Annotated in this window: 221 protein-coding genes, 1 tRNA gene and 1 riboswitch (2 of these 223 cut by a window edge); of the genes, 91 read left to right on the top strand and 131 right to left on the bottom strand. The window is 65.8% G+C overall.

Features of this window, described 5'->3' with window-relative positions; all coding sequences use genetic code 11:
* Window positions 1-203: the 5' end (the start) of a 3-methyl-2-oxobutanoate hydroxymethyltransferase gene (gene panB / locus ACSSV8_RS01655; RefSeq protein WP_354538765.1), read on the bottom strand. It extends 622 nt beyond the left edge of the window; the window shows 203 of its 825 coding nt (coding positions 1-203); its start codon is at window positions 201-203; the stop codon falls past the left edge of the window.
* A gap of 191 nt (window positions 204-394) precedes the next feature.
* Between panB and ACSSV8_RS01650 the strand changes: the two genes are divergently transcribed.
* Window positions 395-2902 (top strand): GcvT family protein, encoded by a 2508-nt coding sequence (locus ACSSV8_RS01650; RefSeq protein WP_454281285.1) that lies wholly within the window; start codon window positions 395-397, stop codon window positions 2900-2902.
* A gap of 30 nt (window positions 2903-2932) precedes the next feature.
* Here ACSSV8_RS01650 and ACSSV8_RS01645 read toward each other — a convergent pair whose 3' ends face one another.
* From ACSSV8_RS01645 to ACSSV8_RS01630, 4 genes are all read right to left on the bottom strand, one after another.
* Entirely contained in the window at window positions 2933-3670 is a 738-nt protein-coding gene (locus ACSSV8_RS01645) for a glycoside hydrolase family 25 protein (protein ID WP_454281284.1), read from the bottom strand.
* 82 nt (window positions 3671-3752) lie between these two features.
* A complete protein-coding gene (locus tag ACSSV8_RS01640; protein ID WP_354538768.1) occupies window positions 3753-4094 on the bottom strand; it encodes a carboxymuconolactone decarboxylase family protein in 342 nt (113 codons plus the stop codon).
* Between the two features lie 73 nt (window positions 4095-4167).
* Window positions 4168-4827: a DUF938 domain-containing protein gene (locus ACSSV8_RS01635; RefSeq protein WP_454281283.1), complete on the bottom strand. Its 660-nt coding sequence runs from the start codon at window positions 4825-4827 to the stop codon at window positions 4168-4170.
* A complete protein-coding gene (locus tag ACSSV8_RS01630) occupies window positions 4827-5762 on the bottom strand; it encodes an aldo/keto reductase (RefSeq protein ID WP_454281282.1) in 936 nt (311 codons plus the stop codon). The genes ACSSV8_RS01635 and ACSSV8_RS01630 overlap by 1 nt, the downstream gene beginning before the upstream one ends.
* Window positions 5763-5867: 105 nt before the next feature.
* On the opposite strand from ACSSV8_RS01630, the gene ACSSV8_RS01625 reads away from it, so the two are divergent.
* Window positions 5868-6530 carry a phosphatidylserine decarboxylase gene (locus ACSSV8_RS01625; protein WP_454281281.1) on the top strand — a complete coding sequence of 221 codons (663 nt, stop codon included), beginning with the start codon at window positions 5868-5870 and terminating at the stop codon, window positions 6528-6530.
* Window positions 6527-7273: a CDP-alcohol phosphatidyltransferase family protein gene (locus ACSSV8_RS01620; protein WP_454281280.1), complete on the top strand. Its 747-nt coding sequence runs from the start codon at window positions 6527-6529 to the stop codon at window positions 7271-7273. The genes ACSSV8_RS01625 and ACSSV8_RS01620 overlap by 4 nt, the downstream gene beginning before the upstream one ends.
* A 3-nt stretch (window positions 7274-7276) precedes the next feature.
* Here ACSSV8_RS01620 and ACSSV8_RS01615 read toward each other — a convergent pair whose 3' ends face one another.
* Window positions 7277-8269 (bottom strand): hypothetical protein, encoded by a 993-nt coding sequence (locus ACSSV8_RS01615; protein ID WP_454281279.1) that lies wholly within the window; start codon window positions 8267-8269, stop codon window positions 7277-7279.
* A gap of 15 nt (window positions 8270-8284) precedes the next feature.
* Entirely contained in the window at window positions 8285-8755 is a 471-nt protein-coding gene (gene greA / locus ACSSV8_RS01610) for a transcription elongation factor GreA (protein WP_354538775.1), read from the bottom strand.
* Between the two features lie 263 nt (window positions 8756-9018).
* Between greA and ACSSV8_RS01605 the strand changes: the two genes are divergently transcribed.
* From ACSSV8_RS01605 to ACSSV8_RS01595, 3 genes are all read left to right on the top strand, one after another.
* Window positions 9019-10668, top strand: a complete 1650-nt coding sequence (locus ACSSV8_RS01605) for an electron transfer flavoprotein-ubiquinone oxidoreductase (protein ID WP_354538776.1) — start codon at window positions 9019-9021, stop codon at window positions 10666-10668.
* A 108-nt stretch (window positions 10669-10776) separates the two neighbouring features.
* Complete coding sequence (locus tag ACSSV8_RS01600; protein ID WP_454281278.1) at window positions 10777-12492, top strand: tetratricopeptide repeat protein; 1716 nt, start codon at window positions 10777-10779, stop codon at window positions 12490-12492.
* Window positions 12470-13300: a 4-(cytidine 5'-diphospho)-2-C-methyl-D-erythritol kinase gene (locus ACSSV8_RS01595; RefSeq protein ID WP_454281277.1), complete on the top strand. Its 831-nt coding sequence runs from the start codon at window positions 12470-12472 to the stop codon at window positions 13298-13300. The genes ACSSV8_RS01600 and ACSSV8_RS01595 overlap by 23 nt, the downstream gene beginning before the upstream one ends.
* On the opposite strand, the gene ACSSV8_RS01590 is transcribed toward ACSSV8_RS01595, so the two are convergent.
* Window positions 13293-14294 (bottom strand): polyprenyl synthetase family protein, encoded by a 1002-nt coding sequence (locus tag ACSSV8_RS01590; protein WP_454281276.1) that lies wholly within the window; start codon window positions 14292-14294, stop codon window positions 13293-13295. The two genes, ACSSV8_RS01595 and ACSSV8_RS01590, sit on opposite strands and share 8 nt — an antisense overlap.
* Before the next feature lie 55 nt (window positions 14295-14349).
* Between ACSSV8_RS01590 and ACSSV8_RS01585 the strand changes: the two genes are divergently transcribed.
* The 3 genes from ACSSV8_RS01585 to ACSSV8_RS01575 all read left to right on the top strand — a co-directional run bounded on the left by ACSSV8_RS01585 (window position 14350) and on the right by ACSSV8_RS01575 (window position 15623).
* Window positions 14350-14565 carry a putative signal transducing protein gene (locus tag ACSSV8_RS01585; protein WP_454281307.1) on the top strand — a complete coding sequence of 72 codons (216 nt, stop codon included), beginning with the start codon at window positions 14350-14352 and terminating at the stop codon, window positions 14563-14565.
* Entirely contained in the window at window positions 14561-15328 is a 768-nt protein-coding gene (locus tag ACSSV8_RS01580; protein WP_454281306.1) for a tRNA1(Val) (adenine(37)-N6)-methyltransferase, read from the top strand. Before ACSSV8_RS01585 ends, ACSSV8_RS01580 begins: the two co-directional genes overlap by 5 nt.
* A gap of 124 nt (window positions 15329-15452) precedes the next feature.
* Window positions 15453-15623, top strand: a complete 171-nt coding sequence (locus tag ACSSV8_RS01575; protein WP_354538782.1) for a YdcH family protein — start codon at window positions 15453-15455, stop codon at window positions 15621-15623.
* Window positions 15624-15680: 57 nt separating this feature from the next.
* Here ACSSV8_RS01575 and phbB read toward each other — a convergent pair whose 3' ends face one another.
* The 3 genes from phbB to ACSSV8_RS01560 all read right to left on the bottom strand — a co-directional run bounded on the left by phbB (window position 15681) and on the right by ACSSV8_RS01560 (window position 18692).
* Complete coding sequence (gene phbB / locus ACSSV8_RS01570) at window positions 15681-16403, bottom strand: acetoacetyl-CoA reductase (protein WP_354538783.1); 723 nt, start codon at window positions 16401-16403, stop codon at window positions 15681-15683.
* A gap of 160 nt (window positions 16404-16563) precedes the next feature.
* On the bottom strand, window positions 16564-17739 hold the full coding sequence (locus ACSSV8_RS01565; protein ID WP_354538784.1) for an acetyl-CoA C-acetyltransferase: 1176 nt from the start codon (window positions 17737-17739) through the stop codon (window positions 16564-16566).
* Between the two features lie 116 nt (window positions 17740-17855).
* On the bottom strand, window positions 17856-18692 hold the full coding sequence (locus tag ACSSV8_RS01560; protein ID WP_454281275.1) for an EAL domain-containing protein: 837 nt from the start codon (window positions 18690-18692) through the stop codon (window positions 17856-17858).
* A gap of 96 nt (window positions 18693-18788) precedes the next feature.
* Between ACSSV8_RS01560 and ACSSV8_RS01555 the strand changes: the two genes are divergently transcribed.
* Window positions 18789-19373: a DNA-3-methyladenine glycosylase I gene (locus ACSSV8_RS01555; protein WP_454281274.1), complete on the top strand. Its 585-nt coding sequence runs from the start codon at window positions 18789-18791 to the stop codon at window positions 19371-19373.
* Between the two features lie 44 nt (window positions 19374-19417).
* Here ACSSV8_RS01555 and ACSSV8_RS01550 read toward each other — a convergent pair whose 3' ends face one another.
* Window positions 19418-20740: a hypothetical protein gene (locus ACSSV8_RS01550; RefSeq protein WP_454281273.1), complete on the bottom strand. Its 1323-nt coding sequence runs from the start codon at window positions 20738-20740 to the stop codon at window positions 19418-19420.
* A gap of 277 nt (window positions 20741-21017) precedes the next feature.
* Here ACSSV8_RS01550 and rlmN point away from each other — a divergent pair, with 277 nt between their 5' ends.
* The 4 genes from rlmN to ACSSV8_RS01530 all read left to right on the top strand — a co-directional run bounded on the left by rlmN (window position 21018) and on the right by ACSSV8_RS01530 (window position 24138).
* Complete coding sequence (rlmN, locus tag ACSSV8_RS01545) at window positions 21018-22196, top strand: 23S rRNA (adenine(2503)-C(2))-methyltransferase RlmN (RefSeq protein ID WP_454281272.1); 1179 nt, start codon at window positions 21018-21020, stop codon at window positions 22194-22196.
* A gap of 2 nt (window positions 22197-22198) precedes the next feature.
* The gene (locus ACSSV8_RS01540) at window positions 22199-23152 is read left to right on the top strand and encodes an amidoligase family protein (RefSeq protein ID WP_454281271.1); all 954 of its coding nucleotides are present in this window, start codon (window positions 22199-22201) and stop codon (window positions 23150-23152) included.
* A complete protein-coding gene (locus tag ACSSV8_RS01535; protein ID WP_454281270.1) occupies window positions 23149-23865 on the top strand; it encodes a gamma-glutamyl-gamma-aminobutyrate hydrolase family protein in 717 nt (238 codons plus the stop codon). Before ACSSV8_RS01540 ends, ACSSV8_RS01535 begins: the two co-directional genes overlap by 4 nt.
* 93 nt (window positions 23866-23958) lie before the next feature.
* A complete protein-coding gene (locus ACSSV8_RS01530; RefSeq protein WP_354538792.1) occupies window positions 23959-24138 on the top strand; it encodes a hypothetical protein in 180 nt (59 codons plus the stop codon).
* Between the two features lie 112 nt (window positions 24139-24250).
* On the opposite strand, the gene rpsU is transcribed toward ACSSV8_RS01530, so the two are convergent.
* Entirely contained in the window at window positions 24251-24457 is a 207-nt protein-coding gene (rpsU, locus tag ACSSV8_RS01525) for a 30S ribosomal protein S21 (protein WP_354538793.1), read from the bottom strand.
* A 105-nt stretch (window positions 24458-24562) separates the two neighbouring features.
* On the opposite strand from rpsU, the gene ACSSV8_RS01520 reads away from it, so the two are divergent.
* Window positions 24563-25252, top strand: a complete 690-nt coding sequence (locus tag ACSSV8_RS01520; protein ID WP_354538794.1) for a COQ9 family protein — start codon at window positions 24563-24565, stop codon at window positions 25250-25252.
* A gap of 13 nt (window positions 25253-25265) precedes the next feature.
* Window positions 25266-26249: an NAD(P)H-quinone oxidoreductase gene (locus ACSSV8_RS01515; RefSeq protein WP_454281269.1), complete on the top strand. Its 984-nt coding sequence runs from the start codon at window positions 25266-25268 to the stop codon at window positions 26247-26249.
* A gap of 104 nt (window positions 26250-26353) precedes the next feature.
* On the opposite strand, the gene ACSSV8_RS01510 is transcribed toward ACSSV8_RS01515, so the two are convergent.
* Window positions 26354-29629 (bottom strand): valine--tRNA ligase, encoded by a 3276-nt coding sequence (locus ACSSV8_RS01510; protein ID WP_454281268.1) that lies wholly within the window; start codon window positions 29627-29629, stop codon window positions 26354-26356.
* 89 nt (window positions 29630-29718) lie between these two features.
* Window positions 29719-30153: an Lrp/AsnC family transcriptional regulator gene (locus tag ACSSV8_RS01505; RefSeq protein ID WP_354538974.1), complete on the bottom strand. Its 435-nt coding sequence runs from the start codon at window positions 30151-30153 to the stop codon at window positions 29719-29721.
* Between the two features lie 108 nt (window positions 30154-30261).
* Between ACSSV8_RS01505 and ACSSV8_RS01500 the strand changes: the two genes are divergently transcribed.
* A complete protein-coding gene (locus tag ACSSV8_RS01500) occupies window positions 30262-31392 on the top strand; it encodes a type III PLP-dependent enzyme (protein ID WP_354538797.1) in 1131 nt (376 codons plus the stop codon).
* Window positions 31393-31419: 27 nt separating this feature from the next.
* On the opposite strand, the gene ACSSV8_RS01495 is transcribed toward ACSSV8_RS01500, so the two are convergent.
* The 3 genes from ACSSV8_RS01495 to ACSSV8_RS01485 are packed head-to-tail and all read right to left on the bottom strand — an operon-like array spanning window position 31420 to window position 35400.
* Entirely contained in the window at window positions 31420-32205 is a 786-nt protein-coding gene (locus tag ACSSV8_RS01495; protein ID WP_454281267.1) for a carnitinyl-CoA dehydratase, read from the bottom strand.
* Window positions 32202-34238: an acetate--CoA ligase family protein gene (locus ACSSV8_RS01490; protein ID WP_454281266.1), complete on the bottom strand. Its 2037-nt coding sequence runs from the start codon at window positions 34236-34238 to the stop codon at window positions 32202-32204. The genes ACSSV8_RS01495 and ACSSV8_RS01490 overlap by 4 nt, the downstream gene beginning before the upstream one ends.
* 1 nt (window position 34239) lies before the next feature.
* Window positions 34240-35400, bottom strand: coding sequence for an acyl-CoA dehydrogenase family protein (locus tag ACSSV8_RS01485; RefSeq protein ID WP_354538800.1), 1161 nt, complete (start codon window positions 35398-35400; stop codon window positions 34240-34242).
* A gap of 515 nt (window positions 35401-35915) precedes the next feature.
* Between ACSSV8_RS01485 and ACSSV8_RS01480 the strand changes: the two genes are divergently transcribed.
* Window positions 35916-37943 carry an NADPH-dependent 2,4-dienoyl-CoA reductase gene (locus ACSSV8_RS01480; protein WP_354538801.1) on the top strand — a complete coding sequence of 676 codons (2028 nt, stop codon included), beginning with the start codon at window positions 35916-35918 and terminating at the stop codon, window positions 37941-37943.
* Between the two features lie 3 nt (window positions 37944-37946).
* On the opposite strand, the gene ACSSV8_RS01475 is transcribed toward ACSSV8_RS01480, so the two are convergent.
* Window positions 37947-38390 carry a DUF4399 domain-containing protein gene (locus tag ACSSV8_RS01475; RefSeq protein ID WP_354538802.1) on the bottom strand — a complete coding sequence of 148 codons (444 nt, stop codon included), beginning with the start codon at window positions 38388-38390 and terminating at the stop codon, window positions 37947-37949.
* 198 nt (window positions 38391-38588) lie between these two features.
* Here ACSSV8_RS01475 and ACSSV8_RS01470 point away from each other — a divergent pair, with 198 nt between their 5' ends.
* Together ACSSV8_RS01470 and ACSSV8_RS01465 are read left to right on the top strand one after the other, a co-directional pair.
* A complete protein-coding gene (locus tag ACSSV8_RS01470; RefSeq protein WP_354538803.1) occupies window positions 38589-39494 on the top strand; it encodes a LysR family transcriptional regulator in 906 nt (301 codons plus the stop codon).
* A gap of 182 nt (window positions 39495-39676) precedes the next feature.
* Window positions 39677-40216, top strand: a complete 540-nt coding sequence (locus ACSSV8_RS01465) for an NADPH-dependent FMN reductase (RefSeq protein ID WP_354538804.1) — start codon at window positions 39677-39679, stop codon at window positions 40214-40216.
* A gap of 20 nt (window positions 40217-40236) precedes the next feature.
* Here the strand turns inward: ACSSV8_RS01465 and ACSSV8_RS01460 are convergent, their stop codons facing one another.
* Both ACSSV8_RS01460 and ACSSV8_RS01455 read right to left on the bottom strand, forming a co-directional pair.
* On the bottom strand, window positions 40237-41199 hold the full coding sequence (locus tag ACSSV8_RS01460) for an acetyl-CoA carboxylase carboxyltransferase subunit alpha (protein ID WP_354538805.1): 963 nt from the start codon (window positions 41197-41199) through the stop codon (window positions 40237-40239).
* A 62-nt stretch (window positions 41200-41261) separates the two neighbouring features.
* A complete protein-coding gene (locus ACSSV8_RS01455; RefSeq protein ID WP_454281265.1) occupies window positions 41262-41858 on the bottom strand; it encodes a LysE family translocator in 597 nt (198 codons plus the stop codon).
* Window positions 41859-41939: 81 nt separating this feature from the next.
* On the opposite strand from ACSSV8_RS01455, the gene ACSSV8_RS01450 reads away from it, so the two are divergent.
* On the top strand, window positions 41940-42383 hold the full coding sequence (locus ACSSV8_RS01450) for an Lrp/AsnC family transcriptional regulator (RefSeq protein ID WP_454281264.1): 444 nt from the start codon (window positions 41940-41942) through the stop codon (window positions 42381-42383).
* 12 nt (window positions 42384-42395) lie between these two features.
* Here ACSSV8_RS01450 and ACSSV8_RS01445 read toward each other — a convergent pair whose 3' ends face one another.
* The 8 genes from ACSSV8_RS01445 to ACSSV8_RS01410 all read right to left on the bottom strand — a co-directional run bounded on the left by ACSSV8_RS01445 (window position 42396) and on the right by ACSSV8_RS01410 (window position 50007).
* Window positions 42396-42596 (bottom strand): hypothetical protein, encoded by a 201-nt coding sequence (locus ACSSV8_RS01445; RefSeq protein WP_454281305.1) that lies wholly within the window; start codon window positions 42594-42596, stop codon window positions 42396-42398.
* A gap of 94 nt (window positions 42597-42690) precedes the next feature.
* Window positions 42691-43350 (bottom strand): LysM domain-containing protein, encoded by a 660-nt coding sequence (locus ACSSV8_RS01440; RefSeq protein ID WP_354538809.1) that lies wholly within the window; start codon window positions 43348-43350, stop codon window positions 42691-42693.
* A 206-nt stretch (window positions 43351-43556) separates the two neighbouring features.
* Window positions 43557-45569 carry a M3 family metallopeptidase gene (locus ACSSV8_RS01435; protein ID WP_354538810.1) on the bottom strand — a complete coding sequence of 671 codons (2013 nt, stop codon included), beginning with the start codon at window positions 45567-45569 and terminating at the stop codon, window positions 43557-43559.
* Window positions 45547-46614, bottom strand: coding sequence for a HesA/MoeB/ThiF family protein (locus tag ACSSV8_RS01430; protein ID WP_454281263.1), 1068 nt, complete (start codon window positions 46612-46614; stop codon window positions 45547-45549). The genes ACSSV8_RS01435 and ACSSV8_RS01430 overlap by 23 nt, the downstream gene beginning before the upstream one ends.
* Window positions 46614-47069, bottom strand: coding sequence for a dUTP diphosphatase (gene dut, locus ACSSV8_RS01425; RefSeq protein WP_454281262.1), 456 nt, complete (start codon window positions 47067-47069; stop codon window positions 46614-46616). The genes ACSSV8_RS01430 and dut overlap by 1 nt, the downstream gene beginning before the upstream one ends.
* 36 nt (window positions 47070-47105) lie before the next feature.
* On the bottom strand, window positions 47106-48299 hold the full coding sequence (coaBC, locus tag ACSSV8_RS01420) for a bifunctional phosphopantothenoylcysteine decarboxylase/phosphopantothenate--cysteine ligase CoaBC (protein WP_354538813.1): 1194 nt from the start codon (window positions 48297-48299) through the stop codon (window positions 47106-47108).
* A gap of 68 nt (window positions 48300-48367) precedes the next feature.
* Entirely contained in the window at window positions 48368-49132 is a 765-nt protein-coding gene (locus ACSSV8_RS01415) for a ChaN family lipoprotein (RefSeq protein WP_454281261.1), read from the bottom strand.
* Window positions 49129-50007 (bottom strand): RNA polymerase factor sigma-32, encoded by an 879-nt coding sequence (locus ACSSV8_RS01410; RefSeq protein WP_454281260.1) that lies wholly within the window; start codon window positions 50005-50007, stop codon window positions 49129-49131. Before ACSSV8_RS01410 ends, ACSSV8_RS01415 begins: the two co-directional genes overlap by 4 nt.
* A 97-nt stretch (window positions 50008-50104) precedes the next feature.
* On the opposite strand from ACSSV8_RS01410, the gene cobU reads away from it, so the two are divergent.
* The gene (cobU, locus tag ACSSV8_RS01405; RefSeq protein ID WP_354538815.1) at window positions 50105-50626 is read left to right on the top strand and encodes a bifunctional adenosylcobinamide kinase/adenosylcobinamide-phosphate guanylyltransferase; all 522 of its coding nucleotides are present in this window, start codon (window positions 50105-50107) and stop codon (window positions 50624-50626) included.
* Entirely contained in the window at window positions 50623-51195 is a 573-nt protein-coding gene (locus ACSSV8_RS01400) for a histidine phosphatase family protein (protein ID WP_354538816.1), read from the top strand. The genes cobU and ACSSV8_RS01400 overlap by 4 nt, the downstream gene beginning before the upstream one ends.
* Window positions 51196-51204: 9 nt before the next feature.
* Here ACSSV8_RS01400 and ACSSV8_RS01395 read toward each other — a convergent pair whose 3' ends face one another.
* From ACSSV8_RS01395 to ACSSV8_RS01380, 4 genes are read right to left on the bottom strand one after another with little or no spacing between them, the layout of a single operon-like run.
* The gene (locus ACSSV8_RS01395) at window positions 51205-53256 is read right to left on the bottom strand and encodes a hypothetical protein (protein WP_354538817.1); all 2052 of its coding nucleotides are present in this window, start codon (window positions 53254-53256) and stop codon (window positions 51205-51207) included.
* Window positions 53253-56003 carry a DUF4159 domain-containing protein gene (locus ACSSV8_RS01390; RefSeq protein WP_454281259.1) on the bottom strand — a complete coding sequence of 917 codons (2751 nt, stop codon included), beginning with the start codon at window positions 56001-56003 and terminating at the stop codon, window positions 53253-53255. Before ACSSV8_RS01390 ends, ACSSV8_RS01395 begins: the two co-directional genes overlap by 4 nt.
* Complete coding sequence (locus tag ACSSV8_RS01385; RefSeq protein ID WP_354538819.1) at window positions 56000-56881, bottom strand: DUF58 domain-containing protein; 882 nt, start codon at window positions 56879-56881, stop codon at window positions 56000-56002. The genes ACSSV8_RS01390 and ACSSV8_RS01385 overlap by 4 nt, the downstream gene beginning before the upstream one ends.
* 1 nt (window position 56882) lies before the next feature.
* Window positions 56883-57890: an AAA family ATPase gene (locus ACSSV8_RS01380; protein WP_454281258.1), complete on the bottom strand. Its 1008-nt coding sequence runs from the start codon at window positions 57888-57890 to the stop codon at window positions 56883-56885.
* 69 nt (window positions 57891-57959) lie between these two features.
* On the opposite strand from ACSSV8_RS01380, the gene ACSSV8_RS01375 reads away from it, so the two are divergent.
* Entirely contained in the window at window positions 57960-58538 is a 579-nt protein-coding gene (locus ACSSV8_RS01375) for a DUF1285 domain-containing protein (protein WP_354538821.1), read from the top strand.
* Window positions 58539-58649: 111 nt separating this feature from the next.
* On the opposite strand, the gene ACSSV8_RS01370 is transcribed toward ACSSV8_RS01375, so the two are convergent.
* Window positions 58650-60122 carry an NAD-dependent succinate-semialdehyde dehydrogenase gene (locus tag ACSSV8_RS01370; protein ID WP_454281257.1) on the bottom strand — a complete coding sequence of 491 codons (1473 nt, stop codon included), beginning with the start codon at window positions 60120-60122 and terminating at the stop codon, window positions 58650-58652.
* Window positions 60123-60208: 86 nt separating this feature from the next.
* Between ACSSV8_RS01370 and ACSSV8_RS01365 the strand changes: the two genes are divergently transcribed.
* Together ACSSV8_RS01365 and ACSSV8_RS01360 are read left to right on the top strand one after the other, a co-directional pair.
* Window positions 60209-60994 carry an alpha/beta hydrolase gene (locus tag ACSSV8_RS01365; RefSeq protein WP_454281256.1) on the top strand — a complete coding sequence of 262 codons (786 nt, stop codon included), beginning with the start codon at window positions 60209-60211 and terminating at the stop codon, window positions 60992-60994.
* An 88-nt stretch (window positions 60995-61082) separates the two neighbouring features.
* Window positions 61083-62369, top strand: coding sequence for a DUF2793 domain-containing protein (locus ACSSV8_RS01360; RefSeq protein ID WP_454281255.1), 1287 nt, complete (start codon window positions 61083-61085; stop codon window positions 62367-62369).
* A 16-nt stretch (window positions 62370-62385) separates the two neighbouring features.
* Here the strand turns inward: ACSSV8_RS01360 and ACSSV8_RS01355 are convergent, their stop codons facing one another.
* Entirely contained in the window at window positions 62386-63162 is a 777-nt protein-coding gene (locus tag ACSSV8_RS01355) for an enoyl-CoA hydratase (RefSeq protein WP_354538825.1), read from the bottom strand.
* Window positions 63163-63225: 63 nt separating this feature from the next.
* The gene (gene mutM, locus ACSSV8_RS01350; protein WP_354538826.1) at window positions 63226-64077 is read right to left on the bottom strand and encodes a bifunctional DNA-formamidopyrimidine glycosylase/DNA-(apurinic or apyrimidinic site) lyase; all 852 of its coding nucleotides are present in this window, start codon (window positions 64075-64077) and stop codon (window positions 63226-63228) included.
* Window positions 64078-64173: 96 nt separating this feature from the next.
* On the opposite strand from mutM, the gene ubiE reads away from it, so the two are divergent.
* Window positions 64174-64917 carry a bifunctional demethylmenaquinone methyltransferase/2-methoxy-6-polyprenyl-1,4-benzoquinol methylase UbiE gene (gene ubiE / locus ACSSV8_RS01345; RefSeq protein ID WP_454281254.1) on the top strand — a complete coding sequence of 248 codons (744 nt, stop codon included), beginning with the start codon at window positions 64174-64176 and terminating at the stop codon, window positions 64915-64917.
* Complete coding sequence (ubiB, locus tag ACSSV8_RS01340) at window positions 64914-66446, top strand: 2-polyprenylphenol 6-hydroxylase (protein WP_454281253.1); 1533 nt, start codon at window positions 64914-64916, stop codon at window positions 66444-66446. Before ubiE ends, ubiB begins: the two co-directional genes overlap by 4 nt.
* Window positions 66447-66556: 110 nt before the next feature.
* On the opposite strand, the gene ACSSV8_RS01335 is transcribed toward ubiB, so the two are convergent.
* Window positions 66557-67225, bottom strand: a complete 669-nt coding sequence (locus ACSSV8_RS01335; protein ID WP_354538829.1) for a flagellar hook capping FlgD N-terminal domain-containing protein — start codon at window positions 67223-67225, stop codon at window positions 66557-66559.
* A gap of 42 nt (window positions 67226-67267) precedes the next feature.
* On the bottom strand, window positions 67268-68722 hold the full coding sequence (locus ACSSV8_RS01330) for a flagellar hook-length control protein FliK (RefSeq protein ID WP_454281252.1): 1455 nt from the start codon (window positions 68720-68722) through the stop codon (window positions 67268-67270).
* Window positions 68723-68874: 152 nt separating this feature from the next.
* Here ACSSV8_RS01330 and ACSSV8_RS01325 point away from each other — a divergent pair, with 152 nt between their 5' ends.
* The 7 genes from ACSSV8_RS01325 to ACSSV8_RS01295 all read left to right on the top strand — a co-directional run bounded on the left by ACSSV8_RS01325 (window position 68875) and on the right by ACSSV8_RS01295 (window position 74032).
* Window positions 68875-69114, top strand: a complete 240-nt coding sequence (locus tag ACSSV8_RS01325; protein ID WP_354538831.1) for a rod-binding protein — start codon at window positions 68875-68877, stop codon at window positions 69112-69114.
* A complete protein-coding gene (locus ACSSV8_RS01320) occupies window positions 69104-69463 on the top strand; it encodes a flagellar protein FlgN (RefSeq protein WP_354538832.1) in 360 nt (119 codons plus the stop codon). Before ACSSV8_RS01325 ends, ACSSV8_RS01320 begins: the two co-directional genes overlap by 11 nt.
* Before the next feature lie 210 nt (window positions 69464-69673).
* Window positions 69674-70525: a flagellin N-terminal helical domain-containing protein gene (locus ACSSV8_RS01315; protein ID WP_354538833.1), complete on the top strand. Its 852-nt coding sequence runs from the start codon at window positions 69674-69676 to the stop codon at window positions 70523-70525.
* Between the two features lie 77 nt (window positions 70526-70602).
* Window positions 70603-70980 carry a flagellar biosynthesis regulator FlaF gene (gene flaF / locus ACSSV8_RS01310; protein WP_354538834.1) on the top strand — a complete coding sequence of 126 codons (378 nt, stop codon included), beginning with the start codon at window positions 70603-70605 and terminating at the stop codon, window positions 70978-70980.
* Window positions 70977-71384, top strand: a complete 408-nt coding sequence (gene flbT, locus ACSSV8_RS01305; protein ID WP_354538835.1) for a flagellar biosynthesis repressor FlbT — start codon at window positions 70977-70979, stop codon at window positions 71382-71384. Before flaF ends, flbT begins: the two co-directional genes overlap by 4 nt.
* Window positions 71381-72175 carry a DUF1217 domain-containing protein gene (locus tag ACSSV8_RS01300; RefSeq protein ID WP_454281251.1) on the top strand — a complete coding sequence of 265 codons (795 nt, stop codon included), beginning with the start codon at window positions 71381-71383 and terminating at the stop codon, window positions 72173-72175. The genes flbT and ACSSV8_RS01300 overlap by 4 nt, the downstream gene beginning before the upstream one ends.
* 192 nt (window positions 72176-72367) lie before the next feature.
* A complete protein-coding gene (locus ACSSV8_RS01295; RefSeq protein ID WP_454281304.1) occupies window positions 72368-74032 on the top strand; it encodes an ABC transporter permease in 1665 nt (554 codons plus the stop codon).
* A gap of 109 nt (window positions 74033-74141) precedes the next feature.
* Here the strand turns inward: ACSSV8_RS01295 and ACSSV8_RS01290 are convergent, their stop codons facing one another.
* On the bottom strand, window positions 74142-74747 hold the full coding sequence (locus ACSSV8_RS01290) for a flavin reductase family protein (RefSeq protein ID WP_354538837.1): 606 nt from the start codon (window positions 74745-74747) through the stop codon (window positions 74142-74144).
* A 91-nt stretch (window positions 74748-74838) separates the two neighbouring features.
* Between ACSSV8_RS01290 and ACSSV8_RS01285 the strand changes: the two genes are divergently transcribed.
* Together ACSSV8_RS01285 and ACSSV8_RS01280 are read left to right on the top strand one after the other, a co-directional pair.
* Window positions 74839-75321: a GNAT family N-acetyltransferase gene (locus ACSSV8_RS01285; protein WP_454281250.1), complete on the top strand. Its 483-nt coding sequence runs from the start codon at window positions 74839-74841 to the stop codon at window positions 75319-75321.
* 51 nt (window positions 75322-75372) lie between these two features.
* Entirely contained in the window at window positions 75373-76146 is a 774-nt protein-coding gene (locus tag ACSSV8_RS01280; protein WP_454281249.1) for an EcsC family protein, read from the top strand.
* 62 nt (window positions 76147-76208) lie between these two features.
* Here ACSSV8_RS01280 and ACSSV8_RS01275 read toward each other — a convergent pair whose 3' ends face one another.
* Window positions 76209-77378, bottom strand: a complete 1170-nt coding sequence (locus ACSSV8_RS01275) for a MalY/PatB family protein (RefSeq protein ID WP_454281248.1) — start codon at window positions 77376-77378, stop codon at window positions 76209-76211.
* Between the two features lie 96 nt (window positions 77379-77474).
* Between ACSSV8_RS01275 and def (ACSSV8_RS01270) the strand changes: the two genes are divergently transcribed.
* Together def (ACSSV8_RS01270) and def (ACSSV8_RS01265) are read left to right on the top strand one after the other, a co-directional pair.
* Window positions 77475-77993, top strand: coding sequence for a peptide deformylase (gene def, locus ACSSV8_RS01270; protein ID WP_454281247.1), 519 nt, complete (start codon window positions 77475-77477; stop codon window positions 77991-77993).
* Window positions 77990-78478, top strand: a complete 489-nt coding sequence (gene def, locus ACSSV8_RS01265; RefSeq protein WP_454281246.1) for a peptide deformylase — start codon at window positions 77990-77992, stop codon at window positions 78476-78478. Before def (ACSSV8_RS01270) ends, def (ACSSV8_RS01265) begins: the two co-directional genes overlap by 4 nt.
* Before the next feature lie 50 nt (window positions 78479-78528).
* Here def (ACSSV8_RS01265) and ACSSV8_RS01260 read toward each other — a convergent pair whose 3' ends face one another.
* Window positions 78529-79017, bottom strand: a complete 489-nt coding sequence (locus ACSSV8_RS01260) for a peroxiredoxin (RefSeq protein ID WP_354538843.1) — start codon at window positions 79015-79017, stop codon at window positions 78529-78531.
* 90 nt (window positions 79018-79107) lie between these two features.
* Here ACSSV8_RS01260 and ACSSV8_RS01255 point away from each other — a divergent pair, with 90 nt between their 5' ends.
* Together ACSSV8_RS01255 and rsmD are read left to right on the top strand one after the other, a co-directional pair.
* Window positions 79108-80310, top strand: a complete 1203-nt coding sequence (locus ACSSV8_RS01255; RefSeq protein WP_454281245.1) for an NAD(P)/FAD-dependent oxidoreductase — start codon at window positions 79108-79110, stop codon at window positions 80308-80310.
* Complete coding sequence (gene rsmD / locus ACSSV8_RS01250; protein ID WP_354538845.1) at window positions 80307-80864, top strand: 16S rRNA (guanine(966)-N(2))-methyltransferase RsmD; 558 nt, start codon at window positions 80307-80309, stop codon at window positions 80862-80864. Before ACSSV8_RS01255 ends, rsmD begins: the two co-directional genes overlap by 4 nt.
* Before the next feature lie 38 nt (window positions 80865-80902).
* Here rsmD and ACSSV8_RS01245 read toward each other — a convergent pair whose 3' ends face one another.
* The 4 genes from ACSSV8_RS01245 to leuS form a co-directional block, all read right to left on the bottom strand.
* Complete coding sequence (locus tag ACSSV8_RS01245) at window positions 80903-82069, bottom strand: hypothetical protein (protein WP_454281244.1); 1167 nt, start codon at window positions 82067-82069, stop codon at window positions 80903-80905.
* Between the two features lie 160 nt (window positions 82070-82229).
* Entirely contained in the window at window positions 82230-83255 is a 1026-nt protein-coding gene (holA, locus tag ACSSV8_RS01240; RefSeq protein ID WP_354538847.1) for a DNA polymerase III subunit delta, read from the bottom strand.
* The gene (lptE, locus tag ACSSV8_RS01235) at window positions 83252-83743 is read right to left on the bottom strand and encodes an LPS assembly lipoprotein LptE (RefSeq protein ID WP_354538848.1); all 492 of its coding nucleotides are present in this window, start codon (window positions 83741-83743) and stop codon (window positions 83252-83254) included. The genes holA and lptE overlap by 4 nt, the downstream gene beginning before the upstream one ends.
* On the bottom strand, window positions 83730-86276 hold the full coding sequence (leuS, locus tag ACSSV8_RS01230; protein WP_454281243.1) for a leucine--tRNA ligase: 2547 nt from the start codon (window positions 86274-86276) through the stop codon (window positions 83730-83732). Before leuS ends, lptE begins: the two co-directional genes overlap by 14 nt.
* A 149-nt stretch (window positions 86277-86425) precedes the next feature.
* Here leuS and ACSSV8_RS01225 point away from each other — a divergent pair, with 149 nt between their 5' ends.
* Window positions 86426-87664 (top strand): glycosyltransferase, encoded by a 1239-nt coding sequence (locus tag ACSSV8_RS01225; protein ID WP_454281242.1) that lies wholly within the window; start codon window positions 86426-86428, stop codon window positions 87662-87664.
* Window positions 87665-87670: 6 nt separating this feature from the next.
* On the opposite strand, the gene ACSSV8_RS01220 is transcribed toward ACSSV8_RS01225, so the two are convergent.
* Window positions 87671-88150 carry a DUF3576 domain-containing protein gene (locus ACSSV8_RS01220; protein ID WP_454281241.1) on the bottom strand — a complete coding sequence of 160 codons (480 nt, stop codon included), beginning with the start codon at window positions 88148-88150 and terminating at the stop codon, window positions 87671-87673.
* A gap of 133 nt (window positions 88151-88283) precedes the next feature.
* On the opposite strand from ACSSV8_RS01220, the gene ACSSV8_RS01215 reads away from it, so the two are divergent.
* Complete coding sequence (locus tag ACSSV8_RS01215) at window positions 88284-88937, top strand: YggS family pyridoxal phosphate-dependent enzyme (protein WP_454281240.1); 654 nt, start codon at window positions 88284-88286, stop codon at window positions 88935-88937.
* On the opposite strand, the gene ACSSV8_RS01210 is transcribed toward ACSSV8_RS01215, so the two are convergent.
* Window positions 88928-89434, bottom strand: coding sequence for a L,D-transpeptidase family protein (locus ACSSV8_RS01210; RefSeq protein WP_354538853.1), 507 nt, complete (start codon window positions 89432-89434; stop codon window positions 88928-88930). The genes ACSSV8_RS01215 and ACSSV8_RS01210 overlap by 10 nt on opposite strands.
* Window positions 89435-89731: 297 nt before the next feature.
* Here ACSSV8_RS01210 and ACSSV8_RS01205 point away from each other — a divergent pair, with 297 nt between their 5' ends.
* The gene (locus ACSSV8_RS01205) at window positions 89732-89956 is read left to right on the top strand and encodes a DUF1127 domain-containing protein (RefSeq protein WP_354538854.1); all 225 of its coding nucleotides are present in this window, start codon (window positions 89732-89734) and stop codon (window positions 89954-89956) included.
* 222 nt (window positions 89957-90178) lie between these two features.
* Here ACSSV8_RS01205 and ACSSV8_RS01200 read toward each other — a convergent pair whose 3' ends face one another.
* Window positions 90179-90445, bottom strand: a complete 267-nt coding sequence (locus tag ACSSV8_RS01200; RefSeq protein ID WP_354538855.1) for a hypothetical protein — start codon at window positions 90443-90445, stop codon at window positions 90179-90181.
* Between the two features lie 75 nt (window positions 90446-90520).
* Window positions 90521-90722, bottom strand: a riboswitch (cobalamin riboswitch).
* 119 nt (window positions 90723-90841) lie between these two features.
* On the opposite strand from ACSSV8_RS01200, the gene ACSSV8_RS01195 reads away from it, so the two are divergent.
* Both ACSSV8_RS01195 and ACSSV8_RS01190 read left to right on the top strand, forming a co-directional pair.
* Complete coding sequence (locus ACSSV8_RS01195; protein WP_454281239.1) at window positions 90842-92101, top strand: glycerate kinase type-2 family protein; 1260 nt, start codon at window positions 90842-90844, stop codon at window positions 92099-92101.
* An 83-nt stretch (window positions 92102-92184) separates the two neighbouring features.
* Window positions 92185-92565 (top strand): hypothetical protein, encoded by a 381-nt coding sequence (locus ACSSV8_RS01190; RefSeq protein ID WP_454281238.1) that lies wholly within the window; start codon window positions 92185-92187, stop codon window positions 92563-92565.
* An 81-nt stretch (window positions 92566-92646) separates the two neighbouring features.
* On the opposite strand, the gene ACSSV8_RS01185 is transcribed toward ACSSV8_RS01190, so the two are convergent.
* From ACSSV8_RS01185 to ACSSV8_RS01160, 6 genes are all read right to left on the bottom strand, one after another.
* The gene (locus tag ACSSV8_RS01185) at window positions 92647-93804 is read right to left on the bottom strand and encodes a glycine cleavage T C-terminal barrel domain-containing protein (RefSeq protein ID WP_454281237.1); all 1158 of its coding nucleotides are present in this window, start codon (window positions 93802-93804) and stop codon (window positions 92647-92649) included.
* A 160-nt stretch (window positions 93805-93964) separates the two neighbouring features.
* The gene (locus ACSSV8_RS01180) at window positions 93965-94456 is read right to left on the bottom strand and encodes an Lrp/AsnC family transcriptional regulator (protein ID WP_354538859.1); all 492 of its coding nucleotides are present in this window, start codon (window positions 94454-94456) and stop codon (window positions 93965-93967) included.
* Window positions 94457-94512: 56 nt separating this feature from the next.
* Complete coding sequence (locus ACSSV8_RS01175; RefSeq protein ID WP_454281236.1) at window positions 94513-95886, bottom strand: L-serine ammonia-lyase; 1374 nt, start codon at window positions 95884-95886, stop codon at window positions 94513-94515.
* A gap of 98 nt (window positions 95887-95984) precedes the next feature.
* Window positions 95985-96662, bottom strand: a complete 678-nt coding sequence (locus ACSSV8_RS01170) for a glutathione S-transferase family protein (RefSeq protein WP_454281235.1) — start codon at window positions 96660-96662, stop codon at window positions 95985-95987.
* Window positions 96663-96677: 15 nt separating this feature from the next.
* Window positions 96678-96992, bottom strand: a complete 315-nt coding sequence (locus ACSSV8_RS01165; protein ID WP_454281234.1) for a DUF1244 domain-containing protein — start codon at window positions 96990-96992, stop codon at window positions 96678-96680.
* Window positions 96993-97048: 56 nt separating this feature from the next.
* Window positions 97049-97780: an N-formylglutamate amidohydrolase gene (locus ACSSV8_RS01160; protein WP_354538863.1), complete on the bottom strand. Its 732-nt coding sequence runs from the start codon at window positions 97778-97780 to the stop codon at window positions 97049-97051.
* 124 nt (window positions 97781-97904) lie between these two features.
* Here ACSSV8_RS01160 and pyk point away from each other — a divergent pair, with 124 nt between their 5' ends.
* From pyk to rplQ, 9 genes are all read left to right on the top strand, one after another.
* Complete coding sequence (gene pyk, locus ACSSV8_RS01155; protein WP_454281233.1) at window positions 97905-99350, top strand: pyruvate kinase; 1446 nt, start codon at window positions 97905-97907, stop codon at window positions 99348-99350.
* 35 nt (window positions 99351-99385) lie between these two features.
* Window positions 99386-99610: a hypothetical protein gene (locus tag ACSSV8_RS01150; RefSeq protein WP_354538865.1), complete on the top strand. Its 225-nt coding sequence runs from the start codon at window positions 99386-99388 to the stop codon at window positions 99608-99610.
* 141 nt (window positions 99611-99751) lie between these two features.
* Entirely contained in the window at window positions 99752-100225 is a 474-nt protein-coding gene (rplO, locus tag ACSSV8_RS01145) for a 50S ribosomal protein L15 (protein WP_454281232.1), read from the top strand.
* 110 nt (window positions 100226-100335) lie between these two features.
* Window positions 100336-101700 carry a preprotein translocase subunit SecY gene (gene secY / locus ACSSV8_RS01140; RefSeq protein WP_454281231.1) on the top strand — a complete coding sequence of 455 codons (1365 nt, stop codon included), beginning with the start codon at window positions 100336-100338 and terminating at the stop codon, window positions 101698-101700.
* Entirely contained in the window at window positions 101697-102275 is a 579-nt protein-coding gene (locus tag ACSSV8_RS01135) for an adenylate kinase (RefSeq protein ID WP_454281230.1), read from the top strand. Before secY ends, ACSSV8_RS01135 begins: the two co-directional genes overlap by 4 nt.
* 194 nt (window positions 102276-102469) lie before the next feature.
* A complete protein-coding gene (gene rpsM / locus ACSSV8_RS01130; RefSeq protein WP_354538869.1) occupies window positions 102470-102838 on the top strand; it encodes a 30S ribosomal protein S13 in 369 nt (122 codons plus the stop codon).
* A gap of 15 nt (window positions 102839-102853) precedes the next feature.
* Window positions 102854-103243, top strand: coding sequence for a 30S ribosomal protein S11 (rpsK, locus tag ACSSV8_RS01125; protein ID WP_354538870.1), 390 nt, complete (start codon window positions 102854-102856; stop codon window positions 103241-103243).
* Between the two features lie 113 nt (window positions 103244-103356).
* Entirely contained in the window at window positions 103357-104373 is a 1017-nt protein-coding gene (locus ACSSV8_RS01120) for a DNA-directed RNA polymerase subunit alpha (protein ID WP_354538871.1), read from the top strand.
* Window positions 104374-104518: 145 nt separating this feature from the next.
* A complete protein-coding gene (rplQ, locus tag ACSSV8_RS01115) occupies window positions 104519-104938 on the top strand; it encodes a 50S ribosomal protein L17 (protein ID WP_454281229.1) in 420 nt (139 codons plus the stop codon).
* A gap of 98 nt (window positions 104939-105036) precedes the next feature.
* Here the strand turns inward: rplQ and ACSSV8_RS01110 are convergent, their stop codons facing one another.
* Entirely contained in the window at window positions 105037-105732 is a 696-nt protein-coding gene (locus ACSSV8_RS01110; protein WP_454281228.1) for a TetR/AcrR family transcriptional regulator, read from the bottom strand.
* 162 nt (window positions 105733-105894) lie between these two features.
* Between ACSSV8_RS01110 and ACSSV8_RS01105 the strand changes: the two genes are divergently transcribed.
* The 11 genes from ACSSV8_RS01105 to ACSSV8_RS01055 all read left to right on the top strand — a co-directional run bounded on the left by ACSSV8_RS01105 (window position 105895) and on the right by ACSSV8_RS01055 (window position 116235).
* Entirely contained in the window at window positions 105895-106899 is a 1005-nt protein-coding gene (locus ACSSV8_RS01105; protein WP_354538874.1) for a Bug family tripartite tricarboxylate transporter substrate binding protein, read from the top strand.
* A gap of 127 nt (window positions 106900-107026) precedes the next feature.
* The gene (locus tag ACSSV8_RS01100) at window positions 107027-107602 is read left to right on the top strand and encodes a tripartite tricarboxylate transporter TctB family protein (RefSeq protein WP_454281227.1); all 576 of its coding nucleotides are present in this window, start codon (window positions 107027-107029) and stop codon (window positions 107600-107602) included.
* Window positions 107602-109110: a tripartite tricarboxylate transporter permease gene (locus ACSSV8_RS01095; RefSeq protein ID WP_454281226.1), complete on the top strand. Its 1509-nt coding sequence runs from the start codon at window positions 107602-107604 to the stop codon at window positions 109108-109110. The genes ACSSV8_RS01100 and ACSSV8_RS01095 overlap by 1 nt, the downstream gene beginning before the upstream one ends.
* A complete protein-coding gene (locus tag ACSSV8_RS01090) occupies window positions 109107-109952 on the top strand; it encodes a shikimate dehydrogenase family protein (protein ID WP_454281225.1) in 846 nt (281 codons plus the stop codon). The genes ACSSV8_RS01095 and ACSSV8_RS01090 overlap by 4 nt, the downstream gene beginning before the upstream one ends.
* Window positions 109949-111835, top strand: coding sequence for a bifunctional sugar phosphate isomerase/epimerase/4-hydroxyphenylpyruvate dioxygenase family protein (locus ACSSV8_RS01085; RefSeq protein WP_454281224.1), 1887 nt, complete (start codon window positions 109949-109951; stop codon window positions 111833-111835). Before ACSSV8_RS01090 ends, ACSSV8_RS01085 begins: the two co-directional genes overlap by 4 nt.
* Window positions 111832-112215, top strand: coding sequence for a 4-carboxymuconolactone decarboxylase (gene pcaC / locus ACSSV8_RS01080; protein WP_354538879.1), 384 nt, complete (start codon window positions 111832-111834; stop codon window positions 112213-112215). The genes ACSSV8_RS01085 and pcaC overlap by 4 nt, the downstream gene beginning before the upstream one ends.
* Complete coding sequence (gene pcaH / locus ACSSV8_RS01075) at window positions 112212-112934, top strand: protocatechuate 3,4-dioxygenase subunit beta (protein ID WP_354538880.1); 723 nt, start codon at window positions 112212-112214, stop codon at window positions 112932-112934. Before pcaC ends, pcaH begins: the two co-directional genes overlap by 4 nt.
* A gap of 2 nt (window positions 112935-112936) precedes the next feature.
* A complete protein-coding gene (gene pcaG / locus ACSSV8_RS01070; protein WP_454281223.1) occupies window positions 112937-113548 on the top strand; it encodes a protocatechuate 3,4-dioxygenase subunit alpha in 612 nt (203 codons plus the stop codon).
* A gap of 10 nt (window positions 113549-113558) precedes the next feature.
* Window positions 113559-114395 (top strand): 3-keto-5-aminohexanoate cleavage protein, encoded by an 837-nt coding sequence (locus ACSSV8_RS01065; protein WP_454281222.1) that lies wholly within the window; start codon window positions 113559-113561, stop codon window positions 114393-114395.
* Window positions 114395-115174: a 3-oxoadipate enol-lactonase gene (gene pcaD, locus ACSSV8_RS01060; RefSeq protein WP_454281221.1), complete on the top strand. Its 780-nt coding sequence runs from the start codon at window positions 114395-114397 to the stop codon at window positions 115172-115174. The genes ACSSV8_RS01065 and pcaD overlap by 1 nt, the downstream gene beginning before the upstream one ends.
* Window positions 115171-116235: a 3-carboxy-cis,cis-muconate cycloisomerase gene (locus ACSSV8_RS01055; protein ID WP_454281220.1), complete on the top strand. Its 1065-nt coding sequence runs from the start codon at window positions 115171-115173 to the stop codon at window positions 116233-116235. Before pcaD ends, ACSSV8_RS01055 begins: the two co-directional genes overlap by 4 nt.
* Window positions 116236-116267: 32 nt before the next feature.
* Here the strand turns inward: ACSSV8_RS01055 and ACSSV8_RS01050 are convergent, their stop codons facing one another.
* From ACSSV8_RS01050 to glf, 4 genes are all read right to left on the bottom strand, one after another.
* On the bottom strand, window positions 116268-117716 hold the full coding sequence (locus ACSSV8_RS01050; RefSeq protein ID WP_454281219.1) for a mannose-1-phosphate guanylyltransferase/mannose-6-phosphate isomerase: 1449 nt from the start codon (window positions 117714-117716) through the stop codon (window positions 116268-116270).
* Between the two features lie 23 nt (window positions 117717-117739).
* Entirely contained in the window at window positions 117740-118708 is a 969-nt protein-coding gene (gene fcl / locus ACSSV8_RS01045; RefSeq protein ID WP_454281218.1) for a GDP-L-fucose synthase, read from the bottom strand.
* 5 nt (window positions 118709-118713) lie between these two features.
* Window positions 118714-119835 (bottom strand): GDP-mannose 4,6-dehydratase, encoded by a 1122-nt coding sequence (gene gmd, locus ACSSV8_RS01040; protein ID WP_354538886.1) that lies wholly within the window; start codon window positions 119833-119835, stop codon window positions 118714-118716.
* Between the two features lie 137 nt (window positions 119836-119972).
* On the bottom strand, window positions 119973-121109 hold the full coding sequence (glf, locus tag ACSSV8_RS01035; RefSeq protein ID WP_354538887.1) for a UDP-galactopyranose mutase: 1137 nt from the start codon (window positions 121107-121109) through the stop codon (window positions 119973-119975).
* A 259-nt stretch (window positions 121110-121368) separates the two neighbouring features.
* Between glf and ACSSV8_RS01030 the strand changes: the two genes are divergently transcribed.
* Window positions 121369-123966 (top strand): hypothetical protein, encoded by a 2598-nt coding sequence (locus ACSSV8_RS01030; RefSeq protein ID WP_454281217.1) that lies wholly within the window; start codon window positions 121369-121371, stop codon window positions 123964-123966.
* A gap of 9 nt (window positions 123967-123975) precedes the next feature.
* Here ACSSV8_RS01030 and ACSSV8_RS01025 read toward each other — a convergent pair whose 3' ends face one another.
* Window positions 123976-124635, bottom strand: coding sequence for a hypothetical protein (locus ACSSV8_RS01025; protein ID WP_354538889.1), 660 nt, complete (start codon window positions 124633-124635; stop codon window positions 123976-123978).
* A 130-nt stretch (window positions 124636-124765) separates the two neighbouring features.
* Here ACSSV8_RS01025 and ACSSV8_RS01020 point away from each other — a divergent pair, with 130 nt between their 5' ends.
* Window positions 124766-130390 carry a glycosyltransferase gene (locus ACSSV8_RS01020; RefSeq protein ID WP_454281216.1) on the top strand — a complete coding sequence of 1875 codons (5625 nt, stop codon included), beginning with the start codon at window positions 124766-124768 and terminating at the stop codon, window positions 130388-130390.
* 3 nt (window positions 130391-130393) lie between these two features.
* Here ACSSV8_RS01020 and ACSSV8_RS01015 read toward each other — a convergent pair whose 3' ends face one another.
* On the bottom strand, window positions 130394-131851 hold the full coding sequence (locus ACSSV8_RS01015) for a glycosyltransferase (protein WP_454281215.1): 1458 nt from the start codon (window positions 131849-131851) through the stop codon (window positions 130394-130396).
* 3 nt (window positions 131852-131854) lie between these two features.
* Entirely contained in the window at window positions 131855-132616 is a 762-nt protein-coding gene (locus ACSSV8_RS01010) for a sulfotransferase (RefSeq protein WP_354538892.1), read from the bottom strand.
* A gap of 195 nt (window positions 132617-132811) precedes the next feature.
* Here ACSSV8_RS01010 and ACSSV8_RS01005 point away from each other — a divergent pair, with 195 nt between their 5' ends.
* Window positions 132812-134275, top strand: coding sequence for a discoidin domain-containing protein (locus ACSSV8_RS01005; RefSeq protein WP_454281214.1), 1464 nt, complete (start codon window positions 132812-132814; stop codon window positions 134273-134275).
* Between the two features lie 89 nt (window positions 134276-134364).
* Here ACSSV8_RS01005 and ACSSV8_RS01000 read toward each other — a convergent pair whose 3' ends face one another.
* The 5 genes from ACSSV8_RS01000 to ACSSV8_RS00980 form a co-directional block, all read right to left on the bottom strand.
* The gene (locus ACSSV8_RS01000) at window positions 134365-134523 is read right to left on the bottom strand and encodes a sulfotransferase (RefSeq protein WP_454281213.1); all 159 of its coding nucleotides are present in this window, start codon (window positions 134521-134523) and stop codon (window positions 134365-134367) included.
* Between the two features lie 64 nt (window positions 134524-134587).
* Window positions 134588-135343, bottom strand: a complete 756-nt coding sequence (locus tag ACSSV8_RS00995) for a methyltransferase domain-containing protein (RefSeq protein ID WP_354538895.1) — start codon at window positions 135341-135343, stop codon at window positions 134588-134590.
* A 128-nt stretch (window positions 135344-135471) separates the two neighbouring features.
* Entirely contained in the window at window positions 135472-135633 is a 162-nt protein-coding gene (locus ACSSV8_RS00990) for a hypothetical protein (RefSeq protein WP_354538896.1), read from the bottom strand.
* Between the two features lie 81 nt (window positions 135634-135714).
* On the bottom strand, window positions 135715-136374 hold the full coding sequence (locus tag ACSSV8_RS00985) for an ABC transporter ATP-binding protein (RefSeq protein ID WP_454281212.1): 660 nt from the start codon (window positions 136372-136374) through the stop codon (window positions 135715-135717).
* 11 nt (window positions 136375-136385) lie between these two features.
* Window positions 136386-137558 carry a sugar transporter gene (locus ACSSV8_RS00980; RefSeq protein WP_454281211.1) on the bottom strand — a complete coding sequence of 391 codons (1173 nt, stop codon included), beginning with the start codon at window positions 137556-137558 and terminating at the stop codon, window positions 136386-136388.
* A gap of 76 nt (window positions 137559-137634) precedes the next feature.
* Here ACSSV8_RS00980 and ACSSV8_RS00975 point away from each other — a divergent pair, with 76 nt between their 5' ends.
* On the top strand, window positions 137635-138450 hold the full coding sequence (locus ACSSV8_RS00975; protein WP_454281210.1) for an ABC transporter permease: 816 nt from the start codon (window positions 137635-137637) through the stop codon (window positions 138448-138450).
* Here ACSSV8_RS00975 and ACSSV8_RS00970 read toward each other — a convergent pair.
* Entirely contained in the window at window positions 138410-139420 is a 1011-nt protein-coding gene (locus ACSSV8_RS00970) for a glycosyltransferase (RefSeq protein WP_454281209.1), read from the bottom strand. The genes ACSSV8_RS00975 and ACSSV8_RS00970 overlap by 41 nt on opposite strands.
* A gap of 105 nt (window positions 139421-139525) precedes the next feature.
* Between ACSSV8_RS00970 and ACSSV8_RS00965 the strand changes: the two genes are divergently transcribed.
* A complete protein-coding gene (locus ACSSV8_RS00965; RefSeq protein ID WP_454281303.1) occupies window positions 139526-140458 on the top strand; it encodes an AEC family transporter in 933 nt (310 codons plus the stop codon).
* Window positions 140459-140467: 9 nt separating this feature from the next.
* On the opposite strand, the gene uvrC is transcribed toward ACSSV8_RS00965, so the two are convergent.
* The 12 genes from uvrC to ACSSV8_RS00905 form a co-directional block, all read right to left on the bottom strand.
* Window positions 140468-142333, bottom strand: coding sequence for an excinuclease ABC subunit UvrC (gene uvrC, locus ACSSV8_RS00960; protein ID WP_454281208.1), 1866 nt, complete (start codon window positions 142331-142333; stop codon window positions 140468-140470).
* A gap of 296 nt (window positions 142334-142629) precedes the next feature.
* Window positions 142630-143409 carry an SDR family oxidoreductase gene (locus tag ACSSV8_RS00955; protein ID WP_454281207.1) on the bottom strand — a complete coding sequence of 260 codons (780 nt, stop codon included), beginning with the start codon at window positions 143407-143409 and terminating at the stop codon, window positions 142630-142632.
* Window positions 143410-143422: 13 nt separating this feature from the next.
* On the bottom strand, window positions 143423-144382 hold the full coding sequence (locus ACSSV8_RS00950) for a calcium/sodium antiporter (protein WP_454281206.1): 960 nt from the start codon (window positions 144380-144382) through the stop codon (window positions 143423-143425).
* On the bottom strand, window positions 144379-144549 hold the full coding sequence (locus tag ACSSV8_RS00945; protein ID WP_354538905.1) for a hypothetical protein: 171 nt from the start codon (window positions 144547-144549) through the stop codon (window positions 144379-144381). The genes ACSSV8_RS00950 and ACSSV8_RS00945 overlap by 4 nt, the downstream gene beginning before the upstream one ends.
* A gap of 1 nt (window position 144550) precedes the next feature.
* On the bottom strand, window positions 144551-145348 hold the full coding sequence (locus tag ACSSV8_RS00940; RefSeq protein WP_454281205.1) for a S49 family peptidase: 798 nt from the start codon (window positions 145346-145348) through the stop codon (window positions 144551-144553).
* A 97-nt stretch (window positions 145349-145445) separates the two neighbouring features.
* On the bottom strand, window positions 145446-146258 hold the full coding sequence (phnE, locus tag ACSSV8_RS00935; RefSeq protein WP_454281204.1) for a phosphonate ABC transporter, permease protein PhnE: 813 nt from the start codon (window positions 146256-146258) through the stop codon (window positions 145446-145448).
* A complete protein-coding gene (gene phnE, locus ACSSV8_RS00930; RefSeq protein ID WP_454281203.1) occupies window positions 146255-147055 on the bottom strand; it encodes a phosphonate ABC transporter, permease protein PhnE in 801 nt (266 codons plus the stop codon). Before phnE (ACSSV8_RS00930) ends, phnE (ACSSV8_RS00935) begins: the two co-directional genes overlap by 4 nt.
* Window positions 147055-147873, bottom strand: a complete 819-nt coding sequence (phnC, locus tag ACSSV8_RS00925) for a phosphonate ABC transporter ATP-binding protein (protein WP_454281202.1) — start codon at window positions 147871-147873, stop codon at window positions 147055-147057. Before phnC ends, phnE (ACSSV8_RS00930) begins: the two co-directional genes overlap by 1 nt.
* A gap of 60 nt (window positions 147874-147933) precedes the next feature.
* Window positions 147934-148884 (bottom strand): phosphate/phosphite/phosphonate ABC transporter substrate-binding protein, encoded by a 951-nt coding sequence (gene phnD / locus ACSSV8_RS00920; RefSeq protein WP_354538910.1) that lies wholly within the window; start codon window positions 148882-148884, stop codon window positions 147934-147936.
* Between the two features lie 102 nt (window positions 148885-148986).
* Entirely contained in the window at window positions 148987-149919 is a 933-nt protein-coding gene (locus tag ACSSV8_RS00915) for an ABC transporter permease (RefSeq protein ID WP_354538911.1), read from the bottom strand.
* Entirely contained in the window at window positions 149912-150919 is a 1008-nt protein-coding gene (locus ACSSV8_RS00910; protein ID WP_354538912.1) for an ABC transporter permease, read from the bottom strand. Before ACSSV8_RS00910 ends, ACSSV8_RS00915 begins: the two co-directional genes overlap by 8 nt.
* Window positions 150920-150987: 68 nt before the next feature.
* Window positions 150988-152688, bottom strand: coding sequence for a peptide ABC transporter substrate-binding protein (locus ACSSV8_RS00905; RefSeq protein ID WP_454281201.1), 1701 nt, complete (start codon window positions 152686-152688; stop codon window positions 150988-150990).
* A gap of 242 nt (window positions 152689-152930) precedes the next feature.
* Here ACSSV8_RS00905 and ACSSV8_RS00900 point away from each other — a divergent pair, with 242 nt between their 5' ends.
* From ACSSV8_RS00900 to cobT, 3 genes are read left to right on the top strand one after another with little or no spacing between them, the layout of a single operon-like run.
* Window positions 152931-154751, top strand: coding sequence for an ABC transporter ATP-binding protein (locus ACSSV8_RS00900; RefSeq protein WP_454281200.1), 1821 nt, complete (start codon window positions 152931-152933; stop codon window positions 154749-154751).
* 2 nt (window positions 154752-154753) lie between these two features.
* Window positions 154754-155917, top strand: coding sequence for an acetylornithine deacetylase (gene argE, locus ACSSV8_RS00895; RefSeq protein ID WP_454281199.1), 1164 nt, complete (start codon window positions 154754-154756; stop codon window positions 155915-155917).
* Window positions 155918-155968: 51 nt separating this feature from the next.
* Complete coding sequence (cobT, locus tag ACSSV8_RS00890; RefSeq protein WP_454281198.1) at window positions 155969-157843, top strand: cobaltochelatase subunit CobT; 1875 nt, start codon at window positions 155969-155971, stop codon at window positions 157841-157843.
* A gap of 3 nt (window positions 157844-157846) precedes the next feature.
* Here the strand turns inward: cobT and ACSSV8_RS00885 are convergent, their stop codons facing one another.
* The 11 genes from ACSSV8_RS00885 to ACSSV8_RS00835 form a co-directional block, all read right to left on the bottom strand.
* Complete coding sequence (locus tag ACSSV8_RS00885; protein WP_454281197.1) at window positions 157847-158809, bottom strand: 2-hydroxyacid dehydrogenase; 963 nt, start codon at window positions 158807-158809, stop codon at window positions 157847-157849.
* Window positions 158810-158813: 4 nt separating this feature from the next.
* Window positions 158814-158972, bottom strand: a complete 159-nt coding sequence (locus ACSSV8_RS00880) for a hypothetical protein (protein WP_454281196.1) — start codon at window positions 158970-158972, stop codon at window positions 158814-158816.
* A 15-nt stretch (window positions 158973-158987) separates the two neighbouring features.
* Window positions 158988-160322 carry an amidase gene (locus ACSSV8_RS00875; protein ID WP_454281195.1) on the bottom strand — a complete coding sequence of 445 codons (1335 nt, stop codon included), beginning with the start codon at window positions 160320-160322 and terminating at the stop codon, window positions 158988-158990.
* Window positions 160312-161730 carry a TRAP transporter large permease gene (locus ACSSV8_RS00870; RefSeq protein ID WP_454281194.1) on the bottom strand — a complete coding sequence of 473 codons (1419 nt, stop codon included), beginning with the start codon at window positions 161728-161730 and terminating at the stop codon, window positions 160312-160314. Before ACSSV8_RS00870 ends, ACSSV8_RS00875 begins: the two co-directional genes overlap by 11 nt.
* A complete protein-coding gene (locus ACSSV8_RS00865) occupies window positions 161727-162311 on the bottom strand; it encodes a TRAP transporter small permease subunit (protein ID WP_354538921.1) in 585 nt (194 codons plus the stop codon). Before ACSSV8_RS00865 ends, ACSSV8_RS00870 begins: the two co-directional genes overlap by 4 nt.
* Window positions 162312-162391: 80 nt before the next feature.
* Window positions 162392-163522: a TRAP transporter substrate-binding protein gene (locus ACSSV8_RS00860; RefSeq protein ID WP_454281193.1), complete on the bottom strand. Its 1131-nt coding sequence runs from the start codon at window positions 163520-163522 to the stop codon at window positions 162392-162394.
* Window positions 163523-163697: 175 nt separating this feature from the next.
* Window positions 163698-164021, bottom strand: a complete 324-nt coding sequence (locus ACSSV8_RS00855) for a VanZ family protein (protein WP_354538923.1) — start codon at window positions 164019-164021, stop codon at window positions 163698-163700.
* Window positions 164022-164064: 43 nt separating this feature from the next.
* Window positions 164065-164322, bottom strand: coding sequence for a TFIIB-type zinc ribbon-containing protein (locus tag ACSSV8_RS00850; RefSeq protein WP_354538924.1), 258 nt, complete (start codon window positions 164320-164322; stop codon window positions 164065-164067).
* Window positions 164323-164394: 72 nt separating this feature from the next.
* Window positions 164395-164802, bottom strand: coding sequence for a universal stress protein (locus ACSSV8_RS00845; protein WP_354538925.1), 408 nt, complete (start codon window positions 164800-164802; stop codon window positions 164395-164397).
* Between the two features lie 67 nt (window positions 164803-164869).
* Window positions 164870-165157 (bottom strand): DUF5665 domain-containing protein, encoded by a 288-nt coding sequence (locus ACSSV8_RS00840; protein WP_454281192.1) that lies wholly within the window; start codon window positions 165155-165157, stop codon window positions 164870-164872.
* Complete coding sequence (locus ACSSV8_RS00835; protein WP_454281191.1) at window positions 165157-165474, bottom strand: antibiotic biosynthesis monooxygenase family protein; 318 nt, start codon at window positions 165472-165474, stop codon at window positions 165157-165159. Before ACSSV8_RS00835 ends, ACSSV8_RS00840 begins: the two co-directional genes overlap by 1 nt.
* Window positions 165475-165584: 110 nt before the next feature.
* Here ACSSV8_RS00835 and ACSSV8_RS00830 point away from each other — a divergent pair, with 110 nt between their 5' ends.
* Window positions 165585-166238, top strand: a complete 654-nt coding sequence (locus tag ACSSV8_RS00830; RefSeq protein WP_354538928.1) for a hypothetical protein — start codon at window positions 165585-165587, stop codon at window positions 166236-166238.
* A gap of 4 nt (window positions 166239-166242) precedes the next feature.
* On the opposite strand, the gene ACSSV8_RS00825 is transcribed toward ACSSV8_RS00830, so the two are convergent.
* From ACSSV8_RS00825 to ACSSV8_RS00815, 3 genes are all read right to left on the bottom strand, one after another.
* Window positions 166243-168537, bottom strand: a complete 2295-nt coding sequence (locus ACSSV8_RS00825; RefSeq protein ID WP_454281190.1) for a glycosyl hydrolase family 28-related protein — start codon at window positions 168535-168537, stop codon at window positions 166243-166245.
* A 99-nt stretch (window positions 168538-168636) separates the two neighbouring features.
* Window positions 168637-169038 carry a DUF4864 domain-containing protein gene (locus tag ACSSV8_RS00820; protein WP_354538930.1) on the bottom strand — a complete coding sequence of 134 codons (402 nt, stop codon included), beginning with the start codon at window positions 169036-169038 and terminating at the stop codon, window positions 168637-168639.
* Window positions 169039-169074: 36 nt separating this feature from the next.
* Window positions 169075-169470 (bottom strand): c-type cytochrome, encoded by a 396-nt coding sequence (locus ACSSV8_RS00815; RefSeq protein WP_454281189.1) that lies wholly within the window; start codon window positions 169468-169470, stop codon window positions 169075-169077.
* Between the two features lie 609 nt (window positions 169471-170079).
* Here ACSSV8_RS00815 and ACSSV8_RS00810 point away from each other — a divergent pair.
* Entirely contained in the window at window positions 170080-170409 is a 330-nt protein-coding gene (locus tag ACSSV8_RS00810) for a hypothetical protein (protein WP_354538932.1), read from the top strand.
* Window positions 170410-170466: 57 nt separating this feature from the next.
* Window positions 170467-171924 carry a multicopper oxidase family protein gene (locus ACSSV8_RS00805; RefSeq protein ID WP_354538933.1) on the top strand — a complete coding sequence of 486 codons (1458 nt, stop codon included), beginning with the start codon at window positions 170467-170469 and terminating at the stop codon, window positions 171922-171924.
* Window positions 171925-171960: 36 nt separating this feature from the next.
* On the opposite strand, the gene ACSSV8_RS00800 is transcribed toward ACSSV8_RS00805, so the two are convergent.
* The 3 genes from ACSSV8_RS00800 to ACSSV8_RS00790 all read right to left on the bottom strand — a co-directional run bounded on the left by ACSSV8_RS00800 (window position 171961) and on the right by ACSSV8_RS00790 (window position 175253).
* Window positions 171961-172638 carry an ABC transporter ATP-binding protein gene (locus ACSSV8_RS00800; protein WP_354538934.1) on the bottom strand — a complete coding sequence of 226 codons (678 nt, stop codon included), beginning with the start codon at window positions 172636-172638 and terminating at the stop codon, window positions 171961-171963.
* The gene (locus ACSSV8_RS00795; protein WP_454281188.1) at window positions 172631-173920 is read right to left on the bottom strand and encodes a lipoprotein-releasing ABC transporter permease subunit; all 1290 of its coding nucleotides are present in this window, start codon (window positions 173918-173920) and stop codon (window positions 172631-172633) included. The genes ACSSV8_RS00800 and ACSSV8_RS00795 overlap by 8 nt, the downstream gene beginning before the upstream one ends.
* A 79-nt stretch (window positions 173921-173999) precedes the next feature.
* Window positions 174000-175253 carry a UbiH/UbiF/VisC/COQ6 family ubiquinone biosynthesis hydroxylase gene (locus ACSSV8_RS00790; RefSeq protein ID WP_454281187.1) on the bottom strand — a complete coding sequence of 418 codons (1254 nt, stop codon included), beginning with the start codon at window positions 175251-175253 and terminating at the stop codon, window positions 174000-174002.
* Between the two features lie 44 nt (window positions 175254-175297).
* On the opposite strand from ACSSV8_RS00790, the gene ACSSV8_RS00785 reads away from it, so the two are divergent.
* Complete coding sequence (locus tag ACSSV8_RS00785; RefSeq protein ID WP_354538937.1) at window positions 175298-176635, top strand: amidase; 1338 nt, start codon at window positions 175298-175300, stop codon at window positions 176633-176635.
* Window positions 176636-176711: 76 nt separating this feature from the next.
* On the opposite strand, the gene ACSSV8_RS00780 is transcribed toward ACSSV8_RS00785, so the two are convergent.
* From ACSSV8_RS00780 to hisF, 3 genes are read right to left on the bottom strand one after another with little or no spacing between them, the layout of a single operon-like run.
* Window positions 176712-177002 carry a Dabb family protein gene (locus ACSSV8_RS00780; protein WP_354538938.1) on the bottom strand — a complete coding sequence of 97 codons (291 nt, stop codon included), beginning with the start codon at window positions 177000-177002 and terminating at the stop codon, window positions 176712-176714.
* A gap of 4 nt (window positions 177003-177006) precedes the next feature.
* Window positions 177007-177321, bottom strand: a complete 315-nt coding sequence (locus ACSSV8_RS00775; protein WP_354538939.1) for a phosphoribosyl-ATP diphosphatase — start codon at window positions 177319-177321, stop codon at window positions 177007-177009.
* Window positions 177318-178106 (bottom strand): imidazole glycerol phosphate synthase subunit HisF, encoded by a 789-nt coding sequence (gene hisF, locus ACSSV8_RS00770; protein ID WP_454281302.1) that lies wholly within the window; start codon window positions 178104-178106, stop codon window positions 177318-177320. The genes ACSSV8_RS00775 and hisF overlap by 4 nt, the downstream gene beginning before the upstream one ends.
* A 104-nt stretch (window positions 178107-178210) precedes the next feature.
* Between hisF and ACSSV8_RS00765 the strand changes: the two genes are divergently transcribed.
* Entirely contained in the window at window positions 178211-178660 is a 450-nt protein-coding gene (locus ACSSV8_RS00765) for a DUF302 domain-containing protein (protein WP_354538940.1), read from the top strand.
* A 44-nt stretch (window positions 178661-178704) separates the two neighbouring features.
* Here the strand turns inward: ACSSV8_RS00765 and ACSSV8_RS00760 are convergent, their stop codons facing one another.
* Complete coding sequence (locus tag ACSSV8_RS00760; RefSeq protein WP_354538941.1) at window positions 178705-178992, bottom strand: hypothetical protein; 288 nt, start codon at window positions 178990-178992, stop codon at window positions 178705-178707.
* A 4-nt stretch (window positions 178993-178996) separates the two neighbouring features.
* A complete protein-coding gene (gene hisA, locus ACSSV8_RS00755) occupies window positions 178997-179716 on the bottom strand; it encodes a 1-(5-phosphoribosyl)-5-[(5-phosphoribosylamino)methylideneamino]imidazole-4-carboxamide isomerase (RefSeq protein ID WP_454281186.1) in 720 nt (239 codons plus the stop codon).
* Between the two features lie 144 nt (window positions 179717-179860).
* On the opposite strand from hisA, the gene ACSSV8_RS00750 reads away from it, so the two are divergent.
* Together ACSSV8_RS00750 and ACSSV8_RS00745 are read left to right on the top strand one after the other, a co-directional pair.
* A complete protein-coding gene (locus ACSSV8_RS00750) occupies window positions 179861-180250 on the top strand; it encodes a DUF2147 domain-containing protein (protein WP_354538943.1) in 390 nt (129 codons plus the stop codon).
* Between the two features lie 47 nt (window positions 180251-180297).
* The gene (locus tag ACSSV8_RS00745) at window positions 180298-180723 is read left to right on the top strand and encodes a VOC family protein (RefSeq protein ID WP_354538944.1); all 426 of its coding nucleotides are present in this window, start codon (window positions 180298-180300) and stop codon (window positions 180721-180723) included.
* A 4-nt stretch (window positions 180724-180727) separates the two neighbouring features.
* Here the strand turns inward: ACSSV8_RS00745 and hisH are convergent, their stop codons facing one another.
* From hisH to ACSSV8_RS00730, 3 genes are all read right to left on the bottom strand, one after another.
* Window positions 180728-181366, bottom strand: coding sequence for an imidazole glycerol phosphate synthase subunit HisH (hisH, locus tag ACSSV8_RS00740; protein ID WP_354538945.1), 639 nt, complete (start codon window positions 181364-181366; stop codon window positions 180728-180730).
* 60 nt (window positions 181367-181426) lie between these two features.
* Window positions 181427-182014: an imidazoleglycerol-phosphate dehydratase HisB gene (hisB, locus tag ACSSV8_RS00735; RefSeq protein WP_354538946.1), complete on the bottom strand. Its 588-nt coding sequence runs from the start codon at window positions 182012-182014 to the stop codon at window positions 181427-181429.
* A gap of 108 nt (window positions 182015-182122) precedes the next feature.
* Window positions 182123-182197 (bottom strand) — tRNA-Gly (locus ACSSV8_RS00730).
* A 178-nt stretch (window positions 182198-182375) separates the two neighbouring features.
* Here ACSSV8_RS00730 and ACSSV8_RS00725 point away from each other — a divergent pair.
* Complete coding sequence (locus tag ACSSV8_RS00725; protein ID WP_354538947.1) at window positions 182376-182702, top strand: DUF1330 domain-containing protein; 327 nt, start codon at window positions 182376-182378, stop codon at window positions 182700-182702.
* Between the two features lie 65 nt (window positions 182703-182767).
* Entirely contained in the window at window positions 182768-184306 is a 1539-nt protein-coding gene (locus tag ACSSV8_RS00720) for a Na/Pi cotransporter family protein (RefSeq protein WP_454281185.1), read from the top strand.
* Between the two features lie 57 nt (window positions 184307-184363).
* Here ACSSV8_RS00720 and ACSSV8_RS00715 read toward each other — a convergent pair whose 3' ends face one another.
* The 7 genes from ACSSV8_RS00715 to ACSSV8_RS00685 all read right to left on the bottom strand — a co-directional run bounded on the left by ACSSV8_RS00715 (window position 184364) and on the right by ACSSV8_RS00685 (window position 193168).
* Window positions 184364-185935: a GMC family oxidoreductase gene (locus tag ACSSV8_RS00715; RefSeq protein WP_454281184.1), complete on the bottom strand. Its 1572-nt coding sequence runs from the start codon at window positions 185933-185935 to the stop codon at window positions 184364-184366.
* Between the two features lie 27 nt (window positions 185936-185962).
* The gene (locus ACSSV8_RS00710; RefSeq protein WP_454281183.1) at window positions 185963-186487 is read right to left on the bottom strand and encodes a Twin-arginine translocation pathway signal; all 525 of its coding nucleotides are present in this window, start codon (window positions 186485-186487) and stop codon (window positions 185963-185965) included.
* A 52-nt stretch (window positions 186488-186539) separates the two neighbouring features.
* Window positions 186540-186935 (bottom strand): VOC family protein, encoded by a 396-nt coding sequence (locus tag ACSSV8_RS00705; RefSeq protein ID WP_454281182.1) that lies wholly within the window; start codon window positions 186933-186935, stop codon window positions 186540-186542.
* A gap of 90 nt (window positions 186936-187025) precedes the next feature.
* Entirely contained in the window at window positions 187026-187319 is a 294-nt protein-coding gene (locus tag ACSSV8_RS00700; protein WP_354538952.1) for a ribbon-helix-helix domain-containing protein, read from the bottom strand.
* Window positions 187320-187447: 128 nt separating this feature from the next.
* Window positions 187448-188248: a phosphodiesterase gene (locus tag ACSSV8_RS00695; RefSeq protein WP_454281181.1), complete on the bottom strand. Its 801-nt coding sequence runs from the start codon at window positions 188246-188248 to the stop codon at window positions 187448-187450.
* 252 nt (window positions 188249-188500) lie between these two features.
* The gene (pyc, locus tag ACSSV8_RS00690; RefSeq protein ID WP_454281180.1) at window positions 188501-191941 is read right to left on the bottom strand and encodes a pyruvate carboxylase; all 3441 of its coding nucleotides are present in this window, start codon (window positions 191939-191941) and stop codon (window positions 188501-188503) included.
* A 93-nt stretch (window positions 191942-192034) separates the two neighbouring features.
* Window positions 192035-193168 (bottom strand): alpha-hydroxy acid oxidase, encoded by a 1134-nt coding sequence (locus tag ACSSV8_RS00685; protein ID WP_454281179.1) that lies wholly within the window; start codon window positions 193166-193168, stop codon window positions 192035-192037.
* A gap of 108 nt (window positions 193169-193276) precedes the next feature.
* Here ACSSV8_RS00685 and ACSSV8_RS00680 point away from each other — a divergent pair, with 108 nt between their 5' ends.
* The gene (locus ACSSV8_RS00680; protein ID WP_354538956.1) at window positions 193277-195610 is read left to right on the top strand and encodes an ATP-dependent helicase; all 2334 of its coding nucleotides are present in this window, start codon (window positions 193277-193279) and stop codon (window positions 195608-195610) included.
* Window positions 195611-195655: 45 nt separating this feature from the next.
* Here ACSSV8_RS00680 and ACSSV8_RS00675 read toward each other — a convergent pair whose 3' ends face one another.
* Complete coding sequence (locus tag ACSSV8_RS00675) at window positions 195656-196282, bottom strand: ribonuclease T2 (RefSeq protein WP_354538957.1); 627 nt, start codon at window positions 196280-196282, stop codon at window positions 195656-195658.
* Between the two features lie 130 nt (window positions 196283-196412).
* Between ACSSV8_RS00675 and ACSSV8_RS00670 the strand changes: the two genes are divergently transcribed.
* From ACSSV8_RS00670 to ACSSV8_RS00660, 3 genes are all read left to right on the top strand, one after another.
* The gene (locus ACSSV8_RS00670) at window positions 196413-197165 is read left to right on the top strand and encodes a DUF1013 domain-containing protein (RefSeq protein WP_354538958.1); all 753 of its coding nucleotides are present in this window, start codon (window positions 196413-196415) and stop codon (window positions 197163-197165) included.
* A 28-nt stretch (window positions 197166-197193) separates the two neighbouring features.
* Window positions 197194-198327 (top strand): NAD(P)/FAD-dependent oxidoreductase, encoded by a 1134-nt coding sequence (locus ACSSV8_RS00665; RefSeq protein WP_454281178.1) that lies wholly within the window; start codon window positions 197194-197196, stop codon window positions 198325-198327.
* Window positions 198328-198515: 188 nt separating this feature from the next.
* Window positions 198516-199694 carry a type III PLP-dependent enzyme gene (locus tag ACSSV8_RS00660; protein ID WP_454281177.1) on the top strand — a complete coding sequence of 393 codons (1179 nt, stop codon included), beginning with the start codon at window positions 198516-198518 and terminating at the stop codon, window positions 199692-199694.
* Between the two features lie 103 nt (window positions 199695-199797).
* Here the strand turns inward: ACSSV8_RS00660 and ACSSV8_RS00655 are convergent, their stop codons facing one another.
* On the bottom strand, window positions 199798-201195 hold the full coding sequence (locus ACSSV8_RS00655) for an aminotransferase family protein (RefSeq protein WP_454281176.1): 1398 nt from the start codon (window positions 201193-201195) through the stop codon (window positions 199798-199800).
* Between the two features lie 428 nt (window positions 201196-201623).
* Between ACSSV8_RS00655 and ACSSV8_RS00650 the strand changes: the two genes are divergently transcribed.
* From ACSSV8_RS00650 to ACSSV8_RS00640, 3 genes are all read left to right on the top strand, one after another.
* The gene (locus ACSSV8_RS00650) at window positions 201624-202616 is read left to right on the top strand and encodes a taurine ABC transporter substrate-binding protein (protein ID WP_354538962.1); all 993 of its coding nucleotides are present in this window, start codon (window positions 201624-201626) and stop codon (window positions 202614-202616) included.
* Window positions 202617-202705: 89 nt separating this feature from the next.
* Window positions 202706-203515, top strand: coding sequence for a taurine ABC transporter ATP-binding protein (locus ACSSV8_RS00645; protein ID WP_354538963.1), 810 nt, complete (start codon window positions 202706-202708; stop codon window positions 203513-203515).
* Window positions 203512-204777 carry an ABC transporter permease gene (locus ACSSV8_RS00640; protein ID WP_354538964.1) on the top strand — a complete coding sequence of 422 codons (1266 nt, stop codon included), beginning with the start codon at window positions 203512-203514 and terminating at the stop codon, window positions 204775-204777. The genes ACSSV8_RS00645 and ACSSV8_RS00640 overlap by 4 nt, the downstream gene beginning before the upstream one ends.
* Before the next feature lie 18 nt (window positions 204778-204795).
* Here ACSSV8_RS00640 and ACSSV8_RS00635 read toward each other — a convergent pair whose 3' ends face one another.
* The 14 genes from ACSSV8_RS00635 to ACSSV8_RS00570 all read right to left on the bottom strand — a co-directional run bounded on the left by ACSSV8_RS00635 (window position 204796) and on the right by ACSSV8_RS00570 (window position 217274).
* The gene (locus ACSSV8_RS00635; protein ID WP_354538965.1) at window positions 204796-206106 is read right to left on the bottom strand and encodes a P-loop NTPase family protein; all 1311 of its coding nucleotides are present in this window, start codon (window positions 206104-206106) and stop codon (window positions 204796-204798) included.
* Between the two features lie 91 nt (window positions 206107-206197).
* Window positions 206198-206698, bottom strand: a complete 501-nt coding sequence (locus ACSSV8_RS00630; protein WP_454281175.1) for a prepilin peptidase — start codon at window positions 206696-206698, stop codon at window positions 206198-206200.
* A 6-nt stretch (window positions 206699-206704) separates the two neighbouring features.
* Complete coding sequence (locus ACSSV8_RS00625) at window positions 206705-207559, bottom strand: tetratricopeptide repeat protein (RefSeq protein WP_454281174.1); 855 nt, start codon at window positions 207557-207559, stop codon at window positions 206705-206707.
* 29 nt (window positions 207560-207588) lie between these two features.
* Entirely contained in the window at window positions 207589-208149 is a 561-nt protein-coding gene (locus tag ACSSV8_RS00620) for a tetratricopeptide repeat protein (protein WP_354538968.1), read from the bottom strand.
* A 13-nt stretch (window positions 208150-208162) separates the two neighbouring features.
* Window positions 208163-209143, bottom strand: a complete 981-nt coding sequence (locus ACSSV8_RS00615) for a type II secretion system F family protein (RefSeq protein ID WP_454281173.1) — start codon at window positions 209141-209143, stop codon at window positions 208163-208165.
* Between the two features lie 9 nt (window positions 209144-209152).
* Complete coding sequence (locus ACSSV8_RS00610) at window positions 209153-210121, bottom strand: type II secretion system F family protein (RefSeq protein ID WP_354538970.1); 969 nt, start codon at window positions 210119-210121, stop codon at window positions 209153-209155.
* A gap of 4 nt (window positions 210122-210125) precedes the next feature.
* Complete coding sequence (locus ACSSV8_RS00605) at window positions 210126-211559, bottom strand: CpaF family protein (protein WP_454281172.1); 1434 nt, start codon at window positions 211557-211559, stop codon at window positions 210126-210128.
* 16 nt (window positions 211560-211575) lie between these two features.
* Window positions 211576-212820, bottom strand: a complete 1245-nt coding sequence (locus tag ACSSV8_RS00600) for an AAA family ATPase (protein ID WP_454281171.1) — start codon at window positions 212818-212820, stop codon at window positions 211576-211578.
* Between the two features lie 163 nt (window positions 212821-212983).
* Window positions 212984-213637 carry an OmpA family protein gene (locus ACSSV8_RS00595; protein WP_354539684.1) on the bottom strand — a complete coding sequence of 218 codons (654 nt, stop codon included), beginning with the start codon at window positions 213635-213637 and terminating at the stop codon, window positions 212984-212986.
* A gap of 13 nt (window positions 213638-213650) precedes the next feature.
* Window positions 213651-215072, bottom strand: coding sequence for a type II and III secretion system protein family protein (locus ACSSV8_RS00590; protein WP_454281170.1), 1422 nt, complete (start codon window positions 215070-215072; stop codon window positions 213651-213653).
* Between the two features lie 195 nt (window positions 215073-215267).
* Window positions 215268-216137, bottom strand: coding sequence for a Flp pilus assembly protein CpaB (cpaB, locus tag ACSSV8_RS00585; protein ID WP_454281169.1), 870 nt, complete (start codon window positions 216135-216137; stop codon window positions 215268-215270).
* A gap of 195 nt (window positions 216138-216332) precedes the next feature.
* Entirely contained in the window at window positions 216333-216524 is a 192-nt protein-coding gene (locus ACSSV8_RS00580) for a hypothetical protein (protein WP_454281168.1), read from the bottom strand.
* A 176-nt stretch (window positions 216525-216700) separates the two neighbouring features.
* Entirely contained in the window at window positions 216701-216904 is a 204-nt protein-coding gene (locus ACSSV8_RS00575; protein ID WP_454281167.1) for a Flp family type IVb pilin, read from the bottom strand.
* A 97-nt stretch (window positions 216905-217001) separates the two neighbouring features.
* Entirely contained in the window at window positions 217002-217274 is a 273-nt protein-coding gene (locus ACSSV8_RS00570) for a hypothetical protein (RefSeq protein WP_454281166.1), read from the bottom strand.
* Here ACSSV8_RS00570 and ACSSV8_RS00565 point away from each other — a divergent pair.
* Complete coding sequence (locus ACSSV8_RS00565) at window positions 217273-218088, top strand: lytic transglycosylase domain-containing protein (protein ID WP_454281165.1); 816 nt, start codon at window positions 217273-217275, stop codon at window positions 218086-218088. The two genes, ACSSV8_RS00570 and ACSSV8_RS00565, sit on opposite strands and share 2 nt — an antisense overlap.
* A gap of 46 nt (window positions 218089-218134) precedes the next feature.
* Here the strand turns inward: ACSSV8_RS00565 and ACSSV8_RS00560 are convergent, their stop codons facing one another.
* The 3 genes from ACSSV8_RS00560 to topA form a co-directional block, all read right to left on the bottom strand.
* Window positions 218135-218764 (bottom strand): 3-oxoacid CoA-transferase subunit B, encoded by a 630-nt coding sequence (locus ACSSV8_RS00560; protein WP_354539691.1) that lies wholly within the window; start codon window positions 218762-218764, stop codon window positions 218135-218137.
* Window positions 218764-219477 carry a CoA transferase subunit A gene (locus ACSSV8_RS00555; protein WP_454281164.1) on the bottom strand — a complete coding sequence of 238 codons (714 nt, stop codon included), beginning with the start codon at window positions 219475-219477 and terminating at the stop codon, window positions 218764-218766. The genes ACSSV8_RS00560 and ACSSV8_RS00555 overlap by 1 nt, the downstream gene beginning before the upstream one ends.
* 125 nt (window positions 219478-219602) lie before the next feature.
* Window positions 219603-220842, bottom strand: the 3' end of a protein-coding gene (gene topA / locus ACSSV8_RS00550; protein ID WP_354539693.1) for a type I DNA topoisomerase. The gene runs 1433 nt beyond the window's last position; 1240 of the gene's 2673 nt are visible here — the last part of the coding sequence; its start codon lies off the right edge, out of view; its stop codon occupies window positions 219603-219605.

The following is a 220842-nucleotide window of genomic DNA, read 5'->3' as shown; positions in this document are numbered from 1 at the left end:
ATCTCCATCGTCACGCCCAGCGTCGAGGGCAGGCCGTGGAGCACCATGCCGACGCTGTCACCGACAAGGACAAAGTCGCACGCGGCGTCCATCATCCGCGCCATCGGCGTGGTATAGGCGGTCAGGCTGACGATGGGCGCACCGCCCTTCATCGCCCGGATATCATCGGGGAGGGGGGCGGATTTGCGGGCGGTGGCGCTCATGGCGGAGCCTCTGGGGTATTCTGCGATGCGGCGCACGCTATCAAGCCGTGCGGGGAATATCCACACCCCATGTTTTGCCGCGCAAATCCCGCCGCTGCGTCGCTTTCGGACTGCGTTGGGTCGGATGGGCTTCGCGCCGTCTGGCAGGACTGGTAAACATCCGGGGAAATGCCTGAACGGAGTCGGCGCACATGAAAACATCGGTCAAAGCCCTCGTCGTCGGCGGCGGGGCCGTCGGAACCTCCATCGCCTATCATCTGGCCCGCGCGGGCTGGGACGATGTCATGCTCTTGGAGCGCGACGAGTTGACCTCCGGCTCCACATGGCACGCGGCGGGGCTTCTGCCGCTCTTCAACATGTCCTTTGCCACGACCCATATCCACAAGTATTCGGTCGAGTTCTACAAGACGCTGGAGGCCGAGACAGGGCTCAATGCCGGGTTCGCCGTTGTGGGCAACCTGCGGATGGCCCAGACGCAAGAGCGCATGGACGAATACATGCTCTACGCCTCGACCGCCGAGACATGCGGCGTGCCCTACGAGTGGCTGACGCCCGACGAGATCAAGGCGCGCTGGCCGCTGATCAACACCGAGGACCTGAAAGGCGCGCTTTACCACAACACCGACGGCTACATTAATCCCGCCGACGTGACGCAGGCGATGGCCAAGGGCGCGCGCCAGCGCGGCGTGATGATCGAGCGCAAGTGGCAGGCCGATGCGTTTCACTGGAATGGCACCCATTGGGACGTCACCTGCACGAAGATGGTGGAACGGGGGGGCAACCTCGTCGCCTCTGACGAGCAGATCACCATCACCGCCGAACATGTCGTGACCGCCAGCGGCAACCATGCCCAGACCACCGCGAAAAAGCTGGGCATCAAGATCCCCGCTATCCCGGTGGAACACCAGTTCATCGTGATGGATCAGGACCCGGCATTGGTCGCGTATCGCGCGGGTGGCGGTCGGGAACATCCCGTCATCCGCGACGCCGACGCGCAGAGCTATGTGCGCGAAGAGCGTGGCGGCTGGATCTTGGGCGTTTACGAGAAGAACGCCCCCGCCTGCTTTGAATATGGCGTGCCCGACAGTTTCCGCGCCGACCTCTTCCCGCTGGCGCTGGAGCGGATCGAAGAGCAGTATATGGCGATGATCCACCGTATTCCGTCCTGCGAGGAGTCGGGTCTCAAGGATGATTTCAACGGCCCGATCTGCTACACGCCCGATGGCAACCCGCTGGTCGGCCCCGCGCCGGGCTTGCGCAACATGTGGCTGGCCGAGGGCTTCAGCTTTGGCATCACGGCGGCGGGCGGCACGGGCTATTACCTCGCGCAACTGATGGTCAATGGCGAGGCCGAGATCGACATGGCGAGCCTTGATCCCAAGCGCTATTCGTCAAACTGGATGACGACCGAGTTTGCGGCGCGCAAGAACGAAGAGTGCTACGATCACGTCTATATCCTGCATCACCCGGATGAAGAACGCCCCGCCTGCCGCCCCTTGCGCACCTCGCCCGCCTACGGGCGCCAAAAGGCGCGCGGCGCGCAGTTCGGTTTTGTGAATGGCTGGGAACGCCCCAACTATTACGGGCCGCTCGATGCACCGGAAAACTTCGACCACGACGCCCGCAGCTTTCGGCGCGGCGGCTGGTGGCAATATGCGGTGGAAGAGGCACGCGCGATCCGCGAGGGCGTGGGCCTGATCGACGCCACCGCCTTTTCCAAGCATATGGTCAAAGGGCCGGGGGCGACCGCGTTCCTCGACTGGTTCACCTGCAACAAGCTGCCGAAAGTGGGCCGCATCAACCTGACCTATGCGCTCACCGATCACGGCACGACGCGGACGGAATACACCATCGTGCGCCTGAAAGAGCACGAATATTACCTCGTCTCCGCCGGGGCCTGGACGGAATACGATGCCGATTACCTGCGCAAATCGGCCGAGGACATGGCATCCGAGTTCGGCTATATCGAGATTCAGGATGTCACGACCCAATGGGGCGTTTTCGCCATCGCCGGGCCGAAATCGCGCGATGTTCTGCGCGAGGTGATCAAGGATGCCGACCCGGCAACCGCGCTGTCCAACAAGCGCTTCCCCTGGCTTTCCGCACAGCGGATCGAGTTGGGCATGTGCCCCGTGAATGCCATCCGCGTGGCCTATACCGGCGAATTGGGCTGGGAATTGCACCACCCCATCGAGATGCAGACCTATCTTTTCGACCTGCTGGAAACGGCGGGCGAGGCGCATGGCATGAAGCTGGTGGGCGCGCGCGCGCAGAACTGGCTGCGGCAGGAGAAAAGCTATCGCGCCTTTGGCAATGAATTGGGCCGCGACGCCACGCCGCTGGAGGCCGATCTGCCCCGCTTCGTGGACCTTGAGAAAGAGTTCCGCGGCAAGGCCGGGCTGGTGGCAACGGGTGTGCGCTCCAAATGCTGCACGCTGCTGATCGACGGGCCCGAAGATGCCGATCCCTGGGGCCGCGAGGTGCTTTACACCCCCGAGGGCGAGCGGGTGGGCCGCCTCACCTCTGGCGGCTATTCGGTGGCGTTCGGCAAATCCATCGGCATGGGCTATGTCCGGCCTGAACTGGCGGTCGAGGGCACAAGGCTCAAGGTCAAGATGCTCGACCGGCTCTGGGATGCGACCGTCACCTGCGACAGCCCCTATGATCCGAGGAACGAGACCATCCGCAAGGATGGATGAGCCAGGTAGGGGGTGCCGTCGGGTGCCCCCTTATTTTTCATGCTGGCGCAACCACCTGCGCCACGCGCCCTCCGACCCGCGAAAGACGTTGATATCGACGCCGCCTTCCACCCCCGGCACGATCCCGGTGCCGGTATATTGCCAGAACACCCAAGGCTGACCCGGATAGATCTGATCGGGGGTTTTTGCGACTGCGCGCAACCAGAATTCCGCCCGCACCTGCCCGATGCCGGTCTGTGCGTAGAATTCCGGCGTGGTGTAGATGATCGGGCGCTGGCCGTAATGCCGCTCGACGATATCAAGGAAAATTTCCGCCTGCCTGCGCACCTCCGCCCCCGGCGGGCGCACCGTGCAGGTGGGTGAGAACGGGTTCCATTCCAGATCGAGCACGGGTGGCAGCATCTTGCCCCTGCGCGGCACGTTGCGGATGAACCATTGCGCCTGCACCTCCGGTGCCGTGCAGAAATAATAGAAGTGGTAGGCCCCGCGCGGCACGCCATGACGCGCGGCCAATTGCCAGTTGCGGTCGAACTGCGGATCCTTGAGGTCCCCGCCCTCGGTCGCCTTGATGAAGGCAAAGGCCACGCCCGAGCCCGCCACGCGCCGCCAGTCGATCTCGTTCTGGAAGCGCGCCACGTCGATGCCATGGACCGGATAGCTGGCAGGGCCGCGCGGGCCGAAATCCACCGGGTCGTAATCGCCGAAGCGGCTCGCGGCCAGCGCGGGCAGAGCGGCAAGCAACAGGCAGACGGACAGGATACGCAGCATCGGTGGGGGTCTCCGGGCTTGGGGCCTCAGGCCCATCCTAAACACCTGTTGCGGACCGGTCAGCAGATTTCGCGCGCCGCGCTCAGCCCCTGGCCGACAATTCGTCGAAACAGGCCAGCGCGTGGGCGGCATACATCATTGCCGGGCCGCCCCCCATCTGGATCGACATTGCCAGAACGTCGCCCACTTCCTCGCGGGTGGCCCCGGCGCGCAGCAGCGCCTCGACATGCAGCCCGATGCAGGGCTCGCAGCGGATCACGATGGACATGCCGAGCGCGAGGAACTCCTTGGTCTTGACGTCGAGCGTGCCGCCTTCCTTGACCGCCTTGCCGAGGCCCCCGAAGGCACGGGCCGTTTCGGGGATAAGCGCGTTGAGCGCGCGCAATTCGGTTCTTTGGCCGTCAATCGTGTCTTGCCAGTTCATCTCCGCGCCCTTTTGCCTGCGTGATCCTGCCGTTGCAGAAACCACCGGCGGCGGCACGGGGCCTTGATCCAGATCAGGCGCAGCGGCGCGCGGCGAGAAGAAGGTTGTTGGCGGGCATGTCGCGCGGTGCTTGCGGCATCAGACCGGCCGCGCGCAACCAGTCCGTGACATCGGCCACGTCCTTGTAGCCGATTTCGGGGTCCTGAGCGACAAGGCTGGCGTGAAAGCGCGCGTCGCCTTCGGATGTGGCCGTGCCGTCCCTCAGGAACGGGCCGTAGAGCGCGAACCGCCCACCGGGGCCAAGCGCCTGAGCCGCTTCCGCGATCAGGGTCCGTGCCTCCCCGGTGCTGATGAGATGCAGCAGGTTGACCAGCACGATGAGCGCCTGACCGGAATGCACCGCCCCCCAGCCCGGCGCGGTGGCGTCAAGGGCGATGGCCGCGCGCAGATTGGGCAGCGCGGCCTCTGCCACATGAAGGTCGATGCTGGCGCGGCGCACGGGGTCGATCTCGGTTGGTTGCCAGACAAGGCGGGGCAGGGCGCGCGCGAAACCCACCACATGCTGGCCGGTGCCGCTTGCAATCTCCAGCGCGGGGCCGGTCGCGGGGGCGATGGCGGCAAGCGCCTCTGTGATCGCCTCGGCATTGCGCGCGGCGGAGGGCGCGAAGAGCTTGCCGCCCGTCTCCCCCTCGGCGATCGAGGCGCTGTCGGGCAGGTTGAGACGGCGCGGCATCAGACCTCCTCCGTTCGGTCGGTGGCGGGGGGCGGCGCGGGAATGAGCGCCGAGAGCCGGTTAAAGAGCGCCGGGTCCATATCGAAATCGAGCGCGGCCAGCGACGGGCCAAGCTGCGCGGGCGCGGAGCCCGAGATGATCGGCACCGCGCCGAGCGGATGCCGCGCCACCCATGCCACGGCGAGCGTGGCGGGATCGGTCCCCACCTCCCTGGCAATCGTCGCCAGATCGGCGGCGGCCCGGTGCAGGTGATCGCCTGCGTAGCGCGCCGCATACATCCGGTTTTCGGTGATCCGCCCGCCCTCGCCACGCAGGTATTTCCCGGTCAGAAGCCCGCCCGCAAGCGGCGAATAGCAGGCCGCGACCATCCCCTCGGCCTGCGCCATGGGCAGGATCTCGACCTCGGCCTGACGTTTCACGAGGTTGAACATCGGTTGCAGGATCGAAATGGCAAGGCCCATCCGTTCGGCGATGCAGGCGGCCTTCATCACCTGCCAGGCGGCGAAATTCGACAGGCCGACATGGTCGATCTGGCCGCGCTGGCGCAACTCCGCGAAGGTCTCCATCGTCTCTTCGAGCGGGGTGTCGGGGTCGAACCGGTGGAGATAGAGCACCTCTACCCGGTCCATGCCGAGGCGGCGGCGCGAGGCGTCGAACTGCGCCAGCATGGTGGCGCGGCTGGCCCCGGATGCGTGCCCGACCTTGGTGGCGATCACCAGACGGTCCCGCACAGGGGCGGCGAGGCGACCCAGGATCGTCTCGGACGCGCCGTCGGTATAGATATGCGCGGTGTCGAAATGGGTGATGCCTGCCGCAAGGCAGGCCTCGAACATGGCCTTTGAGGCGGCCTCGTCGGCCTTGCCGCCGAATTGCATGGTGCCAAAGGCAAGGCGGCTTGCCTTGGTGCCGTCGGGGGAGGTGATGTGCTCTTTCATGCGCCAGAGGGTGCCATGCGCGCGCTGCGTTGAAAAGGTGTCACCTTGCATTGAACGGGCAGGCGGCTTAGGCGATGAACCATCGACCGCAGAGGACCGACGCCCATGAAGATGCACGAGACATTCATCAAGCCGATGCACCCGGAAGGGCGCAAGTTTGTCGGCGTTTTCGCGGCGATCACGCTGGTCCTGTTCCTGATCTGGGAGCCGCTGGGCTGGCTGGGTGCGGGCCTGACAGTGTGGTGCTACTATTTCTTCCGCGACCCCGAGCGCGTGACGCCCGCGCGTCCGGGCCTGATCATCAGCCCCGCCGACGGGATCGTGTCGCTGATCGAACAGGTGGCGCCGCCTGCGGAACTGGGCCTGCCCGATGTGCCGCTCACGCGGGTGAGCGTGTTCATGTCGGTGTTCAACTGCCATGTGAACCGCGCGCCGGTTGAGGGCACGGTCACGAAGATCGCCTATCGCCCGGGCAAATTCCTCAATGCCTCGCTGGACAAGGCCAGCGAGGATAACGAGCGCAACGGCATCGTCATCGAGATGTCCGATGGCCGCCTGTTGCCGGTGGTGCAGATCGCGGGGCTGGTGGCGCGACGGATCGTCTGTTTCGTGCGCGAGGGCGAAAGCGTGGCGCGCGGGGGACGGTTCGGGCTGATCCGCTTCGGCTCTCGGCTCGATGTCTACCTGCCCGAAGGCGTCACGCCGCTGGTGCGGGTGGGACAGACGATGGTGGCAGGCGAGTCGGTGATCGCGGAGTTGACCGCATGACCGAGACGCCGCGCCCGCCCCGCAAGGAGGTCACGCTCGCGCAGCTTTTGCCCAACATGCTCACCGTGGCGGCGATCTGCGCCGGGATCACGGCGATCAGGTTGGGGGTGCAGGGCGATTATGTGCGCGCGGTGCAGCTTCTGCTGATCGCGGCGGTGCTTGACGGGCTCGATGGGCGGCTGGCGCGGCTGTTGCGCAGCACGTCGGCCATGGGGGCCGAGCTTGATTCGCTGGCGGATTTCCTCAATTTCGGCGTCGCCGCCCCGCTGGTCATCTATTACTGGGGTTTGCAGGACGCGCGGCACGCGGGCTGGATCGCGGTGTTGTTCTTCGCGGTCTGCTGCGTGATGCGGCTGGCGCGGTTCAACGTAAGCGCGCGCGAAGAGGGGGCCAAGGGCGGATCGGGCGCCTATTTCTCCGGCCTGCCGTCGCCTGCGGGGGCGCTTCTGGCGATGCTGCCGATGTTCGTGACTTTCGCCCTGCCGGGGATGTCGCATCCGCCCGCCGCGCTGGTCGGGATTTACATGGCGGGGGTCGGCCTTCTGATGATCTCGCCGGTGCCGGTCTGGTCGTTCAAGAAGACGCGAATCTCACGCGAGAACGTCAAGTTCTTCCTCTTGGGCTTTGCCTGTGTCGCCGCCGCGCTGGTGATCTTTACCTGGGGCGCGCTGATCGTTCTGTGCCTGGCCTATATCGCGACCGTGATCTGGGCGGCGCTGATGTGGTATCCGCGCGACAGTTGATCGTCAGTCGAACGTGCCCGCCACGCGCCCGAGCAGCATGAAGGCGCGCGCGGTGCGGGTGTCGGAGAGCTCCGAGAGTTCGGCATCCGAAGCCGTCTCGGCGAATTGAGAGATCATCCGGTCGAAAAGCCGCAGGAAATGATGCGCCGCGTCGCGGAAAATCGTGTCCTGCTTCATGCGCGCCGCCGTCAGCGCCAGCGACGAGCGATCCCGGATCCCGCCGAGCGCGGCGATGGTGCGCCCGCGCTCTCCGGCGGCGAAGCGTCGCCAGATTTCGGGGCGGGCCATGTCGGGACGAAGATCGTCCATGTAGATGCCGTCCTGCGACAGCAGCGTGAGCACGTCCTGCGCGGCGCGGATGAGTTGCGCGGTGGGGCGGTCCTTGAGCGCGCGGCGCAGCGCGGTGAACCCGGCCTTGTCCTCGGGGCTTTCGGGAAAATTCAGCGCGCGGATGAAATCGGGGCGCTCCAGCGGGGGCGTGACCTCCTCCATCGGGGTGCCGAGCGGCAGCGCCACCTGATCGCCGAGGGCGACAGGCGGAGGCGGCGCAGGGCGCACGGGGCGTGCCTCGGTTTGATGCACCCGCACCGAGGAAAACGTCGCCAGCGCGGTTTCTGTCTTGCGCTGCGCGGCGACGATCTCATCAAGTTTTTGCGCCACGGTCTTGTCCACGGTGGCACCAAGAGATTGATTTTGCGCGATATAGGCGTCGCGGATACCGTCTATGGCGGCGCGCAGGCGCGCGCTCTCCTCGCGCATGGTGCGGCTGGCGCGGGCGGCGGTGGCCCCCACCCAGAGCAAGGCCACCGGCATGAATATGGCGATGAGCACCGTCACGAAATGCAGCGCCGCGCCACCGTCCGGCCCCCTCGGGGCCAGCGCGAGAAACCACAGCGCGGATCCGGCCAGCCACATGATCGACAGCACCGCAGCGGCCACTTCGACAGAGGTCAAGGGCGCACGCGTCGCGGGCTTGGGGTCTGGTTGTCGGGCCATGGGCTGGGTCGCCTGTCAGATATAGGCGACCTTTATCACCTCGTAGGCGCGGTCGCCACCCGGCGTGCGCACTTCGACGCTGTCGCCCGCTTCCTTGCCGATGAGCGCGCGGGCAATGGGCGATTTCATGTTCAGAAGCCCGGCCTCGATGCTGGCCTCATGCTCGCCCACGATTTGCCAGGTGTGTTCCTCGCCCGTGTCCTCGTCCACAAGCGTCACCGTCGCGCCGAACTTGATCGCGCCCGACAGCTTTTTCGGGTCGATCACTTCGGCGAGGCTGAGAACCCCCTCGATTTCCTTGATCCGGCCCTCGATGAAGGACTGCTTTTCCTTGGCCGAGTGATATTCGGCATTCTCCGACAGATCGCCGTGCTCGCGGGCTTCGGCGATGGCGCGGATGATGGCCGGACGCTCGACCGACTTGAGCTGCTTGAGCTCTTTTTCCAGTGCGGCGTGGCCGCCTGCGGTCATCGGGATCTTTTCCATGCCACTTGTCCATTGTCAAAAGCGGGGCCGCGCAATGCCGGGCCCCGTCAGTGTCGTTTCCACGTTTGAACGAGATTGCACGAAGCACGCGCCCGATTGCAAGAGCCGATGCGCGCGCGGCCCGATTCCGCGCATTCGCGTGACAAATTGCCGGATTTGGCGCGGCATAACGTCGTGTTCCGATTGACTCTCTGCGCGGGCAATATAGTCCATTCAGCACGATTGTTGCGCGCCTGACGCGCCGCGCCAGAGGAGGATGACCGATGCAGGATGTGACGCGCGAAGCGATGGAATATGACGTGGTGATCGTGGGGGCGGGGCCTGCGGGCCTGTCGGCGGCGATCCGGCTCAAGCAGCTTGACGAGGGTCTGAGCGTCGTCGTGCTCGAAAAGGGCTCGGAGGTGGGCGCGCATATCCTGTCGGGTGCCGTGCTTGACCCGGTGGGCCTCGATGCGCTCATGCCCGACTGGAAGGAACGCGGCGCGCCGCTCAACACGCCTGTGACCGAGGACCGGTTTTACATGCTGGGCGAGGCGGGTGCCTTGCGCATCCCCAATTTCCCGATGCCGCCGCTCATGAACAACCACGGGAATTACATCGTGTCCATGGGCAATGTCTGCCGCTGGATGGCCGAACAGGCCGAGGCGATGGGTGTCGAGATCTTCCCCGGAATGGCGTGTTCCGAAATCGTGTATGGCGAGAAGGGCGAAGTCAAAGGCGTCGTCGCGGGCGAGTTTGGCCGCAACGAGGACGGCACACCCGGCCCGAGCTATGAGCCGGGGATGGAGCTGCACGGCAAATACGTGTTCCTGTCCGAGGGCGTGCGCGGCAGCCTCTCCAAGGAGGTGATTGCTCGCTATGACCTCTCCAAGGGCCACGAGCCGCAGAAATACGGCCTTGGCATGAAGGAAATCTGGGAGATAGACCCCGCCAAACACCGCGAGGGCAGTGTCACGCATACCATGGGCTGGCCCCTGGGCAGCAATGCGGGCGGCGGGTCCTTCATCTACCACCTTGAAAACAATCAGGTCTACGTGGGTTTCGTGGTGCATCTCAACTACGAGAACCCGCATCTTTACCCTTACATGGAGTTCCAGCGCTTCAAGCATCACCCGATGGTCGCGGAGTTGCTGAAAGGTGGCAAGCGCGTGGCCTACGGCGCGCGCGCCATCTCCGAGGGCGGGTATCAGTCGATGCCCAGGATGGTGGCCCCCGGCGTGGCGCTTCTGGGCTGTTCGGTGGGCATGGTCAACGTGCCGCGCATCAAGGGCAACCACAACGCGATGCTGTCGGGCAAGGCGGCGGCAGAGGCCGCGCATGAGGCGATCACGGCCGGACGCGCCAGTGACGAATTGACTGCCTACGAAAAAGAGGTGCGCGAGGGCGCGATCGGCCGCGACCTCAAGAAGGTCCGCAACGTCAAGCCGCTCTGGTCCAAATTCGGCCTGCTGACCTCGCTTGCAGTCGGCGGGTTCGACATGTGGACCAACACCGCGGGTTTCAGCCTTCTGGGCACGCTGGGGCATGGCAAGACCGATGCCGAGGCGACGGGCCTTGCCGAGAACCACAAGCCGATTGATTACCCCAAGCCCGATGGCAAGTTGAGCTTTGACCGGCTGACCAATGTCAGCTTTTCGATGACCAATCACGAGGAAAGCCAGCCTGCGCATCTGCGCCTCACCGATCCCAACGTGCCGATCCTCGTCAACCTGCGCAAATATGCCGAACCGGCGCAGCGCTATTGCCCGGCGGGCGTCTACGAGGTGGTGCATGAGGAGGGCAAGGAGCCGCGCTTTGTCATCAACTTCCAGAACTGCGTGCATTGCAAGACCTGCGACATCAAGGACCCCAGCCAGAATATCACCTGGGTCACGCCGCAGGGCGGTGACGGGCCGAATTATCCCAACATGTAACGGGCGCTTGATCGCCTGCGGCGCGGCCCTGTGGCTGCGCCGCATTGCCATGTGGCGGCGCGCATACTACCTTTGTCACAAAGCAAGGCAGAAAAGGCGACCCAATCCGTGACATTCCGCAGCTTGCAGGCGGCGCTTGCCGTCCTTCTCATGCAGTCCCTGCCGATACTGGCGCAAGAGCCGTCGGGGGGCTATCTCGCCGCGCAGAACGCCCGCGCGCAGGGCGATTTCGCCGCCGCCGCGCAATATTATGCGCAGGCCCTCACGCGCGACCCGAACAATCCCGCGATGCTCGAGAATGCGACCATAGCCTATATCGCGCTCGGTCGTCTCGATCAGGCCGTGGCCGTCGCGCGCAAGCTCGAGGGCGACGGGCTGCGCAGCCAGGTGGCGCAGATCGCGCTCATCGCCGATGAGGCGCGGCGCGAGGATTGGGACGCGGTGCTGAGCCGGATCGAGCAAGAGCGCGGTGCCGGTCCGCTTGCCGACGGGATGATCGCCGCCTGGGCCGATCTGGGGCGCGGCGACATGACGTCTGCCCTGTCGCGCATGGACCGCATGGCCGCCGAACAGGGACTGCGCAATTTCGCGCTTTATCACAAGGGGCTGGCACTGGCGACCGTGGGGGATTTCGAGGCCGCTGACCGGGTGTTTGAAGGCGATACCGACGGGCCGCTGCAACGCACCCGATCGGGCGTCATCGCCTGGGCACAGGTGCTCAGCCAGCTTGGCCAACAGCCGCGCGCGATCGAGATCATCGACGACACTTTCGGCACCGATCCTGACCCGGAGATCGCAACCCTGCGCGCGGCGCTCGCAGCGGGCGACGCGGTGCCCTTCGATCTGGTCACCGATGCGCGCGAAGGCGTGTCCGAGGTGTTCTTTTCGCTTGCCCGCGCGCTGATGCAGGAGGCGGGTGATGAGTTCGTGCTGATCCACGCCCGCGCCGCCGAGGCGATCAACCCCGGCAATGTCGAGGCCACGGTCACCGTGGCGCAGGTGCTCGACAGCCTCGACCAGCATAGCCTTGCCATTGATGCCTATGGCCGGGTGCCGCGCGAACACCCCGCATTCCTCACCGCCGAACTGGGCCGCGCCGATGCGCTGCGCCGCTCCGGCAAGCAGGAGGCCGCCGCCGAGGTTCTCAACCAGTTGTCGCAAACCCATCCCGACATGGCCAATGTCCATGTCGCGGCGGGCGATCTTGCGCGCGAACAGGAGGACTGGGCACGCGCCGTGGCCGCCTATGACCGGGCGCTTGCGCTGCTGGAGGCGCGCGACAACCCGCAATGGTTCGTCTATTACGTCCGCGCCATCGCCCATGAACGGCAGGACCAGTGGCCCGAGGCCGAGGCCGATTTCCGCCGCGCGCTGGAGTTGAACCCGGATCATCCGCAGGTGCTCAATTATCTCGGCTATTCCATGGTGGAAAAACACGTGAACCTCGACGAGGCGCTTGACATGATCGAGCGCGCCGTCGCGGCACAACCCGACAGCGGCTATATCGTGGACAGCCTCGGTTGGGTGCTTTACAAACTTGGCCGCTATGATGAGGCGATTGCGCATATGGAACGCGCCGCCGAGTTGATGCCGACCGATCCGGTCGTCAACGATCATCTCGGTGATGTCCTCTGGGCGGTGGAGCGCCGGACCGAGGCGCGGTTCCAGTGGAAACGAGCCCTCTCGCTGCATCAGACCAGCCCCTCGCCGGACCTGGAGCCGGAGCGCGTGCGCCGCAAGCTCGAGGCCGGGCTTGACCGGGTGCTGGACGAGGAAGGTGCCGACCCGCTGAAGCCCTTGAATGCCGCCGCGTCGGGTAACTGAGCTTGCCCCCGCCAAGGTCAACCTGACGCTCCATGTCACGGGGCGGCGGGCGGATGGGTATCACCTGCTCGATTCGCTGGTGGCGTTCGCCGATATGGGCGATCTGGTGACGGTGACGCCTGATCCGGCCCCGTCGCTTTGCGTGACCGGGCCGCGCGCGGTGGGGGTGCCGGAGGGTCCGGAAAACCTCGTGCTGCGCGCTGCGGCGCTGATCGGCGTTCCGGCCGCGATCACGCTGGAAAAACATCTCCCCGCCGCCGCCGGCATCGGTGGCGGATCGAGCGACGCGGCGGCCACGCTGCGCGCGCTCTCCCGCCTGAGCGGTCGGGCTGTGCCCGATGCGCTGGCGCTCGGGGCGGATGTCCCGGTCTGCCTCGGGGCGCGGGCCGCTCGTATGCGCGGCATTGGCGGGGAGGTGACGCCGGTCGCTGAATTGCCTGCGCTCGACGCGGTGCTGGTCAATCCCGGTGTGCCGGTGGCGACGCCTGCGGTTTTTGACCGCCTCGCGCGCCGCGACAATCCGGCCATGCCGGACCCTCTGCCGTCCTGGCCCGACGCGGCGGCCTGCATCCGCTGGTTGGCCACGCAACGCAACGATCTGGAGGCACCGGCAACGGCGCTCTGTCCCGAAACAGGCACGGTTCTCGAACGCTTGCAGGAGAGCGACGGTTGTCAGCTTGCGCGCATGTCCGGCTCGGGCGCGACCTGCTTCGGGCTTTATCCCGACAGGACGGCGGCCACGGCAGCGGCGGCACGGATCGCGGCAGCGCATCCCGGCTGGTGGGTGCAGGCCGCTCGGCTCAATTGATCCGCGCCACCACGTAACCGGCGAGTTGGTCGAGCATGTCGCGCACCGGATGCGCGGGCAGCACGGCGAGCGCTCCGCGCGCCTTGGCAATCCAGTCCAGCGCCTCGGTGCGGGTCGCGTCGAGCGCCCCGCGCGCGGTCAGGATCGCCAGCGCGCGGTCAAGATCGCCGTCGCGCTGATCGCCCTTCTCGATGGTGCGCCGCCAGAAGGCGCGCTCGTCCGCATCCGCGCCCGCCAGTGCGCGGATCACCGGCAGCGTCAGCTTGCGCTCGCGGAAATCGTCTCCGACATTCTTGCCGGTTGCCTTGGGGTCGCCCTGATAATCCAGCAGATCATCCACGATCTGAAAGGCAATCCCGAGCGCGTCGCCATAGGTAAAGAGCGCTGTCACCTGATCCTCGGGCGCGCCGGAAATCACACCGCCCACTTGGGTGGCTGCGGAAAACAGCGCCGCGGTCTTGCCACGCACGATCTGGAGATAGGTCGCCTCGGTCGTCGAGAGGTCACGCGCCGCGCTCAGTTGCAGCACCTCGCCCTCGGCGATGGTCGCGGCAGCATCGGCAAGGATATCGAGCACGCGCAGCGATTCGGTCTCGACCATCAACTGAAAGGCGCGCGCGAACAGGTAATCGCCCACCAACACGCTGGATTTGTTGTCCCAAAGAAGGTTCGCCGTGGGCCGTCCGCGCCTGCTTGCGCTCTCGTCCACCACATCGTCATGCAAAAGCGTGGCCGTGTGGATGAATTCCACGGTCGCCGCCAGCCGCACGTCATGTTCGCCGCGATAGCCGCAGAGATCGGCGGCGGCGAGGGTCAGCATCGGGCGCAGCCGCTTGCCGCCCGCCTCAACGAGATGCGCCGTCACCTCGGGAATGCGCGGCGCGTGGCGTGAGGCCATGCGCGCACGGATAAGGGTGTTGACGGCGTCGAGCTTGTCAGCCAGATGCGCGGCAAGCGCCTCATGTGGTTTCGTGGCGGCCTCGTCCAAGCCCATGCTTCCCCCATTGGACCGCTCGACAAATCGGGCGCTCTGCCTTTATCTCTGTGGCATGAAACAGCTTTACCGAACCACCGACATGGCCAGCATGGCCTTTGCCAAGGCGCTGCTTCAAGGCGAGGATATAGACTGCTTTGAAATGGACGTAAACATGAGCGTGCTCGAAGGCTCGATCGGTATTTTCCCGCGTCGTCTGATGGTGGTGGATGCCGATTACGAGGACGCGCGCGTGGTGCTGGAAGATAACGGTTTCTCACTTGAGGATTGAGCCGTTCGCGCCCGAGGATCTGAGCCTTGACGCGTTTCTCGGCGGGCGCGTGAGCATCGCGCAACCCGTGTCGGGCTATCGCGCCGGGGTCGATCCGGTGCTTCTGGCCGCGAGCGTGCCCGCAAGGGCAGGTGAGACCGTGCTCGATCTGGGCTGCGGCTCGGGCGTGGCGGCGCTCTGTGTCGGCGCACGGGTGTCGGGCGTGCGGCTCGTGGGGCTGGAGGTGCAGCCGGGTTATGCGCAGCTTGCGCGCGAGAATGCCGCGCGCAACGGGCTGGCGATGGAGGTGGTGACAGGCGATCTGGCACAGATGCCCGAGGGCTTGCGCGCGCGGCAATTCGACCATGTGATCCTCAACCCGCCGTTTTTCGACCGTGCCCGCAGCACGCCCGCGCACGACGCTGGCCGCGAGGGGGCCATGGGCGAGGCACTGCCGCTCGAGCGCTGGGTCGAGGCTGCGGCCCGCCGCGCGGCCCCCGGCGGCCATGTCTGCGCGATCCACCGGGCCGAGCGTCTGGCCGATCTGCTGGGTGCGATGGCCGCGCGGCTCGGCTCAATCGAGGTGCTGCCGCTGATTCCCCGGCGCGCGCGGGCGGCGCGGCTGGTGCTGGTGCGTGGCCGCAAGGGCGGGCGCGCGGCGCTCCGGCTTTGCGATGGCTGGCTCATGCACGGTGGCGCTCGGCACGAAAGGGACGCGGAAACCTACACCGCAGAAACCGCTTCGGTGCTGCGGGATGCGGCACCGCTGCCCTTCTGCCGTTGATTTGGCGAAAATCCGCGCGAGAAATTTTCGAAATTTATGCGACTGCGGCGTGACAGAATTGTAAAACTGTGCTGCAATTCCCATGTCGATTGGACAAGACACATTCCACCAAAGGAGGATGCCCATGAGCTTGAGTTCGCATATCGAGGAACTGAAGAGGAAACATCACGTGCTCTCGGAACAGGTGGAAGCGGCGCAACGCGCACCGGGGGCAAGCTCGCTTGAAGTCGCAGAACTCAAGAAACAGAAATTGAAGATCAAGGAAGAGATCGAGCGCCTGTCGGTCAACGCCTGACGGGTCATACATATCGGGCCGGGGAATGTTCCCCGGCCCTTTGCCGCGATTGTGCGATCAGGAAAAGAACTGCGCGCCGTTGGCGGAGATGGTCGATCCGTTGATGAAGCTCGCATCGTCGGAAACAAGGAAGGCGACGCAGCGGGCGATTTCCTCGGGCTCGCCAAGGCGGCCGGCGGGGATCATCGAGATGATCTTTTCGCGCACGGCCTCGGGCACGGCCATGACCATTTCGGTGGCGATATAGCCCGGACAGACCGCATTCGCGGTGATGCCCTTGGCCGCACCCTCCTGCGCCAGGCTGCGCACGATGCCAAGATCACCGGCCTTTGTGGCGGCGTAATTGACCTGGCCGAACTGGCCCTTTTGCCCGTTGACGGACGAGATAACGACGATCCGGCCGAAGCCACGGTCGCGCATCCCCGGCCAGGCCGGGTGAACGGTGTTGAACACGCCGGTGAGGTTGGTGTCGATGACCTCTTTCCACTGCTGCGGGCTCATCTTGTGGAAGGGCGCGTCACGGGTGATGCCGGCATTGGCCACCACGATGTCGATCGGGCCGAGATCGGCCTCGACCTGCGCAATACCGGCTTTCGATTCGTCGTAATCGGCGACGTTCCACTTATAGGTCTTGATGCCGGTTTCCTCGGTGAATTTGGCGGCGGCCTCGTCATTGCCTGCATAGGTGGCGGCGACGTTGTGGCCTGCGGCCTTGAGGGCCTTGGAAATGGCGGCTCCGATCCCGCGCGATCCTCCGGTGACGAGTGCAGTTCTGGCCATGGTCTCCTCCGATTTGGCTGTGGCGTGTAACTTGGTTATCGGCTTGGTGCGTCATGCGCAATATTGTTGCTCTATAAACTTTCCGGGAGTTGACCGGTGTTCGAAAAAAGGGCGCCCGATGAGGAGCGCCCTTTTGCCGGTCCGAAGCGCTGTCTGCCCGTTACGGGCGCTCGACGCAGAGCGCGACGCCCATGCCGCCGCCGATGCAGAGCGTGGCGATGCCCTTTTTCGCGTCGCGGCGCTTCATCTCGAACAGAAGCGTGTTGAGCACGCGGCAGCCCGAGGCGCCGATCGGGTGGCCGATGGCGATGGCCCCGCCGTTCACGTTGACGATGGCCGGATCCCAGCCCATCTCCTTGTTGACGGCGCAGGCCTGCGCGGCGAAGGCCTCGTTCGCCTCGACCAGATCGAGGTCCTCGACGCTCCAGCCCGCTTTTTGCAGTGCCTTGCGGCTGGCATGGATCGGCCCCACGCCCATGATCGAGGGATCAAGTCCGGCGGTGGCATACGAGGCGATTCGCGCCAGCGGTTCGATGCCGCGCCGCTCTGCCTCGTCGGCGGACATCAGAAGGGTCGCCGCCGCGCCATCGTTGAGACCGCTCGCGTTCGCTGCGGTGACCGAGCCGTCGGCGGTGAAGGCGGGGCGCAGCTTCTGCATCGCCTCCATGGTTGCCCCAAAGCGGATATACTCGTCCTTGTCCACGATGATGTCGCCCTTGCGGGTCTTGACGGTAAAGCCGATCACCTCCTCGTCAAAGCGACCGGCCTTTTGCGCCGCCTCCGCCTTGTTCTGGCTGGCCACGGCGAATTCGTCCTGCTGGTCGCGGGTGATCTGCCATTGATTGGCGACATTCTCGGCGGTCTGGCCCATGTGATAGCCGTTGAACGCGTCCCAGAGCCCGTCGCGGATCATGGTGTCGATATATTTCATGTCACCCATCTTGTGACCCGCGCGCAGATGTGCGGCATGGGGGCTGAGGGTCATGTTCTCCTGCCCGCCCGCGCAGACGATGGCGGCATCGCCAAGCTGGATGTGCTGTGCGCCGAGCGCCACGGCGCGCAGGCCCGACCCGCAAACCTGATTGATGCCCCAAGCGGCGGACTCGATCGGCAGACCGGCGTTGATATGGGCCTGACGGGCCGGATTCTGGCCCTGCCCCGCGGTGAGAACCTGGCCAAGGATGGTTTCGGAAACCTCGGCCTTGTCGATGCCCGCGCGCTCGACCACGGCCGCGAGCACGGCGGCGCCCAGATCATGCGCAGGGGTGTTGGCGAACGCGCCGCCAAAAGACCCGACAGCCGTGCGGGCCGCGGATGCGATTACTACGTTGGTCATTGAGGTCCTCCACCATGGGTTGGGATGCCGCCCCCCGCCTCCCGTCGCGGGGTTCGAGCAGCCTGTGCAATGGTCATATCTTAAGCGCTGCGCCGCGGCAACGCCAGAGGCGCGCGTCAGGCGGTCACGCGCGCCAACCCGGTATCGAGCCAGGGTGGGCGCACGGTCGGTGCGCCGAAATAATATCCTTGCAGACAGTCGATTCCGAGCGCGGTGAGATAGGCCGCATCCGCGGCGCGCTCGACGCTTTCGGCGACTGTGACCATGTCGAATTGCCGCCCGACGCTCAGCAATGCGGCGGTCAGCACCTGATTGTCGGCATTGTTTGCGATGCCCTGGATGAACTGCCCGTCGATCTTGAGGATGTCGAAGAAGAAATCCTTGAGAAAACGAAACGAGGTGTAGCCCGCGCCGAAATCGTCGAGGGCAAAGCCGATCCCCTGCATTTGCAGGTCTTTCATGAAGCCCACCACAAGCTCTGGCACCAGCATCGCCGAGCTTTCGGTGATCTCGAGGATCAGCCGCTCGGCAATGGTTGGATCCGCGCCGAGCCCCTTTTTCAGGGTGCGCAGCCAGCGGCCATAGCCGATGGAGCGCGCAGACATGTTGATCGAGAGCCGCAGATCGGGGAATTCCGCCAGCGTGGCCAATCCCTTTTCCAGCGCGAGGCAGTCGATGATACGGCCGAGTTCGCGGGTTTCGATCTGGCCGATGAATTCGCGTGCCGGGATCACCCGGCCGGTCGCATCGGTGACGCGAATCAACCCCTCGTAGAAGGCGGGCTTGTCCGTTTGCGTCGCGGTCACAACCGGCTGGAAGGCGAGCATCACCTGTTTGTGCCGCACCGCAATGTCAACCATCTCGATCACCGAGCGGTCGCGTGCCGAAACGGCGTAGTTGAGCGGATTGTCATGGCCCGCCGGAACATCCGCCCATTTGCCGTTGTGCGTCATGGCGCCCTCCGATCCCGTTTGATGCGCTTGCACGATGCGCGCTTTCCCTTAAGGATCGCTTAAAGCGCGCATTTGAACGATTGACGGGAGCAGGCGATGGAACGCTGCGGCTGGGCGGGGCCCGACCCGCTCTATCTGGCCTATCACGACGAGGAATGGGGCGTGCCCGAGCGCGATGCCCGCGCACTCTTTGAAAAGCTCGTGCTGGACGGGTTTCAGGCGGGGCTGAGCTGGCTGACCATCCTCAAGAAGCGGGAAAATTTTCGCGCTTCTTTTCAGGGGTTTGATCCGCATGTGATCGCGGGATGGGGCGAGGCGGAGGTGGTGCGGCTGCTGGGTGATCCCGGCATCGTGCGCCATCGCGGCAAGATCGAGGCGACGATCACCAACGCCCGCGCCTGGGCTGCCATCGAGGCAGAGCAGGGCTTTGCCGCCTACCTGTGGGATTTCGTCGATGGAAGACCGATCCAGAGCCGTTTCGGGACGCTGGCCGAGGTGCCGGCCGAGACGGAAATTTCCCGCAAACTTTCGAAGGATTTGAAGAAAAGGGGATTCAAATTCTGCGGCCCCACGATCACTTACGCCTTCATGCAGGCAGTGGGGATGGTCAACGATCACCTCGTTACCTGTCCCTGCCACGCGCCGGTGGCACGGCTGGGGGGCAGCACGTTCGTTGCCTGAGACCTTTTGAAAACGATCCGATCCCGCTGGTGCAGGCGTCTTGATCAGAACTGGAACGGCTGGCCAATCATCATCTGCACCCTGACACCCTCGTCGGAGATGGCGGTATCCGCCCTTACAAGAAAGCCCTTGACCCAGGCACGCAGTCCGGTTCCGACATTCCATTTCATGTCGGAATGCAACTCTGCAAGATCGTATTTGCCGGCAACGCGACCGACCTCGACGAACGGAACGATCTGAATCCACTCGACCCCAAGCCTGTTCTGCACGGCGGGCCAGTTGTCGAACGGATTCCAGTGCGGCGTCAGGCGAAGCTCGGCGGAATAGTAGATGGCCGAGCGGTCGTTGAATCGCTGCGTCGGATAGCCCTTCATCCGCCACAGCCCGCCAAGCGTTGCGCCGGTATAGGCCGGGGGGCGGTTGCTGATGATGTTTCCGTTGGCATTCCACGACGGCGTATCGGCGGTCCAGAAATCGACCGCGAGGATCCGGTTCCGGAACCAACCGGTTCTGCCGAAGTCGTGATAGGCATCCACCTCGGCCTGAATGACCGTCCAGGAATCCGAACTGTCGAACAGGCCGAAATCCCTGGAATATTGCAGTCTGACGCCGTTGCCTTTGGTGGGATTGTACGGAAAATCCCGATTGTCCCAGAAATAAATCAGATCAAGTCCGTTCGTGCGAATATCCTCGTTGAAGGTGTTGCTTTCGACGTCCAGAGATCGCCAGAAGGGCCGCACCTCCAGAAAACTGCGGCCGCTTTCGAACGGATTGAGAGACCGCCCACCAGTGGCGCCGGAATACAGCTCGCCGTCGATCATCTTGTAGTCGGGCATGATCTGGTCACGCCCGTGGCCGATCGGCAGCAGGTATCGAAACCTCACCCGTGCGAAATTGTCCGACACATCCCCGGACACGAAATTGTTCTCATCCGAATCGTTCGTGCCGGCGCGCTGGCCGATGAAAGCAGGGTTTCCGTCGATAAAGGTGTCGGCGTTGTCAAAAATGCCGATGGACAACATCGGGTCTATGAAAAGGCGGTCCAGTCCGGGAAAGCGCAAATTCTGCGCCATGGCGAAGCCGAGTATCGACCCTTCGGCACCGACCATCACCGTGCCGAATACGCGGGCTCCGGGTTGCGGATACCCGACCCGACCCTCGACCCAACCTCCGGTAAGGCCGAACGTCTCGTTGTAGAAGCCGAAGGGAAGGCTCAGCCGTGGCCCCGAATAGTCCTCGACCTCTTCAGCGTGACCTATGTGTGCAAAAATCACAGTGCAGGCGAGGATGCATAGCGCAATATGCCGGGCAACGCTCATGACTCTGAGGGCGCGCCCACCCCGAAGCGTCCCGATATGCGGTTTCACGCAATCCTCGCACACACTATTCCCGGCGCTCCTCTGGGCGAGCGTCTCACCCGCAATACGCCGAGGCTAGCACCGGCGGGTGCCAATGCCAAATGTTTAGCGTAGGCCCGGTGGCCGGTTATGTGCCGGGGCGGGCCGCCCGAGCGACTATCGTGCAGGGCGGGGATGCGCGGCGGGCGATGCGGCAGACATCCCCGCGCGGCGACACCCCATCCCCTGTTTCGCATTCGCGCCGCATGGACTATATGGAGCGGGAGATGACCCGCAGGACCATGCCATGACCCCCACCGCCCCGATCACCCAGGACGTGCTGACCCTCCCCCGCAAGCTGCCGGAGGGGAAGGTGAACCTTGTGGGCCTCACGCGGGAGGGGCTGCGGGCGGCGCTGATCGCGCATGGCACGCCCGAACGTCAGGCGAAGATGCGCGTGAACCAGATCTGGCAATGGATCTATCAATGGGGCGTGCGCGATTTTGCGGCCATGAGCAATCTCGCCAAGGGCTATCGCGCCGATCTGGCCGAGCGCTTCGTCATCGAGATCCCCGAGGTCGTGAACAAGCAGGTGAGCGCGGACGGCACGCGCAAATACCTGGTGCGGATCGCGGGCGGGCACGAGGTCGAGGTGGTCTATATCCCCGAGACGGATCGCGGCACGCTGTGCATTTCCTCGCAGGTGGGCTGCACGCTGACATGTTCGTTCTGCCATACCGGCACGCAAAAGCTGGTGCGCAACCTCACGGCCGGGGAAATCATCGGTCAGGTGATGCTGGCGCGCGACGACCTGGACGAATGGCCGCGCCCCGGCGAGGGGGCCGGAGAGCGGCCGCGCCTCATCTCCAACATCGTGCTGATGGGCATGGGCGAGCCGCTCTACAATTTCGAGAACGTGCGCGACGCGATGAAGATTGCCATGGATGGCGAGGGGATTTCGCTGTCGCGCCGCCGCATCACGCTCTCGACAAGCGGCGTGGTGCCCGAGATCGCGCGGGCGGCAGAAGAGATCGGCTGTCTTCTGGCGGTCAGCTTTCACGCCACCACCGACGAGGTGCGCGACAAGCTGGTGCCGATCAACAAGCGCTGGAACATCGAGACGCTTCTGGCCACGCTGCGCGACTATCCGCGCCTCAGCAATTCCGAGCGGATCACGTTCGAATATGTCATGCTCAAGGGCGTGAACGACAGTGACGAGGATGCCCGCCGCCTTGTGCGGCTCATTGCGGGGATCCCGGCCAAGATCAACCTCATCCCGTTCAACGAATGGCCCGGCAGTCCCTACACGCGTTCGGACCGGGCGCGGATCGAGCGGTTTGCCGACATCATCTACAAGGCCGGTTACGCCAGCCCGATCCGCACGCCGCGCGGCGAGGATATCATGGCCGCCTGTGGCCAGCTCAAATCCGCCACCGAGCGCGCGCGCAAGAGCCGCGCGCAGATCGAGGCCGAGACGGGGCTTTGAGCGTGCCTGGTCTCAACGTCCTGCCGCACCCCATGAACTCTGACGGCAAGCCGCGCCGCGTGGGCGTGGAGATCGAGCTTGGCGGCTTGCCCGAGGCCGAGGTGGCACGGCTTTGCGCCGAGGTTCTGGGCGGGAGGGCAGAGCAGAAGGACAGCCATATCTGGGCCGTGGACGGCTCGGATATTGGCGCGATCGAGGTTTATCTCGATATTTTCCTGCGCAACGCGACGAAAACGAGACTGCGCGATCTGGCGCTCGATCTGGGGCGCGAGGTCGTGCCGGTGGAGATCGTGACCGAACCCCTCGACATGGAGGGTCTGGCGCGGCTCGATGCCCTGCGCGAGGCGTTGCGCAACGCGGGCGCATTGGGGAGCGGCGCGGGGCTGCTCTTTGGTTTTGGCGTGCATTTCAACATCGAGGTGGCCAGCGGGCGGGATGCCGACACGGTGCGCCCGCTACTGGCCTATGCGCTGATCGAGGACTGGCTGCGCGCCGCCTGTCCCATCGACGAGGCGCGCCGCCTGCTGCCCTTTACCGACCCATACCTGACCGACTTCGTGCGCGCGCTGATCACGGCGGGGCCGGGGGCCACGCGCGACGCGATCACCGGGCTGTATCTGACCCATACGCCAAGCCGCAATCGCGGGCTCGACATGCTGCCTTTGTTCGCGCATTTCGACCCGGGGCGCATCGCGGCGGCGATCGAGGACAAGACCTCGGCGCGCCCCACCTTTCATTTCCGCCTGCCCGATTGCCGCATCGACGAGGCCAATTGGTCGCTGGCGGCGGAATGGCGCAGGTGGGTGATGGTCGAGCGGGTGGCGGGCGACAGCGCCCTCTTGCGCCGCCTCTCGGATGCCTGGGAGGACGATCACGGCCTTCTGACCCTGTCGCGGCAAAGCTGGGCCGCGCGCGCGGGCCGCATCCTGCAAACCGCGGGGATCGACCGGGAATGAACATCCGCCCGGTGATCGGCGTCACCGTCTCGGCACGGTCGGGCTGGCGCATCTATCCGCTCATTGCACTGAATGTCTGGCTGGCAGGCGGGCGCGCACGGCGCTGGCAGGCGGGGCGTGAGACCGACATGGGCGCGGTGGACGGAGTCATCATCGGCGGCGGCGACGACATCTCACCCGACCTTTATGGCGGGCGGATCGTCACCTCGGCGCGGCTCGACCCCGACCGCGACGCGTTGGAGCGTGCCGTGGTGCTCGATGCCTTCGCGCGAAACCGGCCGGTTCTGGGAATTTGCCGAGGGAGCCAGATGCTCAACGTGGCGCTGGGCGGCACGCTGCATCAGGACGCCTATGCCACCTATGCCGCCAGCGATCACCGGCGCACGATCCTGCCGCGCAAGCTTGTGCATGTGGAACCCGACACGCGGTTGGCGCGGCTCGCCGGGTCTGCACCGATGAAGGTCAACGCGCTGCACAGCCAGGCGGTGGACCGGCTGGGCGCGGGGCTGCGCGTGGCCGCGCGCGATCAGGGCGGGATGATCCAGGCGATCGAGCGGGTGGCAGAGCCCTTTGCCCTTGGCGTGCAGTGGCACCCCGAGCATCTCTTTTACGCGCGCCGCCAGATGGGGATTTTCCGCGCGTTGGTGGCCGCCGCCCGCGCCTGCCGGGCACAGGCTGCGCAACTGCCCGGCGTCGATGCCGCCGCGCCCTGACATTTCCGCGCGCCTGCCACAATCCGGCGCGATTGCCGCCACAGGTGTCAACTATCCGTGATCCATCGACTGACTGTAACAAGGATGGAAACGATGATTCTGGACACAACCGACGACATCCGCGCCCTCGTGATGAGCGAGCGCAAAAAGGCCATCTCTGATCGGGAGTGGCGCCACCGGGTGCGGGGCTATGGCTATGCGATCCGCAACGATGCCGAGGGGCTTTTCGTCACCTCGATCCTGCGCGGCGGAGCCTTGTGCCGGTTGAACTGAGGCCGAGCCGAGGCGGCCTGCGCCCCCTGGCCACAGCCCCGAAAACGACAAACCCCCGAAGCGGGTGCCCGGGGGTCGTCACTTGCGTGTCGGAAAATCTTGCGGCGAAGCCTCAGATCTGACCTTCGCGCTGCGCTTTCTTGCGCGCCAGTTTCCGGGCACGGCGAATCGCTTCGGCCTTCTCGCGCGCTTTTTTCTCGGACGGTTTCTCGAAATGTTGCTTGAGCTTCATTTCACGGAAAACGCCTTCGCGCTGCAATTTCTTCTTCAGGGCGCGGAGCGCCTGATCGACATTGTTGTCGCGAACACTAACCTGCATATGGTGTCACCACCTTCCTAAGTTAAAGTTGCAAGATCTGCAGGAAGTGGCCGTATAGCAAAGCGCCCCGAACTTGTCTAGGGTGCGAGAGCGGAGGAAATTCCCATGTCCGAGACCGATCTGAAATCACGCCTGCTCGAGGCCGCCAAGCCGCATGTGCCCTTTGACGGGTGGAGCGAGGCGACGCTGCGGCTGGCCGCGGAAGAATTGGGGATAACGCCCGCGCTGGTCGCGGCGGTGTGTCCGCGCGGCGCGGTCGATCTGGCGCTGGCCTATCACGAGGAAGGCGACGCGGCGATGGCGGCCGCACTCGACGCTGCCGATCTCTCGGCGATGCGGTTCCGCGACCGGGTGGTTTTCGCGGTGCGCGCGCGGCTCGAGGCGGTCGAGGATCGCGAACTGGTGCGGCGCGGCATGACGCTATTCGCGCTGCCGCAGCATGGGCGCGACGGTGCCCGCGCGCTCTGGTCCACCGCTGACCGGATCTGGACGGCGCTTGGCGATAGGTCCGAGGATATCAACTGGTATACGAAGCGCGCCACGCTCTCGGGGGTTTACGGCGCGACGGTGCTCTACTGGCTCGGCGACGAGAGCGAGGGGAAGACCGCGACCTGGGCGTTTCTCGATCGGCGGATCGAGGATGTGATGCGGATCGAGACGCTGAAAGCGCGCGCGAGAGAGAACCGGCTCGTGGCGGGGCTGATGGCCGGGCCGCTCTCGATCCTGGGGCGGGTGCGCGCGCCGCAGGGCGCGCAGCAGGCCGGAATGCCGGGCCGTTGGGGCCGCCAGAACTGAGGAAAGGCACGACATGAGCGAGACGATGCAGGCGGTCGAGATCACGCAACCCGGCGGGCCGGAGGTATTGACCCCCACCACCCGGCCCCGCCCCGTGGCGCGGGCGGGCGAGGTGGTGATCCGGCTGGCCTATGCCGGGGTGAACCGGCCCGACGCGCTGCAACGGGCAGGGCTTTACGCGCCGCCGCCGGGGGCCTCGGACCTGCCGGGGCTGGAGGGCGCGGGCGAGATCGTGGCGCTCGGCGCGGGCGTGAGCGGCTGGCAGGTGGGCGACCGGGTCTGCGCGCTCTTGCCGGGGGGCGGCTATGCTGAATATGTGGCGACGCCCGCCGCGCATTGCCTGCCCGTGCCTGCGGGGATGGGTCTGCGCGAGGCGGCCTGTCTGCCCGAGACGTTTTTTACCGTGTGGTCCAACGTGTTTCAGCGCGGCGCGCTGCGGGGCGGTGAGCGGTTCCTGGTGCATGGCGGATCATCGGGCATCGGCACCACGGCGATTCAGCTTGCCCATGCCTTTGGTGCGCGCGTGTTCACCACCGCCGGATCGGCGGAGAAATGCCGCGTTTGCATGGGCTTGGGGGCAGAGCGCGCGATCAACTACCGCGAGGCGGATTTCGTCGAGGTGCTGCGCGCCGAGGGCGGGGCCGATCTCATCCTCGACATGGTGGGCGGCGACTACCTGCCGCGCAATGTGCGCGCGCTGGCAGATGACGGGCGGCTGGTGCAGATTGCGTTTTTGCAAGGCCCCAAGGTGGAGCTGAATTTCGCGCAGGTGATGATGCGGCGCCTCACGATCACCGGCAGCACGCTGCGCCCGCAAAGCGATCTGGCCAAGGCGCGCATCGCCGACGGCTTGCGCGCACAGGTCTGGCCGCTGATCGAGGCGGGGCGTGTGGCCCCGGTGATGGATTCCGAATATCCGCTGGCCGAGGCGGCGGCGGCCCATGCGCGGATGGAAACAAGCGCGCATATCGGCAAGATCGTTCTCAAAGTGGCCTGAGCAGCGCCCGGCGGCGGGAGCAGGAAAGGTGAGTATTTATGGAACGATGAAACCGGGCGGGGCAGGTTCATCGTTCCTGAAATACTCCCGCCGGAGGCGTTCCGTCAGCCGATCTCGGCGAGCCGGTCAAGGGCGGCGCGCAGCCTGGCCTCTTCCTCTTCGCGCAAGGCAAGGTTCTCGCGGGTCTCCGCCACCACGTCCCCGGGCGCGCTTTCGACGAATTTCGGGTTCTTGAGCCGCCCGCGCAAGCCGCCGATTTCCTTGGCGAGTTTGCCCAGGGTCTTTTCCAGCCGTGCCTTCTCCTCGGTCACGTCGATGATGTCGGCCAGAGGCAGTCCGAAGGTCGCGCCCTCGACCGCGATGGTGGCGCAGCCCTTGGGCAGGGTGGCGGTATCGCTCAGGCTTTCGATGCGGGCGAGGCGCTCTATCATGGCGGCGTTGTTGTCCCAGGCCGCGCGGCCTGCGTCGCTCAGTTCGGTGACGAGGAGCGGCACGTAGAGGCCGGCGGGGACGTGCATCTGGGCGCGGACGGAGCGGACCTGGTCTATGAGCGCGATGACCCAGCCCATCTCGCGGTCGGCGTCTTTGTCAATGAGATCAAGGCCATAGTCTGGCCAGTCGGCGTGGATCAGCGGTTTCTCGCGTTGGCCGAGCACGCCCCAGAGCTCTTCGGTGACAAAGGGCATGATCGGGTGCAAGAGGATCAGGCACTGGTCGATGACCCAGGCCATGGTGGCCTGTGTTTCGGAGCGGGTCTCGGCATAGCCATCCATCAGGAGGGGTTTGGAAAATTCCACATACCAGTCGCAGACCGTGCCCCAGACAAAGGCATAAAGCGTGTTCGCCGCGTCGTTGAAGCGGAAATTCTCCAGTGCCTCATCGACGGCGGTGCGGGTCTTGGCGGTCTCGCCGATGATCCATTTGTTGACGGTGGCGGTCGGCGCGGGCACCGTCGCCGCGCTGCCCACGGCCCCGTTCATCTCGGCAAAGCGCGCGGCATTCCAGAGTTTGGTGGTGAAGTTGCGATAGCCCGCGATGCGCTCTTTCGAGAGTTTCAGATCGCGGCCCATGGCCGCCATCGATGTCAGCGTGAAGCGCACCGCGTCGGTGCCGAATTCGTCGATGAGGTCAAGCGGGTCGAGGACGTTGCCCAAGCTTTTGGACATCTTCTTGCCCTTCTCGTCGCGCACGAGAGCGTGGACATAGACATGGGAGAAGGGTTTTTGCCCCACGACGGCATATTGCATCATCATCATCCGCGCGACCCAGAAGAAGATGATGTCGAACCCGGTGACGAGGACGGAGGTGGGGAAGTATTTTTTCAGCTCCTCGGTGTCCTCGGGCCAGCCCAGCGTGCCGATGGGCCAGAGGCCGGAGGAGAACCAGGTGTCGAGCACGTCGGGGTCGCGCCAGACCGGGTAGACGAGATGGGTGGGGTCCTGCGTCGCGGTGTAATCGGCGAGCGATTGCGCCAGCCGGTGCAGGGCGGCGTCGCGGCTCTCGACCTCGACCACCTGCATCGCCGCGAGCGGCACGGGAAGGCTTGCCAGCCGGTCGCGGAAGGCATCCGCCACCGCATCGAACCCGGCGGCGCAGTCCATCAGCGGCGAGAGGTGCCCCTCGTTCAGCAGGCGCAGCATTTCCGCCAGATCGAGTGTGCCGTCGCCCTCGTCATCCTCGAAACCGGGGGCGGAAAGGTCAAAGCCGTACCAGACAGGAATCTGATGCCCCCACCAGAGCTGGCGGGAAATGCACCATGGCTCGATATTCTCCAGCCAGTGAAAGTAGACCTTGGCATCCTGCTCGGGCAGGATCGTGACCTCGCCCGAGCGCACGGCGTCGATGGCGGGTTGCACGATTTTTGCCGTGTCCACGAACCATTGATCGGTCAGCATCGGCTCGATCACGACCTTGGAGCGGTCGCCGAAGGGCTGCATGATGGGTTTGGAATCGACGAGGGGGATTAAGACCACGTCATCCTCATTCGTGCCGTCATTGGCAAGAGAGCCGTCGTCCCCAATCGAGCCCTCATCCTCGGGCTTGACCCGAGGATCTTCTGCCGCCTGAGATCCTCCGGTCGAGCCGGAGGATGACGGGGTGAGTGTGGCCCGAGATCCTCGGGTCAAGCCCGAGGATGACGGGGTGTGGGGGGATGACGGGGTGGGGGGGGATGACGGCACCATCATCGCCAGACCCTCATTGGTCACTTCCTCGATGACGCGCGCGCGCGCCTCCAGCCGGTCGAGGCCGCGCAGGTGGTCGGGGACGAGGTTGAGCGTGTCGATTTCCGCAGGCGTCCAGTCCGCGCCTTCGGCGATGGCTTGCGCGCGGGCGGCGGCCTCGGCGTAGGGTGCCCCGTCGCTGCGCATATGGGCGCGGGTGTCCATCAGGCGGTAGAGCGGGATGCCCCCACGCTGCGCCACGACGTAATCGTTGAAATCATGCGCGCCGGTGATCTTGACCGCGCCAGAGCCGAAGGTGGGATCGGGGTAGTCGTCGGTGATGATCGGGATGAGGCGGCGGTGTTCCTTGGGGCCGACCGGGATTTCGCAGAGCATCCCCACGATGGGCGCATAGCGCGCATCCGAGGGATGCACCGCCACCGCGCCGTCGCCCAGCATCGTCTCGGGCCGGGTGGTGGCGATGGAGATGTAATCGCGCGTCTCGCGCAGGGTCACGTTGCCGTCCGCGTCCTTCTCGACATATTCATAGGTCTGCCCGCCCGCCAGCGGATACTTGAAATGCCACATATGGCCCGGCACTTCGATATTCTCGACCTCCAGATCGGAAATCGCGGTCTCGAAATGCGGGTCCCAGTTCACAAGGCGTTTGCCGCGATAGATCAGCCCCTTGTTGTACATATCGACAAAGACCTTGATCACCGCGTCGTGGAAATTGCCCTCTTCGCCTGCGGGGGCACCCGGGGCACCCGACATGGTAAAGGCTTCGCGCGACCAGTCGCAGGAGGCGCCGAGGCGCTTCAACTGGCCGATGATCGTGCCGCGCGACTTGATTTTCTGTTGCCAGACGCGGGCGGTGAAGGCGTCGCGCCCCATCTCGCGGCGGGTGGGCTCGCCATTTGCGGCCATGTCCTTTTCGGTGACCATCTGCGTGGCGATGCCCGCGTGATCGGTGCCGGGTTGCCAGAGCGTGTCATGCCCGCGCATCCGGTGCCAGCGGATCAGGATATCCTGCAACGTGTTGTTGAAGGCGTGGCCCATGTGCAGGCTGCCCGTCACGTTGGGCGGCGGGATCATGATCGAGAAGCTTTCGGCACCGGGGCGCGCATTGGCCCCGGCGGCAAAGGCCCCGGATTTTTCCCATGCCGCATAAAGCCGCGCCTCGGCCTCGGCTGCGTTGAAGGTCTTGTCCATCGCCATGACGTCTTGTTCCTGTCAGATCACGGGGTTCCGGCCTGCTCTAGCGAATGTGGACGGGAAGGAAAAGGCGCGGGCGGCCGAAAATGGGGTCAGGGGCCTCGATCGAGCTTGGTTGCAAGGTGGATGAGGCTTTCGGAGCCGCGCACGCCCTTGGCCTCGCCGATCCGGTCGAGCGTTTCGTCGAGCGCCTCGGTGGTCTCGGCCTCGAGCGTCACGATGAGATCGAACCGCCCAGAGGTTGTGTGGACACGGCGCACCTGCGCCAGCGACTTGAGGCGGGCAAGCACGGTGGGGCCGGCGCGCGGCTCGATGCTCAGCAGCACCGTGGCGCGCAGGGCTGCGCGCGCCTGCGCCCCGAGCCTGAGCGCGTAGCCCGCGATCACGCCCGAGGCCTCCAACCGGTCGAGCCGCGCCTGAACGGTGGTGCGGGCAAGGCCAAGGCGGCGGGCGAGCGTGGCCACGGGCAGGCGGGCGTTTTCCTGCAACAGCGCGATCAGGGCGCGGTCGGATTCGTCAATCTGCATCATGATGCTGCCGATATGGCTGATTTATTCGCCGAATTATACGATGTGACGCGTTGATTCGACAATGATTTGCCGCAAACTGATGAAAACGCAGCAAAGAGGCCCCCGATGCAGCGCGCCGAGACCTGGTCCGACCCGATTGCCCATCTTGCCCGCACCGCGCCGGATGCGCCGGTGCTCTATTTCGCGCCCGACCGGCTTCAGGCCACGGCGCGCGCCTTTCAGGCAGGGTTTCCCGGCCTTGTGACCTATGCGGTCAAGGCCAATCCGGGCGAGGAGGTGCTGGCCAATCTGGTGGCGGCGGGGATCGCGGCCTTTGACGTGGCCAGCCCCGAGGAGATGCGCGCGGTCCGTGCGCTTTGCCCCCATGCCGTGCTGCATTACCACAACCCGGTCCGCTCGCCCGCCGAGGTGGCGTTTGCGGCCACCATGGGCGTGCGGGCCTATTCGGTCGATTGCCTGCGCGAACTGGACAAGTTGAGTGGCCGGGTGGCGCAGGATGCGGAAATGAGTGTGCGGCTGGCGCTGCCGGTGCGCGGCGCGGCCTATGATTTCGGGGCGAAATTCGGGCTGGGGCCAGACGAGGCGGCGGCGCTGTTACGCGAGGTTGCGGCGCGAGGCCATGTGCCCTCGCTCACCTTTCATCCCGGCACGCAATGCGCCGATCCGGCGGCGTGGGGGGCCTATATCGGTGTCGCGGCTCAGGTGGCGCGCGCCGCGGGCGTGCGGCTTCACCGGCTCAACGTCGGCGGCGGGTTTGCCTCGCATCGCACGGGGCAGGCGCCGGACCTCACGCCGATCTTCACCCATATCGGCACGCAGGTGACGCGGCATTTCGGGGCCGAGGCGCCCGCGCTTGTCTGTGAGCCGGGGCGCGCGATGGTGGCCGAGGCCTTTACCCTTGGCTTGCGGGTCAAGGCAATCCGCGCGTGCGGGGCGGTGTTCCTCAACGATGGTGTTTATGGCAGTCTGACCGAGATCCGCGATATCGGTGCCCCGGACCGGGTGCGCGTCATCGCCCCCGACGGCACCGAACGGCGCGGCGCACCGGTTGCGCGTGTGGTGTTCGGCCCGACCTGCGACAGCATCGACCGGCTGCCCGATCCGCTGCCGCTGCCCGGCGACATGGCGGAGGGCGATCATGTGCTGATCGCCGGGATGGGGGCCTATACCCGGTCCCTCTCGACCGCGTTCAACGGATACGGGCTGCGCGATGTGGTGACGGTCACGCGGCTTTGACGCCAAGCGGCCCTGACGCCCGTCAGACTATCGTCCTTTCCACACCGGGTCGCGTTTTTCGGCGAAGGCGCGCGCGCCCTCAAGCTGATCCTCGGAGCGGTAGAGGCGTTCGACGGTTGCGAACTGGCTCTTGGTGATGCGGTTGAGCGCGTCCTGAAATTTCATGTCCTCGGCCTCGCGCACGATTTCCCTGATCGCGGCGAAGACCAGCGGCGGGCCTGCCGCCAGCTCATCGGCCAGCGCGCGCGCCTCTGCCATCAGCTTGGCGGCGGGCAGGATGCGGTTGACCAGACCCCAGCGGGCGGCCTCTTCGGCGTCGAACCAGCGCCCGGTGAGCAGCATTTCCATGGCTATATGATAGGGGATGCGCTTTGGCAGTTTGATCGAGGCGGCATCGGCCACGGTGCCCGAGCGGACTTCCGGCAGGGCAAAGGTGGCGTGGTCGGCGGCGAGGATGATGTCGGCGCTGAGCGCCAGCTCCAGCCCGCCGCCGCAGGCGATGCCGTTGACGGCGGCGATCACCGGCTTGTTGAGCCCGCGCAACTCCTGCAAACCGCCAAACCCGCCCTTGCCATAGTCGCCGTCAACCGCGTCGCCCTCGGCGGCGGCCTTGAGGTCCCAGCCGGGGCAGAAGAATTTCTCGCCCGCGCCGGTGAGAATGGCGACGCGGAGCGCGTCATCGTCGCGGAACTCGGTAAAGACCTCACCCATCATTCGGCTTGTGGCAAGGTCGATCGCATTGGCCTTGGGCCGGTCGAGGATGACCTCGAGCACGGCACCGCGCCGGGTGATGGTCAGAGGGGATTGGGTCATTCCGGGTCTCCCATGCGGATGAGGGCATCGGCGGCGATGGCGAAATTCGCGCCGCAGAGGAGCGGGTTGATCTCCACCTCCTGCACGCGGGCGCGGTGCACCGTGACGAAGTCTTGCACGGCCAGCACCGCCGCCACAACCGCCTCGATATCCGCGCCCGCGCGCCCCCGATAGCCCGCGAGCAGTGGCGCGATGCGCAACCGGGCAAGCGCCGCGAGGATGTCGTCGCGCGTCACCGGCAGAAGCAGCGTGGTCGTGTCGGCCATGATCTCGGTCAGCACGCCGCCCGCGCCAAGCGTGAGCACGAAGCCATGCGCCGGATCGTTGAGCACGCCGACGAGAATTTCGGCCACCGCGCCCCGGATCATCTCTTCCACGAGAAACGCGTCGGCGGGCATGGCGCGGGCGGCACGTTCGAGCGCCTCCGCATCGCCAAGATCGAGCGCCACGGCGCCCGCCTCGGTCTTGTGGGCAAGCCCCGCGCCCTTGAGCACCACCGGAAAGCCCAGGTCCCGCGCCGCCGCCACCGCCGCCGCCGTGCCTTGGACGGCACGCGCGCGGGGCACGCGCAGGCCATGGGCGGCAAGCCGCGCCTTGGCCTCGGCCTCGGTCCAGACTGTGCCAGCCGTTGTAGCGCGATTGGGCAGCAGAAGCGGCGCGGCCTCTGTGCGTGTGACATGGGCTGCTGCCGCGATGGCGGCAAGCCCTTCGCTCATGCCGCAAAGCGGGATCAGGCCGCGCCCGAGAATTTCGCAGGCCACGGATTCGGGCATCCCCTCGGGCAGGCTTGACAAGATCGCCATGGGCCGCCCCGAAACGCGCCGCGCCTCGGCTGTCGCGGTGACCACAAGGTGCCAGTCGGGGGCGTCGAAGCGGTCCGGGCGCGGGAAATCGAGCACCACGACACCAAGCGCCGCCGTCCCCGTCATCATCGCACAAAAACACCGCGTCAGCGCGGCCTCGTCGCCCCAGATATAGGTGTGGTAATCGAGCGGATTGGCCAGCGCGACCCGAGGCCCGAGCGCCGCGCGCAGCGCGCCTGCCTGAGGCGCGTCAAGCGGCGGATAGCGCACGCCTGCGGCCTGCCCGAGATCGGCCATGAGCGACGCCTCGCCCCCCGAACAGGACAGGGAGGCGACCGTGGCCGAGGCAAGCCCGCCGGTGACGTGCAGGATCTTGAGTGTCTCGATGAGGGCGGCGGGGCTCTCGACCGTCGCAAAGCCCAGCCGCGCCATCAGCGCGCGCGCGCCCCCATCGCTGCCCGCGAGCGAGGCGGTATGCGACACGGTCCCCAACTGCGCCTCGGGCGATGCGCCGGTCTTGAGCACGACAACCGGCTTGCCGAGACGCGCCGCCGTCCGCGCCAGCGCCTCAAAGGCGCGCAGGTTGCTCACCCCCTCGATATGCAGGCCAAGCGCGGTCACGCGCGGATCCGAGAGCAGCGCCGCGCCGATATCGGCCATGCCGGTCTGCGCCTGATTGCCGACGGTGGCGACATAGGCCAGCGGCAGCCCGCGCCGCTGCATCGTCAGGTTGATCGCCACGTTCGAGCTTTGCCCGACAAGCGCGACGCCGGCCTCGCAGGGGACCATGCCATGCACATCCGGCCAGAGTGCCGCGCGGTCGAGCGCATTGACGAAGCCATAGCAATTCGGCCCCAGAATGGGCATGGTGCCCGCGGCCGCCACCAGCCGTTCCTCAAGCGCGGGACCGTCCGGCATCTCTGCTCTGGCCTCGCGAAAGCCCGAGGCGAAACAGACCGCGCCGCCCGCGCCGCGCGCCGAGAGTGCTGCGACCACCTCGATGCTGGCCGCGCGGTTCACGCCGACAAAGGCCGCGTCCGGCCCCTCTGGCAAGGCGTCAACCGAGCGGTGCGCGGACAGGCCGCCCACCGTTTCGCGCGTCGGATGCACCGGCCATATCGCCCCGGCAAAGCCGATCCGGCGGCATTCGCGGATGACGCTCTCGCACCATGCGCCGCCGCCGATCACCGCAATGCTGCGGGGCCGCAACAGCCGGTCGAGCGCGGCCATCTCAGGCCCCCAGCGGGCGCAAGAGGTCGCGGCTGATGATATGGCGCTGGATTTCGCTGGTGCCGTCCCAGATCCGTTCCACCCGCGCATCGCGCCAGAACCGCTCGATGGGAAAATCGTCCATCAGCCCCATGCCGCCATGGATCTGCAAGGTGGCATCGGTCACGCGTGCCAGCATCTCGGAGGCATAGAGCTTGGCGCTGGCGATTTCCCGGTTGGCGGGCTGCTCCTGATCCAGCCGCCACGCGGCGGCGAGCGTCAGCCAGTCCGCCGCGTCGATTTCGGTGATCATGTCGGCGATCTGGAAGCCCACCCCCTGAAACCGGCCGATGGGCTGGCCGAATTGCCGCCGCTCCGCCGCATAGCCAAGCGCGTGATCGAAGCAGCGCCGCGCGCGCCCGACACAGAACGCCGCCACCGTCAGCCGCGTGGCATAAAGCCAGGTGTTCATCACCTCGAACCCGCCATCCACCGCGCCCAGAACCTGCGTGTCGGGCAGGCGGCAATCGTCGAAGCTGAGGATGCAGTTGTGATAGCCGCGGTGCGAGACCGAGTGATAGCCCGCGCGCACCTCGAAGCCGGGCGTGCCGCGATCGACCAGAAAGCAGGTGATCCGCTTCTTGGGGCCCTTGGGCGTGTCATCGACGCCGGTGGCCACGAAGACGATGAAGAAATCCGCGTGATCCGCCCCGGAGATGAAGTGCTTGGAGCCGTTCAGCACCCAGTCGCCGCCGTCGCGCCGCGCATGGCATGTCATGCCGCGCACATCCGATCCCGCATCGGGTTCGGTCATGGCAAGCGCGTCCATCCGCTCGCCGCGCACGGCGGGCAGGAGATAGCGCTCGCGCTGCGCGCCCTCGCAGGCCATCAGGATATTCTGCGGGCGGCCGAAGAAATGCGTGAGCGCCATGGACCCGCGCCCAAGTTCGCGCTCCACCAGCGTGAAATCGAGATGCGACAGGCCCGCGCCGCCCACCTCTTCGGGGAAGTTGCAGGCGTAAAAGCCAAGGTCGATGACCTTGCGCTTGATCTGCTGTGCCAGATCGGGCGGCACCTTGCCTGTGCGCTCCACCTCCGCCTCGTGCGGGTATATCTCCTTCTCCACGAAAGCCCGCACCGTGGTCACGATCATGTCCTGCTCTGCGTTCAGTCCGAAATGCACGGGCCGCCCCCCTGTTCGATGCGCGCCCATTTGGAACGCGCCGCAGGCGCTTGGCAAGTCTTGGCATCAGGGCGCATGCGTGCCCGTGTCGCAAAATCGCCGGTTCGCTTCGCGAGGGTGACTGTGCGGCGCGGCGGCGCGGCGCTTGATGCTCTCAAGGATCGGCAACGGGGGCCATGGCCGAGGTCATCAAACGGGCTGCACACGCCGGCCGACCATGGCCGATCCTGGCATGACACCTCTGGCCGGAATGCCGAGGCGCGTCATTGACACGGCCGACAGTGACAAGACATGCCCGCCGCCTGACGTCCGGACGCTGCCGGGATTTCGAAATCTTGAAAAGATTTCGATCCGATTTCTTTTGGAGAAATCGAAGGGGCATCCATGCCATCAACAGAGCCCACTCACTGCATCGCAACAAAGCCCCGTCTCCGGGCCATCTCCCGTAACGCAGCGTTCATGGGTGACAAGCACGCCCACCTGCGGCATCAGGGGATAAGCCAAGGGAGAGAGCCATGACCGACTATCCGCATCTTCTTGCCCCCCTCGATCTGGGCCATGTCACGCTGAAGAACCGCGTTCTGATGGGTTCGATGCATACCGGACTGGAAGAGACGCGCGACTGGAACCGGGTGGCCGAATTCTACGCCGCCCGCGCGCGCGGCGGCGTGGGGCTGATGGTCACCGGCGGCATGGCCCCCAACCGCGAGGGGGGCGTGTTTCCCGGGGCGGCGGGGCTGTTCAGCCCCGAGGATATCGCCAATCACCGCGTGGTCACCGACCGGGTGCATGACGCGGGCGGCCTCATTGCCATGCAGATCCTTCATGCGGGCCGCTATGCCTATGGCAAGGAATGTGTTGCCCCGTCGCCCATCAAATCGCCGATCTCGCCGTTCACGCCGCGCGAGTTGGACGAGGACGGCATCGAGAAGCAGATAACGGACATCGTCACCGCCGCGACCCGCGCCCGCGAGGCAGGCTATGACGGGGTCGAGATCATGGGGTCGGAGGGCTATTTCCTCAACCAGTTCCTCGTGACCCATACCAACAAGCGCACCGACCGCTGGGGCGGCTCTTACGAGAACCGGATGCGTCTGCCGGTGGAGGTGGTGCGCCGCACCCGCGAGGCCGTCGGCCCCGACTTCATCCTGATCTACCGCCTCTCGATGATCGACCTCATCCCCGAGGGCAGCACCCATGCCGAGGTGGTGCAGCTTGCCCACGCGGTCGAGGGGGCGGGGGCCTCGATCCTCAACACCGGCATCGGCTGGCACGAGGCGCGCATTCCCACGATTGCCACAAGCGTGCCGCGCGCGGGTTTTGCCTGGGTCACGAAAAAGCTGATGGGCAAGGTGGGCATCCCCGTCATCACCTCGAACCGGATCAACACGCCCGAGGTGGCCGAAGAGGTGCTGGCCGGGGGCGCGGCCGACATGGTGTCGATGGCGCGGCCCTTCCTTGCCGATGCGGAATTCGTGAAGAAGGCGGCCGAGGGGCGCGCCAGAACCATCGCGCCCTGTATTGCCTGCAATCAGGCCTGTCTTGACCACACCTTCTCGGGTAAATTGACCTCGTGCCTCGTCAATCCGCGCGCGTGCCATGAGACAGAGCTTGTCATCACCCCCACGGATACGCCGAAGCGCATCGCCGTTGTCGGGGCCGGTCCTGCCGGTCTCTCGGCGGCGATCGCGGCGGCGGGGCGGGGGCATGACGTGACGCTGTTCGACAAGGCACAGCAGATCGGCGGTCAGCTCAACATGGCCAAAGAGGTGCCGGGCAAGGAAGAGTTTCACGGGCTGGTGGACTGGTTCGGCGTGATGCTGGCCGAAAGCGGTGTAACACTCCGGCTGGGGCGCGTCGTGGGGGCCGATGATCTTGCAGACTTTGAAGAGGTCATCGTCGCCACCGGCGTCAGCCCGCGCGATCCGGGGATTCCCGGACAGGACGGCCCCAACGTCGTGACCTATATCGATGTGCTGCGCGGAACGGCAAAAGTGGGCAAGCGCGTCGCGGTGGTGGGCGCGGGTGGCATCGGGTTTGATGTGGCCGAATACCTTGTCCACGAGGGTGAGAGCCCCACCGAGGATATCGCGCTCTGGCGCACCGAATGGGGCGTTGACGATCCCGAGGCGGCGCGCGGCGGAGTGGCACTCGCAGGGCCGAAGCCCACGCCGCCCGCGCGCCACGTCACGCTTCTGCAACGCAAGGCCGAGGCGCTTGGCAAGCGGCTTGGCAAGACAACGGGCTGGATCCACCGCGCTTCCCTTCGGATGAAGGGGGTCGAGATGGTGGGCGGCGTCAATTACGAGCGGATCGACGCGGGCGGACTGCATGTCAGCTTTGGCGAGGGGCGCGAAAACCCGAAACTCATCGAGGCCGACACGATCGTTCTTTGCGCCGGTCAGGTGAGCGAGCGCAGTCTGGCCGATGCGCTGGAGGCCAAAGGCATCCGCGCCCATGTCATCGGCGGCGCGGATGTCGCTACTGAGCTGGACGCGAAACGCGCCATTGATCAGGGCACGCGGCTCGCGGCCGCGCTCTGAGCGTTATTCCACGGTGATGGTGATCACCCCGGACATGATCGGGGGCACGTGCGGGACATGGTTGGCATCGCCGAGCACCAGTTGCAGCGTGTGCTGGCCGGCTGGCAGGTCTACGGTCGCCTGTGTCTGACCGCCGCCGAAATGCTTGTGGTTATCATCGGCGGGCAGACCATAGCTCAACTCCTCCGCGCCGCCCTCACCCTCACCAAAGGGCGGGCGGTTGATCAGCAGGTGATGGTGCCCGGTCGCCTCTTTCTCGGTCCCTGCGGGGGCCACGCCCATGCCGTTCAGGCCGAAGATGACGGTGACAGGGCTTGTGACCGTGGCCCCGTCTTCGAGATTGACGAAATAGACCTCGGCGCCCTCAGGCGCGGGGGTTTCCTGCGCCAGCGCGGGTGCGGCCATGGCCAACGCAGCGACAAGGCCAAATGCGAGAAAACGAGTCATCAGCTTACCCTCCAGGATTGATCCGGTATCGGTAAGATAGACCGCCCGATGCGGCGATCCACAGTCACCTTCGCGTGTGCGCCGCGTTTCCAGGCCATCAACGATCCCGAGATGACCGCGATATTGTCAGGCACCTGCCGCAGTTGCGCCCGATTTTTCCGTCAGAAACGGTCCTCAGTAGCAAGAAGAGGTTTCAGCATGGATCGCCTGACGGAAATGGAGGCCTTCGCCACGGTGGTGGATCAGGGCGGCTTTACCGACGCGGCCCGCAAGATGGGGATTTCCAAATCCGCCGTTTCCAAGCATGTCTCCTCGCTCGAGGCACGTCTCGGTGCGCGGCTTCTGAACCGCACCACGCGGCGCGTCAGCCCCACCGAGATCGGCCTTGCCTATTACGACCGGGCGCTGCGGGTGCTCAACGACGCGGGCGAGGCCGACGCGCTGGTGAGTTCGATGCAGTCGGACCCTTCGGGCCTCTTGCGCATTTCCGTGGCGACCGATTTCGGCGTGAACCATCTCAGCCCGATCCTTGGCAATTTCCTTGAGGAATTTCCCGATATCACCGTCAACATGGTGCTCAACAACCGCTATGTCGAACTGATTTCCGAGGGGTTCGACATGGCTGTGCGGATCGGCGATCTGGAGGACAGCACCCTGCGCGCGCGCAGGCTGTCGGAGACGACCAAGCGCATGATCGCCAGCCCCGCCTATTTCGCAAAACACGGACGGCCCGAGAGGATCGACGATCTCAACGAGCACAAGCTCTTGCACTACTCCAATCAGGGCGGCAGTGCGGTTTGGAAACTGACCGCGCCCTCGGGGGAAAAGCGGCAGGTGCGCACGGCGGGAGGCCTCAGCGTCAATGATGGCCAGTCGCTGCTCAATGCCGCGATTTCCGGCCTTGGCATCGCCTATCTGCCCTCTTTCCTCTATGCCAAGCCGATGGCCGCCGGTCTGGTCGAGGACGCCATGCCCGATCTGCCGCTTGAGACGCTCGGCATCTACGCGGTCTATCCGCCTGGGCGCTTTACCCAGCCCAAGGTGCGTGCCTTCATCGACTTTCTTGTCCATCAATTCGCCGACAAGGGGCCGACCGACTGGTAGGCCCCAACCAGTGTCCTCCTCGCCGGATTTCGGCGCACCTCCAAGGCCTGCCATTCCGGCGGGTCTTTTTTCATGGGACGCACAGGGCATGTGCAGGGCGCGCGCTTGTCAAACCCGCGGTGCTGCGCCAGTTATCCGACTGATCAGGCGCGAGAGCGCGTCGAAACCAAGGGGAAGATATTATGACCAAACCGGTGCTGTTGCTGATATCGGGCTCGCTGCGCAAGGGCTCTTACAACCGGATGCTTCTGGCAGAGGCCGCACGCGGCTTTGGCGACGCGGAGGTCATCGAGGCCGATCTGGCGTTGCCGCTCTACGATGGCGATCTCGAAGAGGCCGAGGGCGTGCCCGAGGCGGTGCAGACCCTTGCCGCGCAGATCAAGGCCGCGGACGCGGTGGTGATCGGCGCGCCCGAATACAACAAGGGCATCACCGGGGTTCTCAAGAATGCGCTCGACTGGGTGAGCCGCGTGCCGGGTGCCGCGTTCAAGGACAAGCCGACGGTGGTTGTCTCGGCCTCGGCGGGGCGCACGGGCGGCGAGACGGCGCAATTCATGACGCTGTCTTGTCTCACGCAATTGCAGGCGCGGCTGGTGCCGGGCACGGCGGTCTTGATCGCGGGCGCGATGAACGCGTTTGGCGATGACGGGCGGCTCAAGGACGAGATGTCTCAAAAGCTCCTGACCGAGCGGATGGCAGCGCTGCGCGCTGTGGTGGCGTAACGCGGGCGCGGCGGTCTCTGTCAGGCCGCCAGCCCCTTGGCCCCGAGCCCGAGGAATTTCTCGCGCCGGTCCCGGATGAGGGCGGCGCGATCCTTGGCCGACAACTCGCTCAGCATGGCCGATATGGCCTTGCCCACGGCGGCAATGGTGGCGGCGCGGTCGCGGTGCGCGCCGCCCAGAGGCTCGTCGATGACGCGGTCGGCGACGCCCAGCTTGATGAGATCCTGCGCCGTGAGGCGCAGCGCCTCGGCGGCCTCGCGCATCTTCTCGGCGTCTTTCCAGAGGATCGAGGCGCAGCCCTCGGGCGAGATCACCGAATAGACCGAATGTTCGAGCATCGCCACGCGATTGGCGCTGGCAAAGGCCACAGCCCCCCCCGATCCACCCTCGCCGATGATCACCGATACCAGCGGCACACCGATGGAAAGGCAGGTCTCGGTGGCGCGCGCGATGGCCTCTGATTGCCCGCGCTCCTCGGCGCCCTTGCCGGGATAGGCGCCGGGCGTGTCCACCAGCGTCACCACCGGCAGACCGAAGCGGTCGGCCATCTGCATCAGGCGCACCGCCTTGCGATAGCCTTCGGGACGGGCCATGCCGAAATTATGCGTCAGGCGCGATTTGGTATCGTGGCCCTTTTCATGGCCGATCACCATCACGGGCCGGTCGCGCAACCGCGCAAGCCCGCCCATCACCGCCTCATCCTCGCCAAAGGCGCGGTCGCCGGCCAGCGGCGTGTAGTCGGTAAAGAGCGCCTTGATGTAATCGCGGCAATGGGGGCGGTCCGGGTGGCGCGCCACCTGGCATTTGCGCCAGGGCGTCAGGGATTTGTAGAGATCGCGCAGGAGCGTGGCCGCCTTGGCATCGAGCGCGCGCGCCTCGTCCTCGACATCGGTCTCGCTGTTGGTGCGGGCAATCGCGCGCAATTCCTCGGCCTTGCCTTCGATCTCGGCAAGCGGTTTCTCGAAATCGAGGTAATGGGTCATGGCGCGGCCCTCCGGTCTGGACGCCCCGCTATATGGCCGCAGGCGACGGGATTTGCAATCGCTCAAACCGGCCAGAGCACGGGCACCAGCGTCGCCACCAGAAGCAGCGCCATCACCCGGTTGAAGGCACGCAGGCGTCCGGGGCTGCGCAGCACGCGGCGGATCTGCTGGCCCAGCATGGTCCAGGTGGTGGTGCTGATCGTGCCGCAGGCCACATAGACCCCGGCCACCAGCAGCACCGCCGCAAGATCCCGCCCCGTTGCATAGAGCGTCACCGCCGAGAGCGCCATGCTCCATGCCTTGGGATTGACCCATTGAAACGCCGTGGCCTGAAGGAAGGTCAGCGGGCGACCCTCGGTCCTGGCATCGCCCGGCGGGGCGGCATTGGCAATTTTCCACGCCAGCCAAAGCAGATAGGCGACCGACAGGAGCTTGAGCAGAACATAGGCGGGCGGCCAGAGGTCGAAAAGCTGCATCACGCCAAGCCCCACGCAGACGAGCATCATGGGAAAGCCGAGGCCCACCCCCAGCATATGCGGGATGGTGCGCACAAAGCCGAAATTCGTCCCCGAAGCCATCAGCATCAGGTTGTTCGGCCCCGGCGTGATGACCGTGACAAAGGCGAAGGCGACAAGCGCGGAGAGGATATCGAGTGTCATGGCGCAACACTATGCGGAACCGGGCGCATTTGAATTGCTTTTTATTGTTTAAATGCAGATATTTTGCAATATATAATGATCATGGATGCTATAAGCGACCGTATATTGCAGGAATTGAGCCGCAATGGCCGGATCAGCAACCTTGACCTGGCCGAGCGCGTGGGCCTCTCGCCCTCGGCCTGTCTGCGCCGGGTGCAGGATCTGGAACGACGCGGCGTGATCGCGGGCTATCGCGCGGTGCTTGATCGGGCGGCGCTTGGCGTGGGGTTTGTGGCCTATGTCACGGTCGGCCTGAACGCCCACACCAAGGCCGCGCAGGAGGCGTTCGAGCGCGCCATGACCCGCGCGCCCGAGGTGGTGGAATGTCACAACATCACCGGCGCGGTGGAGTATCTGTTGCGTGTCGAGGTGGCCGACCTGCCCGCCTACAAGCGGTTTCACACCGATGTTCTGGGCACGCTGCCGCAGGTCAACGCGATCACGTCTTACGTGGTGATGGGCTCGCCCAAGGATGCGCGCGCCTGATTGGGGTGCGTCTCAAACCAACCAGTCAACCTCGGCCACGGCGCGCGCCCAGGCCGTTTCCGCATCGGAGAAAACCAAGCTGCTGAAATGGCCCACGGGAAACCAACGACCGTCCTCTACATCGCGGCGATACTGCTCGAACCCCCATGTGCCGTCGGCGCGCTGGAAAAGGTCCACGCAAAACCGCGCATCCGCGCTGTTGACCGATTTCATGACCTTCACGGCCTGCCCTCCCTGAAACGAAAACGGGGGCCGTTGGTTCGGCCCCTCGTTTCCGTCTGCCCTCGTGCCTGTATGCTGCCACGCCTCAGGGGCGCGGCAGGGTAATGACGGTGCCCAGTGCCAGTGCGCCAGGACGCTCCAGCCCGGGGTTGATCGCGAGAATATCGGCCTGCCGGTCCAGCGTGCCGTAAAACCGGTAGGAAAGCGCCGCGATGCTGTCGCCCATGGCGACCGTGTAGGTCTCCGGGATGCGCGGGCGTGCGGGGGCCGACAACACACTGAGGATGGTTGCCGTATCGACGCGGCCATCGGCGGTCAGAAACGAGGTGGGCACCTCGACCCGGCCCTTGACTGCGGCGTCGTTCACCAGCGCGTCGATATATTGCTCGGACTGCCCCTGCGCGAGCGCGTCGAGCACCATCGCCTCAAACCCGATCTCTGCGGGCCGGGACGTGGGGGCGGGGCGGGCAACCTGTTCGGGCGCAACAGGAGGTGCCTTGGTCCTGGCCTCGGGCGGCGGGGCCGTCAGCAGGCGCGTGGCGTCCTGCAAGGGATCGGTTTGCGCGGCGCGGTCAAGGCGCATGTCAGGCGCGCTGACCGCAGACAGGTCCGTGACCTCGCCGCGCGTGACCACGTCCGGCGCGGCATCTGCTGTGGCCGCGCGTCTCGACGTTCCCGGCTGCACCAGCACGATGGCAATCGTCACCGCCAGAAACGCCGCCACGATCAGAACCATCCGCACCATCGCACACCTCCATCCACCCGCCCATATCCGGTGGCACCCCAGCGCTGCGCATATGCAGATGCGCGCGCCGTCAATCCCCCTTCATCTATGGGTTGCCACAGAAAATCGTGGCCGCTTTGTCAACGTTGGCAAGATATAGACCGTTTTGCGCGAATCGGTCAACAATCGCCTTCGTCAGAACCGCGAAAAACGCAATACTCTTGCGCTCAGGCCGCCAGGCCCCGCCCCTTGAGCAGGGCCGCCACACCCGGCATCCGTCCGCGAAACGCCTCGTAGAGCGTCGCGGCCTCCTCGGTGCCGCCACGTGACAGGATATGACGCTCAAGCGCCCGGGCCCGGTCAGGATCAAACGCCCCGCCCGCTTCCCCAAAGCTGGCAAAGGCGTCGGCATCCATCACTTCGGACCACATGTAGCTGTAATAGCCCGAGGAATAGCCGTCACCGGCGAACACATGGGCGAAATGCGGGGTGGCGTGGCGCATGGTGATCGCGGGCGGCATCCCGATCTCGCGCAGCACCTCCGCCTCGCGCGCCATCACGTCCGCCGGGGCGGCACCCTCGTGAAAGGCCAGATCGACCAAGGCGGAGGCCACGTATTCCACCGTCTGAAAGCCCATGTCGAAATTGGCGGCCCCCAGCACCTTGTCCAGAAGGTCGGGCGGCATCGGCGCGCCGGTCTCCACATGGCGGGCGTGGCGGCCAAGCACCTCGGGCACCTCAAGCCAATGCTCGTAGAGCTGGCTGGGCAGTTCCACGAAATCGCGCGCCACATTGGTGCCCGACAGCGCTTCGTAGGTCACATCCGACAGCATCTGATGCAGCGCATGGCCGAACTCGTGAAACAGCGTGCGCGCATCGTCATAGCTGAGCAGCGCCGGATCACCCTTGGCGAAATTGCACACGTTGATGACCACCGGGGCCTGCGCCTGCGGTCGCTTCGCCTGCCCGCGCATCGCAGAACACCACGCGCCCGAGCGTTTGGAGCCGCGCGCGAAATAATCGCCGATAAAGACGGCAACGTGCCGCCCCGCGCGCGTGACCTCCCAGGCGCGGCAATCGGGATGGTAGAGGGGCACGTCAAGGGGCGCGAAGTCCAGCCCGAACAGGCGATGCGCGCAATCAAATGCCGCGCCGATCATGGCATCGAGCGAGAGATAGGGCTTGACCGCCGCCTCGTCCAGATCATGCTCCGCTTGCCGCCGCTTTTCGGCGTAATAGCGCCAGTCCCACGGCTCCAATTCGCCGTTGATCCCGTCTTCGCGCATCATCGCGGTCAGCGTGACGGCATCGCGCTCGGCTTGCGCGCGCGCAGGCTCCCACACCGCCATCAGCAGATCGCGCACGGCCTGCGGTGTCCTGGCCATCTCGGTTTCCAGCTTGTAGTCGGCGAAACTGTCATAACCCAACAGCGCCGCGCGCTCGGCCCGCAGCGCCAGGATTTCCTCGGCTATCGCGCGGTTGTCGGTCTCGCTGCCCATGGCCCCGCGCGCGACCCAGGCTTGATACGCGCGGCGGCGCAGGTCGCGGCGCGCAGAGAATTGCAAAAACGGCACGATGATCGAGCGCGAGAGCGTGATGACCGGGCCATCCGCCCCTTTCTCCTGTCCCGCCGCGCGGGCCGCGCTGATCACGAACCCCGGCAACCCCTCCAGATCGCCCTCGCCCAGTTCCATCTGCCAGCCCGACTCATCGGCCAGCAGGTTCTGCGTGAAGGCCGTGCCCAGTTCCGCCAGCCGTGCCATGATCGCGCGCATCCGCGCCTCTTCGGCGCCGGTCAGTGCGGCCCCCGCGCGACGAAATCCGCGATGGGTGAGCATCAAGAGGCGCTGCTCTTCCGCCGTCAGGTCGAGCGTTTGCCGCGCCTGCCAGACCGCCTCGACCCGCGCAAAGAGCTGTTTGTTTCCGTATAATTCCGAGGAATAGGCGGCCAGTCTCGGCCCGAAATCGCGCTGCAACGCCTGCCGCCGCGGGTTGCTGTCCGCCCCCGCCACGGTGAAGAACACCGACAGCACCTTGTCGAGCGCGTCCCCCGAGGACTCCAGCGCCTCGATCGTGTTGGCGAAGGTGGGTGCATCGGGGCTCTCGGCAATCGCCTCGACCTCCCTCCGCGCCGCGTTCATCGCGGCGTCGAAAGCAGGTGCGAAATCCTCGTCCGAAATGGTGTCGAAGGGGGCAAGGGCAAAGGGCGTCTGCCACTCAGCCAGCAACGGGTTGGTCATCTGTCTCTCCTTTGTCGCCACAGATCGGGCAATCGGGGCGGCGGCTGAGCGAAATCTTGCGGCTCTCGCCATAAAGCGCGTCGTAGATCAGCATCTCCCCGCGCAAGCAGTGCCCCGCCCCGGTGATGAGCTTGATCGCCTCGGCCGCCATCATCGCACCGACCACGCCGGGCAGGGGGCCCAAAACCCCCGCCTCGGCGCAGGAGGGCGCAAGCCCCGGTGCCGGGGCCTCGGGAAAGATGCATTGATAACAGGGCGCGCCGCGCGCGGGATCAAACACGCTCACCTGCCCCTCCCATTGCGACAATGCGCCGGAAATCAAAGGCTTGCCTTGCGAAGCTGCGGTGGAATTGGCCAGATAGCGCGTGGCGAAATTATCGGTGCCATCCACGATCAGATCATACTCGGCAAACAGGTCGGTGGCGATCTCGGGAGAGAGCCTGCGCGCATAGGGGCGCACGATGACATTGGGATTCTGCGCCAGCATCGCTCGCAGGGCCGATTCCACCTTTGGACAACCGATATCCTCATCTCTGTGGATAACCTGCCGTTGCAGGTTGGAATTATCCACCGCGTCATCGTCGATCACGCCGATCGTTCCCACCCCCGCCGCCGCCAGATACAACAGCACCGGAGAGCCGAGGCCGCCCGCGCCGATCACCAGCACCCGCGCCTGTTTCAGCGCCTTCTGCCCCGGCCCGCCGATCTCGCGCAACACGATGTGGCGGGCATAGCGGTCAAGCTCGGTCTCGGTGAAGAGCGGCGTCTTGACCGGACCCGCGGGTGCCGCGGTCGCGCGCCTGCGCAAGGCGACCAACCCCGCGCGATAGCCCAGAACCAGCGCCGCCGCCCCCCCGAGAAGCAGCCAGAGCGCGAGGCTCTCGCCGGTGGCCATGCGGATCGGGTGGCCCTCGGGCAGGATCACATGGGCCAGCACCACCCCGCACCACAGCGCCACGATCATCCCCCAGCGAAGCCGACGCGGCGTGCCCATGACGGCCCCGATGCCCCAGAGCACGGCGGCCATGACCCCGACAAGCAGCATCAGCGCAATCCCGTTGAGCCAAAGCCGCCCGCGCCGCGCGCGGTTTCGTCCAGCGTGGTGACTGCAACAAACCGCGCCTGCACCACCGGGGCCACCACCATTTGCGCGATGCGCGCGCCATGCTCGATCTCGAACGGTTCGTGGCCTGCGTTCATCACGATCACGCCGAGGGGGCCGCGATAATCGCTGTCGATGGTGCCGGGGCTGTTGGGCAGGGTGATCCCGTGTTGGAGCGCCAGCCCCGAACGCGGGCGCAGCTGCACCTCGTAGCCTGCGGGAACGGCGATGCGAAGTCCCGTCGGCACCAGCGCCCGCGCCCCCGGCTCCAGCATCACCACGCCGCGATCCGGGAAATTCGCGCGCAGATCGGCCCCCGCCGCGCCCGGCGTCGCATAGGCGGGCAGGCCAAGTGCGCGGTCCGCGCCGTCCTCCCATGCCAGTTCGATGCTCAGCATCGCTTTCCTTTCATCGTTCTGCAAATACTCGAATTCTCAGGCCACGGCCCGCGCGATCCGTTCAGCGAGACGCGCCGCCACCTCGGCCTTGCCCATGCGCGGCCAGCTTTCCGCGCCGTCCCCGGTGATGAGTGTCACCGCATTTTCCGTCCCGCCCATGATGCCCGTGGCGTGGCTCACATCGTTTGCCACGATCCAGTCGCAGCCTTTCCGCGCGCGCTTGGCGGTGGCGTTCTCGATCACGTCATGCGTCTCGGCGGCAAAGCCCACCACCAGTGGCGGTCGCCCTGCGGCCATCCGGCTCACCGTCGCCAGAATGTCCGGGTTCTCGGCAAATTCCAGCACCGGCAGCCCGCCTGCGGTCTTTTTCATCTTGCGGTCGCTTGCGTTTGCCATCCGCCAATCGGCCACGGCGGCGGCGAAAATGGCGGCATCCACGGGCAGGGCGGCCAGTGCCGCGTCGTGCATCTCTTGCGCGGTCTCGACGCGGATCACCTCGACGCCGTCCGGGGGCGGCACCGAGGCGGGGCCGGTGACAAAAACCACCTCTGCGCCCAACGTCGCCAATGCCCGGGCAATCGCCGTGCCCTGCGCCCCGGAAGAGCGGTTGGCGATATAGCGCACGGGGTCTATGGGCTCATGCGTCGGCCCTGACGTGACCAGCACGCGCCGCCCCGCAAGTGGGCCATCCGTCAGCCGCGCCGCGATGGCGGCCAGGATCTCGGGCACCTCGGCCATGCGGCCGGGGCCATGCTCGCCGCAGGCCATGTCGCCCTCATTCGGGCCGACACATCCGATGCCGTCGGCATGGAGCGTGGCAAGATTGCGCTGCGTTGCCGGGTGCTGCCACATGCGCACGTTCATCGCGGGCGCAAGCAATACGGGCGTATCGGTGGCCAGAAGAAGCGTCGAGGCCAGATCATCGGCATGGCCATGCGCCATTTTCGCCATCAGATCGGCGGTTGCCGGGGCCACGACAATGAGATCGGCAGAGCGGCTCAGTTCGATATGGCCCATCTCGGCCTCGTCGGTCAGGTCGAACAGATCCGAGAAGACCTTGCGCCCCGCCAGCGCCGAGACCGACAGGGGCGTGACAAACTCCGCGCCTGCGCGGGTCAGCACGGGCGTGACGCTGTGGCCGCGTTCGCGCAACCGCCGGATCAGGTCGAGCGTCTTGAAGGCCGCGATGCCGCCGCCGATGATCAGAAGGATGCGTGACGCGCCGGGCATGGGCCTCTCCAACATATGCGCGGCGAGCCTAGGGCGTGCGCGGGGTCGGCGCAAGGGCCGCACCCGGCTCAGCGAAAGGCGGCGCAGGGGTCGGGGCGCGCGACCGCCGGGGCCGAGAGCACCTCGTCAAAGCCGCCCTGAAGCGGCGCACCGTCCTCGGTCTGGCCCAGCACGAACACCTCCAGATCCGGGGCCACGCGGGCAAGGTATGAGGGCACGCCCCAGTCACGGCGCGCGTGGCCATTGCCGGTGATGACGGCCACCGGGCCGCCGGTCCCGGCCATGGCCCGCACCACCGCGCGCGCGAGGGTTGCATCGCGCAGGCGCTGCACCGCGACCATGCCGGACAGCATCTCCACCGGCAGCGCATCACAATGGGCGGCCAGTTGCAGCGCCTCGCGGGTGGCCTGTTCCTCGGGGGACGGCGGTTCTGTCAGCCCATAGGCGGCCGCATCTTCGCCGAAGGCCGCGACGGGCCCGTCCCTGAGCACCGCGCGCGCGGCCTCGCGCGTCACGAGCGCGCCGTGAATGGCGGCCTCGGGGGCGGCGGCGAAGATCGGGTGATACATGGCGAAATCGGGCCAGCCACTTTCAGCCCAGCCGAGCGCCTCGGCCATGGCCTCGGGATCGGCAATGAGGTCGGGGGTCACGCGCGCCGCCTGATCGGGCGTCAGCATCTCGAAGACCAGTGCGCGCGGGTTCAGTGCCGCCACCCGCGCCGCCTGTTCGGCGTGGTGCGCCGGGTTGTCATGCACTTCGCCCAGTATGACGATATCCTGCGCAGTCGCGGGCAGCGCGATCAGGCAAAAGGCAAGGGCAAGGCGCAGGCTCATGCCAGCAGGCTTTGCACCTCGCCCGCGTGTTTTTCAAGATAGCGTCGCATCTTCTGGAAGGCCGCCGCCTCGATCTGGCGCACGCGTTCCTTGCTGAGGTTCAATTCCTCGCCCAGACTTTCGAGTGTGCGCGGCACCTCGATCAGCTTGCGCTCGCGCACGATGAAGCGTTCGCGCTCGGTCAGATGGGTCAGCGCCGCACCCAGCCAGTCGCTCAGCGCGCGGTGATCGTGGTCGCGCTCGACAATCTCGTCGCCACGCTCGCCCTCGTCCTCGATCGTGTCGATCCATTCGCGCCCGTCATCCTCGGTCGATTGGGTGGCGTTGAGCGAGAAATCTCCACCCGAAAGCCGCCCCTCCATCATCTCCACGTCCCGAAGCGGCACGCCGACCTCATGCGCGATCATCTCGCGCAGTTGGTAGCCGTCAAGCGTCTCGCCATTGGCCATGGCCTCGCGCTCGATCTTTGCCTGCACGCGCTTCATGTTGAAAAAGAGCGATTTCTGCGAGGAGGTGGAGCCGGTGCGCACCATCGACCAGTTGCGCATCACGTAATCCTGGATGCTGGCCTTGATCCACCAGACCGCATAGGTGGAGAACCGCACGCCGCGATCCGGGTCAAACTTGTCGGCTGCCTTCATCAGGCCCAGCCCCGCCTCCTGGATAAGGTCGTTCATCGGCGCGCCGTAGCGGCGGAATTTCGAGGCCATGGAAATGGCCAGCCGCATATAGGCCGTGATCAGCCGATGCAGCGCCGCCTCGTCGCGGTGGTCGCGCCAGGCATAGGCAAGCGCGAGTTCGGTTTCGGCGTCCAGCATCTCCGCCTTCATCGCGTTGCGGGACATCGAACTTGTCTGCGGTGCATCGAGCGGCATGATTTCCCCCTGTCTGCGGATGCGCTCTTTCTGAGCCTCGCACACTTTGCTACGCAGGGGCGATCACACCGGATCAAAATTCAGGAGTTTCCAAGTCATGTTACCGCGCCTCTCGCTGGTTCTGGGCGGGGCTGCCTCGGGGAAGTCGGTCTTTGCCGAGGGGCTTGTGCTGCGCTCGGGGCGCGCGCCGGTCTATCTGGCGACGGCCGAGGCATTTGACGACGAGATGCGCGCCAAGCTGGTGCGGCACCGCGCGCGGCGCGCGGCGGTGTGGCGGACCATCGAGGCCCCGCGCGATCCGGCCCCGGTGCTTGCCGCGATGACGGCAAGTGAAGCGGTGTTGATGGATTGCGCGACGATGTGGCTTTCCAATCATCTGCTGGCCGAAAGCGATCTGCCACGGGCCGAGGCAGCGTTTTTTGCCGCGCTCGACGCCTGTCGCGCACCGGTGGTGGTGGTCTCGAACGAGGTGGGGCTGTCGGTCGTGCCCGACAACGCCCTTGCCCGCCGGTTTCAGACTGCCCAGGGCGCGCTCAATCAATGCCTTGCGGCGAAAGCGGGGCTGGTTGTCAACGTGATCGCGGGGCTGCCCATGGTGCTCAAGGGCACGCTGCCATGAGCCGCTTTTTCTGGGTCCGTCACGGCCCGACCCATGCCCGCGCCATGGTCGGCTGGACCGACATCCCCGCCGATCTGAGCGATACGCCGCGGTTGGCGCGCCTCTCGGCGCATCTGCCGGAGGGGGCGCTTGTCGTCTCCTCGGACCTCAGTCGCGCACGCGCCACCGCAGAGGCCATCGCCGGGCCGCGTCCGCGCCTGCCCGACGAGCCGGATCTGCGCGAAATCCATTTCGGCGCGTGGGAGATGCAGGGCTTTGACAGCGTGGCCGACCCTGCCGCGCTGCGTGCCTTCTGGGAGCGGCCCGGTGCCTTGCGCGCGCCGGGGGGCGAGAGCTGGGATGACCTCTCGGTGCGTGTCGGACAGACGGTGACGCGCCTCCGGGCGGCGCATCCGGGGCGCGATATCGTGGCGGTGGCCCACATGGGCACGATCCTGACACAGGTGCAGGCGGCGCGGCGCGTGACCGCCTACAAGGCGCTAGGGCAGGTCATCGACAACCTGTCGGTGACGGAATTGCATTGGACGGATGACGGTTGGCGCGCCGTGGCGGTCAATCATCGTCCATGAGAGACCGCGTCAGCGCCGCCCCTCGCGCAGCCAGCCGCCGATGAGGAAACCCGCCGCCAGCAGGAGCACGAGCCATGGCGGCAGGAGCGCCATCTGCCGCACGCTCGCGGTCTCAAAGGCCCCGCGCGGGGTAAGGCCGATCCAGCCGCGTCCGGCGGCGGGGCGGCCCGCGCGCACGTCGCGGATGGCGGGAAGCCCGCCTTCGAGCGCCAGCGCGCCGCCATTGGTGGCCTCGATCACCGGGGCAAGGACCCGGTCGGTCGCCAGCGTGCGCTCGAACTCCACCGGGGCGGCGGGGCCAAGGCCGATCACCGCCTTCTGGTCGCCGTTCTCCAGCCGGTAAAGCCCGATCTCTGCCCCTTCATAAACGGTCTCGAAACGTCCCGGCTCCACCTCGTCAAGGGCGCGCGTCTCGACCGCGCCCGAGGGGGTGGTGATCGTCACCTCGGGCACATCCCCCGAGAGCGATCGGCGGATGATGCGCATCTGCTGGCCGCTGGCCTCGGCCCAGAGCGCCTCTTCCTCCAGTTCGGGCTCCTTCATCATCCAGTGGGCGAGACGGCGCAGCAATTCGAGCTGCGGCCCGCCCCCCTCATAGCCGCGTCCCCAGAGCCAGGCTTGATCGGAGGTGAGCAGCGCCACGCGCCCCTCGCCCACCCGGTCGAGCAGCAGAAGCGGGCGCTCGCCCGCGCCCGACATGACAACATCGCCGCTCTCGGCGGCCTCCACCTCGATCTGGCGCAGCCAGCGGCCCCATTCGCCGCCGAACGCCTCTTGCAGCCCCGCCGTGACCGGGTGCCGCCGCCCCAGATCGGTGACGCGCGGGCGAAAACCCTCCTCGACCACGCGCGCGGTGGGGCGGCCGGGGACCATTGCCTCGAAGGGGCCGCGATAGATGCTTTCCGCCCCGGCGAAGTCCGGACCGGCCGCGAGAAGCACCGCGCCGCCCCCTTCTACATATTGGCGCACATTCTCGAGATAGACCGTCGGCAGGATGCCCCGGCGGCGGTAGCGGTCGAAGATGATCAGATCGAACTCGTCCACCTTGTCGAGAAACAATTCCCGCGTGGGAAAGGCGATGAGCGATAATTCCCGCACCGGCACGCCGTCCTGCTTCTCGGGCGGGCGCAGGATGGTGAAATGCACCAGGTCCACGGAACTGTCGGATTTCAGCAGGTTGCGCCAGGTCCGCGTGCCCGCATGGGGCTGTCCCGACACAAGCAGCACGCGCAGCCGGTCGCGCACGCCGTTGATCTGCACCAGCGCGGTATTGTTGCGGTCTGTCAACTCGCCCTCCGCCACGGGGGTCGAGAACTGCAGCACATTGCGCCCGCCGCGCGGCAGGGTGAGCGGCAGCGTCATCTCCTGCCCGAGCGGCACCTCGAAGCGCATAGGTTCGGCCCCGTCAACGGCGATGTCGAGCGGCACCGAACTCACCCCCTCGGGCGCGGCCCCGTCATCGGTGATCGTGAGGGTCAGCTGCACCTCCTCGCCGAGGATGGCGAAGGCAGGAGCGTTGTCGATGCGCAAGCGGCGATCCCAGTCGCCCGCACGGCCGGTGTGCAGAAGGTGCAGCGGCGCGGGCATCTCGGGGGCGGCCTCGATATCGTGGACCTGCCCGTCCGAGAGCAGGATCGCGCCCGCGATGCGCCCGCGCGGCAGTTCGGCCATGGCCTCCGCCAGGGCGCCCATGACGCGCGAGCCGCCGTTTTCGGGCGCGTCGCCCACGGTGACGCGACGCACTTCGGTATTCTCGCGCGCAGCGAGGCGCGCGGCGAGCGCCTCGGCGGCGGCCTCCGTGTCCCCGGCGCGGGCGGCGAGGTGCTGGCTCGCGCTCTCATCCTCGACCAGCAGGACGATATCCGAAAGCGGCGTGCGCTCCTCCTGCCGGTAGGCGGGACCGGCCAGCGCGCCGATGATCACCACTGCCGCCAATGCCCGCAGCGCCCAGCCCGCCAGCCCGCGCCACATCGCCAGCCCCAGACCGGCCACCGCCACCGCGCCGAGCGCGCCAATCAGCCAGAGCGGCAGAAGCGGGTCAAAGACGATGGTGCCGGTCATTGCCCCAGCCTTTCCAGAAGTGCGGGCACATGGACCTGATCGGATTTGTAATTGCCGGTCAGCACATGCATCACCAGATTGACGCCGAAGCGATAGGCCAGTTCGCGCTGCCGCTCCCCCGCATAGCCGCGCCCGACCGGAAAGAGCGGATCGCCCTGCTCGTTCACGGCCCATGCGGCGGCCCAGTCATTGCCGCCGATCACCACCGGTGTCACCCCGTCATTGAGGTTGCGAAACGGCATCCCCTCGATGCGCTCGGCATCGGGGGGGGCGGCCTCGACCCAGACGGCGCGGCCCATGTGGCGGCCCGGGAAATCGGCCAGCAGATAAAAGGTGCGGGTGAGGACGTGATCCTCGGGCACCGGCTCCAGCGGCGGAATGTCGAGCGGCGCGGCCAGCCGTTGGAGCCGCGCACCACTGGGCGAGGCGGCACCGAAACCGGCAATATCGGCGTCGCGCGTGTCAAAGAGGATCATGCCGCCTGAGCGCAGATAGGCGTTGAGCCGCGCATAGGCCTCGGCCGATGGCAGCGGCTGATTCGCGGTCACGGGCCAGTAGAGCATTGGGAAAAAGGCCAGTTCGTCGCGCTCGAGATCAACGCCAAGCGGGTCTGCCGGTTCCACCGAGGTGCGGAAGCTGAGCACCCGCCCGAGGCCGCGGAGCCCGGCGCGGGCGGTGTCGTCCACCGCGCGATCCCCGGTCAGGACATGGGCGAGGACAACCTCGGCGGTGGCCTCCATGGCGCGGGCGTCATCCTGCGCGCGGGCGTGCTGCGGCAGCGCGAGGGCAAGCGCGATGAGCGCGGTGGCACCCGAGCGCCAGAGCCTGCCCGAGAGCGCCAGAGCGGCGAGGATGTCCACCGTCATGAGCACGAGCGCCGTTGCCAGAAGCCAGCCGCCAAGCGGCAGTTCCGGCGCGCGCTCCAGCCCCTCGACGGGGATGCGCGCGGGCCAGGTGGCGGGGGCGATCATGGTCTCGGGCGTGATCACGTTGCGCGCCACGCGCCGTTCCGGCCCGTCGTAAAGCCCCGGCAAGAGGTCGGGCCCAAGCGCCGCGTCCAGCAGCCGCTCGCCCGGCACGCCCGCGCGCGTGCCCGCCTCGGTCATGCGCCCGAACCCGTCGAGCACATGCACCGGCTGCCATGTGGTGCCTGCCAGCTCAGAGCCATCGGGCGGCGCACTCACCGACGAAATCGCCAGCCGCTCCAGCATCTGCACGAAAAGACCCGAGAGCGGCAGCGACGACCATTCGGCATTGGCGGTGACGTGGAAAAGCACGACCTGACCGCTCCCGATGCGCTTGCGCGTCACCAGCGGCGTGCCGTCGCTCAGTTGCGCGATCACGCGCTCGGCAAGGGTGGGATCGGGTTGCGCCATGACCTGCGCGTTCACGGCCACATCGGCGGGAATGGCAAGGCCCTGGAACGGGCTGCCCTCGGGGAAGGGGGCAAGCGATTTGGGCTCGCCCCAGCTCATCGCGCCGCCCACGGTGCGCCCGCCCGCGCGTAGCCGCACCGGCATCAGCGGATGCTCGGTGCTGCGCGATACGTCGCTCGCGGCAAGGCGCGGTCCGGCAAAGCGCAACAGCACGCCCCCGCCCTCGACCCAGTCGAGAAGCGCGGCCTCTTCGGCCTCCGAGAGCGTCGCCACATCGGCCAGCACTATGGCGTCGGGATTGGCGGGCAGGATGTCGAGGAGCGCGCCATCGAGCAGGTCGGCCGTCGGCACAAGCGCCTGACGCAGGTAATGGAGCGGCGACAGAAGCTCCAGCCCCTCGCGGTCCTCGCGCCCCGCGATCAGCGCCACCTCGCGGCGTTTGAGCCCGTCATCGGTCAGGCTCACGGCCCCGGCATGGCGCGCGCCCGCGATCTCGAACCGGGTGACGCGCGCGCGCAGCTCCGGCGGCAGCGACAGCCCGCCCGTGGCCTCGGGCGCGCCCTCGGCAAAGGTCAGGGGCAGCGAGGCGAGCACCCGCTCCGCGCCCGAAGGGTCGCGGCCATGGGCGGTGACGGATATCTCGCGCGGCGCGCCCGGTCGGGCGCGATGAGCGGTCATCTCGACCACGCCGTCACGCAGCACGGGCGGGGCAAGGACCATGAGAGGGCGCGCGCTCTCGTGCACGGTGACGGGGCCGCGCGCCTCGAGCGCGGCCAGCAGCGGCGCGCGCGCCTCGCGGGCGAGACCGTCGGAAAACCAGCGGGTTTCGAAACCACCCTCGGGAAGCATCGCCACCGCCCCGGTATAGGTGTCGGGCCGGGCGGTCCAAGGCTCGGGGGCTAGGCCCGGCAAGCGCGTGCGGATCACTTGCGCCGCCTGAAACGCCGGCGCTTCGGGCGCGCTCAGCCGCAGAAGGGCGGCCACGCGTCCGTCGCGCGCGGCCTCGGCCAGAAGCGCGTCGATCACCCCGCGCTGCGCCTGCCAGTCGCGGGCCGCCGCCCAGCTATCCTCGACCACGATCAGGAGCGGGCCGCGCGCCGCCGCCTCGCCCGCGTCGCGGGGATTGAGCACCGGTCCGGCCAGCCCGATGATGGCCGCCGCCACCGCCAGCATCCGCAAGAGGAGCAGCCACCAGGGTGTGCGGTCGCTGACACTGTCCTCGTCGCGCAGTCCCAGAAGCAGCGCCACACCCGGAAAGCGCCGCCGCACCGGGGCGGGGGGCACGGCGCGCAGGATGATCCACAGCACCGGCAGCGCCAGGAGCGCCCACAGCAGCCAGGGTGTTGCAAAGCCGATGGCACCAAGGGTCATGCGCGGCCTCCCTCGGACATGGCGCGGTAGAGCCAGAGAAGGGCCGATTGCGCACTGGTATCGGTGTGATGGCAGCCATGGGTCCAGCCGGTCGCAGCGGCGAGGCGGGCAAGGTCGTCCTTGCGCGCGGCGAGCCGTTCGAGATAGCGCGGGCGCAGGTCGGCGGCCTTGAGCGTCTCATGCCGCAATCCGCCGCCCATGCTCTCGAAGATGGTGCGCCCGCGATAGGGAAAGGCCTCTTCCGCAGGATCAAGCACCTGAAAAATGACTCCGCGCACCCCGCGATCCGCCGCCGCCGTGAGTGCTGCGCGCACCGGCTCCGGGTCGCCGAGAAAATCGGAGATGAGCAGCGCGCGGCCATGGGGCACCAGCCCGCTCATGTCGGGGCCGGCATATTCCGCATCGCTGTCCCGGGTCAGCGCCTCGGCCAGCCGCGCGATCTGCGCCGCCCCCCGCCGGGGCGGCAGCGCACCCCCGGTCAGGCCCACGCGCTCGCCGCCCCGATCCAGAAGCAGCGCGACGGCCAGCGCCAGAAGGCGGGCACGGTCGGCCTTTTCGGGCAGGGCGGCGTCCGAGGCAAAGCGCATCGAGGCGGCTGGATCGACCCAGAGCATCACGCTTTGCGCCACCTGCCATTCGCGCTGTCGCACGAATTGCGCGTCCGAGCGGGCCGAGCGCCGCCAGTCGATCATGGTGCGGCTGTCGCCCGCCTGCACCGGGCGGTATTGCCAGAAATCGTCGCCCGCGCCCGCGCGCCTGCGCCCGTGCTCGCCCATGAGCACGGTGCGCGCCAGCCGCTCGGCCCGCGCCAGCAGCGGCGGCAGGCGGGCGGCCTCGGCCTCGGCGCGGGGGCGCAGGGGTTGGGTGGCGGTTGCCATGTCAGGCGGCGGCCTGCATCTGCGTCGTCTCTTCGACCAGCCGCGCGATGAGCGCGGGCAGGCTCTCGCCCCGCGCGCGCGCCGCGAAGTTGAGCGCCATGCGGTGCCCGAGCACCGGCTGCGCCATGGCGGCCACGTCGCTGGCATCGGGCGCAAGACGGCCCTGCAACATCGCCCGCGCCCGCACCGTCAGCATCAGTGCCTGCGCCGCGCGCGGCCCCGGCCCCCAGGCCACGCTCTCGCGCACCAGGTCCGAGGCGCTGGCGTCCTCGGGGCGGCCGCTGCGCACCAGATCGAGGATCATTTCCATGATTTTCTCACCCACGGGCATCCGCCGCAGCATCCGCTGCGCAGCCATCAGTTCCTCGGGCGTCAGCACCTCATGCGCCTCGTCCTCATCGGCGCCGGTCGTGGCCAGAAGGATCGCGCGTTCGGTCTCGCGATCAGGGTATGGCACGTCGATCTGCACAAGGAAGCGGTCAAGCTGCGCCTCGGGCAGGGGATAGGTGCCCTCCTGCTCGATCGGGTTCTGGGTGGCAAGGACATGGAAGGGCGGCGCAAGCGGGCGCGTCGCGCCCGCGACGGTGACGCGGCGTTCCTGCATCGCCTGCAACAGCGCCGATTGCGTGCGCGGGCTGGCGCGGTTGATCTCGTCGGCCATCAGAAGCTGGCAGAAGATCGGCCCGTCTATGAACTTGAACGCGCGGCTGCCATCGGCGGCTGTCTCGAGCACCTCGGAGCCGAGAATGTCGGCGGGCATGAGATCGGGGGTGAATTGCACCCGGTTCGTGGCCAGCCCCATGACGGTGCCGAGCGTTTCCACCAGACGGGTCTTGCCGAGACCGGGCAGGCCGATCAAAAGGCCGTGCCCGCCGCACAAAAGCGCCGAGAGCGACAGGTCGACGACCTGCGCCTGCCCGATGAAACGCCGCGTGATCGAGGCCCGCGCGCGGGCCAGTTTCTCTTCCAGCGCCTCCAGACCGGCCAGAAGTTCGGTATCCTCGGTCATGGCAAAACTCCCGTCAGACCTATATCCTCATGGTGGAATGTATCGTGCGAAATGGAAATGGCAAAAGCAATGAGCGCAAGGACCGTCACAACCCCGTCAGCCGAAGGCATCGCCGCCACCGCCCGCGCCGCCGCCAAGGGGCGCGGGTTGCCGCCGGTGCATCTGTGGAATCCGCCCTTTTGTGGCGATCTGGACATGCGCATCGCGCGGGATGGCACGTGGTTCTATCTCGGCACGCCGATCGGGCGGCCCGAACTGGTGCGGCTTTTCTCCACGATCCTGCGCAAGGATGGCGAGAAATATTTCCTGGTCACGCCGGTGGAAAAGGTCGGAATCACCGTCGATGACGCGCCGTTCGTGGCCGTCGATTTCGAGGCGGAGGGGGAGGGGCGCGATCGGGCCTTGCTTTTCGAGACCAATGTGGGCGATCACGTCACCGCCGGGCCGGAACACCCGATCAGGGTCGAGCGCGACCCTGAGACGGGAGAGCCCGCGCCCTATGTGCTGGTGCGCGCAAACCTTGAGGCGCTGATCGACCGCAAGAGTTTTTACCGGCTGGTGGAGATCGGCGCGCGGCACGACGGCTGGTTCGGCCTCTGGTCGGGCGGCGCGTTTTTCCGGGTCATCCCGGAGGCGGACTTGCCCTGAGAGGTCAGGCCTGCGCGTCGTCATTCCCGCGCAGGCGGGGATCTTCTGGCGGCAGGATACCCTCGGGGCAAGCCCGAGGGTGACAGGGTGTTGCGTTGTCGCCGGAGCGGCTCACACACTCATGCAGATGTATTTCATCTCGAGAAACTCGTCGATGCCGTGATGGCTGCCCTCGCGGCCAAGGCCGGATTGCTTGACCCCGCCAAAGGGCGCCACCTCGGTGGAGATGATGCCGGTATTCACGCCGACGATCCCGTATTCGAGCGCCTCGGCGACCTTGTAGACGCGGCTCAGATCGCTTGCGTAGAAATAGGAGGCAAGGCCGAAGATCGTATCATTGGCCATGGCGATCACGTCATCGACGGTCTCGAAGCGGAAGAGCGGCGCGAGGGGGCCGAAGGTCTCGTCGGTGGCGACAAGCATCTCCTGCGTGACGCCGGTCAGGATCGTGGGCGGCAGGAAATGGCCCGGCCCCTGCACCGGCGTGCCGCCGCCCATCATCACCACGGCCCCCTTGGCGGTGGCGTCGGCGACATGTTCCTGCACCTTGGTGATGGCGTCGGCATTGATAAGGGGCCCGAGCGTCGTGCCCTCGTCCATCCCATCGCCCATGCGCAGCTTTTCCACCGCCACCTTCAGCTTGGCGGCAAAAGCGTCGTAAACGCCCGCCTGCACATAAATCCGGTTGGCGCACACACAGGTCTGGCCGTTGTTGCGGAACTTGCACAGGATCGCGCCCTCGACGGCGGCATCGAGATCAGCATCGTCGAACACGATGAAGGGCGCGTTGCCGCCCAACTCCATCGAGCATTTCATCACCTGGTCGGCGGCCTGCCGCAGAAGGATGCGCCCCACCTCGGTGGAGCCGGTGAAGGTCAGCTTGCGCACGCCGGGGTTTTCGCAGAATTCGCGGCCCACCTCGGAGGAGCGCGACGACGGCACGATGTTGAACACGCCCGCAGGGATCCCCGCGCGCTCGGCCAGAACGCCCATGGCGGTGGCCGAGAGCGGCGTCTCCGAAGCGGGCCGCCCGATGAAGGCACAGCCGGCGGCCAGCGCGGGCGCGGCCTTGCGCGTGATCATGGCGTTGGGAAAGTTCCACGGCGTGATCGAGGCGGCGACACCGATGGGCTGCTTGATCACGGTGATGCGCTTGTCGCGCTGGTGGCCGGGGATGGTTTCGCCATAGATGCGCTTGGCTTCTTCCGCGAAAAATTCGACGAACGAGGCACCATAGGCAATCTCGCCCTTGGCCTCGGCCAGCGGCTTGCCCTGTTCGGCGGTCAGGATCACGCCCAGATCGTGCTGGTTCTCCATCATAAGGTCGAACCATTTGCGCAATACGGCGGCGCGTTCCTTGCCGGTCCATTGCGCCCATTCCTTCTGCGCGGCCTCGGCGGTGGCGATGGCATGGGCCACCTGTGCGCGGCTGAGATCGGCCACATGGGCGATGACATCGCCGCGCGCGGGGTTCGTCACCTCGAAGGTGCCGTTGTCGCCATCGACCCATTGCCCGCCGACATAGGCACGTTCGGCCAGAAGGCTGGGATCCTTGAGCATGGATTTCAGATCGGTCGTGGTCATGGCGTCGTCCTCCGTCATGTCTTTTGGTCTCGCGGAGACAGACCAGCTTGCGGTAGGAATGTCTAGGCCCAGAGGAGGGGAAGCGAATGGCGGAACTGGACGACGATTACGCGAATGTGCCCTATATCCCGGGCGGCGCGCAGTATCCGGCGCGCTGGAGCGTGGCGGCAGAGGCGTTTCGTGCGCGGATCGGCGCGCGGGCAGAGCTTGGCCTGCCCTACGGCGAGGGCGCGCGGCAGGTGTTCGACCTTTTCCATCCGGCGGGAGAGGCGCGGGGGCTGTGCATCTTTGTGCATGGCGGTTATTGGCTGAAATTCGACCGCTCGCTCTGGTCGCATCTGGCGGCGGGGCCGCTGGCGAAGGGCTGGGCGGTGGCGATGCCGTCCTACGATCTCTGCCCCGAGGTGCGCATCGCCGACATCACCCGGCAGATCGCGCAGGCCGTCACGGTGGCGGCGGGGCGCGTGGCGGGGCCGGTTGCCCTTGCCGGTCACTCGGCGGGCGGTCATCTGGTGGCGCGCATGGCGGTGCCGGGAGTGCTGCCATCGGGGGTGGCGGCGCGCCTCTCGCATGTCATGCCGATCTCGCCCGTGTCGGACCTGCGGCCCCTGTTGCAGACCTCGATGAACGCCGATTTCGGCCTTGATATGGCGGGTGCCGAGGCGGAAAGCCCGGCGCTGATGCAGCCCATGGCCGTGCCGGTCACGGTCTGGGTGGGCGGCGATGAACGCCCGGTCTTTCTCGATCAGGCGCGCTGGCTCGCCAAGGCATGGAGCGCGCCGCTCGAGATTGTGCACGGCGAGCACCATTTCAACGTCATCGAGCCGCTGGCCGATCCGGCAAGCGCGATGGTGGCGCGGCTTCTGGGCTGAGGGGCGCGCACGGGGCGTTCAGGATTTGGCAAGACCTCGCCCGGAATTTGGGCGCGTCCAAGTCATGCCCTGAACCCGGAGTGCCCCGATGCAAGATCAGTCCCCGCGCCTTGCGCTGCCCTTCATCCTGCCCTCGCAGGCACAAAAGCACGTCACCCATAACGAGGCGCTGAGCCGTCTCGACATGGCCGTGCAACTGGCCGTGGAGGGGATCGGTGCCGCCACGCCCCCCGCCCTGCCCGAAGAGGGGCGGATCTGGGCGCTGGGCGCGGCACCCACCGGGGCATGGGCCGGGCAGGCGGGAATGCTCGCGGGGTTCATGAACGAGGCGTGGCTTTTCATGGCACCGGACGAGGGGTGGTTGGCCCTCGACAAGAGCGACGGGGGTCTTTTCCGGCGCGCGGGTGGTGACTGGGTGGCGATCGCGCCGCCCGTGCTCGACAATCTCGACGGTGTGGGGATCAACGCGAGCCATGATTCCGTGAACCGGCTGGCGGTCTCGGCCCCGGCGACGCTCTTCAACCACGAGGGCGGGGGCCATCAGGTCAAGATCAACAAGGCGGCGGCGAGCGAGACGGCAAGCCTGCTGTTCCAGACCGGCTTTGGCGGGCGCGCCGAGATGGGCACGAGCGGCAATGACGATTTCGCCATCAAGGTGAGCGCCGATGGCGGAAGCTGGCACACGGCGCTGCGCCTTGACGCGGCAAGCGGGCTGGCCAGCGGCGCGGCGGTGCAGGTGGCTGCGGCGGATGCCACGCCGGGGCGGCTCTTGCGCACGGGGGCGTTCGGCTGGGGGCAGGACGGGGCGCAGGCGGGCCCCGAGCTGGCCGATCTCGACGATCCCGCGCAGCCCTCCGGCAGCTACGCGGTCAGTGCGGCCACGCAGGGCGCGCGCCCCGCCGGGGCGGGAACGGGCGGCTGTCTCGTGCTTCGGCAGGGGGCGGGCGATCTGGCGCAGGTGTTTTTCGGCGCGGGCGGCGATGTGCTGGCGTTCCGGCTGCGAACGGGGGGCGTCTGGGGGGCGTGGCAGGCGCTCCATGGCGGGCACAACGTGAGCCGGGTGAGCGGGCCTGCGGGCGAGGTCGTGCGCACGCCGGACGGCACGCAGATCTGTCAGCATGTGCTTGTGCTCGACGCGCCGAACGTGGCGGCGGGTGCGCTTTTTGCGGGCGGGGCCGAGACGGTCTGGACCTATCCCGCCGTCTTTGCCCCCGGCACGCGCCCCACCCTGACGGCAAGTGTCACAACGGCGGCGGGGGTCTGGGTCACGGCGCGGGCGGGCGATGCCACCTCGGGCGCGCTGCGCGCCATGGCAGCGCAGGCGCAGGGCAGTGCGCCCGAGGTGGTGGTCACGGCTGTTGGGCGCTGGGCCTGAGGCCCGCGCGCGCCGCTCACTTGTCGCGGAACTGCGCCTGACGCTTCTCCGCGAAGGCGGCCATGCCCTCTTTCTGGTCCTCGGTGGCAAAGAGCGAGTGGAACACGCGCCGCTCGAACAACAGCCCCTCGCGCAAGGTGGTCTCGAACGAGCGGTTGACCGCCTCCTTGGCGGCCATGACCGTGACCTGCGATTTCTCGGCGATCTTCTGGGCCGCTGACATCGCCTCATCCATCAGTTTCTTGGCAGGCACGATGCGGCTCACCAGACCGGCGCGCTCGGCCTCTTCGGCATCCATGAACCGGCCCGTCAGGTTCATGTCCATCGCCTTCGCCTTGCCGATGGCGCGCGTCAGGCGCTGCGTGCCGCCAAGCCCGGCGATCACGCCAAGGTTGATTTCCGGCTGGCCGAACTTGGCCGTGTCCGAGCAGATGATGAAATCGCACATCATCGCCAGCTCGCAGCCGCCGCCAAGCGCGTAGCCCGACACGGCGGCGATGATCGGCTTGCGGATGCGGGCGATGGCGTCGCTGTCGGCGGTGAAGAGGTCCTCGGTGAAGACATCGACAAAGCTTTTCGTGCTCATCATCTTGATGTCGGCCCCGGCGGCAAAGGCCTTTTCCGAACCGGTCAGCACGATGCAGCGCACCTTGTCGTTGCCCTGCGCGTCGGCCAGTGCCTCGGCCAGTTCCGACATCAACTGATCGTTGAGCGCGTTGAGCGCGTCGGGGCGGTTGAGTTTGATGAGGGCGACGTGGTCTTCTATTTCGACGATGATCGTCTCATAGGCCATGAATTCAGCTTTCCTTGGTTTCGCTCGGCCCAAGTCATTACCATGTCGGGGACGCCTTTCAACCTATCTTTGACAGCGCGGACAATGGAAACTGGAGCGCGCGGATTGCACGAGGCGGGCGATCCGGCCGTCGCAGCCGGGTTTGCGACAGGGCGCGCCCTCGCGCCCGTAGACGTCAAAAGCGTGCTGGAAATAGCCAAGCTCGCCATCGGCCTGCCGGTAGTCGCGCAAGGACGAACCGCCTGCGGCAATCGCCTCGGTCAGCACGGCGCGAATGGCACCGGTGAGCCGCGCGATGCGCCGAGGCCCGAGACTGCCCGCCACACGGCGCGGCGAGATCCCTGCGCGAAAAAGCGCCTCGCAGACATAGATATTGCCCAGACCGGCCACGATCCGCTGATCGAGAAGCGCCGCCTTGACGGGCGTGCGCCGTCCGGCAAGGGCGGCGGCGAGATGGGCCTCGTGAAACCCGTTGCCAAGCGGTTCCGGCCCGAGTTTCGCCAGCAGCGGATGGGCCTCGGCACCGGCCGTCGCCATCAGATCCATCGCGCCGAAACGGCGCGGGTCGTTGAAGGTGATCCGCGCGCCGCCCGCCATGTCGACGATCACATGGTCGTGTTTCGCAGGCGCGGGGTGATCGTGGACGAATTGCCCCACCCGCGCCCCCGACACCAGCATCCGCCCCGACATGCCCAGATGGACGAGCAGCGTTTCGCCCCGGTCGAGATCGGCCAGCAGGTATTTCGAGCGTCGCCGCAGCGAGAGCACCCGCGCGCCCGTCAGCCGTGCGGCCATGTCTGGCGGAAAGGGCCAGCGCAGATCGGGGCGGTTCACCTGCGCGCGCGCGATCACCTGCCCCTCCATGACGGGGGCCAGGCCGCTTCGGACGGTTTCGACCTCTGGCAATTCGGGCATGACGGACCTCGGCGCGCGCAAGCGGCGCATTGTAACCCCCGGTGAGCGACCTATAAGAAAGGCGGGACCCAGGATGAGCAAGCCCCGGAGTGCGGCATGAGCGAGAAAACCACCCATTTCGGATTTCAGGACGTGCCCGAGGCGGAGAAGGCGGGGCGCGTGCGCGGCGTCTTTGGCTCGGTCGCGTCGAACTACGATGTAATGAACGACGCGATGAGTTTCGGCATCCACCGGATCTGGAAGGATGCGATGATGGACTGGCTCGCGCCGCGCGCCGGTCAGCGGCTTCTCGATGTGGCGGGGGGCACCGGCGACATCTCGTTCCGGTTCCTGCGGCGCGCGGGGCGCGGTCATGCCACGGTGCTCGACCTGACCGAGCCGATGCTGGTCGAGGGGCAGAAGCGCGCCGAGGCCGAGGCTCTGGCCGACAGCCTCGACTGGGTGGTGGGCGATGCGATGGCGCTGCCCTTCGAGAATAACAGTTTCGACGTCTACACGATAAGTTTCGGCATCCGCAACGTGACCCGTCCGCAAGAGGCGCTCAACGAGGCGTTTCGTGTGCTGCGGCCCGGCGGGCGGCTGATGGTGCTGGAATTCAGCCAGATCCCTAATGACCTGATGCAGAAAGTCTATGACCTTTATTCGTTCAATATCATCCCGCGACTGGGGCAGGTGATCGCGCGGGACCGCGACAGCTATCAATACCTTGTCGAATCGATCCGCCGCTTCCCCGATCAGGAAACATTTCTGGGGATGGTGCGCGATGCGGGCTTCGGGAACGCGAAATATCGCAATCTTTCCATGGGTATCGCCTGCCTGCATTCGGGGTGGAAGATTTGAGGGGGCCGCATAACCTAATCCGTCTGATCCGCACCGGGGCCACGCTGGAACGCACCGGCGCGATGGGCCTGATCATGGCGGCGTTCGAGGCGCCGCCCTTGGTGCGCGCGACCATGCGCGCGCTGGCGTGGCCATTTCAGTGGCTGGGCGACCGGGGTGATCCGGCCATGCCGCCCGCCGTGCGCGCGCTGACGGCTCTGGGGCCCGCCTATATCAAGTTCGGCCAGATCCTCAGCACGCGGCCCGATCTGGTGGGCGAGGATCTCGCCGCGCAATTGCGCGTGCTTCAGGACAAGCTGCCCCCTTTTCCGGTCGAGGTGGCGCAAATGGCCGTCGCGCAGGAGCTTGGCCGCCCGGTGGCCGAGATCTTCGATGACTTCAGCCCGCCGGTGGCGGCGGCCTCGATCGCGCAGGTGCACAGGGCGCGGCTGCGCGAGACCGGCGAGGCGGTGGCGGTCAAGGTGCTGCGCCCGGGCATCGAGCGCGCCTTTCGCCGCGATATCGACGCCTTCTATTTCGCGGCGCGCATGGTCGAACTGCTTGCGCCGTCCGCGCGCCGGTTGCGGCCCACGGATGTGATCGCCCATTTCGAGGGCGTGGTCATGGGCGAGCTCGACCTGCGGCTCGAAGCCGCCTCCGCCTCCGAATTCGCGGCCAATACCGAGGGCGACGCGGGGTTTCAGTTGCCCCGCGTGCATTGGCACCTGTCCTCGCGCCGGGTGATGACGATGGCATGGGCCGATGGCGCGCCCATGGGCGACAATGCCGCCATCGATGCGGCGGGGCATGACCGGGTGGCACTTGGGGCGCGGGTGCTGCAACTCTTCCTCAGCCATGCGCTGCGCGACGGCTATTTCCACGCCGACATGCATCAGGGCAATCTCAAGGTGGCCGCCAATGGCGACATCATCGCCTATGATTTCGGGATCATGGGGCATATCGACGAATATACCCGGCGCGTCTATGCCGAGATCCTGTACGGCTTCATCAAGCGCGATTACCGGCGCGTGGCCGAGGTCCATTTCGAGGCGGGGTATGTGCCCGGCGACCGCGATGTGGATGCGTTCGCGCGCGCTTTGCGCGCCGTGGGGGAACCGATTTTCGGCATGGATGCAAGCCGCATCTCGATGGGCAGCCTGCTCAGCTATCTTTTTGAAGTGACAGAGCGTTTCGGGATGGAGACGCGGACGGAACTGATCCTGCTGCAACGCACGATGGTGGTGGTGGAGGGGGTCGCGCGCTCGCTCGATCCGCAGATCAACATCTGGCAGGTGGCCCGTCCCGTGGTCGAGGATTACATCCGCCACGCCATGGGTCCGCGCGCGGCGCTGCGCGATCTGGGGCGCACCGCGATGGTGCTGTCTCGCTACGGTCCGCGCCTGCCGGGGCTGCTCGAGGCGGTCCTGATCCGGCAGGCGCATCCGCCCGCGCCGCCGCCGGCGCGGCACTGGCCCGGGCGGCTGCTCTGGTCCGGGGCGGGGGCGGTGGCGGGCGGTGCCGTCGTGACGCTGGCACTGGCGCTGTTCTGAAGCGTTTCGGTGTCTCCTTGAAACGCCGAGACGAGTTGACGCTCTGATCTGGCGCAATTTCGAACCGGCAAAGTCCATCAGACTTTTCAGAAATCGCTTTGGGTGAGAGGTCATGGCGCGGGCGGGCGCAGGCCGAGCACCTCCTCCGCGCCGACGCTTTGACCGTTCTCAAGCACAAGCCGGACCGCGCCGCCGTCCAGACGCGCCTCGTCGATTCGGGCGTGAAGATGCACCTCGTGGCGCGCGATCGTCTCTCCCCGCGCCAGCGAATGCGCCGTCACCCGATAGGTGCCCGTCACCAGCGGCAGGCCGAGCGAGTCGCGTCCCTCCCAGAGAACCGGGCCGCTTTGCGGTGCGATCGGCAGGCGCTGAACGATCACACCCTGCTCGTTCGTCACGATCAGCTCCGCTGCATCGGCCCCCTGCGCGACGGTCGCGCTGAGCGAGACGGGCGCACCGGCAAAGCGCACGGGGGCCGCAATCTCGGCCTCGAGCCCGATCCAGCCCGCAAGCTGTCCCATGCCAAGCGTGGCCATCTGCGCGCCAAGCCCCGAAAGCAGGTCATTGGTGAGCACCTGCTGTTCGACCGACGAGAAGGTCGCCAGCTGCACCGCGAAATCAGCCGAATCGATCGGGTTGAGCGGGTCCTGGTTGCGCATCTGGGTGGTCAGCATCTTCAGGAAGGTCTCGAAATCCGAACTGAGCGCTCCGTTTCGGGGGGCGGCGGGTAAGGGGGGGGCGGGGGGCAGCGTCGGCGCAATGCCGGTCAGAGGTTCCATAAGCACTCCTTTCGGTGAGGTCTTGATGTCCGGGCCATCGGTTCAGACCCTCAGATCGAGCCGGTCGCCCAGCATGACCAGCACGGGCGGCGGCGTGTCCGGGGTGCTTGCCGCAGGTGGCCCGTGGGTGGGTGCGGTTACGGGCGCGCGCGCCTCCTTGTCCCGCGCGCCGCCCCCGTCTTGCGAGAAAACGATCTGCGCGCCATCGTAGCCTGTTTCCTTGAGGTCGTTCGTGAGTGTGTCGATGTTGCGGCGCAAAAGCTCCATCGTCTCGGCGCGCTCGGCACTCACCATGACGATCATCACGCCGTCCGTCGTGGCAAGATGAAGCCGCACGCGGCCGAGTTCCGCGGGGTTGAGGGCGATCTCGGTGGTTTTTTGCCCGTCCACCGACGCCCGCGAGATTGCGGCAACGATCTGCGTCGTGGTCTGACCCGTGTTCTGCGGCGGCGCGAAATGTGTGAACGCGGAGGTTGTGCCGCGAAGCGCCGACGAGGCTGTTTCAGTCGCCGCAAGGCGCAGGGTGCCGTCCGCCTCCGGCTCGGCGATGGCCATGAGGTCGGCTGCGGGGTCTGCGGTGCGGTTCCCGGCCGGGTTGACAAAGGCGCCGAAGCGCTGTGCGGGCAGTGTGACGGTGCCCGTTACCGGCGCGGCGGCTGTGCTTGCTTTCTGCCGCACATCCGGTGGCGTGAGCGCGTCGTGCCTGTGCTCGGGACGCGCCGGGATCAGGAATGCGGCCTCGATTGCCGAGGGCATGGGCACCGCTTGCGCCGCAATGCGGACCCCATCGGATGACACGATGCCGGTGCCGAGGGTCCTTGCGGTTGCGCCTTGCGGTTCCAGTGCCGTCGCCGAGGGCCTCTCCGGCGCGGCAAGAGGCTCCGGTCCCGAAGAAGCCGACTGCATGGGGGGCATGTCGCCTGCCCCGGTAGCTTGGAGGCCGTGCGCGTTTGTTGCGCGGGCGTGCAGATGCCCCGCTGTCACGGTTGCCCGGCCGGATACCGGATGAGGTGCCGCATGAGGCAGGTCCGTTGGTAGTGTGGTCTCGCGCGGTAGTGTCGCCGGGCCGTCGGGCATGGGCGTCGGGCGTGCGCCGCGCGGGGCCCCGGCAGGGCCCGCGTCCGGCACGTTCGACATGACTTCGAGGTCCGCCGCCATCGGCTTCGCCGCCAGCACCGCTCTCTGCGCGACGACTGTGAGGTCGTCCGTCCCGGTGTCCTGATCGGCGCGGCCCTGCCCGTGTCCGATCCCTGTCGTCGCCGTGCCGGGGGGGGGCACCGGCGGTCCGGCCGGATCCGCATCAGTGCTGATGGTGGATGATTCGGTGGCGTCGGGCGGCGTGCCCTGCAGCGCTTGTTGTCCGACCGGATCGACCCCCTCGGACGGGGTCGCCTGCTCCATCGTCATGAAGGCGGAAAACGCTTGTCCCGTCGTGATCGACGAGGCGTCGCGCCGCACGACAGGCAGCGAAGTGTGGTGTTCGGAAACGATCATCATGCAGGCGGTCCGATCCGGTTCAACGTCCCGCAAAGATATCCGCAAGCCGGTTACCAGTTCTTTACGGCTTTGCGGTTTCCTTGGCTGAAATTCCAACAATTCGAGGTATCCAGGTGACAGACCCGATTTCCCCCCCGAACCCGAGAGCGGTGATGCAGCCACATCCCCGCCTTCAGCGCGCCGCCGAGGCGCTCGAGGCCGGTTTTCTGGCGGAAATGCTCAAGTTTTCGGGGCTTGGCGAACAGACCAACAGCTTCAGTGGCAGCGCGGGGGAGGCGCAATTCGCCTCGTTCCACCGCGAGGCACTGGCGCAGGCGATTGCCCGCAAGGGTGGCCTCGGCCTTGCCGGGATGATTGCCGCCTCTTTGCGGGAGCGCGGCCATGACGACTGACGCCGACAGGCAACTGATTCGCGACGTCGAGACGCTTCTGGAGCGTGAGCACGCCTGTCTGCTCCGCGGTGACCTGGCGGCGCTCGCGGGCCTGGCGGAGGAAAAGGAGGCGCATCTTGCGCGGTTGCGCAAAGTCGGGGCGCCGGAGTCTGCGATCTTTGCGGCGCTGCGTGAGCGGGCCGCGCGCAACGAGCGTCTTCTGGATGCCGCGATGCAGGGGATCAGGCGTGTCAGCGCACGGCTGAGCGCCTATCGGCAGGTGCGCCGGTCCATCGAGACCTATGATCCGCAGGGGCGCAAGGAGACCATCGCCGGGACGGTCGTGCACCGTCTCGAACGACGGGCCTGAGCCGGTTGCGTCAAATCCTACCGAAGTTTTCTGGCGCGATTAGCACTCCCTTAGGACTTGGCGGGCAAATCTGGGCGGGCATCCGCAAACGGGTGGCGCCGCCGGAACGAAAGGGCACCGGTTGCACACGTCAGAAAGACATTCCGGGCCGCCCGAGCGGGCAGGTCATGCCAACAGGCGCAAACGCGCCGCATCTGAAAAGGAAAACACATGTCCAGCATTCTGACCAACAACAGCGCCATGGTGGCGCTTCAGACCCTGCAAAGCGTGAACAAGAACCTTGCCAATACGCAGGATGCGATTTCGACCGGCAAGGATATCGCGACGGCCAAGGACAATTCGGCGATCTTCGCGATTTCCAAGGTGATGGAATCCGATATCGCCGGGTTCAAGGCGATTTCCGACAGCCTGTCCCTCGGGCAGGCGACCGTCGCCGTGGCGTCATCGGCGGCCGAGCAGATCGTCGAGGAACTCAACGGGATCAAGGGGCTTATCGTCTCCGCCCAGAGCGAGAACGTCGATCACGCCAAGATCCAGGAGGATATCTCTCAGCGCACCGCCCAGATCGCATCGGTGATCAGCGCCGCGCAGTTCAACGGCACCAACCTGCTGAATACCGATGTCGATGGTGCCGGGGCCGGCACGACCACCTTCAATGTTCTGGCCTCGCTGGACCGGGTGGGCACGGCTGCGCCTGCGCCCACCAATATCTCCGTGGCGAGCGTGGATTTCGAGGCGAATCTCGATCTTGTCACCAACCTGACCGCCATCACCGACACCACCACCGCGGCTACCGCTCTTGGTGAAATCGAAACCTTCATCCAGACCGCCGTGACCGGTGCCGCGTCCCTCGGGGCTGCGGCCAGCCGGATCGACAGCCAGAGTGAATTCGTCTCCAAGCTGACCGATTCGCTCACATCGGGTGTCGGCGCGCTGGTCGATGCCGATCTCGAGGCAGCCTCGGCGCGGCTTCAGGCGCTCCAGGTTCAGCAGCAGCTGGCCACGCAGTCGCTGTCGATCGCCAACCAGGCACCGCAGTCGATCCTGTCGCTGTTCCGGTAAATCCATCAGGGGGCGCCCCAAAGGGTGCCCCCTGACCCCACCGCCGGATGTCATGCGCAGTTTTGGAAGGACAGAACGTGACCGCAGTTTTCAAGGCAGAGGCCGCCTACAGGGCTCAGGGTCAAACCGTGCGGACCGCCCGCGCGCAGGAATACGACGCGCTCGCCCGCGTCACGCGCCGTCTCAGGATGGCCGAGCAGACCCGCGCGTCGGATTTCGGTCAGCTGGCCGCCGCCATCCACGACAATCAGCGTTTGTGGACCATCTTCGCGGTTGACGTGGCCGATCCGCAAAACGGGCTGTCCGTGCCGTTACGTGCGCAGATCCTCTCGCTGGCGGAATTCACGCGAAGGCACAGCGGTCAAGTTCTGCGCGAAGCGGCATCCGTCGATCCGCTGGTGGATATCAACACCGCCGTGATGCGTGGTCTTTCGGGTGCGGGAGCCACGCAATGAGCCGTCTCATCCTCAAGCTGGCCCCCAAGGAACGTGTCCTCGTGAACGGCGCGGTGATCGAAAACGGGGATCGCCGGTCGCGCCTGTCGGTGATGACCCCGGATGCGCGCATCTTGCGCCTGCGTGACGCGATCCATCCCGACGAGGCCACTACGCCTGTGAGGCGCGCCTGCTTCGCGGCGCAACTCGTGCTTTCGGGTGACGCCGCTCCTCGTGACATGCGCCAGCAGATGCTGCGCCGCATAGAGGAGTTGAGTCAGGTTTTGCGCGACCCCGACAGCCGCGCGCTGCTGACCCGTGCCAGCGAGGCGCTTCTGGCCGAAGAGCACTATGCCTGCCTGAAGGCGCTTCGCGCGCTTTTGCCCAGAGAAGCGCGGCTTATGGCCCATGGCGGTCCAAGATGACCTTCGCGCCGGTCGTCCCCTTGGGTGGCCTCGTCGGCTTTGCCCTTCTGAGCCGTACGCTTGACCGGCAGACCGAGCTTTTCAACGCCGCCCCGGCGCTTCGACGCGATACCGATCATTTCGCGCAGACCATCGCGGGCGTTCAGACGGCGGCCGATCTCGTCGCGGATCGCCGCCTCTTGCGCGTGGCGCTCGGCGCGTTCGGCCTTCAGGACGACATCGACAGCCGCGCCTTTGTTCGCGCGATCCTCGAACAGGGCACCGAGGACGACAAGGCGCTTGCCAACCGCCTGTCGGACGATCGCTATCGCCGCTTTGCCGATGCGTTCGGCTTCGCCGCGCCCGACGGGCCGCGCACGGGCGAAGCGGGATTTGCGGCGCAGATCATCGAGCAATTCCGGCGGCGCGAATTCGAGGTCGCAGTGGGTGAACAGGATACCGCGCTGCGCCTCGCGCTGAATGCGGATCGCGAGCTTGCGGCGTTCGGGACCGATGCGGAGTCCGACAACGCGCTGTGGTTTCGCATCCTCGGCACCCCGCCGCTCCGGAGCGTGTTCGAGACCGCGCTTGGCCTGCCGTCCAGCTTTGCCCAGATCGATATCGATCGTCAGCTGGACGAACTGCGCACCCGTGCGGCGCGGCAACTGAACATCGAAAGTCCCAGAGACCTTGTGGACAATGACCTGCGTGAGGGACTTTTGCGGCAGTTCCTCCTGCGCGATCAGATTTCGTCCACAGCGGTTCTGTCCTCACAAGCCATAGCGCTGAGCCTGTTGCAAGGGGGCCGATGACCGGGCGTGATTGCATGCAGGGCCATTGCGGCACACCAGCGCGCGCGATCGGTCATGTCGATCGCGGGCCGCCGGTCATCGTGATCGGCTTGACAGGGCGGGACGCAATTGGCAGGTGCAGGGGGCGACGTGTATCAGTCGGCGGCGCAGGCCCCCTGGCCACGCGGCAACAAGGATCGGAGCGCCAACGTCATGGGCGAACGCCTTCTTCATCGCCTTGCCTGGGTCGTCGTGGCGCTCTGCCTCGCGCCGATTGTCGCGGCGGTGCTGGCGGCGCTGTCGGGGGATCTCGAAACCTGGCGCACGGTTCTGGCAACCGTCCTGCCGCGCTATACCCTCAACACGCTGAAGCTGGTGGTGATCGTGGGGGTCAGCACGGCGGTGATCGGATCGCTCACCGCCTGGCTGGTGACGGTCTATCGCTTTCCCGGCGTGCGGGTGCTGGAGGTGGCGCTGGCGCTGCCGCTGGCCTTTCCGGCCTATGTCATGGCCTACGCCTATACCCATTTGCTCGACCATCCCGGCCCCGTGCAAACCGCCTTGCGCGCGCTCACCGGCTGGGGGCCGCGCGATTACTGGTTCCCGGAGGTGCGCAGCCTTGGCGGCGCGGCGCTGATGCTGAGCATCGTGCTTTACCCTTACGTCTACCTTCTGGCGCGCGCGTCGTTCCGCCAGCAATCGGCCAATGCGTTCCTGGTGGCGCGCACGTTGGGACGCTCGCCCGTTTACGCGTTCCGCAGGGTGGCCCTGCCGATGGCGCGGCCCGCGATTGCAGGTGGCGCGCTGCTGGCGATCATGGAGACGATCGCGGATTTCGGCACCGTCGCCTTCTTCAATGTGCAAACCTTCGCCACGGGCATCTATCAGGCGTGGTTCAGCCTTGGCGACCGGGCGGCAGCGGCGCAACTGGCGCTGTGCCTGCTGAGCTTTGCGCTGCTTCTGGCGGGTCTCGAGCGCGCGAGCCGGGGCCGGATGCGCACCGCCGGGCGCGGTGCGCGGTTCGAGACGATGGAGCGCCCGCGCCTCACCGGGCTGGCGGCGGCGGGGGCGTTCACGCTGTGCTTTCTGCCGGTGCTTCTGGGTTTCGTCCTGCCGGTGATCATGCTGGGCGTGATGGCCCTGGGATCGGGGCAGGACCTGCTGTCGCCGCGCTATCTCGGGTTCATGACGAATTCGCTGACGCTTGCCGCCGTGGCCTCGGTCCTGACGGTGCTGGGGGCAATCCTTGTGGGGTTTCGCGCCCGCACGCGGCCGGGGCGTGTCTCGCGCGGGCTCGTGCTTGGGGCGGGGCTCGGCTATGCGGTCCCCGGGGGCGTGATCGCGGTGGGGCTGATGGTGCCGATGGCGGCCTTCGACAATGTGCTTGACGCCTTCATGCGCGAGACCTTCGGCATCCGCACAGGCCTTCTGATCACCGGGTCGATCTGGCTCATGGTGATGGCCTATGTGGTGCGTTTCATGGCCGCCGCCCTCAACGCCTATGACAGCGGCATGGCGACGGTGCCGCTGCATTTCGACGCGATCGGGCGCTCTCTGGGCCAGCCGGGTCCGCTGCTTCTGGCGCGGGTGCATCTGCCGGTGGCGCGGGCCTCGGTGCTGACCGCGCTGCTTATCGTCTTTGTCGATGTCATGAAGGAACTGCCCGCCACGCTTATCCTGCATCCGTTCAATTTTCAGACGCTCGCGGTGCAGGCGCACCGGCTTGCTGCCGATGAGCGGCTGGCCGAGGCGGCGGTGCCGTCGCTGGTGCTGGTGGCGTTCGGCCTCGTGCCGGTGCTGATCCTGTGCCGAACGCTCGGCCGTGACGGGCGCTCGGAGCGCGCGGCGCGGCTGGGTGCGGCGATCTCGGCGGGGTGAATCACTTTCAGAAAAAAGTTGACAGGCTTTTCCGGTTCGAGAATTGAGTGAAACAAAGTCGCAAAGCGTTTTGATGTTTCAACGAAATACCGAAACGCTTTGAACGAGGCTATTCTCCGGGGCGGCGGAGACTGAATTTCTCGCGGATCACGGCGTAATCCTGATACCCAAGGCGCGTGAGCGGGTTGAACCGCGTCACGTCGAAAATCCCGTCCACAAGGCAGTCGTCGCGCAGATGCACGCCTGTGACCTCGCCGAAGACGACGAAATTCGCCTCACCGGGCAATTGCACGATCTGCGTCAGCCGACATTCGAGGGCGGCGGGGGCCGCGGCCACGCGGGAACAGGCGATGCTCTTGCACTCCGCCTTTTCGAGACCGGCATCGACAAACTCGTCCACGCCGCGATCCCATGCGCCCGAGCTGCGGTTCATCGCATCGGTCAGCGCCTCGCTGACGATATTGACGCAGAACACGCCGGTCTCGCGGATATTGGCGACGCTGTCCTTGGTGTCGCCTCGGTCCTCCTTGACCGAGGTCGAGGCGAACATCACCTGCGGCGGCACATAAGCCACCGCGTTGAAGAACGAATAGGGTGCGAGATTGTCGTGCCCGTCCGCCCCGCGCGAGGAAATCCAGCCGATGGGGCGCGGCGTCACCACCGCGTTGAACGGGTTGTGCGGCAGGCCGTGGCCATCCTCGGGGCGGTAGAACATGTGTCACTCCATGGGCTTGGGCGGTTTGTGCCAGAGCTAACGCCGTGCTAGGCGCTTGGCCAGTCGATTCTCGGGGGGACGCGGGCGCGCCATGATCGAATTGCGGCACGAAGAGCCTGCGGACCTGTGGGAGGTCGAGGCGCTTTATGACCTTTGCTTCGCGCCGGGGCGCGAGGCGCTGTCGTCCTACCGGTTGCGTGACGGGGTGGCCCCGGTGGCGCAGCTCTGCCTTGTCGCGCGCGAGGACGGGATCGTGGCGGGCGCAATCCGCTACTGGCCGGTGCGGGTGGGCGGCGCGGAGGCGCTGCTTCTGGGGCCGGTCGCGGTGCATCCCACCCATCAGGGCGAGGGGCTTGGCGGCTGGCTTATCCGCGAGAGCCTCGAGCGCGCGCGCGCGCGTGGCTGGGCGCGGGTGATGCTGGTGGGCGACGCGCCCTATTACGGGCGCTTCGGCTTTGCGCGGCTCGCGGCGGTCGAGATGCCGCCGCCGACCAACCCGGCGCGCGTGCTGGGGCTGGCGCTCGTCCCCGGTGCCTGGGACGGGATCGCGGGCACCGTGACGCGGGCCGCTTGAAATCTGGCACAAGCGCGGTCATTTCTGTCGGGGCTGGGTGAGGGCATATTGATGGAATTACTGGGCAGGCCGCCGGACAGGGCCGCCTTTGACGCGCGGCTTGATGCGCTGGTGGCGCGCAATGCGCGCGCCAGCGGCGGGGTGATGGAGGTGCTGAACCTCATCGGCACGCAGGCCGAGGGGCTGCTGGACCGGCTGCCGCCCGAGGCGCGCACCCGCATCGGCACGGTGACCGAGCGCGCGCTCCACCACGCGGCAGAGGCGGCGCACGGCACACGGGCTGCGGTGCCCAACCTGCCGGGCTGGCGCGCGCGGCTTTTGACCACGGCGATGGGGGCGGCGGGCGGCATGGGCGGCCTGCCCACGGCGCTGGCGGAACTGCCGGTGACTGTGACCGTGCTCATGCGCGCCATTCAGGACGTGGCCGCCGATCACGGATTTGACCCCGCCGAGCCGGGGGTGCGGTTCGATTCCATCGCGGTTTTCGGGAGCGCGGGGCCATTGGCCAGCGATGACGGGGCCAATCTCGGCCTTATCGGCACGCGGGTGACGCTGACTGGTGCTGCGCTGAGGGCGCTCATTGCGCGAGTGGCACCGCGCCTTGCCACGGTGCTGGGGCAAAAGCTTGCGGCGCAGACGGTGCCGGTTCTGGGGGCGGCGGCGGGGGCGGCCACGAATTACGCCTATACCCGTTATTATCAGGACATGGCCCATGTCCATTTCGGCCTGCGCCGCCTTGCCATCGACGCGGATCGCGAGATGGACGAGATGGTGGCGGCGTTCCGCGAACGGGCGACGCAGATCGACCGTCATCCTCCGGCTTGACCGGAGGAACTTTCGTTCAGGAGATCCTCGGGGCAAGCCCGAGGATGACGGCGGGCAAACCGCTACTGCAAATCCGCAAACGCCGCCTGAAGCCGCGCTACCGCCTCGGCCACCCGTGCGCGCGGCGTGGCGATGTTGAAGCGCAGAAAGCTCTCGCCGCCGGTGCCGAAGGTCGGCCCGTGGTTGACGCAGATGCGTGCCTCGCGTTCCACCCTGCGGGTGAACTCGGCGCGGTCCATGCCGGTGCCCGAAAAATCGACCCAGGCCAGATATGTCGCCTCCAGCGGCATCGAGCGCAGGCCGGGAATGGCATTCACGCCGGCATCAAACAGCGCGCGGTTGCCGTCGAGATAGGCACAGAGCGCATCGACCCAAGCCGCCCCCTCGGGCGCATAGGCAGCCTCGGCCATGGCGATCCCGAAGGAATTGGGCGACAGCCCAAGCGCCGCCATCCGCACCGCGAAACGCGCGCGCAAGCCCTCGTCATGGATGATAACATTGCCGGTATGCCCGCCCGCGATGTTGAAGGTCTTGGTGGTGGCGGTCATCATCACCAGCCGGTCGGCGATCCCGTCGATATGCGCCATCGGGATATGGCGCTGTCCGGGCATCAGCAGGTCATGGTGGATCTCGTCGGAGACAAGGATCAGATCGTGGCGGCGGGCGAAATCGGCCACGCCCTGCAATTCCGCGCGGCTCCAGACGCGGCCACCGGGATTGTGCGGCGAGCACAGGATCACCATGCGCTCGGTGCCGGTCATCAGCCGGTCATAGGCGTCGAAATCCATCTCGTAGCGGCCTGCACTGTTCACCAGCGGACATTCCCGCACCTCGCGTCCCGCCGCGCGAATGACACGGGCAAAGGCATGATAGACCGGGGTGAAGATCACCACGCCGTCCCCCGGCGCTGTAAAGGCATCGACGCAAAGGCCGGTGCCGTTGACAAGGCCGTGGGTGGTGAAGATCGCGTCAGGGTCCACCTGCCAGCCGTGGCGCGTCTCCATCCACCACTGAATCGCGGCGCGATAGCCCGTATCGTCGCCGTAATAGCCGTAAATCCCGTGATCGGTCATCGCGCGGAGCGCCCCTGTCACGCAGGCGGGCGGGCGGAAATCCATGTCGGCCACCCACATGGCGATCCCGTCCTCGGGCGAGATTCCGTATTTGGCCTCCATCATGTCCCATTTGTCGGAATGGGTGTCGCGCCGGTCGATGATCTCGTCGAAATTCATGGGGGTCTCCGTGGATTGCACGGGCGCAGGCTAGACGATTGGGCGGCGGCTGCAAGGACGTTGCGCAAGCCGCTTTGATCCCCTAAATCAGCCACCATGAAACGGCCCATCCTCATACACCCCGACCCGCGCCTCAAGAAGGTCTGCGCGCCGGTGAGCGAGATCACCGATGATCTGCGCACCCTGTCGCGCGACATGCTCGAGACCATGTATGATGCGCCCGGCATCGGCCTTGCCGCGCCGCAGGTGGGCGTGCTGACGCGGCTCATCGTGCTTGATTGTGTAAAGGGAGAGGCGGAGGCCCCGCGCCCCATCGTGATGATCAATCCCGAGGTGGTGGCCGCGTCCGAGGAGACGCGCGTCTACGAGGAGGGGTGCCTGTCGATCCCCGAGCAATATGGCGAGGTGACGCGGCCCGCGGAGGTCGAACTGCGCTGGACCGGTATCGACGGGACTGAGCATCGTGAGGGGTTCGGCGGGCTCTGGGCCACCTGCGTGCAGCACGAGATCGACCACCTCAACGGCAAGCTCTTCATCGACTATCTGGGCGCGATGCGGCGGCAGCTGATCACAAGGCGCATGGTCAAGCTCAAGCGCGAGCAGGCCCGCGCGTGAGGGCGGTGCTGCGCTGGCCCGATGCGCGGCTGCGCAGGGCGGCAGAGCCGGTGGCCGGGATCACCGACGCGGTGCGCGCGCTCTGGGACGAGATGATCGAGGTGATGGAGGCAATGCCGGGTGTGGGCCTTGCGGCGGTGCAGTTGGGCGAGATGCAGCGCCTTGCCGTCGTCGATGCCAGCGAGGCGCGCGGTCAAGTCGTGCGCATGGCCAACCCCGAGATCCTTCACGCCAGCGCGCAGTTGCGCGACCACGAGGAGGCCAGCCCCTGCCTGCCCGGTGCATCGGCGGTGATCACGCGGCCCCGCGCAGTGACGGTGCGGTATCTGACTGCGGCGGGCGCGGTCGAGGAGCGCGATTTCGTCGGTCTCTGGGCCACATCCGTGCAGCACCAGATCGACCACTTGCAGGGGCGCATGTTTTTCGACCGGCTGAGCCGGGTCAAACGCGACATGCTTTTGCGGCGCGCCCGCAAGTCGGGCTGACGTGGTCAGGGGCGCGCGCCCGCCGCAGGGCAGCGCGCGCGCTGCCTTGCTCAGATCGCGGCGAGCAGCGATTCGCCCGCCGTTACCTCGCAGGTGCCGGGGCTTTGCTCGACATGAAGCACGGTCACGGTGCCATCCTCGACCGCCATGGCATAGCGCTTGGAGCGCGCCAGAAGGCCCGCAGGCGGTGCGCTGAACTCCATCCCGATTGCCGAGGTCAAGGCGCTTTGCGGGTCGGCCAGCATGGTGATCCCGGCCTCTGTGGCCCCTGTGGCCTCGCCCCAGGCCTTCATCACGAAGGGGTCATTGACCGAGACGCAGACAATCTCGTCCACGCCCTTGGCGTCGAACGCGGCCTTGGTGCGGATGAAGCTGGGCACATGGGCCGCGGAACAGGTGGGCGTATAGGCACCCGGCACGGCGAAGATCACCACCTTGCGCCCCTTGGTCAGGCTGGCAAGGCTCACCTCTTCGGGGCCGCTTGCGCCGAGACGCAAGAGCGTGGCATCGGGCAGTTTGTCGTTGGTGGAAATGGTCATGGTCGAATCCCTCCTGAGATGTGTTTGCGGTTGGATGTAACCATAGGCCGGTGCTAGGCAAGGGGCCACGGTAAAACGAGGGGGCGCGCGATGGCGGGTGTGGTGGTGATCGGGGCGGGGCAGGCGGGGGCCGCGCTGGTGGCCGAGTTGCGGGGCGGTGGATATGACGGCGCGATCACGCTGATCGGCGAAGAACCGGTGCCGCCCTATCAGCGCCCGCCGCTGTCGAAGAAATACCTGCTGGGCGAGATGGCGCTGGAGCGGCTCTATCTGCGGCCCGAGAGCTATTATGCCGAAGCCGGGATCAAGCTGCGTCTGAACACGCGCGTGACCGCCATCGACCGCGCGGCGCAGGAGGTGGTGACGGGTGCGGGGCGCATTGGCTACGCGCATCTGGTGCTGGCCACCGGCTCGGTCCCGCGCCGTCTGCCACCTGCGATGGGAGGCGATCTGGGGGGCGTGCATGTGGTGCGCAGTCTGGCGGATGTGGATGCGATGGCACCGGGCTTCGTCGCGGGCGCGCGGGTGCTGATCGTGGGGGGCGGCTATATCGGGCTGGAGGCGGCGGCGGTGGCGGCGTCACGCGGTATGGAGGTCGTGCTGATCGAGATGGCCGCCCGCATCCTGGGGCGCGTCGCCGCGCCCGAGACCTCGGACTATTTCCGGGCGCTGCACGCCCGTCACGGTGTTGAGATCCGCGAAGGCGTGGGGCTGGAGCGCCTCCTCGGCGAAGGCCAAGTGCGCGCCGCGCGGCTCTCGGATGGCCGCGAGATCGCCGCCGACATGGTGATCGTCGGCATCGGTATCGCGCCGGATACCGCGCTGGCCGAGGCGGCGGGGCTCGTGATCGACAACGGCATCGCGGTGGACGCGCAGGGGCGCACCTCCGACCCTGCGATCTGGGCGGCGGGCGATTGCGCCGCTTTCCCGTATCGGGGCGGGCGGCTGCGGCTGGAAAGCGTGCCCAATGCCATCGACATGGCCGAGTGCGTGGCCGGAAACATCCTGGGGCGCGGTGCCGCTTATGTGCCGAAACCGTGGTTCTGGTCGGATCAATACGACGTGAAATTGCAGATCGCGGGGCTCAATACCGGATATGACCGGGTGGTGACGCGCGCGGCGGGGGGGGCGTATTCGGTCTGGTATTTCCGGGGCGCGGACCTGGCTGCCGTGGACGCGATGAACGACCCGCGCGCCTATATGGTGGGCAAGCGGCTGATCGAAGCGGGCCAAAGCGCCGATCCGGGCCGCGTGGCCGATCCCGCGGCCGATCTCAAGGCGCTGCTCGGGTGAGGATCATCGGCGGCGCGCATCGGGGGCGGGCGCTCGCCAGCGTCGGCAAGGGGGACGCGGGCGCGCATCTGCGCCCGACCTCGGACCGCGTGCGCGAGGCGCTCTTCAACGTGCTGGCGGGCGGCTATGGCGATCCGGTGACGGGCGCGCGCGTGCTGGATCTTTTTGCCGGCACCGGCGCGCTCGGGCTGGAGGCGCTGTCGCGCGGGGCGGAGTCGGCGACATTCATCGAGAACGGGCGCAAGGCGCTGGCCATCCTGCGGCAGAATATCGCCCTGTGCCGGGGCGAGGCGGCGTGCCGGGTGGTCGCGGCGGATGCCCGCGGGCCGGGGGACAACCCCGGCGCGCCGCACGACCTGATCTTCCTCGATCCGCCCTATGGCAAGGGGCTGGGCGAGGCGGCGCTCTCGGCGGCGCTGGCAGGCGGCTGGATCGCGCCCGGCGCGCTGATCGTCTGGGAAGAAAGCGCCGCCATCGCGCCGCCAGAGGCGCTGCGCCTCATCGAGGAGCGGCGCTATGGGGCGACGATGATCCGGTTTCTGGAGGCGGGGTAGGGGCGGCGTTCAGCTCGGATGTTAAACGCCACTCCCCGTCACCCGCCGGTCCCATAACCCATGAGGTCTTTGATGAAGCGCAAAAGGCGGCCATTGTTCGCGAAATGATCGAGCGTCGCTACATAGGTCGTGCGCGCGACAAGCTTGCCCGTCTCATCCGCCGCCGACATCGCCCCCACATTCGCGACCTTGCCGCAATAGGCCACAACCGCACGCAGCGCCGCCATCATCCGGTCTGCGATGGCGCGCAAGCGGCCTTTGTCGGGCTCCTCTTGTTCCAATTCGTCGCGCGCATCGTCCAGACCGGCCCAGATAATTGTGATGCTCTGCGCCACGTCCGGCGCGTCATCAACCAAGCCTTCGGGCGGTTGATTATGCCCGCGATGCGCCTCGGAGGCGCGCGCCGCCAGAAACGCCTCTTTCTCGGCTTGCAAGGCGGCAACTTCGGCGCGCAGGCGGTGCAATTCCCATATTTCCCGGATCACCGGGTTCACCACTCCCGGCCCCTTGTCCCATGTCGCGGGGTCGATCAGCGCGATTTTTTCCAGCATTTCCCATGTGCGTGCGGGGTCGCCCAGCATCGGGCGACCGTCAAGCAGGGCGTCATACCAATCAATCCAGAACTGCCAGTCTTGCGCATCCGGCGCCTTGGCCACCCGTGATTTGACATCGTCCCACATCTGCGCCAGCGGCCCCGGCCCATCGGGCCAAAGCGGGCGAAGATCAGGCGCGTCACCACTCGCCACAAATTCCGCATCCTCTCTGACCGCCCCCCAAACATCGGCGGCGGCACTAGCAGAGCGGCCCGCTTCGACGGCGGATCGAGCGGCGTAAGCGTAAGAGAGGGCAGACTGAAATGCTTGTGCAGCATGGGCGGCGGCGAAGGCTGACGCCTTGGCCGCTTCGTTGTTCGGTTGGGCTTCATAAGCGGCTCGGTGCACCTCATGAACTTCGAAATCTGTGACTCGTGTGAGACTTTCGCTTGTTACGAAAGTAGCAACCGATGAAACAAACAGCCCGTGGAGTACCGGAAGAGCCGAAATGCCATGTTCACGCGCCCACTCTTCGGTCAGCACGGCATCCCACCATATCGGCAACACCCGCGCCGCTGCGCGGGAGGCGATCCAGACCGCCACCTCGCGCGGCTGATCCTCCAGCCACGCCTTGAGGATCTCGTCCTCGCTGATATCCGACACACTTACCATCACCGCAAACCTTGCCCCGCCCCGACTCCGCTGTCCAGCGCGCCGGGTTAACCCCGGCGCTGCCCAAATCCGCACCGACGCAATACCGACGCGATACCGATCCTGAATTGCATGCGATGTCAGCGCATTAACCATGATTTGCACGGCAATGCGGACCCCCTCACCGCGCCGCCAGCATCGCCAGCCGAATGAGCGCGCGCTCCACCAGCGCCATTTCGGGGGCGCGCTGCGCGGCGGAGCGGAGCGTGAGGTCGGTCTCGGTCAGGATGCCAAGCGCCTGTTCCAGCCGCGCCGCGCCCCAGTTTTGCGCCTGTCGCAGCATCTGGTCGCGGCGGGGGCCAAAGACCGGCGGGCGCAGCCGGTTGATACCCTGTCCTGCCCCGCCGGGATCGGCCGCCACCATATAGAGCGCGCGGAAATGGCGCGCGGCCCCGATGCAGAGGCCCACGGGCTGCACGCCCTGCGCCTTCAGACGCCGCAGGACCGGTGCGATCTCGCCCGTGCGCCCCTCGGCCACGATGGCCAGCACCTCGTCCAGATCGGCCTCGGTCGAGGCAGGCGCGCAGGCGCTGATGTCCCGGGCCGAAAGCGGCGCGGGATCGCCGGTCTTGTAAAGGGCCAGTTTCTCGACCGTCTGGCGAAAGTCACCGGGATCGAGCGCGCGCGACAGCGCCAGAAGATCGCCCATGACCGGCCCCGGAATATCGCGCAGCCCGGCGCGGGCCAGCACCGCCTCGATCTCCTCGCGGGAGGGCGGTTCGTCATAGATGCCGACGGCATAGGCGTTGGGGTGGCTCTCGAACGCCTTGCGCAGCCTGGCGGTCGCCTTGAGCTGACCGGCGGTCACGACGATCTGCGCGTCGCCCGCCTGCCAGTCGGCCAGCGCGGCAAGGATCGGCTCGGCCAGCGCCTCGGTCGCGTCCTCGGCAAAGGCCACGCGCGGGCCGGGGAAAAAGCCCCGCGCTTTCACCGCATCCAGAAAAGCCGCCGGATCGCGCCGCAGATCGGCGGCAGGCAGGCGCGTCAGGCGCATCTCTTCCTCTGCATTGGGGCCAAGCAGGGCGGCGATGACCTCCTGCCGCCTGAGCGCCACGCGCATCGCGTCCGAACCATAGATCAAGAGGCCCGCGCGCCCCGGATCGGGCCTCGAGAAATAACGCGGCGCATCGCGGGCCGAGAGTTTCATTCCGGCAGGGTGCGCGCCGTCGCGGCAAGCCGGGTCAGAAGCTGATCGGCCAGCATGGTCATCAGCCGCGCCTCGGCATCGCGCTCGGCGGCCTGCGTGGCCACGGGCGTGTCGAAGGTGGAATAGCCGGTGAAATTCTCGACCGTGCCACGGGTCACGACCGCGTCGGTCTGGCGGTCCTGCACGGTGTAATCCACCCGCCCCAACAGGTTGAAGCGCAAGGTGATGTTGCTGCGGTCGATCGAGATGGAGCGTTTTTGCAGGCTGATCGCGGGTGTCAGGACATAGCGCGCATCCGCCGGACGACCCAGCCGTCCCTCAAGCTCTTGCGTGAGCAGAAAGCCCGGGCGCGTGTCGGGCGGCGCGATCTCTATGCGCCCCATCAAGGCCGCGCCGCCGCCGCCGGGCGCGTAGGCGGGCGCAAATCCGCACCCCGCCAGCGCGGCAAGGCCCGAGAGCAGAAAGAGGCGGCGGTCAGATGACGACATTGACGATCCGTCCGGGGACAACGATGATTTTTCTCGGCGCGGCCCCGTTTAGCGCCTTTTGCACAGCATCAAGCGCAAGGGCTGTCTTTTCAACCTCGGATTTCGCCATGTCACGCGGCACGGTGATTTCCGCCCGCCGCTTGCCGTTGATCTGGATGGGCAGGGTCACCGTCTCGTCGATCAGCATGGCGGGATCGGCCACGGGCCAGGGTGCCGTGGCGACAAGGCCCGCGCCGCCCAGCATGGCCCAGATATCCTCCGCGAGATGCGGGGTCATGGGGGCCATGAGTTGTGCCAATGTGCGGGCGGCCGCGCGTTTGGCACCGCGTCCCGCCTGCGATTTCATCAGCGTGTTGGTAAAGGCATAAAGCCGCGCGATGGCCGCGTTGAAACCGAAGGACTCAACGCCCTTGGTCACCTCGTCAATCGCCTTGTGCATCTCGCGCAGGAGCGCCTCGTCGGCCTCTGGCGTGGCCGTCTCGGGGGCGTTCTCGACCTCCGCGGCCAGCCGCCAGACGCGGGAAAGATGACGATGCGCGGCCTCGGCGCCCGAGGCGGTCCATTCCACGTCGCGCTCGGGGGGGCTGTCCGAGAGGACAAACCAGCGGGCGGTATCGGCCCCGTATTGGGCGATGATGGTGGAGGGATCGACGACATTCTTCTTGGATTTCGACATCTTGGCGGAGGGGATGATCTCGACCGGCGTGCCGTCCGCAAGACGGCCCTCGCTCACCTCCTCGGGCAGGTGATAGACCGGGCGATCTGCTGCGTCGCGGGTCTGGTAAATCTCATGCGTCACCATCCCCTGCGTGAAGAGCGCGTCAAACGGCTCGATGGCGCTCGGGGGCAGATGCCCGCAAATCTGCATCGCGCGGGCGAAGAAGCGGGAATAGAGCAGGTGCAGGATCGCGTGCTCGATGCCGCCGATATACTGGTCCACGTTCATCCAATACGCGGCCTCGGCCAGATCGGTGGGCGTGGCGGCGTGGGGCGCGGTGAAGCGGGCGTAATACCAGCTTGAATCGACGAAGGTATCCATCGTGTCGGTCTCGCGCGTTGCCGCCGCACCGCAGCGCGGACAGGTGCAATTCCGCCATGTCGGGTGCCGGTCGAGCGGGTTGCCGGGCAGATCGAAACGCACATCGTCGGGCAGGCGGATGGGCAGGTTTTCCTTGGCCTCGGGCACCACGCCGCAGGAATCGCAATGCACCACCGGGATGGGGCAGCCCCAATAGCGCTGGCGCGAGAGGCCCCAATCGCGCAGGCGGAACTTGGTCACGCCCTGGCCCACGCCATTCGCCTCGCAAACCGCAATCGCGGCCTCGATGGCCTCGGCCCCGGTCTGCATCTCCTCGCCCGCGATGGCGCGGGTATAGCGGACCACCTCGGGCTTGGGCGGGATATAGGGGCTGGCGGCCACGTCATGCGCGCCCTCGCGCGGCTGGAACGTGTCGATGATCGGCAACCCGTATTTCACCGCGAAATCATGGTCCCGCTGGTCATGCGCGGGCACGCCGTAGATCGCGCCGGTGCCATAGTCCATCAGGATGAAATTGGCGATCCAGACCGGCAATTCGCAGTCATTGTCAAACGGATGGCGCACGCGCAAGCCGGTGTCAAACCCGAGCTTCTCGGCCTTCTCGATGGCCTCTTCGGTGGTGCCGCCGCGCCGTGCCTCTGCACAGAATGCGGCCACCTGCGGGCTCTCGGCCTCCAGCCGCTTGGCCAGCGGGTGATCGGGCGAAATGCCGAGAAACGAGGCCCCCATCATCGTGTCGGGCCGCGTGGTATAGACCTCGATCCGGTCATGGCCCTCTGGCCCGTCGATGAGCGAGAAGGCGAATTGCAGCCCGCGCGAGCGCCCGATCCAGTTTTCCTGCATGATCCGCACCTTGGCGGGCCAGTTGTCGAGCGTGTCGAGCGCATCGAGCAACTCGCCCGCGAAATCGGAGATGCGGAAGAACCATTGCGTGAGTTCGCGCCGCTCCACCTCGGCGCCCGAGCGCCAGCCCTTGCCGTCGATCACTTGCTCGTTGGCCAGCACCGTCATATCGACCGGGTCCCAGTTCACCACCGCCTCCTTGCGGTAAACCAGCCCTTTTTCGAGGAAATCCAGAAACAGCGCCTGTTGCTGGCCATAGTATTCGGGGTCGCACGTGGCAAATTCGCGGCTCCAGTCGATCGAGAGGCCCAGGGGCTTCATCTGGTCGCGCATGGTGGCGATATTGGCGTAGGTCCAGTCCTTGGGGTGGCCGCCCGACGCCATCGCCGCATTCTCTGCGGGCATCCCGAACGCGTCCCATCCCATCGGGTGCAGCACGTTATGGCCGGTGGCGATCTTGTGGCGCGCGACCACATCGCCCATGGTGTAATTGCGCACATGGCCCATATGGATGCGCCCCGACGGATAGGGGAACATTTCCAGCACGTAATATTTGGGCTTCGTCTCATCGCGGGCGGCGCGGAAAATCCCGGCCTTTTCCCAGGCGTCTTGCCACTTCGCTTCGATCTCGGCGGGGGAATAGCGCGACATGGGCCGTGCCTTTCTTGCTCTCGTTTGGTGTTGGCAGGGGTGATAGGCGCTTCATCGCGCATGGTCCAGTGCCGAGGTGCCGAAACCGGGGGTTTGCGGGGGGGCAGGCGGGTGATTATAACCCTTGGGCGGGCAGCGCGGGCAGGTTCATGAAAATCCTCTTCATCCATCAGAATTTTCCGGGGCAATACAAGCATCTGGCCCCCCTGCTTGCGAAACAGGGGCATCACTGCGTGGCGCTTACGCTCCGGGTGAAGGAGGCAGTGACATGGCAGGGAGTGCGGGTGATCCCCTATGCCCTGCCCAAGCGGGACGGTCAGACGCTCCATCCGTGGCTGGTGGATTTCGACACCAAGCTCACGCGCGGCGAGGCGTGCTGGCGCGCGGCGCGCGCGCTGAAAGAGCGCGGCTATGTGCCTGATCTCATCCTTGCCCATCCCGGCTGGGGCGAATCGCTGTTCCTGCGCGACCTGTGGCCCGAGGCGCGGCTGGGACTTTATTGCGAGCTTTACCATCTCGCCGACTGGCCGCACCTGAATTTCGATCCCGAGTTTCCGAGCCGCGACCCCGAGGCCGAGCCGCTGCGCATCCGCATGAAGAACATCAACAACCTCCTGCATTTCGCCGAGGCACATGCCGGGATCAGCCCGACCGTGTTTCAGGCCGATACCTTCCCCGCGCCCTTCCGCGAGCGCATCACCGTGAGCCATGACGGCATCGACACGCTCAGCGCCTGCCCCATGCCCGATGTCCGGCTGGAGGTGGACGGCGCGGGCACGCTCACCCGCGACGACGAGGTGATCACCTTCGTGAACCGCAATCTGGAGCCTTACCGCGGCTATCACATCTTCATGCGCGCGCTGCCGCGGCTTTTGCGCGAGCGGCCCCGCGCGCGGGTGCTGATCGTGGGGGGAGACGAGGTGAGCTATGGCGCGCGCCCGCCCAAGGGGCAGACGTGGAAGCAGATTTTCATAGACGAGGTGCGCGGGCGCATCGCCACGCCCGACTGGGCGCGGGTGCATTTCCTTGGCCGCATTCCCTATGACCGGTTCCTGCGTCTGTTGCAGGTGAGCCGCGTGCATGTCTATCTCAGCTATCCTTTCGTGCTGAGCTGGTCGCTGATGGAGGCGATGGCCTGCGAGGCGGCGATTGTCGCGAGCGATACCGCGCCGGTGCGCGAGGTGATCACGCATGACGAGACCGGGCGGCTGGTGGATTTCTTCGACACCGGCGCGCTGGTGGCGGAGGTCTGCGCGCTCTTGGAGGATGCCGAGGCACGGCGCGCGCTCGGTCAGGCGGCGCGACGGCTCATAGAGGCCCGTTATGACCTGCGCGGCATCTGCCTGCCGCGTCAGGTCGAATGGGTCACGGATATTGCCGCGATGTAGGGCGGATCAGAACTTGCCGGACTGAATGCGCAATTGCCGCGCACGGTTGAGGATCGCGTCCTCTACGGCGCGGGTGGTGGCCGCATCGACCGGTCCGCGCTGTGTCTGGAGCGCAACCTTGAGCGAACGCGCGTCAAGCGCGGGATCGCTGATGAGCACGGTCGCGCGATAGGCCTGACCACCGCCCGGCGGCACGCCGAACCCGGTGGAGATCACGCCGGTGAACGGATCGGCGGCTTCAATGGGAAGGAAATTCAGCACTTCCAGCGACGCGGTCCACAGGAACCGGTTGACCTTGACGGTTTCGCGCCCGCCCCGGAACGCATCGAGCAACGAGCCCTCGCCGGGATCGACCGTGCGCTCGCGGCCCGACTTGACGCGCATCGCTTCGGGGTCGAGCCTGGCATTCTGAAAGGCGCTGCACCCGCCGAGTACCGCGAGACATGCTGTTGCAAGGCCGAGAAACTTGAGACGCGAAGAGATCATGGTATCGTCCGGTATTGTTTCCACCCTAGTATCCAAGCCGGTCAACCGGGGCAAGCCCGATGCGCGGGGCCTTGCGTGCGCCGCGCCGCGCGTGGCACTCAGGCGACAGGATCAAGGGCAACGGAGGCATGACATGGGGTTGAGCGAGATCACCGCGCGGATCGCGCAGGCCGAGGCGGATGCCGGACGCGCGCCGGGCAGCGTGACGTTGATTGCGGTCTCCAAGGTGCAGCCCGAGGCGCGGGTCGAGGCCGTTCTGACGCAGGGCCACCGTGTCTTTGGCGAGAACCGCGTGCAGGAGGCAGCCGAGCGCTGGCCGCCGTTTCAGGCGCGTTTTCAAGGGGTCAGGCTGCATCTTGTCGGCCCGTTGCAAACCAACAAGGCACGGCAGGCCGTGGAGATGTTCGACGCGATCCACTCGGTTGACCGGCCAAAGCTTGCGCAGGCGCTGGCGCGGCTGGCGCAGGAGGCGGGGCGCTGTCCCGAGGTGTTCATTCAGGTGAACACCGGCGAGGAGGCACAGAAAGCGGGGATCGCACCGGCCGGGACCGACGCCTTTGTGGCCGAGTGTCGCGCGCTCGATCTGCCGGTCGTGGGCCTCATGTGCATCCCGCCGGTGGACGAGGAGCCGAGCCTGCATTTCGCGCTGCTGGCGAAACTGGCGGCGCGCAACGGGCTTTCGGGCCTCTCGATGGGCATGAGCGACGATTTCGAGCGCGCCATCGCGCAAGGGGCGACCCATGTGCGCGTTGGCTCGGCAATCTTTGGCGCCCGCGCCTACGGGTGAGGGGCGCGCACGATCAGCCGCGCGCCAAAGGTGAGGCGGGCGGCGATGGTGCGCAGGTGGCCGGGGGCGAGCGCCACGCAGCCCGCGGTGGGATAGCCCGGTCGCCGCCAGCGGTGGATGAAGATGCAGGACCCGCGCCCGCGCACGGCAAAGGGCCAGTTCCAGTCGGTGACGATCACCAGATCATAGAGCGGATCCGCGCGGCGCAGCGCCTCGTGGCTGTGCGGGTAGGGGGCACGGACCATGAGGTTGTAATCCTCGTGCCCCGGATCGTCCGACCACAGATCGCCGGGGCGGATGGGGACCGCCCAATCGGCGGGGCGCGCGATGCGGTCGGGGCGATAGAGCATTCCCACGATGCGGTGGCTGCCTGCGGGCGTCGCGCCGTCGCCCTCGCGCTTGGCGGCGCTGATGCCCCCGCGCCCGATGGTGCAGGGATAGAGGCGGCCCTGAAAGCGCAGGCCAAGCGGGGTGAGAACCAGATCCTTCGGTGTCATGCCCTTTTGCTAGCATGTCTTGTGCGCCGGTCCAGCGGTTTCGGGAACGAACATCCCTTTATTAGCGCTATTGCTGCACATGCAAACTATACGTGCTGTGCTTAAATAGGCAGCGGATGCGCCTGAAAACTGTTCAATTGGTTAACCTTAGGTCAATTTTCGCCCATGCGTTTTCTGCATGGCAGAAATGTTCACGGTGGGTATTGTGCAGGTGCAGAAACAAGCTATCTTTGTCTCAACGAAGGGCGGCAGACGCGGGTTTGCCCCTCTAACGAAACGAAACGCAAGGATACGAAAATGGCACAGTCGATTGTCACGCGCCACAGCGCCGCCGTCTCGGTCGGCGAAGAGCTGCGCCGGGCCATCCATGCCGCAATGCAGCGGTTCGCCGATTACCGTGCCTACCGGCGCACGATCCGCGAATTGTCGGAACTGAGCGCTCATGATCTGGCCGATCTCGGCCTGCATCACAGCGAAATCCGGCGCGTTGCTTACGAATCGGTTTACGGCGCGCGCGCCTGAACCTCAAGAGATCGGCGGCACCTCTCCTCCTCCCGGGTGCAGCCGACACGGTCACGGGTTCCCTCTCCTCCTCCCTGGAGCCCGCGACCGGAAGACCGGGGCGCAAGCCCCGCAAGATCGCGAATGGCCCTCTCCTCCTCCCTGGGCCGGACGTGTCAGGAAGCGGCGGCCCCCTCCTCCTCCCTGGGGTCGCCGCTTTTCCTTTTTCCGGGTTGCTTTTCGTCAGTTGAGCCAGCGCGCGCGCCCGCGCCGCATCGGTGCGGGGCAGGGCAGGGCGGCCGTGCTCAAAAAATCGACAAAGGCGCGGGCCGCCGCGCTTTGCGCGCCCTGGGCGGCATCGCTCGTGAGCGCCTCGCGCGCCGTGTCGGTGGTGACGGGGCCGGGCGTGGCAAATACCCATTCAAGAAATCCCAGCCGCGCAAGCGCCTGCGCCTGTGCGCCGATGGCGGGGCTTTCCTCGAGCGCGTCGATGATTCGGGTCAGTGTCATGGTGGTTCTCCCCGGTCGCACCCCGGACCGGATGGGGCGAGGGGGAAGGGCGCGCGCGCCCGAATCGCCCCCCGCGATTGCGACAGTGCCGGGGCTGGTTTCCGGGCTTGGGGGGTGGGCCGTCCGGCCCGTGCGCTTCGGCGCCTTCCCGAGACCCGTGGTCCCAGTGGCATCGTGCCGAAGCGCCCTCCCTTACCGTTGCGGGGGCAGCGCCGGTCTCTCACCGGCTTCCCAATTCTCCGCCCCGAGGGGCGGCACCCTGACAAACGCAGGCTAACAGCCTGCTTTTCCCCGGCAAGCGCAAATGCGGCGACACGGGACGGAAACCGGCGCGTGCCCTCTTTTGCACGGGCCGTGCCCACGCTAGCGTGAGCCACCCAACTCAGGAGCCCGCCCGTGACCGATCCCGAGACCTTCTTGCGCGCGCTCTTCGCGCGTGCCGTGGCCGTGGCCGACCCGATGCAGAGCCTCGCCGCGCATCTGCCGCCGCGCCCCGAGGGCCGCGTGGTGGTCATTGGCGCGGGCAAGGCAAGCGCGCGCATGGCCGAGGCGGTGGAGGCCGAATGGGGGCCTTGTGAGGGGCTGGTGATCACGCGCTACGGCTACGCGCGGCCCTGCGCGGGCATCGAGATCGTCGAGGCCGCGCATCCGGTGCCCGATGCGGCGGGGCTGGCGGCGACCGCGCGGATGCTGCGGCTGGTCGAGGGTCTTGGCGAAGGCGACACGGTGCTGGCGCTCATCTCGGGCGGGGCCTCGGCGCTTCTGGTGCAGCCTGCGGGCGCGATCACGCTGGCCGAGAAACAGGCGGTCAACGCGGCACTTCTGGCCTCGGGCGCTCCCATCGGTCAAATGAACCTCTTGCGCAAGCATCTGAGCCTGGTGAAGGGCGGGCAACTGGCCGCCGCAGCCTTTCCTGCGCGGATGCTGGCGCTGATGATTTCCGATGTGCCGGGGGATGATCCGGGGATGATCGGCTCTGGCCCCACGGTGGGCGAGGCGCGCCCGCCCGAGGACGCGCGCGCCATCGTGGCGCGTTACGGGATCGTGCTGCCCAATGCGGCCGAGGCGGTGCTGCGCGGCCCGACAGGGGTGGTCGCACCGGGGGATGTGCGCCTCAGTCGGGTGGAAAACGTGATTTACGCCGCCCCCTCGCAATCGCTGGCGGCGGCGGCGGATCTGGCGCGCGCCGAGGGGCTGCGGGTGGAGATCCTGGGCGACGATCTGGAAGGCGAGGCGCGCGAGGTGGCGCGTGACCATGCCCCGCGGGCGCGGGCGGTGCAACGCGCTCTGAAGGCCGGTGACGCACCGGTGCTGCTGCTCTCGGGGGGCGAGTTGACCGTGACGCGGCGCGGCGACGGGGTGGGCGGGCCGAATGCCGAATATGCGCTGGCACTGGCGCTGGCCCTTGGCGGGGCGGCGGGCATCCACGCGATTGCCTGCGATACCGACGGGGTGGATGGCGCGGCCGAGGTGGCCGGCGCGGTCATCGGGCCACAGACCCTGGCGCGCGCGCGCGCGGCGGGCGCAGACCCGGAAACGGCGCTGGCAAGCAATGACGCGCACGGGTTTTTCGGCGCGGTTGGAGGGCAGGTGGTAACCGGGCCGACGCTGACGAATGTCAATGATTTCCGCGCGATCCTGATTGCGCCCGCCTGACGTTGCGCTCGCGCGCGCGGAATCGAGTCGCATCCCGGCCCCGCTTTTGCGATACTGCACGCGTAAATAGAGGGAGGTTGCCCATGAAACGCCGCGCCATTGTCGGACTTCTGGCTGCGCCGCTGCTGGCGATCGCGCTGCCTGTGAGCGCCGCCATCGTCAAGCTCGGCGCCGACGAGGTCGAGGCGCTGCTGGCAGGCAATACCATCGTCGGCACCTGGTCCGGCACGTCCTATCGCCAGTATTTCGCCCCGGATGGCACCACGCTCTATGTGCCCGAGGGCGGCAAGCCCGACGAGGGGCGCTGGCGCGCCAATCCCGAGACCCACGATTACGAGAGCTGGTGGCGCAGCACCGGCTGGACGCCCTATGCGCTTGTGCGCACCGAAGACGGCGGGCTGGCCTGGGTCAACGGCGACCGGCTGGAGCCGTTCCGGGTGCTGGAGGGGCGGCAGGTCGAGTGACGCGGGGCGCGCTGTCCCGGTGGCGGCCTGCGCGCGGGGGCGCGCAGGCCGATGTCATGGACAGCGCCAGTGCGCCCCGGATCATCCCACGCGGGCGTCGGTGACTGCGCGCTCTTTCCTCGGATCGAAGAAGGGTTTCTCCACCACCGTGGCCGAGACCGGTCCGCTCGGCGTCGTGACATCAAGTTGGGTGCCGAGGTCGGCGCAGTCGACCGAGACCATCGCAAGCGCGATGTTCCGGTCAAGACGCGGCGAGTAAACCGCCGACGTCACGCGCCCCACGGTCGTGCCATCCTGCGCGACATCCCAGAACCGCGTATTGGGTCCGGCAAGGCGCGGACCGTCGATCACGAGGCCCACCTGTTTGCGCGTCACGCCGCTGTCGCGGATGCGGCGCAGGGCAAACTTGCCGATGAACTCTGCCTCCATGTCGAGGTTCACGAGCCGATCAAGGCCAAGCTCGTAGGGGTTGGTGAGCATGTCCGCATCGGCGTGATACGAGAGCATCCCGCCCTCGATGCGCCGGATCGTCGAGGTGTGGCCCGGTTTGAGGCCAAGCGGCAGACCCACGGCCATGATCCGCTCCCACAGCGCGTCGCCGCGGGTGCCGTCGAGCAGGTAGATCTCGTAGCCCAACTCGCTTGACCAGCCGGTGCGCGAGACGATCAGGGGAATGCCGTCAAGCTCCATCTCGCGCAGCCAGTAATAGCGCAGGTCCATGATCTCGTCGCCAAAGAGCGCACGCATGATCTCGCCGGATTTCGGACCCTGCAATTGCAGGGGCGAAACATCGGGTTCGCGGATCGTCACGTCCAGCCCCGAATGCACCGCCACCCCCTGCGCCCAGAGCAGGATGTCGCTGTCGGCGAGCGACAGCCAGAAATGGTTTTCGCCCAGCCGGAGGCAGATCGGGTCGTTGAGAATGCCGCCCTCCGCGTTTGTGATCAGAACGTATTTGCACTGTCCCACGGCCATGCCCGACAGATCGCGCGGCGTCAGCATCTGGGTGAAGCGCGCGGCGTCCGGCCCGGTGATCTCGACCTGCCGTTCCACAGCCACGTCGCACAGGATCGCGTCATTGACGAGGGTCCAGAAATTCTGCTCCGGATCGCCGAAATCGCGCGGGATATACATATGATTATAAACCGAAAACCCCTGCGCGCCCCACCGAACGGTGGCGTCGAAGAACGGGGATTTGCGGATCTGCGTGCCGAAGCCGAAATCGTCAGAGTGCATCATGTCGTCACCTCCCGGTCAGGTGCCCGGGTTTCGGGCACAGTGTCTGTCTGGCCGGGGTGATATCATCGGAGGCGGCGTCGGCGCGGGCCGAAAATGGCCCTCGAACGCGACTGATCGGGCTGATTTTCGCCCCGATCCCGGAACATCCGGTCGCATGATCCTAGGGGGCCTCTCCGCGCGCCAGTTTCAGGAGGTTGGGCTGGGTGGACTTGATTCGGCGGGTCGTGAAATAGGTCATGTAGCGGTCGATCCCCAGATCGGCCGACAGCAGGGCCTCCATCAGCGTCTGGAAGGCCGCCATCGAGGGGGTGGCCACCGTCAGGATGTAATCGACGCCGCCGCCCGTGGCCACGCAACGGGTGACCTCGTCGATGGTGCGGATATGCGTTTCGAACCGGTCGAAATCGGCCTTGCGGTGATGGGACAGCGAGACGGTGACGACAACCTCGGTCACGTCACAGACCCGCTCGAGCGCGATATCGCCGTGATAGCCGCGAATGAAGCCCGCAGCCTTGAGCCGGTCGAGCCGCGCCCAGCACGGCGTGGGCGACAGGTTCACGATCTCGGCAAGCCGCGTCTTGCTGAGTTGGCCGTGCCGCTGCACCGCGTTGAGGATTCGCAGGTCGATGGCATCGAGACCGGTTTTCTTCATCGTCGGGCCTGTGTGCGGGTTCATGTCAGGCAGGTGCGGGGCGCGGGTGCCGCCGATCAGCAGTTAGGCACGTTGACGGCAAGGCCGCCAAGCGAGGTTTCCTTGTATTTCTCGCTCATGTCGAGGCCGGTCTGGCGCATGGTCTCGATGCAGGCATCGAGCGGCACGAAATGGGTGCCGTCGCCGCGCAGCGCGAGCGAGGCGGCCGAGACGGCCTTGATGGCCCCCAGACCGTTGCGCTCGATGCAGGGCACCTGCACAAGGCCCTTGACCGGGTCGCAGGTCATGCCGAGATGATGCTCGAGCGCGATTTCGGCGGCGTTCTCGATCTGTTGCGCCGTGCCGCCCAGCACGGCGCAGAGCCCGGCGGCGGCCATGGCGGCGGCGCTGCCCACCTCGGCCTGACAGCCCGCCTCGGCCCCGGAGATCGAGGCGTTGAACTTCACGAGGCCACCGATGGCGGCGGCGGTGAGCAGGAATTCCTCGACCCGCCCCTCATGCGCGCCCGGCACGTGATCGAGCCAGTAACGGATCACCGCCGGCACCACCCCCGCCGCGCCGTTGGTGGGCGCGGTGACAACCTGACCGCCCGCCGCGTTCTCTTCGTTGACGGCCATGGCATAGGCGCTCATCCAGTCGTTGATCTTGTGCGGCGCGGTGAGGTTGGTGCCCCGCTCGGCCAGAAGCGCGTCGCGGATGCCCTTGGCGCGGCGCTTGACGCCGAGGCCGCCCGGAAGCGTGCCCTCCGCCTCCAGCCCGCGCTCGATGCAGTCGTTCATCACCTGCCAGATCCGCGCCACGCCGGTGCGCAGCCCGTCATGCCCGCGCCGCGAAATCTCGTTGGCGCGCTTCATCTCGGCAATCGTCTTGCCGGACCGCTCGGCCATGTCGAGCATCTCGGCGGCGGACTTGAACGGGTAGGGCACAGGTGCCCCCTCGTCGGTCGCCTTGCCTGCGGCAAGCTCTGCCTCGGTCATCACGAAGCCGCCGCCGATGGAATAATAGGTCTCCTGCAGGAGCACGTCGCCCTGCGCGTCGGTGGCCATGAGGATCATGCCATTGGCATGGCCGGGCAGGTTGGGGCCGAAATCGAAGATCAGGTCCTCTTTCGGGCTGAAGCGGAGCGTGGGCAGATCGGGCGGCGTGATCGTGTGGCTGTCGCGGATGGCGTCGAGCGTGGCCTCGGCGCGGTCATGGTCATAGGTTTCGGGAAGGAAGCCTGCAAGGCCAAGGATGGTGGCGCGGTCGCTCGCGTGCCCCACCCCGGTAAAGGCGAGGCTGCCGTGCAGCGAGCCGCGCAACCCGGCATAGTGGAACGGCTCATTGCGCATCCGGTCGAGAAACCGCGCGGCGGCCACCATTGGCCCCATCGTGTGCGACGACGACGGGCCGATCCCGACCTTGAACATCTCGAATACCGACAGAAACATCGCACGCCCCCCTGATATGCGGCGCTTATCGTCGCACCTTACCAGAGCTACGCGCCCAAAAGCGACGCTTCAAGGGGCGCGCGGTGACATATGGGCGATCAGAGCGCGCTGCCCTCGGGCGGATCAGGGGGCGCGGGTGCGGTGAAGGGGTGCGGCCCCAGCCCCTCGGCGGCGATGGCGGCGCGTGTGGCGGGGCTGCGTTCGATCCGCTCAAGCAGGGCATAAAGGCGCGGCCAGCGGCGCGGATCATGGCCGGGGTCGCGGGCGGGATAGAGCGCGCGCCAGCGCATCAGGCAAGCAAGGTAGGGGTCGAGCAGCGAGGGGTGATCGGCCCCGAACCAGGGCGCGGCACGGGTTTCGAGAATATCCAGTTGCCCCGCAAAGCGCGCCTGCGCCGCCGTGCAGAGCGCCCCGGCGCTGTGATCCAGATATTGCTCGGGGTAAAAGCTCATCCGCAGGGTGGGATGCAGGGTGTTGGAGAGGTAGAACAGCCATTTGAGGAAATCGCCCCGTGCGGGCGCATCGGGCGCAGGCGCGCCCTGCCCGTGGCGGTCTGCAAGCCAGAGAAGAATGGCCCCGGTCTCGAAGAGAACACCCTCGGACGTTTCCAGCGCGGGGATGAGCCCCGCCGGGTTGAGCGCGAGATAGGCGGGGGATTTCTGCGCCCGCGTGGCACGGTCCACCAGCACGGTCTCATAGGGCGCGCCCATGCCCTCCAGCGCCAGCCGGATCACCAGCGAGGCGTTGTCGGGCGCGTAATGCAGCCGGTAGGGCATGGCGCGGGCGCGCGCTCAGGCCTTGTCACCCACATTGGCGGCGAAGGCGGCGTCAAACGCGATCTGCTTCTCGGCATCGGCATCGGTCTGGTAGCGCGATTTCCATTCGGGATAGGGCTTTCCGTAATAGATTTCGCGCGCCTCGTCCTTGGTCATCCCGAGGCCCTTCTCATGCGCGGCCTCCTGATACCAGCGCGACAGGCAGTTGCGGCAAAAGCCCGCAAGGTTCATCAGGTCGATGTTCTGCACGTCCGTGCGTTTTTCCATCAGGTGATGGCGCAGCTTGCGAAAGGCGGCGGCCTCAAGTTCGATACGGGTCTGGTCGTCCATGGCTCTCTCCTGTCGTTTGTCCAAAGATGCGGCCCGATGCGCCGGGGCGCAAGGGGTCAGACATGATCCAGAACCTCGCGCAGCATCGGTGCAAGGCGCGCGGCCCAGGCCTCTTGCTGCGCCGGTGTGGTGATGAGGTCGTTGCGCAGCTCGATCAGGATATTGGGCCGCTCATGGGCGATGGCGTGGCGCGCGATGCTGTCGCCGGGCAGGTGCCCGCCATAGGGCTCGTTATCGCCGACGCAAAGATCCGGCTCGGCCCGCAGCCGCGCCAGCAGCGGCTTGGCCAGGCGCTCATCGGCGGCATAGAGCAGGCCGACATGCCACGGGCGCGGCGGGCGGCCGCGCAATTGCGGGGTAAAGCTGTGGATCGAGAGAATCGCGGTGTCGCTCCGGCGCGCGGCAAGCTCTGCCAGCGCGGTGTGATAGGGGCGGTAGAGCCGGTTGAGGCGGCGCATGAAATCCGCGTCATCGACATGGCGGTTGGCGGGGATGACCGTGCCGTCATAGAGCTTCATCACCAGGGTGGGGTCATCCTCGCCCCGATTCGGGTCGATCACGAGGCGCGAGAAATTCGTGGCGATCAGCGGCGCATCGAGCGCATCGGCCAGCCCCCGCGCCAGCCCCGCCGCGCCCACGTCATAGGCGATGTGGCGGGCCATGTCCTCGGGCGCGATGCCAAGGCTGCCGCCACCCACGAAATCGGGCACGGTATTGGTGGCGTGATCGCAGGTCACAAGCCAGCGGGAGGGGCGCGCGGCGCCCGCGATGTCATATGGCTGATACATGGTCCGGGTTGGCTTCTATTGTCGCACCGGTCTAGGACAGTTGCCGGGAAAAGGGAATTGGGTCATAAGCCGGACAAGCATCACGTTAGCGATAACAGTCCGGCCCGCCCGCGAAGGAGATGAGATGAGACGGCACCGCAAAGTCAAGATCGTGGCCACGCTTGGCCCGGCCTCCTCGGATTACGAGACGATCCGCGCCCTGCATGAGGCGGGGGCGGATGTGTTCCGCCTCAACATGAGCCACGGCAGTCAGGACGACATCGCCGCGCGCCATGCCATCATCCGGCAGATCGAAGAGGAGATGGACAGCCCGATTGCCATTCTCGCCGATCTTCAGGGGCCGAAACTGCGGGTGGGCGCCTTTGCGCGCGGCGAGGAGGAGTTGATCGAGGGCGCAGCCTTCCGGCTCGACCTTGACGAGGCGGAGGGGGACGCGGATCGCGTCTGCCTGCCCCATCCGGAGATTTTCGCCGCCCTGGAGCCGGGCGCGCAGCTTCTGGTCAACGATGGCAAGATCCGACTGCGGGTGCGCGATTGCGGCCCCGATTTCGCCGATTGCGAGGTTGTGGTGGGCGGCACCATCTCCAACCGCAAGGGCGTCAACGTGCCCGATGTGGTGCTGCCGCTGGCGGCGCTCTCCGAAAAGGACCGCGACGATCTGGAATTTGCCTGCGAATTGGGGGTGGACTGGCTCGCTCTCAGCTTCGTGCAGCGCCCCGAGGATGTGAACGAGGCGCGGATTTTGGTGAAGGGGCGCGCCGCGATCATGTCGAAGATCGAGAAACCGGCGGCGGTGAAATGCTTTGACGATATTCTGGCGGTAAGCGACGGGATCATGGTGGCGCGCGGAGATCTGGGCGTGGAACTGCCCGTCCAGAACGTGCCACCGATCCAGAAGCGGCTTGTGCGCAAGTGCCGCGCGGCGGCCAAACCGGTGATCGTGGCGACCCAGATGCTCGAATCGATGATCGAGTCGCCGATGCCCACGCGCGCCGAGGTCTCGGACGTGGCCACCGCGATCTACGAGGGGGCGGATGCGATCATGCTGTCGGCGGAGTCGGCGGCCGGTCACTATCCGGTCGAGGCCGTGACCACGATGGACAATGTCGCCCGCGAGGTCGAGGACGATCCGACCTACCGCGAGGTGATCGAGGCCAGCCGCAAGGTGAATCGCCAGAGCATCGCCGACGGCATCGTGGTGGCCGCGCGCGAGATCGCCGAGACCACCGATATCAAGGCGATCTGCTGCTATACCGAATCGGGCACGACCGCCCTCCTGACCGCCCGCGAGCGGCCGCATGTGCCGATCATCGCCCTCACCAGCCTGCGCGCCACGGCGCGTCGGCTGGCGCTGACATGGGGGGTGAACTGTGTGATGACGCCGGAACTTACCCGCTTCAAGATGGCCGTGATCAACGCCGCGCGGGCCGCGCGCGCACAGGGCTATGCCGAGGAAAACGATCAGATCGTCGTGACCGCCGGTGTGCCCTTCAACGTGCCGGGAACCACGAATATCCTGCGCGTCGCGCCCTGCAAGGAAAGTTTGATCTACGCGACCGATCCGGGCTAAGCTTCGACACTGTTTTGGTTATCAGGGGGTGGGTGATGGATGCGGATCTGGCCATGGCAATCGGCACGGTATTGGGGGTCCTGTCGATCCCGGCGATGCTTTCGGCCGTGTCGGATGCGCGAGCGCCGCGGGTCGGTGCCGTCACCGTGGTGATCGCGGGTGCCTTGATCGTGTGGGCGATGTCCAACAAGCCCGGCGGCTACAAGGTTGCCGAACTGCCCTCCCTGATCGTCACCGTGGCCGCGCGCTTCATCCCCTGACCGCGCCGGGACGCCGCCCCTTGATCTTTGGCACGGCGGGGTCTAGACACCGCCGGTGGCCAGAGGGCCGCATCCTGACTCAAACACGCCGTGGTCGGCCCATCCGTCGCTGGGGGCCGCATCCGGCAAGGAGAAGCGACAATGAAACTGCACGAACTTCGTGACAACGAGGGCGCGACCAAGCGCCGCAAGCGTATCGGGCGTGGTCCCGGCTCGGGCATGGGCAAGACCGGTGGCCGTGGCATCAAGGGCCAGAAATCCCGCTCGGGCGTGGCGATCAAGGGCTACGAGGGCGGCCAGATGCCGCTCTATCAGCGTCTGCCCAAGCGCGGCTTTACCAAGCCGAACCGCAAATCCTATGCGGTGGTCAATCTCGGCCTCATCCAGAAATTCGTCGATGCGGGCAAGATCGACGCGGACCAGCCGATCACCGAAGAGGTGCTCGTGACCTCCGGTCTGGTGCGGCGCAAGCTTGACGGGATCAGGGTTCTGGCCAAGGGCGACGTGACGGGCAAGCTGTCGATTTCCGTGACCGGCGCGTCCAAATCCGCCGTCGAGGCGGTGGAGAAGGCGGGCGGTTCGCTTTCGGTGACGACAGCACAGGCTGCCGAATAAGAGGTTGTGAGCGGGCCGTGGCCCGCTTACATAGACCTCAGGTTTTCCGATGACGCCGCCCGAGCCGAAAACCGGTTCCGGCGGCGTTTCCACATGAAAGAGACCCTCGCATGGTATCTGCAGCAGAGCAAATGGCGGCCAATACAAGCTGGTCCGCGCTTGGCAAGGCGACCGATCTCCGCAACCGCATCCTGTTCACGCTGGGGCTGCTGATCGTCTACCGCCTTGGCACGTTCATTCCCGTGCCGGGCATCGACGGCGCGGCGCTGCGAGAGTTCATGGAGGGCGCGCAGGCCACTATCGGCGGGATGATGAGCATGTTCACCGGCGGCGCGCTTGGCCGCATGGGTATCTTTGCGCTCGGGATCATGCCCTATATCTCGGCCTCGATCATCGTGCAGCTTCTGACGGCCATGGTGCCCGCGCTTCAGCAATTGAAGAAAGAGGGCGAACAGGGCCGCAAGAAGATCAATCAATACACCCGCTATGGCACCGTGGGCCTTGCCACATTGCAAAGCTATGGTCTGGCGGTCTCGCTCCAGTCGGGCGAGATGGTGACCAATCCGGGCATGTTCTTCATCGTGTCCTGCATGATCACGCTGATCGGCGGCACGATGTTCCTGATGTGGCTGGGCGAGCAGATCACCGCGCGCGGCGTCGGCAACGGCATCTCGCTCATCATCTTTGTCGGCATCATCGCCGAAGTGCCCGCCGCACTGGCGCAGTTCTTTGCCTCCGGGCGCTCCGGCGCGATCAGCCCGGCGGTGATCGTGGGCGTGATCGTCATGGTCGTGGCGGTCATCGCGTTCGTCGTGTTCATGGAACGATCCTTGCGCAAGATCCACATCCAGTATCCGCGCCGTCAGGTCGGCATGAAGGTCTATGACGGCGGCTCGTCGCATCTGCCGGTCAAGGTCAATCCGGCGGGCGTGATCCCGGCAATTTTCGCGTCGTCGCTCTTGCTCCTGCCTGCGACGATCGGCACGTTTTCGGGCAACCACACCAACCCGGTGATGTCTACGATCATGGCCTATTTCGGCCCCGGTCAGCCGCTTTACCTGCTGTTCTTCTCGGCGATGATCGTCTTCTTCACCTATTTCTACACCTTCAACGTCTCGTTCAAGCCCGATGACGTGGCCGAGAATCTCAAGAACCAGAACGGGTTCGTGCCGGGCATCCGGCCCGGCAAGCGGACCGAGGAATTCCTCGAATATGTGCTCAACCGCATCCTCGTTCTGGGGTCGGTCTATCTGACCGCCGTCTGCCTTCTGCCCGAGGTGCTGCGCAACCAGTTCGCGATTCCGTTCTACTTTGGTGGCACCTCGGTGCTGATCGTGGTCTCGGTGACGATGGACACGATCCAGCAGGTGCAATCGCATCTTCTGGCCCATCAGTATGAGGGGCTGATCGAAAAGTCTCAGCTCAGCGGGAAGGGTCGCAAACGCACCAATCGCAGAGGACCGGCACGGCGATGAACCTTATTCTTCTCGGACCGCCCGGCGCGGGCAAGGGCACGCAGGCGCAACATCTGGTCGAGACGCGCGGCATGATCCAGCTCTCGACAGGCGACATGCTGCGCGCGGCGAAGGACAGCGGCACCGAGATGGGCCGGATCGTGGCCGACGTGATGGCGCGCGGCGATCTGGTGACGGATGAGATCGTGATCGGCCTCATCCGCGAGAAATTGCAGGACGACAAGGCAGGCGGGTTCATCTTCGACGGCTTCCCGCGCACGCTGGCGCAGGCCGATGCGCTTGGCGCGCTTCTCGATGAGCAGGGCGAGGTGCTCGATGCGGTGATCGAGTTGCAGGTGGATGACGAAACGCTGATCCGCCGCATCGTGAACCGGGCCGAGGAGGCAGCCGCCGCAGGGCAGCCGGTGCGCGCCGATGACAACGAAGCGGCCGTGCGCCATCGCCTGACCGAATATTACAAGAAAACCTCGCCGCTCATCGGCTATTACCATGCCAAGGGGCAATTGGCCGCTGTCGATGGTCTGGGCGAGATCGACGATGTGAAGGCTGCGATCGCGGCAGTGCTTGACAAATGACCCGGCGGGGACTTGACGCCCCTCCCGATTCTCCATAACAGGCAGTTTCTGACTTCCGCTCTTGATTCCCTGAGGGGCGCGCCCTCTTCGAGTCGACCACCCGAGATCAGCCGCGGCCCGATGCGCAAGCCTCGGGCTTACGTTGTGAAAAAAGGTTCTGGCACAACGGAACCGCAACGAAAAGGAAAAGACACTTGGCACGTATCGCCGGCGTTAACATCCCGACCAGCAAACGGGTTCCCATCGCCCTCACCTATATAACCGGAATCGGCCATGCTTCGGCCAAGGCCATCTGCGAGGCCGTGAATATCGACCTGTCCCGCCGCGTCAACGAGCTTTCGGATGCCGAGGCCCTGGCGCTGCGCGAGCATATCGACGCCAATTACGCGGTCGAAGGCGACCTGCGCCGCGAGACGCAGATGAACATCAAGCGGCTGATGGACCTCGGCTGCTACCGTGGCCTTCGCCATCGCCGCAACCTGCCGGTTCGCGGCCAGCGCACCCATACCAACGCCCGCACCCGCAAGGGCCCGGCAAAAGCCATTGCCGGCAAGAAGAAATAAGGGAGGGCAGCAGATATGGCACGCGAGACCAAACGCACCAAGAAGAAGGTTTCCAAGAACATCGCCACGGGCGTTGCTCATGTGAATTCGTCCTTCAACAACACCAAGATCCTCATCTCCGACGTTCAGGGCAACGCGATTGCCTGGTCCTCTGCGGGCACGATGGGCTTCAAGGGATCGCGCAAATCGACCCCCTATGCGGCCCAGATGGCCGCAGAGGACGCGGGCCGCAAGGCGCAGGAACACGGCATGAAAACGCTCGAGGTCGAGGTGCAGGGCCCCGGTTCGGGCCGCGAATCGGCGCTGCGCGCGCTGGCCGCCGTCGGTTTCAACATCACCTCGATCCGTGACGTGACGCCGATTGCCCATAACGGCTGTCGCCCGCCGAAACGCCGCCGGGTCTGAGCGCAACGATTGCCAACAGGGCCGCGCCACGGGCGCGGTCCTGCACGTTATTTAGAAATCCTCGGGCGTCGCCGCCTTTCGGACATGGGGCGGGGACTGGAATGGAGGGACGCATGATCCATAAAAACTGGGCAGACCTGATCAAGCCGGCACAGCTCGTGATCAAGCCGGGCAACGATCCGCTGCGTCAGGCGGTGGTCGTGGCCGAGCCGCTCGAGCGCGGCTTTGGCCTCACGCTGGGCAACGCGTTGCGGCGCGTTCTGCTCTCGTCGCTTCAGGGCGCGGCCATCACGGCGGTTCAGATCGACAACGTGCTGCACGAGTTTTCTTCGGTTGCGGGTGTGCGCGAGGATGTCACCGACATCGTCCTCAACCTCAAGGGCGTGGCGATCCGCATGGAAGTGGACGGGCCGAAGCGGCTGACGATCAACGCCAAGGGTCCGGGTGCCGTCACCGCCGGCGATATCTCGGACAGCGCGGGCATCGAGATCCTGAACCGCGATCACATCATCTGTCATCTCGACGAGGGTGCCGATCTCTACGTGGAACTGACGGTCAACACCGGCAAGGGCTATGTTCCGGCAGACAAGAACAAGCCCGAGGACGCGCCCATCGGCCTTATCCCGATCGATGCGATCTATTCGCCGGTGACGCGCGTCAGCTATGACGTGCAGCCCACCCGCGAAGGCCAGGTGCTCGATTATGACAAGCTGACCATGAAGGTCGACACCGACGGCTCCCTGACGCCCGAGGACGCGGTGGCCTATGCCGCGCGCATCCTTCAGGATCAGCTTGGCATCTTCGTCAACTTCGACGAGCCGGAATCCTCGCTCCGTCAGGATGACGAGGACGGACTCGAGTTCAACCCGCTTCTGCTCAAGAAGGTGGACGAGTTGGAACTGTCGGTCCGCTCGGCCAACTGCCTCAAGAACGACAATATCGTCTATATCGGCGATCTCATCCAGAAAACCGAGGCAGAGATGCTGCGCACGCCGAACTTCGGCCGCAAGTCGCTCAACGAGATCAAGGAAGTGCTCTCGGGCATGGGCCTTCACCTCGGCATGGATGTCGAGGACTGGCCGCCCGACGATATCGAGGACCTCGCCAAGAAGTTCGAAGACGCCTTTTGAGATAAGGGGACGGAAACTTGAAAAGTTTCCGTTCCGATTTCTTTTCAAGAAATCGGTTCCCTGCCAACCGGGCAATCCCGCCCCAAGGAGAGCGGCTGACACGCATCAGACCGCCGGACAAAGCAAAACGCCCAGGAGATAGACAATGCGTCACGCCAGAGGATACCGCCGACTAAACCGCACCCACGAACACCGCAAGGCGATGTGGGCGAACATGTCGGGCTCGCTCATCGAACATGAGCAGATCAAGACCACCCTGCCCAAGGCCAAGGAATTGCGCCGTGTGGTGGAAAAACTCATCACGCTCGGCAAGCGCGGTGATCTGCACGCGCGTCGTCAGGCGGCGGCGCAACTCAAGCAGGACAAGCATGTGGCCAAGCTGTTCGAGGTGCTCGGCCCCCGCTATGCCGAACGTCAGGGCGGCTATGTGCGCGTGCTCAAGGCCGGGTTCCGCTATGGCGACATGGCGCCGATGGCGATCATCGAACTCGTCGACCGCGATCCGAGCGCCAAGGGCGCCGATGACCGCGCGCGGCTTGAGGCCGAAGAGGCCGCCGAGGACTAGATCCCGGCCCGTCACGCGGCCCGGTCAGAACCGGCAGGGTTCCCGCCAGTGGCGGGGACCTTTTCGTTTGCGGGTCTGGCCCGCGCGTTCCGGTGCCATCATGCGCCGGCGGTATTCCATGATGCGGGCTCATGGCCGATCACTGCGGCCGCCAGCACCATGTCGGTGGCGCGCGCCTTGAGCAGCGCCTGATGCGCGGGCGTGTAGAGCGCCTCGCCGAAAGAGGTGGAAAAGGTGGCGCGGTTCGACACGTTGTAAAAGCTGAAAGAGCTGATGAGCCAATGCAGTTCCAGCGGATCGACGCCCGACCGGAACAGGCCCATGGCCTTGCCCCGTTCGCACACATCGGTCAGCTTTTCGATGATCGAGCGGTTGAGCTTGGGCACGATTTCGGATTTGCGCAAGTAAGCGGCGTTGTGGATGTTCTCGATCATCACCAGCCGGATGAAATGCGGTGAGGTGACATGCGCCTCGAAGGTCGCCTCGACCAGTTGCCGCAGCGCCTCGACCGGGTCCAGCCCGGCGAAATCGAGCAGGTCCTCCGCGTTGCGCAACGAGGCGTAGACGCCTTCGAGCACGGCACAATACAGCCCCTCCTTGTCGCCGAAATAATAATAGATCATGCGCTTGGAGGTCGAGGTCCGGCGGGCGATCTCGTTGATATTGGCCCCGGCAAGGCCATGGGCGGCAAACTCGTCGGTGGCGACGCCGAGGATGTCCGCCCTGACCGTCTCAGGGTCCTTTTTCCACGAGGTCTTGCGTTCCTTTTTCGGTGTTTCCGCCCCTCCGTCCATCGCCTTGCCTCTTGTTTCATGGGTGCTGCGCAAGTTGCGTAGCATAAAATTAACCCACGGGTCCATTTTTAATTTGAAAAATTAACCTCTGGGTTAATAACTGGGGGAGACCGGCGGGGCGAGGAGCGAATCGTCGGACAGACCACAATCAGGGAGGACGGAATGTCTTTTAAGTTTCTCGGCACGCTTGCGGCGCTTGGCCTGAGCGCCACCATCGCCACCGCGCAGAATTACCCTACCAAGGAAATTCAGGGCATCATCCAATGGGGGGCGGGCGGCTCGACCGATACGGTCATGCGCTCGGTCACGCCCCATGCCGAGGAGGCGCTTGGCGGCACGGTCGTCATGCAGAACATGACCGGCGCGGTCGGGGCCATTGCGCTGAACCACGTGGCAGGCGCGGCCGCAGATGGCTACACCCTGCTCATGGGTGCGGAAAACCCGATGCTCTACAAGATCATGGGTCTGGGCGACAAGGATTACTCGGAATTCGTGCCGATCAACATTCTGGCGCGCGGCACGCCCATTCTGGTGGCCAATAACGATGTCCCGTTTGACGACTATGCCGGCATGATGGCCCATATCGCGGCAAATCCCGGTGAATTGCGCCTTGGCTCGACCGGCCCCGGTGGCGTGCCGTCGGTCGTGACCGCGATGATGAACACGGTCGAAGGCAATCTTGACGTGATCTCGGTGCCCTATGACGGCGACGGCCCGGCGCTGACCGCGCTTCAGGGGGGGGCGATCGACGTCATGCCCGCCGTTCTGGGAGCTGCCATCGAAGGGATCCGCGCGGGCACGATGAAGCCGCTGGCGCTGTTTGACACCCAACCCAGCGACAAGCTACCGGAGGTGCCCGCCGTCACCTCGTTCAACGAAGGCTACGCCACCTACCTGCCCTGGGGGCCGTTCTTTGGTGTTTTCGTCCCCAAAGGCACGCCCGATGACGTGATCGCAGAGTTGAGCGCCGCCTATGCCAAAGGGGCCGAGCACCCCGATTTCGTCAAGCTGATGGACAGCCGTGGGTTCACCATGATGGCAATCAGCGGCGAAGAGGCCGACGCGTTCCTGACCAAATGGCAGCAAGGCACCGCGTGGCTCTTGCACGATGCCGGTCTGACCAAGGCATCGCCGGAAGAGTTCGGGATTGCCCGCCCGGGCAACTAAGCTTTCACGTGCGACCTGCTGGCCTTCGGGCCTGACGAACACGGCGCCGCCCGCGCCACTTAAAAGGTCGGGCGGCGCTTTGCGTTCCGGGAGAGGAGCCCGGATTACCCCAAGGGAGGAGAGCCCGATGGACCCCGAATTCAGAGGCGACAGCGACCACCACGACGGCACGTCCGACGCGACACCGGGCGGATATGTGGAGCGGCGCAGACCCGGCGAGTTGGGCTTTGCCCTCTTTCTGAGCCTCGCAAGCCTGTTCCTGCTTTACAGCGCCTATGGCATTTCCGGGTTCGAGGCGCTCTCGGCTCCCGGTGCTGTGCCTATGGCCACGACCTTCGTCATGGTGATCGCGGCGCTAGTGGTGACAGTGCGCACCGCGCGCCTGCCAAAGGTCACGACCGAAACACTGGCGCGCGACATCCTGCCGGGGATGGTGATGCTCTTCATCGGCTTTCTGATCGTGTTTGGCCTGCTTCTGCAACCGCTTGGGTTCGTGCCAACCGCCGCCTTGTTCCTGACACTCGCGATCAAGGTGCTGGCGCGGCGCGGCTGGGGCTATACGCTTGTCGTGGCACTCGGCGCGTTGATCCTGATCTGGATCGTGTTCCGCGTGGTGTTCACCGTGCTGTTGCCGTCAGGCATCCTGCCCGAGGCCGAATTCATCCAGTTCTTCCGCAGTCTGCTGTCCGGGGGGGCCGCGTGATGGATACGATTCTTGCCATCCTGACGATCTTTACCCAGCCCGAATTGCTGGTGCTGGTCGGTGTCGGCACCTTTGCGGGCATCTATATCGGCGCGATCCCGGGCCTGTCGGTCACCATGGCGGTGTCGATCCTGATTTCGTTCACCTTTTCATGGGATGTCTACCCGGCGATTTCACTGATGGTCGGCATCTATATGGGCGGGGTCTATGGCGGGTCGCGCACCGCGATCCTGCTCAACATCCCCGGCGCGCCCTCGGCCATTGCCACGGCGATGGACGGCTATCCGATGGCGCAACGCGGCGAGGCGGGGCAAGCGATTGGCGTGACCACGGTGATGTCGTTCTTCGGCGGGCTGATCGGCATTCTGGTGCTGGCACTGGCAGCACCCTTCGTGTCGGATTTCGCGCTGAAATTCCAGCCGCGCGATTACATGCTGCTGGCGGTTCTGGGCATCCTGCTGGTCGGCTCGCTGTCGTCCGGCTCCTTGGTCAAGGGCATCTTTGCCGGGGCATTGGGCATCGCCATCGGCGCGGTCGGGCGTGACCCGCTGACCTTTACCGAACGCTTCACGTTCGATCTGCAACTGATGGAGGGCGGCATTTCCTTCATCGCCGTCATGATCGGCATGTTCGGCGTGTCCGAGGCGCTGTTGCAGCTTCAGAACGTCAACATGACGGCGGTGCGCCAGAAGATCGACAAGATCGTGCCCTCTTTCGGCACAATCCGCAAATACCTGCCGCTGTCGCTGCAAACCTCGACCATCGGGGTGGTGATCGGCGCGCTGCCCGGAACGGGGGGCGATATCGCGGCGCTGATGGCCTATGACCACGCCAAGCGCGTGACCAAGAACCCCAAGGTGCCGTTTGGCAAAGGCGCGATGGAAGGGCTTGTCGCGCCTGAAACCGCCAATAACGCGGCTGTCGGCGGAGCCTTCATCCCGATGATGACGCTGGGTATTCCCGGCGATGCGGTGACCGCGATCATGATCGGCGCGCTCTTCATCCACGGGCTCAACCCCGGCCCGATGCTGATGATTGATCAGCCCGACATGTTCTGGTTCATCGTCGGTGCGCTGATGATGGCGAATGTCTTCATGCTGATCTTTGGCCTGACCGGTATTCGTATCTTTACCAAGATCGTGGAAATGCCGCGCTCTGTCATCATCCCGCTGATCCTGCTTCTGTCGATTGTGGGCGCTTATGCCGTCAACAACCGGGTCTCGGATGTCTACTGGATGCTGGGCTTTGGCGTGTTCGGCTATTTCATGCGCCATTACGGCTACCCTCTTGGCCCGGTGATCCTTGGCGTGATCCTGTCGCGGCTTCTGGATGACAACTGGCGCCGCGCGATCATCTCGGAGCGCGAGGATCTTGGCCGCTTTTTCGAAGGCATCGTGACCAGCCCCCTTTCCCTCACCCTCTTCCTCTCGGTGATCCTGATCTTCGTCAGCCAGACCCCGCTCTGGACCGCCCTGAAAACCCGTCTGTTCAAAAAGGCCACATCATGACCGCGACCCATGCCATCAAACTTGGCCTGATCGGCGATAACATCACCCGCTCGAAATCGCCGCGCCTGCATCGCACGGCGGGGCAATTGACCGGGCATGATGTGACCTATGACCGGCTGATTCCGCGCGACATGCACCTTACCTTTGACGAGGTATTCGAGCAGGCCCGTTCGGGCGGCTTTCGTGGCATCAACGTGACCTACCCTTACAAGGAACTTGTGACCGCAAAGGTCACGGTCACCGATCCGCTGGTGCGCGCCATCGGGGCGGTCAATACCGTGGTCTTTGACGCGGATGGCCCCAAAGGGTTCAACACCGATTACACCGGCTTCATGGCCGCCTATCGCGCCGTGCGCGGCGAGGCTGGCCCCGGCACCGTCTGCCTCATTGGCACGGGCGGGGTGGGCAAGGCGGTGGCCTTCGGGCTGATCGGACTGCGGGCCGAGGCGATCCGCTGTGTCGATCTTGACGCGGCCAAGGCCGAGGCACTGGCCGAGGCGCTGCGCGCGCTTGGCTCGGAGACCCGGATCGAGACAGCCACCGACGCAATCGCCGCCGCGAAAGGCGCGGACGGGATCATCAATTGCACACCGCTTGGCATGGTCGGGATCGGCGGCACCGCCTTGCCGGCGCAGGCGATGGCGGGCGCGAAATGGGCCTTCGATGCGGTCTATACCCCGGTCGAGACGCAATTCCTGCAAGACGCGAAAGCGGCGGGCCTGACGGTGATCTCCGGCTATGAGCTGTTTTTCGGCCAGGGCGTCGATGCCTGGGACATCTTCACCGGCATTCCCCTCGATCACGCCGCACTACGCGCCGCCATTCAGGAGGAGGGGCAATGAAAACCGCCATCGCCACCGTGTCGATTTCCGGCAACCTGCCCGAGAAGCTCGAGGCGATTGCCGCCGCCGGATATGACGGGATCGAGATTTTCGAGCAGGATTTCATCGCCCATGACGGAAGCCCGCGCGAGGTGGGCGAGATGATCCGCGACATGGGGCTGAAGGTCATGCTGTTTCAGCCCTTCCGCGATTTCGAGGGCCTGCCCGACCCGCAGCGCGCCAAGGCGTTTGACCGGGCCGAACGCAAGTTTGATCTGATGCAGGAACTGGGCACTGATCTGGTGCTGGTTTGTTCCTCCTGCCATCCGCAGGCGCTTGGCGGGATCGACCGGGCGGCGGCGGATTTTCACGACCTTGGGGAACGTGCCGCGCGCCGTGGCCTGCGCGTGGGGTTCGAGGCGCTGGCCTGGGGGCATCACGTCAATGACCACCGCGACGCGTGGGAGGTGGTGCGCCGCGCCGATCACCCGAATGTCGGCCTGATCCTCGACAGCTTTCACACGCTGGCGCGCAAGATCGACCCCGACACCATTCGCCGTATTCCCGGCGACAGGATCTTTTTCGTGCAACTGGCCGATGCACCGCGCATCGACATGGACTTGCTCTATTGGTCGCGCCATTTCCGCAACATGCCCGGCGAGGGCGATCTTGACGTGACCGGCTTCATGCGCGCGGTGATGGCGACGGGCTACGGCGGGCCGGTCTCGCTTGAAATTTTCAACGATCAGTTCCGGGGCGGGCAACCAAAGGCGGTGGCCAAGGACGGCTATCGCTCGCTCGTCGCGCTGATGGATGACGTGCGCCGCACCGAACCAAGCGCCACGCCTGACCTGCCCCAAATGCCCGCCCGTGCGCGCACGGCAGGCGTGTCTTTCGTCGAATTCGCCACCCGAGGGGATGAGGCGACAGCCCTTGAAACGCTTTTGCAAACCCTGGGCTTCACCCCCGCTGGCCGCCATATCGCCAAGGATCTGTCGCTCTGGACCCAAGGCGAGATCCGCGTCGTCGTGAACCGCGAGTCCACCGGCTATGCCAGCAGCGCCTATGCGATGCACGGCACCACGGTGTGCGACGTGGGCGTTGCGGTGCAAGATGCAAGCGCCACCGTTGCCCGCGCCACCGCCCTTGGCGCGCAGCCCTTTTCCCAGCCGATCGGGCCGGGCGAACTGGACATTCCCGCCATTCGGGGCCTCAGTGGCAGCGTGCTGCATTTCATCGACGACAAAAGCGGTCTCAGCGATGTCTGGTCGGTCGAATTCACGCCCGAGGTGCCAAAGGCCGAAGGCGCGGGCCTCACCCGCATCGACCATCTGGCGCAGACCATGAGCTATGATGAAATGCTGTCGTGGTCGCTCTTTTACACCACGCTGTTCGAGATGCAGAAATCACCGATGGTCGATGTGGTCGATCCTGATGGCCTTGTGCGCTCTCAGGCGCTTGAGGCCCCGAATGGCGCGTTTCGCATCACGCTGAACGGGGCCGAGACCCATCGCACGATGGCAGGCAATTTCCTCGCTGACAGTTTCGGGGCCTCGGTCCAGCATATCGCACTGGCGAGCGATGACATCTTCGCCACGTCCGCGGCGCTCATGGCGCGCGGGTTCAAGCCGCTGCCCATGTCCGAGAACTATTATGCCGATCTTGCGGCCCGCTTCGATCTGGCCCCCGACATGCTGGCGCGTCTGAGAGAGGGCAACATCCTCTATGACGAGGATGCGCAAGGCGCGTTCTTCCAGCTTTACTCGCGCCCCTATGCGGGCGGCATGTTCTTCGAGATCGTGGAGCGGCGCGGCGGTTATGCGGGCTATGGCGCGCCCAATGCCCCGTTCCGCATCGCCGCGCAGAAACGCCTGATGCGCCAGAAGGGGATACCGAAACGATGACAGACAGGTTTGACAAAGGCGTGCGCGTGCGCCGCGAGGTTTTGGGCGAGGCCCATGTCGACCGGGCCGAGGCGGCGAAGACGGAGTTTGACGCAGCCTTTCAGACCCTCATCACCGAAGGGGCATGGGGCACGGTCTGGGCCTCGGACGCGATCACGCGGCGCGAACGCTCGATGATTACGCTGGCGCTGCTGGCGGCCACGGGGAATTTCGACGAGATACCCATGCATATCCGCGCCACCGCCCGCACCGGGGCCACGCCCGGCGATGTGATCGAGGTGTTCCAGCATGTGGCCATCTATGCCGGTGTGCCGCGCGCCAATCACGCGATCAGGCTGGCCAAGGAGACCTATGCCGAGATGGAAAGGGACAAGACATGACCACCGCAGAGCTTTATCAGCGCGACCGCGAATGGCATCCGCCCGCCTATGCGCCCGATTACAAGACCAGCGTCGCCCGCTCGCCGCGCAACGCGCTTCTGTCGTTGCAATCCTCAGCAAGCGAATTGACCGGGCCAACGTTCGGCCACACCGACATCGACCCGCTGGATAACGACCTCATTCGCAACTACGCTCAATCCGGCGATCCCATCGGCGAGCGCATTATCGTGCATGGCCGGGTTCTGGATGAAAACGCGCGCCCCGTCCCCAATACGCTGGTCGAGATCTGGCAGGCCAATGCCGGCGGGCGCTATCGGCACAAGAAGGACAGCTACCTTGCGCCGATCGACCCCAATTTCGGCGGCTGCGGGCGAACTTTGACCGATGCCGAAGGGCGCTATGCCTTTCGCACGGTCAAGCCGGGGGCATACCCGTGGCGCAACTGGGTCAACAACTGGCGGCCCGCCCATATCCATGTCTCGGTGTTCGGCACCGCCTTTGCGCAGCGCCTGATCACCCAGATGTATTTCGAGGGCGATCCGCTGATTGCCAAATGCCCCATCGTCAAGACCATCCCCGACCCGCGCGCGATTGATCAGCTTGTCGCGGCGCTTGATTTGAACGCCACCGTGCCGCTCGATTCCATCGCCTACAAGTTCGACATCGTGCTGCGCGGGCATCGCTCGACCTATTTCGAAAACCGGCCCGAGGGGAACTGATCATGGTCCAGTCATTGCATTACCTCAAGGAATCCGCCTCGCAGACTGCCGGACCTTATGTCCATATCGGCCTTGCGCCGGGCGATGCGGGGTTCGACATCTACGCCCGCGAACTTGGCCGCGACATCACCGGCCCCAACGCCAAGGGCTCCCGCATCACCGTCACCGGCACGGTCACCGATGGCACCGGCGCGCCGGTCAAGGATGTGCTGATCGAGGTCTGGCAGGCCAATGCCGCGGGCGTCTATCCCGGCACCGGGCCCAATGCCGAAAAGGTTGAAGAGGGCTTTCGCGGCTGGGGCCGGGTGATCCCGGATTTCGACACCGGGGTGTTCGAGGTCAAAACGGTCAAACCGGGTGCCGTCATGGGCCGGGGTGGGCGCCTCATGGCCCCGCATCTCAACCTCTGGCTGGTGGCGCGCGGCATCAATGTCGGTCTCAACACCCGGATGTATTTCGGGGATGAGGAGGCTGCCAACGCCGCCGACCCGGTGCTGGGCCTCATCGAGCAGGCGCACCGGCGGCAAACTCTGGTCGCGCGCGCGGACGGCAACCGTTATCATTTCGACATCCGCCTTCAGGGCGATGATGAAACCGTATTCTTCGACCTGTGAGGCCCCTGCCATGACCAACCCCTGCATCATCTGCGTGGCGATCACCGGCTCGGTGCCCACCAAGGCCGACAACCCCGCCGTGCCCGTCACCATCACCGAACAGATCGAGAGCACGCATGCGGCGTTCGAGGCGGGTGCCAGCATCGCCCATTGCCATGTGCGCGACGACGACGGGCGGCCCACCTCTGACCCCGAGCGTTTTGCGCGGCTGAAAGAGGGGCTGGAGCGGCACTGCCCCGGCATGATCGTGCAACTGTCCACCGGCGGGCGGTCGGGTGCCGGGAATGCGCGCGGCGGCATGCTGCCCCTGCGCCCCGACATGGCGTCGCTGTCGGTTGGGTCAAACAACTTTCCGACGCGGGTTTACGAGAACCCGCCGGACCTTGTGAACTGGCTCGCCGACGAGATGATCAAATATGACGTCAAACCCGAGATCGAGGCGTTTGATCTGTCGCATATCTTTCATGCGGCGCTCATGCACAAACGCGGGCAGATCAAGGACGCGCCCTATGTGCAATTCGTGATGGGCGTGAAAAACGCCATGCCCGCCGACCGCGAGGTGTTCGATTTCTATGTCGCCACCGTCAAGCGGTTATTTGGCGACGTGCCTTGGTGCGCGGCAGGCGTCGGGCCGAACCAGATCGTGGTCAACGACTGGGCGATTGCGGCGGGCGGGCATGCGCGCACCGGGCTTGAGGACAACATCCGCCTTGATCGTGATACGCTGGCCCCGTCCAACGCGGCGCTGGTCAAACGCACGGTCGGGATTTGCGAGACATACGAACGCCCCGTCGCCACATGGCAAGAGGCGCGGCGTATCCTCGGTCTGCGGCAGGTAGCGGCCTGATGCCCTTTGCCACGCTCAACGGTGTCACGCTGCATTACCGCTATCGTCCCGGCGCGGGCGTGCCGGTGGTCTTTCTCAACTCGCTCGGCACCGATTTCCGCATCTGGGACGGGGTGATCGCCGGGCTTGGCGCGGATGTGCCGGTCCTCTGCCTCGACAAGCGCGGTCACGGGCTGAGCGACGAGGGCGAGGTCACCATGGCCCTGCTGGCAGGGGATGTTGCCGCGCTGATGGATCACCTGCGTCTGAGCCATGCCGTGATCTGCGGCGTCTCTGTGGGCGGCATGATCGCGCAGGCGCTTGCCGCCGCGCGCCCCGATCTGGCGGCGGGGCTGGTGCTGTGCTGCACCGGCGCGCGGATCGGCGATTCCGCGGGCTGGAATGCGCGCATCGACACGGTCCGGCGCGATGGCATCGCCGCCATGTCCGAGGCCATTCTGGAACGGTGGTTCAGCATGGGCTTTCGCACCACAAAGACCGCCGCGCTGGCAGGCTATCGCAACATGCTGACGCGCACGCCCGTTGCGGGCTATGCCGCGGTCTGCGCCGCGATCCGCGACACCAACTTCACCGAAGAGAGCGCGCGGCTGGCCGTGCCCACCCGGTGCCTCGCCGGGGCCGAGGACCTCGCCACCCCGCCCGATCTGGTGGCGGCGCTGGCGGCCTTGATTCCCGGGGCCACCGTCGAGGTGCTGGCGGGCTGCGGCCACTTGCCCTGCATAGAGGCCCCCGGGGCGGTGGCGGGGGCCGTAAGCGCGCTGCGCCGGAGACTTTCGTGACGGATGTGTTCACAAACCCCTGGTTTCGCGTCCATTTCGGCGATGCGCAGGCGCACGCGCTGTGGGCCCCCGAGCGCCAGATTGCGCATATGCTGGCTTTCGAGGCGGCCTTTACCCGTGCTCTTGGCGTGACCGGCGTGATCCCGGCGCGCCATGCCGAAGAGACGGCGCGCGCCATCATGGCCTTTGCGCCCGATCTCGATGGCTTGCGCGAGGGCACCGCGCGCGACGGCCTGCCGGTTCCGGCGCTGGTGGCCGCGCTCCGCGCCGCCATTCCCGCCGAGCCGGGTGCGATCCATCGTGGTGCCACCTCGCAGGATGTGCTCGACACCGCGCTCAGCCTCACGCTGCGCGAGGTGAACGTGCTCCTCCTTGCGCGGCTGGACGGCCTGATGGACGCGCTTGATGACCTCGCGCAGCGCTTCGGCGCAAATCCCCTCATGGGCCGCACCCGGATGCAGGCGGCGCTGCCTGTCAACGTGGCCGACCGGCTGGCCACATGGCGTGACCCGCTTGACCGGCATGTCGAACGGCTCGTCCATCTGCGTCCGCGCGTGGAGCGTCTGCAACTGGGCGGCCCGGTGGGCACCCGCGCGGACCTTGCCCCCCATGGTGCGGCGATCGCCGCCGCGATGGCACAGGAGCTTGGCCTTGGCAATCCTGCCCGCGCCTGGCACACGACGCGCGACGATCTGGCAGACTTCGCGGGGTTCCTGTCGCTCGTGACCGGCACGCTTGGCAAGATGGGGCAGGATATCTGCCTGATGGCGCAACAGGGGCTGGACGAGATTGCGCTGGCGGGCGGTGGCACCTCTTCGGCCATGCCGCACAAGCAGAACCCGGTTCTGGCCGAACTTCTGGTGACGCTCGCACGCTACAACGCCGGGCAGCTTGCCGGGATGCATCACGCGCTGGTTCATGAACAGGAACGCTCGGGCGCGGCCTGGGCGCTGGAATGGATGATCCTGCCGCAAATGACCGAGACCACGGCGCGCGCCCTTGCCGCCGCGCGTGCCCTGTGCGCATCGGTCACGCGGATCGGCGGGCAAGCGCCGGGCTGACGGACGTCAAGACAAGCGGTCCCTGACGCCGCTCACCCCTTCGCCCCCTGACCGCGTGCGTAGATGTCTTCGTATCGGATGATGTCATCCTCGCCGAGATAGGTGCCGGTCTGCACCTCGATGAGGACCATCGGCACCTTGCCGGGGTTTTCCATGCGGTGCACCGCGCCGAGCGGGATATAGACCGACTGATTCTCGCTGATGAGCTGGACCTTGTCATCTATGGTCACTTTCGCCGTTCCCTCCACGACGATCCAGTGTTCCGAGCGGTGGTGATGGCTTTGCAGGCTGAGCGCGGCACCGGGATGCACATGGATGCGCTTGACCTGAAAGCGCCCGCCGGTGGCGAGGCTCTCGAACCAGCCCCAGGGGCGATAGTCGCGGGGCAGGGTCTCGGCCTGTCTGGCACCTTGTTTCTTCAGCGCCTCCACCGCCATTTTCACGTCCTGCGCGCGGCTCCGATGTGCCACGAGCACCGCGTCGGACATGGCCACGGCGATGATGTCCGTGAGGCCGATGCCGACCAGTGCCTGTTGGCTGTCCTCGGCGCGCAAGAGCGTGTCCGCGCAGTCGATGGCGGTTGCGGGGCCGGAGGTGACGATGCCCGCGTCGTCCGGCGCGCTCTCTCTCCAGACGGCATCCCAGCCGCCCAGATCGGACCAGGCCCCGCCATAGGGCGCGACGCTCAGGTTGCCGGCCTTTTCCATCACCGCGTAGTCGATGGACTCGTTTTCGCACGCGGCCCATGCTTCGGGGTCGAGGCGCAGGAAATGCAGGTCGCGCTCTGCCGTCGCATGGGCGCGGGTCACGGCGGCCAGCATCGCGGGCTGGTGCGTCTCGAAGGCCGACAGGATCGTGTCGGTCGAGAAGAGGAAAATCCCCGCGTTCCACAGATGCATCCCGTCCGCCAGCAACGCCGCTGCCGTCGCTGCGTCCGGTTTTTCGACAAATCCCCTGAGCGGCTGCGGCACGGGCGCGAAATCGGCCTCCGGGGACTTGCTGAGCGCAAGCCAGCCATAGCCGGTCTCGGCCCGGTCGGGCCGGATGCCGAAGGTCACGATGCGCCCTGCCCGGGCAGCCGGGATGGCGGCCTGCACGGCGGCGCGGAATCTCTCGGGATCGGGGATCACGTGATCCGAGGGCGCGACCAGCATCAGCGCGCCGGGCGCGCGCGCCTGCACGTCCAGCGCTCCGGCCAGGATCGCGGGTGCGGTGTTGCGCGCCTCGGGCTCGATCAGCGTGGCGGCGGCGGCGATGTCCACCCCGGCCAGTTGTTCGGTCACGACAAAGCGGTAATCCGACCCGGTGATGATCGTGGGGGCCGCGTATCCCGCGCCCGACAGGCGGCGCGCCGAGGCCTGAAAGAGGCTTTCCTCCCCCGTGAGCCGGGTGAATTGCTTGGGATAGCTCTTGCGCGACAGCGGCCAGAGCCGGGTGCCGGAGCCGCCGCAGAGCAGGAGCGGATGGATATCCTCGGTCATGGTCAAACCTCCCTTGCCCCGCGTCATCCGCGAAAGTCGTCCTGATGTTCCAGAAACCATTGATAGGTGCCCGCGATTCCGTCCTCGAGCGCGATGGCGGCGCGCCAGCCCATATCCTCCAGACGGCGCACATCCATCAGCTTGCGCAGGGTGCCGTCGGGTTTCGTCGGGTCGGTAGCGATACGGCCCTCATAGCCCGTCGCCCGCGCCACCATCTGTGCCAGCTCCAGAATGGTGACATCCTGCCCGGTGCCGACGTTGATATGGCTCAGCATCGGCGCTGTGTTGGCGTCGTAGGTGGGCTTGTCGAGGTCCAGGACGAAAAGCGACGCCTCGGCCATGTCATCGACATGCAGGAATTCGCGGCGTGGCTTGCCCGACCCCCAGATCACCACCTCGTCGCGCCCTTGCGCGCGCGCCTCGTGAAAGCGGCGGATGAGGGCGGGCAGGACATGGCTGTTCTCGGGGTGGAAATTGTCACCGGGGCCGTAAAGGTTCGTGGGCATGACCGAGCGGTAATCGGTGCCATGCTGCCGGTTGTAACTCTCGCAAAGCTTGATGCCCGCGATCTTGGCGATGGCATAGGGCTCGTTCGTGGGTTCCAGCGGGCCGGTCAGAAGCGCGTCCTCGGCCATCGGCTGCCGGGCCTCGCGCGGGTAGATGCAGCTTGATCCAAGCTGCAAGAGGCGCGTCACCCCGGCGGCAAATGCCTGATGGATCACGTTGCACTCGATCATCAGGTTTTCATATATGAAATCAGCCGGATAGGTGTTGTTGGCGAGAATGCCGCCCACCTTCGCGGCGGCGAGGATCACCACATCCGGGCGCTGATCGGCCATGAAGGCGCGCACGGCGGCCTGATCGGTCAGGTCAAGCTCGGCATGGGTCGCGGTGATGAGCGTGATCGCTTCGCCCGCCGCCACCCGCGCCGCCAGTCGCCGCAGGATCGCGCCGCCCACCATGCCCTTATGTCCGGCGATATAGACGCGCATATCGCTCACCCGTTCTCGAAGCTTACCGGCATGTCCATGCCATGCGCCTTGAGCAGCGCGTGCCGCTGCGCGGTGCGCAGGTCTTCGGCGACCATCTCGGCGCACATTTCCTGCGCGGTGATCTCGGGCACCCAGCCAAGTCTTTCCCTGGCCTTGGACGGATCGCCCAGAAGCGTCTCCACCTCGGCGGGGCGGAAATAGCGCGGGTCGATGCGCACGACCACATCGCCGGGCCCCACGCCGGGGGCCTTGTCGCCGCGCACCTCGGTCACGGTGCCGATCTCGTTGACACCCTCACCGGTAAATTCGAGCGTGATGCCAAGCTCTTGGGCTGTCCAATGGATGAAGTCGCGCACCGCATACTGCACACCGGTCGCAATCACGAAATCCTCGGGCGCGTCCTGCTGCAACATCATCCACTGCATCCGCACGTAATCCCTCGCGTGCCCCCAATCCCGCAGCGCATCGATATTGCCCATGTAAAGGCAGTCCTCCAGCCCCTGCGCGATATTGGCCAGCCCGCGTGTGATCTTGCGCGTCACGAAGGTCTCGCCCCGGCGCGGGCTCTCGTGGTTGAAGAGAATGCCGTTGCAGGCATAGATGCCGTAGGCTTCGCGGTAATTGATCGTGATCCAGTAGGCATAGAGTTTGGCGACGCCATAGGGTGAGCGCGGATGAAACGGCGTGGTCTCGCGCTGCGGGGTCTCCGCGACCTGACCGTAAAGCTCGGAGGTGGAGGCCTGATAGAACCGGGTGACCTGCTCCAGCCCCAGAAAGCGGATCGCCTCCAGAAGGCGCAGCGTGCCCATGGCGTCGACATCGGCGGTGTATTCCGGCGCCTCGAAACTGACGGCGACATGGCTTTGTGCGCCGAGGTTATAGACCTCGTCCGGGCGCACCTCCGAGAGGATGCGGGTCAGGTTGGAGCTGTCGGTCAGATCGCCGTAATGCAGCTTGAGCCGCTGATGGTTCGAATGCGGATCCTGATAGATATGGTCGATCCGCTGGGTGTTGAAAAGCGAGGCCCGCCGCTTGATGCCATGAACCTCGTAGCCCTTTTTCAGCAGGAATTCCGCCAGATAGCTGCCGTCCTGCCCGGTGATGCCGGTGATCAGTGCCCGTTTCATATGTTTTTGCTTCTCTGCCCTGTGCCCTGGTCCTGTGGCTTCAGCCTGCTAAGCCCGCATCGCGGGCACCAGCCGATCCTGACACAGCGATAGCACATTCCGCCCCTGGGGGAATCCGTGTCGTCGCGGTTGCGTGCTCAGAGCGCCGCGACTGTTGCCGATCTGCGCGCGTGGCTTGCAAGAAAGCCGCGCGCGGCGTCAAGCGCCTCGCGGATGGTCACATCCATGTCGATATAGCGATAGGTGCCGAGACGTCCGACAAAGCTCACCCCGCACTCTTCGGCGGCGAGACGCTCGTATTGCGCCAGCAGGAGTTTTTCCTGTGTCAGGCGGATCGGGTAATAGGGGATGTCGCCGGGGGCACAGGCGCGGGGATATTCGCGGTAGCACACGGTCATCTCGTGGCGTTCCCAGGGGCTGAAATGCTTGTGCTCGGTGATGCGGGTATAGGGTGTTTCCCGGTCGGGATAATTCATCACCGCGCAGCCCTGCCAGTCGCCTTGCGCGGTGAACCGTTCGAAATCGAGCGTGCGATAGCCCAGGTCGCCCAGCCGGTTGCCGAAATATCCGTCAAGCGGCCCCGACCAGAACAGGTGATCGGCGCGCCGCCCCTGCTCGGGCGTGTAGGGGCAACCGAGATGCACGTCGATGCCGGGATGGTCGAGAATGCCCGCGACAAGCGCGGTATAACCCGCCTCGGGCAGCCCCTGAAAGCGGTGAGCGAAATAGCTGTCCTCGTAGCTGAAGCGCATCGGCAGCCGCTTGAGGATGGACGCGGGCAGTTGATCGGGCGACAGGCCCCATTGCTTTTCGGTATAGCCGCGAAAGAATGCGCCATAAAGCGCGGGACCCATCATGGCGAGCGCCTGTTCCTCGAAATTGCGCGGCTCGTGCCGGGATGGCTGCGCCTGATCGTCAAGAATGAAGCGGCGCGCCTCCTCGGGGCGAAAGGCGCGGCCGAAAAACTGGTTGATCGTGTGCAGACTGAGCGGCAGGCCAAAGACCTGACCGCCAACCGTGGCCTTGACCCGATGCGCATAGGGTTGAAACCGCGCGTAGCGGTTCACATAGGACCAGACCTCGGCGTCGTCGGTGTGAAAGATGTGAGGGCCGTAGACATGGACGAGAATCCCCGTCTCGGCGCAGCGTTCGGTATGGCAGTTTCCGGCCACATGCGTCCGCGATTCGAGCACCGTAACCTTGTGGCCCGCCTCGGCCAGTTCCCGCGCGATCACGGCCCCGCTGAAGCCGGCCCCGACAACAAGTATCCGCATATCGTCCCTCTTCGATCCGTGGTGGTCCGGTCCTCGTGCAATAGGCCACGGGCCCGAACCTCGGCGGGTCTGAGGTTCAGTCCCCCGCGTGGGAAAGTAGCGGCGTGCGTCGCTTTTGGCCAGTCTCGGGATCACACTGGCGTGAAAATATGAAAATTGCCTAAAGACGTCTGCAAAAGGCGCGGTTCTGCCCGCTTTTTGCGCGGCTGTCTCCGCTCTTGCCCGCGATACCCGGGACCGGTGTGGGGTGGAGGGGGTCATGGGTCTGGAGTTTGTCGCGCATCTCGGTCTTGGCGATCCGCTGCTCGATCAGGATTTGCGCGATCTGGGCGTGGCGTGGTTGCCGTCCGGGGCGCATCTGGTGGCGGGGACCGGGCCGCTTGGCGGCCTTTTGTCCTTTCGTCTGGCGGAGGATGGTGTCGCGCAGCTTGTCGATACCGTTCATTTTTTCGGCGCGGTCGCCACCGGTCAAACCGGGCTTGCCGCCCCGGTCGCGGTCGCGGGCGCGGGGCGCATGGCGCTGGCCTTCGGCACAGCGCCGGATGGGGGAGCGAGGGCGATTCTCGCGCAGGAGTTGACGGGGACGGGCGGCTTTGGTGCGACGATCTCGCTGGGCCGCCTGCCGCAGGCGGGCAGTGAGGTGTCGGCGCTGGTGTCGGCCCGGATCGGCGGTTTGGAAACGCTGTTCGCGGCCGATGGCGTCAGCGGGCAGCTTCTGGTGTTCCGGGCGGGGCTGGCCGCGCCCGCCTCGTCCGCCGTGCCGCAGGGGCCGGATGGCGCGGCCCTGCTTGCCGGTCCGGCGCTTCTGTCGCTGGTGGGTGCGGCGGGCGACATGCAGCTTCTGGCGCTCGATCAGGGCGCGGGCGCGCTCTACAGCTTTGCCGTCGATGCCGCGACCGGCGCGCTTTCGGCGCGCGGTGTGCTGGATGGCGGTGGCGGTCTGGCGGTCGCCGATGTCACCGCGCTCGACGTGGTGAGCGCCCATGGCACCACTTTCGCGATCATCGCGGCGGCGGGCTCGCAATCGCTCAGCGTGGTGCGGATCGAGGCCGACGGCACGATGGTGCTGGTGGATCACGTGCTGGACACGCTCGCCACGCGCTTCGGCGGGGCGCAGGGGGTGAGCGTGGCGCAGGTGGGCGATCATGTCTTCGTTGCGGCGGGGGGCGCGGATGACGGGCTGAGCCTGTTTCGCCTTCTGCCCGACGGGCGGCTTTTGCATGTGGAGACGGTGGAGCACGCCCTTGGGCTCGGGCTTGAGAATGTGGGCCAACTGAGCGCCGCCATCCTTGGCACGCAACTTCAACTCTTCGTGGCGGGCGACCCGCGCGGCGGGATCAGTCAGTTCGCCCTCGATCTCTCCACGCTTGGCGTGGTGGCGGAAACCGGCGGCAACGCGGCGGCGCTGCTGACCGGAACGGCGGGTGACGATCTCTTGATGGCGCGCGGCTTCGGCGCGGACACGCTCTCGGGCGGCGCGGGCAACGACATCCTTGTGAGCGGACCGGGCGAGACCGCGATGCGCGGCGGTGCGGGGGCGGATGTGTTTGTCGTCTCGGCGGGGTCCGGCCTTGTGCGGATCACCGATTTTGCGCCCGGCACGGACCGGCTCGACCTCTCGGCGCTGCCGTTCCTGCGCAATGCGGGGCAACTCGGGATCGAGGCGGGCGCGGGTTTTGCCCGGCTCAGGTTCCGCGACACGGTGGTGGAGATCACCGCGACAACGCCGGTCCTGCTCGACGCTGCACGGCTCTTTGGCCCGGTCTTCGACTGGCCCGACCGGCTGCCGATCCTCACCAGCAGCTTCACCCTGCCGATCACCGGCACGCCGGACGCGGATGCTCTCGGCGGGACCGCCGGGGCGGACGTGATCGACGGTCTCGAGGGGGATGACACGATCTTCGGTCTGGGTGGCAATGACACGCTGCGGGGCGGGAACGGGCGCGATTCTCTGGGCGGGGGGCCGGGGCATGACAGCCTGTCGGGCGGCGCAGACAACGATACGCTCTTTGGCGGCGACGGCGATGACACGCTCGATGGCGGCGGCGGCAATGACGACCTTGGCGGTGGCCCTGGCAATGACAGCCTGATCGGCGGGCCGGGGCGTGACCGGCTCTTCGGCGCGGAGGGCAATGACACGCTGCTTGGCGGCGATGGCAACGACATGCTGGGTGGCGGGCCGGGGCACGACCTGATGTTCGGCGGGCCGGACGCGGATGAGCTTTGGAGCTCGGACGGCAATGACACGCTCTGGGGCGAGGCGGGCAACGACACGCTTGGCGGCGGTGCGGGTCATGACGAGATCAACAGCGGGTCAGGCCATGACGAGATCTGGGCCTCTTTCGGCAACGACAGCGTCACCGGCGGCGATGGCAATGACACGATCGGCCTTTTTTTCGGCGACGATCTGGCCGATGGCGGGGCAGGCGATGACCAGCTTTGGGGCGCTGCGGGCAACGACACGCTGATGGGCAGCGCGGGCAACGACACGCTTGGCGGGGGCGGAGGCGATGACAGGCTCGACGGCGGAGAGGGGCGCGATACGCTCTGGGGCGGTCCCGGGCAGGACAGGCTTGTGGGGGGCGCGGGCGACGATCAGATCGCCGGCGGGGCGGGGTCCGATACCTTTGTTTTCGCGGACGGCCATGGCCGCGATACGATCACCGACTTTGATCCGTTCGACCCGCTGGAGCGGATCGACCTGCGCGCTGTCGGTGCGCTCGGATCGCTGGCCGACGTGATGGCGGCCGCGACCGAGATCGGCAGTGATCTGGTGATCGATACCGGAGGGGGTGGCGTGATCGTCTTGCGCAATCTCGTGACGAGCGATCTCGATGCCAGTGACTTCATCTTCTGAATGCGGTGCCTACGGATCGCGCGGGGTGCCCGGTGCGCGAGACCGGAGCCATGCCATGCCCCCGGCATTGATCTTATCGAGCCGCTGCCAGAGCGCGTAATCCTCGGCATAGAAGGCGCGCAAGTCGTCCAGCAGGTCGGGCGGGATGGGCCCGGTGCTACGCTCTTTGGACACGTTCTCGCGCGGCAGCGGGCGGCGCACGTCAAGAGCGTCGCAAATCTGGCCGAACATGGGCGACAGGCGGTCATAGGGGATGATCACATCGGCCAGAACCTTGCCCTGCGGGCCGCAGAACTTGTCGCGTTGCAGGTTGGGTTGCCCGTCCGCACGGCGAAAATTCCAGTCCTGCTGCTCCCAGAACTCGGCAAAGCTCATCTCGGGGGGCAGGGGGCTGTCGACCTTGTTGGACTTGCGATAACGGAACCACGAGCCGATCCAGTCGAGCGGGTCGCGCATCACCCCGAACTTGAAGAAAAAGCGCGGCCACTGGCCGGACTGCGCGAAAATCTCGGGATGCGCCTCTATGGCCGCGTGCAAGGAGACGTGCTTGCGCTCGGGCGTGCCCTTGAAAGCGATCTCGGACACGGGTGCCAACGCCGTCTCGATCGAGGTCGAGGCGGTCTTGGTATTGGCCACGAAGACGAATTTCCGCTCTATTCCGATCAGCATTGCCGCGCCTCCTGCCTGTCGATAGCGTAACGCCCGAACCGATACCAGATCGCAACATGGCGCGGGGGTTTACTTGTCGGCATTGCTGCGGGACAAGCGTCAAGTGCAGACCGTTCAGACAAAGGCTCCCATGGCCCGCGCCCCCCAGATTTCGGTAATCGTGCCGGTTCACGACGTGGCGGCCCATATCGGTGCCTGCCTCAGGAGCCTCAGGTCCCAGACCTTTGACGATTTCGAGGTGATCGTGGTCGATGACGGCTCCGGCGACGCGAGTGCTGCGCGGGCGCGTGAGGCGATGGCGGGCGATGCGCGGTTTCGCCTGCTGGGCCAGTCCCATGCCGGGCTGTCGGTGGCACGCAACGCGGGTCTCGCCGAGGCGCGCGGAGAGTTCATCGCCTTCGTCGATGGCGATGACCGGGTGATGCCGGATTTTCTCGGGCGGATGCTCGGGGCGCTGGAGGAGACGGGGGGCGACTGGGTGGCCTGCGCCTTGCGCTATGTCTTAGCCGACGGCACCGGCGCGGCCCATTCGGGGATTCACAGCGCACCGGACCTCGGCGCGCATGTCGGGCTGCGGCGTCATGACTTTGCGGGCTGGCCGGATGTGGTCGCGCATTTCCCCTCGGCGTGGAACAAGCTCTATCGCCGCTCGCTCATCGACGGGCTGCGATACGACGAGGGGACGTGGTTCGAGGATCACGGGTTTTTCCTGCGGGCCGCCGCGCGCACCGATCACCTGATCCACCTGCCCGAACCGCTCTATCTGCAAACGCAGGGGCGGGCGGGGCAGATCACGGGCCGAGATGACGAGCGGGTGTTCGAGCAGTTTCCCGTGCTGGAGCGCGCGGGCGCGATCATGGCAAAGGGTCCGCACGACGGCGCAGAGGAGGCGCTGGCCACGCTTTCCCACCGTCTGATCGCCGAGCGCGCGCGTGTGCTTGCCTCGCCCGAGCGGCGCGCACGGTTTGCGCGCGCGGCGGCGGCGTTTCTCGACCGGGCAGGGATCGCGCGGGACGGGGCCTGTGTCTCCTGGCGCGAGGAAATGGCGGGCCGCCCCCCGCTCTCGGTCGTGATCCGCTGGGATGGGGCTGCGGTGGGGCCGCTCTCGGACACGCTTGCCGCGCTGGCCGGGGGGGCGGTGCTGGGTCAGGAGGGGGTGATCCTGTGCCCGCGCCCGGAAGATGCCGCCGCGCTTGTCGCCCTGGACGCGGCACCGCATATCCGGGCGGTTCCGGCGGCGGAGGGGCCCGGGGCCGCTCGTGGCGCACTGGTGATCGTTCTCGACGCGGGCGCGCGGCCCGATCCGCATGTCCTGAACGCGCAGGCGCGCGCGCTTCTGGAGGCGGGCGGTGATCTGGGCGTGATCGGCGAGACGGTCCCGGAGGGCGGGCGCTTTGTCCCCGATGCGGCGCTGGCGCGGCGCGCACCGCTGGCGGCGCACATGATCCGGGCGGCGTTGATCCGGTCGCACGATCTGCGCCTTGCCGATGCCGGGGGCATGGCACTTTGCCTCGGAGCCAGCCTGATGGCGGTGCGGGTGGTCAGCCTGCCCGGTGCGATTTTCGAGGCGGAGACGGCGGACGGACAGGCGGCGGATTTCCTTGCCGATCACGACGCCTGCATCGCGGCCCTGCCCGCCGCCGCGCGCGCGCGGCTGCCCGAGGGTTGGGAGCGGCGGCTGTTTCTGCGCGCGCTCTGGCGACACTGGCAACCCGAGCGGCGGCGCGCGATGGTCGCGGCGCTGATCGGCGGGATACGGCGCGGTTATGGGGGGCGCGGCGCGCCGCCTGCCGGTGTCGATGCCGATGTGCCTGCGCGGCTGGTGTCAGGGCTCGATCCCCGCACGGCCCCGCGCGTCCTGCTTGCGCCGCTCGACGAGCCCGCCCCGCCCGCGGCACCGCCCCCCGTGGCGCGCGAGGCGCTCCGGCCCTTTGCGCTTGATGGCACGGGCTGGCTGCGGTTCCGGGCCGATCTGGCGGCAGACCCGTTCGCCAACCTGTCGTTTTATGGCGTGGACCGCGTTTCGATCCCGTTTCACGTGTCGTTGCGCCGCGATGAACGGCGGGCTGTGTTGAATGATCGCGATGCAGCCGGGCACTGGCGCGCGGAGATCGCCCATGACGCGCCGCTCGGGCCGCGCATGGTAGAGGTGGTGATCCGGCTGACGGCGACGGATGCGGCGCTCTCGCTGGACGGTGTGCCGCTGGTGCGGGTCGAGGCCGGGGAGCGGTTCGGCGGTCTGGACCGGATCGCGTTCGTGGAATCGCAGGGGTCAATCACGCTGCTCGATGTGGTTTCGGGCTGGTCGGGCAAGGGGCTGGTGCTTGACGAGGGCTGGCTCTTGCGTGTGCCGGAGGGGGTTGGGTGTCTGCGGGCGGGACCGGATGAGGCACCGTTGCGCGTGATCGCGTCGGCGGGCGTGCCGGGGGGTCTGGTGCCGCTGCCGGGGTGGCTCTGGGCAGATGTGCCGGAGGGCGCGACGCTCGATATCGTCGCGGATGATCCGGCGCGCGGGGCCTTGCGGATACCGCGCGCGCAGATGGCGGCGCGGCTCGATGCGGCGCTGGCGCACCGGCTTGAGCCGGAGGACATGCCGCGCAGCCTTCTGGTGCTGGAGCATCTTGTCCATGGCGGGTTTGCAGCGCTGCTGTCGTCCGAGGGGCAGGCGCGCGCGCGGGCCTTGGCCGTCCGGTTCGGGATGGCAGGGGCACTCGGGCTTGCGCCCGTCCCGGAGCCGACACCCGAGACCGGGCGCGAGGTGGCGCGCGCGCTTGCCCGTTTCGCCGGGGCCATGAGCGCCACCCCCGCCCCGGATGCGCGCGATGTGCTGCCCGGTCTGGCGGTGCCCGCCAAAGAGCGGCGCGCGCTGTGTCTCGGGCTGGTGGCGGCGCTGGCCGCCGAGGCGCATGATGGCGCGGATTTCGACGGCGCGATGGCCATGGCGCGCGCGGCAGGGCTGGCCGAAGGGCCGCTGCCGACCGATCCGTGGAGCCGCGCGGCACTCCTGCCTGTCCTGTTGGCCGAGGGGCGGGGCGATGCGGTCCATGACGCGCTCTGGTCGCTGGTGCCGTCCGGGGAGGCGTGGCTGCCGACCACCTGCATTGCGCATGTGGCGCGTCACGCGCTGCGCGCGCGGCGGGTGGACCCGGACCGCCGCGAGGCGCTGATTTACGGGTATATTGATTTCGTCACGCGCCGCCTTGCCGATTTCTGGGGCCGGGCGCATTGCCGCGAGCTCACCCGCGCCGCCGTCGCCCTGCTGGGCCAGCGGGCGCTGATGAGCCGTTACCTGGCCGCGGATTTCGAGGCGTTCTGCCTGCGCGCCTACGGGCTGTCGCGGCTGTTCTGGGAGGCGGTGGAGGCGCAGGGCGTGGCCGATCTGCCGCCACGTCTGGCAGAGGCGCGGGCGGCGTTCCGCCAGGTGGAGCAGGGGCGCGGCGGGCTGGACGCGGCGCTGCAGCTGTTCGCGGCGGCGGGCAACCCCGATGCGGCGCGCGTGGCGCGCGAGATGGGCTGTGCGGTGCCGGGCGAGCAGGTGCGCGCATGGGCCCGCCCGGGCGCGGGCGCTGTTCCCGAGGCCGAGATGGCGGACCTGCGCGCGGCGCTGCCCAAGCTTTATCCCAAGACAGCGCCCCCCCGCCACACCGCATTGCAGCGCGCCTGTGCGGAGATGATCGAGGCGGCGCTGGCCGCGCCCGACACAGGTGAGGCGGGTCCGCTCTTTGAGCGGCTCGACCTGATTGCCGGGGCGCAGGCGCAGTATCTGGGCCTGGGGCTGGGCCTGTCTCTGGTGGCTGGGCTGGGCGACAGTGCCTTGCGCGCCGAGGGTCTGGACTGGCTCGCGGTGCGGCTGGACGATCTGCCCGAGGCCAGGCGCGCGGCGCTGGCGGCGGCACCGTCGGTGCGGCAGGGGGCGGTGCGGTTGCGCGCGGCGCGGATACCCGGTTCGGAGCCGCTGCTGGACGCGCTCGGACCGGGCGCGCCCTTGCCGCCCGGTTGCGCGGCGCTCGGGCCTGCGCATCCGCTCTATGATACGCTCGTGGTGATCTTTACCTGCGCGCCCTATCTTGAAACCCGCGCCCCGGCGCTGCGCGCGGGGTGGCTGCGCCTGCTCGAGGAGATGGGGATCGCCCATGTCTTTGTCACCGGCGGCGGCGATGGCCGGCTGGACGGCGATGTGCTGCGGCTCGATGCGCCGGACGATTACGAGGGCCTGCCGCAAAAGACCCTCGCCGCGATCCGCTGGGTGCATGATCGGACCGATTTCGGCCATGTGCTCAAGATCGACGACGATTGCTTTCTGAACGCGCCGGAATTCTTTCGCGCGCTCAACTATCGCCGGTTCGATTATTACGGGCGCAAGCTCTCGCTCATTCCCGGTCAGATGGACCGGCGCTGGCATCAGGGCAAATCCACGTCGCATCGGGCCCGGCGCGCGCTTGACAAGTCGCCCGAACCCTCGAGTTATGCCGATGGCGGCTCGGGCTATGCGCTCAGCCGTCGCGCCATGGCAGAGGTGCTTGCCGCGATGAACAGCACCGAAGGCCGGTTGCTTGAACGGCTGTCCTTCATGGAGGACAAGCTGATCGGTGATCTTCTGGCGCTGCGCGGCATCGCGGTGGCGGAGGACGGGTATTATACGGCGGTCCGTCGTCGCAGCCATGCCGGGGCGCAACCGGTGTCGTCCTGGCATAACGGGTTCCTGGCCAGCCGCGCCATGCCGGTGCAGATGGTGCATCTCGACAGTGCCGAGGATCAGGCCCCGGCACTTGCGCGGTTGGCAAGCCCGGCGCTCTGGCCGAAGAAGATCTGGCCTGGCTTCCATGCGGCGCGTCTCGGGGCGCAGAGCAATGCGCTCGATCTCATCACCTCGGAGGCGAGCGCAGAGGCGGCGCGCGAGGCCCAGGTCGCGGTGGTCTCGGTGATGCGCAACGAGATGTTTCTCTTGCCGCATTTCCTGCGGCATTATCGCGGTCTGGGCGTCGAGCGGTTCGTGATCGCCGATAACGGATCGGATGACGGCACGTTGGACTATCTGGCCGAACAGCGCGACGTGACGCTCTTTTCGGTCGATACCGATTACCGGCGCGCGGCCTGGGGCGTGGCCTGGCAACAGGCCATGCTGGCCGAGTTCCGGCAAGGCAAATGGTCGCTCGTGGCCGATGCCGACGAGCTTCTGGTGTGGCAGACCGAACGGCGTCAAAGCCTGCAAGACCTGCTGGCCACGCCCGCGTTCGAGGGGGCCGATGCGGCACGGCTCTTCATGCTCGACATGTATCCCGACGGGCCGCTGGAGGGCGCCGATTTCGCCTCGGGCGATCCCTTCGCGGAGGCGGGATTTGCCGAGCGCACGCCGTTCCTGCGCTCGACCCCGATGCGCGGGCCGTTCTCGGATCAGCCGACCTGGACCTCGGCGCTGCGCCACCGGCTCATTCCCGATGCGCGGCCCGAGATGTTCGTGGCGCAGAAAATCGCGCTTCTGCGGTATCACCCGTTCATGCGGCTCTCGGCCGGGCTGCATTTCGTGGGCGACGTGCGGCTGGCGCGGCGCGAGCTGATCCTGGGGCATTTCAAGTATAACGCCGAGTTCCGCCGCAAGGCCGAGGCAGAGGTCGCGCGCGGCCAGCACTGGGGCAATGCCGAGGAATACCGCCGCTATCTCGCGCTTGTCAGCGAGGGCCGCCGCGTGATCCATGATCCGGGCGTGTCGCTGCGCTGGCACGAGGTGCCGTTCGTGGCGGCGCGGCTTGGCTGACGGTCAGTGCCAGCCGTAATGGTCGCCAAGCGCGGCCATATGCGCGGCCATGGTGACGGGCGGACGGGCGTTTTCCCAATAGCGATCCATGTCGACGCGCCCCGCAAGCAGCGCCGCTATCCGGGCATGAAAATCGCTTGTGTCACCTGCGGCAAAGACCATCTCGGGGCAATTGCCCAATTCCTGCGCGCCGCCCATGTCCGAGGTCAGCAGCGGGATGTGGCGGGCGTGCATCTCGATGGCGACCTGCGGCAGGTTGTCGTGCCAGAGCACCGGCACCACCCCCACATCCACGCCTGCAAGCAGCGCATCAAGCCCGTCATGGGAATAGCCGTCCAGATGGGTAAGCCCCGCGAGCCGGTCGCCGAGCGCGGCCAGCCGGATCATCGCCTCCGCCTCACCCCGGCGGGCGGCGACGACAAGGCGCAGACGGCGGGCGAGCGGTTCGGGCAATGCCTCGAGCGCATCAAGCAGGAAATAGAACCCCTTGTCGCGGCGCATGTAGCCCAGATAGGCCAGCGTCAGCGTGCCATCGGCACCGGGCAGGGGGCCGCGTGGCGCGGTGCGGGTGAAGGCCTCTGACTCGAGCGTGCCGATGGGGCAGACATGGGCGCGCTCGGGTTTGATCCCATAGGACAAGGCTATTTTTCGCACCGCATCGGAGACGCACAGAACGGCGTCGCAGTGCCGGTTGAGCGTGTCGATCATCGCGCGCCGCCGCGTCGAGAAGATCACCGCCTCATCGGGGGCGGGCGGCAGGGCAGGCCCGGCCAGACTGCGCCGAAGCCAGCCCGTCCGCCGGAAAAGCCGCATTCCCCAGCGAAACAGCGGATCAAACCCCCGTCCTCCCGGCGCGATGCCAAGGCATTTGAGCCGGTAGGCCACGGCATTGGCAAGCCGGATCACGCGCCTGTCGGGCCGGTGCGGCAGGCAATGCACACACGCCCGCCCACCGTCGAAATCGGCGCAACTGCGGCGCTCCTGATACCACAGGTTCACCTGCGGGCAGATCGGGTAGTAGTTGTGCAGCATGAAGAGGACGCGGGTATCCGGTGCCGTCTCCTTGAGGCGCAGCACCGGTGCGGGCAGCCCTTCGAGATTGTTGAAATGCACCGCGTCATAGGGGCCGGTGGCGCGCAGGAAATCGAAGAAGGTGGCCTCGGTCGCGGGGTGGCTGATCTGGGCGGGGTCGCCGTAACTGTGATGGGCGGGGGCCATGACGCCGGAATTGACGATCTCGAAGCGGCGCGCGCGGTCCGTGTCCGGGCCGTGGCGGACCTGCTCCCAGCGGGGCGGGCCGGGGCGCAGATCGTAGGAGATGCCCGAGGACAGAAAGACCGCTTCGGTCTCCGGTGCCTTGGCCAGTTCGGCCATCAGGTTGCGCTGATAGACCGAGACACCGCCGCCGCGCCGTTCGGGGTCGAGGTAATCCACCCAGTTGACATAAAGCACGCGGCGCATTGTTCAGATCTCCGGGTCGAGCCAGTGGCCGAAGCCGATTTGGCGAAAGTAGCGGGCGATCGGGTCGGGATACTTGAATCGGGCGAGTATGTCGTCGGGGCTTTGCTTGACCAGCGGGCTTTTCATCCCCGGATCGGGTGTTGTGCCCAGAAACCCGGTAATCCGCTCGATGAAATCCGGCGCGAAAAGCTGGCGGTATTCCAGCGTCAGGCGACGGTTGGGCAGGCTGTCGAGCCAGTGCGCGAAAAGCGTGTCCATGCTCGCCATTTCATGCCAGCGCTGGCAGATCCTGCGCGGGCCGACGTTGATCTTTTCGTGGATATGGGCATCGGGTCGGGACTGGGCCCAGATCAGCGATTGCTCGGCCTTGATGAGCGAGGAGACCTGCGCCAGCCGGTTGTCGCGCCAGACATGGATGAGGTCAATCTCGGGGTATTCGGCCAGCCGCTTGAGGATGCGCACGTTGTGGCCAAGCATGTATTTGAACCCCACCCGCTCGACGCCCGGTGGCGCGGCCGTCTCGAAAAACCGCTGCATGAACACAAGCGGAGAACGGTCTCGCTCAAGCAGATGCTCGGGGGCGTCGTCGCGGTCCCTGACGCCGACGATGGCATAGGGGTTGAACTGCTCGCCGCTGCAATGGATCGCGGGATGGGCGTTCAGCAGCGTCATCAGATATGTGGTGCCGCTGCGCGGCAGCCCGATGATGAGAAAGCGGCGCGGGGCGGGGCCGGGGGGGGCTGTCCTCTGAGGGGCTTCGGGCAAGGGGCTGTCCATAAGGTTTCGGATGCGCCCGCGTTGTCGCGCAATTACCGGCCTGTTGCAAGCCAAGGGCGCAGGTGCGTCACCCGCTTGCGCCTGGGCCATGCTTGGGCCAAGGTGCCCGCCAGAGTGCCGAACGGCCGGGGCAGGGGCAGGATGCCGCAATTCTTGAACAGGGCGCGTGGCTGGCTTGGACGGTTGAGGCCCCAGGCCGGCAAGCCGGAGGCGCGGGCAGGTCTGCCGCGCGATTGGGTCAATATCGCCGTCGGCAAGAGGTGCGAGCAATCGTCACTGAGCGACTACAGCCGCCCGCATGAGGCCCATGCCGGGGCGAATGGCCATATCGCCCGCGATTATGCCTTTCACACGGATAACGAGGCGCGGCCCTGGTGGCGGATCGATTTGGGAATGCGCTATCCGTTGCAGGCCATCATCGTGCATAACCGGCGCGCGGCGGCATGGCAGTTCCGCAGCCGAAGCTTGCGGATCGAGGCCTCGGCGAACGGCAAGTCGTGGTTTCTGCTGCATCAGGGGCTGAGCTATTTCGGCACCGGACCCGAGGGGCGGCCCTTCGTTCTGGAACTGGGGGGGCAGGTGCTGGCGCGCCATGTGCGCCTGTCGCTTGACGACCACAGGCCCCTGCATCTTGCCGAGGTCGAGGTTTACACCAGCACGATGGAGACGGCGCTCCGCGACTGGCTGCGCGCGCGGGGGCTTGGGCCGCAGGGGCTCTATTTCGGGTCAAGGCCGGATTTCCACAAGCCGCGCTACTGGTTCACCGGCGAAGGCGCGGTGAGCGCCGTGCAGGTCCGCGAATTCGGGCGCTTTGCCAATATCCTGTTGCAGGTCACGAACGCGGTCGCCTTCGCGCGGCGGATCGGGGTGCGCCGCGTCTACCTGCCCGACTTTGCCAATCTCACGGGCACCGACCCGATCGTGATCGACGGCATCACCCTTTTGCCCAAGGGGCAGGCGCGGCCCGAAACGCGGGTTCTGGTCGGGGATTTCTTTCGTTTGTCCGCCTTCGACGAGACGCTCGCGCACGCGGCGGATGCGGCCCGCGCGCAGATCGTTCGCGATCATATCCGCCGACGGCTCGATCTTTTTCCGCTGCCCGAGGCCGCGCGGCTCGATGACCGCACGGTGGTGTTTCACTTTCGCTCGGGCGATGTGTTCCGGCCCCGGCCGCATTCGTTTTATGTCCAGCCGCCTGCCGCCTATTACATCGCCATCCTTGAGCGCCTTGTGGCCGAGGGGCGCATTGAACGCGCCATTCTTGTGGCCGAGGATCGCAACAACCCCGCCATCGCGGCGCTGGAGGCGCGGCTTGCGGCGCTTGGCATCGGCTTTCGCTTTCAGAGCGGCAGTTTTCGTGAGGACGTGCAGACGCTCATTGGCGCGCGGCATCTGGTCTTTGGCTTTGGCACGTTTGGCGTGGGCATCTGTCTTTTGGCAGACAGCATCGACTCGGTGCATTACTTCGGGCCCGCCGACGCATTGCAGCCCTATGATACGATCCCCGGCATCGGCGCGCTGACGCGCGTGTCCGCAGAGGATTACATCGCCTTTGGCGACTGGCGCGCCACGCCCGCGCAGCTTGAGCTCATGACAGGTTACGAGGCGTCCGGCCTGCGGTTCGAGCAGGTGCGCGGCCCCGCCTGAGCCGCGTTTGCTCAGCCGCGCGCGCCATGATCGCGCGGTGCGCCTCTATCGCCTCTTCCAGATCGGCGAAATACTGGAGCGGCCTGCCGTCAAGCACGTGGCCCGAGGTGCACAAATCGCGGACCTGTCCCATCGTGGTTGAACTGCTCGCCGCTGCGATGGATCGCGGGATGGGCGTTGAGCAGCATCATCAGATAGGTTGTGCCGCTGCGCGGCAGGCCGATGATGAGAAAACGGCGCTTTCGCATCGTTGCCTGACTTTTTATTTGTCCGCTCCACGGGTTGCAAGACACGCGAACAGGATTGAATGTGTCACGCGATCAACAATTCCGACAGGTTGCAATCCGCATGTTTTCGGAATGTGACCACGACGCGTGATTTGTCCTGCCCAACCTTGCCTAGCGTTCTCAGGCGGATATCCTGCTGTCCCGCGAGCATCGTCATCAGGTCGAATTGACGGCCCTTACGGGTTAGGGTCAGACGCTCGTTGTTAATATTGAGGTTCCACTGGTGCAGTCCAACATACTCTTCTCGCTCCGCTTCATCGGGATGAAACATGAGAATGACCCCGCCACCCGTGCGGCAGAGGTTGATGATGTTATAAAGACCAATGATCGGATCAATCGAGTGATCGAGCGAGTTGGCACACCAAACCACGTCAAAACGCCCCGCGCCAAGCTGCCATAGCGCGGTTTCGAAATATCCCTTGATCGGTCGTCCCACGCCTGTCACGCCCTTGCTGTCGAGCGCGGCATTATACTCATCGGCAAGCGGGTCGACTGCCGTCACGTTGACCGTGAAATCGGGATGTGAGGTTCCAATCCAACTCAGGGGGCCTGAGCCGATATCGAGAATTTCAAGCGTTTGACCGGTTTTCAGGTCGAGTGTCGGAAGCAAGTCGGCGACAAGAGGAGCCAAGGGCGCGTTTGGGTCTGTCTTGCGCTGGAACCCTTCTTTCCAGCGCATTCCCCCCGAACGGATCCACTTGCGCCAGAAAACAACCTCGTCGTCGGCACGCTCGCGCCAGATCGCTTCGTCGGATTTCGGTGGCGTGGACGAGCTTGACATAAAAAACCCTCGATTTGGATGCGCGCGCTCACGTGCTGCGCCGTATCGCCCATTGCATGCCGGGCCCGGCCCCTGCGATCTCCCATTCACCGCGCTTAACGAAGTCATTCACAGCGCGATACACTCCCTTATGCAGGCTGTCCGGGTTTGGGTTCCAGCCCGACGCCGCCGGGTGCGAGCAGACGCAGACCCCACAAACGCGCTGTTCGGCGTTCGATATCCCAAGCGGGTATCGGATATTTGGCTTCGGCCTCGCGAAGTTCTGCCAAATCGGTGTCGATATCACCCACGCCAGCTTGGTCCTTTTAACTAAGAGCTATTCTTGAAACTCCGATTAGCATGGGGCGAAGTTGTGAAACAAGTCTGTTCACTCACCCTGATCTCATCACCGCACCATGGACGTCTATCGCCTCTTCCAGATCGTCGAAATAGCGCAGTTGTCCGCCTTCGAGCACCAGACCGGCGGTGCAGAAATCGCGCACCTGTCCCATTTCGTGGCTGACAAGGATGGCCCCCGCGTGGCGCATCCGGTCGACAAAGACCCGGCGGCTCTTGGCGCGAAAGGCGGCGTCGCCCACGGAGGTGACCTCGTCCACCAGATAGGTGTCAAAGCGGATGCCCATGGAGGCGCCGAACGTGAGCCGCGCGCGCATCCCGGCCGAATAGCTGCGCACCGGCATGTGGAAATGCTTGCCCAGATCGGCGAAATCGGCGACGAAATCCACCAGTTCCTCGGCGTCGACGCCGTAAATGCGGGCGATGAAGCGGGTGTTTTCCGCGCCCGTCAGGTCGCGGTGGAAAGAGCCGCCAAAGCCCACGGGCCAGGACACCAGCCCGTGTCGGATCACGCGCCCCGAATCCGGGCGCAGGCTGCCCGCCACCAGTTGCAGCAGCGTCGATTTTCCGGCCCCGTTGCGCCCCAGAAGCGCGACCGATACGCCCTCGGGAAGGCGCAGCGTCTGGTTGTCGAGCACCACCTTGCGGGTGTCGCGCACCCGGAAACTTTTGGTGAGGCGCTCGAACCGGATCACGCGCGGCCCCCTCAGTCGCGGTCGCGGATCGCGTAATAGACCAGCACCATCACCGCCCACGAGAGCACCAGAAAGAGCCCCGACAGAAGCTCGATCAGGAGGCGGTTGGGATATTCGCTCGTCTCGGCGAGGGTCGGCGCGATATAGGTGGCCAGATAGCGGCTCTGGCGAGAGGCCTTGGCGCGCGCCACGTCGAGTGCTGCGAGCGCTGCGCGATAGGTTTCCTCGGCGAACTCCCGATCCACCTGAAGCGCCTCGTATTCGGCGATGAGGCGCGGGTAATCCTCCCCGCTGACCCCGGCGGTTTCGGAGGCGAAGCCCTCGCGTTCGCGCGCGATACGCTCGCGGATGACCTCGATCTCGCGCGCGGTCTGGAGCTTGCGCGGGTCGTTCGCCGTCGTGTTCTGGTCGAGGATGTCATACGAAATCAGCGCCTGGGCAAGCTGCTGCTGAAGGTTGTTGATCACCCCCATGCGGCCCTGGATATCGGCGGCGGGATCGACGATCTGGGTGCGGGTGCGAAAACTGGTGAGCGCCTCGCGCGCGGTCTTGAGCCGCGCCACCGCCTCTTCCAGATCGGTTTCGGCGTAGCGCATGGCGTCAGCGCGGGCGCGTTCGTTGAGGCGGTTGATCATCTCCTGGCTCTGGCGCAGGATTTCGCGCGCGATGGCCTGTGCCATGTCGGGGCTGTAGGCCACCACCTGCACCTCGATCAGGCCGGACCGCTGATCGTAGGAAATCCGCAGGATGCGCCGCCAGAACCATTCGAGATCCTCGATGCTGGCCGAGGGCCAGAGCGCGAAGAGCGGATCGTGCCGCCATTGGGCGGCGAAATGCGCGCGCAGCCCCAGCCGTGTCTCGACCTCGCGCACCATGGTCTGGCTGAGGATGAATTCATAAAGGATATCGCCATCCGAAGACAGGCTGGAGCCGGTAAGCGCGGTCAGCCCGCCGAGGATTTCGGTGGCGCCGCCGGTCTCTTCCTGCCGGACGGTAAAGCCGGTGACCGAGCCATACCGATCCTCGGCCACGACCCAGAGGTAGATGGAAATCGCCGCCGAGGGCAGCAGCACCAGAAGCACGAAGGACCACAAAAGCCCGCGATGCCTGCGGCGCAGCCGCGCGGGACCGGCGGGCGGGCGCACCGCCACAAGCTCCTTGGGTTGCTGGGCCTGGCTGTTCATCCTGCCGTCATCGGTTCCGTTTCCATTTCCCTTTCCTGTCTACATACTGGGCCCCGAAAGGGCCAGCACGAGAATCATGCCAGAGCGAACCGCCCCCGCGATCCAGCGCCCCGCCGCTGCGCGCCGCAGCTTTCGCAGCCTGCGCGCGATAGCTGCGCTGATGCTGCGCGAGATGGCCACGCGCTATGGCCGTTCGCCGGGGGGCTATGTCTGGGCCTTGCTGGAACCGCTCGGCGCCATCGCCATTCTGGCGATCGGTTTCTCGCTGATCATTCGGTCGCCGTCACTCGGCAACAGCTTTCTTCTCTTCTACGCCACGGGCTTCATGCCATTCATTCTTTACCAGGACCTTTCCAACCATGTGGCGCGGTCGGTGAATTTCTCGCGCGCGCTGCTCTATTACCCGGTGGTGACATGGGTGGACGCGCTGGCCGCGCGCTTTGTGCTCAACACGTTGACGGGTATTCTGGTGGCGGCGATCGTTCTGGGGCTGGTGTCGCTCTTCACCGAGACGCGGATGACCCTCGATCTTGTGCCGATCCTGCGGGCAATGGCGCTGGCGATCCTTCTGGGAGGCGGTATCGGTGTGCTCAACTGCGCGCTCTTCGGTCTTTTTCCGGTGTGGATGCAGGTCTGGTCGATTGCCACGCGCCCGCTCTTTCTCGTTTCGGGCGTGTTCTTCCTCTATGAGGACATGCCCGCCACGGCGCAGTCGATCCTGTGGTGGAACCCGCTTATCCACATCATCGGCATCATGCGCGAGGGGTTTTATGTCAGCTATCAGGCCAGCTATGCCAGCGTGCTTTTCGTGGCGCTGACCGGGCTTCTGGCGCTCTTCTTCGGGGTGGTGCTCATGGGGCGCTATCACCGCGACATTCTTCAGAACGGGTAGTCGGGTCGGCCCAGTGCCGCACGGTTTCATGCGTCACGCCCGTGCGCCCCAACAGACCATCGCGCAGCGCGCGTGCCATCAGGCGCAGTGCGCGCCCGCCGCCCTCCGGGTGGTGCGCCGCAGACCAGAGCCATTTCGGCACGATCAGAAAAAGCGCTGGCCAGAAGAACGCCCCCGCCGCCGCGCGATAGACCAGCAGAAGGTTGCGGTGGTAATAATAAACCCGCCAGAGCGGGCGGATATGCCGTCCCGCGCCGAGACTGTGGCAATCATGCTCGAACCGAAGCGCGGGCATAATGCCGATGCGCCCTCCCCGCGCCGAGAGCGTCAGCGTGTAAAGCGTGTCGTCGCCATAGAGAAACAGGCCCGGATCGGGCAGGCCCGCAAGCGCCACGGCGCGGCGCGAGAGAAAAAGCCCCACGAAGGAGGCGCCGTCGATCCGGCGGGCGGGCGCGTCGGGCTCAAAGGCGTCCGGCGAGAGGTGAAAGCCGCGCCGCCCGCGCAGCAGCGTGCGCCAGAACACGCGGCGATCCGCGAACGGGTTGCACGAGGGGGTGTTCATCGGGGCGATGCGGCCATCGGGCAAAAAGACGGCGGCGGCAAGCGCGTCCCAATCGCCGTGGTCGCGGGCGTGAAACCTGGCCAGCGCGTCGGGTGCGGGGCGCGCGTCGTCATCCATCACCAGCGTCCAGTCGGGATCGTGACGGTCGCGCGCCCGCGCGATCCCGATAGCAAAGCCGCCCGCGCCGCCGGTATTCGTGTCGAGCCGCAGCACGTCGAGCCGGGGATCGCTCAGCCCCGCGAGATAGTCCTCCGTGCCGTCGGTCGAGGCATTGTCCACGACAACGAGCGCGGCGAGATGGGCGGGCGGGGAGGCGAGCAGGCGCGTGAGGGTCGCGCGCAACTGCGTCAGCCGGTCATGGGTGACCACCACCGCCACGAGGCGCGATCCGGGGGGCGTGGCAGTCAATGGGAACTCCTGAAACCATCCTTCGCCCCTGTTCGCCAAAAACCGCACCGCTGTCAAACAGGTGAAGGGCGATTGACGCGCGCGGGCAAGCTGATACCAAGCGCCATGCTCAGCGTGTTCCTGCAAACCCTGCCGTTCTTTCTGATCATCGGCCTCGGATACGGGGCCGGGCGCACCGGGTTCTTCTCGCAGGAGGGCACGGCGTGGCTGACGAAATTCGTGTTCTACTTCGCGCTTTCGGCGATGCTGTTCCGGTTCTCGGCCAATCTCTCGCTTGGGGATGTGCTCGACTGGCAGGTGGTGCTTGGCTATCTCGCGGCGACAACGGTGGTCTATCTGCTGGCCACCGGCGTGGCGTATCTGCGCGGTGTGCGGATAGAGGAGGCGGCGATCGAGGCGCAATGCGCCGTGATCGGCAATGTCGGCTTTCTGGGTGTGCCGATGCTCGCCATGCTGATGGGCGAGGCCGCCATCGGGCCGGTCATGCTGGTGCTGGCGGTCGATCTGCTGGTCTTTGGCTCGCTGGTGGTGATCCTGATCACCGGGGCGCGCGACGGGCGCATGTCTGTGCGCATCCTTGGCAGTATCGGGTTGGGCCTTGTGCGCAATCCGATGATCGTGGCCATTGCGGCGGGGTTCGCGTGGTCGGCGCTGCGCCTGCCGATCCCCGAAGCGATGAACGCCTTTCTGGCCATTCTGGGTGGTGCGGCGACGCCCGGCGCGCTGTTTGCCATCGGCGCATCGCTCGCGGCCAAATCCGCCGAGCGGCCCCATATCGCGGGCTGGCTGTCGCTGTGCAAGCTGGTGCTGCACCCGGCGGCGGTGGCGATCTCGGTGCTCTGGCTCTTTGACGTGCCGCCCTACACGGCGGCGGTGGTGATCGCGGCGGCGGCCCTGCCGGTGGCGGGCAATGTCTTCATCATCGCGCAAAGCTATGGCGTGGCCCCGCGCCGCGTGTCGTCGGCGATCCTGATCTCGACCCTTCTGGCGGTGCTGAGCGTGGCGCTGGTGATCGGCTGGACAGCCGCGCTCTACTGAGCGCGCGCCTCAGCCCTTTTCGTGGAAGAAATCATAGAGCTTCTGGGCCAGTGCGTCCGATACCCCCTCGACCGCCTTCAGATCGGCGAGGTTCGCGCGGCTCACCGCCTTGGCGCTGCCGAAATGCGCGAGCAGCGCGCGCTTGCGGGCGGCACCGACGCCGGGCACCTCGTCAAGCGGGGTGGCAGAGATGGATTTGGCGCGCTTGGCGCGATGCGTACCGATGGCAAAGCGGTGCGCCTCGTCGCGCAGGCGCTGGATGAAATAGAGCACCGGGTCATTGTGGCGCAGCGCCATCGGGTGCTTGCCCACGCGGTGGAATTCCTCCTTGCCATGGTCCCGGTCCACGCCCTTGGCGACGCCGACCATGGGGATATCCGCGACGCCCATCTCGCGCATGATGCCCGCCACCGCGCTCACCTGTCCCGCGCCGCCGTCGATCAGCAGCAGGTCGGGCCAGTGCCCTTCGCGGCGGTCGGGGTCTTCTTTCAGCAGGCGCTTGAAACGGCGGGTGAGCACCTCTTTCATCATGCCGAAATCATCGCCGGGGGTCAGATCCTCGCCCCGGATGTTGAACTTGCGGTAACTGTTCTTCTGAAAGCCCTCCGGCCCCGCCACGATCATCGCGCCGACAGCAAAAGCGCCCTGAATATGGCTGTTGTCGTAAACCTCGATCCGGCCCGGCGGCCCCGGCAGATCGAACGCCTCGGCCAGCCCGCGCAGCAGTTTGCCCTGCGTGGCGCTCTCGGCCATCTTGCGCGCAAGGCTCTCGCGGGCGTTGCGCAGCGCCGCCTCGACAAGCTCGGCCTTTTCGCCCCGCTGCGGCACACTTAGCGTGACTCGGCGCCCGAGTTTCTGCGACAGCGCCGCCTCCATCAGGTCGGGGTTCTCGATCGCGTGCGAGAGGATCACGGCGCGGGGCGGCTCCTTGGTGTCGTAGAACTGGCCCAGGAAGGCCTCCAGCGCCTCGGCCTCGTCCACATCCGCCCCGACGCGCGGATAGAAATCGCGGTTGCCCCAGTTCTGCCCCGCGCGGATGAAGAACACCTGCACGCAAGCCTGCCCCTGATCGAGATGGAGCGCCACGATATCGGCCTCGGTCACGCTGCGCGGGTTGATGCCCTGCGCGGTCTGCACCTGTGTCAGCGCCTTGATCCGGTCGCGCAGGGCGGCGGCGCGCTCATATTCCATCGCCTGCGCTGCCTGCGCCATCTCGATGGCCAGTTTCTCCTGAATCTCGGTGGAGCGCCCCGACAGATACCGCTCGGCATCGCGCACCTGAACGGCATAATCGGCCTTGGAAATCTTGCCCACGCAGGGCGCGGTGCAGCGCTTGATCTGGTATTGCAGACAGGGGCGCGTGCGGCTCTCGAACACCGCGTCGGTGCAATTGCGAAGCTGGAACACGCGCAACAACTGCGCCAGCGTGCGGTTGACCGCGCCCGCGCTGGCGAAGGGGCCGTAATAGCTGCCCTTCTCGCGTTTTCCCCCGCGATGCTTCTTGATCATCGGGAAATCATGCGCGGTGACAAGGATGTTGGGAAAGCTCTTGTCGTCGCGCAACAGCACGTTGTAGCGCGGCTTCAACTGCTTGATGAGGTTCTGCTCCAGTAGCAGCGCCTCGGTCTCGGTCGATGTGGTCAGGAACATCATCGAGGCGGTTTCCCGGATCATCCGGGAGATGCGCCCGGTATGCCCGGTGGGCCGCGCGTAGCTCGAGACCCGTGCGCGCAGGTTGCGCGCCTTGCCCACGTAGAGCACGCGCGACTGCGCATCGAGCATCCGGTAAACGCCCGGCGAGCCGTCGAGCGTGCGCAGGTAATCGCGGATTACCTCATGCCCGGTGCGGGCGGGGGGCGGATCGGTGTCTGTCATATGCGAACGGGTGTGATTCCTGTCCCGTGCTGCAACGGCGCGCCGCAAAGGGCAAGGGGGAAGCTGTCCACGATTCCTGTGGATAAGTCTGGAGACAGTTTCGGGTCAGCCGGAAATTTCCGTTCAAACCGGCTGGGTTCCTTGACCTGCCTATATTTTGGGCAAATAATCAAAGCATTGATATTAAAGGATAACTTTTTAGAGAGAGCGCAGTTGATTGAAAACATTAGCGATTTTGTAACGCTTACGTGACGGAACGGTGAAGGGTGCAAAACTTCTTGGCGCAGGTCATCTTTTCACTCGACCCCGAGGACATCCGGCGTTTGCCAGCCAAGGTGCTGACCGCCGTCCACGCAAAGCAACTGACCGGTCACGCCGGGGGCGTCGAGCAGGTAAGTGAGGGCCGTGCAGACCTCATCCGCGTCGCTGCCGCGCCCCAGAATGGTGGCGCGGCGCTGCCCGGCGAAGTGCGCCGCGCTCTGGCGGTGGCCCTGAATCGTGGGGCCGGGGCCGATGGCGTTGACGCGGATGCGCGGGGCGAGCGCCTGCGCGCCGGTGCGCGTGAGCGCCCAAAGGCCCATCTTGGCGATGGTGTAGGTCATGAACTCGGGCGTGAGCTTGCGCACGCGCTGGTCGATCATGTTGACGACAAGGCCGCGCGCGCGCGGCTCGCCATTGAGATCGGTCACGGGCTCGGGCACGAGGCGGGCCATTTCCTGCATCAGCACGAAGGGCGCGCGCAGGTTGCTTTCCATATGCCGGTCCCAGCTTTGGCGGGTGGCTGTTGCGATGTTGTCATACTCGAAAATCGAGGCGTTGTTGACCAGCGTCAGGATGGGGCCGCCAAGCGCCTGCGCCGCGCGGGAGACCAGCGGCATCACTTGCCCTTCTTCCAGAAGATCGGCGCAGAGCGTCACCGCCTGACGCCCCATGGCGCGTATCTCGGCGGCGACACTCTCGGCATCTGCCGCGGAGGTGGCGTAATGCACCGCCACGTCATGCCCCTGTCGCGCCAGTTCCAGCGCCATCGCGCGGCCCAGCCGCTTGCCCGCCCCTGTCACCAATGCCCGTGTCACGCCCGGCCTCCGATCATGTCACCACGATGAGGACATAGGTTGCATAGCTGGCCGTCAAGGCAATGCCCCAGAGCCGCCCGATATCCTGACGCAGGAACACGAAGGGGATCAGGAGAAGCGAAGCCGCCAGCATCACCCAGAGATCGAAGCGCAGGAATTCGGCATCGACCGGGATATCGCCGACCAGGGCGGCGATCCCGATGATCGCCAGCAGGTTGAACATGTTCGACCCGATCACATTGCCAAGCGCCACATCGGCCTGTTTGCGTAGCGCTGCCATGACAGTTGTCGCCAGTTCCGGCAGCGAGGTGCCGACCGCGACCAGCGTCAGCCCGATCACCGCCTCGCTCACCCCGTAGCGCATCGCGAGGATCGAGGCATTGTCCACCAGAATATCCGCCCCGAGCGGCAGGCCGATCAGCCCCAGCAACAGGAAGGTGACGATCTGCCACCAGGGCATGTCGGGATCGGCACCCTCAACCTCTTCCTCGTCATCGAGAAGTTTCGCGGCAGCGACCTGACGTCGATGGACCATCGACCGGTAGACCGCATCGCCCAGCATCAGCGCCAGACCGCCCAGCAGGATCAGCCCCGCGATCCAGTCGAGCACGCCGCGATGCGCCAGCGCGATGAACAGCACAGTCGCCGCCAGCATCTGAAGATAGGAATGGCGACAATGGCAGCGGCTTGTGTGCATCACCGCAAGGATCGCCGGTATTCCGAGCACCAGAAGCACATTCGCGGTGTTGGAGCCGACCACATTGCCAAGCGCCAGCCCCGGCTTGTCCACCAGCACGGCATTGACCGAGATGAGAAGTTCAGGCGCGGAGGTGCCGAAAGCGACGATGGTCAGGCTGACGATCAGAGCGGGAATTCCGATCCGGAGGGCAAGATTGACCGCGCCCTTCACAAGCGCATCGCCCGCCAGAAGCAGGATCACGAGGCCGAGCGCGACCATCAGCCATGGCATCATGTCCGGGGACCTTTCTCACAGTTGCAGGGCCCCTTGCCGATCCGGTAGCGCCCGCAGCGTTTGCATTTCGCCTCTGCCAGCCGCTTTTGCCCCGGAAAGCGCAAGCGCCCGAACATGGCCAGCACGGCCATTCCGACAAGAAACAGGGCAACGATCTTGACCAGCATGTCAGAGGCCGAAGCGCGCGTAGTGCGCGCGTTCCTCAAGCGCGCCAAGGGTATCCCCGACGATCCGCGCGCCGAAACGCGAGAGAAACCCGCGCCTGCGACCGTAGCGGACAAGGCGGACCTTGTCGCCGTAAAGCGCCTTCATGCGCGGCTCCAGATGGCCGAATCCGTCGGCAAGGCCCAGTTCGATGGCGCGCCCGCCGAGCCAGAATTCGCCGGTGAAAAGCGCCGGGTCATCCGAGAGCTTCGGCCCGCGCCGGTCCTTGACATGGGCGATGAAGGCGCTGTGAATATCCTCCAGCAGCGCCTTGAGGCGGGCCACGTCCTCGGGTTTTTCCGGCAGGAAGGGATCAAGCGTGCTCTTGGATTTGCCGGCGGTGTAGACCCGCCGCTCCAGCCCCTGCCGCTTGAGGAACACATCGGCCCCGAACCCCGCCGAGATCACGCCGATGGAGCCGAGGATCGAGGACGGATCGACGCGGATATCGTCTGCGGCCACGGCGAGCCAATAGCCACCAGAGGCCGCCACATCCTCGACAAAGGCATGCACGGGGATCTTCTTTTCCTCCGCCAGCCGCCGGATGCGCGCGGCAATGAGCGAGGATTGCACCGGCGAGCCGCCCGGCGAATTGATCACCAGCGCCACCGCCTTGGGCTTGCCGCGGCGAAACGCCTTTTCGATCACGGGGGCAAGCGCCTCGTCGCTGAGGGCCGCGCGCGGCCCCGCTCCGATCACGCCCGCGAGCCGGATCACGGCCACGCGCGGTGGCTGTTTGAGGAAGGGGACAAGATGTCTCATGAGACCCGATGTAGAGTGCGCCCGCGCGACAAACAAGGCGGCTTTCCCCGTAAGATCGGGAACGGGTGAAATTCGTCACCGGGGCACGGCGTGCGCCTCAGATGATGGCGTGGCGCATCCGCGCCGAGACCCATTCGCTCAACACCACCGTGGCGAGAATGAGCAGCAGGATCACCGTCACCTGCGGCCAGGCCAGCACGTTGAGCGAGGCCTGCAATTTCAGCCCGATGCCACCCGCGCCCACCAGCCCGAGGATGGTGCTTTCGCGGATGTTGATATCCCAGCGGAACACCGTGATTCCCCAGAAGGCCGGCATGATCTGCGGCACGATGCCGTAATTCACCACCTGCGCCGCACTGGCACCGGTGGCCGTCACCGCCTCGATCTGGCGCGCGTCGGTCTCCTCGATGGCCTCGTAGAGCAGCTTGCCGATGAAGCCGATCGAGCGCAGCGCAATGGCCACGATCCCGGCCAGCAGACCGGGGCCGATGATCGCCACCAGCAGAAGCGCCCAGATGAGCGAGTTGATCGAGCGCGAGGCGACGATGATGAAAAGCGCGATGGGGCGCAGGATGTGCTGCGACGGCGTGGTGTTGCGCGCGGCCATGAAGGCCACCGGCACCGCCATGATCACGCCGCCCAAGGTGCCCAGAGTGGCGATGTTGATGGTGTCCCACAAGGGGACCATCAGTTCGGGCAGGTAGCTGAGGCGCGGCGGCCACATGCGGTTGCCGATATCGGCGGCCTGTCGCGGCGCGTCCGACACGAAGGCCCAGATGGTGTTTTCCGTCATCACCTGCCAGCACCAGACGAACAGCGCCACCAGCGCGAGCCAGCCCATCCACCGCAGCAGCCGCGCGCGCGGGGTTCGATGCGCCCAGACCTCGGAATAATGGCCGATCTCGTTCATTGCAGGAACTTTCGCAGATAGCTGGAGCCGTATTCCGCCACCATCACGATGCCGATGATGATCAGCAGGATCGCCCCCGCGCTGTCATATTCATATCGGTCGATGGCGGTGTTGAGCGTGGCCCCGATTCCGCCCGCGCCGACAATGCCGATCACCGCCGACTCGCGGAAATTGATGTCGAGCCGGTAGAGCGACAGCCCGATGAGGCGCGGCATGACCTGCGGCTGCACCGCGTAATTGACCAGTTGTCCCCAGCTTGCCCCGGTGGCGCGGATCGCCTCGGCCTGGGATTCGTCGATCTCCTCGATATCGTCGGCCAGAAGCTTGGCGATAAAGCCGATGGTGGCGAAGCTGAGCGTGAGAAACCCCGCGAAAGGGCCGAAACCGAACATGGCGACGAGGAAAATGGCGATGATGATTTCCTGAAGCGCGCGGCTGACGGCGATGATGCTGCGGCAGATATAGTAGACCCAGCGTGGCGCGAGGTTGCGCGCCGCCCCGATGCCGATGGGCACCGAAATGATCACGCCGACCACGGTCGAGGTCAGCGTCATGGTCAGGCTTTCCTCCAGCCCTTGGGCGATATCCTTCCAGCGGCTGGTGAAATCCGGTTGCAGAAAGCCGAGGATGAAGCGCTGCCCGCGCTCCATCCCGGCGGCGACGCGCGCCCAGTCCACATCGACAGAGCCAACGGCCAGCACCAGATAGGCGAGAATGCCCAGTTGCAGCGCGATGCGCCAGCGCCGGTCGGTGACGATCTGCGGCGGGCGGTGCCAGCGTGTCGGGTAGGTGGCCATCAGACGATAGCCTCCATCCGGGCAAGCGCCTCGGCCTCGGCTTCGGCCTGTTCGCGGTCTCCCGCGCGCATGGCGTTCCAGTCCTCGGCCCCGTAAATCTCGGTCAGCGCCGCCTCGGTCAGCGCCTCGGGCGGGCCGTCAAACACCACGCGGCCCGCGCGTAGCCCGACGATGCGCTGCATGAATTGCTGCGCCAGCGGCACGTCGTGGATATTGACGATGGCAGGCAGGTCGCTCTCGGCGCAAATCTCTGTCAGGAGACGCATGATCTGGCGGCTGGTTTTCGGATCAAGGCTCGCGGTGGGTTCGTCCACCAGCAGCAATTCGGGCTCCTGCGCCAGCGCCCGCGCGATGCCGACCCGCTGCCGCTGCCCGCCCGAGAGCGCATCGGCGCGCTTGTCGGCGTGTTCCATCAGCCCGACCCGGTCCAGCAGGCGATAGGCGTTCTGGATGTCGACGGGCGGGTAACGCCGCAGGAAGCTGCGCCAGAACGGCACATAGCCCAAACGGCCAGACAGCACGTTCTCCATCACCGTCAGCCGCTCGACCAACGCATATTCCTGAAAGATCATGCCGATGCGGCGGCGCTGACGGCGCAACTCGCGCTTGCCAAGCTTTGCCAGGTCCACATCGCCCAGCATCACCGCGCCCGCCGTCGGCTCGACCAGCCGGTTGATGCAGCGGATCAGGGTGGATTTGCCCGCGCCCGAAGGCCCGATCAGCCCCATGATCTGCCCCTTGGGCACGTCGAGCGTCACGTCGCTCAGCGCGGTGTCGCCGGTCTTGTAGGTCTTGCTCAGACCCTTGAGATGCAGCATGGCACAGCCTTTCGATAAAGATCACGGGCGGCAATCGCCGCCCGCGTCAGCCCGCAAGGCTCAGTTGCAGTTGTATTCGACGCCGTTGGCCTCGTCGATCTGGCGGATCACTGACCAGTTGTCCTTGAAGGTGATCGGGATGAACTGCGCCTCGCCGGATTTCTCGAACTCGGCCTGAAGCTTGGTGCCCTCCCAATCGAAGCCGAAGAACGCCTCCTTGATCTTCTCCTGAAGGTCGGGGTGCAGGTTGTAGACCACGCCATAGCCGGTGGTGGGGAAGGTCTCGGAGGTATAGAGAACCGCAAGCTGGTCTTCGGTGACGACCTCGCGCTGGATCATCCGCGCCTTGACCGAATTGGCGATGGCGGCGGCGGTGTAATCCTTGTTGGCGACGCCGAGGATCGAATTGTCGTGCTTGCCCGAGAAAACCGCCTCGAAATCGCGGCCGGCCTCCAGCCCGAATTCTGCCCGCAGAAGGGCAGAGGGTGCCTTGAAGCCCGAATTCGATGTCTCGGAGGTAAAGGCCATCTGTTTGCCCTTCAACTCCTCGATCTTGGTCACGCCCGAACCGGGATAGGTGATGATCTCCATCTCGTAGCCGAAAGAGCCATCGGCGGCGGCCATGATCGTGAACGGGCGAAAGCCCGCACAGGCCACGGCAAGCGGGTTCGAGCCGGTGTTGAACCCCGCCACATGCAGCCGACCCGCGCGCATCGCCTCGATCTGGGCCGCGTTCGACTGCACCGGGAAGAATTGCACGGTCTTGCCGGTCACCTCGGCCATGTGATCGAGAAATTCCTGCCACACCTCGGCATAGACCGCCGGATCCTCGACGGGCGTATAGGCGAAGATGAGCGTGGCGGGATCAAGCCATTGCGACTGATCCTCGGGAATATCGGCGATAAGGTCCCCGTCATAGTCGGTAAAGCGGTCGCTCAGCGTGAACTCGGCATGAACCGGTGCTGCCACGGCAAGTGCCGCGAGAGCGGTGACTGTCATTGCGATTTTCATGTCTCTCTCCCTTGGTTTGTGGTTCGCGGTGCCCGGGTATCGCCCGCGCGTAACAAGCCGATGAAGCGATGATGCGCGCAAACCGCCCGATGACAACCTCTTTCACCGCCCCCGTATTCTCGGGTCGAGCGCATCGCGCAGCCCGTCGCCCATGTAGTTGATCGACAGCACCGTAAGCGAGATGCCAAGGCCGGGCCAGAATACCCGCTCGGGGTAATCCTGCAAGTATTGCACCGCATCGTTGAGCAGCCGCCCCCATGTCGGGAAATCGGGCGGAAAGCCAAGGCCGAGGAAGCTGAGCGCACTCTCGGTGATGATCGCGTTGGCGATGCCCAATGTGGCCGAGACCATGATCGGCGACATGACATTGGGCAGGATATGCCGGGTGATGAGGTTGAAATTGGTGGTGCCGATGGAGCGCGCGGCAAGGATGAATTCGCGCTCTTTCAGCGCCAGAACATCGCCGCGCACGATCCGCGCCGTGGGCATCCAGCTTGTGACGCCGATGGCCACCACGATCAGGATGAAAATCCCCCGCTCCGGCCCGAACACGCCGTTGAGGCTCTCGCGGAACAAGAGCACCATCACCAGCAAGAGCGGCAGGAGTGGCAGCGACAAAAAGAGGTCCGTGAGCCGCATCAGCACCCCGTCAAGGCGTTTGAAAAACCCCGCCAGCACCCCCACGAGCGAGCCGAGCACCAGCGCCAGCAGCATGGCCGTCAGCCCCACCGCAATCGAGGTCTGCCCGCCCGCCATCATCCGCGCCAGCGTATCGCGGCCCAACTGGTCTGTGCCGAAGGGATGCGTCCAGCTTGGCCCCTGATTGCGCGCGCGAATGTCGATGAAGGTGGCGTCATAGGGCCAGACCAGCGGCCCGAGGAACACCCCTGCGATGATCGTGAAAAGCACGATACTGCCGATGAGCGCGCCGCGATGGCTGCGGAACTGGTCCCAGACGTCGCGCCACTGGCTGCGCGGCGGCGCGGTGGGGCCGGTATCGGTGAGGGCGGCAATCGGTTTGGGGGCATCAGTCATAGCGGATCCTCGGGTCGAACACGCCGTAAAGCACGTCTGCCACGATGTTGAAGAGCACGATCAGCACAGCGATCATGAAGGTGACGGTCTGCACCATCGGCAGGTCATTGGCCTCGATGGCTGTGATCAGAAGCTGGCCCAGCCCGTTCACCTTGAAGATCTGCTCGGTGATGATGGCCCCGCCAAAGATCGACGGCACGCCAAGCGCGATCACGGTGATCACCGGGATCATCGAGTTGCGCAGCACATGGACCATGACCACCGACCATTCCGACAGCCCCTTGGCGCGCGCGGTGCGCACATAGTCCTGATTGAGGTTGTCGAGCATCGAGGCGCGCATGAAACGGCTGATCTGCGCTGTGGTCTGCAAGGCCAGCACCATCACCGGCATGACCATCTGCATCAACTGCTTCTTGAACGTGGCCCAGTCGACCACCACCAGCGTGGTGTCATAGATCGAGGGCAGCCAGCCCAGTTGCACCGAAAAGATCACGATCACCAGCACGCCGGAGAAGAACGGCGGCACCGAATAGCCGACCATGGTGATGAATGTGCCGGTCTGGTCAAAGACCGAATATTGCCTGTAGGCGGAATAGATTCCGATGGGCAGGGCAATCAGGATCCCCACCACATAGGACATCGCCACCACCCACAGGGTCTGCGGCATGCGCTGCACGATCACATCCATGACGGGCGAGCGGAATTGCCAGCTCAGCACGCGCTGTTGGCCCTCGGCCAGCGCGGTGCCAAAGAGCCAGTCGATGAGCATCATCGGCTCGACCACGAAGAACTGCCACATCCATTTCACGAAGCGGATATGGGTCGGCTCGCCAAGGCCAAGCGCGAGGCGCATCTTTTCCTTGACCTCGGGCGGCACGGTCAGCGGCACCTGCGCCATGGGATCGCCGGGTGCCAGTTCCAGCAGCAGAAAGATCACGAGGCTGATGAACAGGAGCGTCGGGATCGCAAGCACGAGCCGACGGATGGTATAGGTGAGCATGGGCGGCCTGTCCTAAAGAGGGCGGAAAGGGCCGGGCATTTGCCCGGCCCCGGCCTGTTCGTCGCGGCTTACTTGATGCGATACCAGTCGGCCGCATTCCACAACTCGGTGTCCCAGGTGTTGAGCTCGACCCCACCCAGCGTGTTGGAGCGCGCCGAGACCCGGCCACGATCCACCAGCGGCACGATGGTGTAGCTGTCCTTGGTCAGCATGTCGTTGAGCTTCTTGGCAATCTCCGCCCGCTCTTCGAGGGCTGCGGTGCGGCCCAGTTCCTTGACCAGCGCGTCATAGGCCGGATCGCAGAAGCGGTTGATATTCTCGCCCTGCCACTGCGTTTCGGGGCGCGGGGCCTTGTTGCAGGTATAGCCCGCCAGATAGCTTTGCGGATCGGTGCCGTCGAAGTTGTTGGCATACATCTCCACGTCGGCATAGAACTTGGGGAAGGTGTCCGGGCTGCCCGGATCGCTACCGAAGAACACGGAAGCCGAGATGTTGCGCAACTCGGTCTCGATGCCGATTTCCTGCCACCACTGCTTGATCAGCGCCTGAAAGTCCTGGCGCACGGCATTGGTAGAGGTCTGGTAAAGGATCGACAGTTTCTTGCCGTCCTTTTCGCGGATGCCACCGGCACCGACGGTCCAGCCCGCCTCTTCCAGAAGCGCCTTGGCACCCTCGATGTCCTGCGTCAGACACTCGGTATTGTCCGAGGCAAAGATTTCCGGCGCAGGCACGAGATTGCAGGTCGGGCGGCCCGCCTTGCCATAGCCGATTTCCGTGAGCAATTCGCGGTCAATGGCCATCGACAGCGCCTTGCGCACGCGCATGTCGGTCAGGAACGGGTGCGGATGCTTGGCGGTCGCGCGCTCGCCCTCGGGCAGGTCGGGCGAGGGATCGGTGAGGTTCATCTCGATCCGCTCGACCAGTGTGCCAAAGGCCGACATGGCCACGCCCTTGCCTGCCGCTTCCATGTTGGCGATCACGTCGGGGGCAAGTTGCAGGTTCCACGCATAGTCGAATTCGCCGGTCTCCAGCACCGCGCGGCCTGCCGCCGTGGCATCGCCGCCGCCCTTGAAGGTCATGGTGGCGAAACGCGGCTTGGCCGGGTCGCGGTAATTGGGGTTGGCCGAAAGCGAGATCACGTCATTGGGGCGGAACTCGTCCACCTTGAAGGGGCCGGTGCCGATGGGGGCGAAGTTGGCATCGGTGCATTCCTGCGCCCGCGCGCCCAGGCACTCGGCGAATTGCGCCGCCTGGATGATCGGGGCCTGTCCGCCCATGAACGGGCCATAGGGCACCGGCGTGGGCTGCGAGAAATTCACCTTGACCGTCAGATCGTCGATCACTTCGACCGATTCCACGCCTTCGTATTTGCCAAGCTGCGCGCAACCACCCTCGGGGTGCATGCAGTATTCGGCGGTGAATTTCACGTCCGTTGCGGTGAAGGGCGTGCCGTCCGACCAGGTGATCCCCGGTTTGATCTTCCAGGTGATCGAGGTGAGATCCTCGGCCACGCCGCCATTTTCGACGGTGGGGATTTCCTCGGCCAGATAGGGGACCATCTCGCCCTTGGTGTTGTAACGGCCCAGCGGCTCGATCACGAGGCTCGCGGCCTCAACCTCCTTGGTGCCCCCCGACAGGTAAGGGTTCATGATCGAGGGGGCCTGCCAGTAAATCAGGTTCACATGGCCGTCCGCGCCGCGCTCGGCCTGCGCCATGCTGGCGAAACCGGCAAGGGCGGTGGCACCCAGCAGCAATGGTTTCAGGGTCATCTCGTGTTTTTCTCCACTGTTGGACGGCTCTTTGCGCCATCTCGTTTGCGCTTTGACGGGGAGCGGGCGGGCCGCAGCAGGCCCTGCCGCATCCCCGACGGCCCGGTCATCTCAGACCGGATCGCGGCAAAAAGCAAGCCTGTCCTCGTCAAGGGAACGAAATCGATCTTCCAATGACGCGCGGCGTTTGACAGCGGCGCACCTTCTGCCTAGCGTTTCAGCGATATGACAGGGAGACTCCCATGCTCGACAGACCGCTGGCCCGTATCGAGAATCTGCGCGTCGAGTTCCAGACCCGCGACGGCCCGGTCGTGGGCGTCGAGGACGTATCTTTCGTGGTCAACCCCGGCGAAACCGTCTGCATCGTCGGCGAGAGCGGGTCGGGCAAATCGGTCTCCTCGCTCTCGCTGATGCGGCTGATCGACTATGGCGGCGGCGAGATCGCGGGCGGGCGGATGCTGTTCGACCGCAAGGAAGGCGGCGAGATCGACCTTGCGAAAACCGATCAGAGCCTGATGCGCACGATCCGCGGCAACGAGATCGGCATGATCTTTCAGGAGCCGATGACCGCGCTCAACCCGGTCTTTACGGTGGGGCGGCAACTTTCCGAAGGTTTGCGCGTCCATCGCGGGATGGACAGGGCGCAGGCCCGTGCCCGCGCGCTGGAGCTTCTGAAAGAGGTGCGCATCCCCGAGCCCGAGCGCCGCCTTGATCAATACCCGCACGAGCTTTCGGGCGGGATGCGGCAGCGCGTGGTCATCGCCATGGCGCTGGCCTGCGAGCCGCGCCTTCTGATCGCCGACGAGCCGACGACCGCGCTCGACGTGACCATTCAGGCCGAGATCCTTGCCCTTATCGACCGGCTCAAGCGCGAGCATGGCACGGCGGTGATCTTCATCACGCACGATATGGCCGTGGTGGCGCAAATGGCGGACCGGGTGGTGGTCATGTTCCGCGGCAACAAGGTCGAGGAGGGCACGGTCGAACAGATCTTCGAGGCCCCCACGCACGACTATACCAAGGCGCTTCTGGCCGCCGTGCCCAAGCTGGGCGAGATGCGCGGCAAGGCATACCCCGAGCCGATGCGCCTTCTGGGATCGGAGGGCCACGAGATACGTCCCATCCTGGGCAGTGACGAGACGCTGCTGACCGTCAAGGGGCTGACCACGCGCTTTGCCGTCAAGGGCGGGTTCTTTCGCCGGACGCTGGCCAATGTCCACGCGGTCGAGGATGTGTCCTTTGACCTGCAAAAGGGCCGCACCCTCAGCCTTGTGGGGGAATCGGGCTGCGGCAAATCCACCGCCGGGCGCTCGATCCTGCGGCTGATCGAGCCCATGGCAGGCGCGGTGGTGCTGGACGGCACCGATATAATGGCGCTCGACGCGGGCGGGCTGCGCCGTGCGCGCGCCGACATGCAGATGATCTTTCAGGACCCGTTCGCCAGCCTCAATCCGCAGATGAAGCTGGCCGCGCAGGTGGCCGAGCCGATGAAGAATTACGGCCTTGTCAGCCGGTCGGAAATGGAGGATCGCGTGGCGATGCTGTTTGACCGGGTGGAACTGCCGCGCTCGTTCCTGCGCCGCTTTCCGCACGAACTCAGCGGCGGGCAGCGTCAGCGCGTCGCCATCGCGCGCGCGCTGGCCTTGAACCCCAAGCTCATTGTCTCGGACGAGGCGGTGAGCGCCTTGGACGTGAGCGTGCAGGCGCAGGTCGTGAACCTGATGATGGAATTGCAGGCCGATCTTGGCCTCAGCTACGTGTTCATCAGCCATGACATGGCCGTGGTCGAGCGGGTGAGCCATGATGTCGGCGTGATGTATCTGGGCCGCATCGTCGAGCGCGGGCCGCGCGCCGCCGTCTTCGAGGACCCGCGCCACCCCTATACACAGGCGCTGATGAAGGCCGTGCCGATCGCCGATCCGCGCCAGCGCAAATCCGAGAAGGATCTGAATTTCAAGCCGATCCCTTCGCCGATTCATCCGGTGGGCTACGCGCCGGGGCCGTCGGTCTATGAAGAGGTCGGGCCGGGGCATTTCGTGCTGACCTCTGAAAGCGGGTATTGAGCATGGACACCCTCTCTCCGCTGGAGATCATGACGCGGCTTGTCGCCTTCCCGTCCGTGAGCCGCGACAGCAACCTTGACCTTGTGGACTGGGTCGAGGGCTACCTTTCCGGTCATGGCATCGCCGCGCACCGCCACTATGACCCGACCGGGCAGAAGGCCGCGCTCTTCGCCCATGCCGGGCCGGAGGTCGCGGGCGGCGTCGTGCTCTCGGGGCATACCGATGTGGTGCCGGTGGACGGGCAGGTCTGGTCATCCGATCCCTTCACCGTGACCGAGCGCGACGGCAAGTATTACGGGCGCGGCTGCGCCGACATGAAAGGCTTTGACGCGCTGGCGATCTGGGCGCTGGTCGAGGCGCATCAAAAGGGCGTCGCCCGCCCGCTGCAACTCGCGCTCAGCTATGACGAGGAGGTGGGTTGCCTCGGCGCGCCGCCGATGATCGCGGCGATGCAGGGCGTGGTGCCGCGCGCGGACCTGGCCATCATCGGCGAGCCCACGACGATGCAGACGGTCACCGGCCACAAGGGTGGGCTGGGCTACAATGTGCATGTCGTGGGCTATGAGGTGCATTCCTCGCTCATGCACCGGGGCGTCAACGCGATCATGGCCGCCGCCCCGCTGATCGACTGGGCCAACCGGATGAACGCCGAGAACCGCGCCAAACGGCCCTCCGCGCTTGCCGCCATGTTCGAGCCGCCCTGGACCACGCTTCATGTCGGCCAGATTACGGGCGGCACGGCGCATAACATCACCGCCAGGGACTGCCGCTTCGGCATGGATTTCCGCGTCGTGCCGGGCGAGGACCCCGAGGCCTGGGGCGCGCTCTTTCTCGAGCAGGTCCGCAGCGCCGAGGCCGCCATGCAAGCCGTGCGCCCGGAGACACGGATCGACGCTGTCCCCCGCTTCACCGTGCCCGGACTGCGCCCCGAAGAGAACGGCACCGCCGAGGCGCTGATCCGCCGGATCACCGGCGACAACGGCTCTCATGTGGTCAGCTACGGCACCGAGGCGGGCCAGTTTCAGGAGGCGGGCTATTCGGCGGCGATCTGCGGCCCCGGCGACATCGCGCAGGCCCATCAACCTGACGAGTATATCACGGTTTCGCAGTTCGAGGCCGGTCACGGTTTCATGCGCGCGCTGCTCTCGCGGCTCGCGGCGGGGTAGGGGGGACGATGGCCCCTTGTCTTGGCCCGGTCCCTGCGCCATTTTCGCGCCATGACAAAGCCCAGTGACAACCCCGCCGATCCGTTCAAGAAGGCGCTCGCCAACGCCACCAAGGTGATGGCCGATGACAGCGACCTGACAGTTTCCTATTCGGTCGATCCGAGCGGCGTTTCGGGCGATGCCATGCGCCTGCCGCAGGTCAGCCGCCGCATGACCCGCGAGGAGGTTCTGCTGGCGCGCGGCACGGCGGATGCGCTGGCGCTGCGGCACAAGTTTCACGACGACGCCGTTCATGCCCGCTATGCACCCCCCGGCGAGATGGCGCGCGACCTCTACGAGGCGATGGAAACCGCCCGCTGCGAGGCCGTGGGTGCGCGCGACATGCCCGGCACTGCCACCAATATCGACGCCAAGATCGCGCAGGATGCCGCGCGCCTTGGCTATGACCGGATCACCTCGACCGCCGACGCCCCGCTGCCCGCCGCCGCCGGATACCTGATCCGGCATCTGGCCACCGGCCGCGACATGCCGGCGGGTGCGCAGAATGTCATGGACCTCTGGCGCGGCTTCATCGAGGAGCAGGCAGGCGGCACGCTGGAGGATTTGCAGGACATCCTTGCCGATCAGGCCGGATTCGCGCGGCTGGCGCGCCGCGTGATCGAGGACCTGGGCTATGGCGATCAGCTTGGCGAGGATCCCGACAGCGCCGACGAGAACGAGGAGGACGGGGCAGAGGAGCAGGGCGAGGAGCAGCAACCCGACAGCACCGGCGAGGATGACAGCGACGAAGATGAGGCCGACGCCGATCCGGACCGCTCTCAGGACGATCAGCAGGATGCGCAACAGGCGCAGGTGAGCCAGGACGAGATGGCCGATCAGGAGATGGACGAGGAGGCCGAATTGCCCGAGGGCGAGGCCCCGCTTGAGCCGCCCCCGCCGCCCCCCGCCTCGGAGGCCGATCCTGCCTACACCATCTATCACGCTGAATTCGATGAAGAGATCCGCGCCGAGGATCTGGCTGACCCTGTGGAGTTGGAACGCTTGCGCGCCTATCTCGATCAGCAGTTGGAGCCCTTGAAAGGCGCGGTGTCACGACTGGCCAACAAGCTGCAACGCCGCCTTCAGGCGCAGCAGAGCCGTAGCTGGGAATTCGACCGCGAAGAGGGCATCCTTGACGCGGGCCGCCTTGCCCGCGTCGTCGCCAATCCCACCACCCCGCTCAGCTTCAAGGTGGAAAAGGACACAGAGTTCCGCGACACCGTGGTGACGCTGCTTCTGGACAATTCCGGCTCGATGCGCGGGCGACCGATTTCGATTGCCGCGATCTGCGCCGATGTTCTGGCCCGCACGCTGGAGCGGTGTTCGGTCAAGGTGGAAATCCTCGGCTTTACCACCCGCGCGTGGAAGGGCGGGCAGAGCCGCGAGAAATGGCTGGCAGAAGGCCGCCCGCAACTGCCCGGCCGCCTCAACGACCTGCGCCACATCATCTACAAGGCGGCCGACGCGCCGATGCGGCGCACCCGCGACAATCTTGGCCTGATGATGAAAGAGGGGCTGCTCAAGGAAAATATCGACGGCGAGGCGCTGGAATGGGCGCACCGGCGCACCGTGGCCCGCAAGGAGGCGCGCAAGATCCTGATGGTGATTTCCGACGGTGCCCCGGTCGATGACAGCACGCTCTCGGTCAACCCCGCGAATTACCTTGAGAAACACCTGCGCGACGTGATCGCCATGGTCGAGCGGCGCAAACAGGTGGAACTTCTGGCCATCGGGATCGGCCATGACGTGACGCGCTATTACGAGCGCGCGGTGACGATCACCGATGTGGATCAGCTTGCCGGGGCGATGACCGAACAGCTTGCCGCGCTCTTCGACAGCGACCCGCGCGCGCGGGCGCGGGTGATGGGGATCAGGCGGGCCTCGTAAGGCTCAGACCAGACGGTCCTGCGGCGCGTGTCCCGCGAAGAACGCGTCGAGATTGTCGAGCGCGCGAAAGCCCATGGCGTCACGCGTGGCACGGGTGGCACTGCCGATATGGGGCAGCATGAAGATGTTTTCATGGCCCGCAAAGGCCGGGTTGCCGCCCGGTTCCACCTTGAAGCAATCGAGACCGGCGGCGGCGACATGGCCGCTCTCGATGGCAGCCAGAAGTGCGCCCTCGTCAATGAGCGCGCCGCGCGCGGTATTGACCACCACCGCGCCCGCAGGCAGGCGCGCGAGGCGGTCCGCGTTGAGCAGATCGGTGGTCTCGGGCGTGGCGGGGCAATGCAGCGACAGAAAATCGGCGACCTCCAGCAGGCTGTCGATCCCCTCGTGGAACACCGCGCCCTGTTCCGCCTCGGGCGAGAGCCGCGCGCGGTTGTGATAGTGGATCTCCATGCCGAAGCCGCGCGCCTTTTCGGCCATGGCGCGGCCAACACGGCCCATGCCCACGATCCCCAGCCGCGCGCCGCTCACCTGCTTGCCCACCATGAAGGACGGCGACCAGCTATCCCACTCGCCTCGTCGAACAAGGCGGTCGCCGCGCACAGCGTGGCGGGCGGCACCCAGCATCAGGAGCATGGCAATCTCGGCCGTGGCGTCCGACAGCACGTCGGGCGTGTTGGTCACGACGATGCCACGCGATCTGAGCGCGTCGAGGTCACAGTGATCGACGCCGACCGAGTGATTGGCCACGATCTTGAGCCGGGGATCGAGCCGCGCAACAACATCGGCGCTGAAATGCTCGGAATGGCAGGGGATCATTCCGTCCACCCGCGCGCTCATAGCCACGATCTCTTCGGCGGTGCCGGGGGTATCGGCCTCGTTCAGGATCACCTCGTAATCGCGGCGGGCGCGTTCCAGGGTGGCGTCCGACAGGCGACGCGTAATCCAGATCACCGGTTTTGCCATGGTCTCAGCTCTTGTTCTTGCTGGAGGTCATGAAATCATAGGCCGCGAGCGCCGCTGTGAACACTGTCACCAGCCACAGATCGAACGAGCCGATCTTGCTGGCAAGGATGTAGAGAAACGCGGCCAGCACCGCGAAGGCAAAAAGCGCCAGTATCCGGTTCATGTCCTTATCCTTTCATCATGCGCCGGCCTCGGAGAGCCAGCCGTGTAACCAGTTTGCCGTGCGCAAAAGGCGCGCATCGCCGCCGCGCGGGCCGACAAGCTGCGCGCCCATGGGCAGGCCGTTCGAGGCGGTAAAGGCGGGCACGGTGACGGCGGGCGTGCCCGTCAGCGTCCAGAGCCCGTTGAAGATCGCATCGCCGGTATAATCCAGCCCCTCGGGCGCCGGACCGGTGGCGGCTGGGCAGAGGATCGCATCGCAGCGCTCGAATATCTCGCCAAGCCCCGCATAAAGCACATCCGCCCAGTCGAGCGCGGCCAGATAGTCGCGCGCGAGGATGCCCTCGCCCTCCTCGATGGCGGCGCGGGTGCGGTCCCCGAGGGCTGCGCGGTTCTTGGCATAACGGTGGTAATAGCGCGCCATCTCGGCGAAATTGATCCGCGCGCGAACCTCGGCGGCCTGATCGAAGGCATTGGGCAGCGGTGCCTCGAAGACCTGATCGCCAAGGGCGGCGACGAGTTCGTCAAAGGCCGCGTGCAACTCCGGGTCGGCCTTGTCCCAGCCCGGCGGCTTGACGAAGGCCAGCACCGGTTTGACCGGGGGGGCTGTGCGCGCGACCTCGAGCAGGCGCGGCACCGGGGCGGGCACCGTGGCGCGGTCGCCCGCGTCATGGCCCATCAGCACCTCGGCCAGCAACGCGGCATCAAGCGGCGAGGCGGCGAAAACGCCCACCGTGTCGAGCGTGGGCGACTGCATCAGCACGCCGGTGCGCGGGATCGCGCCGAAGCTGGGCTTGTAACCCGTGACACCGCAAAACGACGCGGGCCGGATCACCGAGCCGCCGGTCTGCGTGCCGATGGCCAAGGGCACCATCCCGTCCGCCACCGCCGCCGCCGAGCCAGAGGATGAGCCGCCGGGCGTGTGCGCGGGATTGTGCGGGTTGCGAGTGGTCCCGGCCTGCATATAGGCCAGTTCGGTCGTCACCGTCTTGCCCATGATGATCGCGCCCGCCGCCTTGAGCCGCGCGACGATGGCGGCGTCCTTGACAGGCACCCGGCCCGCGTCGAGCGGACAGCCGTTTTCGGTCGGTATCCGGGCGGTGTCGATGATGTCCTTCAACGCCACCGGAACGCCATGGAGCGCCCCGATGGGCCGTCCCGCCTGCCGCTGCGCGTCGAGCGCCCTGGCCTGCTGGCGCACGAAATCCGCGTCGAACCAAACGAACGCCCCCACCTCGGGCTCGCGCGCCTCGATCCGGGCGATCAGCGCCTCGGCCAGCTCGGACGCGCGCAGCGCGCCCGTGGCCAGCCGGTCGCGCAGCACATGCGCCTCGGGGGTCGCGTCATTTGCCATACATCAGCTCCGGCAGATAGAACACGATCTGCGGGTAGATATAAAGCAGCGCCATGGCGATGAAGACGCAGAACAGGAACGGCATGACGCCCGAGAAGATCTGAGTCAGCTTGATTTCCGGTGGCGCGATCCCCTTGAGGTAATAGGCCGACATGGCCATGGGCGGTGTCAGGAAACTGGTTTGCAGGTTGAGCGCCACAAGGATGCCGAAGAACAGCGGATCGACCTCGAAGAACTGCAACAGCGGCAGGAAGATCGGGACAAAGATGATGATGATCTCGGACCATTCGAGCGGCCAGCCCAGAAGAAAGATGATGAGCTGCGCCAAGAGCAGGAACATCAGCGGGCTGAGGTTCAGGCCCTGCACGAATTCCGAGATGATATGCTCGCCCCCGAGATAGGAGAACACCGCCGAAAAGGTGTAAGAGCCGACAAAGAGCCAGCAGACCATCGCCGTGGTGCGCACCGTCAGATAGACGCTCTCGCGCATCCGCTGCCATGTCATCGCACGATAGGCGAAGGCAAGGAAGATGCCGCCAAGCGCGCCGATGGACGCGGCCTCGGTCGGGGTGGCGAGGCCAAAGAGGATCGAGCCCAGCACCGCGAGGATGAGGAACGCCAGCGGCACGAAGGACGAGATGATCATCACCAGAAGCTTGGACATCGGTATGTCGGGGATGTCCTCCTTGGTCGGTTTCGGCGCGACCGAGGGTTGGAGGATCGAGCGCCCGATCACGTAGACGAGGTAAAGCCCCACCAGTGTCAGCCCCGGCAGAAGTGCGGCCGCATAAAGCCGCACGATGGAGACATTGGAGGCCGCCGCATAGACGATGAGCATGATCGAGGGCGGAATGAGAATGCCGAGCGTGCCGCCCGCGCAGATGATGCCGGAGGCGAAGGACGGATCATAGCGCGCCTTGAGCATGGCAGGCAGCGCCAGCAAGCCCATCAGCGTGACCACCGCGCCTACGATGCCGGTCGCCGTGGCGAAAAGCGCGCAGGTGATAAGCGCCGCCACCCCCATCGAGCCGGGCATGTTGCGCGCAGCGATATTGAGCGTGGAAAAGAGGCGGTCCACGATATTCGCCCGCTCGACGATATAGCCCATGAACAGAAAGAGCGGGACGGCGGTCAGAACCTCGTTCGACATCACCGTGAATGTCTGGTTCACGAAGAGATCGAATATTCGGTTGTTGAATAACCCCTCGAACCACAGACTCCATTGATCCCATGTGCCCGCATCCTCGGCCAGCCGGTCAAAGCTGCGCCACATGCGCCGCGCGTCGAAATAGGCGTAATAGCCAAAGCCGATGCCCATGGCCATCAGCGTGAACGCGATGGGAAAGCCAAGGAACACAAATACGATGAACAGCCCCAGCATCATCAGGGCGACTTGGGGATCGGTCATGGATGCGCGTCCTTCTCGGCCTTGGCGGCCTGTTGCATGAGCAGGTCTTCGGTCTCGAAGACATCTTCATCGGCGGCGAGCCATTCATTCGTCCGCATCGCCAGGATGCAGCGGCAGACCTGTGCCAGCCCCTGAATGAAGAGCAGGATACCGGCGGCGACGATCACCGTCTTGAACTGGTAGATCGGCACGCCCGCCGGGCTGTTGACCGATACCTCGGCATAGGACCAGGAGCGCGCGGCGTATTTCCACCCCGCAAGGATGAGCGCGGTCACGCCGGGAAAGAAGAAAAGGATATAGAGCACCAGATCGACCTTGGCCTGATTGCGCGGCTGCCAAAGGCGATAGAGGAAGTCGCCCCGCACATGCCCGCCCCGCGACAGCGTATAGGCCCCGCCCATCATGAACAGCGTGCCATACATGATGAAGGACACATCGAGCGCCCAGGCCGTCGGGTTGTTGAAGACATAGCGCACCACCACCTCGTAGCCGGTTCCCACCGACATCAGGATGATGAGCCAGGCGAAGGCCTTGCCGAACCAGGCCGACAGGTTGTCGGCGAAGCGAATGAAGCCGATCACGCGGGAGCCCCTTTCCTATCTTGAAAAGTGGCCCCGGCGGGGATGCGCCGGGGCCACCATGTCTGTGTCGCGGGACCCGCTCAGAGCTTGAGACGACCGGGGAAGTAGTGGTCGTAGGCAAGCTCCAGATCCGGCGCGTTCATCAGTTCGTAATAGGTGACCTGCTCGACCCAGGCGCGCTGGCTGTCGAGGCATTTCTTCATGAACGGATCCTCTTCGAGCGTCGGGATCAGTTTGTCCCATGCCTCGAGCTGTGCTGCGAGGATGTCCTTGGAGGTGCGGTGCACGGTGACGCCGCCCTCTTCCTGAAGCCATTTGAGATCGGCCGAGTAGCGCCGCATCGCCTTGGCGGTGTTGGCGGTCGACACGGCCTCGACGGCGTATTTCAGGATCGCGCGCAGGTCGGGATCAAGGTCTTCGAGGGTGATCTTGTTGAACAGGAATTCAAAGCTCTCCGAGGCCTGGTGATAGGAGGACAGGTAATAGTTCTTCGCCACGTCATGCGCGCCGAAATCCTTGTCCGAGGAGGGGTTGTTGAATTCGAATGCGTCGATCACGCCACGCTCCATCGCGGGGACGATCTCGCCGCCCGGAAGCTGTGCCACCGACATGCCCATGCTCTGCAGCAGGTCAGCCGCAAGGCCCACGGTGCGATACTTGAAGCCCTGAAGATCGGCGGCGGTGTTGACCTCGCCCTTGAACCAGCCGAAGGGCTGCGCGAACATCGGGAAGCCCATGTAACCATCGACTTCCATCCCGAGGATGTCATTCACAAGCTCGTCATAAAGCGCCTTGCCGCCGCCCTCGTAGAACCAACTCATCATCGTGGTGGCCGAGCCACCGAATACGGGGCCGGTGCCGAAGAGCGAGGCGGCCTTGCTCTTGCCATACCAGTAGACCGGCACCGAATGGGCCGCGTCGAGCACACCGTCATTCACCGCGTCGAGGACCTGGAACGCGCCCACGATGGCGCCTGCGGGCAGCACGTCGATCTTGAGGCGGCCGCCGGCCATCTCCTCGACCCGGTCGGCATAGTCCTGCGCGAATTCCTGCCAGATGTTGCCCGCGCCCCAGGACGTCTGCATCTTCAGCACGATGGGTGCCTGTGCCAGCACCGCCGGGGCAGCGAGGCCGCCGGCCACCGCTGCGGGCGCGCCGATGGCGGCGCGGCGCAGGAACGAGCGCCGGTCGAGTTTGGTCTTGTCGGTCATGATATTCCTCCCAGATGTCTCATGTATGTTCGTCCGGATTGTCGCGCACACGTCCACCCGAAGGCGATTCGCCGCTGCAAATCTCCGCACCGCTGTTATCGTATCGTGCTGTTCCGCAAACACAAGCGTTTCGGTAAAGAAGTTTTACCAAATAGGCCGGTTTGCACCGGCTTTTTCACGCCGGCCGCCACCGGCCAAACCTTGCGGCAAGAAACGCGCCGCAAAAAGCCCCGAGCGCGTCGGCCAGAAGATCGCCGAATTCGGCGCTGCGCCCGGTCAGGGGCTGGATGATCTCGATAAGGCCCCCGTAGGCGAGAGCGCCAAGCGCCACAGCCCACCAGTGGCGCGGATGGCGCCAGGCCAGAGGGGCGGCGAGGGCGGCGAAGGCCAGAAAATGCGCCAGCTTGTCGAGATGGGGTAAACTTGGTCCCGGCGACTGCGGAATCAGGGTCAGCAACGCGGTGACCAAGGCAATAAACGCTGTGATGATCTGGGCCATGAGCGTGTTGCTAGACGCTCATGAAACACCCCGCAAGCCGATTTCAGAAGTCGAAGATATCCGCGAGGAAGCCCTCGCGCTTTTTGCGCGGCTTGCCGCCGGAATGGCCCCGATGATCGCTGTCCCCATAGCCCGTGGCATCATTGCGCCGTGCCGGGGCCTCCGGCACCGACGAGCGGTCGATGATCTTGTCAAGCTCGCCGCGATCAAGCCAGACACCGCGACATTGCGGGCAATAGTCGATCTCGACTCCGGCGCGGTCGGCAAGAACCAGAGCGGTTCCGTCGATAGGGCATTGCATCGGCACTCTCCTGTCACTGTTTCGTGAGAGAGGAGGTGGGGGCAATTGCCCCGTTTGACAAGCCTTTGGGCCTCAGCGGATCACATGCACCGCGCATTGCGCATGGCGCACCACCTTGGCGGCGGTGGAGCCGAGCAGCAGATCCTGCATTCCGGGCCGGTGGCTGGCGATGACGATGCAATCGGGCTTGTGGCTCTCGGCCCAGTCGAGGATCGTGCGGCCCGAGTGTCCTTCGACGACATGCGCGCTGGCATCGGGCAGACCGTCCGCGATCTTGGTCAACTCGGCCTCGATCGCCTTGCGCGCCTCGGCCTGATAGCCTGCGGGCAGATAGGAAATCGCATAGCCCGGCACCTGCTCGACCACGTGCAGCAGGCTGATATGGCCGTCGTCACCCGCCAGAAGCCGGGCGGCGGCAAGCGCACCGGCGCTGTCGCGCTCGGTGTCGAAGGAGACGGGCACGAGAACGTGAGCATACATGAGAGGGTCCTTTCCTGTTCGTTTGACGGATCATGACCCGGGCGCGCCGACGCTGCCTTGATCCAGATCACTCCTGCGCGGTGCGCATCTGTTCGGCGATCTGCGCCGCCCAGTCGCCGATGATCGGCAGGAATTCGATCTTGCTCAGCGACCAGACGAACACCGACAAGAGCACCGTCGCCCCCAGCACCGTGCCTAACCCCACCGCGAGACCCCGCGCGAAATTGAACGCCAGAAGCCGCAGCATGTTGTTGTGGATTCGCACGAAGCGATGAGCGTTGAGGCGTGCAACCTCGGCGCGCAGCGCGCGCACCTCTTCGGCCAATGCATCGGTTTGCGGGGGTCGTTCCGACATCAGAACACGGCCACCACGTCATACATCACCGGCTCGAACCCTTTGCACAGCTCGTTGATCTGCCGGTTGCGCGCGCGCATCTCGTTTGTGCGCAGCATCGCTTGAAAATCCTCGCGCGCGCGCCATTGCGAGTAATTGGCGATGCGTGTTTGTGCGTCGTTCACATGCAGACCGGCGGCGATGAAGCCGGGCTGTTTCGAGATCACCTCGCGGTAGGCGTCGGTGAGCAGGTCAAGCAGGTCCTGGCAGGTGCCGGGCGTGACCTCGAATGTGGTCAGAACGGTCTGATGGCTGGTGTCTTGGCTGATCCGGGGCATGATGGCGTCCTCCTGTCCCCTTCTTAGCACCCACGCGCGCGGCGGTAAATTCCGCGCAGATATTAACCACCGGTTTACCCTTTTTAATCAAGGTTAAGGCGGAGGTGACCATGCCCGCTCGCCTGTGGCTCGCGCTTGTCCTGCTGCCATGGTGCGCCGCCATGGCACAGGCGGGGGCATGGCCGCGCGAAAAGGGGCAGGTATTCCTGTCCTTTTCCAGCCAGATCGAGGCGCGGGACGAAAATGGCATCAACCGCCAAAGCTATGGATTTTACGCCGAATACGGCGCGACCGCGCGGCTCACCCTCGGGCTGGACGTCAATGGCGACGCGCTGCGCATGTCCAAGGCCATCGCCTTTCTGCGCTGGCCGCTCGGGCGCGCGGATCACCGGTTGAAACTGGCGCTGGAGATGGGGGCGGGGCAGGTCGAGGACAAGACCGCCCTGCGCCCCGGCCTGTCCATGGGCCGGGGGTTTTCCCTTGGTGAACGTCACGGCTGGTTCAATGCCGATCTGCGCGCCATCCTCAACGGCGATACCGCGTTCGAGACCGAACTCACCGCCGGCCTCTCGGTCACGGCGCGCGCCAAGGTCATCGTGCAGCTTCAGGCCGGATCCCCCGATCAGGGGCAAGACTATCTCCGCCTTGCCCCCTCGTTCGTCTACGAAATGCGCCCCGGCGCGCAGATCGAGCTTGGCCTGCTCGAGCCGCTTTCGGGCGGCGGCGAGCGCGGGCTGAAACTCGGCCTCTGGCGTCAGTTCTGAGCCGTCAGAGCGGCTCGTCCATCCGCACCGTGACGAGCACCCTGCCGCGCACCGGCGTGCCCCAGCGCAGATGCACCCGGTCCCGGTCCGGGCCCTGCTGCCCCAGCGTGTAGGGCATCCCGAAATGCGCGGCACCCGTCCCGATGCTGATCTGTCCCTCGGCCACCACCGCATCCACCGATTTGGCCAAACCCCGGAACGGCAGGCGCGGCGCGGGTTCGATCACCCATGTCTCGGCGGCGCTTGCCTCCTCGTGCCGCAGCAAAAGCGGGTTCTGCGTGTCGATATTGACGTTGCTGAAACTGTTGCCGGTGAACAGGATGTTGCGCACCCGCTCGAAATCCAAATCGGCAAAGCTTGTGTCCACGCCCTCGACCCGGTCGATATTGCCGTCGATCAGCCGGAAGGTGTTGCCCGTCACCGTCAGCCCGTTGATGAAATGCCCCGGGCCGTGCGGCTTGACCGTGACGAAGGTAAAGGCGGGCGCGGTGCTTTGCGACAGGAACACGTTGCCGGTGATGCTCAGCGTGCTGAACGAGAACTCGCTGGCGAAATCGGGGGCGGCGTCGTGCTCGTTGCTCCATTCAACCGAGCAATCGCAGATGTAATTGCCGGTGATGGTGCCGCGATTGTTGGTGCGTGTCAGCACAAACCCGGCCATGCGCGGCCCGATGGGGCCCGAATCGCCCTGAAAGACGTGATTGCCCGAGATGATCGAACTGCTCCCCGCCATCACCGCAAAATGCCGGAAATGCATCACGCGGTTGTTGCGGATCTTGAGGTCATTGGCATTGGCGTTGAATCCGATGCTGACGCGATCCACCACCAGAAGCGGGCTTTCGTTCGAGATGAACTGACAACGGTCGATCATCATGCCCTGGTCGCCCTCGCCATGGCTGGTGATCCCGCGATCCCTGGGGCGGGTGAAGAAACAGTCGCGGAAATGGTTGGCCGAGCCTTGCGGCGGCAGAAGAACCGCGCTGCACGTGCCGCCGCACTGGAAATCCACTTCCGAGATCACCAGGCGCGAGACATCCTGAAAGCCGCTGAAATCGAGCATGTATTTGAACCGGCGGAAGGTAAAGACCTGTGTTCCGGCGGCATCGAACAGCGGTTGGCTCAGTGTGATCTGCCCCGCCGCGATGTTGCGGTTGGTGACATAGACCTCGCGGCCCACGCCATTGCCCTCGACCAGCGACCCGACGGGGATATTGGCCACATCCGCCACGTTGATCAGGCGCCGCGTGTTGCTTTCGGGCGCATAGGTGGCCTGCGACGTGACCACTTCGGTGTCCCAGGCGGGCGTCGGAAAGACCGAGAATTGCCCGTTCTGGATGACGTGACGCTGGTTATAGGTGGTGCGGTTGCCCACGGCGGCCTGCATGTCGACGGGTTCGCGCAGCGCGACCTTGCGCCCCGCCAGATCGAGCGTGACATGCCCTGCATTGTTCAGAAGTGCCTGATACGCCTTCCTGAACGCCAGTTCGCTGTCGCCGAAAGCGTCGATATAGGCGGGCAGATCGTAGTTCTTGGTCAGCGACAGGATCGCCGCATCGGGCATCACCACCGTGCCCTCGAAGCGGATGCGGCTCTGGATCGTGGTGCTCTGGCCCAGAAAATAGGTGCCCGCGGGCACGATGATCTCGCGGCCCCCGGCGGCGGTATCGGCGGCCTCGAACGCGGCGTGATCATCCGTCACCCCATCGCCGATGGCCCCGAAATCGCGCACATCGACCGTGGCGACAATGTCGCGCAGGAAAAACCGGCTCACATCCTCGATCTCGATATCGTCGATCCGCACCACGCCGCCCGACGGCCCGGTCAAGTCCAGCCCGAAATGGCCGAACACCGCCTGCGGCCCCCAGACCATGTCAACGCCCGTGCGCTGCCCGGTGCCGACAATGGCGCGCACCTCGACCACCTCGCCATAGGTCGTGAGCGTCACCTGCGGCCCGCTCACTGTCACGCCAGAGAGCACAACGCCGCCCGCGCCCCCGGCAAAAGCGGCGATGCGCACATTTGGAAGATTGCCCGCCACTGCCTTGATCCGGGCGCGGATCTGAAGGTAACAGCCCGGCAGGATCGGCGTTTCACCCATGAAGCGCAGGCGCTGCACCGCCTCGATCTTCTGCACTTCCAGCGCGCCGCCGAAATCCTGATCGGCGGGGACGAAGGCGGCATTGGGGGCGCTTGCATAGGTGTCGGAGCCGGGCCGCCCGTCGCCGCTCGACCATTGATCGAGCCCCGCCGCAAAGGGCTGGGGCATGAAGGTGATGCCTTGGGTGATTGCCTTGTTCATGGGGTCCCTTTCCATCTGCCGCATGGGCCGCGTGCCGGGAAAGGGGGGTAGCAAGGCGCGGTTAACGGGGTCTCAGGCCACCGTCACGGTGCTTGTCGCTCAGACGCTGCTTTCGGGGGCCTCGCGCAGGTGCACGCCGTTGATCTTCAGCGTGCCGCCCTCTTCGATCATCTCGTAATCCGCGATCCAGCCGCGCCCCGCCGCATCGCGCAGGAAAACCTCCTGCCACAGGCGGCCGCCGATGTCGCGCGCCTCCAGAAAGGTCACCTCCGAGGGCCGCCACACCATCGGATAGCCTTGCTCGACCATGTGACCGAATATCTCGGGAGAGCCGAATTTCTGCTGGATCACGGGGCTTGCGAAACCGTAGGCGCGGGGCAAATCGCCCGTCCGGAACGCCTCGATCTGCGCCTCGATCACGGCGCGCGCGGCGGCGTCCTCGGCGCGGGCGGGCAGGGCGGTGGCAAGAACCAGCATCAGGGTCAGGGCTAGGGCACGCATGGCAAATCCTCCGCTTTGGCAGGGAAATAGCCCGGATCAGCGCCGCTGCAACCCCTCCAGCCAGGCCACCAGATCGGCCATCGGCTGCGTGCTCCGGACCGCCTCCCCGGTCTCGGAGCGAATGACCAGATCGCGGCCCGCGAAGAGATCCCCGTAAACCGGCATCTCGTTGCCATGGGCCAGCACCGGATCGCGCCCGTCGATCCGCCAGATCACGCGGGCGCGCGGGAACACCCCGCCATTGCCCGCAGCCAGCCGCGTAAGGTCCGGCGGATCGAGCGTCAGCACCCGGCGCATCGGCCCGTCCCCGGTGCCATCCGTCCCGTGACAGGCGGTGCAATAGCGACTGAAGATCTCCGCGCCCACGCGCGTATCCTGCGCCTCTGCCGCTCCGGCCATCAAGATGAGTGCCGCCACTGTCGCGCCCCGCATCCCTGCCCCCTTTGTGACGTTGCCTCTGTCAGGGATGGGGTATCTTGCCGGGGCGGTCAAGCTACCGTAGTTTCCACGGTGAAACACGGCGCGCATCAATGTTCGGCAAAAAACATGAAAAGAGTGTCCCAAGCCCATGACTAGAGTTACCATATCAATTTTAGTGAGTTTGACAGCATCCACTGCCGCGCTTGCTGAGACATCACAGTTATCAGAATACCTGTCTTCAATGGACAGGACAGAAGTTCGATTTTCTGGGAAAATTCGATACAATAGTAGTGACAAGTCATTCACATTTTATGACGAAAATCGAGAACCTTTCGGCGTGACCGTTGATACGGGTCGAGACGCACGCGAACGCATTGAGAGAGAATGTGACAATACAAGCTTCATGTTTTCATATTCTGATCTGTGCACGATATCTGGAGGGGGAACTATCGAAATACGAGGGTCTCGAGTTTACATCAGCATCGAGCAAGTTGATCAGATCGGGAAATAGAAATGATCTGACTGCTGCCACTGCCGCGCCCCGCATGTTCGCCTCCCGATTTGCCTCGTTCCGGCATGTTGCATCTTGCCGGAGCGGTCAAGCCACCCTATTTTCAAAGCATGCGCCGGATCTTCACCGCTCTGCCATTCGTGGCCATGCTGCTTGGCCTTGTGCTGAGCCTGCCCGCGCTTGGCCTTCACGGCGCGGCACATGACAAGGTTGCGGCGCATCACAATCACCTCGCACCCGCGCACCCGATGCCGTCGGACCTGCCCGATGACGGCGATGACATCGCCTGCAAGGCGCTTTGCACCGGCCCGCTCCTGACCAGAACGACCGGCGATGCGCGCCCCCCCGCGTCCCACGCGGCGCAACCCCGGACCGACGCCCCGCGCTTCTGGGTCGATTGGGTGCGCCCGGTCTCGCCCCCTCCGAAACATCTGGCCTAATAGCACCAACTGGCCCGCCGGATGCGTTCCGGCCCCCCTGTTTTCGGAGAAATTCCAATGACCCTCCTTTCGCGTCGCGGCTTTCTTGCCGCGTCAACCGCCGCATCTGCGGCCCTTCTTCTGCCTGCCCGTGTCCGTGCCGCATCAGGCGCGCGCCGCCTGACCGCCACCACCCGCACCATCGAGGTGCAGGGCCGTGCCGCCACTGTCATGGGCCTAGTCGATGACGCCGGCCGACTCGGCCTCGTCCTTGATCCGAACGAACGGTTTCGTGTCGATCTGATCAATGACCTCGCCCATGAGACGATTATCCACTGGCACGGTCAGATCCCGCCCAATGCGCAGGACGGCGTGCCCAATACCAACCCGATGCTGTCGCCGGGTGAGACGCGCGCCTTTGATTTCGCCCCGCGCCCCGGCACGTTCTGGATGCACAGCCACATCCCGGCGCAGGAAATCGGCCTGCTCGCCGCGCCGCTCGTCGTGCGCTCCGGTGCCGATCTGGCCGAGGACCGGCAGGAGGTGGTGCTGTTCCTGCACGATTTCTCGTTCAGCACACCCGAGGAGATTCTGGCAGAGGTCACGGGCGGGGATGGTGGCGGGCATGGCGCAGCCCCGGCCATGGGTCACGGGGCGATGCCGGGCATGGCGGGCATGCAGGGCATGATGGGGGGCATGGGCGGTATGGGGGCCATGGCGATGGACCTCAACGACTTTGATTTCGACGCTTATCTTGCCAATGACCGCACGCTTGACGACCCCGAGGTGATCGCCGTCGAGCGCGGCGGGCGGGTGCGTCTGCGCGCGATCAACGCCTCTTCGATGACCGTTTACTGGCTCGATCTTGGTGCTGTGACCGGGCGGCTTGTCGCCACCGATGGCGATGCGTGCCAGCCCCATGCCGCCGCGCGCTTTGCCATCGCACCGGGCCAGCGGCTCGATATCGAGATCGACCTGCCCGGCGACGGCACCGCCCTGCCGGTGCTGGCCCTGCGTGAGGGCGCGCGCGAGCGCACCGGCCTCATCCTTGCCCCCAGGGGCGCGGAGATCCCCCGCATCGCGGGCCTGTCGGAGGCCGATCATCCCCCCGCCTCGACCGACCTCACGCAGGAGGCCGCGCTGCGGGCGCTTGCGCCTCTGCCCGACCGCGCGGCAGACCGCAGCCAGCATGTGATGCTGGGCGGCGCGATGAGCCCCTATCTTTGGACCATCAATGGCCAGGCCTATGGCACTCACGCGCCGATTCCCGCCCGCAGCGGCGAGCGTGTCGAACTCACCTTCCACAACATGTCGATGATGGCGCATCCGATGCATCTGCACGGCCATGCGTTTCAGGTGGTGGGGCTTGGCATGACGCGGCTCTCGGGCGCGCTGCGCGATACCGTGCAGGTGCCGCCGATGAGCATGGTGACCATCGCCTTTGACGCGGGCGAGGCGGCGCCGTGGATGCTGCATTGTCACCACATGGGCCATCTCGCCACCGGCATGATGACCGAACTTGCCGTCACCGCCTGAGCAATCCGTCGCCGCCCCCTTGGCGGGGCGGCGGCCTTACACCACCCGCCCCTGATCGAGCCGCACCACGCGATCCATCCGCGCCGCAAGCTCGAGGTTATGCGTGGCGATCAGCGCCGCCAGCCCTTCATTGCGCACCAGCCGCTCGAGCGCGGCAAAGACCTGATCGGCGGTGCCGGGATCGAGATTGCCGGTCGGCTCATCGGCCAGCAACAGCCCCGGACGGTTCGCCAGCGCCCGGCAGAAGGCCACCCTTTGCTGCTCGCCCCCCGACATGGCCGCAGGCCGGTGACCGGCGCGCGCGGCGACGCCCACCTCCGCCAGCAACGCCCGCGCGCGCGTCTCGGCCTCTGCGCGCGCCACGCCATCGGCCAGTTGCGGCAGCACGATGTTCTCCAGCGCCGTGAACTCCGGCAAAAGGTGGTGGAACTGATAGACAAAGCCCACCTCGCGCCGCCGGACCGCCGTGCGGCGACGCTCGCCAAGGGCGGTGACATCCTTGCCGCCGATCCCGACCGTGCCGCTATCGGCGCTGTCGAGCAGCCCGGCGATGTGCAGAAGTGTCGATTTGCCCGCGCCCGAGGGGGCCACGAGCGCGACCATCTCGCCGCGCTGCACCTCGAGATCCACGCCCTGGAGCACGAGGACTTCTCCCACGCGACCCCGGTTATAGCCCTTCTCGACACCCGCGAGGCGCAGCATAGGATCACTCATAACGCAGCGCCTCCACCGGGTTCATCCGCGCCGCGCGCCGCGCCGGGAAGAGCGTGACCACGAAGCTCAGGCCAAGCGACAGCGCCACGGCCGTGAGCACATCGCCCGCCTGCAATTTCGCGGGCAGGTGATAGATGCCGCGAATGGACGGATCCCAGACCTGCCCACCCATCATCATGTTCACGAAGGAAAATATCGGGTCGATATAGAGAGCGAAGAGGCAGCCAAGGATCACCCCCGCCGCCGTGCCGATCAGGCCCGTGAAGGCTCCGCAGATGAAGAACACCCGCAGGATCGAGCCTTCGCTGAGGCCCATGGTGCGCAGGATGCCGATATCGCGCCCCTTGTTCTTGACCAGCATCACAAGGCCGGAGGTGATATTGAGCGTGGCGATCAGCACGAGGATCGAGAGGATCACGAACATCACGTTATCCTCCACCTCGAGCGCGCGCAGAAACGATCCGCTCGAATCCTGCCATGTCCAGACCAGCGCCCGGTCGCCGCCCGCGCGCAAGAGCGCCGGGATCATGTCGTCTACCCGCTCGGGGTTGCGCACCATGACCTCGATCTCGTCGGCGCGCCCGTCGCGGTTGAAATAGCTCTGTGCCTCGGCAAAGGGCATGTAGACGCGCACCCGGTCGATATCGTAGCGCCCGGCAGAGAAGATATAGGTCACGTCATAGGCGTTGATCCGGGGGCTTGTGCCAAGCGGCGTCTTGACCCCGTCGGGCGAGATGAGGCGGATACGGTCGCCCAGCGACAGGCCCAGCTCCTGCGCCACGCCCGAGCCGATGGCGATGCCCTCATCGAACCGCGCGATATCGCCGCGCCCGGTCTCGGGGTCGGCCACGCGCGGGATGGTCAGCAGGTCCGCCGGGTCGATGCCGAAGACCTGCACGCCCGCGTTGCGCCCGTTCGCCGTGGCCATGACCTGTCCCTTCACGAGCGGTGCCGCGCGGGTGACGCCCTCGACCGCGCGCAGCCTCTCGGCCATCGCCTCATACTCGGCAATGGTGCGGTCGACGCGCCCGGTCAGCGGGTCGGCCGTCCCGGCCTGATAGAGGGTGGCATGGGCATTGGCCCCAAGGATGGTATCGACGAATTCCGCGCGAAACCCCGAGCGCACCGACAGCGTGGCAATCAGCGCAAAGACCGCCAGCGTGATCCCGACAAGGCTGATCCAGGTCATCACGCTGACGCCGCCCTCGGCGCGGCGCGCGCGCAGGTAGCGCCAGGCGATCATCCACTCAAACGGGGCAAAAGGGGGGGGCGTTGCGGCCATGTCGGCTCCTCGGGGCAAAGATCGCGCGGACAGTGGGCATTTCGCCTCATGGCGTCAAGGCACGGCGTCAGGAGGGCTGTCAGCCCTTCATCAGCGCGGGCAAGTCGCCCGTGAGCCCCGCCGCCTCGCGGATGAAGCCGCGACGCAGGGCAGGCAGCTGCGAGATGGCCCCCATGCCAAGGTCGCGCGCCGCGCGCAGCAAGGGATTGTCATTGGAAAAGAGCCGGTTGGTCAGGTCCGTTGCCAGCGCCAGCGTGGCCGTGTCGAAGCGCCGCCATTGCTGGTAGCGGGCCAGCACGTCGGGCGCGCCGATTTCCTCGCCCCGGCGGGTGGCCTCGCCCAGCACCTGCGCCAGCGCCGCCACGTCGCGCAGCCCGGCATTGAGGCCCTGTCCGGCAATGGGGTGCATCCCGTGAGCGGCGTCGCCGATGAGCGCGAGACGGTCCGCCACGAAGCTGTTGGCGACGGTGAGGTTGAGCGGATAGGTGTAGCGTTTGCCGCGCAGCGTGATCTCGCCCAGGAAATCGCCGAAGCGCGGGCGCAACACCTCCATGAAGGCGTCATCGGGCAGGGCCGCGAACCGCGCGGCGGTCTCGTCGGTCTCGCTCCAGACGATGGAGCTGACATTGCCCGGCAGCGGCAGGATCGCCAGCGGGCCGGGCGGCATGAAGAACTGATGCGCGATGCCGTGATGGGGCAGCGCGTGCTCGATGGCGGCGACCAGCGCGGTCTGGCCATAGCCCCAGCCGGTGCGCCGGATACCGGCCCGCGCGGCGGTGCCCGAACCGCGCCCGTCCGCCCCGATGAGCACGCGCCCGCAAAGCGACTTGCCCGAGGCAAGCGAGAGCAGGACACCTTGCGGGCTGACCTCCTGCGCCACAACCTCTTCGCCCGAAAGCTGCGTGATCCCGGGTGCCTCCTGCATCGCGTCGATCAGCGCGCGGCGCAGAAAGCGGTCCTCGAGCATGTGGCCCATCGGGCCTTCCTCGATCTCGGCATGATCGAAATGCAGGAAAAAGGGGGCAGGCCCCTCGCCCGCGCGCCCGTCCGAGACCTTGATTTCCAGCATCGGCTGCGCGTTCCCGGCCACCCGCTCCCAGACCCCGAGATTGCGCAAGAGCCGCACCGATGAGAGCGCCAGCGCATAGGCGCGCCCGTCGAAATCGCCCGCCTCGCGCACCGGCGCGGGCAGCGCGTCGATCACGGTGCTGGTAAGCCCCGCCGTCGCTGCGGCCAGCGCAAGGGCAGGGCCGTTCAGGCCGCCGCCGACAATGAGAAGATCACGCGTCTTTTCCATGCTGCTCAATATGGCCGCGCGCGCGGGATTGTCCATGCGCTCTCGTGCCGCTAGCAAGGGGGCAAAGCGGGAGGATGGACATGCAGGACTGGCTTACCATGAGCGCGGCCGATCTGGGACGCGGGATCGAAGGCGGCGCAATCGACCCGGAGGCGCTGACCGACACCTATCTTGCGGCGATCAGCGCGCATCCGCTGCGCGACGCGATCTACAGCGCCGTGACCGAGGATCGTGCCCGCGCCGAGGCGGCAGCAGCGGCGGCGCGTGCGACGTCGGGGCAGCGGCGCGGCCCGCTCGATGGCGTGCCGATCAGCTGGAAAGACCTTTTCGACAGTGCCGGCGTGGCGACAGAGGCCGGATCGGCCCTGCTCAAGGGGCGCGTGCCCGACCGCGATGCAGAGGTGTTGCGCAATGCCACGGCGGCGGGGCTGGTGTGTCTGGGAAAGACCCATATGAGCGAACTGGCCTTTTCCGGCCTTGGCCTGAACCCGATCACCGCCACCCCGCCTTGCGTCAATGACCCCGCTGCCGTGCCGGGCGGCTCGTCCTCGGGGGCGGCGGCAAGCGTGGCCTTCGGTCTGGCGGCCTGCGGGATCGGCTCGGATACGGGGGGCTCGGTGCGCATTCCTTCGGCGTGGAACGATCTTGTGGGGCTCAAGACCACGGCCACGCGGGTGTCGCTCAACGGGGTGGTGCCGCTCTGCCTGAGGTTCGACACGGTCGGGCCGCTTGCCCGCTCGGTCGAGGACGCGGCCCTGATGCTCGCCGCGCTCGAAGGCGGCAAGCCCGCCGATCTGCGCGGCGCGTCGCTTCGCGGGGTGCGGTTTGCGGCGCTCACCACCACCGTGCTCGACGACCTGCGCGAGACACCCGAGGCGGCCCATGCCGGGGCGGTCGCGCGCCTGCGCGCCGCCGGAGCCGTGATCGAGGAGATCGACGCGCCCGAAGTGGCCGAGGCCATGCCGCTTTCCCCGGCGCTCTTCACAGGTGAGGCTTACGGCCTCTGGCGGGAGGTGATCGAGGCCGCCCCCGACAAGATGTTCGCGCCGATTCTGGAGCGGTTCCGGGGCGGGCGAGAGATTTCCGCCGCCGATTACGTCGCCGCATGGCAGAAACTGGAGAGCCTGCGCGCGGTCTGGCATGCGCGGGTCGCGGGCTATGATGCGGTGCTGATGCCCGCCTCCCCCAACCTGCCGCCCGACCGCGAGCGGCTGATGGAGGGGGGCGAGTATTACGTGACCGAGAACCTGCTCACGCTGCGCAACACCCGCGTCGGCAACCTGATGGGGCTTTGCGCCGTGACGTTGCCCACGGGCGTTCCATCCTGTGGCCTGTTGCTGTGCGGCAAGCCGTTTCAAGAAGAGCGGCTGTTGCGCGTGGCAAAGGCGGTCGAGGACGTGCTCGGAGCAATTGCCTGAGAGGCGACCCCCAAGAAAATTCGCGAATTTTCTTGGGCCGGAATTTTTTCTCGAAAAAATTCCCGGCGACCGCCGCTCAGCCGGATTTGAAATCGGCGGCGATACGCTGGTCGCGCAGGGGCCGCACCAGAGCGATGCACTCGGCATAGATCGGGTGCGCCTTGTAGGCGGCAAGGGCCGCCTCGTCCGCGAACTCGGCATAAACCACAAGATCGACACGTGCGCCCGCGATGGCATCGCTTTGCAGGTTGCGGCCAACCTCGAAATGGCGGGCATGGGGAATATCCGCCAGCATCATCAGCCCCTCGCGGATGCGATCCACGTCCTCGGGATTGGCGGCGGAGAAGAACACGATATGACGGATCATCAGCTCAGTCTTTCGAACGGGAGGCTTTTTCGGAGAGGCCGGAGGTGCCCTGTCGGCGCGCCAGTTCCGCCATCACGTCAACCAGCGCCACATCGCGCGAGTGCAGCATGACCAGCAGGTGAAAGAGCACATCCGCCGCCTCTGATGTCAGGCGGTCGCGGTCGCCCTTCACCGCCTCGATGATGGCCTCGACGGCCTCTTCGCCGAATTTCTCGGCGCATTTCTCGGGGCCTTTGGCCAGAAGCTTGGCGGTCCAGCTTTCATCGGGGGCGGCTTGTGCGCGGGCGGCGATGATGCGCGCGAGATCGTCGAGTGTCATGCCGCCAGCCTCATCGGGATGCCTGCGGCGGCCATATGCGCCTTGGCCTCGGCGATGGTGTAGGTGCCGAAGTGAAAGATCGACGCGGCGAGAACGGCAGAGGCATGGCCCTCGGTCACGCCCTCGACAAGGTGGTCAAGCGTGCCGACGCCACCCGAGGCAATCACGGGGATATCCACCGCATCGGCGATGGCGCGGGTCAGCGGGATGTTGAATCCCGCCCTTGTCCCGTCACGGTCCATCGAGGTGAGCAGGATCTCACCCGCGCCCTTGCTGGCCACAAGCCGGGCAAAGTCCACCGCGTCGATCCCGGTAGGCTTGCGGCCCCCGTGGGTGAAAATCTCCCATTTGCCGGGGTCGCCCCGGAGGGGCGCGGGGGGGCGGACTGTCTTGGCGTCGATGGCCACCACGATGCATTGGCTGCCGAACCGGTCGGCGGCGCGGGCGACCACGTCCGGGTCCGCGACAGCGGCGGAATTGAAGCTGACCTTGTCCGCGCCCGCCAGAAGCAGCGCGCGCACGTCCTCGGGCGAGCGCACGCCGCCGCCCACGGTGAGCGGGATATAACAGGCCTCGGCGGTGCGGCGCACCACGTCGAACATGGTGCCGCGATTTTCGTGCGTGGCGTGAATGTCCAGAAAACACAGCTCATCCGCGCCCGCCGCATCATAGGCGCGCGCGGCATCGACCGGATCGCCCGCGTCGCGCAGATCGACAAAGTTGACACCCTTGACCACGCGCCCGTCGGCCACGTCGAGGCAGGGGATGATGCGGGTCTTGAGCATGGGTTCGCCGGGTTTGGTGACAGTGTCACGGTTTCTATGGGCAAATCCGTCAGGATGCCAGAGGATGCGACGCAGATTCGCATCGATCATTGACGGAGGGTTTCATGAGACGATTTCTGAGCGCGGTGGCGATCACCCTGGCGGCGTTGCCCGCAGTTGCGGGCGATGACGACATCATCAAGCTCCGCGCCGGGGCAGATGTGCCCGCCACCATGGACCGGCTCGAGTCGGCGGTGACGGGGGCCGGGGCCACGGTATTCGCCCGCGTCGATCACGCCGCTGGGGCGGCGAGCGTGGATATGGCGCTCGCGCCATCGCAACTGCTGATCTTCGGCAACCCGAAGATGGGCACGGCGGCGATGCAGGACGATCCGCGCGCGGGCCTCTTTCTGCCGCTGCGGGTGCTGGTTTATGAGGATGCCGAGGGGCAGGTGTGGCTCGCCTATCAAGACCCCGAAGACATGTTCGCCGACCTGAAGATTTCCGATGATGCGCCGTATCTCAAGATGATGACCGGCGCGCTGGGCAAACTCACCGCTGCCGCTGTCGAGTAGCCGGGCGCTGATCGCACGGCACCTCCGGGACCTTCGCGGCGCTCTTACCGGCGGCGGCGTCGCCACATATGCAGCCCGCCCGTGATGATGAGGACGAGCAACAGGATCGCGCCGACCGGGAGCGTCAGCAGCATCAGCCAGCCCGCCACGAAGGCCGTGTAAAGCGTGTCGCCCCAATCGTGGCCATTGACGACGCAAGGGTTGGTGAATCCCTCGTGAAGGGTGCAGCCATGGCGTCGGGCGAACGCCTCAGCCCAGATCACCGACAGCAGCGGGGCTGCGCAAATCGCTATGCCAAGCACAAGGACCGCATAGAGTGCGCGCAGTGCCATCGCTTCACTCCATCAGGGCGGCCACCGCCGCACGCAGGTCAAGCGCCCCGTCATAGAGCGCGCGACCCGAGATCGCGCCCGCGATGACGCCGGTATCGCGCAGCGCAATGAGATCCTCGAGCGACGAGACGCCGCCCGAGGCGATGACCGGGATAGACACCGCCCGCGCTAGCGCTGCCGTGGCCTCGACATTCGGCCCCTGCATCGCGCCGTCGCGGTTGATGTCGGTATATATGATCGCGGCCACCCCGGCATCCTCGAAGGATTTGGCCAGATCGGTGGCGTCCACATCAGTCTCCTCGGCCCAGCCCTTGGTGGCCACGCGACCGCCTCGCGCGTCGATCCCGACCGCCACCTGCCCCGGAAAGGCGCGCGCCGCCTCGCGCACGAGGGCCGGGTTCTCCACCGCCACGGTCCCGAGGATCACCCGCGCCAGCCCCCGGTCGAGCCAGCGTTCGATGGTGGCCATGTCGCGGATTCCGCCGCCAAGCTGCGCGGGCACCTTGCAGGCCGCGAGGATCGCCTCGACCGGCGCGGCATTGACCGGTGCCCCGGCGAAGGCCCCGTTGAGATCCACCAGATGCAGCCATTCGCAGCCCGCCGCGACAAACTCCAACGCCTGCGCTGCGGGGTCCTCGTTGAACACCGTGGCGCGCTCCATGTCGCCGCGCAGAAGGCGCACGGCGCGTCCGTCCTTGAGGTCGATGGCGGGGTAGAGGATCATCGGCGCACCTTTCCTGTCTGCTCTGCGCGGTTATGCACGCCCGCGCGGGATTTGCAACGCGACCCGCCGCGACCCAACGTCAGACTTGATTTCAACGCGCCCGCTGTCAGAGGATTTGCCGCAGCAGTCAGGGAGGACAACGACATGCGCAAGTTTCTGATGATCACGGCGGTTCTGAGCCTTGGGGCAGGCTCGGCCATGGCAGAGCCGCTTCTGGGCATGTGGCGCACGGCCGCCGACGACAACGGCAATTCCGGTCTGATTCAGGTAGCCCCTTGCGGCAGCGCGATTTGCGGCAAGCTGGTCAAGTCCTACAATTCCGCCGGGCAGGAGATCGCAAGCGAGAATATCGGGCGCAACATCATCTCCGAAACGGTGCCTACCGGCGGCGGGGCCTACAAGGGCAAGGTCTACAGCCCGGATCGCGGCAAGACCTACAATTCCAAGCTGCAACTCAATGGTGATACGCTCAAGGTCAGCGGCTGCGTGATGGGCATCTGCCGCGATGGCGGCACCTGGCAGCGGGCGAAATAAAGCCGCGCGCTTTGACAAGGGGGGCGGGGCTGCGGCACACTCGGGTCATGACGGATGATGTCCTGCCCCCTCCCGCCGCCATCCTTGAGGCCGCGCTCTACGCCTGCGATCTCGACGCCGCCGAGGCGTTCTACGGCGGCTTGCTTGGTCTCGAACGGATCGTGCGGGTGGGGGCGCGCCATGTGTTCTACCGCGTGGGCGCGGGCGTTCTGCTGATCTTCAACCCCGATGAGACGGCCAAGCCGCCCGACAGTCCCGCTCTGCCCGTGCCACCGCATGGTGCGCAAGGGCCGGGGCATTTCTGTTTTGCCGTCGAGGGGCCAGCCCTCGATCGCTGGCGCACCCGGCTCGAGGCGGCGGGGGTGGCGATCGAGGCCGATTTCCGTTGGCCCGGTGGCGCGCGCTCGGTCTATTTCCGCGACCCGGCGGGCAATTCCATTGAAATGGCCGAGCCGCGCCTCTGGGAGAGCTGATCGCTCAGGGCCGCCACGCCAGAAAATTGGCAATGAGACGCAGCCCGGTGGCCTGGCTCTTCTCGGGGTGGAACTGGGTGCCCAGCATCGTGTCGCGCCCGACAATGGCGGTTATCGCGCCGCCATACTCGACATGCGCGAGGCGATGCGCGGGGTCGGCGACCTCGAAGTGGAAGGAATGGACGAAATAGGCGTGATCGCCGGTTTCGATCCCGCCCAGAACCGGATGGGCATGGTCGATCACCAGATCGTTCCAGCCCATATGCGGCACCTTGAGCGCAGGGTCGGTGGGGGCAATATGCGCGACCGTGCCGCCGATCCAGTCGAAACCGGGGGTCTCGGTATATTCCAGCCCGCGCGTGGCCAGCATCTGCATCCCGATGCAGATGCCAAGGAACGGGCGGCCATGGCTGCGCACCGCCTCGTCGATGGCCTCATAGACGCCGCGATGGTCAAACAGCGCCGCGCGGCAGGCCGGGAATGCCCCGTCTCCCGGCAGCACGATGCGGGCGGCGCGCCGGATCACCTCGGGGTCGGCGGTCACGATCACATCGCCCGCGCCGGTCTCCTGCGCCATGCGCTGAAACGCCTTTTCCGCCGAGTGCAGGTTGCCGCTCTCGTAATCGACGATGACGGTGGTCATGGCTTTATCCTTTGTCGCGCAGCTTGTTCCGAAAACCGGCATCCACTTTTCGGGCTGCGCTCAGAGACTGCCCTTGGTCGAGGGGATCGCGTCGGATTTGCGCGGATCGCTCTCGACCGCCTCGCGCAAGCTGCGCGCCACGGCCTTGAACGCGGCTTCGGCGATGTGGTGGCTGTTGATGCCCGCGAGCGCCTCGACATGAAGGGTGATGCCGCCATGGGTGCTTAGCGCCTGAAAGAACTCGCGCACAAGTTCCGTGTCGAACGTGCCTATCTTGGCCGTGGGCAGGGCCACGTTCCACACGAGATAAGGCCGCCCCGAGAGATCGAGCGCCGCGCGCACCAGCGCGTCATCCATCGGCAGAAGGCAGGCCCCGTAACGGCGGATGCCGCGCTTGTCGCCAAGCGCGTGGGCCAGCGCCTGCCCGAGGGCGATGCCCACATCCTCGACCGTGTGGTGATCGTCGATATGCAGATCGCCCGCGCAGCGGATGGTCATGTCGATCAGCGAATGCCGCGCCAACTGGTCCAGCATGTGATCGAAAAAGCCGACGCCGGTGCGGTTGTCGTAACGGCCCGACCCATCGAGCGCAATTTCCACGCTGATATCGGTCTCGGCGGTCTTGCGGGTGATGGTTGCGCTGCGCATGGGGCCTCCGGCTGGCGTTGCGCGCTCTATACTGCGCGCCGCGCGGCAAGGGAAGAGGCCCGCGCGCACCCCGGACGGCGCCCCATTTTCGTAGAAAAATCTGGAAAATGGAGCGGGCGAAGAGATTCGAACTCTCGACCCTTACCTTGGCAAGGTAATGCTCTACCCCTGAGCTACGCCCGCGTCCTTGGGTGAGGCGTGAGATACAAAGCCTCGCGCCGCGCCGCAAGAGGAAAATCGCGGTGCGCGCAGAAAATCCCGGCATGGGCTTGCGACCAAAGTCTGTGTCGGGCGCGGACGGGTTTTCCGTGCTAGGCTCGCGTGGGGCCTCGGGAGGAGCGCCCGCAACAGGAGGACAGCCATGCCCGTCTATCTCATCGCTCAGGTCAAGGTGGCCGAGGACAGTTGGGTGCCCGAATACGCGGCCAGGACCCACGACATCGCGGCAAAACATGGCGGGCGCTATCTGTCGCGCAGCGCCAACATCACCACGCTGGAGGGCAACGCGCCCGATACCACCCTGATCGCGCTGATCGAATTTCCCTCGCTCGAGGCGGCGAAGGCCTTTGGCAGCGATCCCGAATACGCACCCTTGGCCCGCGCCCGGCAGGCGGGCAGCGAGGGGCATTTCTGGGTGATCGACGACACCGACGCGGCGGGCGGCATCCCCTACCTGCCCAAGGGCTGAGCCGCGCCCGCTTGCCAATCCCGCCAGCGCGCCGCATCCTCGCGTGACATCGGGGGGCGGCGACGATGACGGGCGATATTCTGACCGGGCTTGGCGGGGTCGGGCTGTTTCTTCTGGGCATGGAGATCATGACCGGCGCGCTGCGTGAAGTTGCGGGGCGCGGATTTCGGCAAGCATTGGCCACGCTCACCGCCTCGCCCCTGCGGGGGGTGGCCACGGGGGCGGTGGCGACGGCTGTGATCCAGTCCTCCTCCGCCGTTTCGCTCATCACCATCGGCGCGGTCGGCGCGGGGCTTCTGGGCTTCGTGCAATCGCTTGGCGTGCTTTACGGGGCCAATATCGGCACCACCGTGACCGGCTGGATCGTCATGGTGCTGGGGTTGAAGCTCAAGCTGGGCACATTGGCGCTACCGGTGCTTTTTGTCGCCGCCATGCTGATCCTGCTGGGCCGCGGGCGGGTGGCGCGGGCGGGGCGGGGTCTGGCCGGGTTTTGTCTGCTGTTCATCGGGCTGGACATGATGCAGGCGGCCACGGGCGGGCTTGGCGCGTGGCTCACCCCCGAGGTGCTGCCCGCAGACGGCGCAGACGGCTGGGGCGGGCGGCTTCTGCTCATTCTGATGGGCGCGGGGATCGTGGCGCTGATCCAGTCCTCCTCGGCGGCGATGGCGCTGGTTCTGGTGCTTCTGGGCGCGGGTGCGCTTGGCTTCGCGCAGGCGGCGGCGCTGGTCATCGGCTTCAACATGGGCACCACGGCGACGGGCCTTTTGGCCTCGCTTGGCGGCGGGCGGGCGATGCGGATGACGGCGCTGGCCAATCTGCTCTTCAATCTGGGCACGGCGGCGCTGGCGTTTCCGCTGCTCGATCTGGTTGCGCCGCTGCTGCATGGCACATGGCTGGGTGGGGATGACCAGACGGCTCTGGTGCTGTTTCATACCGGGTTCAACCTGCTCGGCGCGGCGGTCTTCCTGCCGCTGACCCCGCGCTTTGCCGCGCTGGTTGCGCGGCTGGTCCCGGAACGCGCCGTGCCGCTGGCCGAGGGGCTGGACCGGCGGCTTCTGGCCGATGAGGGGGCGGCACTCGATGCCGCGCAGGCAGTGGCCGACCGGCTGCGCCGCGCGCTCTTTGTCGCGCTCGCCCGTGCGATCGGACCCGAGGGCGATCTGCGCGCGCTCGCCTCGGTCGCGGTGCAGGGGGGCGCGGCGGTGGCCGCGCTCGGGGCGTTCCTTGCACAGGTGCGCATCGCGCCCGACCGCGCCGACGAGGCCGCGCGCTATGCCGCGCTCCTCCATCAGATCGACCATTTTCAGCGGCTTCTGGACCGCTGCGGGCAGCGCGACCGTATCGCCACGCTGCGGCAGGAGGCGCGGCTTGGGCGTGATGTGGCGGCCCTTGCCGCCGCGCTTGACCGGGACCGGATGCGCGAGCCGCTGGCGCGGCTGATTGAGCGGCGCGGGCGGCGCTACCGGCGGGGCGTGCTCTTGCGCGAACATGCGGGGCTTGTGCCCGTGGCAGAGGTATTCGCGCGCACCGATGCCTTGCGCTGGCTGGTGAGGGTGGCGCATCACGCCGCGCGGCTGTGCCGTCATGCGCAGGAAGCGCGGTAGACATTCCCCCGGCGGTCTCGGGGAGAGGAAGCCGCCGGGGGAAACGCAGGCCTCTTGTCAGAGGGTGCCGCGTGAGAGTTCACCGGCGATGTGATCCGCCTGCCGGATGGCAAGCGCCACGATCGTCAGGGTCGGGTTCTCCGCCGCCCCGGTGGTGAATTGCGAGCCGTCCGAGACGAAGAGGTTGGGAATGTCATGGGTCTGGCCCCATTTGTTCACCACCCCGTCGCGCGGGTTTTCGGACATGCGGTTGGTGCCGAGGTTGTGCGTCGACGGGTAGGGCGGCGTCGGCAGGGTGCGCGTGGCCCCCACCGCATCATAGATCGCCGCGCCGCGCGCATAGGCGTGGTTGCGCATCGCGATGTCGTTGGGGTGATCGTCGAAATGCACATTCGCCACCGGCAGGCCGTATTGATCCTTGACCGCATGGTTGAGGGTGACGCGGTTGGTTTCCTGCGGCATGTCCTCGCCCACGATCCACATGCCGGCCATGTTCTCGTAGGAATCGAGCGCGGTGGTGAATTCGCGCCCCCATCCGCCCGGATCAAGAAACGCCGCCATGAAGGGCAGGCCAAGCGCCAAGGTTTCCAATTCATAACCGCCGACGAAGCCGCGCGAGGGATCGTGCCGCGCCTCGTCCTGGATGATCCCGGCCATCGTGGTGCCGCGCCACATCTTCACCGGCTTGTCGAACACGCCGTAAACCGAGCCGGTCATGTGCCGCATGTAGTTGCGCCCGACCTGACCCGAGGAATTGGCAAGCCCGTCAGGAAACATGGAAGAGGCGGAGTTGAGCAGCAGACGGGGCGATTCGAAACTGTTGCCTGCCACGCAGACCGCGCGCGCCTTCTGCATCTGAAGGTTCCCCGCCGCGTCGAAATACTCGACGCCGGTCACGCGGCCCTGATCATCATGCAGGATGCGGGCGACATGCGCCTTCGAGCGCACTTCCAGATTGCCCGTGGCCTCGCCTTGCGGGATGTCGGTATAGGCCGCCGACCATTTCGCGCCCCATTTGCAGCCTTGGAAACAGAAACCCGTCTGCTGGCACGCCATGCGTCCGTCATAGTCCTGACTGTTGATCGCCATGCGGCCGGTGTGGACTTCCTTGTAGCCAAGCGCCTTTGCGCCCGCCTCGAACACCTTGTAATTGTTGTTCCCCGGCAGGCCCGGAATCCCGTTGGTGCGGGTCACGCCCAGCTTCTTCTCGGCCTTGTCATACCACGGGGCCATTTCCGCCCCGTCAATCGGCCAGTCCAGAAGGTTCGCGCCCTGCACCGGGCCGTAGGTCGTCGCGGCCTTCCACTCATGCTCCTGAAAGCGGATCGACGCGCCCGCCCAATGGGTCGTGGTGCCGCCCACGGCCTTGACGATCCAGGCTGGCAGGCCGGAAAAATCGCGCGCCACGCGCCAGTCGCCCGACGTGGTGCGCGGGTCCAGCCAGGCCAGTTGGCCAAAGCTTTCCCATTCGTCGTTGATGTAATCCTCGGGCAGGTAGCGCCCGCCCGCTTCCAGCGCCACCACGGACACGCCGCGTTGCGCCAGTTCGTTGGACAGCACGCCGCCGCCCGCGCCGGTGCCGATGACGACGATCACCGTGTCGTCGTTATGGTCAAAAGGTGCAGCCATAGTCGTTCCTCCCTTGATGGCTATGGCTCAGAGCCAGGTGATGTCGTCGAAGCCGCGGTCGATATAGCCGCCCTGGCTGTAGGACTCGCCCTCATAGCCAAAGAGCGGCCAGACCGCCTTTTGGTTGTAAAGGCCGGTCACAAGGCCACCGCGGATCTGCTGAAAGAAGGCGCTTTCCTCGATGCCGCGCAGGATATCGACGCGGTCACGCTCCCACCCGATGCTGAGGTAATCGGCATGGCCGCGGCCTTGCGCCGCCGCGTCCAGCCCCGCGATGCCCGCCTCGATGGCGGGGGCGGCTTCGGGCGTGTCATAGCCCTTGACGGCGATCACGTAATATTCATCCGCCACATGGTCATGCGGGTAGATGTCGCGCGCCATCTGGATGAGCGTCGCCATGGTTTCGGGGCGCAGCGCCCGCGTCTCGAGCGCCCAGGCCCCGTTTGCCCCGGCGACGAAACCCGCGCCCACCACAAGCGATGCCCCCGCCGCCATAGAGCGCGCGAGCAAGGCGCGCCGTGTCATGCCCTTGCGGGCGCTTGTCTGCGTCATGTTTTCTCCTCCCAAAGAAAACGGCGCGACCCATGGGGCCGCGCCGGACTGTTCACTGGTAGCGCCCTCCGCGCTCCAGCACCTCGATTTCGTAGCCATCGGGATCGGCCACGAAGAAGAATTTGGCGATCACCTCGCCATCGGGGGCGAAGGACACGATCTTGCGCGGGGCAAGCCCCTCGGCGGCAAGGCGCGCGTGCTCGGCCTCCAGATCCTCGACCACGAAGGCGATATGGCCATAGCCGTCGCCCAGGTCATAAGGCTCGGTCCGGCCCTTGTTGACGGTCAGTTCCAGCTCGAACGCGGCTTGCGGATTGGACAGGTAGAGCAGCGTGAATTTCTCGAAATCGAGCCGCTGCGCCACCTCAAGACCAAAGGCGCGCCGGTAGAAATCGACCGAACGCCCCTCGTCGAGAACGCGAATCATGCTGTGAATGGCTTTGGCCATGCCTGCCCCCGGATGTTGCAACTGGTTCGGAGAGTTTACCAATGCGCGGGACAGGGCGGGTAGTAAGGGGTTACTACGCCCGGAAAAGGCTCACTCCGCCGCCATCTGCCGCGTCTCCGCGTCAAGCGGGTTCTCCAGATGCACAAGGCAGGAGCAGCGCAGAAGCGAGGTGAAATTGGCTGGCTCGCCATGCAGTTCGAGAACTTCGGCATGCAGTTTCGACACGAAGGCAGGGGTACTCAGCCCCTCGCTCGCGGCGATGTCATCGAGAATCCCCCAGAAGGATTTTTCCAGCCGGATGCTCGTGCTCTGGCCATTCAGGCGCATCCGGCGGGTCTCTTGCGTATAGCGGTCCGGGTCCTGCCCGGCGAATATGCGGCACATGGTCTGTCCTCCCTTGTCCGGCACGGCGGGCGCTCCGGACCTCAGCAAAGTTCAATCATGGGGCATTTTCCCCAAAGGTCAAAGCCCGAGTGCCCGGTGATGGAAAACCGGCCTCGACGGGTGCGGCCCTAGCCGTAGGTGGCGGGCCGGGCGTCGGGCAGGCCGAAATCCTCGGTATGCACGACCACGCCCGCGTCGGTCAGCAGCAGAAGGCCATAGGCGCCCGGCTCGTCGATGGACAGGCTCGGGTCGTGATCACCAAGCGTCATGGGCATCTGGTGGCAGGGGCTCTTGAGGATCGCTACGGGAATGCCACCCGCCGACCCCTGGATCGTGCGGTGGATATGCCCCGAGACGACCTGCGCCACCCGTCCCGACGCCCGCAGGCGGTCAATCAGGGCGGCGCGGTTCCTGAGCCCGATCCGGTCCATGCCCCTGAAGCCGGTCTCGATCGGCGGGTGATGGGTAAAGACGATCACGCGCCGGTCGCCCGCGCTGGCAAGCGCCGCATCAAGCCACGCCATCCGCACCGCACAGAGCCAGCCGGAATGAAGGTCAGGCGCGTCCTCGTCCAGCGTATCGAGGCAGACGAGGCGATGCGCGCCGATATCGACATGGTGCTGGACATGGCCGGTCTCCATCCGCGCCGCCTCGGGAAAGGCGGCAAGGAAGGGCGCGCGCCGGTCGTGATTGCCCAGCATCAGCGAGACGGGCAGGGGGCAGGCCGCAAGCGCGGTGCAGAGCCGCGCGTATTCCTCCGGGGCCGCCCCATGGGTGAGGTCGCCGCACAGCACGACCCGCTCCGCGTCGCGGTGCCGGTCAAGGGCATGCGCCAGCCCGAGGGTGAAGCGCGCGAACGGATCGAGACCGATGATGGTCTCGCCCTCGGGCACAAGGTGGATGTCGGTGAAGACGATGATCTTTTGCATGGGCCGGTCCGCGACAAGGAAACACGCCCGCACCATTGCCGAATTGACAGGCTTGCAAAAGCGGTTTCACCAAGGGGCTGTCATCCTCGGGCGTGACCCGTCAGTGTCAGCGAGTGGGGTGGATACCTTGGTGTCTGCTCCGGGGATGACCGGACTTTTTGCAAAGGCGTCACCCGTCGGTCCTGTCGTCATCCCCGGGCTTGTCCCGAGGATCTCTTGCGGTCGGAGACCCTCGGGTCAGGCCGTGAGCGGTTATTCCAGTTCCACCAGAAGATCCTTGGCGTCGATCTGGTTGCCGGGCTGGACATGCACCGCCTTGACGGTGGCGTCGCGTTCGGCGTGCAGGCCGGTTTCCATCTTCATCGCCTCGATGGTCACAAGCAGATCGCCGGTCTTGACCGCTTGCCCCGCCTTGACCGCGACCGTGGCCACGGCACCCGGCATCGGCGCGCCGATATGGCTCGGGTTGCCCGGCTCGGCCTTGGGCCGGGCGGCGACGGTGCTCTTGATCCGGCGGTCGGGCACGCGCACGGTGCGGGGCTGGCCGTTCAGTTCGAAGAACACCCGCGCCTCGCCATCCTCTTGCGTCTCGCCCACGGCGATCAGGCGGATTTCCAGCGTCTTGCCGGGGTCGATTTCGGCGGTGATCTCCTCGCCCGGTGCCATCCCGTAAAAGAAGGTCCGCGTGGGCAGGGTGCGCACGGGGCCGTTGACCGCGTGCCGCTCCATGTAATCGGCAAAGACCTTGGGATACATGAGGCTGCCCATCAGGTCCTCGTTGTCGATCTTCTCGCCGAACCGTTCGACCAGTTCGGCGTGGCGCGCCTCCAGATCCTCGGGCGGCAGAAGCGTGCCGGGGCGCACGGTGATGGGTTCCTCGCCCTTGAGCACCTTCTTGACGATGGCGGGGGGAAATCCGCCGGGGGCCTGACCGACATAGCCCTTCATCAGCGTCACCACGCTGTCGGGGAAACTGACCTCGGTCCTGGGGTCGAGCACGTCCTCGCAGGTCAGGCCCTGGCTGACCATCATCAGCGCCAGATCGCCCACGGTCTTGGCAATCGGCGTGACCTTGATCACGTCGCCGAACATCCGGTTCACATCGGCATAGGTGCGCGCGATGTCGTGCCAGCGGTCCTCCATTCCCATCGAGCGCGCCTGCGCCTTGAGGTTGGTGAACTGCCCGCCGGGCATCTCGTGCAGATAGACTTCAGAGGTGGGCGACTGCATCCCGCTTTCGAAGGCGGCGTAGTGGTTGCGCACTGATTCCCAGTAGTTCGAGATTTGCCGGATCGCGTCGATATCGAGGCCCGTGTCGCGCGGCGTGTGGCGCAGCGCCTCGACAATCGTGCCAAGCGTCGCCTGGCTTGTGTTGCCCGAGAGCGCGTCCATCGCGCAATCGACCGCATCCACGCCCGCATCCGAGGCGGCAAGGATCGTCGCCCCGGCAATGCCCGCCGTGTCATGGGTATGGAAATGCAGCGGCAGGCCCACCTCCTCCTTGAGCGCGCGGAAGAGCACGCTGGCGGTCGCGGGTTTCATCAACCCGCCCATATCCTTGATGCAGAGGATATGCGTGCCCGCCGCCTTCAGTTCCCTGGCCATGGAGAGGTAATATTTGAGGTCATACTTGGACCGCGCCGGATTCAGAATATCACCGGTGTAGCAGATCGCGGCCTCCAGCACCTTGCCCGAGGCGAGCACCGCATCCATCGACACGCGCATGTTCTCGGCCCAGTTCAGCGGATCGAAGACGCGGAAGATATCGACGCCGCTCTCGGCCGCCTGTTTGACGAAGGCCGTGACCACATTGTCGGGATAGTTGGTATAGCCCACCCCGTTGGAGCCGCGCAGCAGCATCTGCGTCAGCAGGTTGGGCATGGCCGCGCGGATGTCACGCAGGCGTTGCCATGGGCATTCGTCAAGGAACCGGTAGGCCACGTCAAAGGTCGCCCCGCCCCAGCATTCCACCGAGAAAAGGCCGGGCAGGTCATGGGCGTAATTGGGTGCGATGCCGATCATGTCGATCGAGCGCATCCGCGTGGCCAACAGCGACTGATGGCTGTCGCGCATCGTGGTGTCGGTGATCAAAAGCTGGTTCTGCGCCGCCATCCAGTCCGCCACGGCCTGCGCGCCGTCGCGTTCGAGGATCTGTTTCGGGCCGTCGGTGATGGTGGCATTGGCCGGACGCGGCGCGCGCGGCAGCTTTAGATCTGCGGGCGGGCGCGCGCGCCCCTCGACCTCGGGATGACCGTTTACCGTGATGTCGGCGATGTAGGTCAGCACCCGCGTGCCCCGGTCGCGCCGCTTGGTGAAGATGAAAAGTTCCGGCGTCGTGTCGATGAACTTTGTCGTGTACTGGTTGCTGAGGAAGGTCGGATGCTTGAGCAGGTTCTCGACGAAGGCGATATTCGTGCTCACGCCCCGGATGCGGAACTCGCGCAGGGCGCGGTCCATCCGGGCAATCGCGGCCTCGGGCGTGGGGGCCTTGGCCGTGACCTTGGTCAACAGGCTGTCATAGTAGCGCGTGATCACGCCGCCCGCGTAAGCGGTGCCGCCATCGAGCCGGATGCCCATGCCGGTGGCGCTGCGATAGGCGGTGATCCGGCCGTAATCGGGGATGAAATTGTTGAGCGGGTCCTCGGTGGTAATCCGGGTCTGCAGGGCGTGACCGTTCAGCGTGATGTCGTATTGGCTGGCCTTGCCGGTGGCCTCCATCAGCGTCTTGCCCTCGGCGATCTTGATCTGCGCCTGCACGATGTCGATGCCGGTGACCTCCTCGGTCACGGTATGCTCGACCTGCACGCGGGGGTTGACCTCGATGAAGTAGAACTTGCCGGTGTCCATATCCATCAGGAACTCGACCGTGCCCGCGCATTCGTAATTCACATGTTTGCAGATGCGATAGCCAAGCTGGCAGATTTCCTCGCGCTGCGCCTCCGAAAGATAGGGGGCGGGCGCGCGCTCCACGACCTTCTGGTTTCGGCGCTGCACCGAGCAATCCCGCTCAAAGAGATGATACATGTTGCCGTGCTTGTCGCCAAGGATCTGCACCTCGACATGCCGCGCGCGCAGGATCATCTTTTCCAGATAGCCCTCGCCATTGCCGAAGGCGGCCTCGGCCTCGCGGCGGCCCTCGCGGACCTTGTCCTCAAGCTCGCTTTCGGTCTCGATGGGGCGCATCCCGCGCCCGCCGCCGCCCCAGCTGGCCTTGAGCATGAGCGGATAGCCGACCTCGGCGGCCTCGCGCCGGATCTCGTCCATGTCATCGCCCAGCACCTCGGTGGCCGGAATGACCGGCACGCCCGCCTCGACGGCCACGCGTCGCGCGCTGGCCTTGTCGCCAAGCGCGCGCATGGTCTCGGCCTTGGGGCCGATGAAGGTGATGCCCGCCGCGTCGCAGGCATCGACAAAGGCGGGGTTCTCGGACAGAAGGCCATAGCCGGGATGGATCGCATCCGCCCCCGAGAGCTTTGCCACCCGGATCATTTCCTCGATCGAGAGATAGGCCGCGACCGGCCCCAGCCCCTCGCCGATGCGGTAAGCCTCGTCCGCCTTGAACCGGTGCAGCCCGAGCTTGTCCTCCTCGGCAAAGACCGCAACGGTCTTCTTGCCCATTTCGTTGGCCGCGCGCATCACGCGAATGGCAATCTCGCCACGGTTGGCAATCAGGATTTTCTGAAATTCGGCCATGGGCGGCTCTCCCCGGATGGTCAATGTGCTGCGCTGCGGCGCTGCCGTCTTGTAAGATTTGTGAAAGGTTTGTGCAATCGGCCTTTGGACGGTTCAGGGCAGGAGGCGGGCGCGCACGTCAAGAAGCCGCGCTGTGCCCAATTGCCCCATATTGGCCTTGAGATCCTCGGTGAGGATCTCCACCAGATGCGCAGGCCCCGCCGCCCCGAGCGCACCCAGCGCGTAATGCCAGCCGCGCCCCATCATAACGAAATCCGCGCCAAGGGCTATGGCACGCAGGATATCGAGCCCTCCCTCGAACCCGCCGTCGATGATCACCGGCAGGCGCGTCGCCGCGCGAATACCGGGCAACGCCTCGATGGTGGCAGGGGCGGCGTCGAACTGGCGGCCCGCGTGATTCGAGATCCAGATCGCGTCAACGCCCTCCTTTTCCAGCGCCGTTGCATCCTCGGCCCGGCTGACGCCCTTGACTACCAGCGGTCCCTGCCAATGCTCGCGCAGCCAGCGCAGATAGCTCCAGTCCGGCGAGGTCCGCAGCAGATAGCCCGCGTGCTTGGTCGAGGGCAGGCCCTTCACCGCGCCTGCGTAATCGTCGATGAGCCGCATCCGGGGCAGGCCCTTTCCGGCCATGCCCATGGCCCAGACAGGGCGCATCGCCACCTGCGCCAAGAGGCGCGGCGTCAGCTTCGGTGGCGTGGTCAGGCCGGAGCGCACCTGCCGCTCTCGGCGGCTCGCCACCGGCACATCCACGGTCAGCACCAGCACCGAAAATCCCGCTTCGCGCGCACGCTTCAGCATATCGGCGCGGATGCCCTCGTCGCGCGGCGGATACATCTGGAACCAGCCGCGCCCGTCGAGATGCGGCCCGACGTCCTCGGGGCGCACCGTCGCCACGGTCGACAGCGTATAGGGCAGCCCCGCCCGTGTCGCCGCGCGCGCCAGATGGTGCTCTGCCTCGGGCCAGATCAGCCCCGACATCCCCACCGGCGCGATCCCCACCGGCAAGGGGTGGCTCTGCCCGAAAAGCGTCACCGACAGGTCCGGCGCGATATCGCCATGCAGGATCGACGGGCTGAGCAACACCCGGTCGAGCATCGCGCGGTTGCGTGCCTTGGTCGCCTCCACCCCGGTGCCGCTGTCGAGATAGTCCCAGACGAAACGCGGGATACGGGCGCGCGCGCGGTCGCGCAGATCAGACAGGGCGGGGTATCTTGCATGCAGGGTCATGCCCCATTTGCGCGGGTTTTCAGCGGCTTGTCCAGAGGTGGAAAAGCCCGGAACATTAACCGAACACCGGGCTTTATCTCGGGGATTGCCCGCGCTATTGTCGCGCGCATGAGCAGTTTTGACGACAGTGACGCTTTCGAGGGTGCCAGCCTTGCCGCCCGCGCCATGGCCGCGCGGCCCGCGCCCTATCTCGACGAGTTGAACCCCGAACAGCGCCGCGCTGCGGAAACGCTCGATGGCCCGGTGCTGATGCTCGCGGGCGCGGGCACGGGCAAGACCAAGGCGCTGACCACGCGCATCGTGCATCTTTTGAACACGGGGCGCGCGCACCCCAATGAAATCCTTGCCGTGACCTTCACCAACAAGGCCGCCCGCGAGATGAAAACCCGTGTTGGTCGCCTGATGGGCGAGCGGGTGGAGGGGATGCCGTGGCTTGGCACCTTCCATTCGATCTGCGTCAAGCTCTTGCGTCGTCACGCCGAACTGCTTGATCTCAAATCGAATTTCACCATCCTCGACACCGACGATCAGCTGCGCCTGCTCAAACAACTGGTGCAGGCCGCCAACATAGATGACAAACGCTGGCCCGCGCGGATGCTCGCGGGGATCATCGACCAGTGGAAGAACCGCGCCTGGACGCCCGACAACCTGCCCGCCAGCGAGGCCAGCGCCTATGACGGCAAGGGTCCCGCGCTCTACCGGCTCTACCAGGTGCGCCTGCGCGAGCTGAACGCCGTCGATTTCGGCGATCTGCTCTTGCATGTGGTGACGATATTTCAGACCCACCCGGATATTCTGGCGCAATATCAGCGCTGGTTCAAATACATCCTCGTGGACGAATATCAGGACACCAACGTCGCGCAATATCTCTGGCTGCGCCTGCTTGCGGGGGGACACAAGAATATCTGCTGCGTGGGCGATGACGATCAGTCGATCTATGGCTGGCGCGGGGCCGAGGTGGGCAATATCCTGCGCTTCGAGACGGATTTTCCGGGTGCGGCGGTGATCCGGCTGGAACAGAATTACCGCTCCACCCCGCATATCCTGGCCGCAGCAAGCAGCGTGATCGCGGGCAATCGCGACCGGCTGGGCAAGACGCTCTGGACCGAGTCCGAGACAGGCGAAAAGGTCCGCCTGATCGGCCATTGGGACGGCGAGGAAGAGGCGCGCTGGATCGGCGAGGAGATCGATTCGATGAGCCGCGGCACGCGGGGGATGCGGGCCTTCGGCCTCGATCAGATGGCGATTCTCGTGCGTGCCAGCCACCAGATGCGCGCCTTCGAGGACCGCTTCCTGACCATCGGCCTGCCCTACCGCGTGATCGGCGGCCCGCGCTTTTACGAGCGGTTGGAGATCCGCGACGCCATGGCCTATTTCCGCCTCGTGACGTCCCCCGCCGACGATCTGGCATTTGAGCGGATCGTGAACACACCCAAGCGGGGTCTGGGCGACAAGGCGGTGCAGAAAATCCAGGTGATTTCGCGGCAGCACGGCGTGCCGCTGGTGACGGGCGCGCGGCTGCTGCTGGATCAGAAGGGGCTTGGCGGCAAGGGGGCCTTGGCCCTGGCGCGGCTTCTGGATGGCCTCGCCCGCTGGGGCCGGATGGTGGACGATCCCGCGATCACCCATCTGGAACTCGCGGAGATCATCCTCGACGAATCGGGCTACACGGGCATGTGGCAGAACGACAAGACGCCCGAGGCACCGGGGCGGCTGGAAAACCTCAAGGAACTGGTGAAGGCGCTGGAAGGGTTCGAGAACCTGCAAGGCTTTCTCGAACATGTCAGCCTGATCATGGAAAACGAAAGCGAGGAGGGCGGCGAGAAGATCACCCTTATGACGCTCCACGCCGCCAAGGGGCTGGAATTTCCCGCCGTGTTCCTGCCGGGCTGGGAGGACGGGCTTTTCCCCTCGCAACGCTCGATGGATGAAAGCGGGCAGAAGGGGCTGGAGGAGGAGCGCCGCCTCGCCTATGTCGGCATCACCCGCGCCGAGGAGGTTTGCACCATCTCCTTTGCCGGCAACCGGCGGGTCTATGGCCAGTGGCAATCGCAAATGCCCTCGCGCTTTATCGACGAGTTGCCCCCCGATCACGTCGAGGTGCTGACGCCGCCGGGTCTTTATGGCGGTCCCGTCGGGGCCGCAAGCGGCATCGAGACCCGCGCCGCCGAGGCCAATGTCTACAACTCGCCGGGCTGGCGCAGGTTGCAATCGCGCAGCGGCGCGCGGCCCATGGGCCAGCCGGTCGAGGTCCGCTCCCCGGTGATCGACGCGCAGGCGCTGAGCTCGCACAGCGTGGGCGAGCGGGTCTTTCACCAGAAATTCGGCTATGGCGAGATCACCGGCATCGAGGGCGACAAGCTCGAGATCGCCTTTGACAAGGCAGGTGTGAAAAAGGTCGTCGCACGCTTCATCACCGGCGCGGACGAGGTGCCGTTCTGATTGGTAAAGGCCGATTTTATTGAGTATTTTCAGAACGATGAAAGCTCAGCGCAGGGGGTCGAACAGCGCGTCCTCCAGTCGGCAGTCGCGGATCACGTCGCGTCCGCAGGGCACCGGGTCGAGTGTTTTTGACAGGCACAAACGCGCCTCCTCGATCCGCCCCGCGCGGCAGGTGATGGTCAGCATATCCGCGGTCCAGCCGGGATTGGCCTTGAGAAAGGCCGCCTCCACGACCTGCGCGGAAAGCCTGACCGGGCGATCAAGCTTGCGGAACACCTCGGGGCGGTTGACGCTCTCATAGGCGCGGCGCGCGAGGGCGAAATACTCCGGCGCGGGCAGGCCCGAACAGGTGCCGTGCTTTTTCCATTGGTGCCAGGCCAGCCCCTGAGAACCCATGATATCGGCCATCGAGGCGGTGAGCGCGCGTGGCGGCGGGCGGTGCGGACTCTGGCAGAAATCGGGCCAGCCGCGCGTGTATTGCGGCCAGAGCCCGTGCAGCACCCAGCCATGCGCGCGGTCGCATTGCGGGGCATCCCGCGCATCGCCCTCGAGCGCGCACCATGTGGGCGACCAGCTCAGGCTGAGGACGTAGTAATCGAACGCGCCCGCGCGCTCGGCCCGGAGCGGGGCGGCAAGCAGCAGGGCCAGAAGGATCAGCAGGTAAGGGCGCATCTCGGGGCTTTCCTTTTTGTCGCGGCTTGCGTATATGACAGCAGAATTCCCCGACAATGGAAACTCTTCCGGGCCGCCGGAACCGCCCGTTCCGGGTCTTGGGGAAGATTTGAGCGAAGGAGACGCCAGCATGTCCATGCCGATCATGGCCAAGGCCACCGCCGTCTGGCTGGTGGACAACACGACGATCAGTTTCAAGCAGATCGCCGATTTCTGCGGGATGCACGAATTGGAGGTGCAGGGCATCGCCGATGGCGATGTGGCCGCAGGCGTCAAGGGGTTCGATCCGGTGGCCAACAACCAGTTGACCGCAGTCGAGATCGCCAAGGCAGAGGCCGATCCGGCCTACAAGCTGCACCTGAAATTCAACCCCTCCGCCGTGGGCGAGGAGAAGCGGCGCGGTCCGCGCTACACGCCGCTCTCGAAGCGGCAGGACCGCCCGAATGCAATCCTGTGGCTGGTGAAGTTCCATCCCGAACTGGCCGACAGCCAGATCGTCAAGCTGGTCGGCACCACCAAGCCCACGATCACCTCGATCCGTGAGCGCACGCATTGGAACATCTCCAACATGCAGCCCATCGACCCGGTGGCGCTTGGCCTTTGCAAGCAGTCCGAGCTTGATGCCGCCGTGCAAAAGGCCGCCGCCAAGAAGGCCGCTGAGGGCGCGACGCTGAACGATGACGAGCGGCGCAAGCTTCTGAGCACCGAGCAGAGCCTCGGGGCCGAGGCCGAGCCGCGCATCCCGACCGCGATCGAGGGGCTGGAGACGTTCACCCTTGGCGGGGCGGAGCGCGAGGAGCCCGAAAAGCACTATGACGCGGACAGCTTCTTCAACCTGCCCGACGATGACGGCGAGGACGAGGACGAGGACGACCGTCGCTGAGACGATTGTCCGGGAGAAGGGCAGGGTCATGGAAATCGCGGTCATCGGGCGAGGGTTGATCGGGTCGGCCGCGGCGCGGCATCTGGCGCGGGCGGGACACGCGGTCATCCTGATCGGTCCCGACGAGCCTGCGGTCATGGCCGCGCATCAGGGCGTCTTTGCCAGCCATTACGACGAGGGGCGCATCACCCGCAGCCTTGATCCCGATCCGTTCTGGAGCCGGGTCAGCCGCGCCTCGATCGCGCGCTACGCCGAGATCGAGGCGGCAAGCGGCATCGGCTTTTATTCCGAGCGCGGCGTTGTCATGGCCGGGCCCGAGGGCAGCGACGCGATGGAGCGGATCGGGCGGGTGGCGGCGCGGGACGGCATCGCCTGCGACCGTCTCGACCATGCGGGCCTTGCCGAACGCTTTGCCGATTTCCGCTTTGCGCCCGGCACGATGGCCTGGCACGAGCCGCGGCATGCGGGCCATATCAGCCCGCGCCGTCTTGTGGCCGCGCAGAGCCGCGCCGCCGAACGGGCCGGGGCACGCATCGTCACCGCGCGCGTGCTGACGCTGGAGGAGCGCGGCGACGGGGTGACGATCCGCCATGAGGGCGGCGAGACGCGCGCGGCCCGCGTTCTGGTGGCGGCGGGTGGCTATACCGACACGCTCTTGCCGGAGGCGCTGCCGCTGACGGTGATGGCGCGCACGGTGGCGTTTTTCGAGGTGAGCGCGGTCGAGGCCGCGCGGCTTGCGACCCTGCCGCCGCTCATCTACCTGCACGCGCATGGCGACGGGCCGTATCTCCTGCCGCCGATCCGCTATCCGGACGGGCGGTTTTATCTCAAGATGGGGGGCGATCCGGTGGATCGTCCGCTCGGCTCGGGCGACGAGATCAGCGACTGGTTCCGCTCGGGCGGCAGTGCCGATGTGGCGGCGTTTCTCGAAGGCGAGATCCGCGCGCGGATACCCGGGCTGGCGATCCTCGGGATCAGCCGCGCCGCCTGTGTCACCACCTTCACGCCGGAGGACCGCGCCCGCATCGCCATGGTCTCGGACCGGATCGGCGTCGCCACGGCGGGCTGTGGCCGGGGCGCGAAATGTTCCGACGAACTGGGTCGCCTCGGGATGCAGGTCATCCTTGGGCACGGCCTGCCGGACTGGGTGCGGGCAGTCTGAGCACGGGCCGAAGAATTTGTCCCGCGCCCGCAGATACTTCTTGCGTGACTGGGGACATGACTCTATCTGGCGATTCATAGACGCCAACGCACGCGCCTCTGGCCGGTGGCTCGCCACCCGTGTTTACGTAGCGACGGTAACGTCTCCTTTTGGAACTGGTCGGGCATAGTCCCGGGTCTTGATCGGAGATGACCATGAACGCTTACGTAAACCCGCTTGCGGGCTTTGACGCCGTTTTCGCGCCTTCCCCCCTTGTCGATTATATCCGGGGCCACGAGTTTGACCGCCCGACGCTGGTGATTCACCGCGACACCGTGGCGCGGCAATATCGCGCGCTGAAATCGGGGCTGGGCCGCGCGGATATCCATTATGCCGTCAAGGCCAACCCGGCGCGCGAGGTGATCGAGGTTCTGATCAGTCAGGGCAGCCATTTCGACGCCGCCTCGCGCGGGGAAATCGAGCTTTGCCTTGGGCTTGGTGCCGCGCCAGAGACGATTTCCTTCGGCAACACGGTCAAGCGCGCCTCTGACATCGCTTTCGCGCACCGCTCGGGGATCACGCTTTTTGCCGCCGACAGCGAGATGGAGCTTGAGAAGATCGCCGAGCACGCGCCCGGTGCGCAGGTCTATATCCGCCTTCTGGTGGGGGCGACCGGGGCGGATTGGCCTTTGAGCCGCAAGTTCGGTTGCGCGCCCGAGCGGGCCGTGGCGCTGATGGATTACGCAGTCACGCTTGGCCTTGCGCCTGTGGGCCTGTCCTTCCACGTGGGCAGCCAGACCCGGCGCGCCGAGATGTGGCGCGAGACGCTCGACCGCGTGGGCTCGGTCTGGGCCGAGGCGCGCGCCGCCGGTCACGCGCTGTCGCTGATCAATATCGGCGGCGGCTTTCCGGCCTTCTACGGCGAGGCGATCGAGGCCCCCGAGGCCTATGCGCGCGCGGTGATGGACATGGTCGAACCGCGCTTTCCGGGGGCTGCGCGCATCATGGCCGAACCGGGACGCGGCATGGTGGCCGAGGCGGGCATGATCGCCGCCGAGGTTCTGCTTGTGAGCCGCAAGGCCGAGGATGATCTCTGCCGCTGGGTCTATCTCGATATCGGGCGGTTTTCCGGGCTGGCCGAGACCGAGGGCGAGGCGATCCGCTATCAGTTCCTCAGCGACCGTGATCATGAGGCGACGGGACCGTGCATTCTGGCCGGCCCGTCCTGCGACAGCGCCGATGTGCTCTATGAAAAGCGGCCCGTGGCGCTGCCCGTCGGTCTGCGGGCGGGGGACCGGGTGATCATCCGCAACTGCGGGGCCTATACCTCGAGCTATTCCTCGGTCGGGTTCAACGGCTTTCCGCCGCTCGATGTGGTGGTGATCTGAGGAGGCGGGCGCACCGGAAACTTTGAAAGTTTCCGGTCCGGAATTTTTTGAAAATTCCGGCGCCGCCCCGCCCCGAAACGCAGGTCTCGGGGCGGGGTGGTTCTTACCCGAACACGCGCGTGAGCGCCGCATCCGTTGCCGACACGAGCGTGTCGATATCATCGCGCGTGGCAATCAGCGCGGGTGAATAGCACAGCGTGTTGTTGAAGCCCGGCAGCGAGCGGTTCGTGGCACCGATGATGACGCCCTGCGCCATGCAGTCGGCCACGACGGCCTGCACCATCTTTTCCGGAGCAGGCTCTTTCGTCGTCCGGTCCGCCACCAGTTCGGCCCCCAGAAACAGCCCCTTGCCGCGCACATGGCCGATGACCGCGTGACGGTCCTGAAGCGCGCGCAACTGGTCGAGCATGTAGTCGCCCATGGCGGTGGTGTTCGCCAGAAGCCCCTCTTCCTCGATGATCGCCATGTTTTCAATCGCGGCGGCAGGCCCCGCCGTGCAGCCGCCAAAGGTGGAAATATCGCGGAAATAGTTCATCGGATCGGTGGTGTCGTCGCGGAACATCTCGAACACGCGCTCGTTGGTCACGCAGCACGCGATGGCGGCGTAACCGCTCGCCACACCCTTGGCCATGGTCACGAAATCGGGTTCCACCCCGTAATGCTGATAGCCGAACCAGGTGCCGGTGCGGCCCACGCCACACACGACCTCGTCGATATGCAGGAGGATATCGTATTTGCGGCAAATCTCCTGCACGCGCGGCCAGTAGCCTTCGGGCGGGACAATGACGCCACCGCCCGCCGTCACCGGCTCCAGACACAGCGCGCCCACGGTATCGGGGCCCTCGCGCAGGATCACCTCCTCGATGGCATTGGCGGCGGCGACGCCGTAAGCCTCGCCCTCCAGATCCCATTGCGCGCGGTATTCAAGGCAATGCGGCACCCGCACGAAGCCGGGCGCGAAGGGGCCGTATTGCGCATTGCGCTCGTCCTGACCGCCCGCCGAGAGACAGGCCAGCGTGGTGCCGTGATAGTCGCGGTCGCGGTAGAGGATCTTGTGCTTTTTGCCGCCATACCGCTTGTGCGCGATCTGGCGGACCATCTTGAACGCCTTCTCGTTCGCCTCCGAGCCGGAATTGGTGTAGTAGACCCGGCTCATCCCCGGCATTTTCGAGATCAGCTTCTCGGAGAAGAGCGCGCCGGGAATGGAGCCCGCGGAGCCCGCGAAATAGGGCAGTTGAATGAGCTGGTCGCGCACCGCGTTGGCGATCCGCTCGCGGCCATAGCCCACGTTGACCGTCCAGACCCCGCCCGAGACGCCGTCGAGATGTTCCTTGCCCTTCTGGTCCCACACGCGCATCCCGCGTCCCTCGATGATGATGCGCGGATCGGCCTTGGGGTCCGGTCCCGTCCAGGCGGCGTGCTGGATGAGGTGATGCCAGACATGGGCGCGGTCGGCCTCGACCACGCGGGTGATGTCATTGTCGAGAGGTTTTCCGTCCATCGGGCGCTCCATTACAGGTTTCACCGGCGCGCGCGCGGCGAGTCCGGGGGAGGGTGAGTATGTCCTGCTTTCGACTTCGCCGCAAATCCGGGCAGGGCGATAGGGCCAGAAGGGTGCGTTCGATGAGCCCAGATGGGACTTCGTTTGGGTCCGACTGAGGGCAGGGAGTTGAAAATTCTACTAAAATGGCCGTGACTGCATCACTGGCCCTGTGCGTGCGCCAAAACGAAAACCTCTTTTCCAAAATGCTTAAATGGCCGCACACTCGGGATTAAGGCGTTGATCGGTTTGCGGCAATCGGGTTCACTTTGCAGCGCGATGCCTCGACACGCAGGGGCGACGCCGAAAAGAGCGGTCCAAGCCGCCTTATGCGCAGGGCACGATAAGCGGGAAACGCCGCACCACATGACCAACGGGAGAACGACAACATGACACTCAAGGGAAAATTCCTCTCTGCCGCCGCGGCCGCCGCGCTTTTCGCGGGCGCAGGCAACGCGCAGGACCTTACCGTGGCCTATTTCCTCGAATGGCCGATGCCGTTCCAATATGCCAAGGAAACCGGCATGTATGACGAGGCGCTCGGCATGAAGGTGACCTGGCGCGCGTTTGATACCGGCACGGCGATGAGTGCGGCGATGGCGTCGGGCGATGTCCACCTCTCGGTCAGCCAGGGCGTGCCGCCCTTCGTGGTGGCCACCAGCGCGGGGCAGGATCTTCAGGTGCTCGACGTGGCGGTGAGCTATTCGGACAACGACAACTGCGTCGTGCGCGATGTGCTCGAGATCGACAAGACCAATGCCGCCGATCTTGCGGGCAAGAAGGTGGCCGTGCCGCTCGGCACTGCCGCGCATTACGGTTTTCTCAAGCAGATGAACCATTTCGGGGTCGATCTGGCCTCCCTGGACATCGTGAACATGGCCCCGCCCGAGGGGGCCGCGGCGATCGCGCAGGGCGCGGTTGACGTCTTTTGCGGCTGGGGTGGGTCGCTGCGCCGCGCCGAGGAACACGGCAACGTGTTGCTGACCGGAGCGGAGAAGGAAGAGCTCGGGATTCTGGTCTTTGACGTGACCTCGGGGCCGACGGCCTTTGTCGCGGAAAACCCTGATGTGGTGGCGACCTTCCTCAAGGTGACGGCCGAGGCCAACGCCATGTGGGCAGACCCGGCGAACCGCGACAAGATGCTGCCCATCATTGCCAAGGATAGCGGCATGGATGTCGCTGACACCGCCCGCACCATCGACACCTTCGTGTTCCCCACCGTCGAGGAGCAACTCAGCGCGAAATGGCTGGGCGGCGGCGCGCAGGAATTCATGAAGGGCGTGGCCGAAGTGTTTGTCGAGGCGGGCAGCATCGACTCGGCGCTGGCCACCTATGAGAACAACGTCAACACCGGCCCGCTTGCGGCGAGCCGGGGCATGTGACCCTCTGACAGGGCACGGGGGGCCTGTTCGGCATGACCGGGCAGGCCCCTCCGTGCCCGACCGCGAACCATCAGAGCCAAGGGGGCGGCATGTCGACACTTTCCATCGAGAACATTTCCATGCGGTTCGATCTGCCGAACGGCGGGCACGTGCAGGCGTTGCAGGACGTCTCGCTTGAACTGCAATCGGGAGAATTGTTGAGCGTGCTCGGCCCTTCGGGCTGCGGCAAGACCACGCTTCTGAACATCGTCGCGGGCTTCCTCGCCCCGACCGAAGGACAAATCACGCTCAACGGGCACCGCGTGACAGGGCCCGATGCCGAGCGTGGCATGGTGTTTCAGCAGGGCGCGCTTTTCGAATGGATGAGCGTGCGCGACAACGTGAGTTTCGGCCCCCGCATGGCCGGCAAGCGGGAAGCCGAATGGCGCGATACCGTCGATCATCTGCTCGATGTGGTCGGCCTGCGTGATTTCAAGGAAAAGTCGGTCTATGAGCTGTCGGGCGGGATGCAGCAGCGCGTGGCGCTGGCGCGTTGCCTGGCCAATGATCCGGACGTGATCCTGATGGATGAGCCGCTTGGCGCGCTCGATGCGCTGACGCGCGAGAAGATGCAGGGGCTGGTCCTCAAGCTCTGGAAAGAGACGGGCAAGACCATCATCCTGATCACCCATTCGGTCGAGGAGGCGCTTTTGCTCGGCGAGCGCCTTCTGGTCATGGCACCGCGTCCGGGGCGCATCCACCGCGAATACCGCCTGCCCTTCGCCGATGACGGGGTCGGACAGGACCTGCGCGCGGTCAAGAAGAACCCGGAATTCGGCGAGAAGCGCGAGGAAATCCTGTCGATGATCTGGGACATGGAAGAGGAGATCATGGGCCGCACCGAGGAGGCCGAGGCATGATCGTTCTCGTTCTCTATATCGCCATTTTCGTCGCGGCCTTCTTCGTGGTCCGGTTCGGCTTGCGCAAATACCGACAGGTGCGCGATTTCACCTCGCTCAAGACCGTGACCTTCGGCGATGAAAGCGCCGTGCGCCCGGATCGTTGGGCCAGCGTGTTGTCGGTGCTGACGATTTTCCTGCTCTGGGGGGCCTTCACCGGCTCCAGATGGGTGCCGGTCCATGCGCCGGGCCCCTTTTTGGGCGATACCAGCTTTACCTACACGCTGGAGGCTGCCGACGGGCGGCGCGACGACGCCACCGTGTTTGCCCGCGTCTTTCGGCTGGGCGAAGAGGTGAGCCCGCCCGAGACTGCCCCCGGCGACGGCTTTGCCAGGGATGACGCGCTGATCGTGGGCGCGTGGCGCTCGCAGCTGTTGCGGATGGACCAGAACGACGAGATCACCCGCGAGGACGGCGCGCGCGTTGTCGCCATCGACGGGCGCGCGATTGCGCCAGGCGAAACCGTGCGCGTGGCCGATGGCACGGTGACGCTCACGCCGCGCGGTTCGCTCAATTTCGCCCCGGCCAAGGGGATGCAGATGGAACCGATCTGGCTGCCCCCGCCCGAGGCGGTGGTCAAGCGCGTGGGCGAGATCGCGCGGGACGGCTATCAGAATTTCACCCTGTGGCAACATCTCTACTGGTCGCTCACCCGTGTCATCATCGGCTTTGCCCTCGGTGCGCTGGTGGGTATTCCCTTGGGCTATGCCATGGGCCTTTCGGACTGGTTCCGGGGCTGGTTCGATCCGATCGTGGAATTCATGCGCCCGGTGCCGCCCTTGGCCCTTATACCGCTGGTGATCATCTGGGCGGGGATCGGCGAGACCGGCAAGATCATCCTGCTCTTTCTGGCGGCGCTCTGGATCATGGCGATCTCGGCGCGGGCGGGGGTGTCGGGGGTGGCCATCGCAAAGGTCCACGCCGCCTATTCGCTCGGGGCCTCGAAATGGCAGATCCTGCGCCATGTGATCGTCCCCAATTCGCTGCCCGAGATATTCACCGGCGCGCGCGTCGCCATGGGGGTATGCTGGGGCACCGTGGTGGCGGCCGAACTCGTGGCCGCCGAAAAAGGCGCGGGCATGATGATCATGGTGGCCTCGCGCTTTCAACTGACCGATATCGTGATCATGGGGATCATCCTGATCGGCGTGATCGGCTACGGCATCGACATATTGATGCGCAAGGCCGAGAAATGGCTGGTGCCGTGGAAGGGGCGGGTGTGAGGCCGCGCGCGGCCCGCGTCACTTTACGATCTCTTCATCCTTGACGAACATATTGGCCCAGGCGCGGTCGATGAGGTCAGGGCTCATGTGGTAGGGGGTGCCCTCGAATTCGCAGATCGCTATCATCTGGTCGATCAGGAAAACGGGCTGATAGTTCGCATAGATGTTGTTGATCGTGGGGTATTTCGTCCTGATGAGGTGGATCAGCGTTTCCTCGTCCAGCGGCATCCCCTTCTTGCGCGCCACCATGGCAAAGATCTTGAGGAAATCGGCCTGTGACGGCCCGTCGATCTTGATCTTGAAGAAGATGCGGCGCAGCGCGGCCTTGTCGAAGATCTCGTTGGGGTGGAAGTTGGTGGAAAAGATCACCAGCGTGTCGAACGGCACCTCGAATTTCTCGCCCGATTGCAGGGCGAGGATATCCTTGGATTCCTCCAGCGGCACGATCCAGCGGTTCACGAGGCTTTGCGGCGGTTCCTTCTGGCGGCCAAGGTCATCGACGATGAAGATGCCCCCCGTCGATTTGAGTTGCAGCGGCGCCTGATAGGTGCGCGCGGTGGGGTTGTAGACCAGATCGAGCATGTCGAGCGACAACTCGCCCCCGGTGATCACCGTTGGCCGCTCGCAACGCACATAGCGCGTATCGAACGTCCGGCGGCGGCGCAGCGAATTGGGATCGTCCTCTTCGGTTTCGGCGGCGGAATGCACGATCGGGTCATAGACGGTGATCACCTGACCGGCATATTCGATGGCACGCGGCACATAGATCTTGTCGCCCATGGCGTCACGGATACCGTTGGAAATGGAGGATTTGCCGTTGCCGGGCGGGCCATACATGAGGATCGAGCGCCCCGCGCTCACCGCCGGGCCGAGATGATCGAGCAGCGAAGGCGGCAGGACCAGATGCCCCATGGCCGAGGTCAGTTGCGCGCGGGTGATCTGGATATTGCGGATCGACTGTCGCTTGACCTGCTCGCGGTAGACATCGAGCGGCACCGGCATGGGGCCGAAATATTCCGACTGGCTCAGCGCGTCGAGCGCGCGGCTCTTGCCGCCATCGGTGAGTTGAAACCCCATCTCGCCACCGGAATTGGCGTGAAGCGTGCCGGTCGCCTCGATCAGCTTCTGGCTGCGGGCAAGGTCGATCAGTTCCTGCGTGACGGCGCGCGGCAGGCAGATGGCCGTGGCGATATCGCCCACAAGGTCAAGATTCTTGCGAAACATGGTCTTGAGAAGAATATCGCGCATCATCACGATGGGCAGGCGCATCTCCTCGAGGCGGTTCGGAGGCGGCGGGGGCTGAACCCCCGGATGGGTCTGCATGTTCATGGCGGTGATCCTGCCCTCACGGTGTCTCGCGCCGATCATGCCCGGAAATGGTGCAGGAAATGTGGTGCGCGGCGGGCGGATTCGCGGCGGATCACACAGTGCCAAAGGCCGCCAGCCCAAGATAGAGCGCCAGCGCCGGGCCAAGCGCAAGACCCATGGGAAACTTGCCCTTCGCCTGCCAGCTTGCCCAGCCGGGGGCGAGATTGCGCAGCGGCGAGGCGCGCGCGACCCGGTGGACGATCAATCCCGCGAGCAGCATGACCGCAAGGAGCAGGGCCACCTTGGCGGCATCCGCCAGCGCCACGAAGGGCCCTGCGGCGGCAATGAACTTGGCGTCGCCCGCCCCCATGAGGCCTGCGGCATTGGCCACGATCCCCGCCGCAAGCAATGCCGCGAGATGCGTGAGCCGCCAGCCATAATCGGCCAGCGGCAGGGCGATGAGGCCGATAACAAGGTAGATGGCCACAAGGCAGAGCACCGCCGTGTTGGGGATTTTCATCGTGCGCAGATCGCTCCATGCCACCCAGAGGCAGACGGGCAGCACGAAGGGCAGAAACCAGAGCGCCGCCTGCGCGGGCAGAACGAAACTCATCTCGGCTCAGCCGGAATTCGATTCAAGGGCGCGCAGGTTGCGGGCGGCCTCTTCGAAATGTTGCGGATGCGTCTCTACCGCCTCTTGCAGAAGGCCCTTGCCGATGGCCACGTCGCCTTGTTTGACGGCCGAAAGCGCCAACGTGTAAAGGAGTTGCGCGCGCTCTTCCTGACTGACGGGCAAGACGGGAAGCGCATAGTTGCGCTGTGCGCCGCGTGCGAGCACGAGGTTGTTCTTGGCGGTGAAGAGTGCCGGATCATGGCGCACGGCCTCGGCAAAGAGGCGCTCGGCCCCGGCATGATCGCCGCGCGTAAGCTTGGAAAAGCCCCAGTTGTTGTAGACGCTGCCCGGCTTGGTGGTCAGACCTGCGGCAACCTCGTAGAAGCTGTCGGCCTTCTTCCAGTCCTGCTTGCTGTCGGCCACCATCGCCTCGAGCCGGTAGCGGCGATAGGTCTCGTAGGTGGGGGGGACGGTGTTCAGCACCTCGCCCGCGCGCGTCCAGTCGCTGTTGCGGATGAGCGCATCCGCGAGCGCCACGCGGTCCTCGTCGGTGGCGTCGGGATGTTCGGTCACGCGCGTCCAGGCAGCGGCGGCCTCGGTGGGGCGCTGCGCGCGGATCAGCGATTGGCCAAGGCTGCGCAAAAGGTCGATGCGGTCGGGATCGGCGGTGCTGGCGCGCTGGAAATAGGCCACCGCCTCGCCAGGATCGGCCGCGTTCAGCATCACGTCGTTGAGGCCTGTCTCATCGACGACATTGAGATCGCGCATGGCGCGATCGATCTTGTCCTCGGAGGATTTTACACATGCGCCAAGCACAAGCGCGCCGGTCACACACAGGGAAAGAAGGATGGGGTGGCGCATGTCTGCGTCCTTTTACTGCCTCTGCCTCTTCAGGGTATCGTGCGAAGCAGGTAGCTCCCCCCGCCGCGCCGCACCACTTTGTATTCTTGGTTTGCCTGTTCTTCTTCAGCACCATAAACGGAAATTTCGGATTTTGCGAGTGCCAAACGCAGATTGTCGCGAATCGCGTCGCTTTCGCCATTATCGAGCGCATAGGCGCGGCGCAGCATCTGCTCGGCTTCGAGAAACTCGCCCTTTTCCATCAGCACCACGCCAAGATTGTTCCAGAATTCCGGGGTGGCGTCTTCGGTCTCGACCGCGCGGCGCAAGAGTTTCTCGGCGGTGCCGAGGCGTCCAAGGGCCAGGTTGGCGGTCCCGAGACCGGCGAGAACGTCGCCGGTCATGCCCTGCCCGACAGCCGCGCGCGAATAGGCGCGCTGCGCCAGTTCGTATTCGCCCGCATCCATCAGACGGTGACCGACAAGAAGCGGATCTGCCGTCTCGGCCCCCGGCACCGGACCGGGGGCGTAAGGACCTTGCGGTTGCGGCGCACCAAGACAGCCCGCGAGGGCCAGAGTGCCCAGCAAAACCGTCACTGATCGTGCCGCCATGATGCTCCGTCACTTACTTGGACATGGCCAGCAGCTCCATGATGCCCAGAACCGATGGCCCGACCAGAATGATCAACAATGGCGGCACTGTAAGCATCATCGTGGCCAATGTCATCTTGGTCGGCAGCTTGTTGGCCTTTTCTTCCGCGCGCATGACCCGTTTGTCACGCATCTCGCCGGCATAGACGCGCAACGCCTCGCCAATGGACGTGCCGAAGGTCTGCGACTGGATCAACACCGTGACAAAGCTGGAAATATCCTGAACGCCGCAGCGCTCGCCGAATTCGTTGAGAACGCCCGCCTTGTCGCGCCCGGCCTTGATCTGGAGGGCGACGATTTCGTATTCTTCCGAGAGCGCGGGATAGGCCGCGCGGATTTCACGGGCAACGCGGATGATCGCCTGATCGAGCGATTGACCGGCCTCGATGCACACGAGCATCATGTCGAGGCTGTCTGGGAAACCGTCCTGGATCTCTTCCTGCCGCTTTTGCTGACGCTTCGTCACCCAGTATTTCGGTATCATGTAGCCCGCGACGCCGGGTCCCAGAATGTAAAGCAGAGCGTCATTGACGGTGGTTTCCTGTCCGGTTTTGAACAGCAGGAAATAGATCACCCCGAGCACCAGAAGACCAAGGGCAAGACCCATTTGCGCGGCGTGGAAATAGCGCACCGCGTCGCGGTGGCGATAGCCCGCCTGCATCAGCTTGAGGCGGATTTCACTGAGCTGCTTCTTGTCCTGCGGTTCCAGAAAGCTGGCGTATTTGTCCAGTTTCTTGTTCTTGTTGCCGCTTCTGAGAGACCGGGCCTTGCCGTCTCCGGCGGTGGCGGTGCCTGCCGACTGCTTGAGCCGGTCAAGAGGGTCGGGCTTCTGCACGAGAAGAAGCGACAGCGTTGCGAGCACCATCAGAAGGCCAAGCCCGCCGATGGCAAGGAGCGGCCCGAAGGGACCGAGCGTGTCGGTCAGAAAGGTCTGGATTGTCGCTGCGAGGGGCATGGCCTGTCCTTAAACCTTGATGTTCACGAGGGCGCGCATCACCACGAGATTGACCACGAGAAACACGCCGACAATAATTGCCGCGGGAATGAAATAGGGGGTTTCCATCGCTTCGTCGTAATAGTCCGGCTTGAGCAACTGGATCCCGACGAGGGCAAGCAGAGGGAAGCCCGAGAGGAATTTTCCCGACCATTGCGCCTCGGCGGTGATTGCCTTGACGCGACGAAAAAGGCGAAAGCGGGCGCGGATCACCTTGGCCAGACCGTCGAGAATTTCCGCGAGGTTGCCGCCCGCCTGCTGCTGGATCGTGACGGCCACGGCGAGAAAGCGCAAATCCTGCATGTCGAGCCGCTCGGACATGTCCTGAAGCGCCTCTCCGATATCCCGGCCATAGGTTGCCTCATCGGCGATCATGCCGAATTCGGTGGCGATCGGATCTGAAACTTCGGTGGCGACAATGCCGATGGCCGATGAGAACGGGTGCCCCACCCTGAGCGAGCGCACCATCAATTCGATTGCGTCCGGCAGTTGCTCCTCGAGCATGGCCGAGCGTTTGGCCGCCTTCATGCTGATCCACAAATAGACCCCGCCGATGCCCATGGCCGCCGAGGCCACGATACGCACCGCAAGCTGGGTCTGGGTGCCGATGGTCAGCCCGAGGAACGCGAGCATGCCCGTTGCGATCATGATCAGCACGATCTGCTTGGGGGTAAAGGCGATGGCTGCCTTCTGCGCCTTTTGCGACAGGATCGCGTAGAGCGGCACACGCCGCGCCTTGAGATGCTGTTCCATCTCCTTGCGGAGCTTTTCCATCACCTCTTCGCGGTTGCCCGTCTTGTCGAGCATTTCCAGGCGTCGGTTCACACGGCTGTCAAGGCTGATCGAGCGCCCGAAAACGGTGAGGTAAAGCCCCTCCACCAGCACAAGGACGCCAATGAAGATGAGGCCGTAGATGATCGGTTCGGCGCTGAGACTCATGATGTCACTCCGCGGCTACGGGTTCATAGATCGAGGCCGGCAGATCAAAGCCCCAAAGACGGAAGCGCTCGGAGAAGTGCGAGCGCACGCCGGTGGCGGTGAAATGGCCGATGATCTTGTTGTCGGCCGTCAGGCCTGCGCGCTGAAAGCGGAACACTTCCTGCATCGAGATGACCTCGCCCTCCATGCCGGTGATCTCGGTGATCGAGGTCATCCGGCGCGAGCCGTCCTGAAGGCGGCTTGCCTGCACGATCAGGTTGACCGCGCTTGCAATCTGGTTGCGCACGGCCTTGAGCGGCATCTCGAGCCCGGCCATGGCGACCATGTTTTCCAGACGGCTGATGGCGTCGCGCGCATTGTTGGCGTGGATCGTCGTCATCGAGCCGTCATGGCCGGTATTCATCGCCTGAAGCATGTCGATCACCTCCTCGCCGCGCGTCTCGCCGACGATGATGCGGTCGGGGCGCATCCGGAGCGCGTTCTTGATACAGTCGCGTGCCGTCACCTCGCCCTTGCCCTCGACGTTGGGCGGGCGGGTTTCCATGCGCCCGACATGGATCTGCTGAAGTTGCAATTCGGCGGTATCCTCGATGGTGAGGATGCGTTCGGCATTGTCGATGAAAGACGAGAGCGCGTTGAGCGTTGTCGTTTTACCGGAGCCGGTTCCGCCCGAGACGATGACGTTGAGGCGGGTGGCGACGGCGGCCTGAAGATAGGCGGCCATCTCCTCGGAGAAGGCACCGAAGCGCACCAGATCGTCGATCCCGAGCTTGTCCTTCTTGAATTTGCGGATCGACACGAGGCTGCCATCCACCGCGATCGGTGGCACCATGGCGTTGAAGCGCGAGCCGTCGGCAAGGCGTGCGTCCACATAGGGGTTCGATTCGTCCACGCGGCGTCCCACGGCGCTCACGATCTTGTCGATGATCCTCAGGAGGTGCTTTTCATCCTTGAAGGTCACGTCGCTGACCACGAGCTTGCCGTTGCGTTCGATGAATATCTGGTGCGGGCCGTTGACGAGGATATCGCTGATCGTGTCATCCTTGAGCAGGGTTTCCAGAGGGCCAAGGCCCTTGACCTCGTCATAAAGCTCCTGCGTGAGTTGCGCGCGGTCCTCGCGATTGAGGACGATGCCTTTTTCCTGAAGCAGCTCGCCCGCGATGGAGCTGATCTCGGCGCGCAGATCGGACTCGGCGGCGGTGTCGAGCGCGGCAAGGTTGAGATTGTCCAGAAGCGCGCGGTGCAACTCGATCTTGATCTCGCCGAGCCGTTCCTTGCGCTTGCGCTCCTTGTCCACAGGCTGCGCGCTGGCCGGAGCCGTCTGCGCGGGCTTGCGCAGGCTGGTGATCTGGGCCGTCGACGCTGTTGCGGCCGCTTGCGCCGAGGATTTCGATTCGGTCGCGGCGGTGCCTGCGGGTTTCTTGTATCGAGAGAACATCGTTGTCAGTCCTTCCTCAAGCGGCCTCGGACTCTTCGCGGCCAAGGTCGTGCAGGGATTTCGCAAGTTTGGCGATCTCGCGGCGCAACGGGTTCTTGGCTGAGCTCATTGCGAGCGGCAGCCCGTGATCCGCGCTCTGGGCGGCGGCGCGCCCGCCATCGGGCAGTTGGATGTCGATGGCGATATCGAGGTTTTCGCTCAGACGGCGCACCCGGCTCTTGCCGGTCAGATCGGTGAATTTCGGCGCGCGGTTCAGGCAGAAGCGGAGCTTTTCGAATGGCAGCTCCTCGGATTGCAGCGCGCGCTTGATCCGCTGACAATTCTGGGCCGACCGCATGTCGAGTTCGAGCGTGGCAAAATAGATCTGGCACGCATTCAGGACCGACTCGGTCCATTGCACCAGGGAGGTCGGCATGTCGATGATGATGTAATCGAAATGCTGACGCGCCAGATCAAGCACCCGCTTGATGTCGTCCGAGTTGATGAAATCGAGCGGCAGGATGTCCGTGGGCGCGGTCAGCACGCGCAGCTTGTCCTCGAACGTGACGAAGGCCTGTCGCAAGATATCCTCGTCGAGCCGCTCCGTGTCGGACCACATCTCGAAAACGACATCGCGGCGCGGCAGGTCAAGGAAGGTGGCGACGGACCCGAATTGCAGGCTGAGATCGATCAGGCAGACTTGCGGCGGCTTGGCCTTGTCCGTTATCGCCAGTTCCCAGGCAAGGTTGGTGGCGAGTGTCGTGGCACCGGTGCCACCCGCGAGGCCCTGCACGGCCAGCACCACACCGGCACCGTTCTTCGGGAGTGATTCGGGCGGCTTCGGCGTCGCCGCCATGGCGTGAACGGGTGCCGGTGCCGCCCTGAGACGTTCAATGGCCGCCTCCAACTCGCCTTCCGGCAGGGGGTAGGGGACAAATTCATCCGCTCCCCTGCGCAAAAGCTGATGCAACGAGGCGGGGCTGACATCCTCGGCAATGAGGATGCATTTGATCCTTTTGTCATGTGCCACGGTGATGATTTCGGTCAGCAGAGCGAGGTCCTCTTCGTCGCCGGCATCCATTGCCAGGGCCACGAATTCAAGCGCCTCCGCCTCCGGTTGGGCGAGGAAGGCCAGCGCCTCGGCAAAGCCGAGATCGCCCCACGCGTCACCCATCGCGGTTTCCATGTCCTCGATGAGGAGGTCGAAATTCTGGACGTCTCTGCTGATCGTGCAGGCACGAATCGGGTTCGGCGCGGTTTGGGTCATTGTGCTACTCGTCATGCCAATCTTGCATTTATGGCCTGACGTTACGGACAGTCAGACCCTTGTTGTTGAGGCAACATGTCCGAGAATGTTGGCGATATTTGGCCAAAAGATCGTCATTACTGGAAGACAAAAAAAACCCGCCGATTTCGGCGGGTTCTGTGGTCTGGCAGGCAGGGGCTTATTCCTGGTCTGTGACGTCCCCCGACAGTCGGACATCCGGTGTTGCCTTGGCGCTGTCGATATAGCCGCGATAGACGACCTCGGCATATCTGCCATCCATGATGATCGGGTTCGACTGAACAAAACCCGATACCTCGGTCACCGTGCGCCGGTTGCGCCGTTCGCGGCCCTGCGTGACGATAAGGGGTTGCGTGTCGCCAAACGAGGCCACCGCCTCCAGCCGCGCGCGGCTTATGCCCTGGCTTGTCAGGAAATTGACCACCGCCTGCGCCCGCCGCATCCCGAGCGCCTTGTTGTAGGCAGACGTTCCCACCGCGTCGGTATGGCCATAGACGCGGAAGCGCACCTCCGGGAACTGCCTGATCCAGCGGGCCTGTTCGCGCAGCGTATCGCGCGCACCGGCGTCCAGAGCGGCGGAATCGAAGGCAAAATTCACGGTGCTCATGACCTCGTTGGAAAATCTGTTGGCAAGGTCGAATACATAGCTGCGCTCGCCGGTCATCACGAGGTGATTGCTCATCGTCGCCTGGCCGAACGTGCCGTTATCGGCCAGCCCGCCCACTTCTCCGAAATAGGAGCGGTAGACTTCGCCGTCGGGTGCTGTGCAGGCCACCGCGGCAATCAGACCGGTAATCGCGAGATAATGTTTCATGAGGCAACCCCGCTCATTCCATCACGTAGCCGTAGGACCCCGTGAAATCCTGCTTTGCAACTTCGCCGGCGGCCCCTCTGGTCGGGGCGCCCTTGGCGACGCGCCCCCTGAGGAAGAGATCGGCCTCGGAGGGCAGGCGCACGCGGTCGGTGGGCAGCACCAGCGCCTCGCCCCGCGTCGGCGAGACAAGATGCGCCGAGACGATGATCACCAACTCGCTCTGGTCGCGCTGGAAATCGGCGCTGCGGAAGAGCGCGCCCAGAACCGGAATGTCACCCAGCCAAGGCACCTGCGAGGCGTTGTCGCGGAAATCGTCCTGCAAGAGCCCCGCGATGGCAAAGCTCTCGCCGTCGCGCATCGCCACCGTGGTCGAGGTGTCGCGGCGCCGGAAGCCGGGCAGCGTCAGGCCGTTGGTGACAATGGAATTCGCGGGATCGACCGAGGATACGGCCGCCACCAGTTCGAGATTGATGATGCCGTCATCCACAACGCGCGGCACGAATTTCAACTCGACGCCGAATCTCTTGAACTCGACGGTGAGCGTGTCGGTATCCTGCGCCACCGGGATCGGGAATTCGCCCCCCGCAAGGAAGGACGCCTCCTGCCCCGACAGCGCGGTCAGGTTCGGCTCGGCCAGGGTGCGCACGACGCCCTTGGTCTCGAGCGCCTCGAGCAGGATGCCGATTTCGGTCGCGCCTATGTCAAACCCGATGAAGGCGGTGCCGGCGGCGGTCTGGCCGCCGACCGTGCCTGGAATGAGGTTGCCGCCGCCATTGGCGATCTGGTTGGTACTGAGGCGCGAGCCGGTGACGCCGATGCGATCGTTGCCACTTTGTGCATTGAGCGTCAGGTTGGCGGAGAGCGCCTTGGACACGCTGCGCTGCATCTCGGCAAAGCGGACCTTGAGCATGACCTGCTGCTTGCCCGAGACCGACATGAGGTTCGAGACACGTTCAGGCGCGTAGCGTTCGGCCAGATCGAGCGCGCGTTGCAGCCGCGCCGGGCTGGACACGGTGCCCGACAGCACGATGCCGTCATTGGCGGTGCGCACCTCGATGGTCTCGCCGGGAAGGATCTGGCGCAGCCGTTCCTTGAACTCGGCCACATCGGTGCTCACATGCACGTCGATATTGGTGATAAGTTGCCCGGTGCCGTCGAAAAGCGTCAGCGTGGTGCGCCCCGGCGTCTTGCCCAGCACATAGATCGTGCGGTCCGAGAGCGTCGAGAAATCGGCGATGGCCGGGTTTGCGATGCTCAGTTCGGCGAAGGGCACATCGCTTTCAACCACGATGGCGCGGTTCATCGACACGCTCAGATTGCTTGCTGCACCGTTTTGCAGGACGCGCACGGTTTCAGCCTGCGCTGCCATCGGCGCGGTCATCGCATTGACGACACATGCAGCAAAAGCCGCCGTGATAAATCTTTTCAGGATCATGTGACCTGCCTCTCCGATCACGCCTCATTTGCCGGATCTTTTGTCCGATTTGATTTGATCATGCGCGAATTTTCTGAATCTTGCAAGGAATCAATAAGTTTTGAACTTCAGATGGCGAATGATGCCGTGAATATGGGGCGCAATAGCCACAAAGGCCGCCCGGTCGGGCGGCCTGATGCTTGCTGTTTCGGGTGATCAATTGGTGCAGGGGATCGGCGTCACGATCACCTCTGCGCCGCGCCGGGTGCGGATGGCGCAGGTTTCTTCCTTCACCTCCGGGGCGGCCTCGATCCGCGCCTGAAGTCCCAGAAGGCGCGATTGATCGACCTCGATCACCTCTGCGGTGCTTTGATCCATCGCCCCGACAAGCGAGAGCGCAAGCCGCCCGGTCGCCTGCGCCTGCGCAAGGGCGGCAACCTGTTGCGGTGTGGCTGCGACGGTGACGGTGCGGGCGACGCGCGTTTCGGACCGGTCCACATCGGCGCTCTGGTCGATAGCGACAAGCTGCAACTGCGTTTCGATCAGCTTGGTGACATCGCCGGTGGAATCCCCCTCGGTGCGCAGGTTCTGGCCCTGGATGCGGCCTGTCCAGTAGACATCCACCGAGTCGCCCGGTCGCAGAAAGCCCGAAACCCCGCTGGCCGCGTCCACCTGGATGGCAAAGGCGCGCATGCCGGGGGCGAGGCCGGTTGAAATGCCGGCCGGTTCCCCCGGCTTGGTCACTTTCGTCTCGAGAATGATCTCGTTCGCGCTCATGCCGCGCAGAACCTCGCGCGCACCAAGGCCGGTCACGGGGGTGAGAGACTCGATCTTGTCAAAATACCCGTTGGGAATAGACGCTTTGGGAAAGGGAACGAGGCGGATGTCCGCTTGCGCGATCTTTTCACCGTATTTCATGTCCCGTGCCGCGACCACCACATCGACCGTTTCGATCTGCGGCCCGCGCTGTTGACGCTCGAGCGCCAGTTCCTGCTGATATTGATCGATGTAGTTTTTCGCCATGTAGGTGGCAAAGCCCGCAAGGCCGATACCGGCGATCAGGACCAGTCCGAATATCAGGCGCATGGTTTACCCTTCCATATCGTTGATGCGTTCCGGTGGACAGCAACCCACGGGATCAGCAGTGTTTGTGCAGGCAGATCGTGGCAAAAGAATGGAGGTTTTCGGGAACCTGGATGGAAAGAGGCCGAACACGAACCCGGCGCGTCCTGTGCGCGCAGAACCTCAGGTCCGGCCTCCTCGCTCTGATGTCCGGGCGCGTCAGTCGTAGAACTGTGTTCCGACATCGGACACGCGTTCGGAAACGCTCGTGACGTCGCCGAGGATGGCCGTGACGATGCTCAGGGAGAGAAACACGACAAGGGCCGTCAGCACGACGAAATCGACCGTCACGGCGCCCGAGTCCTGTTTCCAAAATCGCCTCAGGCGATCGCAGATGATGAAAACCGTCATGTCTGTGCCCATCCGTTTGAATGTGTCGTTAAAACACATGATCGTTGATGACCGTTGAATGTGCCTCGTGATGTCTCAGGGAGCCATGCAAATTTTACACATTTTCCTGGCCGTTGGCCAAAAGGCCGCGAACCCGGAGGTTCGCGGCCCGTTGATCACGCGGTCGACCGAACTGATCAGCCGCCGGCCGGCGCGGGGGCCGAGGCCGCATCGCGGGAGTCGATCTCGGTGCCGATCTTGGTGGCAAGACCGTCCATGCTTTTGCCGACAACCGTCACGGCGCCGATGCCGAGTGCCACAACGGCGGCGGTCAGCACAACCCAGTCAACCGTGACTGCGCCGTCTTCATCTTTCAGGAAGTTCTGGAAAAAGTTGGTCATTGTTTGGTCCCTCCAAAGGATCAGTGGTTCAGGTTTCACATCCACCCCGGTTCTGGACCCAACGTTTTTTATGGCCCGTTGCCGTCGTGGTGTGACCCTATATGGCCCCTGAATTCGGGCGGGATTTGGGCGGCTTTGAAGCGATTTCCGCGTCTTGGATAATTTTATGGAGTATTTTGTCAACCATATGAAAATAAACAAAAGAAAACAGTGATGTTTTTGAAAATACAGCTTTTACGGGAAGAATTTGGTAAAAATTCTGTCCGCGAACCGGGGCAAAAAGCGACAGTTCTGGCTTTTTGCGGCGATTGTTGGCATAGTGTCGCAAAACATCCAGAGGCAGAGCGGTGCCCGTCAAGAGAATCTTCATGGTTTTGGGTCTTGCTGCGACTCAGGCCCTTTTCACACCTGCGCGCGCGGGCGATCCGCCGCCCTTTCCCGAATTCACCTTCAAGCGCGAGACGGCCCCGAAACCCGGGGAACGCCGCCCGCTGGTGCAGATCGACCCGCAGGCGGTCTGGCCGCCGCCGCCGCGCCCCGCCGAAGACTCGGCCCCCGACCCCGATGCGGCCCCAAGCGGGGTGGTCTCTCGCCATGGCTGGTTCTGGGAGGACGTGCCCGCAGGCCTTGACGCGTCCGGTCCCGAGCGGCTTCGCGCCGCGATGGCGCGGCTCTCTCAACCGCCCGCAGGGGCGGCAGGCGTGGCCGCCCCCCGGCTGGAGGCGATACAGGCCCTGCTGCGCGCCCATGGCGCCGAAATCCTGCGCGCCACCATCGGCACGCGTGTCTCGCCCGCGCTCGTGCTGGCGGTGATCGCGGTGGAATCCTCGGGGCGCGAGGCGGCGGTGAGCCATGCGGGCGCGCAGGGCCTCATGCAGCTCATGCCCGACACCGCGCTGCGGTTCGGCGTGCGCGACGTGTTCGCACCCGCCGAGAACATCCGTGGCGGCGCGGCCTATCTCGACTGGCTGATCGGAGAGTTCGGCGGCGATGTGATTCTGGCGCTCGCGGGCTACAATGCGGGCGAGAACGCGGTTCACAAGAATGACGGCGTGCCGCCCTATGCCGAGACGCGCGATTATATCCCCAAGGTTCTGGCCGCCTTCGAGGTGGCGCGCGCGCTCTGCAAGACGCGGCCCGAACTCCTGACCGATGCCTGTGCGTTTGATCTGGCGATGAATTAGGGCCGGGCGCGACCCGCCCGGCCCCTCACATCGGTTGACGATGGTCTCAGTTGACGATGGTCGCCTCGGTCGCGGCGCGCAGCTCGTCCTCGGTCACGCCCTCGGCGGTCTCGACGATCTTGAGCCCGCCCTCGACCACATCGAGCACACCGAGATTGGTGATGATGCGATTGACCACCCCCTTGCCGGTCAGCGGCAGAGTGCAGTCGCGCAGCACTTTGGACTCGCCGTGCTTGTTGGTGTGATCCATCACCACCACCACGCGGCGCACGCCCGCCACCAGATCCATCGCACCGCCCATGCCCTTGACGAGCTTGCCGGGGATCATCCAGTTGGCCAGATCCCCGTTCTCGGCCACTTCCATCGCGCCCAGGATCGCCATGGCGATCTTGCCGCCGCGAATCATGCCGAACGAGGTGGCGCTGTCGAAATAGGCGGTGTGGGGCAGTTCGGTGATGGTCTGCTTGCCGGCGTTGATGAGGTCAGGGTCTTCGTCACCCTCAAGCGGGAAGGGCCCCATGCCGAGCATCCCGTTTTCCGATTGCAGCGTCACCGTCACCCCCTCGGGGATGTAGTTCGACACCAGCGTCGGAATCCCGATGCCGAGATTGACATAGGTGCCGTCCTCAAGCTCCTGCGCGGCGCGTGCCGCCATCTGATTGCGATCCCAAGCCATTATGCTGCCCTCACCGTGCGTTGTTCGATGCGTTTCTCATGCGTGCCCTGAACAAGGCGGTGCACATAGATGCCCGGCAGGTGAATGCAATCGGGGTCGAGCGTGCCCGGCTCCACGATCTCTTCGACCTCCATCACGCAGATGCGCCCGCACATGGCCGCCGGCGGGTTGAAGTTGCGCGCGGTCTTGCGGAAGATGGCGTTGCCGGTGGTGTCGGCCTTCCACGCCTTGACGATCGAGAGGTCGGCGAAGATGCCGCTTTCCATGATATAGGTTTCGGCCGCCCCGTCTGCGCCGGTGGGAAAGTCCTTGTGCTCCTTGCCCTCGGCGATGACCGTGCCGACGCCGGTCTTGGTGTAGAAACCGGGAATGCCCGCGCCGCCCGCGCGCATCCGCTCGGCCAGGGTGCCTTGCGGATTGAATTCAAGCTCCAACTCGCCGCTCAGGTATTGGCGCATGAATTCCGCGTTCTCCCCCACATAGGAGGAGATCATCTTGCTGACCTGCCGGGTCTGAAGCAGGATGCCGATGCCGAAATCGTCGACGCCCGCATTGTTGCTGGCGAAGGTGAGATTTTTCACGCCCGCGTCGCGGATCGCCGCGAGCAGGAGTTCGGGGATACCGCAGAGGCCGAACCCGCCTGCGGCAATCAGCATGTCGTCGCGCAAGAGCCCGTCGAGCGCCTCCGCTGCCGAACCGTAAACCTTGGACATTGCAAAACTCCCTTTGAAGCCTGTCGGGCCCGGTATGATCATGGCGACGGCGCGAGTCAACGCAAGGCGCGCCCGCATCGACACGGTTTACGGATTACTACGTAAGGGGCCTCAAGCCGCGCGGCTCAGACGGCCTTCTTGCGCGTGGCGGGCTTGGCCGCCGCCTTCTTCGCGGCGGGCTTTTTTGCGGCAGGTTTCTTCGCGGCAGCCGTTTTCGGGGCGGCCTTCTTCTTGCCGCCCTTCGCCGCCTTGGCCGTGATCAGTTCCAGCGCCGCCTCCAGCGTCATCGCGTCGGGGGGAGTGTCCTTGGGCAGGGTCGCGTTGACCTTGCCCCATTTGACATAAGGACCATACCGCCCCTCGAACACCTGAACCGGACCACCGTCGGGATGTTCGCCCAGATCGCGCAAGGATTTCGCCGCCGCGCGCCCGCGCCCGCCGGGATTGGCGCGCTTTTCGGCCAGAAGCTCCACCGCGCGGTTCATGCCGATTTCGAACACGTCGGCTGGGTCCCGGAGGTTGGCGTAAACGGGTTTCGCCTCGTCGGGCAACTGGTGCATGAGGTAGGGGCCGAAGCGGCCGAAATTCGCCTTGATCGCGCCGCCCTCGGGATGCGCGCCCACCTCGCGCGGCAGGCTCAGGAGCGTCAGCGCCTTTTCCAGCGTCATGTCCTCGGCTTTCCACCCCTTGGGCAGGCTGGCGCGCTCAGGCTTCTTGTTTTCCTCGGTGGCCTCTCCGCGCTGCACGTAAGGGCCAAAGCGCCCCGAACGGAGCGAGATTTCGTTGCCATTCTCATCCTCGCCAAGGATCCGGTCGCCGTTTTCGGCCGCATCGCCGCCGATGGGGCGCGTATAGCGGCAGTCGGGGTAATTGCCGCAGCCGACAAAACCGCCCGAACGCGAGGTCTTGAGATGCAACTGCCCCGTTCCACAAAGCGGGCATTGGCGCGGATCGCCGCCATCCTCGCGGGGGGGATAGAGCGTGGGGGCAAGCGCTGCGTCGAGCACGTCGAGCACCTCGGTGATGCGCAACTCGGATGTCTCGGCGATGGCCGCCGAGAAATCGCGCCAGAAGCGCGAGAGGATATCCTTGTAATCCGCCTCGCCCGCGCTGACCCGGTCAAGATCCTCTTCCAGATTGGCGGTGAATTCATAGCCCACGTATTTGCGGAAGAAGTTGATCAGGAAGACGGTGACGATCCGCCCCTTGTCCTCGGGGTAGAGGCGGTTCTGTTCCTTGCGGACATATTCGCGGTCCTGAATCGTGCCCAGCACGCTGGCATAGGTCGAGGGGCGGCCGATGCCCAGCTCTTCCATCTTCTTGACCAGCGTCGCCTCGGTGTAGCGCGGCGGGGCTTGGGTGAAA

This window comes from Roseovarius sp. MBR-79 (assembly GCF_053628555.1).
Note: the sequence above shows the minus strand (reverse complement) of the source record. Positions and strands in the feature narration are given on the sequence as shown.

Bases quoted from the DNA above. Each gene is read 5' to 3' on its own strand.
- ACSSV8_RS01650 (WP_454281285.1), top strand. From the start codon at position 395: ATGAAAACATCGGTCAAAGCCCTCGTCGTCGGCGGCGGGGCCGTCGGA.
- ACSSV8_RS01645 (WP_454281284.1), bottom strand. From the start codon at position 3,670: ATGCTGCGTATCCTGTCCGTCTGCCTGTTGCTTGCCGCTCTGCCCGCG.
- ACSSV8_RS01640 (WP_354538768.1), bottom strand. From the start codon at position 4,094: ATGAACTGGCAAGACACGATTGACGGCCAAAGAACCGAATTGCGCGCG.
- ACSSV8_RS01635 (WP_454281283.1), bottom strand. From the start codon at position 4,827: ATGCCGCGCCGTCTCAACCTGCCCGACAGCGCCTCGATCGCCGAGGGG.
- ACSSV8_RS01630 (WP_454281282.1), bottom strand. From the start codon at position 5,762: ATGAAAGAGCACATCACCTCCCCCGACGGCACCAAGGCAAGCCGCCTT.
- ACSSV8_RS01625 (WP_454281281.1), top strand. From the start codon at position 5,868: ATGAAGATGCACGAGACATTCATCAAGCCGATGCACCCGGAAGGGCGC.
- ACSSV8_RS01620 (WP_454281280.1), top strand. From the start codon at position 6,527: ATGACCGAGACGCCGCGCCCGCCCCGCAAGGAGGTCACGCTCGCGCAG.
- ACSSV8_RS01615 (WP_454281279.1), bottom strand. From the start codon at position 8,269: ATGGCCCGACAACCAGACCCCAAGCCCGCGACGCGTGCGCCCTTGACC.
- greA (WP_354538775.1), bottom strand. From the start codon at position 8,755: ATGGAAAAGATCCCGATGACCGCAGGCGGCCACGCCGCACTGGAAAAA.
- ACSSV8_RS01605 (WP_354538776.1), top strand. From the start codon at position 9,019: ATGCAGGATGTGACGCGCGAAGCGATGGAATATGACGTGGTGATCGTG.
- ACSSV8_RS01595 (WP_454281277.1), top strand. From the start codon at position 12,470: ATGCCGCCGCGTCGGGTAACTGAGCTTGCCCCCGCCAAGGTCAACCTG.
- ACSSV8_RS01590 (WP_454281276.1), bottom strand. From the start codon at position 14,294: ATGGGCTTGGACGAGGCCGCCACGAAACCACATGAGGCGCTTGCCGCG.
- ACSSV8_RS01585 (WP_454281307.1), top strand. From the start codon at position 14,350: ATGAAACAGCTTTACCGAACCACCGACATGGCCAGCATGGCCTTTGCC.
- ACSSV8_RS01575 (WP_354538782.1), top strand. From the start codon at position 15,453: ATGAGCTTGAGTTCGCATATCGAGGAACTGAAGAGGAAACATCACGTG.
- phbB (WP_354538783.1), bottom strand. From the start codon at position 16,403: ATGGCCAGAACTGCACTCGTCACCGGAGGATCGCGCGGGATCGGAGCC.
- ACSSV8_RS01565 (WP_354538784.1), bottom strand. From the start codon at position 17,739: ATGACCAACGTAGTAATCGCATCCGCGGCCCGCACGGCTGTCGGGTCT.
- ACSSV8_RS01560 (WP_454281275.1), bottom strand. From the start codon at position 18,692: ATGACGCACAACGGCAAATGGGCGGATGTTCCGGCGGGCCATGACAAT.
- ACSSV8_RS01555 (WP_454281274.1), top strand. From the start codon at position 18,789: ATGGAACGCTGCGGCTGGGCGGGGCCCGACCCGCTCTATCTGGCCTAT.
- rlmN (WP_454281272.1), top strand. From the start codon at position 21,018: ATGACCCCCACCGCCCCGATCACCCAGGACGTGCTGACCCTCCCCCGC.
- ACSSV8_RS01535 (WP_454281270.1), top strand. From the start codon at position 23,149: ATGAACATCCGCCCGGTGATCGGCGTCACCGTCTCGGCACGGTCGGGC.
- ACSSV8_RS01530 (WP_354538792.1), top strand. From the start codon at position 23,959: ATGATTCTGGACACAACCGACGACATCCGCGCCCTCGTGATGAGCGAG.
- rpsU (WP_354538793.1), bottom strand. From the start codon at position 24,457: ATGCAGGTTAGTGTTCGCGACAACAATGTCGATCAGGCGCTCCGCGCC.
- ACSSV8_RS01520 (WP_354538794.1), top strand. From the start codon at position 24,563: ATGTCCGAGACCGATCTGAAATCACGCCTGCTCGAGGCCGCCAAGCCG.
- ACSSV8_RS01515 (WP_454281269.1), top strand. From the start codon at position 25,266: ATGAGCGAGACGATGCAGGCGGTCGAGATCACGCAACCCGGCGGGCCG.
- ACSSV8_RS01510 (WP_454281268.1), bottom strand. From the start codon at position 29,629: ATGGCGATGGACAAGACCTTCAACGCAGCCGAGGCCGAGGCGCGGCTT.
- ACSSV8_RS01505 (WP_354538974.1), bottom strand. From the start codon at position 30,153: ATGCAGATTGACGAATCCGACCGCGCCCTGATCGCGCTGTTGCAGGAA.
- ACSSV8_RS01500 (WP_354538797.1), top strand. From the start codon at position 30,262: ATGCAGCGCGCCGAGACCTGGTCCGACCCGATTGCCCATCTTGCCCGC.
- ACSSV8_RS01495 (WP_454281267.1), bottom strand. From the start codon at position 32,205: ATGACCCAATCCCCTCTGACCATCACCCGGCGCGGTGCCGTGCTCGAG.
- ACSSV8_RS01490 (WP_454281266.1), bottom strand. From the start codon at position 34,238: ATGGCCGCGCTCGACCGGCTGTTGCGGCCCCGCAGCATTGCGGTGATC.
- ACSSV8_RS01480 (WP_354538801.1), top strand. From the start codon at position 35,916: ATGACCGACTATCCGCATCTTCTTGCCCCCCTCGATCTGGGCCATGTC.
- ACSSV8_RS01475 (WP_354538802.1), bottom strand. From the start codon at position 38,390: ATGACTCGTTTTCTCGCATTTGGCCTTGTCGCTGCGTTGGCCATGGCC.
- ACSSV8_RS01470 (WP_354538803.1), top strand. From the start codon at position 38,589: ATGGATCGCCTGACGGAAATGGAGGCCTTCGCCACGGTGGTGGATCAG.
- ACSSV8_RS01465 (WP_354538804.1), top strand. From the start codon at position 39,677: ATGACCAAACCGGTGCTGTTGCTGATATCGGGCTCGCTGCGCAAGGGC.
- ACSSV8_RS01460 (WP_354538805.1), bottom strand. From the start codon at position 41,199: ATGACCCATTACCTCGATTTCGAGAAACCGCTTGCCGAGATCGAAGGC.
- ACSSV8_RS01455 (WP_454281265.1), bottom strand. From the start codon at position 41,858: ATGACACTCGATATCCTCTCCGCGCTTGTCGCCTTCGCCTTTGTCACG.
- ACSSV8_RS01450 (WP_454281264.1), top strand. From the start codon at position 41,940: ATGGATGCTATAAGCGACCGTATATTGCAGGAATTGAGCCGCAATGGC.
- ACSSV8_RS01445 (WP_454281305.1), bottom strand. From the start codon at position 42,596: ATGAAATCGGTCAACAGCGCGGATGCGCGGTTTTGCGTGGACCTTTTC.
- ACSSV8_RS01440 (WP_354538809.1), bottom strand. From the start codon at position 43,350: ATGGTGCGGATGGTTCTGATCGTGGCGGCGTTTCTGGCGGTGACGATT.
- ACSSV8_RS01435 (WP_354538810.1), bottom strand. From the start codon at position 45,569: ATGACCAACCCGTTGCTGGCTGAGTGGCAGACGCCCTTTGCCCTTGCC.
- ACSSV8_RS01430 (WP_454281263.1), bottom strand. From the start codon at position 46,614: ATGCTGCTTGTCGGGGTCATGGCCGCCGTGCTCTGGGGCATCGGGGCC.
- dut (WP_454281262.1), bottom strand. From the start codon at position 47,069: ATGCTGAGCATCGAACTGGCATGGGAGGACGGCGCGGACCGCGCACTT.
- coaBC (WP_354538813.1), bottom strand. From the start codon at position 48,299: ATGCCCGGCGCGTCACGCATCCTTCTGATCATCGGCGGCGGCATCGCG.
- ACSSV8_RS01415 (WP_454281261.1), bottom strand. From the start codon at position 49,132: ATGAGCCTGCGCCTTGCCCTTGCCTTTTGCCTGATCGCGCTGCCCGCG.
- ACSSV8_RS01410 (WP_454281260.1), bottom strand. From the start codon at position 50,007: ATGCCGCTCGATGCACCGCAGACAAGTTCGATGTCCCGCAACGCGATG.
- cobU (WP_354538815.1), top strand. From the start codon at position 50,105: ATGTTACCGCGCCTCTCGCTGGTTCTGGGCGGGGCTGCCTCGGGGAAG.
- ACSSV8_RS01400 (WP_354538816.1), top strand. From the start codon at position 50,623: ATGAGCCGCTTTTTCTGGGTCCGTCACGGCCCGACCCATGCCCGCGCC.
- ACSSV8_RS01395 (WP_354538817.1), bottom strand. From the start codon at position 53,256: ATGACCGGCACCATCGTCTTTGACCCGCTTCTGCCGCTCTGGCTGATT.
- ACSSV8_RS01390 (WP_454281259.1), bottom strand. From the start codon at position 56,003: ATGACCCTTGGTGCCATCGGCTTTGCAACACCCTGGCTGCTGTGGGCG.
- ACSSV8_RS01385 (WP_354538819.1), bottom strand. From the start codon at position 56,881: ATGGCAACCGCCACCCAACCCCTGCGCCCCCGCGCCGAGGCCGAGGCC.
- ACSSV8_RS01380 (WP_454281258.1), bottom strand. From the start codon at position 57,890: ATGACCGAGGATACCGAACTTCTGGCCGGTCTGGAGGCGCTGGAAGAG.
- ACSSV8_RS01375 (WP_354538821.1), top strand. From the start codon at position 57,960: ATGAGCGCAAGGACCGTCACAACCCCGTCAGCCGAAGGCATCGCCGCC.
- ACSSV8_RS01370 (WP_454281257.1), bottom strand. From the start codon at position 60,122: ATGACCACGACCGATCTGAAATCCATGCTCAAGGATCCCAGCCTTCTG.
- ACSSV8_RS01365 (WP_454281256.1), top strand. From the start codon at position 60,209: ATGGCGGAACTGGACGACGATTACGCGAATGTGCCCTATATCCCGGGC.
- ACSSV8_RS01360 (WP_454281255.1), top strand. From the start codon at position 61,083: ATGCAAGATCAGTCCCCGCGCCTTGCGCTGCCCTTCATCCTGCCCTCG.
- ACSSV8_RS01355 (WP_354538825.1), bottom strand. From the start codon at position 63,162: ATGGCCTATGAGACGATCATCGTCGAAATAGAAGACCACGTCGCCCTC.
- mutM (WP_354538826.1), bottom strand. From the start codon at position 64,077: ATGCCCGAATTGCCAGAGGTCGAAACCGTCCGAAGCGGCCTGGCCCCC.
- ubiE (WP_454281254.1), top strand. From the start codon at position 64,174: ATGAGCGAGAAAACCACCCATTTCGGATTTCAGGACGTGCCCGAGGCG.
- ACSSV8_RS01335 (WP_354538829.1), bottom strand. From the start codon at position 67,225: ATGGAACCTCTGACCGGCATTGCGCCGACGCTGCCCCCCGCCCCCCCC.
- ACSSV8_RS01330 (WP_454281252.1), bottom strand. From the start codon at position 68,722: ATGATGATCGTTTCCGAACACCACACTTCGCTGCCTGTCGTGCGGCGC.
- ACSSV8_RS01325 (WP_354538831.1), top strand. From the start codon at position 68,875: ATGCAGCCACATCCCCGCCTTCAGCGCGCCGCCGAGGCGCTCGAGGCC.
- ACSSV8_RS01320 (WP_354538832.1), top strand. From the start codon at position 69,104: ATGACGACTGACGCCGACAGGCAACTGATTCGCGACGTCGAGACGCTT.
- ACSSV8_RS01315 (WP_354538833.1), top strand. From the start codon at position 69,674: ATGTCCAGCATTCTGACCAACAACAGCGCCATGGTGGCGCTTCAGACC.
- flbT (WP_354538835.1), top strand. From the start codon at position 70,977: ATGAGCCGTCTCATCCTCAAGCTGGCCCCCAAGGAACGTGTCCTCGTG.
- ACSSV8_RS01300 (WP_454281251.1), top strand. From the start codon at position 71,381: ATGACCTTCGCGCCGGTCGTCCCCTTGGGTGGCCTCGTCGGCTTTGCC.
- ACSSV8_RS01295 (WP_454281304.1), top strand. From the start codon at position 72,368: ATGGGCGAACGCCTTCTTCATCGCCTTGCCTGGGTCGTCGTGGCGCTC.
- ACSSV8_RS01290 (WP_354538837.1), bottom strand. From the start codon at position 74,747: ATGTTCTACCGCCCCGAGGATGGCCACGGCCTGCCGCACAACCCGTTC.
- ACSSV8_RS01285 (WP_454281250.1), top strand. From the start codon at position 74,839: ATGATCGAATTGCGGCACGAAGAGCCTGCGGACCTGTGGGAGGTCGAG.
- ACSSV8_RS01280 (WP_454281249.1), top strand. From the start codon at position 75,373: ATGGAATTACTGGGCAGGCCGCCGGACAGGGCCGCCTTTGACGCGCGG.
- ACSSV8_RS01275 (WP_454281248.1), bottom strand. From the start codon at position 77,378: ATGAATTTCGACGAGATCATCGACCGGCGCGACACCCATTCCGACAAA.
- def (WP_454281247.1), top strand. From the start codon at position 77,475: ATGAAACGGCCCATCCTCATACACCCCGACCCGCGCCTCAAGAAGGTC.
- ACSSV8_RS01260 (WP_354538843.1), bottom strand. From the start codon at position 79,017: ATGACCATTTCCACCAACGACAAACTGCCCGATGCCACGCTCTTGCGT.
- ACSSV8_RS01255 (WP_454281245.1), top strand. From the start codon at position 79,108: ATGGCGGGTGTGGTGGTGATCGGGGCGGGGCAGGCGGGGGCCGCGCTG.
- ACSSV8_RS01245 (WP_454281244.1), bottom strand. From the start codon at position 82,069: ATGGTAAGTGTGTCGGATATCAGCGAGGACGAGATCCTCAAGGCGTGG.
- holA (WP_354538847.1), bottom strand. From the start codon at position 83,255: ATGAAACTCTCGGCCCGCGATGCGCCGCGTTATTTCTCGAGGCCCGAT.
- lptE (WP_354538848.1), bottom strand. From the start codon at position 83,743: ATGTCGTCATCTGACCGCCGCCTCTTTCTGCTCTCGGGCCTTGCCGCG.
- leuS (WP_454281243.1), bottom strand. From the start codon at position 86,276: ATGTCGCGCTATTCCCCCGCCGAGATCGAAGCGAAGTGGCAAGACGCC.
- ACSSV8_RS01225 (WP_454281242.1), top strand. From the start codon at position 86,426: ATGAAAATCCTCTTCATCCATCAGAATTTTCCGGGGCAATACAAGCAT.
- ACSSV8_RS01220 (WP_454281241.1), bottom strand. From the start codon at position 88,150: ATGATCTCTTCGCGTCTCAAGTTTCTCGGCCTTGCAACAGCATGTCTC.
- ACSSV8_RS01215 (WP_454281240.1), top strand. From the start codon at position 88,284: ATGGGGTTGAGCGAGATCACCGCGCGGATCGCGCAGGCCGAGGCGGAT.
- ACSSV8_RS01210 (WP_354538853.1), bottom strand. From the start codon at position 89,434: ATGACACCGAAGGATCTGGTTCTCACCCCGCTTGGCCTGCGCTTTCAG.
- ACSSV8_RS01205 (WP_354538854.1), top strand. From the start codon at position 89,732: ATGGCACAGTCGATTGTCACGCGCCACAGCGCCGCCGTCTCGGTCGGC.
- ACSSV8_RS01200 (WP_354538855.1), bottom strand. From the start codon at position 90,445: ATGACACTGACCCGAATCATCGACGCGCTCGAGGAAAGCCCCGCCATC.
- ACSSV8_RS01190 (WP_454281238.1), top strand. From the start codon at position 92,185: ATGAAACGCCGCGCCATTGTCGGACTTCTGGCTGCGCCGCTGCTGGCG.
- ACSSV8_RS01185 (WP_454281237.1), bottom strand. From the start codon at position 93,804: ATGATGCACTCTGACGATTTCGGCTTCGGCACGCAGATCCGCAAATCC.
- ACSSV8_RS01180 (WP_354538859.1), bottom strand. From the start codon at position 94,456: ATGAAGAAAACCGGTCTCGATGCCATCGACCTGCGAATCCTCAACGCG.
- ACSSV8_RS01175 (WP_454281236.1), bottom strand. From the start codon at position 95,886: ATGTTTCTGTCGGTATTCGAGATGTTCAAGGTCGGGATCGGCCCGTCG.
- ACSSV8_RS01170 (WP_454281235.1), bottom strand. From the start codon at position 96,662: ATGCCCTACCGGCTGCATTACGCGCCCGACAACGCCTCGCTGGTGATC.
- ACSSV8_RS01165 (WP_454281234.1), bottom strand. From the start codon at position 96,992: ATGGACGACCAGACCCGTATCGAACTTGAGGCCGCCGCCTTTCGCAAG.
- ACSSV8_RS01160 (WP_354538863.1), bottom strand. From the start codon at position 97,780: ATGTATCAGCCATATGACATCGCGGGCGCCGCGCGCCCCTCCCGCTGG.
- pyk (WP_454281233.1), top strand. From the start codon at position 97,905: ATGAGACGGCACCGCAAAGTCAAGATCGTGGCCACGCTTGGCCCGGCC.
- ACSSV8_RS01150 (WP_354538865.1), top strand. From the start codon at position 99,386: ATGGATGCGGATCTGGCCATGGCAATCGGCACGGTATTGGGGGTCCTG.
- rplO (WP_454281232.1), top strand. From the start codon at position 99,752: ATGAAACTGCACGAACTTCGTGACAACGAGGGCGCGACCAAGCGCCGC.
- secY (WP_454281231.1), top strand. From the start codon at position 100,336: ATGGTATCTGCAGCAGAGCAAATGGCGGCCAATACAAGCTGGTCCGCG.
- ACSSV8_RS01135 (WP_454281230.1), top strand. From the start codon at position 101,697: ATGAACCTTATTCTTCTCGGACCGCCCGGCGCGGGCAAGGGCACGCAG.
- rpsK (WP_354538870.1), top strand. From the start codon at position 102,854: ATGGCACGCGAGACCAAACGCACCAAGAAGAAGGTTTCCAAGAACATC.
- ACSSV8_RS01120 (WP_354538871.1), top strand. From the start codon at position 103,357: ATGATCCATAAAAACTGGGCAGACCTGATCAAGCCGGCACAGCTCGTG.
- rplQ (WP_454281229.1), top strand. From the start codon at position 104,519: ATGCGTCACGCCAGAGGATACCGCCGACTAAACCGCACCCACGAACAC.
- ACSSV8_RS01110 (WP_454281228.1), bottom strand. From the start codon at position 105,732: ATGGACGGAGGGGCGGAAACACCGAAAAAGGAACGCAAGACCTCGTGG.
- ACSSV8_RS01105 (WP_354538874.1), top strand. From the start codon at position 105,895: ATGTCTTTTAAGTTTCTCGGCACGCTTGCGGCGCTTGGCCTGAGCGCC.
- ACSSV8_RS01100 (WP_454281227.1), top strand. From the start codon at position 107,027: ATGGACCCCGAATTCAGAGGCGACAGCGACCACCACGACGGCACGTCC.
- ACSSV8_RS01095 (WP_454281226.1), top strand. From the start codon at position 107,602: ATGGATACGATTCTTGCCATCCTGACGATCTTTACCCAGCCCGAATTG.
- ACSSV8_RS01090 (WP_454281225.1), top strand. From the start codon at position 109,107: ATGACCGCGACCCATGCCATCAAACTTGGCCTGATCGGCGATAACATC.
- ACSSV8_RS01085 (WP_454281224.1), top strand. From the start codon at position 109,949: ATGAAAACCGCCATCGCCACCGTGTCGATTTCCGGCAACCTGCCCGAG.
- pcaC (WP_354538879.1), top strand. From the start codon at position 111,832: ATGACAGACAGGTTTGACAAAGGCGTGCGCGTGCGCCGCGAGGTTTTG.
- pcaH (WP_354538880.1), top strand. From the start codon at position 112,212: ATGACCACCGCAGAGCTTTATCAGCGCGACCGCGAATGGCATCCGCCC.
- pcaG (WP_454281223.1), top strand. From the start codon at position 112,937: ATGGTCCAGTCATTGCATTACCTCAAGGAATCCGCCTCGCAGACTGCC.
- ACSSV8_RS01065 (WP_454281222.1), top strand. From the start codon at position 113,559: ATGACCAACCCCTGCATCATCTGCGTGGCGATCACCGGCTCGGTGCCC.
- pcaD (WP_454281221.1), top strand. From the start codon at position 114,395: ATGCCCTTTGCCACGCTCAACGGTGTCACGCTGCATTACCGCTATCGT.
- ACSSV8_RS01050 (WP_454281219.1), bottom strand. From the start codon at position 117,716: ATGACCGAGGATATCCATCCGCTCCTGCTCTGCGGCGGCTCCGGCACC.
- fcl (WP_454281218.1), bottom strand. From the start codon at position 118,708: ATGCGCGTCTATATCGCCGGACATAAGGGCATGGTGGGCGGCGCGATC.
- gmd (WP_354538886.1), bottom strand. From the start codon at position 119,835: ATGAAACGGGCACTGATCACCGGCATCACCGGGCAGGACGGCAGCTAT.
- glf (WP_354538887.1), bottom strand. From the start codon at position 121,109: ATGCGGATACTTGTTGTCGGGGCCGGCTTCAGCGGGGCCGTGATCGCG.
- ACSSV8_RS01030 (WP_454281217.1), top strand. From the start codon at position 121,369: ATGGGTCTGGAGTTTGTCGCGCATCTCGGTCTTGGCGATCCGCTGCTC.
- ACSSV8_RS01025 (WP_354538889.1), bottom strand. From the start codon at position 124,635: ATGCTGATCGGAATAGAGCGGAAATTCGTCTTCGTGGCCAATACCAAG.
- ACSSV8_RS01020 (WP_454281216.1), top strand. From the start codon at position 124,766: ATGGCCCGCGCCCCCCAGATTTCGGTAATCGTGCCGGTTCACGACGTG.
- ACSSV8_RS01015 (WP_454281215.1), bottom strand. From the start codon at position 131,851: ATGCGCCGCGTGCTTTATGTCAACTGGGTGGATTACCTCGACCCCGAA.
- ACSSV8_RS01000 (WP_454281213.1), bottom strand. From the start codon at position 134,523: ATGCGAAAGCGCCGTTTTCTCATCATCGGCCTGCCGCGCAGCGGCACA.
- ACSSV8_RS00995 (WP_354538895.1), bottom strand. From the start codon at position 135,343: ATGTCAAGCTCGTCCACGCCACCGAAATCCGACGAAGCGATCTGGCGC.
- ACSSV8_RS00980 (WP_454281211.1), bottom strand. From the start codon at position 137,558: ATGAACAGCCAGGCCCAGCAACCCAAGGAGCTTGTGGCGGTGCGCCCG.
- ACSSV8_RS00975 (WP_454281210.1), top strand. From the start codon at position 137,635: ATGCCAGAGCGAACCGCCCCCGCGATCCAGCGCCCCGCCGCTGCGCGC.
- ACSSV8_RS00965 (WP_454281303.1), top strand. From the start codon at position 139,526: ATGCTCAGCGTGTTCCTGCAAACCCTGCCGTTCTTTCTGATCATCGGC.
- uvrC (WP_454281208.1), bottom strand. From the start codon at position 142,333: ATGACAGACACCGATCCGCCCCCCGCCCGCACCGGGCATGAGGTAATC.
- ACSSV8_RS00950 (WP_454281206.1), bottom strand. From the start codon at position 144,382: ATGATGCCATGGCTGATGGTCGCGCTCGGCCTCGTGATCCTGCTTCTG.
- ACSSV8_RS00945 (WP_354538905.1), bottom strand. From the start codon at position 144,549: ATGCTGGTCAAGATCGTTGCCCTGTTTCTTGTCGGAATGGCCGTGCTG.
- ACSSV8_RS00940 (WP_454281205.1), bottom strand. From the start codon at position 145,348: ATGAGACATCTTGTCCCCTTCCTCAAACAGCCACCGCGCGTGGCCGTG.
- phnE (WP_454281204.1), bottom strand. From the start codon at position 146,258: ATGAACGAGATCGGCCATTATTCCGAGGTCTGGGCGCATCGAACCCCG.
- phnE (WP_454281203.1), bottom strand. From the start codon at position 147,055: ATGGCCACCTACCCGACACGCTGGCACCGCCCGCCGCAGATCGTCACC.
- phnC (WP_454281202.1), bottom strand. From the start codon at position 147,873: ATGCTGCATCTCAAGGGTCTGAGCAAGACCTACAAGACCGGCGACACC.
- phnD (WP_354538910.1), bottom strand. From the start codon at position 148,884: ATGAAAATCGCAATGACAGTCACCGCTCTCGCGGCACTTGCCGTGGCA.
- ACSSV8_RS00915 (WP_354538911.1), bottom strand. From the start codon at position 149,919: ATGACTGATGCCCCCAAACCGATTGCCGCCCTCACCGATACCGGCCCC.
- ACSSV8_RS00910 (WP_354538912.1), bottom strand. From the start codon at position 150,919: ATGCTCACCTATACCATCCGTCGGCTCGTGCTTGCGATCCCGACGCTC.
- ACSSV8_RS00905 (WP_454281201.1), bottom strand. From the start codon at position 152,688: ATGACCCTGAAACCATTGCTGCTGGGTGCCACCGCCCTTGCCGGTTTC.
- ACSSV8_RS00900 (WP_454281200.1), top strand. From the start codon at position 152,931: ATGCTCGACAGACCGCTGGCCCGTATCGAGAATCTGCGCGTCGAGTTC.
- argE (WP_454281199.1), top strand. From the start codon at position 154,754: ATGGACACCCTCTCTCCGCTGGAGATCATGACGCGGCTTGTCGCCTTC.
- cobT (WP_454281198.1), top strand. From the start codon at position 155,969: ATGACAAAGCCCAGTGACAACCCCGCCGATCCGTTCAAGAAGGCGCTC.
- ACSSV8_RS00885 (WP_454281197.1), bottom strand. From the start codon at position 158,809: ATGGCAAAACCGGTGATCTGGATTACGCGTCGCCTGTCGGACGCCACC.
- ACSSV8_RS00880 (WP_454281196.1), bottom strand. From the start codon at position 158,972: ATGAACCGGATACTGGCGCTTTTTGCCTTCGCGGTGCTGGCCGCGTTT.
- ACSSV8_RS00875 (WP_454281195.1), bottom strand. From the start codon at position 160,322: ATGGCAAATGACGCGACCCCCGAGGCGCATGTGCTGCGCGACCGGCTG.
- ACSSV8_RS00870 (WP_454281194.1), bottom strand. From the start codon at position 161,730: ATGACCGATCCCCAAGTCGCCCTGATGATGCTGGGGCTGTTCATCGTA.
- ACSSV8_RS00860 (WP_454281193.1), bottom strand. From the start codon at position 163,522: ATGACCGACAAGACCAAACTCGACCGGCGCTCGTTCCTGCGCCGCGCC.
- ACSSV8_RS00855 (WP_354538923.1), bottom strand. From the start codon at position 164,021: ATGGCCCAGATCATCACAGCGTTTATTGCCTTGGTCACCGCGTTGCTG.
- ACSSV8_RS00850 (WP_354538924.1), bottom strand. From the start codon at position 164,322: ATGCAATGCCCTATCGACGGAACCGCTCTGGTTCTTGCCGACCGCGCC.
- ACSSV8_RS00845 (WP_354538925.1), bottom strand. From the start codon at position 164,802: ATGTATGCTCACGTTCTCGTGCCCGTCTCCTTCGACACCGAGCGCGAC.
- ACSSV8_RS00840 (WP_454281192.1), bottom strand. From the start codon at position 165,157: ATGTCGGAACGACCCCCGCAAACCGATGCATTGGCCGAAGAGGTGCGC.
- ACSSV8_RS00835 (WP_454281191.1), bottom strand. From the start codon at position 165,474: ATGCCCCGGATCAGCCAAGACACCAGCCATCAGACCGTTCTGACCACA.
- ACSSV8_RS00830 (WP_354538928.1), top strand. From the start codon at position 165,585: ATGCCCGCTCGCCTGTGGCTCGCGCTTGTCCTGCTGCCATGGTGCGCC.
- ACSSV8_RS00825 (WP_454281190.1), bottom strand. From the start codon at position 168,537: ATGAACAAGGCAATCACCCAAGGCATCACCTTCATGCCCCAGCCCTTT.
- ACSSV8_RS00820 (WP_354538930.1), bottom strand. From the start codon at position 169,038: ATGCGTGCCCTAGCCCTGACCCTGATGCTGGTTCTTGCCACCGCCCTG.
- ACSSV8_RS00815 (WP_454281189.1), bottom strand. From the start codon at position 169,470: ATGCGGGGCGCGACAGTGGCGGCACTCATCTTGATGGCCGGAGCGGCA.
- ACSSV8_RS00810 (WP_354538932.1), top strand. From the start codon at position 170,080: ATGCGCCGGATCTTCACCGCTCTGCCATTCGTGGCCATGCTGCTTGGC.
- ACSSV8_RS00805 (WP_354538933.1), top strand. From the start codon at position 170,467: ATGACCCTCCTTTCGCGTCGCGGCTTTCTTGCCGCGTCAACCGCCGCA.
- ACSSV8_RS00800 (WP_354538934.1), bottom strand. From the start codon at position 172,638: ATGAGTGATCCTATGCTGCGCCTCGCGGGTGTCGAGAAGGGCTATAAC.
- ACSSV8_RS00795 (WP_454281188.1), bottom strand. From the start codon at position 173,920: ATGGCCGCAACGCCCCCCCCTTTTGCCCCGTTTGAGTGGATGATCGCC.
- ACSSV8_RS00790 (WP_454281187.1), bottom strand. From the start codon at position 175,253: ATGGACAATCCCGCGCGCGCGGCCATATTGAGCAGCATGGAAAAGACG.
- ACSSV8_RS00785 (WP_354538937.1), top strand. From the start codon at position 175,298: ATGCAGGACTGGCTTACCATGAGCGCGGCCGATCTGGGACGCGGGATC.
- ACSSV8_RS00780 (WP_354538938.1), bottom strand. From the start codon at position 177,002: ATGATCCGTCATATCGTGTTCTTCTCCGCCGCCAATCCCGAGGACGTG.
- ACSSV8_RS00775 (WP_354538939.1), bottom strand. From the start codon at position 177,321: ATGACACTCGACGATCTCGCGCGCATCATCGCCGCCCGCGCACAAGCC.
- hisF (WP_454281302.1), bottom strand. From the start codon at position 178,106: ATGCTCAAGACCCGCATCATCCCCTGCCTCGACGTGGCCGACGGGCGC.
- ACSSV8_RS00765 (WP_354538940.1), top strand. From the start codon at position 178,211: ATGAGACGATTTCTGAGCGCGGTGGCGATCACCCTGGCGGCGTTGCCC.
- ACSSV8_RS00760 (WP_354538941.1), bottom strand. From the start codon at position 178,992: ATGGCACTGCGCGCACTCTATGCGGTCCTTGTGCTTGGCATAGCGATT.
- hisA (WP_454281186.1), bottom strand. From the start codon at position 179,716: ATGATCCTCTACCCCGCCATCGACCTCAAGGACGGACGCGCCGTGCGC.
- ACSSV8_RS00750 (WP_354538943.1), top strand. From the start codon at position 179,861: ATGCGCAAGTTTCTGATGATCACGGCGGTTCTGAGCCTTGGGGCAGGC.
- ACSSV8_RS00745 (WP_354538944.1), top strand. From the start codon at position 180,298: ATGACGGATGATGTCCTGCCCCCTCCCGCCGCCATCCTTGAGGCCGCG.
- hisH (WP_354538945.1), bottom strand. From the start codon at position 181,366: ATGACCACCGTCATCGTCGATTACGAGAGCGGCAACCTGCACTCGGCG.
- hisB (WP_354538946.1), bottom strand. From the start codon at position 182,014: ATGCGCAGCGCAACCATCACCCGCAAGACCGCCGAGACCGATATCAGC.
- ACSSV8_RS00725 (WP_354538947.1), top strand. From the start codon at position 182,376: ATGCCCGTCTATCTCATCGCTCAGGTCAAGGTGGCCGAGGACAGTTGG.
- ACSSV8_RS00720 (WP_454281185.1), top strand. From the start codon at position 182,768: ATGACGGGCGATATTCTGACCGGGCTTGGCGGGGTCGGGCTGTTTCTT.
- ACSSV8_RS00715 (WP_454281184.1), bottom strand. From the start codon at position 185,935: ATGGCTGCACCTTTTGACCATAACGACGACACGGTGATCGTCGTCATC.
- ACSSV8_RS00710 (WP_454281183.1), bottom strand. From the start codon at position 186,487: ATGACGCAGACAAGCGCCCGCAAGGGCATGACACGGCGCGCCTTGCTC.
- ACSSV8_RS00705 (WP_454281182.1), bottom strand. From the start codon at position 186,935: ATGGCCAAAGCCATTCACAGCATGATTCGCGTTCTCGACGAGGGGCGT.
- ACSSV8_RS00700 (WP_354538952.1), bottom strand. From the start codon at position 187,319: ATGTGCCGCATATTCGCCGGGCAGGACCCGGACCGCTATACGCAAGAG.
- ACSSV8_RS00695 (WP_454281181.1), bottom strand. From the start codon at position 188,248: ATGCAAAAGATCATCGTCTTCACCGACATCCACCTTGTGCCCGAGGGC.
- pyc (WP_454281180.1), bottom strand. From the start codon at position 191,941: ATGGCCGAATTTCAGAAAATCCTGATTGCCAACCGTGGCGAGATTGCC.
- ACSSV8_RS00685 (WP_454281179.1), bottom strand. From the start codon at position 193,168: ATGACCCTGCATGCAAGATACCCCGCCCTGTCTGATCTGCGCGACCGC.
- ACSSV8_RS00680 (WP_354538956.1), top strand. From the start codon at position 193,277: ATGAGCAGTTTTGACGACAGTGACGCTTTCGAGGGTGCCAGCCTTGCC.
- ACSSV8_RS00675 (WP_354538957.1), bottom strand. From the start codon at position 196,282: ATGCGCCCTTACCTGCTGATCCTTCTGGCCCTGCTGCTTGCCGCCCCG.
- ACSSV8_RS00670 (WP_354538958.1), top strand. From the start codon at position 196,413: ATGTCCATGCCGATCATGGCCAAGGCCACCGCCGTCTGGCTGGTGGAC.
- ACSSV8_RS00665 (WP_454281178.1), top strand. From the start codon at position 197,194: ATGGAAATCGCGGTCATCGGGCGAGGGTTGATCGGGTCGGCCGCGGCG.
- ACSSV8_RS00660 (WP_454281177.1), top strand. From the start codon at position 198,516: ATGACCATGAACGCTTACGTAAACCCGCTTGCGGGCTTTGACGCCGTT.
- ACSSV8_RS00655 (WP_454281176.1), bottom strand. From the start codon at position 201,195: ATGGACGGAAAACCTCTCGACAATGACATCACCCGCGTGGTCGAGGCC.
- ACSSV8_RS00650 (WP_354538962.1), top strand. From the start codon at position 201,624: ATGACACTCAAGGGAAAATTCCTCTCTGCCGCCGCGGCCGCCGCGCTT.
- ACSSV8_RS00645 (WP_354538963.1), top strand. From the start codon at position 202,706: ATGTCGACACTTTCCATCGAGAACATTTCCATGCGGTTCGATCTGCCG.
- ACSSV8_RS00640 (WP_354538964.1), top strand. From the start codon at position 203,512: ATGATCGTTCTCGTTCTCTATATCGCCATTTTCGTCGCGGCCTTCTTC.
- ACSSV8_RS00635 (WP_354538965.1), bottom strand. From the start codon at position 206,106: ATGAACATGCAGACCCATCCGGGGGTTCAGCCCCCGCCGCCTCCGAAC.
- ACSSV8_RS00630 (WP_454281175.1), bottom strand. From the start codon at position 206,698: ATGAGTTTCGTTCTGCCCGCGCAGGCGGCGCTCTGGTTTCTGCCCTTC.
- ACSSV8_RS00625 (WP_454281174.1), bottom strand. From the start codon at position 207,559: ATGCGCCACCCCATCCTTCTTTCCCTGTGTGTGACCGGCGCGCTTGTG.
- ACSSV8_RS00620 (WP_354538968.1), bottom strand. From the start codon at position 208,149: ATGGCGGCACGATCAGTGACGGTTTTGCTGGGCACTCTGGCCCTCGCG.
- ACSSV8_RS00615 (WP_454281173.1), bottom strand. From the start codon at position 209,143: ATGCCCCTCGCAGCGACAATCCAGACCTTTCTGACCGACACGCTCGGT.
- ACSSV8_RS00610 (WP_354538970.1), bottom strand. From the start codon at position 210,121: ATGAGTCTCAGCGCCGAACCGATCATCTACGGCCTCATCTTCATTGGC.
- ACSSV8_RS00605 (WP_454281172.1), bottom strand. From the start codon at position 211,559: ATGTTCTCTCGATACAAGAAACCCGCAGGCACCGCCGCGACCGAATCG.
- ACSSV8_RS00600 (WP_454281171.1), bottom strand. From the start codon at position 212,820: ATGACGAGTAGCACAATGACCCAAACCGCGCCGAACCCGATTCGTGCC.
- ACSSV8_RS00595 (WP_354539684.1), bottom strand. From the start codon at position 213,637: ATGAAACATTATCTCGCGATTACCGGTCTGATTGCCGCGGTGGCCTGC.
- ACSSV8_RS00590 (WP_454281170.1), bottom strand. From the start codon at position 215,072: ATGATCCTGAAAAGATTTATCACGGCGGCTTTTGCTGCATGTGTCGTC.
- cpaB (WP_454281169.1), bottom strand. From the start codon at position 216,137: ATGCGCCTGATATTCGGACTGGTCCTGATCGCCGGTATCGGCCTTGCG.
- ACSSV8_RS00580 (WP_454281168.1), bottom strand. From the start codon at position 216,524: ATGACGGTTTTCATCATCTGCGATCGCCTGAGGCGATTTTGGAAACAG.
- ACSSV8_RS00575 (WP_454281167.1), bottom strand. From the start codon at position 216,904: ATGACCAACTTTTTCCAGAACTTCCTGAAAGATGAAGACGGCGCAGTC.
- ACSSV8_RS00565 (WP_454281165.1), top strand. From the start codon at position 217,273: ATGGTTTTGGGTCTTGCTGCGACTCAGGCCCTTTTCACACCTGCGCGC.
- ACSSV8_RS00570 (WP_454281166.1), bottom strand. From the start codon at position 217,274: ATGAAGATTCTCTTGACGGGCACCGCTCTGCCTCTGGATGTTTTGCGA.
- ACSSV8_RS00560 (WP_354539691.1), bottom strand. From the start codon at position 218,764: ATGGCTTGGGATCGCAATCAGATGGCGGCACGCGCCGCGCAGGAGCTT.
- ACSSV8_RS00555 (WP_454281164.1), bottom strand. From the start codon at position 219,477: ATGTCCAAGGTTTACGGTTCGGCAGCGGAGGCGCTCGACGGGCTCTTG.